This window comes from Halomonas sp. Bachu 37 (assembly GCF_039691755.1).
GTDB classification, from domain to species: Bacteria; Pseudomonadota; Gammaproteobacteria; order Pseudomonadales; family Halomonadaceae; genus Vreelandella; species Vreelandella kashgarensis.
This window is the reverse complement of record NZ_CP137552.1, coordinates 1,145,804-1,376,489: the sequence shown is the minus strand read 5'-3', so window position 1 is coordinate 1,376,489 and position 230,686 is coordinate 1,145,804. Positions and strand designations below refer to the sequence as shown.

Annotated in this window: 199 protein-coding genes, 4 tRNA genes, 3 rRNA genes and 4 pseudogenes (1 of these 210 only partly in view); 131 read left to right on the top strand and 79 right to left on the bottom strand. The window is 57.9% G+C overall.

Translation table 11 applies throughout. The annotated features are described in order from the left end of the window. The 5 genes from mazG to R5M92_RS06310 form a co-directional block, all read left to right on the top strand. Nucleotides 1–431, top strand: partial view of a nucleoside triphosphate pyrophosphohydrolase gene (mazG, locus tag R5M92_RS06330; protein ID WP_346798696.1) — the 3' portion only. 436 nt of this gene lie to the left of the window's left edge; only the last 431 of its 867 coding nucleotides appear in the window; its start codon lies off the left edge, out of view; its stop codon occupies nt 429–431. A gap of 37 nt (nt 432–468) precedes the next feature. Further along, entirely contained in the window at nt 469–3,117 is a 2,649-nt protein-coding gene (gene ppc, locus R5M92_RS06325) for a phosphoenolpyruvate carboxylase (RefSeq protein ID WP_346798694.1), read from the top strand. Nucleotides 3,118–3,161: 44 nt separating this feature from the next. Beyond that, the gene (locus R5M92_RS06320) at nt 3,162–3,707 is read left to right on the top strand and encodes a DUF924 family protein (protein ID WP_346798692.1); all 546 of its coding nucleotides are present in this window, start codon (nt 3,162–3,164) and stop codon (nt 3,705–3,707) included. Between the two features lie 36 nt (nt 3,708–3,743). Beyond that, nucleotides 3,744–4,832: a 23S rRNA pseudouridine(2604) synthase RluF gene (rluF, locus tag R5M92_RS06315; RefSeq protein ID WP_346798690.1), complete on the top strand. Its 1,089-nt coding sequence runs from the start codon at nt 3,744–3,746 to the stop codon at nt 4,830–4,832. Nucleotides 4,833–4,965: 133 nt separating this feature from the next. Beyond that, a complete protein-coding gene (locus tag R5M92_RS06310) occupies nt 4,966–5,277 on the top strand; it encodes a hypothetical protein (RefSeq protein ID WP_346798689.1) in 312 nt (103 codons plus the stop codon). 156 nt (nt 5,278–5,433) lie between these two features. Here the strand turns inward: R5M92_RS06310 and R5M92_RS06305 are convergent, their stop codons facing one another. The 9 genes from R5M92_RS06305 to R5M92_RS06265 form a co-directional block, all read right to left on the bottom strand. Next, on the bottom strand, nt 5,434–5,994 hold the full coding sequence (locus R5M92_RS06305) for an outer membrane beta-barrel protein (RefSeq protein WP_346798688.1): 561 nt from the start codon (nt 5,992–5,994) through the stop codon (nt 5,434–5,436). Between the two features lie 51 nt (nt 5,995–6,045). Continuing rightward, nucleotides 6,046–6,837 (bottom strand): class I SAM-dependent methyltransferase, encoded by a 792-nt coding sequence (locus tag R5M92_RS06300; protein ID WP_346798686.1) that lies wholly within the window; start codon nt 6,835–6,837, stop codon nt 6,046–6,048. A 92-nt stretch (nt 6,838–6,929) separates the two neighbouring features. Continuing rightward, on the bottom strand, nt 6,930–8,627 hold the full coding sequence (locus R5M92_RS06295; protein ID WP_346798684.1) for an AMP-binding protein: 1,698 nt from the start codon (nt 8,625–8,627) through the stop codon (nt 6,930–6,932). A gap of 105 nt (nt 8,628–8,732) precedes the next feature. After that, nucleotides 8,733–9,641: a hydroxymethylglutaryl-CoA lyase gene (locus R5M92_RS06290; protein WP_346798682.1), complete on the bottom strand. Its 909-nt coding sequence runs from the start codon at nt 9,639–9,641 to the stop codon at nt 8,733–8,735. A gap of 10 nt (nt 9,642–9,651) precedes the next feature. Beyond that, nucleotides 9,652–11,703: an acetyl/propionyl/methylcrotonyl-CoA carboxylase subunit alpha gene (locus R5M92_RS06285; protein WP_346796039.1), complete on the bottom strand. Its 2,052-nt coding sequence runs from the start codon at nt 11,701–11,703 to the stop codon at nt 9,652–9,654. Nucleotides 11,704–11,711: 8 nt separating this feature from the next. Further along, complete coding sequence (locus tag R5M92_RS06280) at nt 11,712–12,557, bottom strand: enoyl-CoA hydratase/isomerase family protein (protein WP_346796038.1); 846 nt, start codon at nt 12,555–12,557, stop codon at nt 11,712–11,714. A 7-nt stretch (nt 12,558–12,564) separates the two neighbouring features. Then, a complete protein-coding gene (locus R5M92_RS06275) occupies nt 12,565–14,172 on the bottom strand; it encodes a carboxyl transferase domain-containing protein (RefSeq protein WP_346798681.1) in 1,608 nt (535 codons plus the stop codon). Between the two features lie 10 nt (nt 14,173–14,182). Continuing rightward, on the bottom strand, nt 14,183–15,352 hold the full coding sequence (locus R5M92_RS06270) for an isovaleryl-CoA dehydrogenase (protein ID WP_346798679.1): 1,170 nt from the start codon (nt 15,350–15,352) through the stop codon (nt 14,183–14,185). A 126-nt stretch (nt 15,353–15,478) separates the two neighbouring features. Next, nucleotides 15,479–15,937: a MerR family DNA-binding transcriptional regulator gene (locus R5M92_RS06265; protein WP_346798677.1), complete on the bottom strand. Its 459-nt coding sequence runs from the start codon at nt 15,935–15,937 to the stop codon at nt 15,479–15,481. Between the two features lie 338 nt (nt 15,938–16,275). Here R5M92_RS06265 and R5M92_RS06260 point away from each other — a divergent pair, with 338 nt between their 5' ends. From R5M92_RS06260 to R5M92_RS06220, 9 genes are all read left to right on the top strand, one after another. After that, nucleotides 16,276–17,052: an ABC transporter ATP-binding protein gene (locus tag R5M92_RS06260; protein ID WP_346798675.1), complete on the top strand. Its 777-nt coding sequence runs from the start codon at nt 16,276–16,278 to the stop codon at nt 17,050–17,052. Between the two features lie 65 nt (nt 17,053–17,117). After that, a complete protein-coding gene (locus tag R5M92_RS06255; RefSeq protein WP_346799275.1) occupies nt 17,118–17,810 on the top strand; it encodes an ABC transporter ATP-binding protein in 693 nt (230 codons plus the stop codon). Nucleotides 17,811–17,947: 137 nt separating this feature from the next. Then, entirely contained in the window at nt 17,948–19,168 is a 1,221-nt protein-coding gene (locus tag R5M92_RS06250; RefSeq protein ID WP_346798674.1) for an ABC transporter substrate-binding protein, read from the top strand. A 79-nt stretch (nt 19,169–19,247) separates the two neighbouring features. Beyond that, a complete protein-coding gene (locus R5M92_RS06245) occupies nt 19,248–20,135 on the top strand; it encodes a branched-chain amino acid ABC transporter permease (protein ID WP_346798673.1) in 888 nt (295 codons plus the stop codon). Further along, complete coding sequence (locus R5M92_RS06240; protein ID WP_417339067.1) at nt 20,132–21,130, top strand: branched-chain amino acid ABC transporter permease; 999 nt, start codon at nt 20,132–20,134, stop codon at nt 21,128–21,130. The genes R5M92_RS06245 and R5M92_RS06240 overlap by 4 nt, the downstream gene beginning before the upstream one ends. Nucleotides 21,131–21,431: 301 nt before the next feature. Next, a complete protein-coding gene (locus tag R5M92_RS06235) occupies nt 21,432–22,586 on the top strand; it encodes an acyl-CoA dehydrogenase family protein (protein WP_346798670.1) in 1,155 nt (384 codons plus the stop codon). A gap of 45 nt (nt 22,587–22,631) precedes the next feature. Beyond that, nucleotides 22,632–23,747, top strand: a complete 1,116-nt coding sequence (locus tag R5M92_RS06230; RefSeq protein ID WP_346798669.1) for an enoyl-CoA hydratase/isomerase family protein — start codon at nt 22,632–22,634, stop codon at nt 23,745–23,747. Between the two features lie 85 nt (nt 23,748–23,832). Further along, a complete protein-coding gene (mmsB, locus tag R5M92_RS06225) occupies nt 23,833–24,729 on the top strand; it encodes a 3-hydroxyisobutyrate dehydrogenase (protein ID WP_346798668.1) in 897 nt (298 codons plus the stop codon). A 202-nt stretch (nt 24,730–24,931) separates the two neighbouring features. After that, a complete protein-coding gene (locus R5M92_RS06220) occupies nt 24,932–25,558 on the top strand; it encodes a glutathione S-transferase family protein (protein WP_346798666.1) in 627 nt (208 codons plus the stop codon). 23 nt (nt 25,559–25,581) lie between these two features. Here R5M92_RS06220 and R5M92_RS06215 read toward each other — a convergent pair whose 3' ends face one another. Together R5M92_RS06215 and R5M92_RS06210 are read right to left on the bottom strand one after the other, a co-directional pair. Further along, the gene (locus tag R5M92_RS06215; RefSeq protein ID WP_346798664.1) at nt 25,582–26,508 is read right to left on the bottom strand and encodes a 2-dehydropantoate 2-reductase; all 927 of its coding nucleotides are present in this window, start codon (nt 26,506–26,508) and stop codon (nt 25,582–25,584) included. Nucleotides 26,509–26,612: 104 nt separating this feature from the next. Further along, nucleotides 26,613–28,556 (bottom strand): DNA topoisomerase III, encoded by a 1,944-nt coding sequence (locus R5M92_RS06210; RefSeq protein ID WP_346798662.1) that lies wholly within the window; start codon nt 28,554–28,556, stop codon nt 26,613–26,615. Nucleotides 28,557–28,763: 207 nt separating this feature from the next. On the opposite strand from R5M92_RS06210, the gene R5M92_RS06205 reads away from it, so the two are divergent. The 3 genes from R5M92_RS06205 (at nt 28,764) to R5M92_RS06195 (ending at nt 32,664) form a co-directional block, all read left to right on the top strand. Next, nucleotides 28,764–29,489, top strand: a complete 726-nt coding sequence (locus R5M92_RS06205) for a lipopolysaccharide kinase InaA family protein (protein WP_346798660.1) — start codon at nt 28,764–28,766, stop codon at nt 29,487–29,489. Between the two features lie 26 nt (nt 29,490–29,515). Continuing rightward, nucleotides 29,516–30,772: an AarF/ABC1/UbiB kinase family protein gene (locus R5M92_RS06200; RefSeq protein WP_346798659.1), complete on the top strand. Its 1,257-nt coding sequence runs from the start codon at nt 29,516–29,518 to the stop codon at nt 30,770–30,772. Between the two features lie 62 nt (nt 30,773–30,834). After that, nucleotides 30,835–32,664 carry an SEC-C domain-containing protein gene (locus R5M92_RS06195; RefSeq protein ID WP_346798657.1) on the top strand — a complete coding sequence of 610 codons (1,830 nt, stop codon included), beginning with the start codon at nt 30,835–30,837 and terminating at the stop codon, nt 32,662–32,664. Nucleotides 32,665–32,693: 29 nt separating this feature from the next. On the opposite strand, the gene R5M92_RS06190 is transcribed toward R5M92_RS06195, so the two are convergent. After that, on the bottom strand, nt 32,694–34,052 hold the full coding sequence (locus tag R5M92_RS06190) for an AmpG family muropeptide MFS transporter (protein WP_346798656.1): 1,359 nt from the start codon (nt 34,050–34,052) through the stop codon (nt 32,694–32,696). Between the two features lie 254 nt (nt 34,053–34,306). Between R5M92_RS06190 and R5M92_RS06185 the strand changes: the two genes are divergently transcribed. The 3 genes from R5M92_RS06185 to ltrA all read left to right on the top strand — a co-directional run bounded on the left by R5M92_RS06185 (nt 34,307) and on the right by ltrA (nt 37,093). Next, nucleotides 34,307–34,813, top strand: coding sequence for a peptidylprolyl isomerase (locus tag R5M92_RS06185; protein ID WP_346798654.1), 507 nt, complete (start codon nt 34,307–34,309; stop codon nt 34,811–34,813). A gap of 196 nt (nt 34,814–35,009) precedes the next feature. Beyond that, on the top strand, nt 35,010–35,126 hold the full coding sequence (ccoM, locus tag R5M92_RS06180) for a cytochrome c oxidase subunit CcoM (RefSeq protein ID WP_346798652.1): 117 nt from the start codon (nt 35,010–35,012) through the stop codon (nt 35,124–35,126). A 578-nt stretch (nt 35,127–35,704) separates the two neighbouring features. Beyond that, a complete protein-coding gene (ltrA, locus tag R5M92_RS06175) occupies nt 35,705–37,093 on the top strand; it encodes a group II intron reverse transcriptase/maturase (protein WP_346798649.1) in 1,389 nt (462 codons plus the stop codon). Nucleotides 37,094–37,219: 126 nt separating this feature from the next. On the opposite strand, the gene R5M92_RS06170 is transcribed toward ltrA, so the two are convergent. Continuing rightward, nucleotides 37,220–37,810, bottom strand: a complete 591-nt coding sequence (locus R5M92_RS06170; RefSeq protein ID WP_417339066.1) for a lytic transglycosylase domain-containing protein — start codon at nt 37,808–37,810, stop codon at nt 37,220–37,222. Between the two features lie 10 nt (nt 37,811–37,820). Beyond that, complete coding sequence (locus tag R5M92_RS06165) at nt 37,821–39,542, bottom strand: proline--tRNA ligase (protein WP_346798648.1); 1,722 nt, start codon at nt 39,540–39,542, stop codon at nt 37,821–37,823. A gap of 200 nt (nt 39,543–39,742) precedes the next feature. Between R5M92_RS06165 and R5M92_RS06160 the strand changes: the two genes are divergently transcribed. Further along, nucleotides 39,743–40,177: a hypothetical protein gene (locus R5M92_RS06160; RefSeq protein ID WP_346798646.1), complete on the top strand. Its 435-nt coding sequence runs from the start codon at nt 39,743–39,745 to the stop codon at nt 40,175–40,177. 79 nt (nt 40,178–40,256) lie between these two features. Here the strand turns inward: R5M92_RS06160 and R5M92_RS06155 are convergent, their stop codons facing one another. From R5M92_RS06155 to R5M92_RS06110, 10 genes are all read right to left on the bottom strand, one after another. Next, complete coding sequence (locus R5M92_RS06155) at nt 40,257–41,081, bottom strand: DUF6470 family protein (RefSeq protein WP_346798644.1); 825 nt, start codon at nt 41,079–41,081, stop codon at nt 40,257–40,259. Between the two features lie 93 nt (nt 41,082–41,174). Then, nucleotides 41,175–42,353: a VWA domain-containing protein gene (locus R5M92_RS06150; RefSeq protein WP_346798642.1), complete on the bottom strand. Its 1,179-nt coding sequence runs from the start codon at nt 42,351–42,353 to the stop codon at nt 41,175–41,177. 3 nt (nt 42,354–42,356) lie between these two features. After that, complete coding sequence (locus R5M92_RS06145) at nt 42,357–43,211, bottom strand: MoxR family ATPase (RefSeq protein WP_346798640.1); 855 nt, start codon at nt 43,209–43,211, stop codon at nt 42,357–42,359. A gap of 518 nt (nt 43,212–43,729) precedes the next feature. Continuing rightward, on the bottom strand, nt 43,730–45,028 hold the full coding sequence (gene pepQ, locus R5M92_RS06140) for a Xaa-Pro dipeptidase (RefSeq protein WP_346798639.1): 1,299 nt from the start codon (nt 45,026–45,028) through the stop codon (nt 43,730–43,732). A gap of 37 nt (nt 45,029–45,065) precedes the next feature. Continuing rightward, nucleotides 45,066–45,974, bottom strand: a complete 909-nt coding sequence (locus R5M92_RS06135) for a LysR family transcriptional regulator (RefSeq protein ID WP_346798637.1) — start codon at nt 45,972–45,974, stop codon at nt 45,066–45,068. Nucleotides 45,975–46,015: 41 nt separating this feature from the next. Further along, complete coding sequence (locus R5M92_RS06130; protein WP_346798635.1) at nt 46,016–47,098, bottom strand: oligopeptide/dipeptide ABC transporter ATP-binding protein; 1,083 nt, start codon at nt 47,096–47,098, stop codon at nt 46,016–46,018. Next, nucleotides 47,095–48,111, bottom strand: a complete 1,017-nt coding sequence (locus R5M92_RS06125) for an ABC transporter ATP-binding protein (RefSeq protein WP_346798633.1) — start codon at nt 48,109–48,111, stop codon at nt 47,095–47,097. Before R5M92_RS06125 ends, R5M92_RS06130 begins: the two co-directional genes overlap by 4 nt. Nucleotides 48,112–48,119: 8 nt before the next feature. Continuing rightward, entirely contained in the window at nt 48,120–49,073 is a 954-nt protein-coding gene (locus R5M92_RS06120; protein ID WP_346799272.1) for an ABC transporter permease, read from the bottom strand. Beyond that, a complete protein-coding gene (locus tag R5M92_RS06115) occupies nt 49,073–50,122 on the bottom strand; it encodes an ABC transporter permease (RefSeq protein ID WP_346798631.1) in 1,050 nt (349 codons plus the stop codon). The genes R5M92_RS06120 and R5M92_RS06115 overlap by 1 nt, the downstream gene beginning before the upstream one ends. 119 nt (nt 50,123–50,241) lie before the next feature. Then, nucleotides 50,242–51,813 (bottom strand): ABC transporter substrate-binding protein, encoded by a 1,572-nt coding sequence (locus R5M92_RS06110; protein WP_346798629.1) that lies wholly within the window; start codon nt 51,811–51,813, stop codon nt 50,242–50,244. 312 nt (nt 51,814–52,125) lie between these two features. Here R5M92_RS06110 and R5M92_RS06105 point away from each other — a divergent pair, with 312 nt between their 5' ends. The 6 genes and pseudogenes from R5M92_RS06105 to R5M92_RS06090 all read left to right on the top strand — a co-directional run bounded on the left by R5M92_RS06105 (nt 52,126) and on the right by R5M92_RS06090 (nt 55,349). Further along, nucleotides 52,126–52,437: a hypothetical protein gene (locus tag R5M92_RS06105; RefSeq protein ID WP_346798626.1), complete on the top strand. Its 312-nt coding sequence runs from the start codon at nt 52,126–52,128 to the stop codon at nt 52,435–52,437. Nucleotides 52,438–53,012: 575 nt separating this feature from the next. Further along, nucleotides 53,013–53,075 (top strand): annotated as a pseudogene (locus R5M92_RS16215) (glucose starvation-inducible protein B); the annotation flags it as partial. A gap of 57 nt (nt 53,076–53,132) precedes the next feature. Continuing rightward, nucleotides 53,133–53,297, top strand: a pseudogene (locus R5M92_RS16210) (general stress protein); the annotation flags it as partial. A 33-nt stretch (nt 53,298–53,330) separates the two neighbouring features. Next, a pseudogene (locus tag R5M92_RS16205) lies at nt 53,331–53,501 on the top strand (general stress protein); the annotation flags it as partial. 416 nt (nt 53,502–53,917) lie between these two features. After that, nucleotides 53,918–54,757 carry a manganese catalase family protein gene (locus R5M92_RS06095; protein WP_346798624.1) on the top strand — a complete coding sequence of 280 codons (840 nt, stop codon included), beginning with the start codon at nt 53,918–53,920 and terminating at the stop codon, nt 54,755–54,757. A 73-nt stretch (nt 54,758–54,830) separates the two neighbouring features. Then, on the top strand, nt 54,831–55,349 hold the full coding sequence (locus R5M92_RS06090) for a ferritin-like domain-containing protein (RefSeq protein ID WP_346798622.1): 519 nt from the start codon (nt 54,831–54,833) through the stop codon (nt 55,347–55,349). Nucleotides 55,350–55,480: 131 nt separating this feature from the next. On the opposite strand, the gene R5M92_RS06085 is transcribed toward R5M92_RS06090, so the two are convergent. From R5M92_RS06085 to R5M92_RS06075, 3 genes are all read right to left on the bottom strand, one after another. After that, on the bottom strand, nt 55,481–56,731 hold the full coding sequence (locus R5M92_RS06085; protein ID WP_346798620.1) for a cytochrome P450: 1,251 nt from the start codon (nt 56,729–56,731) through the stop codon (nt 55,481–55,483). Between the two features lie 61 nt (nt 56,732–56,792). Beyond that, the gene (locus tag R5M92_RS06080) at nt 56,793–58,856 is read right to left on the bottom strand and encodes a CocE/NonD family hydrolase (RefSeq protein ID WP_346798618.1); all 2,064 of its coding nucleotides are present in this window, start codon (nt 58,854–58,856) and stop codon (nt 56,793–56,795) included. Between the two features lie 79 nt (nt 58,857–58,935). Further along, nucleotides 58,936–60,222, bottom strand: coding sequence for an ATP-grasp domain-containing protein (locus R5M92_RS06075; RefSeq protein ID WP_346798616.1), 1,287 nt, complete (start codon nt 60,220–60,222; stop codon nt 58,936–58,938). A 389-nt stretch (nt 60,223–60,611) separates the two neighbouring features. Here R5M92_RS06075 and R5M92_RS06070 point away from each other — a divergent pair, with 389 nt between their 5' ends. Beyond that, nucleotides 60,612–61,127: a hypothetical protein gene (locus tag R5M92_RS06070; RefSeq protein WP_346798614.1), complete on the top strand. Its 516-nt coding sequence runs from the start codon at nt 60,612–60,614 to the stop codon at nt 61,125–61,127. An 83-nt stretch (nt 61,128–61,210) separates the two neighbouring features. On the opposite strand, the gene R5M92_RS06065 is transcribed toward R5M92_RS06070, so the two are convergent. Next, nucleotides 61,211–61,600 (bottom strand): glutaredoxin, encoded by a 390-nt coding sequence (locus R5M92_RS06065; RefSeq protein WP_346798612.1) that lies wholly within the window; start codon nt 61,598–61,600, stop codon nt 61,211–61,213. 207 nt (nt 61,601–61,807) lie between these two features. Here R5M92_RS06065 and mpl point away from each other — a divergent pair, with 207 nt between their 5' ends. The 3 genes from mpl to R5M92_RS06050 are packed head-to-tail and all read left to right on the top strand — an operon-like array spanning nt 61,808 to nt 64,459. Next, nucleotides 61,808–63,199 (top strand): UDP-N-acetylmuramate:L-alanyl-gamma-D-glutamyl-meso-diaminopimelate ligase, encoded by a 1,392-nt coding sequence (gene mpl, locus R5M92_RS06060; protein ID WP_346798611.1) that lies wholly within the window; start codon nt 61,808–61,810, stop codon nt 63,197–63,199. Continuing rightward, a complete protein-coding gene (locus tag R5M92_RS06055; RefSeq protein WP_346798609.1) occupies nt 63,189–63,842 on the top strand; it encodes a flavin prenyltransferase UbiX in 654 nt (217 codons plus the stop codon). Before mpl ends, R5M92_RS06055 begins: the two co-directional genes overlap by 11 nt. Beyond that, nucleotides 63,839–64,459, top strand: coding sequence for a LysE family translocator (locus tag R5M92_RS06050; RefSeq protein WP_346798607.1), 621 nt, complete (start codon nt 63,839–63,841; stop codon nt 64,457–64,459). Before R5M92_RS06055 ends, R5M92_RS06050 begins: the two co-directional genes overlap by 4 nt. Before the next feature lie 6 nt (nt 64,460–64,465). Here the strand turns inward: R5M92_RS06050 and R5M92_RS06045 are convergent, their stop codons facing one another. The 3 genes from R5M92_RS06045 to R5M92_RS06035 are packed head-to-tail and all read right to left on the bottom strand — an operon-like array spanning nt 64,466 to nt 67,686. Beyond that, nucleotides 64,466–65,863: a bifunctional DedA family/phosphatase PAP2 family protein gene (locus R5M92_RS06045; RefSeq protein ID WP_346798604.1), complete on the bottom strand. Its 1,398-nt coding sequence runs from the start codon at nt 65,861–65,863 to the stop codon at nt 64,466–64,468. 30 nt (nt 65,864–65,893) lie between these two features. Further along, nucleotides 65,894–66,832 (bottom strand): diguanylate cyclase domain-containing protein, encoded by a 939-nt coding sequence (locus tag R5M92_RS06040; RefSeq protein ID WP_346798602.1) that lies wholly within the window; start codon nt 66,830–66,832, stop codon nt 65,894–65,896. Continuing rightward, nucleotides 66,829–67,686 carry a hypothetical protein gene (locus R5M92_RS06035; protein WP_346798600.1) on the bottom strand — a complete coding sequence of 286 codons (858 nt, stop codon included), beginning with the start codon at nt 67,684–67,686 and terminating at the stop codon, nt 66,829–66,831. The genes R5M92_RS06040 and R5M92_RS06035 overlap by 4 nt, the downstream gene beginning before the upstream one ends. A 227-nt stretch (nt 67,687–67,913) precedes the next feature. Here R5M92_RS06035 and R5M92_RS06030 point away from each other — a divergent pair, with 227 nt between their 5' ends. From R5M92_RS06030 to lipB, 11 genes are all read left to right on the top strand, one after another. Continuing rightward, nucleotides 67,914–69,221, top strand: coding sequence for a glutamate-5-semialdehyde dehydrogenase (locus tag R5M92_RS06030; protein ID WP_346798598.1), 1,308 nt, complete (start codon nt 67,914–67,916; stop codon nt 69,219–69,221). 17 nt (nt 69,222–69,238) lie between these two features. Then, nucleotides 69,239–69,877, top strand: coding sequence for a nicotinate-nucleotide adenylyltransferase (gene nadD / locus R5M92_RS06025; protein WP_346799270.1), 639 nt, complete (start codon nt 69,239–69,241; stop codon nt 69,875–69,877). 175 nt (nt 69,878–70,052) lie between these two features. After that, nucleotides 70,053–70,421, top strand: coding sequence for a ribosome silencing factor (gene rsfS, locus R5M92_RS06020; protein WP_346798596.1), 369 nt, complete (start codon nt 70,053–70,055; stop codon nt 70,419–70,421). Beyond that, nucleotides 70,418–70,885, top strand: coding sequence for a 23S rRNA (pseudouridine(1915)-N(3))-methyltransferase RlmH (rlmH, locus tag R5M92_RS06015; protein ID WP_346799268.1), 468 nt, complete (start codon nt 70,418–70,420; stop codon nt 70,883–70,885). The genes rsfS and rlmH overlap by 4 nt, the downstream gene beginning before the upstream one ends. A 185-nt stretch (nt 70,886–71,070) precedes the next feature. Next, a complete protein-coding gene (mrdA, locus tag R5M92_RS06010; protein WP_346798593.1) occupies nt 71,071–72,957 on the top strand; it encodes a penicillin-binding protein 2 in 1,887 nt (628 codons plus the stop codon). Nucleotides 72,958–72,959: 2 nt separating this feature from the next. After that, a complete protein-coding gene (rodA, locus tag R5M92_RS06005; RefSeq protein WP_346798591.1) occupies nt 72,960–74,120 on the top strand; it encodes a rod shape-determining protein RodA in 1,161 nt (386 codons plus the stop codon). A gap of 66 nt (nt 74,121–74,186) precedes the next feature. Continuing rightward, nucleotides 74,187–75,212, top strand: a complete 1,026-nt coding sequence (gene mltB, locus R5M92_RS06000; protein ID WP_346798589.1) for a lytic murein transglycosylase B — start codon at nt 74,187–74,189, stop codon at nt 75,210–75,212. Then, complete coding sequence (locus R5M92_RS05995; RefSeq protein ID WP_346798587.1) at nt 75,209–76,234, top strand: septal ring lytic transglycosylase RlpA family protein; 1,026 nt, start codon at nt 75,209–75,211, stop codon at nt 76,232–76,234. The genes mltB and R5M92_RS05995 overlap by 4 nt, the downstream gene beginning before the upstream one ends. A gap of 192 nt (nt 76,235–76,426) precedes the next feature. Then, nucleotides 76,427–77,572: a D-alanyl-D-alanine carboxypeptidase family protein gene (locus tag R5M92_RS05990; protein ID WP_346799266.1), complete on the top strand. Its 1,146-nt coding sequence runs from the start codon at nt 76,427–76,429 to the stop codon at nt 77,570–77,572. Between the two features lie 71 nt (nt 77,573–77,643). Further along, nucleotides 77,644–77,958 carry a DUF493 domain-containing protein gene (locus tag R5M92_RS05985; protein WP_346798585.1) on the top strand — a complete coding sequence of 105 codons (315 nt, stop codon included), beginning with the start codon at nt 77,644–77,646 and terminating at the stop codon, nt 77,956–77,958. Then, nucleotides 77,958–78,632 carry a lipoyl(octanoyl) transferase LipB gene (lipB, locus tag R5M92_RS05980; RefSeq protein WP_346798584.1) on the top strand — a complete coding sequence of 225 codons (675 nt, stop codon included), beginning with the start codon at nt 77,958–77,960 and terminating at the stop codon, nt 78,630–78,632. The genes R5M92_RS05985 and lipB overlap by 1 nt, the downstream gene beginning before the upstream one ends. A 55-nt stretch (nt 78,633–78,687) precedes the next feature. On the opposite strand, the gene lipA is transcribed toward lipB, so the two are convergent. Together lipA and R5M92_RS05970 are read right to left on the bottom strand one after the other, a co-directional pair. Then, nucleotides 78,688–79,755: a lipoyl synthase gene (lipA, locus tag R5M92_RS05975; RefSeq protein ID WP_346798582.1), complete on the bottom strand. Its 1,068-nt coding sequence runs from the start codon at nt 79,753–79,755 to the stop codon at nt 78,688–78,690. Nucleotides 79,756–79,930: 175 nt separating this feature from the next. Next, nucleotides 79,931–80,917 (bottom strand): LysR family transcriptional regulator, encoded by a 987-nt coding sequence (locus R5M92_RS05970; RefSeq protein WP_346798580.1) that lies wholly within the window; start codon nt 80,915–80,917, stop codon nt 79,931–79,933. Nucleotides 80,918–81,022: 105 nt separating this feature from the next. On the opposite strand from R5M92_RS05970, the gene R5M92_RS05965 reads away from it, so the two are divergent. From R5M92_RS05965 to R5M92_RS05925, 9 genes are all read left to right on the top strand, one after another. Beyond that, the gene (locus tag R5M92_RS05965) at nt 81,023–81,970 is read left to right on the top strand and encodes a hypothetical protein (protein ID WP_346798579.1); all 948 of its coding nucleotides are present in this window, start codon (nt 81,023–81,025) and stop codon (nt 81,968–81,970) included. Next, complete coding sequence (locus tag R5M92_RS05960) at nt 81,967–82,122, top strand: hypothetical protein (protein WP_346798578.1); 156 nt, start codon at nt 81,967–81,969, stop codon at nt 82,120–82,122. Before R5M92_RS05965 ends, R5M92_RS05960 begins: the two co-directional genes overlap by 4 nt. Nucleotides 82,123–82,139: 17 nt before the next feature. Then, complete coding sequence (locus tag R5M92_RS05955) at nt 82,140–84,656, top strand: DUF3141 domain-containing protein (RefSeq protein WP_417339065.1); 2,517 nt, start codon at nt 82,140–82,142, stop codon at nt 84,654–84,656. Between the two features lie 274 nt (nt 84,657–84,930). Next, on the top strand, nt 84,931–87,558 hold the full coding sequence (gene topA / locus R5M92_RS05950) for a type I DNA topoisomerase (protein ID WP_346798577.1): 2,628 nt from the start codon (nt 84,931–84,933) through the stop codon (nt 87,556–87,558). Further along, on the top strand, nt 87,555–88,016 hold the full coding sequence (locus R5M92_RS05945; protein ID WP_346798575.1) for a DUF6586 family protein: 462 nt from the start codon (nt 87,555–87,557) through the stop codon (nt 88,014–88,016). The genes topA and R5M92_RS05945 overlap by 4 nt, the downstream gene beginning before the upstream one ends. A gap of 243 nt (nt 88,017–88,259) precedes the next feature. Then, nucleotides 88,260–88,742, top strand: a complete 483-nt coding sequence (locus R5M92_RS05940) for a 2-hydroxyacyl-CoA dehydratase (RefSeq protein ID WP_346798574.1) — start codon at nt 88,260–88,262, stop codon at nt 88,740–88,742. A gap of 24 nt (nt 88,743–88,766) precedes the next feature. Continuing rightward, entirely contained in the window at nt 88,767–89,195 is a 429-nt protein-coding gene (locus R5M92_RS05935; protein ID WP_346798573.1) for a hypothetical protein, read from the top strand. Nucleotides 89,196–89,304: 109 nt separating this feature from the next. Then, nucleotides 89,305–89,940: a L,D-transpeptidase gene (locus tag R5M92_RS05930; protein WP_346798571.1), complete on the top strand. Its 636-nt coding sequence runs from the start codon at nt 89,305–89,307 to the stop codon at nt 89,938–89,940. A 223-nt stretch (nt 89,941–90,163) separates the two neighbouring features. Continuing rightward, complete coding sequence (locus R5M92_RS05925) at nt 90,164–90,427, top strand: Lpp/OprI family alanine-zipper lipoprotein (protein ID WP_346798570.1); 264 nt, start codon at nt 90,164–90,166, stop codon at nt 90,425–90,427. Between the two features lie 128 nt (nt 90,428–90,555). On the opposite strand, the gene R5M92_RS05920 is transcribed toward R5M92_RS05925, so the two are convergent. Together R5M92_RS05920 and mfd are read right to left on the bottom strand one after the other, a co-directional pair. Next, nucleotides 90,556–91,728, bottom strand: coding sequence for a L,D-transpeptidase family protein (locus R5M92_RS05920; RefSeq protein ID WP_346798568.1), 1,173 nt, complete (start codon nt 91,726–91,728; stop codon nt 90,556–90,558). Between the two features lie 72 nt (nt 91,729–91,800). Further along, nucleotides 91,801–95,250 carry a transcription-repair coupling factor gene (mfd, locus tag R5M92_RS05915; RefSeq protein WP_346798567.1) on the bottom strand — a complete coding sequence of 1,150 codons (3,450 nt, stop codon included), beginning with the start codon at nt 95,248–95,250 and terminating at the stop codon, nt 91,801–91,803. Nucleotides 95,251–95,464: 214 nt separating this feature from the next. Here mfd and R5M92_RS05910 point away from each other — a divergent pair, with 214 nt between their 5' ends. From R5M92_RS05910 to sthA, 9 genes are all read left to right on the top strand, one after another. Next, nucleotides 95,465–96,928 (top strand): glyceraldehyde-3-phosphate dehydrogenase, encoded by a 1,464-nt coding sequence (locus R5M92_RS05910; protein ID WP_346798565.1) that lies wholly within the window; start codon nt 95,465–95,467, stop codon nt 96,926–96,928. Between the two features lie 329 nt (nt 96,929–97,257). Continuing rightward, nucleotides 97,258–98,610, top strand: coding sequence for a Na(+)-translocating NADH-quinone reductase subunit A (locus tag R5M92_RS05905; RefSeq protein WP_346798563.1), 1,353 nt, complete (start codon nt 97,258–97,260; stop codon nt 98,608–98,610). Then, complete coding sequence (locus tag R5M92_RS05900) at nt 98,610–99,836, top strand: NADH:ubiquinone reductase (Na(+)-transporting) subunit B (protein WP_346798562.1); 1,227 nt, start codon at nt 98,610–98,612, stop codon at nt 99,834–99,836. The genes R5M92_RS05905 and R5M92_RS05900 overlap by 1 nt, the downstream gene beginning before the upstream one ends. Next, the gene (locus tag R5M92_RS05895; protein ID WP_346798560.1) at nt 99,836–100,654 is read left to right on the top strand and encodes a Na(+)-translocating NADH-quinone reductase subunit C; all 819 of its coding nucleotides are present in this window, start codon (nt 99,836–99,838) and stop codon (nt 100,652–100,654) included. The genes R5M92_RS05900 and R5M92_RS05895 overlap by 1 nt, the downstream gene beginning before the upstream one ends. Before the next feature lie 2 nt (nt 100,655–100,656). Then, the gene (locus R5M92_RS05890) at nt 100,657–101,325 is read left to right on the top strand and encodes an NADH:ubiquinone reductase (Na(+)-transporting) subunit D (protein WP_346798558.1); all 669 of its coding nucleotides are present in this window, start codon (nt 100,657–100,659) and stop codon (nt 101,323–101,325) included. Nucleotide 101,326: 1 nt separating this feature from the next. After that, nucleotides 101,327–101,944: an NADH:ubiquinone reductase (Na(+)-transporting) subunit E gene (nqrE, locus tag R5M92_RS05885; RefSeq protein WP_346798556.1), complete on the top strand. Its 618-nt coding sequence runs from the start codon at nt 101,327–101,329 to the stop codon at nt 101,942–101,944. Between the two features lie 75 nt (nt 101,945–102,019). Beyond that, nucleotides 102,020–103,252, top strand: coding sequence for an NADH:ubiquinone reductase (Na(+)-transporting) subunit F (nqrF, locus tag R5M92_RS05880; protein WP_346798555.1), 1,233 nt, complete (start codon nt 102,020–102,022; stop codon nt 103,250–103,252). Nucleotides 103,253–103,391: 139 nt separating this feature from the next. Then, nucleotides 103,392–103,649 carry a (Na+)-NQR maturation NqrM gene (nqrM, locus tag R5M92_RS05875; RefSeq protein WP_346798553.1) on the top strand — a complete coding sequence of 86 codons (258 nt, stop codon included), beginning with the start codon at nt 103,392–103,394 and terminating at the stop codon, nt 103,647–103,649. Between the two features lie 112 nt (nt 103,650–103,761). Further along, nucleotides 103,762–105,153 (top strand): Si-specific NAD(P)(+) transhydrogenase, encoded by a 1,392-nt coding sequence (gene sthA / locus R5M92_RS05870; RefSeq protein ID WP_346798551.1) that lies wholly within the window; start codon nt 103,762–103,764, stop codon nt 105,151–105,153. A 17-nt stretch (nt 105,154–105,170) separates the two neighbouring features. Here the strand turns inward: sthA and R5M92_RS05865 are convergent, their stop codons facing one another. The 7 genes from R5M92_RS05865 to leuS all read right to left on the bottom strand — a co-directional run bounded on the left by R5M92_RS05865 (nt 105,171) and on the right by leuS (nt 112,724). Beyond that, complete coding sequence (locus R5M92_RS05865; protein WP_346798550.1) at nt 105,171–106,388, bottom strand: GGDEF domain-containing protein; 1,218 nt, start codon at nt 106,386–106,388, stop codon at nt 105,171–105,173. Next, nucleotides 106,385–106,918: a hypothetical protein gene (locus tag R5M92_RS05860; RefSeq protein ID WP_346798548.1), complete on the bottom strand. Its 534-nt coding sequence runs from the start codon at nt 106,916–106,918 to the stop codon at nt 106,385–106,387. Before R5M92_RS05860 ends, R5M92_RS05865 begins: the two co-directional genes overlap by 4 nt. 155 nt (nt 106,919–107,073) lie before the next feature. After that, nucleotides 107,074–108,021, bottom strand: coding sequence for a PA2778 family cysteine peptidase (locus tag R5M92_RS05855; protein WP_346798546.1), 948 nt, complete (start codon nt 108,019–108,021; stop codon nt 107,074–107,076). Between the two features lie 9 nt (nt 108,022–108,030). Beyond that, entirely contained in the window at nt 108,031–108,432 is a 402-nt protein-coding gene (locus tag R5M92_RS05850; protein ID WP_346798545.1) for a PA2779 family protein, read from the bottom strand. 157 nt (nt 108,433–108,589) lie between these two features. Next, the gene (holA, locus tag R5M92_RS05845; protein WP_346798543.1) at nt 108,590–109,648 is read right to left on the bottom strand and encodes a DNA polymerase III subunit delta; all 1,059 of its coding nucleotides are present in this window, start codon (nt 109,646–109,648) and stop codon (nt 108,590–108,592) included. Next, nucleotides 109,645–110,142 (bottom strand): hypothetical protein, encoded by a 498-nt coding sequence (locus tag R5M92_RS05840; RefSeq protein WP_346798542.1) that lies wholly within the window; start codon nt 110,140–110,142, stop codon nt 109,645–109,647. The genes holA and R5M92_RS05840 overlap by 4 nt, the downstream gene beginning before the upstream one ends. Further along, nucleotides 110,139–112,724, bottom strand: coding sequence for a leucine--tRNA ligase (leuS, locus tag R5M92_RS05835; RefSeq protein ID WP_346798540.1), 2,586 nt, complete (start codon nt 112,722–112,724; stop codon nt 110,139–110,141). The genes R5M92_RS05840 and leuS overlap by 4 nt, the downstream gene beginning before the upstream one ends. 184 nt (nt 112,725–112,908) lie before the next feature. On the opposite strand from leuS, the gene R5M92_RS05830 reads away from it, so the two are divergent. Continuing rightward, entirely contained in the window at nt 112,909–113,427 is a 519-nt protein-coding gene (locus tag R5M92_RS05830) for a zinc ribbon-containing protein (protein ID WP_346798538.1), read from the top strand. 8 nt (nt 113,428–113,435) lie between these two features. On the opposite strand, the gene R5M92_RS05825 is transcribed toward R5M92_RS05830, so the two are convergent. After that, complete coding sequence (locus tag R5M92_RS05825; RefSeq protein WP_346798536.1) at nt 113,436–114,746, bottom strand: hypothetical protein; 1,311 nt, start codon at nt 114,744–114,746, stop codon at nt 113,436–113,438. A 115-nt stretch (nt 114,747–114,861) separates the two neighbouring features. On the opposite strand from R5M92_RS05825, the pseudogene R5M92_RS05820 reads away from it, so the two are divergent. Next, nucleotides 114,862–115,112, top strand: a pseudogene (locus R5M92_RS05820) (Txe/YoeB family addiction module toxin). On the opposite strand, the gene R5M92_RS05815 reads toward R5M92_RS05820, so the two are convergent. Together R5M92_RS05815 and R5M92_RS05810 are read right to left on the bottom strand one after the other, a co-directional pair. Then, nucleotides 115,083–116,681 carry a mechanosensitive ion channel family protein gene (locus R5M92_RS05815; protein WP_346798534.1) on the bottom strand — a complete coding sequence of 533 codons (1,599 nt, stop codon included), beginning with the start codon at nt 116,679–116,681 and terminating at the stop codon, nt 115,083–115,085. The pseudogene R5M92_RS05820 and the gene R5M92_RS05815 overlap by 30 nt on opposite strands. Nucleotides 116,682–116,813: 132 nt before the next feature. Continuing rightward, nucleotides 116,814–117,689, bottom strand: a complete 876-nt coding sequence (locus tag R5M92_RS05810; RefSeq protein ID WP_346798533.1) for a LysR family transcriptional regulator — start codon at nt 117,687–117,689, stop codon at nt 116,814–116,816. Nucleotides 117,690–117,816: 127 nt separating this feature from the next. Here R5M92_RS05810 and leuC point away from each other — a divergent pair, with 127 nt between their 5' ends. The 18 genes from leuC to R5M92_RS05720 all read left to right on the top strand — a co-directional run bounded on the left by leuC (nt 117,817) and on the right by R5M92_RS05720 (nt 137,785). Further along, complete coding sequence (leuC, locus tag R5M92_RS05805; protein ID WP_346798531.1) at nt 117,817–119,280, top strand: 3-isopropylmalate dehydratase large subunit; 1,464 nt, start codon at nt 117,817–117,819, stop codon at nt 119,278–119,280. Nucleotides 119,281–119,282: 2 nt separating this feature from the next. Beyond that, nucleotides 119,283–119,939, top strand: a complete 657-nt coding sequence (gene leuD, locus R5M92_RS05800; RefSeq protein ID WP_346798529.1) for a 3-isopropylmalate dehydratase small subunit — start codon at nt 119,283–119,285, stop codon at nt 119,937–119,939. A gap of 57 nt (nt 119,940–119,996) precedes the next feature. Further along, nucleotides 119,997–121,076 (top strand): 3-isopropylmalate dehydrogenase, encoded by a 1,080-nt coding sequence (gene leuB / locus R5M92_RS05795; RefSeq protein WP_346798527.1) that lies wholly within the window; start codon nt 119,997–119,999, stop codon nt 121,074–121,076. Nucleotides 121,077–121,171: 95 nt separating this feature from the next. Then, nucleotides 121,172–122,284, top strand: a complete 1,113-nt coding sequence (gene asd / locus R5M92_RS05790) for an aspartate-semialdehyde dehydrogenase (protein WP_346798526.1) — start codon at nt 121,172–121,174, stop codon at nt 122,282–122,284. A gap of 166 nt (nt 122,285–122,450) precedes the next feature. After that, entirely contained in the window at nt 122,451–124,613 is a 2,163-nt protein-coding gene (locus tag R5M92_RS05785; protein WP_346798525.1) for a FimV/HubP family polar landmark protein, read from the top strand. Beyond that, nucleotides 124,613–125,527: a tRNA pseudouridine(38-40) synthase TruA gene (gene truA / locus R5M92_RS05780; RefSeq protein WP_346798523.1), complete on the top strand. Its 915-nt coding sequence runs from the start codon at nt 124,613–124,615 to the stop codon at nt 125,525–125,527. The genes R5M92_RS05785 and truA overlap by 1 nt, the downstream gene beginning before the upstream one ends. Nucleotides 125,528–125,557: 30 nt before the next feature. Then, the gene (locus R5M92_RS05775) at nt 125,558–126,199 is read left to right on the top strand and encodes a phosphoribosylanthranilate isomerase (protein ID WP_346798522.1); all 642 of its coding nucleotides are present in this window, start codon (nt 125,558–125,560) and stop codon (nt 126,197–126,199) included. A gap of 127 nt (nt 126,200–126,326) precedes the next feature. Then, nucleotides 126,327–127,514, top strand: coding sequence for a tryptophan synthase subunit beta (gene trpB, locus R5M92_RS05770; RefSeq protein ID WP_346799263.1), 1,188 nt, complete (start codon nt 126,327–126,329; stop codon nt 127,512–127,514). Nucleotides 127,515–127,523: 9 nt separating this feature from the next. Then, nucleotides 127,524–128,336 (top strand): tryptophan synthase subunit alpha, encoded by an 813-nt coding sequence (gene trpA / locus R5M92_RS05765; protein ID WP_346798521.1) that lies wholly within the window; start codon nt 127,524–127,526, stop codon nt 128,334–128,336. A gap of 108 nt (nt 128,337–128,444) precedes the next feature. Beyond that, the gene (gene accD, locus R5M92_RS05760) at nt 128,445–129,488 is read left to right on the top strand and encodes an acetyl-CoA carboxylase, carboxyltransferase subunit beta (RefSeq protein ID WP_346798518.1); all 1,044 of its coding nucleotides are present in this window, start codon (nt 128,445–128,447) and stop codon (nt 129,486–129,488) included. 10 nt (nt 129,489–129,498) lie between these two features. Then, nucleotides 129,499–130,803, top strand: coding sequence for a bifunctional tetrahydrofolate synthase/dihydrofolate synthase (gene folC / locus R5M92_RS05755; protein WP_346798517.1), 1,305 nt, complete (start codon nt 129,499–129,501; stop codon nt 130,801–130,803). Beyond that, nucleotides 130,796–131,500, top strand: a complete 705-nt coding sequence (locus tag R5M92_RS05750; protein ID WP_346798515.1) for an SPOR domain-containing protein — start codon at nt 130,796–130,798, stop codon at nt 131,498–131,500. Before folC ends, R5M92_RS05750 begins: the two co-directional genes overlap by 8 nt. A gap of 2 nt (nt 131,501–131,502) precedes the next feature. Further along, the gene (locus tag R5M92_RS05745) at nt 131,503–132,048 is read left to right on the top strand and encodes a CvpA family protein (RefSeq protein WP_346798514.1); all 546 of its coding nucleotides are present in this window, start codon (nt 131,503–131,505) and stop codon (nt 132,046–132,048) included. Nucleotides 132,049–132,151: 103 nt separating this feature from the next. After that, a complete protein-coding gene (gene purF / locus R5M92_RS05740) occupies nt 132,152–133,669 on the top strand; it encodes an amidophosphoribosyltransferase (protein ID WP_346798513.1) in 1,518 nt (505 codons plus the stop codon). A gap of 11 nt (nt 133,670–133,680) precedes the next feature. After that, nucleotides 133,681–134,877, top strand: coding sequence for an O-succinylhomoserine sulfhydrylase (locus R5M92_RS05735; RefSeq protein ID WP_346798511.1), 1,197 nt, complete (start codon nt 133,681–133,683; stop codon nt 134,875–134,877). A 241-nt stretch (nt 134,878–135,118) separates the two neighbouring features. Then, nucleotides 135,119–135,667 (top strand): cytochrome b, encoded by a 549-nt coding sequence (locus R5M92_RS05730; protein WP_346798509.1) that lies wholly within the window; start codon nt 135,119–135,121, stop codon nt 135,665–135,667. A 78-nt stretch (nt 135,668–135,745) separates the two neighbouring features. Next, complete coding sequence (locus R5M92_RS05725) at nt 135,746–136,330, top strand: YceI family protein (protein ID WP_346798508.1); 585 nt, start codon at nt 135,746–135,748, stop codon at nt 136,328–136,330. 132 nt (nt 136,331–136,462) lie between these two features. Continuing rightward, a complete protein-coding gene (locus tag R5M92_RS05720) occupies nt 136,463–137,785 on the top strand; it encodes an MATE family efflux transporter (RefSeq protein WP_346799262.1) in 1,323 nt (440 codons plus the stop codon). Nucleotides 137,786–137,793: 8 nt separating this feature from the next. Here R5M92_RS05720 and R5M92_RS05715 read toward each other — a convergent pair whose 3' ends face one another. Further along, nucleotides 137,794–139,287 carry an NCS2 family permease gene (locus tag R5M92_RS05715; RefSeq protein ID WP_346798507.1) on the bottom strand — a complete coding sequence of 498 codons (1,494 nt, stop codon included), beginning with the start codon at nt 139,285–139,287 and terminating at the stop codon, nt 137,794–137,796. Between the two features lie 276 nt (nt 139,288–139,563). Continuing rightward, entirely contained in the window at nt 139,564–140,751 is a 1,188-nt protein-coding gene (locus tag R5M92_RS05710; RefSeq protein WP_346798506.1) for an amino acid aminotransferase, read from the bottom strand. Nucleotides 140,752–141,224: 473 nt separating this feature from the next. On the opposite strand from R5M92_RS05710, the gene cobA reads away from it, so the two are divergent. From cobA to dcd, 4 genes are all read left to right on the top strand, one after another. Continuing rightward, nucleotides 141,225–142,022: a uroporphyrinogen-III C-methyltransferase gene (cobA, locus tag R5M92_RS05705; RefSeq protein ID WP_417339128.1), complete on the top strand. Its 798-nt coding sequence runs from the start codon at nt 141,225–141,227 to the stop codon at nt 142,020–142,022. 356 nt (nt 142,023–142,378) lie between these two features. Then, the gene (locus tag R5M92_RS05700) at nt 142,379–143,548 is read left to right on the top strand and encodes a kinesin (protein WP_346798503.1); all 1,170 of its coding nucleotides are present in this window, start codon (nt 142,379–142,381) and stop codon (nt 143,546–143,548) included. 144 nt (nt 143,549–143,692) lie between these two features. Continuing rightward, nucleotides 143,693–144,493: an iron-sulfur cluster carrier protein ApbC gene (apbC, locus tag R5M92_RS05695; protein ID WP_346799261.1), complete on the top strand. Its 801-nt coding sequence runs from the start codon at nt 143,693–143,695 to the stop codon at nt 144,491–144,493. 11 nt (nt 144,494–144,504) lie between these two features. Next, nucleotides 144,505–145,071, top strand: a complete 567-nt coding sequence (gene dcd / locus R5M92_RS05690) for a dCTP deaminase (RefSeq protein ID WP_346798501.1) — start codon at nt 144,505–144,507, stop codon at nt 145,069–145,071. A 126-nt stretch (nt 145,072–145,197) separates the two neighbouring features. Here the strand turns inward: dcd and purN are convergent, their stop codons facing one another. Together purN and purM are read right to left on the bottom strand one after the other, a co-directional pair. Continuing rightward, nucleotides 145,198–145,935, bottom strand: coding sequence for a phosphoribosylglycinamide formyltransferase (gene purN, locus R5M92_RS05685; RefSeq protein WP_346798499.1), 738 nt, complete (start codon nt 145,933–145,935; stop codon nt 145,198–145,200). Then, nucleotides 145,932–147,008, bottom strand: a complete 1,077-nt coding sequence (purM, locus tag R5M92_RS05680; protein ID WP_346798498.1) for a phosphoribosylformylglycinamidine cyclo-ligase — start codon at nt 147,006–147,008, stop codon at nt 145,932–145,934. Before purM ends, purN begins: the two co-directional genes overlap by 4 nt. Before the next feature lie 140 nt (nt 147,009–147,148). Here purM and R5M92_RS05675 point away from each other — a divergent pair, with 140 nt between their 5' ends. Both R5M92_RS05675 and hda read left to right on the top strand, forming a co-directional pair. Continuing rightward, nucleotides 147,149–148,225 carry an AI-2E family transporter gene (locus R5M92_RS05675; RefSeq protein ID WP_346798496.1) on the top strand — a complete coding sequence of 359 codons (1,077 nt, stop codon included), beginning with the start codon at nt 147,149–147,151 and terminating at the stop codon, nt 148,223–148,225. Next, complete coding sequence (gene hda, locus R5M92_RS05670) at nt 148,222–148,923, top strand: DnaA regulatory inactivator Hda (RefSeq protein WP_346798495.1); 702 nt, start codon at nt 148,222–148,224, stop codon at nt 148,921–148,923. The genes R5M92_RS05675 and hda overlap by 4 nt, the downstream gene beginning before the upstream one ends. A gap of 147 nt (nt 148,924–149,070) precedes the next feature. Here hda and R5M92_RS05665 read toward each other — a convergent pair whose 3' ends face one another. Further along, on the bottom strand, nt 149,071–149,436 hold the full coding sequence (locus tag R5M92_RS05665; RefSeq protein ID WP_346798494.1) for a phasin family protein: 366 nt from the start codon (nt 149,434–149,436) through the stop codon (nt 149,071–149,073). A gap of 238 nt (nt 149,437–149,674) precedes the next feature. Between R5M92_RS05665 and R5M92_RS05660 the strand changes: the two genes are divergently transcribed. Next, nucleotides 149,675–151,051 (top strand): class II fumarate hydratase, encoded by a 1,377-nt coding sequence (locus R5M92_RS05660; protein WP_346798492.1) that lies wholly within the window; start codon nt 149,675–149,677, stop codon nt 151,049–151,051. 9 nt (nt 151,052–151,060) lie between these two features. Here R5M92_RS05660 and R5M92_RS05655 read toward each other — a convergent pair whose 3' ends face one another. Next, complete coding sequence (locus R5M92_RS05655) at nt 151,061–152,134, bottom strand: endonuclease/exonuclease/phosphatase family protein (RefSeq protein WP_346798490.1); 1,074 nt, start codon at nt 152,132–152,134, stop codon at nt 151,061–151,063. A 286-nt stretch (nt 152,135–152,420) separates the two neighbouring features. Here R5M92_RS05655 and R5M92_RS05650 point away from each other — a divergent pair. Beyond that, nucleotides 152,421–152,497: transfer RNA gene (locus R5M92_RS05650), tRNA-Val, on the top strand. Nucleotides 152,498–152,534: 37 nt separating this feature from the next. Further along, nucleotides 152,535–152,611, top strand: a tRNA-Val gene (locus R5M92_RS05645). Nucleotides 152,612–152,672: 61 nt separating this feature from the next. On the opposite strand, the gene R5M92_RS05640 is transcribed toward R5M92_RS05645, so the two are convergent. The 4 genes from R5M92_RS05640 to R5M92_RS05625 all read right to left on the bottom strand — a co-directional run bounded on the left by R5M92_RS05640 (nt 152,673) and on the right by R5M92_RS05625 (nt 155,857). Next, nucleotides 152,673–153,158 carry a GAF domain-containing protein gene (locus tag R5M92_RS05640; protein ID WP_346798488.1) on the bottom strand — a complete coding sequence of 162 codons (486 nt, stop codon included), beginning with the start codon at nt 153,156–153,158 and terminating at the stop codon, nt 152,673–152,675. A gap of 130 nt (nt 153,159–153,288) precedes the next feature. Then, nucleotides 153,289–154,086 (bottom strand): MetQ/NlpA family ABC transporter substrate-binding protein, encoded by a 798-nt coding sequence (locus R5M92_RS05635; RefSeq protein WP_346798487.1) that lies wholly within the window; start codon nt 154,084–154,086, stop codon nt 153,289–153,291. A gap of 93 nt (nt 154,087–154,179) precedes the next feature. Continuing rightward, the gene (locus tag R5M92_RS05630; RefSeq protein ID WP_346798485.1) at nt 154,180–154,833 is read right to left on the bottom strand and encodes a methionine ABC transporter permease; all 654 of its coding nucleotides are present in this window, start codon (nt 154,831–154,833) and stop codon (nt 154,180–154,182) included. Then, a complete protein-coding gene (locus R5M92_RS05625; RefSeq protein WP_346798484.1) occupies nt 154,814–155,857 on the bottom strand; it encodes a methionine ABC transporter ATP-binding protein in 1,044 nt (347 codons plus the stop codon). The genes R5M92_RS05630 and R5M92_RS05625 overlap by 20 nt, the downstream gene beginning before the upstream one ends. 489 nt (nt 155,858–156,346) lie before the next feature. Here R5M92_RS05625 and R5M92_RS05620 point away from each other — a divergent pair, with 489 nt between their 5' ends. The 12 genes from R5M92_RS05620 to R5M92_RS05565 all read left to right on the top strand — a co-directional run bounded on the left by R5M92_RS05620 (nt 156,347) and on the right by R5M92_RS05565 (nt 165,285). Next, nucleotides 156,347–156,976 (top strand): riboflavin synthase subunit alpha, encoded by a 630-nt coding sequence (locus tag R5M92_RS05620; protein WP_346798482.1) that lies wholly within the window; start codon nt 156,347–156,349, stop codon nt 156,974–156,976. A 235-nt stretch (nt 156,977–157,211) separates the two neighbouring features. Further along, the gene (locus R5M92_RS05615) at nt 157,212–158,513 is read left to right on the top strand and encodes an NCS2 family permease (protein WP_346798480.1); all 1,302 of its coding nucleotides are present in this window, start codon (nt 157,212–157,214) and stop codon (nt 158,511–158,513) included. Between the two features lie 35 nt (nt 158,514–158,548). Beyond that, entirely contained in the window at nt 158,549–159,094 is a 546-nt protein-coding gene (locus R5M92_RS05610) for an adenine phosphoribosyltransferase (RefSeq protein WP_346798479.1), read from the top strand. Nucleotides 159,095–159,103: 9 nt separating this feature from the next. Then, complete coding sequence (gene gpt, locus R5M92_RS05605; protein ID WP_346798477.1) at nt 159,104–159,583, top strand: xanthine phosphoribosyltransferase; 480 nt, start codon at nt 159,104–159,106, stop codon at nt 159,581–159,583. Then, the gene (gene ung, locus R5M92_RS05600; protein WP_346798475.1) at nt 159,583–160,269 is read left to right on the top strand and encodes a uracil-DNA glycosylase; all 687 of its coding nucleotides are present in this window, start codon (nt 159,583–159,585) and stop codon (nt 160,267–160,269) included. Before gpt ends, ung begins: the two co-directional genes overlap by 1 nt. A gap of 94 nt (nt 160,270–160,363) precedes the next feature. After that, the gene (gene upp, locus R5M92_RS05595; RefSeq protein WP_346798473.1) at nt 160,364–160,993 is read left to right on the top strand and encodes a uracil phosphoribosyltransferase; all 630 of its coding nucleotides are present in this window, start codon (nt 160,364–160,366) and stop codon (nt 160,991–160,993) included. Between the two features lie 82 nt (nt 160,994–161,075). Continuing rightward, on the top strand, nt 161,076–162,314 hold the full coding sequence (locus tag R5M92_RS05590) for a uracil-xanthine permease family protein (protein ID WP_346798472.1): 1,239 nt from the start codon (nt 161,076–161,078) through the stop codon (nt 162,312–162,314). Beyond that, entirely contained in the window at nt 162,307–162,936 is a 630-nt protein-coding gene (gene mobA, locus R5M92_RS05585) for a molybdenum cofactor guanylyltransferase MobA (protein WP_346798470.1), read from the top strand. Before R5M92_RS05590 ends, mobA begins: the two co-directional genes overlap by 8 nt. A gap of 5 nt (nt 162,937–162,941) precedes the next feature. After that, nucleotides 162,942–163,535, top strand: coding sequence for a molybdopterin-guanine dinucleotide biosynthesis protein B (gene mobB / locus R5M92_RS05580; protein WP_346798468.1), 594 nt, complete (start codon nt 162,942–162,944; stop codon nt 163,533–163,535). 66 nt (nt 163,536–163,601) lie between these two features. Next, on the top strand, nt 163,602–164,408 hold the full coding sequence (gene moaC, locus R5M92_RS05575; RefSeq protein ID WP_346798466.1) for a cyclic pyranopterin monophosphate synthase MoaC: 807 nt from the start codon (nt 163,602–163,604) through the stop codon (nt 164,406–164,408). 7 nt (nt 164,409–164,415) lie between these two features. Further along, on the top strand, nt 164,416–164,886 hold the full coding sequence (gene moaE, locus R5M92_RS05570) for a molybdopterin synthase catalytic subunit MoaE (protein WP_346798464.1): 471 nt from the start codon (nt 164,416–164,418) through the stop codon (nt 164,884–164,886). 123 nt (nt 164,887–165,009) lie between these two features. Continuing rightward, nucleotides 165,010–165,285: a hypothetical protein gene (locus tag R5M92_RS05565; RefSeq protein ID WP_346798462.1), complete on the top strand. Its 276-nt coding sequence runs from the start codon at nt 165,010–165,012 to the stop codon at nt 165,283–165,285. Nucleotides 165,286–165,339: 54 nt separating this feature from the next. Here the strand turns inward: R5M92_RS05565 and R5M92_RS05560 are convergent, their stop codons facing one another. Beyond that, a complete protein-coding gene (locus R5M92_RS05560; RefSeq protein WP_346799260.1) occupies nt 165,340–166,923 on the bottom strand; it encodes a ribonuclease J in 1,584 nt (527 codons plus the stop codon). 273 nt (nt 166,924–167,196) lie between these two features. Here R5M92_RS05560 and purU point away from each other — a divergent pair, with 273 nt between their 5' ends. Beyond that, nucleotides 167,197–168,051, top strand: coding sequence for a formyltetrahydrofolate deformylase (gene purU / locus R5M92_RS05555; protein WP_346798460.1), 855 nt, complete (start codon nt 167,197–167,199; stop codon nt 168,049–168,051). Between the two features lie 25 nt (nt 168,052–168,076). Then, nucleotides 168,077–168,748, top strand: coding sequence for an energy-coupling factor ABC transporter permease (locus tag R5M92_RS05550; RefSeq protein WP_346798458.1), 672 nt, complete (start codon nt 168,077–168,079; stop codon nt 168,746–168,748). A gap of 48 nt (nt 168,749–168,796) precedes the next feature. On the opposite strand, the gene lexA is transcribed toward R5M92_RS05550, so the two are convergent. Further along, nucleotides 168,797–169,474 (bottom strand): transcriptional repressor LexA, encoded by a 678-nt coding sequence (gene lexA / locus R5M92_RS05545; RefSeq protein ID WP_346798456.1) that lies wholly within the window; start codon nt 169,472–169,474, stop codon nt 168,797–168,799. A 288-nt stretch (nt 169,475–169,762) separates the two neighbouring features. Between lexA and R5M92_RS05540 the strand changes: the two genes are divergently transcribed. The 4 genes from R5M92_RS05540 to R5M92_RS05525 all read left to right on the top strand — a co-directional run bounded on the left by R5M92_RS05540 (nt 169,763) and on the right by R5M92_RS05525 (nt 172,823). Continuing rightward, nucleotides 169,763–170,434 (top strand): TetR/AcrR family transcriptional regulator, encoded by a 672-nt coding sequence (locus R5M92_RS05540; protein ID WP_346798454.1) that lies wholly within the window; start codon nt 169,763–169,765, stop codon nt 170,432–170,434. Further along, complete coding sequence (locus tag R5M92_RS05535; protein WP_346798453.1) at nt 170,415–170,933, top strand: L,D-transpeptidase; 519 nt, start codon at nt 170,415–170,417, stop codon at nt 170,931–170,933. Before R5M92_RS05540 ends, R5M92_RS05535 begins: the two co-directional genes overlap by 20 nt. Nucleotides 170,934–171,058: 125 nt before the next feature. Beyond that, entirely contained in the window at nt 171,059–172,081 is a 1,023-nt protein-coding gene (gene nagZ / locus R5M92_RS05530; protein ID WP_346798451.1) for a beta-N-acetylhexosaminidase, read from the top strand. A 163-nt stretch (nt 172,082–172,244) separates the two neighbouring features. After that, nucleotides 172,245–172,823 (top strand): hypoxanthine-guanine phosphoribosyltransferase, encoded by a 579-nt coding sequence (locus R5M92_RS05525; RefSeq protein ID WP_346798449.1) that lies wholly within the window; start codon nt 172,245–172,247, stop codon nt 172,821–172,823. A 41-nt stretch (nt 172,824–172,864) separates the two neighbouring features. Here R5M92_RS05525 and R5M92_RS05520 read toward each other — a convergent pair whose 3' ends face one another. Beyond that, complete coding sequence (locus R5M92_RS05520; protein ID WP_346798447.1) at nt 172,865–173,698, bottom strand: pyruvate, water dikinase regulatory protein; 834 nt, start codon at nt 173,696–173,698, stop codon at nt 172,865–172,867. 292 nt (nt 173,699–173,990) lie between these two features. Here R5M92_RS05520 and ppsA point away from each other — a divergent pair, with 292 nt between their 5' ends. Continuing rightward, entirely contained in the window at nt 173,991–176,363 is a 2,373-nt protein-coding gene (gene ppsA / locus R5M92_RS05515; RefSeq protein WP_346798445.1) for a phosphoenolpyruvate synthase, read from the top strand. A 119-nt stretch (nt 176,364–176,482) separates the two neighbouring features. Then, nucleotides 176,483–178,279, top strand: coding sequence for a gamma-glutamyltransferase (ggt, locus tag R5M92_RS05510; RefSeq protein ID WP_346798444.1), 1,797 nt, complete (start codon nt 176,483–176,485; stop codon nt 178,277–178,279). A gap of 21 nt (nt 178,280–178,300) precedes the next feature. Here ggt and R5M92_RS05505 read toward each other — a convergent pair whose 3' ends face one another. Beyond that, entirely contained in the window at nt 178,301–180,190 is a 1,890-nt protein-coding gene (locus R5M92_RS05505; RefSeq protein ID WP_346798442.1) for a glycerophosphodiester phosphodiesterase family protein, read from the bottom strand. Nucleotides 180,191–180,263: 73 nt separating this feature from the next. Further along, nucleotides 180,264–180,752, bottom strand: a complete 489-nt coding sequence (rraA, locus tag R5M92_RS05500) for a ribonuclease E activity regulator RraA (protein ID WP_346798441.1) — start codon at nt 180,750–180,752, stop codon at nt 180,264–180,266. Between rraA and R5M92_RS05495 the strand changes: the two genes are divergently transcribed. Then, nucleotides 180,751–180,912 carry a hypothetical protein gene (locus tag R5M92_RS05495; protein ID WP_346798440.1) on the top strand — a complete coding sequence of 54 codons (162 nt, stop codon included), beginning with the start codon at nt 180,751–180,753 and terminating at the stop codon, nt 180,910–180,912. The genes rraA and R5M92_RS05495 overlap by 2 nt on opposite strands. Here the strand turns inward: R5M92_RS05495 and acnB are convergent. Then, a complete protein-coding gene (acnB, locus tag R5M92_RS05490; protein ID WP_346798438.1) occupies nt 180,897–183,503 on the bottom strand; it encodes a bifunctional aconitate hydratase 2/2-methylisocitrate dehydratase in 2,607 nt (868 codons plus the stop codon). The two genes, R5M92_RS05495 and acnB, sit on opposite strands and share 16 nt — an antisense overlap. Before the next feature lie 436 nt (nt 183,504–183,939). On the opposite strand from acnB, the gene R5M92_RS05485 reads away from it, so the two are divergent. Beyond that, nucleotides 183,940–184,575, top strand: coding sequence for a tRNA-(ms[2]io[6]A)-hydroxylase (locus R5M92_RS05485; protein WP_346798437.1), 636 nt, complete (start codon nt 183,940–183,942; stop codon nt 184,573–184,575). Between the two features lie 32 nt (nt 184,576–184,607). After that, nucleotides 184,608–188,504 (top strand): AAA family ATPase, encoded by a 3,897-nt coding sequence (locus tag R5M92_RS05480; RefSeq protein ID WP_346798436.1) that lies wholly within the window; start codon nt 184,608–184,610, stop codon nt 188,502–188,504. A 71-nt stretch (nt 188,505–188,575) separates the two neighbouring features. Here R5M92_RS05480 and R5M92_RS05475 read toward each other — a convergent pair whose 3' ends face one another. Both R5M92_RS05475 and queC read right to left on the bottom strand, forming a co-directional pair. Further along, nucleotides 188,576–188,848 carry a YkgJ family cysteine cluster protein gene (locus tag R5M92_RS05475; protein ID WP_346798434.1) on the bottom strand — a complete coding sequence of 91 codons (273 nt, stop codon included), beginning with the start codon at nt 188,846–188,848 and terminating at the stop codon, nt 188,576–188,578. After that, complete coding sequence (queC, locus tag R5M92_RS05470; protein ID WP_417339064.1) at nt 188,845–189,483, bottom strand: 7-cyano-7-deazaguanine synthase QueC; 639 nt, start codon at nt 189,481–189,483, stop codon at nt 188,845–188,847. Before queC ends, R5M92_RS05475 begins: the two co-directional genes overlap by 4 nt. 191 nt (nt 189,484–189,674) lie before the next feature. Between queC and yegQ the strand changes: the two genes are divergently transcribed. From yegQ to R5M92_RS05455, 3 genes are all read left to right on the top strand, one after another. Continuing rightward, nucleotides 189,675–191,108 carry a tRNA 5-hydroxyuridine modification protein YegQ gene (yegQ, locus tag R5M92_RS05465; RefSeq protein ID WP_346798431.1) on the top strand — a complete coding sequence of 478 codons (1,434 nt, stop codon included), beginning with the start codon at nt 189,675–189,677 and terminating at the stop codon, nt 191,106–191,108. A gap of 95 nt (nt 191,109–191,203) precedes the next feature. Next, nucleotides 191,204–191,623, top strand: coding sequence for an SRPBCC family protein (locus R5M92_RS05460; protein WP_346798429.1), 420 nt, complete (start codon nt 191,204–191,206; stop codon nt 191,621–191,623). After that, nucleotides 191,613–192,278, top strand: a complete 666-nt coding sequence (locus tag R5M92_RS05455; protein ID WP_346798427.1) for a VTT domain-containing protein — start codon at nt 191,613–191,615, stop codon at nt 192,276–192,278. Before R5M92_RS05460 ends, R5M92_RS05455 begins: the two co-directional genes overlap by 11 nt. A 77-nt stretch (nt 192,279–192,355) precedes the next feature. Here the strand turns inward: R5M92_RS05455 and R5M92_RS05450 are convergent, their stop codons facing one another. The 10 genes from R5M92_RS05450 to R5M92_RS05405 form a co-directional block, all read right to left on the bottom strand. Beyond that, nucleotides 192,356–193,897 (bottom strand): diguanylate cyclase, encoded by a 1,542-nt coding sequence (locus R5M92_RS05450; RefSeq protein ID WP_346798425.1) that lies wholly within the window; start codon nt 193,895–193,897, stop codon nt 192,356–192,358. 102 nt (nt 193,898–193,999) lie between these two features. Next, nucleotides 194,000–194,239 carry a DUF2789 domain-containing protein gene (locus R5M92_RS05445; protein ID WP_346798423.1) on the bottom strand — a complete coding sequence of 80 codons (240 nt, stop codon included), beginning with the start codon at nt 194,237–194,239 and terminating at the stop codon, nt 194,000–194,002. A gap of 76 nt (nt 194,240–194,315) precedes the next feature. Further along, nucleotides 194,316–195,386 carry an asparaginase gene (locus R5M92_RS05440; RefSeq protein ID WP_346798421.1) on the bottom strand — a complete coding sequence of 357 codons (1,071 nt, stop codon included), beginning with the start codon at nt 195,384–195,386 and terminating at the stop codon, nt 194,316–194,318. Nucleotides 195,387–195,457: 71 nt separating this feature from the next. Then, nucleotides 195,458–196,657, bottom strand: coding sequence for an MFS transporter (locus tag R5M92_RS05435; protein ID WP_346798420.1), 1,200 nt, complete (start codon nt 196,655–196,657; stop codon nt 195,458–195,460). 13 nt (nt 196,658–196,670) lie between these two features. Beyond that, a complete protein-coding gene (locus R5M92_RS05430; RefSeq protein WP_346798418.1) occupies nt 196,671–197,174 on the bottom strand; it encodes a hypothetical protein in 504 nt (167 codons plus the stop codon). A gap of 68 nt (nt 197,175–197,242) precedes the next feature. Further along, nucleotides 197,243–198,502 (bottom strand): DEAD/DEAH box helicase, encoded by a 1,260-nt coding sequence (locus R5M92_RS05425; protein ID WP_346798416.1) that lies wholly within the window; start codon nt 198,500–198,502, stop codon nt 197,243–197,245. Nucleotides 198,503–198,619: 117 nt separating this feature from the next. Beyond that, entirely contained in the window at nt 198,620–199,114 is a 495-nt protein-coding gene (locus R5M92_RS05420; RefSeq protein ID WP_346798415.1) for a helix-hairpin-helix domain-containing protein, read from the bottom strand. 32 nt (nt 199,115–199,146) lie between these two features. Continuing rightward, nucleotides 199,147–199,770: a PqiC family protein gene (locus R5M92_RS05415; protein ID WP_346798413.1), complete on the bottom strand. Its 624-nt coding sequence runs from the start codon at nt 199,768–199,770 to the stop codon at nt 199,147–199,149. A gap of 4 nt (nt 199,771–199,774) precedes the next feature. Continuing rightward, on the bottom strand, nt 199,775–201,454 hold the full coding sequence (gene pqiB / locus R5M92_RS05410; RefSeq protein ID WP_346798412.1) for an intermembrane transport protein PqiB: 1,680 nt from the start codon (nt 201,452–201,454) through the stop codon (nt 199,775–199,777). Next, entirely contained in the window at nt 201,447–202,787 is a 1,341-nt protein-coding gene (locus tag R5M92_RS05405; RefSeq protein WP_417339063.1) for a PqiA/YebS family transporter subunit, read from the bottom strand. Before R5M92_RS05405 ends, pqiB begins: the two co-directional genes overlap by 8 nt. Nucleotides 202,788–202,993: 206 nt before the next feature. Here R5M92_RS05405 and R5M92_RS05400 point away from each other — a divergent pair, with 206 nt between their 5' ends. From R5M92_RS05400 to R5M92_RS05375, 6 genes are all read left to right on the top strand, one after another. Then, nucleotides 202,994–203,974: a calcium/sodium antiporter gene (locus R5M92_RS05400; RefSeq protein WP_346799257.1), complete on the top strand. Its 981-nt coding sequence runs from the start codon at nt 202,994–202,996 to the stop codon at nt 203,972–203,974. Between the two features lie 171 nt (nt 203,975–204,145). Continuing rightward, nucleotides 204,146–205,558, top strand: a complete 1,413-nt coding sequence (locus R5M92_RS05395) for a cytochrome ubiquinol oxidase subunit I (protein WP_346798411.1) — start codon at nt 204,146–204,148, stop codon at nt 205,556–205,558. A 3-nt stretch (nt 205,559–205,561) separates the two neighbouring features. Further along, nucleotides 205,562–206,572, top strand: a complete 1,011-nt coding sequence (gene cydB / locus R5M92_RS05390; RefSeq protein ID WP_346798409.1) for a cytochrome d ubiquinol oxidase subunit II — start codon at nt 205,562–205,564, stop codon at nt 206,570–206,572. A 4-nt stretch (nt 206,573–206,576) separates the two neighbouring features. Next, nucleotides 206,577–208,268 carry a thiol reductant ABC exporter subunit CydD gene (gene cydD / locus R5M92_RS05385; protein ID WP_346798407.1) on the top strand — a complete coding sequence of 564 codons (1,692 nt, stop codon included), beginning with the start codon at nt 206,577–206,579 and terminating at the stop codon, nt 208,266–208,268. Next, nucleotides 208,261–209,976, top strand: a complete 1,716-nt coding sequence (cydC, locus tag R5M92_RS05380; RefSeq protein ID WP_346798406.1) for a thiol reductant ABC exporter subunit CydC — start codon at nt 208,261–208,263, stop codon at nt 209,974–209,976. Before cydD ends, cydC begins: the two co-directional genes overlap by 8 nt. 104 nt (nt 209,977–210,080) lie before the next feature. Continuing rightward, the gene (locus R5M92_RS05375; protein WP_346798404.1) at nt 210,081–211,085 is read left to right on the top strand and encodes an adenosine deaminase; all 1,005 of its coding nucleotides are present in this window, start codon (nt 210,081–210,083) and stop codon (nt 211,083–211,085) included. 55 nt (nt 211,086–211,140) lie between these two features. Here R5M92_RS05375 and R5M92_RS05370 read toward each other — a convergent pair whose 3' ends face one another. Beyond that, the gene (locus R5M92_RS05370; protein WP_346798403.1) at nt 211,141–212,145 is read right to left on the bottom strand and encodes a cytochrome-c peroxidase; all 1,005 of its coding nucleotides are present in this window, start codon (nt 212,143–212,145) and stop codon (nt 211,141–211,143) included. Between the two features lie 261 nt (nt 212,146–212,406). Here R5M92_RS05370 and msrP point away from each other — a divergent pair, with 261 nt between their 5' ends. The 7 genes from msrP to rrf all read left to right on the top strand — a co-directional run bounded on the left by msrP (nt 212,407) and on the right by rrf (nt 219,560). Then, complete coding sequence (gene msrP, locus R5M92_RS05365) at nt 212,407–213,375, top strand: protein-methionine-sulfoxide reductase catalytic subunit MsrP (protein ID WP_346798401.1); 969 nt, start codon at nt 212,407–212,409, stop codon at nt 213,373–213,375. 27 nt (nt 213,376–213,402) lie between these two features. Beyond that, on the top strand, nt 213,403–214,005 hold the full coding sequence (locus R5M92_RS05360; protein WP_346798400.1) for a sulfite oxidase heme-binding subunit YedZ: 603 nt from the start codon (nt 213,403–213,405) through the stop codon (nt 214,003–214,005). Nucleotides 214,006–214,281: 276 nt separating this feature from the next. Beyond that, nucleotides 214,282–215,814, top strand: a 16S ribosomal RNA gene (locus R5M92_RS05355). Between the two features lie 86 nt (nt 215,815–215,900). Beyond that, nucleotides 215,901–215,977: transfer RNA gene (locus R5M92_RS05350), tRNA-Ile, on the top strand. A gap of 111 nt (nt 215,978–216,088) precedes the next feature. Then, a tRNA-Ala gene (locus R5M92_RS05345) sits at nt 216,089–216,164 on the top strand. A gap of 217 nt (nt 216,165–216,381) precedes the next feature. After that, nucleotides 216,382–219,272: ribosomal RNA gene (locus tag R5M92_RS05340) — 23S ribosomal RNA — on the top strand. A gap of 172 nt (nt 219,273–219,444) precedes the next feature. After that, nucleotides 219,445–219,560 (top strand): 5S ribosomal RNA (gene rrf, locus R5M92_RS05335). The 16S, 23S and 5S rRNA genes sit together here with 2 tRNA genes alongside, the layout of an rRNA operon. 176 nt (nt 219,561–219,736) lie before the next feature. Here rrf and ppnN read toward each other — a convergent pair. Continuing rightward, nucleotides 219,737–221,125, bottom strand: a complete 1,389-nt coding sequence (ppnN, locus tag R5M92_RS05330; protein ID WP_346798399.1) for a nucleotide 5'-monophosphate nucleosidase PpnN — start codon at nt 221,123–221,125, stop codon at nt 219,737–219,739. Between the two features lie 219 nt (nt 221,126–221,344). On the opposite strand from ppnN, the gene R5M92_RS05325 reads away from it, so the two are divergent. Continuing rightward, entirely contained in the window at nt 221,345–222,253 is a 909-nt protein-coding gene (locus R5M92_RS05325) for a LysR family transcriptional regulator (protein WP_346798398.1), read from the top strand. 13 nt (nt 222,254–222,266) lie between these two features. Here the strand turns inward: R5M92_RS05325 and gcvP are convergent, their stop codons facing one another. Together gcvP and gcvH are read right to left on the bottom strand one after the other, a co-directional pair. Further along, the gene (gcvP, locus tag R5M92_RS05320) at nt 222,267–225,161 is read right to left on the bottom strand and encodes an aminomethyl-transferring glycine dehydrogenase (protein WP_346798396.1); all 2,895 of its coding nucleotides are present in this window, start codon (nt 225,159–225,161) and stop codon (nt 222,267–222,269) included. Between the two features lie 86 nt (nt 225,162–225,247). Continuing rightward, entirely contained in the window at nt 225,248–225,640 is a 393-nt protein-coding gene (gcvH, locus tag R5M92_RS05315; protein WP_346798394.1) for a glycine cleavage system protein GcvH, read from the bottom strand. Between the two features lie 416 nt (nt 225,641–226,056). On the opposite strand from gcvH, the gene R5M92_RS05310 reads away from it, so the two are divergent. Continuing rightward, nucleotides 226,057–227,457, top strand: a complete 1,401-nt coding sequence (locus R5M92_RS05310; protein WP_346798392.1) for a sodium:alanine symporter family protein — start codon at nt 226,057–226,059, stop codon at nt 227,455–227,457. Nucleotides 227,458–227,549: 92 nt separating this feature from the next. Further along, nucleotides 227,550–228,662: a glycine cleavage system aminomethyltransferase GcvT gene (gene gcvT / locus R5M92_RS05305; RefSeq protein WP_346798391.1), complete on the top strand. Its 1,113-nt coding sequence runs from the start codon at nt 227,550–227,552 to the stop codon at nt 228,660–228,662. 64 nt (nt 228,663–228,726) lie between these two features. Here gcvT and R5M92_RS16200 read toward each other — a convergent pair whose 3' ends face one another. After that, nucleotides 228,727–229,515, bottom strand: a complete 789-nt coding sequence (locus R5M92_RS16200) for a LysM peptidoglycan-binding domain-containing protein (RefSeq protein WP_417339126.1) — start codon at nt 229,513–229,515, stop codon at nt 228,727–228,729. 119 nt (nt 229,516–229,634) lie between these two features. Then, nucleotides 229,635–230,513 (bottom strand): acyltransferase, encoded by an 879-nt coding sequence (locus tag R5M92_RS05290; protein WP_346798389.1) that lies wholly within the window; start codon nt 230,511–230,513, stop codon nt 229,635–229,637. Nucleotides 230,514–230,686 lie beyond the last annotated feature (173 nt).

The window sequence follows — 230,686 nt, the reverse complement described above, 5'->3', positions numbered from 1 at the left end:
GCCTCAAGGCTTCCGAGCGGGCCCAGCGCGAGGCGCACTCCATCCTCGATGATGTGCCGCGCAACCTGCCGTCACTGTCGCGGGCGACCAAGCTCTCCAAGCGCGCCGCCCGCGTGGGGTTCGACTGGCCTGACGTGGAAGGTGTGATCGCCAAGATACGCGAGGAGCTGGCGGAAGTGGAGGAGGCGCTGGCGGAGAACGACCAGGAGCATGCCCGCGAAGAAATCGGTGATCTGCTATTTGCCGTGACCAATCTTGCGCGTACGCTTAAGGCAGATCCGGAACAGTGCCTGCGGGCCACCAACAGCAAGTTCGAACGCCGTTTTCGTTTTGTCGAAGCCCGGGTGCATGAGCAGGGTATGGCCCTGAATGAAATCGACCTCGCCACCCTGGAGCGTCACTGGCAAGCGGCTAAAGCCGAACCTAATTGATCGACCGTATTTGACCCTTGCAAGGAGGCCTACGGCCATGAGTCATGATCTACATGAATCGCTGCGCGATAACGTCCGTATCCTGGGAGACAGCCTGGGGCGCACCATCGCCGATGATCTAGGCCAGGGCTTCGTCGACAAGATCGAGACCATCCGCGCGCATGCCAAGCAGGGGCGCCAGGGCGATGCCTTGGAGCAGCGGGCGTTGATCGAGTATCTGCGCCAGTTACCCGAAGGCGATCTATTGCCCGTCACCCGTGCCTTCAATCAGTTTCTCAACCTGGCTAACATCGCCGAACAGCATTATCGTGCCCGCTTTCGCCGGGTCGAGGACTACAAGCCCGGCTCCCAGCCGGTTCTGGGCGAGTTGCTCGAGCGCGCCCGCCAGGCGGGAAATTCGCCACGGACGTTAGTCGAGACGCTGGCCAACATGCGGGTGGAACTGGTGCTGACCGCGCATCCCACGGAAGTCATCCGGCGTACCCTGATCCAGAAATACGATGCCATCGACGACTGCCTTTCGGCGATCGAGAATTCCGATGACTATCCCGAACGCGGCACTCGTGCCAAGGGTCGCCTGGAAGAGCTGATCAGTCAGGCCTGGCATACCGACGAGATTCGCCACGAGCGGCCGACTCCGGTGGATGAAGCCAAGTGGGGATTCGCCGTGATCGAGAACTCGCTGTGGCAAGCGGTACCCGATTTCCACCGTGACCTGGATAACCTGCTGCTGAAAACCGCCGGGGAGCGCTTGCCGCTGGATGCCGCCCCCATTCGTTATGCCTCCTGGATGGGCGGTGACCGCGACGGCAACCCCAATGTCACCTCGCGGGTCACTCGGGAAGTCCTGCTGCTGGGCCGCTGGATGGCTGCCGACCTGTATCTGCGTGACCTTGAGCAGCTCAAGACCGAGCTTTCCATGTGGAAGGCCAATAGCGCCCTGAAGGCGGAAGTCGGTGAAGTCACCGAGCCCTATCGGGAGCTGCTAAAGCGTTTGTTGACTCGAATCGAGGCAACTCGGGATTGGGCCAAGGCGCGCCTGGATGGGCGTAGTTTCGAAGGCGGGCCGATCATCGAGACTCGCGACCAACTGTACGCGCCACTGCTGACCTGCTATCGCTCGCTGTGCGATGTCGGCTTGGATACCATTGCCAATGGCGCCTTGTTGGATACGTTGCGCCGGGTCGCGGTATTCGGCGTCACCCTGACCAAGCTCGACTTGCGCCAGGAAGCCAGCCGCCATGCGCAAGTGATAGAGGAGCTGACCAGCGCCCTCGAGCTCGGCAACTACCAGCAGTGGGATGAAGCGCAGCGCCAGAAATTCCTGCTTGCCGAGCTTGAATCCCGGCGGCCCTTGATTCCGCGGCGTTGGGAGTGTTCGGCTGAGTCCCGTGAGGTACTGGATACCTTCAAGGTTATCGCTCAGGAGCAGCCCGAGGCGCTGGGTACCTATATTATTTCCATGGCCGCGCAGCCATCCGATGTGCTCACCGTGGCGCTGTTGATGAAGGAAGTCGGCGGGCGGGTTTCGCTGCCCATCGCGCCACTGTTCGAGACCCTGGCCGACCTGAACCATGCCGGTGACGTCGTGGACCAGTTATTGTCGCTGCCCGGCTATCGCGCCGTGGCGGGCACGGGCCAGGAAGTGATGATCGGCTATTCCGACTCGGCCAAGGATGCCGGCCAGTTGGCGGCTGCCTGGGCGCAGTATCGCGCCCAGGAGTCACTGGTGGAGGTATGTCGCAGTCATGGTGTCGATCTGACCCTGTTCCATGGCCGGGGTGGCACGGTCGGCCGCGGCGGTGGCCCGGCGCATGCGGCGATTCTCTCCCAGCCTCCCGGCTCGGTGAATGGCAGCCTGCGGGTCACCGAGCAGGGCGAGATGATTCGTTTCAAGTTCGGCCAGCCGGATATTGCCCTGCGCTCCATGGAAATCTACGCCTGTGCGGTGCTCGAAGCCACGCTGCTGCCACCCCCGGCACCCGAGCCGCAGTGGCGCGATGAGATGGACCGTCTGTCCGAGGTGGCTCATCAGGCTTATACCAGTGTGGTGAGAAAAGATCCGGACTTCGTTCCCTATTTCCGCTCCGTGACCCCCGAAGGCGCGCTGGGTCGCTTGCCGCTCGGGTCGCGTCCCACCAAGCGGCGCCAGGATGGTGGAGTGGAAACCCTGCGAGCGATTCCCTGGATATTCGCCTGGACGCAGATTCGCCTGATGCTGCCGGCCTGGCTGGGCAGTGGCGAGGCCTTTGCCCGGCGCCTGGAAGAGGAAGGCGGCCGTGAAGTGCTTCAGCAGATGCGCAACCAGTGGCCTTTCTTCGGCACTTATCTGGACATGCTGGAAATGCTGCTGGCCAAGGCGGACGTGAGCATTGCCGCCTACTATGAGCATCGCCTGGTGGACGAGCCTTCACTCAAGGCACTGGGGCAGCAGCTTCGCGACCGCTTCACACGTCTCGAACAGGTGCTGCTGGAAGTACTGCAGCAGGACGAGTTGCTGGAAAACACGCCATTGATTCGCCAGGCGATCGAGGTGCGCAACCCCTATATCGACCCGCTCCACGGTCTGCAGGCTGAGCTTTTGCAGCGTAACCGCGATGCCGATGGTGCCATCAGCGCCGATCTTTCCCGCGCATTGATGGTAACGATGGCGGGGATCGCCGCGGGCCTGCGCAATACAGGCTAGGCAGCTGCCGCCAAAGGGAGGAGCTATAAAAGGAGAAGCCATCGATGTCTGCAGATGCTCAAGCGGTGCTTCAGTTCTGGTTTGCCGAGCTGACGCCCGCGCAGTGGTTCAAGAAAGATGCCGAGATGGATCGTGCCATCACTCGGCGGTTCGCTACGGTGCATGTCCAGGCAACACGGTGCGAATGCTATCGATGGCGGCGCAGCGCCCACGGGCGGTTGGCGGAGATCATCGTGCTGGACCAGTTTTCGCGCAACATGTACCGCGAAGACCCCCGCGCCTTCGCCAGCGATGCGCTGGCTCTCACCCTTGCCCAGGAAGCGGTTGCACTGGGTGTCGACGTCGAGCTTGCCGCACAAGAGCGGGTTTTTCTCTACATGCCTTACATGCATAGCGAGTCGCCAGTGATTCATGAGGAGGCGATACAGCTCTTCGATCAGCCGGGGCTGGAGGAAAATCTGGGGTACGAAGTGCGCCACAAGGCAATCATCGACCGCTTCGGCCGTTATCCCCACCGCAATGCGTTAATGGGGCGGTCCTCCTCGGACGAAGAAATCGACTTTCTAAAGCAGCCCGGCTCCTCTTTTTAAGTCACCCCATTCACCATCTTTGACTATTGGCGTCCTATGTCGTTACGAAGCTCTACCCGCATCAACAAGTACATCAGCGAAAGCGGCCTCTGCTCGCGCCGGGAGGCGGATCGTTTTGTGGAGCAGGGCAATGTGTGGATCAATGGCCGCCGAGCCACCACGGGCGATCAGGTAAAGGCGGGGGACAGGGTCAAGGTCAACGGTCAGGAGATCGAGCCGCAGGAAGAAGAGGATCTGATTCTCATCGCCTTGAACAAGCCGGTGGGAATCGTCAGCACCACGGAATCCAGCGAGAAGGACAACATTGTCGAGTTCGTCAAGCATGGGGCGCGCATATTTCCCATCGGCCGCCTGGACAAGGATTCCCAGGGCTTGATCTTTCTGACCAATAACGGCGATCTGGTGAACAAGATCCTGCGGGCCAACAACCGCCACGAAAAAGAGTACCTGGTGACGGTCAACAAACCAATTACCGACGAATTCATCAACGGCATGAGCGGTGGAGTGCCCATCCTCGGTAAGGTCACCAAGAAGTGTCGGGTGACCAAGGAATCGACCTTCGTTTTCACCATTACTCTTGTTCAAGGGTTGAACCGCCAGATTCGGCGCATGTGCGAATACTTCGGCTATGAAGTGACGCAACTGGTGCGTACCCGAATCATGAATGTTTCCTTACAAGGGCTGGCGTTAGGGGATTGGCGCGACCTGACCCCGAAGGAGATCGATACCATCATTGCCTTGACCGAGCAGTCGGATACCCAAGGGGAAGGCGCGGGGAAGAAGACGAAGAATCGCAAGCCGACTCGGCCGGAATTTCCTTCTCGGGAAAAGAATAAATCCGCCACCGGTAACAAGAGTGGGGACAAGGTCAAGGGAACAGCCAAACGCGGGCAAGAGGCGAAACCCAAGGCGGAGGGCAAGCGACCCCCCAAGGGCAAGGCCGGAACGCCAGGCAAGGCAACGAAAAAAGGCGGCGGCGGTGGCTTGAAGAGTAAAGGGGCGCCGAAAGGTAGAGGCACGGCGCCAGGCAAGGGAGCGGCAAAAAAGAGTGCTGCGCCGAGTGGGCGGCCGCGAAAATCCGCGGGTGCAAGCGGCAAGCCTCGCCGGGCATCGGCAAAAAAATAGAACGTCTCGATTTTTTGTCTGTCCCAGCCAATAAGGCTACGGGGCCGGTAGTAAATATTTCCATCAGGCCTTGCTAGTTGGTTGGCTAGCCTTCTACTTTAGAGATACGCATACATCAACGAAGGAGTGTGTCATGGCTCATGAAGAACTTGTTGACGCCACGGTATTTACCAAGGATGGCAGCTCGGTAGGCAAAGTAGTCGATGACAGTGCCGACACCAAGGTGGAAATTAACGCACCGGACGGCAGGCGCTTTTGGGTGGAGCGGTACGACTTGCAGTTTGAAAACGGCAAGTTGACCCTCGCTGACGACTACACGGAATACTCCTCGACGGATGCGGAGGGTTTCCAGGATGAAAGCGATCTGGACAAGGCCAGCGCTGATAGTTTCCCCGCCAGCGATCCGCCCTCGTTCACGATGGGAGATGAAGGCAAGGGGAGATGAAGGTAATGGAGGTTAAGTGGTTAGCCAAGAAAGAAACAGGAGTTAAATCAAAACGCCTTGCGGCTTTCTTCTAGCATTCGGACAAAAGGCGGTGACCGTTTCGGCGGTGTTGTTTTAGAACGTTTTTTTAGAAAGGGCTTGTTTAGAAGCATATTGTTAAAACGGAAGGTGTACCGACGCGCTGAACTGGTTCAGGTGACTCAGGGTAGGCGCGTCGATACGCTCATATTCCAGACGACTGACGAGACGGTGGAAGGTCATGGTGGCGCCGAAACCGGTAACGGAAGCCGTGCCTCCATCGTCTTGATCCTGCATGCCGGTGGTTTCACCCCGCCATTCCGCCAGGCCCGATTTGGCATAGATACTGAAGCCGCCAAGTCTGATTCCTGCCACCAGGGCGCCACCTACACTGAAGGTATCGAGTAGCAGGTGATTGACGCCGCTGCCGATAGGCACCTCCTCGCTCGCCCGATAAGCAAGCTCCGCACCGATATCCAGAAGGGGTAATTGCCAGGGAGTGAACTCGGCCGACAGGCGAAAACCCGAGGTATAGGCATCCCGGTTGCTCAGATCACTTCCTTCCACGACAATACCATTTTCCAACTGCAATAACTCGGTCTCCGGCGCGGTATACGCCAGGATCACTTCGTCGTCATCGGCATGGCTGGTCAGGAAAGGAGCAAAGCTTAAAAGCGCCGCCCAGGCCAAGCGTTTCATTGGCTGCCCTCTAGCGAACCCGGCAGGGTGAAAGCGATCATTTCATTGAGACTAGCAACTCGCCTTGATTTCTACCACCCTGATTGCCTCAGTCTCGAGATTGACCAGCAGGTTTTTGCCCATCTCCATAAAGCGAGACCCGAAGATCAACTGGGGCGAGAGCGCTGGGGCCGGTCTAGATGAATCCTCCGAGGCGTTTGCCGCCGCTTCTTTTACTCGCTGGCGCTGACGCCAGACCAGGGCTTCCTCGCTCCAGTCTCGCCAATGGACGATGTGAAAACCGCTATCTTCCAGCAGCGACGACAGCGCCGCTGCACTCTGCAGGCATGAATGAGCGCCATGGCTTGCCCACGGCACCGGGAAACGCAATTGCTCGTGCTGCGGCCCGCTGACTACCTCATGCATGACGATGACACCGCCTCGATGCAAGACACGGCGGCATTCGCCGAGCACCTTCACGGTATCTGGCATGTTGAGAAAACTATGCTGGAACAGCACCGCATCGAAGGAGTCGTCGGCGAAGGGGAGAGCGCTAGCATCGGCGGTAACCAGCGGCGGTGTTCGCCCTGGCTGCGCCAGGCCCGAGAGACCTCGGTTCAAGCGATTCAGGTCGTGCGTGATATCCACTCCCACCAAGGTAAAACCCGAAAGCGTGGCCTGGCGCATCAAGCCGCCGGCTCCCGAGCCGATATCCAGGACCCGCCGGTGGTGCTCGGGGTCGAGCAGCTTGAGCAGCCGCTCGCTGGCCTTGATGCCACCGATATGCAATTGATCCAGAGGGGCGAGTTGATACAAGGAAGGGGAGGCGAAGTGCCCGGCCACCCGACCGAGCACCTCGTTCACACTGAGATTCCTGCGATAATGTTCGGCCAGGCTCACGTTACTATTTTTTAGTTCCACGTACTTTCCAGTTCCACGTACTTTCCAGTTTCACGTTACTTTTCCAGGCCCAGCTCTTCGATGGAGATTTCTCGCATCTTGAACTTCTGAATCTTGCCCGTGACCGTCATGGGGAATTCATCGACGAACTTGAAGTAGCGGGGGATCTTGAAATGAGTGATCTTGCCCTTGCAGTATTCACGCAGGTCTTCTGCAGTGACATCTTCGGCGCTGCTGTTGAGTTTGACCCAGGCGATCAGCTCCTCGCCGTACTTCTTGTCGGGTACGCCGGTAACCTGAACTTCCGAGATGGCCGGGTGGGCATAGAGGAATTCCTCGATCTCCTTGGGGTAGACGTTTTCGCCCCCACGAATGACCATGTCCTTGATTCGCCCGACGATCTGCACATAGCCTTCGTCGTCCATGGTGGCCAGGTCGCCGGTATGCATCCAGCCGGCTTCATCGATGGCTTCGGCCGTGGCCTTGTCGTTGTTCCAGTACTTGAGCATCACGCTGTAGCCGCGGGTGCAGAGTTCACCAATTTCGCCGCGGGGCAGAATTCCGCCGTTTCCCGGATCGACAATCTTGCTTTCCAGGTGCGGTTGGGTTCGTCCGACCGTCGAAACGCGCTTTTCGATGCTATCGTCGGCACCGGTCTGGGTGGAAACCGGGCTGGTTTCGGTCATGCCGTAGGCGATCTGCACCCCCTTCATGTTCATCCTGTTGATGACCTGCTTCATCACCTCCGAGGGGCAGATGGAGCCGGCCATGATGCCGGTACGCAAGGTGGAAAGATCGAATGTGTCGAATTCGGGATGGTCCAGCTCGGCGATGAACATGGTCGGCACGCCGTACAGCGCGGTAGCTTTCTGCTCGTGGACCGCCTTGAGCACCTTGCCGGGGTCGAAGCCTTCGTCCGGGTAGATCATCGCGGCGCCGTGGGTAACGCAGCCCAGGTTGCCCATGACCATGCCAAAGCAGTGATACAGCGGGACCGGAATCACCAAGCGGTCATCGCTGGTAAAGCCCATGCTTTCGGCAACGAAGAAACCGTTGTTGAGGATATTGTGATGGGAAAGCGTGGCGCCCTTGGGAAAGCCTGTGGTGCCCGAGGTGTACTGGATGTTGATCGCATCGTCGAACTGCAGGGTAGCTTGCAGATCATCGACATCGGTCTGACTGACGTTATCGGCCTGCTGGATGAAGTCGGCCCAGGGCCACATGCCGTCGTGCGCTTCAGCGCTGAGATTGATGACGCACTCGAGCTCGGGCAGCTTCTGTGACTTGAGCTTGCCGACGGCCGAGGCCTTCAATTCCGGGGCCAGCTCGTACAGCATGCCGCGATAGTCGGAGCTCTTGAAACTGTCGGCGGTGATCAGAAAGCGCGCGCCGGACTGGTTCAGGGCGTACTCCAGCTCATGGGTGCGGTAGGCCGGGTTGATGTTGACCAGTATCGCCCCGATCTTGGCCGTGGCGAACTGGCTAAGCGTCCACTCGCTGCAGTTGGGCGCCCAGATGGCGGCGCGATCGCCCCGTTTCACGCCGATGGAAAGCAGGGCGCGGGCGCAACGGTTGACCTCTTCCTGCAGCTGACGATAACTCCAGTGGATACCCTGATGCAGTACGATCAAGGCATCGTTATCGGGGAAACGTGCTACCACCTCATCGAACTTGTCGCCGATGGTCATGCCGATCAATGGCTTGTCGGCCATGCTGCTGGTGTAGCTGGGTAAGGTGAGTGCTGATGAAGCCATGTTGAGTCTCTCCGGTATTTCTTATTATCCGAACGGATAGGCAAAGGATGCTTGTTTGGCTTGTAGTTGACTTGCGCGATCTGTCGTCTGTTGCGTACGGTTTTTTTACGCAATTTTGCAGCCTTTCGCCAGAGCGACTTTAGAACCGGGTTTACGTCCCAGTTCGCCGGTAATCCAGTAGCCGGTATCGATCACCGCCTGAAGATCGATACCGGTGTCGATACCCAGTCCCTGCAACAAGTAGAGCACGTCCTCGGTGGCTACGTTGCCCGAGGCTCCCTTGGCGTAAGGACAACCGCCGAGGCCCGCGGTTGCGGCATCGATCACCGCCACCCCCTCTTCCATCACCGCGTAGAGATTGACCAGGGCCTGGCCGTAGGTGTCATGAAAATGAGCGGCGAGCCGGTTTATCGGCACCTCGCGGCCGACCGCCTCGATCATGCGCTTGGCAGCAAGCGGCGTACCCGTGCCGATGGTGTCGCCGAGCGAAATTTCGTAGCAGCCCATGTCATAGAGCGCCTTGGCCACCTCGGCCACCTTGGCCGGGGCGATCTCGCCTTCGTAAGGGCAGCCGAGCACACAGGAGACATAGCCGCGTACGCGGACATTGGCCTCGCGGGCTCGCTCGAGTACCGGCTCGAAACGCTCGAGCGACTCCGCCACCGAGCAATTGATGTTCTTCTGCGAGAAGGACTCCGACGCCGCGCCGAATACCGCGACCTCTTCCACGCCGGCGGCCAGGGCGCCTTCCAGCCCCTTCAGGTTGGGCGTCAAGGTGGAATAGACCACCCCGGGTTGGCGTGTGATGCCATTCATGACTTCGCTGGCATCGCCCATCTGCGGTACCCATTTCGGCGAGACGAAGCTTGCCGCTTCGATATGGGTCAAGCCCGCCGCGGCCAGGCGATGGATGAATTCGATCTTGGTCGCGGTGGCGATGATCGGCCCGGCCTCATTCTGCAGGCCGTCGCGCGGGCCCATCTCGAACAAGCGCACCTGTTGCGGTAGTGCCATGGCTCTCTCCTTATTCGTTGACGGCGAATTCCAGCAGCACGTCGCCCTGGCCGACGGTATCGCCGGCCTGGAAGTGGAAGCTTTCCACCTGGCCATCGGCGGGAGCGGTCATGGTGTGCTCCATTTTCATGGCTTCCATGACCATCAGCGGCATGCCTTTTTCCACGCTGACGCCGGGCTCTACCAGCAGGGCGACCACGGTGCCGTGCATGGGCGCGGTGAGGGTGGATTCCGCCTCGTGGTGACCGTGGTCGATGGCGTCAATACGCCGCCAATACAGGCGTGTCTCACCGGTGGGATCGACCATGACCACCACATTACGCTGGTTTTCCCCCACCAACCGCGCCTGCAGCCGGCGGCGATGGCCATCGAGGGTGACCGCCACGGCGTCGCCTTCTAGATGCTCAAGGCTCGCGGTGAGCGTTTCGTTGCCGATGGTCAAGTGCCACGGGTCGGCTTCGGTCTCGCGAGTGCCTTCCACGACTACCACGTCCTCGGCATCCGTCGACTGGGCCAACGAAGGGTCGCAAAGGGCGATGCGAATGGTGTGCGGAGCGTTGAGGCGGAAACCGTCGTGGCGATCCCACGGTGAATCGCTTTCGCATTCGCGGGCCAGCTGGTTGAGGCCGATCAGCGCGGCGCCGGCGTACTCCTCGGTGGAGTACTGCCTGGGGGCGAACAGCGTGGCTTCGTTCTTCTCGATGAAGCGGGTATCCAGCTCAGCATTGCGGAAGGCCGGATGCGTCGCTAGGCGCTGCAGGAAGGCGCGGTTGGTCACCACGCCTTGGACATCCAGCGCGGCCAGGGCCCGGTTGAGCGTCGCCAGGGCCTGTTCGCGGTCGTCGCCGTGAACGATCAGCTTGGCGAGCATGGGGTCGTAGTGCATCGAGACCACATCGCCGGTTTCCACGCCGCTGTCCAGGCGTACCTTGGCGCGGTCCTTTTGTGAAGAGCCAAGGCCGGCACCCTCCAGATCCATGGCGAAGCGCTCGAGGCGACCGGTCGCGGGCAGGAAATCCTGCTCCGGGTCCTCGGCGTACAGGCGCGCCTCGAAGCTGTGCCCGGTAATGGTCAGTTCGTCCTGGGTGCAGGGCAGTGCCTCGCCCATGGCCACGCGCAGCTGCCACTCGACCAGATCCTGGCCGGTGATCATCTCCGTGACCGGGTGCTCGACCTGCAGGCGGGTGTTCATCTCCATGAAGTAGAACGAGCCATCGGCGTCGAGCAGGAATTCCACCGTACCGGCGCCGACATAGCCGATCTCCTTGGCCGCGCGAACCGCCGCCGCGCCCATTTCACGGCGCAAGCCCTCGCTCATTCCCGGGGCCGGGGCTTCCTCGAGCACCTTCTGGTGGCGACGCTGGACGGAACAGTCGCGCTCGAACAGGTAGACGCCGTTGCCGTGGCTGTCGCAGAACACCTGGACCTCGACGTGACGTGGCTGGGTCAGGTACTTCTCGATCAACATGCGCTGGTCGCCGAAGGCGGCCTGGGACTCCCGCCGGCAGCCATCGAGGGCGGCCTGGAAATTGTCACTCGACTCGACCACGCGCATGCCCTTGCCACCGCCACCGGCGCTGGCCTTGAGCAGCACCGGATAGCCGATCTTGTCGGCCTCGGCCTTGAGCAACGCGTCGTCCTGGTCGGCGCCGTGGTAGCCCGGCACCAGCGGCACACCGGCATCCGCCATGCGCGCCTTGGCCGCGGATTTGTCGCCCATGGCCGCAATCGCCGAGGCGGGCGGGCCGACGAAGACGATGCCCGCCGTGTCCAGTGCTTCGACGAAAGCACCGTTTTCGGACAAAAAGCCGTAACCGGGATGAATGGCACCGGCGCCGGTGCGCTTGGCGGCGCCGATCACCGCTTCGATGTCGAGATAGCTTTCCCGAGCGGAAGCCGGGCCGATGCGCACGGCTTCGTCGGCTTCCCGCACATGGCGGGCGTTGGCGTCGGCATCGGAGTAGACCGCCACGGTCTTCAAGCCCATGCGCCTTGCCGTGCGCATTACGCGACAGGCGATTTCGCCGCGATTGGCGACCAGTAACGTACTGAATTGCGTCATCTCAGGGCTCATGAGCGTGGCTCCGTAGTGTTCTTGTCGCTATCGCGGTCGGCAGGGTCTTGGGTCCAGGCGGGAGGACGCTTGTCGAGGAAGCTGGCCAGTCCCTCTTGGCCTTCGGCACTGACGCGCAGTTCGCTGATGACCTGGCAGGTGTGTTCGCGAGTAGCCGCAGAATCGAGTTCGCGAGCCACCACGGCAAGCAAAGCCTTGGTGGTGCGGCTGGCTTGTGGTGAGGTGGCCAGCAGGGTCGCCAGCATGCCATCGACCGCTTCATCCAGTGATTCGGGTTCCACCACCTGGTGGGCCAGGCCGAGGTCACAGGCGGTAGCGGCATTCATGACTTCTGCGGTGAGGGCATAGCGGCGTGCCTGACGCTCGCCCAGCGCGCGCAGCACGTAAGGGCTGATGACCGCCGGCGACAGGCCGATCCGGACTTCGGAAAGGCAGAACTTGGCTTTTTGCGAGGCGATGACGATATCGCAGCAGGCGGCTAGGCCCACCGCGCCGCCGAAAGCGGCACCCTGCACGCGACATAGCGTAGGGCAGGGCAGGGTATCCAGACCGTGCATCAGGTCGGAGAGCTTGCGCGAGTCGGCCAGATTGCCGTCGAAATCGTACTCGACCATGCGCTTCATCCAGTTGAGATCCGCGCCGGCGGAGAAGCTCTTACCTTCCGAGCCCAGTACCACCACGCGTACCTCGCCCTGTTCGGCGCGCTGGTGCAATTCAGCAAGGTGCGCATTCAATTCGGCAATCAGGCTGTCGTCGAAGGCGTTGTGCACCTCGGGACGGTTCAGCGTCAGCCACGCCACGCCACGCTCGTCGATGTTCAGATTCGAATATGTCTGTGTCATGACTGCCTCACATCCGGAATACGCCGAACTTGGTGGATTCCACTTCCGCATTCATGGCGGCGGCGAGCGACAGGCCCAGTACATCGCGGGTCTGCAGGGGGTCGATGACGCCGTCGTCCCACAGACGAGCGCTGGCGTAATACGGGTGGCCCTGGTGCTCGTACTGTTCGCGAGTGGGCTGCTTGAACGCTTCCTCGTCTTCCTGGGTCCACTCGCGGCCTTCGCGCTCGTACTGGTCGCGCTTGACCTGGGCGAGTACGCCGGCGGCCTGCTCGCCACCCATGACCGAGATGCGCGCATTGGGCCACATGAACAGCAGGTTGGGATCGTAGGCGCGGCCGCACATGCCATAGTTGCCGGCACCGAAGCTGCCGCCGATCAGAATGGTGTACTTGGGCACCTTGGCGCAGGCCACGGCGGTAACGAGCTTGGCGCCGTGCTTGGCGATACCTTCGTGCTCGTACTTGGAGCCCACCATGAAGCCGGTGATGTTCTGCAGGAAGATCAATGGAATCTGGCGCTGGGCACAAAGCTCGATGAAATGCGCCCCCTTGACGGCGGACTCGGAAAACAGCACGCCATTGTTGGCCACGATACCCACCGGGTAACCGTGGATATGGGCGAAACCGGTGACCAGCGTATCGCCGTAGTAGCGCTTGAACTCGTCGAAGTCGGAGTCGTCGACGATGCGCCCGATGACTTCGCGAACGTCATAGGGCTTCTTGAGGTCGGTACCCACGATGCCGTACAGCTCGCTGGGGTCGAGGCGTGGCGGTTTGGGTTCTTTCATCGCCAGCTTGCCGCGCTTCTGCCAGTTGAGACGCGACACGCAGGCACGGGCCAGTTGCAGCGCGTGGGCATCGTTCTCGGCGTAGTAGTCGGCCACGCCGCTCTTCTTGGCGTGGACATCGGCGCCACCCAAGTCTTCGGCACTGATCGACTCGCCGGTGGCGGCCTTCACCAGCGGCGGGCCACCCAGGAAGATGGTGCCCTGTTCCTTGACGATGATCGTCTCGTCGGCCATCGCCGGCACATAGGCGCCGCCGGCGGTGCAGGAGCCCATCACCACGGCGATCTGAGGAATGCCTTCGGCGGACATCGTCGCCTGGTTATAGAAGATGCGGCCGAAATGGTCGCGGTCGGGGAAGACGTCATCCTGGCGGGGCAGGAAGGCGCCGCCGGAATCGACCAGGTAGATACATGGCAGGCGGTGCTTGCGAGCAATCTCCTGGGCACGAATGTGCTTCTTCACCGTCATCGGGAAGTAGGTGCCGCCCTTGACGGTGGCGTCGTTGGCGACGATCACGCACTCGACGCCCGATACCCGGCCGATGCCGGTGACCACCCCGGCGGAGGGCACCTCTGTCTCGTAGAGCTCGTGCGCCGCCAGGGCGGAGAACTCCAGGAAAGGCGAGCCTTCATCGATCAAATGATCGATGCGGTCACGAACGAACAGCTTGCCCCGGGACTCGTGCCGGGCGCGGGCCTTCTCGCCACCGCCCTGACGGATGGCGGCGGTGAGGTCGCGCAACTTGACGACTTCATGGTGCATGCTGGCCTGGTTGGCCTGAAAGGCGTCGCTGCGCGAATTGATCTGGGATTGCAGAATGCTCATGGTGCCGCCCTTACTTGGATTCGTTGAACAGTTCGCGGCCGATCAACATTCGGCGCACTTCGCTGGTTCCGGCACCGATTTCGTACAGCTTGGCGTCGCGCAGCAAACGTCCGGTGGGGTATTCGTTGATATAACCATTGCCGCCGAGCAGCTGGATAGCGTCGAGAGCTACCTGGGTGGCCTTTTCTGCGCAATAGAGAATGACGCCGGCGGCGTCCTTGCGGCTGGTTTCGCCCCGGTCACAGGCGCGGGCCACCGTGTAGAGATAGGCGCGACAGGCATTCATGGTGGTATACATATCGGCCACCTTGCCCTGCACCAGCTGGAACTCGCCGATGGACTGGTTGAACTGCTTACGCTCATGAACGTAGGGAATCACGATATCCATGGCGGCCTGCATGATGCCGATCGGCCCGGCGGCCAGTACGGTGCGCTCGTAATCCAGGCCGCTCATCAACACGCGCGCTCCCTTGCCCACCTCGCCGAGTACGTTCGCTTCGGGAACTTCGCAATCCTGGAATACCAGCTCGCAGGTGTTGGAGCCGCGCATGCCCAGCTTGTCGAGCTTCTGCGCGGTGGAGAACCCGGCAAAGCCCTTCTCGATGATGAAAGCGGTGATGCCCTTGGAGCCGGCCTCCGGGTCGGTCTTGGCGTAGACCACCAGGACATCGGCATCCGGCCCGTTGGTGATCCACATCTTGTTGCCGTTGAGAACGTACTTGTCACCCCGCTTGTCGGCACGCAGCTTCATCGAGACCACATCGGACCCCGCACCCGGCTCGGACATGGCCAGTGCGCCGACGTGTTCGCCGCTGATCAGCTTGGGCAGGTACTTGGCTTTCTGCTCCGCGTTGCCGTTGAGCTTGAGCTGGTTGACGCAGAGGTTGGAGTGGGCGCCATAGGAGAGGCCGACCGAGGCGCTGGCTCGCGAGATCTCCTCCATGGCGATGCAGTGAGCGAGATAGCCCATGCCGCTGCCGCCGTCTTCGTCGGGAACGGTAATGCCCAGCAAACCCATGTCGCCGAACTTTTGCCACAACTCATTGGGGAATTCGTTCTTGTCATCGATCTCGGCGGCGCGAGGCGCTATTTCGCTGGCAGCAAAGGCATTGACCTGCTCGCGCAGCATCTTGAGCTCATCATCAAGGCCGAAATTGAGTTCTGAATATTGTGCAAACATGGTGATTACCTTTTCGTGTGCGGCATTTTATGCGGCTTTTTAGGGCAGAGGGATTAGATGCAAAGGGCGAATGGCTAATGGGTTATGTGGAACGTAATCAAATTAGTATTGCTGAACGCGTCAGTGCTACTCCACCGATGTGGACGAGGACTTGCTGGCTTCCTGGCTAGAACTAAAGGGTTGGCTATCATCTCCATCCTGGCGCTGGTGAAGCTCTTCCAGAGCCTGGCGGCAACGAATTTCCGCGCTTTCCAGTTCAAGCTGCACCATGGCGATATCCTTGAGCTGCTGATCGAGTGCAGCGCGGCGCTCCGCCACCTTGTTCAGCATCAGGTAGAGCTGCTTTTCGCTGCCGCTACGGGTTTCATCCCAGAGTTCGAACAGTTCGCGTATCTCCGCCAATGAAAACCCCAGTCGCTTGCCGCGCTGGATGAGCTTCAAGCGCACACGGTCCTTGCTGCTGTAGACCCGTGTCTGGCCCCGCCGGGTGGGATGCAACAGTTCCTGGTCTTCGTAAAAACGAATGCTGCGTGTGGTTACATCGAACTCACTGGCCAGCTCACTGATGGAGTAGGTTTTGCTCATGTGCAAGGCGTCTCTGTCGGGGAAATACCCTTAATGGAACATTGTCACTGAGGCTAAAACAAGTTCACGTTAACGTAAAGTGCTGATTGCGGATTGATTGTAAGCGTTGAATAGCGTTAAGTTGTTGAAAAATAGAATTGAGAACTATCATTGACAGCAGCTGAGCGTATTTCGTAGACCAAAGTTGTAATTGTAATCCCCCTGCCGAGGTTGCTAGTTTGCACCTACACCTTACGTTCAGGTAAGCCTGATCCACCGGTTGCCTCTCGTGGCAATTCGAATGGTGAAAGTCGGCACAAGAACGATATACACAAGAACAACTAGAGGCTTGTTACTCCATGAGTGCAGACTACGTTCTCGAGACCCGAGGGCTGACCAAGGAATTCCGGGGCTTCACCGCCGTGGATAGCGTTGACCTTCAAGTCCAGAAGGGCCACATCCATGCGCTGATCGGTCCCAATGGAGCCGGCAAGACGACGGTGTTCAACCTTCTGACCAAATTTCTGCCACCTACCCGTGGCGAGATTCTCTATCAGGGCAAGCCCATTACCGGGATGAAGTCCAACGAGATAGCGCGCTTGGGCCTGGTGCGCTCCTTTCAGATTTCTGCCGTGTTCGCGCATATGACGGCACTCGAGAATGTGCGGGTGGCCTTGCAGCGCAAGCTCGGCACCTCGTTCCATTTCTGGAAGTCCGAAAAGAGCCTTGAGCCCCTCAACGAACGGGCAATGGAGCTGCTCCAGGAGGTCGGCCTGAGCGAGTACGCCGATACCTTGACCGTGGAAATGCCCTACGGGCGCAAGCGTGCCCTTGAAGTGGCCACTACTCTGGCGCTCGAACCCACCGTGATGCTGCTCGATGAACCCACCCAGGGAATGGGGGCGGAAGATGTCGACCGCATTGTCGAGTTGATCAAGCGGGTCTCCCAGGGGCGCACCGTGCTCATGGTGGAGCACAACCTGAGTGTGGTCAGCCGACTGTGCGACCGGATTACCGTGTTGGCACGAGGCTCGGTACTTGCCGAGGGGGACTACCAGAGTGTTTCTCGCAACCCGCAGGTCAGAGAAGCCTACATGGGTAGCGAGGCGACCGAGCATGAGGAGGCACAGGCATGAACCTGGCGGCTGAACAGATCGACGATAGGGCGCAGAGAGAGTATGCCGAACGGGAAGGGGCGGAGATGCTCCGAGTCCATAATCTTCACGCCTACTATGACGAATCGCACATCCTTCATGGAGTCAACTTCGACGTGAAGCGCGGGGAGCTGGTGACGCTGCTCGGCCGTAACGGGGCAGGGCGCAGCACGACGCTGAAATCGATCATGAACATGGTGGGTCGGCGGACGGGCTCCATCGTCATCAACGGCAACGAGACCCTGGGTATGAAGCCGCATCATATCCCTCGCCTGGGCATTGGCTACTGCCCCGAAGAGCGTGGAATATTCGCCAGCCTGGATGTCGAGGAGAACCTGCTGCTGCCGCCCACGGTACGCTCGGACGGCATGAGCCTGGACGAGATCTATGCCATGTTCCCCAACCTTTACGAGCGTCGCAAAAGCCAGGGAACACGGCTATCCGGTGGTGAACAGCAGATGCTGGCGATGGCGCGTATTCTGCGCACCGGCGCCCGGATGTTGCTGCTGGATGAAATCACCGAGGGGCTCGCACCCGTCATCGTCCAGAAACTGGGCGAGGTATTGCTTCAGCTCAAAGAGCGCGGCATGACGATTGTACTGGTGGAACAGAACTTCCGCTTTGCCGCGCCCTTGGCCGACCGTCATTTCGTCATGGACCACGGACAGGTCGTGGAAGAAATCACCGCTGCGCAACTGCCGTCCCGCCGCGAACATCTCAACACCATGCTGGGGGTATAAACGTTCTAAGACGATCCTGTACAGCTACCGTCAATGCAACTTACAACGGCCCGCTGCCGATGGCCTTTCGCTAACCAAAACGCTTTTACCAACGTCGTAACACAACAACAATGCCCTTCAAGGGCACGGAGACGAACATGACCTTTATCAAGAAAACACTCGCTACCGGTATCGCTCTTGCTGCTGCCTCCACCATGGCTGCCACGGCTCAGGCCGAGATCAGTGATGGTGAGGTTCGTATCGGTTATCTGGCCGATATGTCCGGAACCTATCGCGACCTGGCCGGCCCCGGCGGCGAGGAAGCCCTGAACATGGCCATCGAGGACTTCGGTGGCAGCGTCAACGGCAAGCCGATCCAAGTCTTCAGTGCCGACGACCGTAACAGCGCCGACGTCGGTGCCAATACCGTTCGCGAGTGGGTCGATGAGCGCAATGTCGACATGGTCGCGGGCCTGGTGGCGTCCTCCGTCAGTATCGCCGTGACCAAGGTGCTGGAAGAGAACAACGGGCTGGGTATCGTGTCCGGTTCGGCGGCGTCGAGCATCACCAACGAGCACTGCACACCGAACCACATCCACTGGGTCTACGATACCTATCCGCTGGCCAACGGCACCGCCAAGGCGGTCGTGGACCAGGGCGGCGACAGCTGGTTCCTGCTGACGGCCGACTACGCCTTCGGTCATGCCCTGGAAGCCGACGTGACCAAGGTGGTGGAAGAAAATGGTGGCGAGATCGTCGGCGGGGTGCGTCATCCCTTCCCGACCAGTGACTTCTCGTCCTATATCCTCCAGGCGCAAGGCTCCGGTGCCGATATCGTGGGCTTGGCCAATGCCGGTGCCGATACGGTCAATGCCATCAAGACCGCTAGCCAGTTCGGCTTGACTCAAAGCGGCCAGCAGCTGGCCGGCCTGCTGATCTTCCTCAACGATGTTCATGCCATGGGACTGGAAGCGACACAGAACCTGCTGTTGACGACGGGCTGGTACTGGGACATGGACGACGAGGCCCGCGAATGGTCCGAACGCTACTACGAGCGCGTGGGCAAGATGCCGACCATGGTTCAGGCGGGTATCTACTCGAGCACCATGCATTACCTGAACGCTGTGGAAGAAGCGGGTACCGACGATCCAGTCGAGATCCGTCAGAAGATGGCCGAAAAGCCGATCAATGATTTCTTCGCCCGTAACGGTCAGATCCGTGAAGATGGTCGCATGATCCACGACATGTACCTCGCCCAGGTTAAAACGCCCGAAGAGTCCACCGGTGAGTGGGATCTCTACGAAATCCTCAGCACCATTCCCGCCGAAGAGGCTTACCGCCCGCTTTCCGAAAGTCAGTGCAAGCTGGTGCAGAACTGAGCCGTAAAGCACGAATAACCAAGTGGAACCGGGTGGCGACATGTGTCGCCACCCGCTTGACGGCGAGGAGATTCACGTCATGACGATGATATTCGGAGTGCCGTTGGCAGTCTTCATGGGGCAACTCATGCTGGGTCTGATCAATGGTGCCTTCTACGCACTATTGAGCTTGGGACTGGCGGTTATCTTCGGCCTGCTGAAGATCGTCAACTTCGCCCACGGTGCGCAATACATGCTGGGTGCTTTTGCCGCGTTGTTGGGCTTTCGTTACCTGGGCATCAACTACTGGCTGGCATTGATCCTGGTGCCCCTTGTAGTGGGTGGCTTCGGCATGCTGATCGAGCGCTTCATTCTGCGCCGTATTTCTCACCTCGACCATCTCTATGGCCTGCTGCTGACATTCGGTCTGGCCCTGATCTTCGAGGGAACATTGATCAACTTCTTCGGCGTATCGGGGGCAAGTTACCCAACGCCAGAAATACTGCAGGGAGGCTATAACCTTGGCTTCATGTTCCTGCCTACCTACCGTGCCTGGGTTCTGGTCGCCGCCTTGCTGGTGTGTCTGGGTACCTGGTTCATGATAGAGCGTACCCGCCTGGGCGCTTATCTGCGGGCGGGGACGGAAAACTCCGCTCTGATGCAGGCCTTCGGGGTCAACGTGCCGCTACTGATTACCCTGACCTACGGCTTCGGCGTGGCATTGGCCGCCTTTGCCGGTGTTCTGGCCGCGCCGCTTTACCCCGTCTCTCCCACCATGGGCTCGAGCCTGTTGATCGTGGTATTTGCGGTGGTAGTCATCGGTGGCATGGGCTCCATCCTCGGCGCGATTCTTACCGGGCTGGCCATGGGACTGATTGAAGGGCTGACCAAGGTGTATTACCCGGAAGCGGCCAACACGGTGATCTTCCTGGTAATGATTCTGGTATTGATGTTGCGTCCCGCGGGACTATTCGGCAAAGAGGCATGACCATGGCCAACACACAAATCGCACAGGCACCGTCGGTAACGATCGAACGCCAACGTCGAGCGAAAATGCGCCGCAACATGTTTTATGCAGTGCTGGTCATCGTCGGTTTGGTGGCACCTTTCGTCGCCTATCCCGTCTTCCTCATGAAGATTCTCTGTTTCGCTCTGTTCGCCTGCGCCTTCAACTTGCTGCTGGGCTATGCCGGCCTGTTGTCCTTCGGCCATGCGGCGTTTCTGGCGACCGGTGGTTACGTCACTGGTTATCTACTGTCCAGCTACCCTGGCTTGACTCCGGAACTGGGTATCCTCGTCGGCACCTTGGCGGCGCTGGCGCTGGGGGTGGTATTCGGAGCGCTGTCCATTCGTCGCCAGGGGATCTACTTCGCCATGGTGACACTGGCGCTGGCACAGCTGATGTTCTTTTTCTATATCCAGGCGCCGTTCACCGGCGGCGAGGACGGCTTGCACGGCGTGCAGCGGGGCGACCTGTTCGGTGTTATCAGCTTGCGCAGCAACCTTGCCATGTACTACTTCGTCTTCGCCGTCTTCTTGATCGGGTTCATCATTATCCAGCGGACGATTCATTCGCCGTTCGGTCAGGTGCTGAAGGCGATTCGCGAGAATGAACCGCGGGCGGTTTCCCTGGGTTACAACGTCGATGCGTACAAGTTGCTGGCTTTCATCATCTCGGCCGGACTGGCGGGGCTTGCCGGTTCCACCAAGACGCTTGTGTTCCAGCTTGCCTCGCTGACCGATGCCCACTGGCACATGTCGGGCGAGGTCATCCTGATGACTCTGCTGGGCGGCGTGGGTACGCTGTTGGGTCCGCTGATGGGTGCGGGTATCGTGGTTAGCCTGCAGCATATCCTGGCGCAATCGCCGCTGGGTAACTGGGTAAGCGTGATATTGGGGATCATCTTCGTGGTCTGCGTACTCAGCTTCCGCAGCGGCATCGTGGGAGAAATAGCCAAGATGTACCGCAAGAATTTCCGCTAAGCACGAGCTTGATGCTTGATTGGGCGCCCTTGCGGCGCCTTTTTTCTCACGGGAGTCTGAATTCGACCAAAGTCGGTTTCGCTTATGGGTAGCTTGTGAGAAAGTTTTGCCATTAGTTAACGTAAACGTCAACGACACGCTTGAGCTGGATGGTCGAACGATTCTGGATGGGATCGAACATGCTGCATATTGGCACCCATGCCGGCGATAACAAGCGATTGAACAATGATTACGCAGACAGCGACGCCGGAAGCGATGACGACTTCCCTCTATTCCGGCCCGTGTCATCAGGAGACGCGCAATGAATTTTGAGCTCAACGAAGATCAGGTGGCTTTCGCCGACATGGCACGGGCATTCGCCCAGAACGAGCTGGAGCCGCATGCGGCCCAATGGGATCAGGAGTCGTTCTTTCCCGTCGATGTGATTCGTAAAGCGGGCGAACTGGGTTTCTGTTCGTTATACGCCCCTGAGAGCGTTGGCGGCTTGGGCCTTTCACGGTTGGATGCCAGTATCATTTTCGAGCAGCTGTCCATGGGCTGCACCTCGACCACGGCATATCTCACCATCCACAACATGGTGACCTGGATGCTGGCGGATTTCGGCGGCCCCGAGGTGGTCGAGCGCTGGGGTGATAAGCTGGCTTCCGGCGAGCTATTGGGTTCCTACTGTCTTACCGAACCCAACTCGGGGTCCGACGCGGCGTCGTTGAAGACCACCGCCAAGCGTGACGGCGATGATTTCGTGCTCAATGGCAGCAAGATGTTCATTTCCGGCGCCGGCAGTACCGACGTGTTGATCGTGATGGCGCGCACTGGCGGCGAAGGAGCAAGAGGTGTCTCTGCATTTGCCGTGGAGGCCGGAAGCGACGGCATCAGTTACGGTCGCAAGGAAGAGAAGATGGGCTGGAACAGCCAGCCGACACGCATGATTACCTATGAGAACGTGCGGGTTCCCGCGCAGCATATGCTGGGCCAGGAGGGAGAGGGTTTCAAGATCGCCATGAAGGGGCTGGATGGCGGGCGAATCAATATCGCCACCTGCTCGATCGGCACCGCCCAGCAGGCGATCAACCAGGCACGCGACTACATGCTCGAGCGCAAGCAGTTCGGCCAGCGCCTGGCGGATTTCCAGGCGCTGCAGTTCCGGCTGGCGGACATGGTGACCGAACTTGTCGCCGCCCGCCAACTGGTGCGCATGGCCGCCACCAAGCTCGACGCCGGTCACGCCGATGCTACGGCTTACTGTGCCATGGCCAAGCGCTTCGCCACCGATGTCGGTTTCAAGATATGTGACGAGGCACTGCAGCTCTATGGTGGCAATGGCTATATCAAGGAGTATCCGATGGAGCGCTTCGTCCGTGATACTCGCGTTCACCGTATCCTCGAAGGTACCAACGAGATCATGCGCATGATCATCGCCCGACGAGTGCTGGCGGAAAGTGCCGCCGAGCTCTAGTCTCGTATCGGTTTGGCCTTCCTCTTACAGGTATAAGGAATCTTGATGAGTAGCGTGATATTTACCGAGCATCCCACTCATGACGGTCACGTCGTTGCCGAAATCAAGCTCAACGCCGAGCGTTCGCTCAATGCGCTGACGCTGGAAATGATCGAAGAGATCCAGCCGCGCCTCGATGCCTGGCAGGATGACGACCGTATCGTGGCGATCCTGCTGGATAGCGCGGGAGAGAAGGCCTTCTGTGCCGGCGGCGATGTGGTCAACCTGTACAAGGCGATCATCGGCGAGGGCGATCCCGACTTTCCCCAGGCGTTCTTCGATAACGAGTACCGCCTGGACTATCGCCTGCATACCTACCCCAAGCCGGTCATCTGCTGGGGCAACGGGATCGTGATGGGCGGTGGCATGGGGCTGTTGAGCGCCAGCAGCCACCAAGTAGTGACGGAAACCTCGCGCCTGGCGATGCCGGAAGTCACGATCGGACTGTATCCGGATGTGGGTGCAAGCTGGTTCCTCAACCGCCTGCCCGGCGGTACTGGCCGCTTCCTGGCGATTACCGGCGCCCAGGTCAATGCGCTGGATGCGGTTCACCTGGGGCTGGCCGACCGTCTCATCGCCAGCGGCAAGCGGGACGAAATGATCGAGCAGCTGACCCAGGCGCAGTGGGGTGAAGGCGATAGAACCGATGCCCACGGCGTGGTAAATCGGGTTCTGCGCGAGCTGGAGCGGGAATCGAATTCGGTCTTCGCCGAACTGGAAGCTCCGGTACAGCGGTTTTCGCCGGTGATCCGCGAATTGATGGACCACGACACCATCGAGCAGGCCGTGGCCGCTATTCTGGCGGTGCAGAGCGATGACAAGTGGTTTATCAAGGCGCAGAAGACGCTGCAACACGGAAGCCCGGTCTCGGTCAAGCTGATCGACGAACAGCTCAACCGCGCCAGGTACATGTCGTTGAAAGAAGTATTCCAGTCCGAGCTCGAGCTATCCGTTCAGTGTTGCCGACACCGCGAATTTCCCGAAGGGGTGCGAGCGCTGCTGGTCGACAAGGACGGTAAGCCTGCGTGGAGTTTCGCCAGTCTCGATGCGGTAACCGACGAGTTCATCGATTCGCTATTGGCGCCGCCCTGGGCGGAGAATCCTCTGGCGGACCTCGCCTGAGCGCCATCCATGTCGTGCCGGGCAGGCCACAACGTCATTACAACCACTTTTACCACAACGGGCATAACAACAAGGAATTTCTACCATGAGCAAGATCGCCTTTATCGGTCTCGGCAACATGGGCGGGCCGATGGCCGCCAACCTGGCGAAGGCCGGCCATGAGGTCCACGCCTTCGATCTCTCCGAGCAGGCGCTGGAGACAGCCCGGGAACAGGGTTGCAACGTGGCGAGCAGTGCTGCGGACGCCGCCACGGGAGCCGATTTCGTCATCTCCATGCTGCCCGCCGGCAAGCATGTCGAAAGCCTGTACGTCACGGGAGACTCACCGCTGTTCTCGGTCATCGGCAAGGAAACCCTGGTGATCGATTCCTCCACCATCGATGCCGATACCGCGCGCCGCGTGGCCGCCGTCGGTGCCGAGAATGGTATCGGCTTTATCGATGCGCCGGTCTCCGGCGGTGTGGGTGGCGCGCAGGCGGGTACGCTGACTTTTATCGTCGGTGGCTCTGAGGCCCAGTTTGCCCAGGCCCAGCCGATCCTCGACGTGATGGGCAAGAATATCTTCCATGCCGGCGAGAGCGGTGCCGGGCAGATCGCCAAGGTGTGCAACAACATGCTCCTGAGCATTCTCATGGCGGGCACCTGCGAGGCGCTCAATATGGGCGTCAAGAACGGGCTCGATCCGGCGGTGCTCTCGGATATCATGAAACAGAGCTCCGGCGGCAACTGGGCGCTGAACGTCTATAACCCGTATCCCGGCGTCATGGAAAACGCTCCGGCCTCGAAAGGCTATCAGGGCGGTTTTCAGGTGGATCTGATGTACAAGGACCTGGGACTGGCCATGGATGTCAGCCAGCTCAGCGCTTCTCCCGTTCCCATGGGGTCGGCGGCGCGTTCGCTTTTCACCCTGCACAAGGCCAACGGTAACGGTGGTCTGGATTTCTCCAGCTTGATGCAGTTCTACCAGGACAAGGACGCGTGACCGATTTCGTCCTCCTATATTCTTGAACCTACGGAATGCTTGAACCTACGGAATTCTTGAACCTACGGAATTCTTGAACCTATTGTATGCTTGAAAGTGTGTCCCGTGATGCTCGTTATCGTGCAGTACGGGGCGCATTATTCCTGTCTGTTTCGATAAACTCCTGTCGATGCCATTCGCGGCCCAATCAATGAGGAACGTCATGATCACGTTATGGGGCAGGAACAATTCCACCAACGTCAAGAAAGTGCTGTGGGTACTGGAAGAACTCGAGTTGCCTTTCAAGCAGATTCAGGCTGGTCGTGAACACGGGGTCAATGACACTGCGCAATACCGGGCGATGAACCCCAACGGTCTGGTTCCGTTGTTGCACGATGACGCCACCGAAAGTGTGCTGTGGGAATCCAATACCATCATCCGCTACCTGGCGGCACAGTACGGCCAAGGCTCACTGTGGATCGATTCACCCGCCGAGCGGGCCCAGATGGAAAAGTGGATGGACTGGGCGAACAGTGCTCTCTCGCCAGTCCATCGGGTGATATTGATGGGCTATGTCAGAACACCGCCCGAGGAGCGCGATAACGCTACCATCGATGCGGCTGTTCAAGGCTGTGAAAGCTTGTTCGAAACGATGGATAACGTCTTGGCAACGCAGCCATGGTTTTCCGGCAACGCCGTAGGCCTGGGCGATATCGCCATCGCTCCGTTCGTTTACAACCTGCTCAACAGCGGCCTGACCTGGCAACCGCGCGCTCACCTGGAGCGCTGGTATCGCGAGCTCACCGAACTGCCCAACTTCCGCAAGGTCGTGATGATTCCGGTATCGTGAGTATTGTCTGGCAGTTTTTATCTTCATGAGGCCAAGTAATCCGCTTCCAGCGCTGCGATCTCTGCATCGAGTGCTTTCAGCACGTCGCAAGATAACCCGTGGCGCCGGGCACTTTCGATCAGTGGTCCCAGGATCGCCCCGCGTTCGGTGGTGCGCTTGGCTTCCCTATCCTGCAGCATCGAGGCCTTGTTGTTCGCGGTGCTGGTCACTACTTGCCACACCAGTGCCAACCACGCTTGCTCCCCCTGGCCGCTCGGCGGCGGTATGCCTTCGGCACGAAGTATCGCCGCGACTTCTTTCACCACCGCTGCAACCTGGCCTGAATATGCATCGCCACGCAATTCCCCGTTGCGTATTCCATGCAGCGCCACCAAGGGGTTGATTGCCGCGTTCACTGCAAGCTTCTGCCACAGGCGCTTTCGAATATCATTGACCGCCGTGGCGGCCAGTCCCGCTTGGGTAAGCGTGTGAACCAGAGCTTCCACCAGCTCCCCATGACGGTTATCCAGATCGCCGACAAACGTATGCCCGCGACCCGCATGCACTACGTCTTCGTTACCCGATAGATAAGCGCCCTCCGTGGTGGTGGCGCACAACACCGGCCCCGTCCAAGCTCGGGTAATATGCGGCTGGGCTGAAAAACCGTTCTGCCACAGCACCAGCGGGGTAGAGGGATGAATTATTCCTGCAAGACTTTCTAGCGCTGCTTCCGCCGCCATCGCCTTGGTGGTGATATGCAGGTAAGCAGGCGGGACGGGTGCCTCATGACGCAACTGCTCGCTCGTAGTCACATTCAGGCTCTGCACTTGCCGTTCGCCTTCCGGCGTGGTCAGCGCTTGCCGGTCGGGCAGCGTTCGTCGGCCTATCAACGTAACGGCAGCCACGGGCGTAATTGTATATGCCAACAGGCGACCGATGGCGCCAGGGCCGAGTATCCAGTGTTGCGTCATGGTGAATGCCCTGTCGTGGTGATGGTTAAGGCAGACTGGCCAAGCGCTAGCGGATCGTTATTGCGCTAATGCCGCCATCAATCTCATCTCGTCAGAAATATCGATCAGCCGCTGGTCGTCTTGCTCTTTACGGTACTTTTTCCAGTACTTTTTCCGGTACTTTTTCTCCTTGTGTAGCTTTTCTTCGGTTTGCCGGCGCGCTTTACGGGGGCGGCGGCTTCGCCCTGGGCGGTTTGCAGGCTCTGCCTGAGCTTTACCGCGTCGCTGTGGCTGAGCAGACTGCGCAGGTCGTCGAGCAGGGCGTGCTGAAACGCACCGGGGTCGTCCTGCTGTTCAGCAATACCTCGCAGACGCTGCTCCCAAAGCGCGGTACGTTCCGGCGTGCTCACGGCGCTGGGCAGGGCGGCGATCAAGGCGCTGCCGAGCCTGGTGGCGCGCAGGGCTTTTTGCTTTCGGACCAGGTAGCCGCGCTGCACCAAGGTTTCGATTATGCCGGCGCGGGTGGCTTCGGTACCCAGGCCGTCGGTGTCGCGCAGAGTACGACGCACGGCGGGATCGTCCACGTAGCGAGCGATGTTCATCATCGCCTTGATCAGGCTGGCATCGGTGAAGGGTTCCGGCGGGCGCGTTTCGCGCTCCTCGACGCCGGCGGCAAGCACCTGGCAGGCTTCACCCTGGGTCAGCGGTGGTAATGGCGGGGTTTCATCGCGGGTAGTGAACAGTGGCTTCCAGCCGGGGTCGAGAATGCTCTGGCCACGGGCGCGGAAGGCTTCATCCAGCAGGTTGAATTCCGCCTTTACCTCGAAGGTACGAAGCGGCCGGTAGAACTGCGCCATGACGTTGCGCACGATCAGCCGGAAGACCTGGCCTTCGGTCGCGGAAAGCTGGCTGAAATCCGCCGGCTTACCGCTTGGGGCGATGGCGTGGTGGGCGCCGACTTGCTTGTCATTCCACGCCTTGGAGCGCAGCGAGAAATCCGCGCCGTTGAGCCATTGCTTCAGTGAATCATCATTCTGGCAGGCACCGGTCAGATTACGCTGGGCAAGCGAAAAATGTTCTTCCGGCAGGTAGCGGCAGTCCGAGCGAGGATAGGTAATCAGCTTGTGCCGCTCATAAAGTAGCTGACAGATATCCAGCACCATCTGCGCGGAAAGCCCATGGCGCCGCGCGGCGTCCACCTGAAGCGCAGAAAGCGAATAGGGCAGCGGCGGTGCCTGGCGCTTCTCCTGCTGGTCGAGCTTGGCAAGTCGACCCGAGGCGCCTGGCAGCCGGGAAGCCAAGGCATCGGCAGGGGCGCGATCAATCAAGCGGCCCTGGTCATCGAGCGGCTGGTGCTCCTGTGGAATCCACCAGGCGCGCAGTTGGCCCTGGTCTACCTTGAGATCGACCCACAGCGGGTAGAACGGATGAGGGACGAAATCCCGAATGGCGTTGTCTCGACGCACGATCAAGCCCAGCACCGGTGTTTGTACGCGGCCAACAGAAAGCACACCGTCGTGTCCCGCCTGGCGGCCGGTCAGCGTCCAGGCGCGGGTGAGGTTTATACCGTAGAGCCAATCAGCGCGGGAGCGTGCCTGGGCCGCCTGAAAAAGCGGCTGGTATTCGGCGTTGGGACGCAGCTTGGCCAGTGCTCGACTGACCGCGGGCCGGTTGAGGTCGCTGATCAGCAGCCGCTGCACTGGGCCGCGATATTTTAGGTACTCGATGACTTCCTGGACCAGCAACTGGCCTTCGCGATCAGGGTCGCCGGCGTGGACGACTTCGCTGGCCTGCTTGATCAACTTGCGAATCACCGCCAACTGCCCCCGGGCCTTTGAGCGCGGGGCGAGTTTCCATTGTTTCGGCACAATGGGCAGACGGTCGAGTCGCCACTGTTTGTCGGCAGGGTCGTAGGCTTCCGGGGCGGCCTGTTCCAGCAGATGGCCCAGGCACCAGGTGACCGTGGTGTCGCCGCAATTGATCGCGCCTTCCTGGCGTTTGATGCTACCGGGCAGCGCCTCGGCAATCGCCAGGGCAAGGCTGGGTTTCTCGGCGATAATCAGGCGCATGGCGGATCTCAGTCTGGCGCTGCCTCTATGTGTGGGTGAGACCGGTCATCGCGCCTTGGCTTGGATAGTGTGCTGACATGATAAACTTCTTTTTTGTTACTGACATCCTGGCGATTTTCTCGCTCAACGTGAGAATCGAATGCCAATTGACGACACATTAAAATCTGAGCGTCATTGTGGCGCTCCTGGACTTCTGGAGGCCCTTCGGTGAGGCTGACCAAGATCACTATTAACGGCACGTCTCGCCGCTATTTGCTTTTCCAGCAGCGGGGCAGGCCGCATTCTTACCAATTAGACAAGGATGCCCATGCTCGACGCCTCGACGGCGCGGCTAGCAGCGAATTCTATTTTGATAGTCAAAGCGGAGCGCTTGCCAAGTTCAAGGCAGACAAGTATTCGCGGTCGAATAAATTCCTGCGCTGGTTATTGCGCGACTACATCGAAAAGCGGTTGTTCTTTCAGTTCGATGCCCGCAAGGAAGTACGCAGCCTGAGGATAATCAGAGCTGCCGGTCTTTCAACTCCCGAGTGCATGGCTTGGGGAGTCTCTTTCGATAAGCGGAACCGATTGGGCTCGCTGCTGGTGATGGAGCATGTAGCGAACGCGGTAACGGGGGCCGAATATTTCACCCAGCTGCCCGAAGAGCAGCGTCATACCTTCCTGACCCGTCTTTGCGATGAATTGCTGCGCCTGGCAAGTATCGGATACGTCCATCGCGACCTGCATATGGAGAACTTCCTGTGCCGTCCAAACGGCGAAATCGTCTGGATCGATACTCATGTGCGCTCGCTACCGCGGGGCAAGCGAGCACAACGGCAAGTTGTGTATCGCTCGGTCAGCCAGTTGGGGTTGCTGGACGAGCCTTATCGGGACTGGTTGCATACGGAAATGAAGCGGCGTTGGCAGGCGAAGGACATCCGCCGCGCTTGCTGAACTTACATTGTTCAAAGGAATAACCGATGCGCGAACGAGGCAGGACAAGGCGTTTGATGGGGTTGGGGGCTCGTACCGGCGGTGCGCTGCTGAAAACTCGCTTGGGCGGCCAGGCGGATTGGCGGGCGCTGGGCGAGGCGCTGTTCGAGGGGCTTTCAGAGCTGAAAGGTCCGGCTATGAAGCTTGCCCAGATCACGTCCCAGTGGGACGACCTGCTGCCGCCGGATCTGGCCGAGGAGCTGTCTCGCCTGCAGCGCCAGGCCGAGCCGATGCCGTGGCCGCGGATTCACGAGGCCCTGGTGCTGCAGTATGGCGAGCTCGATCGTCACTTCAGTGACATCGAAGAGCGGCCATTCGCCAGCGCATCGATGGGGCAGGTGCATCGGGCGGTGACCCATACAGGCGAAACGGTGGTGCTCAAGGTCCAGTATCCCGGCCTGGCGGAAGTATTGGAAAGCGATTTAAAGCAGGTAAAGCGCATCATGGGGCTGGGGCGCTGGTTCAAAGTGCCTCAGGCGCGACTCGATGCGCTATTCGAAGAGCTGGCGGCAAGCTTGCGCGAGGAGCTGGACTACCAGGCGGAAGCGGCGGCTTTGGCGCGCTATCGCGAGCGCTACGCCCATCGCGACGATATCGTCATACCCGAGCCCTTGGCGGAACTATCCGGTGCGCATGTACTGGCCATGCGATACGTCGCCGGCACACCGCTACGCGAACTTGAAACTGCCGATGACGCTACGCGCCAGAAGGTCGCCGCTACGTTGGCGGATTGGATCACCCTCGAGCTCTTCACTCACCATGAAATTCACGCTGATCCCCATGCGGGAAACTTCGCCGCTGATGACCATGGCCGGCTGGTGATCTACGACCTCGGCGCAGTAATCGCCGTGCCTGAAGAGCGCCTGCACGCGATGATGGCCTTGCTCGAGGCAACGCTCGACCAGGACCCGGTGGCAATGGATACGGCGCTGCTGGCGATGGGCGGCCGCCAGGGCGTGGGGGCACCGCTGGCGCTGTACCGCGAGGCCGCACAAAGTGTGGCGCCGTTGTTCGCCCCGGGCAAGCAGGATTTCGGCGATGTGCGGGTGCATCGGCGCCTGCGGGAGCTCACCCCCAAGGTGTGGGCGGCCATGGATAGGTTGCAGCCTCCGGCGGGTACCCTATTGTTGTCGCGGGCACTCAACGGGCATTACTGGAACCTGGTGCGCTTGCAGGCGCGTTTGGACATGGCGTCACGAACCGCGCCGCTATTGGCCTGGTCACACGGCAAACGCCACGCGTGAAGACTGTCCGGCAGGCACGGGCATGCTAGACTATGGCGCTTTTCAAGTCAGTGGAGATGGCAATGCTAGCGGTATGGGTCGAGCAGCTGCTGGGATTTGCCTCCGAGGCACTCTCGGCAATCAGGCAACAGGAACGTTATCCCGATTTCATGGCCTGGGCGCGTACGGAAGGGGCGGGGTACTTTCAGGAAGATATCGCCATTGCCCAGGCGCTGGCGCCCGTTCTCTGGTCGCAGACCCCGTTGGAGCGTCTGGCATTCGATAGCGAACCTTTGGCGACACCGGGGCGCAACGAGCCCTGCTGGTGTGATTCGGGGCGCAAGTTCAAGCACTGCTGTTACGCGGTGCAGTTTCCTACCGAAATTCCCGACCAGATGATGTGGATGCTCTCCCTGCGCGAGTGGAAGGGACCGACCCTGAAGGCGGCTCTCGCCAGTGGCAAGGCCCCGGCCCAGGCGCTGCTCGAAGCGGGCTTGATTGCGGCGGAAAGCGGCCAGAGCGGTCGCGCCATGCAGATTCTCGAATCGCTCTTCGATGGCAGCGACTGGACTCGCCTGCCGGAACAGGCAGAGCCGGCCTTCGAAATACTCATAGATCTGTATCAGGAACGCGGATTCACCCGCAAACGTGCCGCCCTGCTCGACGACGTGCTCGAGCGTGGGCCGCTATTTCTGCGTGGGGTTGCGCTCGAGCGCTTGTGCCTGATGCATCTGGACAACGACGACCTGGACAGCGCCCGTTCGGCTTTCGTCAAGGCGCAGCAGGCGCTTCCCGACTCTCCGACCCTGGCCTATATCGAGGCAATGCTGCTGCTCCACGAAGGGCACGAAGCCGAGGCCAAGGAGCGTTCGGCCTTCTGGTATCGCCGCCTGGCCCGCCAGGGCGAGCTCGATCCCGACCAGCTCGAGTTTCTCGCAGCGCTTGCGCAAAACCCGGGCGCCACCTTGGCTGATCAACTGCTCAGTGCCGAGGAGGACCTGGCCACGCCGTTGACCGCGATTCAAGCCCTGCTGGAAGCCCTGCCCACCGCGCCGCTGCTGGACCTGCGAAGCGATGCCTCGGCTGCCCGTATTACCTATCACGTGAGTGCACGTGAAGCGACCCTGTTCGCCGCCTGGCACCGGCATTTCCAGGTGATGGTCGATGAAGAGGTGACGCTGGGCTTTCGCGAGGACCCGTGGGTCCAAGCCGCGGAATGGATGCCGGCTTTGTGCGCGCATCCGGAGTGGCTGGATGCACCGCAAGTCGTGCAGGATGTCACCCTCGCCCTGACCAACCGTTTCGGTAGCCTGCCGTGGATGGCACCCAGCTTGCTCGAGCCGCTGGCCAAGCGTCTGTCGCGCTGGCTGGACCAAGCGCGAGCCCAAGGGGAAGGCAGCCTGTGCTGGGATGACGCCGACAACGCCATTCTGCTGCGCACCGGCCTGGCGCTGGTGGTGGGGATGGAGCGCGGTGCGCGTGAACAGTCGCGCCAGCTTGCCGAACAACTTCTTCACATCGATAGCGAAGACAGCCTGGGCCTGCGCGAGCTGGTACTCGATCAGCTGTTGCGCGACGGACGCAACCATGCGGCACTGGAACTTACCGAACATAATGAAGACGACGGTTCCATGCTGCTGGGGTTACTGCTGGGGCGGGCCTTGGCACTGTATCGTCTCGACCGGTTCGACCAGGCGGAAGAAGTCCTGCAGGAAGCGTTGGCGCATAATCGCTACGCATTGGCGATCCTCTGTGCCGAAAATCCGCGCCCGGTGTTGCCGCCAGCGCAAGGGCAAGTGGAGCCGGGGACCCGCGCCGAAGCCTGGCAATACCGGACGCTGATGCGCGATCAGTGGCGCAGTACTCCCGGCGCCCTGGACTGGCTGGAGGCACATCGCAACCAAACCAGGTAAGCGAACGCCAAACATGCCCCGGCGTAACTCTAATGGGTGCCGGGCGCCATCAGTTGCCGGTTGCGGCTGATCCATACCGCCAGGGCGATCGCCGGCAAGCCAAGCAAGGTGGCGATGACGAAAAAGCTCGGGTAACCCTGGTCGGCTACGACCAGCCCACCGAAGCCGCTCAGAAACTTGCCCGGCAGCGTCATCAGTGACGAAAACAGGGCGTATTGGGTGGCGGTGTAGGCGCGGGAGGTAAGACTGGAAAGAAAGGCGATGAACACCGCACTGGCCAACCCGTTGGCGAGGTTGTCACCGATGATCGTCACCACCAGCATGGGCAATTGATTACCCACCAGGGCGAGTACGGCAAACAGCAGATTCGTTGCCATCACCAACCCCGCGCCGAAGATCAGCAGCGGACCGATGCCATAACGTGCCACCAATAGCCCGCCCAGTATCCCCCCGGCAATACTCATCGCAATACCGAATATATTGGTGACGCTGGCGATGGTCGCCAGCGAAAAGCCCAAGTCGATATACAGCGGGTTGGCCATGGATGCCATGGCCAGGTCGCTGATGCGAAATACCGCGATAAATATCAAAATCCATAGCGCCTTGACACCATAGCGGTTGAAGAAATCGGTGAAGGGGCAGACCAGTGCGCCGATGCTCCAGGCGCCCAACCGTCGCAAGAGTTTGGGCTTGCCGCGACTGGCGCGGATGAACGCACGCACTCTGGGCTCGTGAATGAGCTGAATCGATAGTGAAGCTCGCTTGGGTTCAGGGCGCAGCAGTACGGTGAGTACACCGATGCCCATCAGCGCCGCCATGCACAGATAGGCCACATCCCACGAAGCGGATGCGGCTATGTAGAGCGCGCCAGCACCGGCGGCAAGCAATCCGCCGCGATAACCGATGATATAGGTGGAGGCCATGGCGGCTTGCAGGTCGTCGTCTGCGGACTCGATGCGGTAGGCATCGATGGCAATATCCTGGGTGGCCGAGCCAAAGGCCACCAGCAATGCAAACAGGGCCACCCAAGCGAGATTTCCCACCGGGCTTAAACCGGCCAGGCCCACCAGACCGGCGACAATCGTACCCTGTGCCAGCAGCATCCAGCCGCGTCGCTGGCCGAAGGTGCGGGTCAACAGCGGTAGCGCGAGACGGTCCACCACCGGCGCCCAGAAAAACTTGATGGAATAGAGCATGCCGATCCAGGCGAAGAAACCAATTGCCGCGACCTCGACACCGTCGCTACGCAACCAGGCGGAAAGCGTTGAGAACACCAGCAGGAACGGCAGGCCTGCGGAAAACCCCAGAAACAGCATGGTGAGTACGGGAGCACGCAAATAAATAGCCAGGGCGGCGCGCCAGCTTCGCTGGGGCAACGGGGTGGACATGGAAGCACTCCTTGCAGAAATGTTGGCTGAGGATGAAATCGCACAATGATGAATCGAGCTGGAAAGTATTTCTGAGCACTACTTTTGAACAGTATGTTTTTGAACAGTAATTCTGAACAGTATTTCGGGACAGTAGCTCGGGACAGTAATCAGGCGCAGAACGACGCTCGCCGTAGCGGCGAGTCTCCTTGTCAGCTGATAAACTATCGCCCTCACCCCAAAGACTCGGGCAGCTTACCGGACAGGAGTTTTGTATGTCGATCGCCCCGCAGAAGGTCGTCACTCTGCACTATGTTCTCAGTGACGAAAGCGGCACCGTACTGGATGATTCCAGCGCGCGTGAGACCCCTCTGGAATATCTCCATGCGCATAATAACATCGTGCCTGGACTCGAGCGTGCTCTAGAGGGGCAACAAGCTGGGGCGGAGCTCAGCGTTACCTTGATGCCAGCGGATGCCTACGGGCTGCGCAACGAGGACCTGGTGCAGCACGTAGGCCGTGGCGCCTTTGGCAGTACTGAGCTCGAACCCGGCATGTGTTTCCAGACGGAAGGAGAGGCGGGCCCGCAGATCGTCACCGTGCTGGAAGTGGTGAACGATCAGGTGCTGGTCGACACCAACCATCCCTTGGCGGGACGCCGTTTACGTTATCAGATCAAGATCCTCGACGTACGCGATGCCACACGGGCCGAATTGGCCAAAGGCCATCCGCTGCCTCCTGGTACCGATCATGCCAATGTCGAAGATCGCAAGGTGCTTTAAGCGTGACTTCTCCCGGCAAGTTGTTTCCTCACACCGCCATTGACGTAACTCTTTTGCAGGCAAACTAAAAAGTGATGTGTATCAACTTACTCCCCACCGTTCTTTCAGTGACTCGCTAAACTTGATGCAAGTCAGCTTTCTGCTCTCGTGTTGTGACTATCATGGCTTCAACACATCACGGCGGGAGGGCACCACCATGTATTGGGATGACGCAGTAATCTTTGGACTGGTAACCGTCGGTTTGATGATCGCTTTCATGGCAGGCTGGATTGGTTTCGTTGTGCGTGATCATCACCGCAAGAAGAAGCACTGAATCGATTGGAGTCTGTCGCAATTCGTCAGGGGAGGGGGCTTGTTTGGTTGTATTGGATAAGCTCCCAGTAGCCGACCCATCCGGGTCGGTTTTTTTATGGTGCGCCAGGCATGGCGCGCAGCGCCTTGACTGGCGCTATTCCTGAGGGTGGTGCCTCAGGATGACTTGGGGGTGAAAGTCCCCTGCACGCCCGGCAAGGGGAAGTGCTAGCCGACGGCAAGGGTTGTCCCTCGCGAGGGGGAATCTGAAGGAAGCCTAAGGCAAAACGCTGGCTCGACGGGGGCGCCTAGCCGAACAGGAAGCGGATACGAGGCGGCATGGCGGGGTGAGATGGCCATAGTCATCAAAGCCCGGTACTTGCACGGAACGCCATGACGTAGATCCGACAGGCATAAGCGGGAAGGTCGCGCGTCTTACCCTGGGAGGTCTGGTGGTCTGCCACGGTGCTACCGGCGTCGAGAGGCGACGGGATGGATCACCAGACGTCAGCCGAGGCCATAGTAAGTGCCGGTTTACTGCGGCACCAAGGGCCGAACATGAAGAACCGCGAGTAGGCGATAACGTCTCGAGGATCGATCATGAAGACAGACACTGACGCTAATACCGTCACTCACCCAGAGGGGCAGGGGCAGCACCCCGCGTCCCAGCCGGTGAGCGTCGAGACGAGCCCGGCGTCGTTATCGTGGACGAAAGCGAAGCCAGCCTCGCTCATGGAATGGGTCGTTGATCCGGAAAACATGGAGCGAGCTTACCGTAAGGTGGTTAGCAACAAAGGCGCACCGGGTGTCGATGGCATGACGGTGCATCAGCTAGCTGACCACCTAAAGACGCATTGGCCAATGCTGCGCAAGCGGCTGTTGGCCAATGAGTATCATCCCAGCCCGACCCGAACCGCCACGATCCCCAAACCCAAGGGTGGAACGCGGCAACTGGGCATCCCCACGGTTATCGACCGGTTGTTCCAACAAGCGATGTCCCAGGCGCTCATGCCGATCTTCGATCCAGCGTTCTCCGAGTCGAGTTACGGCTACCGCCCCAAGCGGAGTGCCAAGCAGGCCGTCTCGGCCATGAAGGCCCACGTCACCGCCGGCCACCGCTGGGTGGTCGATCTTGACCTGGAAGCCTTCTTCGATCGAGTGAATCACGACCTGCTGATGGCACGGGTCGCGCGGCGCGTTGATGACAAGCGCGTGCTGCGTCTAATCCGCCGCTATCTGGAGGCGGGCATGTTCCAGCAGGGTCTCCCCACGCCGCGACGGCAGGGGACGCCCCAAGGTGGGCCACTCAGCCCGCTACTGGCGAACATCCTGCTGGACGACATGGATAAGGAGCTGGAACGCCGCGGCCATCGCTTCTGCCGCTACGCCGATGACGTCCAGGTGTATGTCAAAAGTCGGCGAGCAGGCGAGCGTGTCATGGACAGCTTGAGTGAGCATATCGAGAACTCACTGCGGCTGACGGTCAACCGCCGTAAAAGTGCGGTGGATCGGCCATGGCGACGCGGCTACCTGGGCTACAGCCTTACTTGGTATAAGCAGTCGAAGCTGACGCTCGCCAAGGCCAGCCTGAAGCGCATGATGCAGCGTGTCCGTGAGATCCTGAAACGTGGCAGAGGGCGTAACATCCAACGGATAATCGAAAAGTTGGGGCCCGTCCTGCGAGGATGGGCCCACTACTTCAACCTGGTCGATGTGAAAAGCCCCTTGGACGCGTTGGACCAATGGATACGCCGCCGCTTACGCGATGTGGTCTGGCGGCAGTGGAAGCGTCCAAAGACCCGGCGTCACAAGCTTATGGCACTGGGCCTGGACGCGCGTCGTGCTTGGAAATCGGTGGGTAATGGTCGAGGTCCCTGGTGGAACGCCGGGGCTTCGCACATGAACCAGGCCCTGCCGAGAAAGTGGTTTTACGATCAGTGCCTGATCTCGATACTCGATACGGTAAGATGGCTCAAACGTTGTTCATGAACCGCCGTGGTACGGAACCGTATGCCCGGTGGTGTGAGAGGACGGGGGAGGCGACTCCCCCTCCTACTCGATTCGTTTTGCAGAGCTGTCGTTTTGCAGAGCTGTCGTTTTGCAGAACTGGCTTCTTCAGCGCCAATGTTGCCGCCAAGCGCCTAATATCCGCTCCGGATACCAGGTTTCACCCAAGCTTCCATTGTAGCGGGCCAGGGCGCGGGTAAAATCCCCCTTCTCCACTGCCAGGTAGTGCGCCAGAATCGTACAGCCGTAACGCAGGTTGCGTACCGGGTCTTTCAAGTCATCGGCAGGCAAACCGAGCTCGCGGACCCAGAACGGCATGATCTGCATGAGACCCACCGCCCCAGCGGATGACACCGCATCCGGCTGGAAGGCACTTTCCACTTCGATCAGTGCCAGTACCAAGGAAGGAGGCAACCCGGCAAGGTGAGCCTCCTGATAGACATGGTGCAATAGCTCGCCACGCTGGGACCGGATAACGGCAAAGCGGCCCAGGCGGGGCTCCATCCGCTCAAGCCACGGCCCTGTACTCTGCTGCAGAAATGGGGAGTGGCGTTCGGTGGCGTCTTCCAGAGTGAAACGCAGCGAACTCGGTAGCGTAGCCCCGAACACAGGCGGACTCGCGGATACCATCCAGCATACCAGCGCAAGCGCCGCTGAAGTGAGGCTTGCGCTACTGCCTTTGGCGCCGGGACAGCTCATGCCCGCCGGATCAGAGGCCGGCTTTTTCGCACAGGAACTCGACGATTTGATCCGCCGGAACCATGGTGGCCTCGCTATCACGACGCCCCTTGTATTCCAGTTCGCCATTGTCCAGCCCCCGGTCACCGATCACCAGGCGGTGGGGGACCCCCATCAGTTCCAGATCGGCAAACTTGACGCCAGGACGCGTATCGCGATCGTCGAGCAGTACATCCAGTCCGGCCTGAGAGAGGGTCCGGTAGAGCCGTTCGCTCTCTTCGCGCACGCGCTGTGACTTGTGGGCATTCATCGGCACCAGCGCCACCTGGAACGGAGCGATGGCATTGGGCCAGATAATGCCGGCGTCATCGTGATTCTGCTCGATGGCCGCTGCCACCACACGGGTCACGCCGATGCCGTAACAACCCATCCAGGGATGACTGGTCTTGCCATTGTCGCCGAGCACCGTCGCCTGCATGGATTCGGAATATTTCTGGCCCAGCTGGAAGACGTGCCCGACTTCGATGCCGCGTTTGATCGCAAGCGTGCCCTGGCCGTCGGGGGAAGGGTCTCCCTCCACCACGTTACGAATATCCGCCACCTGGGGCAGGGCGACATCGCGTTCCCAGTTGATGCCGAAGTAATGCTTATCGTCGACGTTGGCGCCGGCTGCAAAGTCACTCATCAGTGCGACGCTACGATCGATGATGATGGGCAATGCCAGATTGACCGGGCCTAGCGAGCCGGGACCCGCGCCCACCGCTGCGCGGATTTCCTCTTCGCTGGCCATGGTCAGTGGTGCGGCCACTTGGGGCAGGTTTTCTGCCTTCACGTCGTTAAGTGTATGGTCGCCACGCACCAGCAGCGCGACCAAACCGCCATCTGTTGCATGCACCATCAGTGTCTTGACGGTTTTCTCGATGGGCAGGTCGAACTGCTCGACCAGGGCGGCGATGGTCTTGGCTTGCGGAGTATCGACCAGACGCAGCTCTTCAACAGGAGAAGAGCGCTCGGGCGAGGTGCCCGCCGGGGCCGGCAGGGCTTCGGCTTTTTCGATATTGGCGGCGTAATCGGAAGCGGTGGAGAACACGATATCGTCCTCGCCGGAATCCGCCAGGACGTGAAATTCATGCGAGCCAGTTCCGCCAATGGAGCCGTTATCGGCGATGACCGGACGAAAATCGAGGCCTAGTCGAGTGAAAATTCGAGAATAGGCGTCATACATTACCTGGTACGTTTCCTTGAGCGATGATTCGTCAAGGTGGAAAGAGTAGGCGTCCTTCATGATGAACTCACGCGAACGCATCACGCCGAAACGCGGGCGGATTTCATCGCGGAATTTGGTCTGTATTTGATAGAAGCTGGCCGGAAGCTGCTTGTAGCTGGAAATCTCCTTGCGCACCAGGTCGGTGATGACCTCCTCATGAGTGGGGCCGACGCAGTAATCCCTGTCGTGGCGGTCCTTCAAGCGCAACAGTTCAGGGCCGTACTGCTCCCAGCGGCCGGACTCTTGCCATAATTCAGCGGGCTGTACCGCGGGCATCAAGACTTCCTGGGCCCCGGCACGATCCATTTCTTCACGTACGATGCGCTCGACCTTGCGTAGGGTGCGCAGCCCCAGGGGCAACCAAGTGTAAAGGCCGGAGGTCAGACGGCGGATCATGCCTGAGCGCAGCATCAGCTGGTGGCTGATGACTTCGGCATCGGCTGGCGTTTCCTTGAGGGTGGCAATCAGTAATTGGCTGGCGCGCATGGGGGTGATGATTCCTTGGTCTTTTCAAGAACGGCTCGGGAAATATTGAGAAGCATTGTACGGCTAAGCCGCTAGTGCGGCAAAACCCCGCTCTTGTCTTGATTGGGTTATGCTAGACTGCCATGGGTTTACCGATTGTTTATACGAATAAAAATTGAAAACCAGGCCGGATTTCCGGCTGCTTCCAAGGGGCTTTTCTCATGCAAAAGAGCGTTCGTCGTTGGGCAACCGGGTTGGTCATAGGCGTTTCCATCACCGCCTTGTCCGGTTGCGGCACCATGTTCTACCCGGAACGCAAGGGGCAATTGAGCGGGGATATCGATCCGGTGGTCGCCGTCGCCAATGGCGTCGGGTTGCTGTTCTACATTGTTCCGGGCGTCATTGCCTATGTGGTGGACTTTTCCAACGGCACTATTTACCTGCCCAACTCCCACAACGCTTCCGTCGATGCGCACAAACTCGATGCCAGCATGGACATGGCGGCGCTCGAACAATTGCTTTCTGACAGGGCGGGGCAACCGGTCAGCCTCGAAAGCGAACTTGTCATGACAGAGGAAGTGGAAACCCTGGATGAAGGACTGGCTCTGGTTCGTATGTCAGGTATTCATGACGATGAGAGACTTTCTACGCTGTAAAACGACGTTTTGTTGAGCGCAATAAAAAGGCAAGGCCAATGGCCTTGCCTTGTTCATAATTCAGCACTATGAGCTGAGATCAGCTTTGATCCGCTTCGGATAGAGTAGTGTTACCTTCCACTTCACGATAGTTGGCTTCATCGTACTCGTTAGCGGAATCTTCGATTTCGTCTTCGTCACGAGTGGTCTGCATGACGAGGCGATCACCCTGGCGTTCCATCTCGTCCATTGGCAGTGCGATATCGGAGCTGCCGATACCCCAGAAACCGCCGACGGAGACAATGGCATAAAGGCTGTTGTCACGGGTATCCAGCGCGATATGCTGAACTTCACCGATCTCCTGGCCATCCTCGTTGTGGACAGTCGCGCCTTCAAAGTCACTTGCCGTCATGGCCATCAGATCCTGGCCACCCTGAGTGCTCTGGCTCTGCTGCTGCTCGTCTTGCTCACGTTGACGTTCCTGCTCTTGCTCATCGGATTCCATTTCCGTCTGTTCAACGCTTACATCAGGCTCTCCCGAACGCTCGACATTGACTTCCGGCTCACCCTGCTCTTCAACCGACACATTCGGTTCGGCCTGATCGATTACTACATTGGGCTCCGGCTGAGTGATGTTGACCTCAGGCTTGGGTTGCTCAATGGTGACCTCGGGCGGCTCCTGATCCACGTTTACATCAGGGGCACCTTGCTCCACCTCCACATCGGCCGGTTCCTCTTCGACTCTTATCTGTGTCTCTTCCTGCTGAGACTGGGTGCTGCCCTGGGTTTGCTGAGCATCCTGCTGAGTAACTGAATTGGCTTCGCTACGCTGTTCATCGGTGCTCTGCTGTTCTGTGGCCAGCAGGCTTCCAGAAAAGCCCGAAAATACGGCACCGATCGCGATTGCTAATGCTGTCTTTTTCATACCTACCTCTCCTTGTGTTGGTGTGCATCTTCAAACTAGTCAAGATTGACGAGAATGCAAAACGCAGCACAAGCGGCAAGAAGAAGAAAAGGGCTATTTGGCTAATTCTCGCATCGCATCTTCCAATCCTTCCAATGTCATGGGGTACATGCGGTCTTCGATCAGCTCTCGGATCAGCTGGGTCGAATAGGTATATTCCCAGGCGCGAGGAGGCATGGGGTTGAGCCAGGCCAGGCGCGGGAACTTCTCCGTCAGGCGCTTGAGCCATACGCCGCCGGCTTCATCGTTGAAGTGCTCGACGCTGCCGCCCCGGTGAGTGATCTCGTAGGGCGACATGGCGGCATCGCCGACGATTACCACCTGATAATCCGCGCCGTAGGTGTGCAGTACATCTATGGTGGGAATGCGCTCGTTGCCGCGGCGAAGATTATTGCGCCACACGCCCTCGTACAGGCAGTTGTGAAAGTAAAAGTGCTCCAGATGCTTGAACTCTGAACGGGCGGCGGAGAAAAGCTCTTCGCAGACACGAATATGGTCATCCATCGAGCCGCCGACATCCAGAAACAATAGTACCTTTACTGTGTTGTGCCGCTCGGGACGCATCTGCACGTTCAAAAGCCCCGCGTCGCGGGCGGTCTCGCGAATGGTGCTGTCGACGTCAAACTCCTCGGCCGCGCCCTGGCGGGCGAACTTGCGCAGCCGACGCAGCGCCATCTTGATATTACGGGTGCCGAGTTCCAGTGAGTCGTCGTAGTCGCGAAAACGCCGTTCGTCCCATACTTTTGTCGCCCGTCTGTGACGCGAGCCCTCCTGGCCAATTCGGATACCTTCGGGATTGTAGCCGTAGGCGCCGAAGGGGCTGGTACCGCCGGTGCCGATCCACTTGTTGCCGCCGGCGTGGCGCTCCTTTTGCTCTTCCAGGCGCTTCTTGAACGTCTCGATCAACTGTTCCAGGCCGCCCAGGGATTCAATCTTGGCTTTCTCTTCGTGGGTAAGCTGTTTCTCGAACTCGCGGCGTAGCCAGTCATCGGGGATCAGCGCCTCGATGGCGGCGTCCATGTCCTCGAGCCCCTTGAACCAGGCGGCGAAGGCGCGATCGAAGCGGTCGAAATGGCGCTCGTCCTTGACCATGACGGTGCGTGCCACCTGATAGAACGCCTCCATATCGGCGAATACCACGCCGCGCTCTACCACTGAGTGAAGGTCCAGCAGCTCGCGCAGCGACACCGGAACACCGGCGCGCTTCAATGTATCGAACAGTCCGATAAACATGGCTTAACGGCCCGTGCCTTTCTGGCGGCGCAGCATGAAGGCCAGGCGCTCCAGCAATTGGGTATCCTGCTCGTTCTTGACCAAAGCGCCTGCCATGGGGGGAAGCGCTTTTACCGGGTCGCGATTGTAGAGAGCTTCCTGGGCCAGTTCGTCAGCCATCAGCAGCTTCAGCCAGTCGACCAGCTCCGAAGTGGAGGGCTTTTTCTTCAAGCCCGGGGCGGCGCGTAGATCGAAGAAGACTTCAAGCGCTTCGCTGACCAGCCTGGGCGCGATATCGGGGAAGTGAACATCGACGATCGCCTGCATGGTGTCGCGGTCGGGGAATTCGATGTAGTGGAAAAAGCAGCGGCGCAGAAAGGCGTCGGGCAGCTCTTTCTCGTTGTTTGAGGTGATCACGATGATCGGGCGCTGCTCGGCACGGATGGTTTCGCCGGTTTCGTAGACATGAAACTCCATGCGATCCAGTTCCTGGAGCAGGTCGTTGGGGAATTCGATATCGGCCTTGTCGATCTCGTCGATCAGCAGAACCACTCGTTCACCTGCGGTGAAGGCTTCCCACAACTTGCCGGGCTTGATGTAGTTGGCGACGTTCTCGACGCCCTCGACGCCCAGTTGCGAATCGCGCAGGCGGCTTACTGCATCGTACTCGTATAGCCCCTGGGCAGCCTTGGTGCTGGACTTTATATGCCAGGTGATCAATCGGGTGCCCAGAGAGGAGGCCAGTTCTTCAGCGAGCAGGGTCTTGCCGGTGCCCGGTTCGCCTTTGATCAAGAGCGGCCGCTCGAGTACGACGGCAGCGTTAACCGCTTGCTTGAGCGCGCTGGTAGCAATATAGGAAGAGGTGGATTCAAACGCCATTGGGGTGCCTCAGCTTGCTGAAAGATAAAAAAGTTCAAACAAGTGTACGTGAGGGTGCCGCGCCAGGCCAAGGAAGGTGACTTGCCTGGAAACCAGTGAATGCAGCCGGCTGGCGTTGTCTGCTTCGCTGTAAGGCAGCACGTCTAAAAAATGAACTGCTCTGGTGCGCTATTATCTTGTTTGTACAGAGGTGTCCCGAAAGGTTTAGTTGGATATGTGTCTAATCAATTGATAATTAAATAATTTTAATACAGTGGCACGCCAATCGCTTGGTAATAGGCAAATGGCGAAGTGGAGACGATAGGTCCAACAACACAATACCCATCGCCTCTTCAACGCCTACATCGCACCGCCGCCCTGGAGCGGCAAGCGATAAACCGAGTGAGCTGGCGTGCTCCAACCTGGTCCCCTTCGGGGGACCTTTTTTTATACCTGATACTCGGCAACGCGATTCTTCAAAAGTAGAGCCGGCGTGTATTCGCACACTTATCACGACTGCTTACAGCGACTGCCGAGACTCAAGCGGTCAGGTTGTCCCGTCCGTGTGCGGTAACCGCGATATTGTCCTCGATGCGGATACCGCCGCACGGCGCCAAGCGCTGGACTTGTTCCCACTGGATGAGACCGCCTGCTTGTGTATTGCGCAGCGGTTCCAGCAGCATGGGAATGAAATACAGGCCGGGTTCGATCGTCACTACCATTCCCGGTGTCAACTCACGGGTCAGGCGCAGGGCGGGATGTTGCGGCGGGGCGGGGGAAGGCGAGCCGTCGGGATGGCGCAACCCGGCGACATCGTGGACCTGCAAGCCCAGCGAATGCCCCAGGCCATGCGGACAGAATGCCCGGGTGATACCCGTTTCCACAGCACTTTCGGCAGAGCCCGAGATCAGCCCGTGGCGCAAGAGAATATTCCCCAGCTGTTGATGCATGTTGAGGTGCAGGTCGATGAAATCGACCCCAGGCTTGACGGCATTGATCAGATCATCCTTCAAGCCGTGCATGGACTGGATCAACGCACTGAAATCATCGGGCGCATCGTTTCCCGCATGGGTGCGGGTGATATCGGCGCAGTAGCCGCGATAACGGCGGCCAGCGTCGACCAGCAAGCTGCGGCGGGCCGCGGGGGCATCCAGTTCGTAGTGCTGATAGTGCAACACGCCGCCATGCTGGTTGAGCCCGACGATATTCTGGTACGGCACCGCCGACTCCCGCTGGCGGCTGGCGCCTAGGTAGGCCAGTTGGATATCCAGTTCGGCGGTGTCCCGATGAAAGGCTTCGGCCGCTGCAAGGTGCCCTTGCATCGCCAGGCGATTGGCTTCGCGCAGGCAGGCGATTTCGTACTCGTCCTTGACCATGCGCAGCTCGTCCAGTGCCGTTACCAGTGAGACAGGATTGTTGTCGGCACCGAGTTTTGTCGCCCAGGCGTCGGGAATATCGCCGATCGCTGCCAGGCGGCGGGGCAGCCCGGTGGGCAGGCCGGGGCTTGCCTGGTATTCCACCGTGAAGGCCGAGACCCAGGGTTCGTCTGGCAGAACGGTGGCGGAATGCCAGAAATCAGCTGGTGCATGAAGCACCAGTCGCGGCGCCTGGCCCGGCTGGATCACCAGCCAGCTGTGCTGTACCTCTGCCATGGGCAACCAGTGCATGAAATGGCCGAATGTAGCGAAGGAGGGATGTTGGTCATCGGCAAAATTGGCCGTCGAGTGACCGCTGTAGAGAATGACAGCATCGTAGCCGTGGCGGTTCAGCAGCTCGGCGTAAGCGGTTTGCAGGCGGTCCAAGTGTTGCTGATGTAGAGTGTGCAATGTATCTAGCATGTCGGAATCCAGTTGTCCGCCAGGTTTGAGCCTGGTCTCAGGAAGGTGAGGGCACCTTGGCCCAGAATTCGTCGAGACCGGCATGATGCTGGTTTTGATGCCGGTAGAGGCGCAGTTCCATGGGCACATCCCAGCGCGAATCGCCGGCACGTACCAACTTTCCGTCGGCTAGTTCCGCCTGAACGGTGCGCTCGGGTAGCCAGCTCATGCCGTAGCCCAGCGATACCAGCTCCTTGATTCCAGCGGCATAGAGGTTTTCGCTCTGTGCGGTGAGATACGTCGCGTGGGAGAGTCGCGAAAGATGCGTCTTGATGGCGGAGCCGAGCAGTCCGCGCTTGGGGTAGGCAAGCCAAGGCACCGGTTGTGTTCGACTACCCGGCAACGCGGCGGTGGGCTCGCCATCGTCATCGGGCGCGGTGACCGCGATCAGTCGTTCGTGTCCGATGACTCGATAGCTGCATGCGCTGGTGTCGAGATCCAGGTCGCAGCGCTCGGCCGGCCAATAGCACAGCGCCAGATCGCACTCGCCACGCGCCAGAGCCTGGAAGTAATCGCCGGCCACCCAGCCGGTGGCGCGCAGATAAGGTTGAATGCGGGTGTCCCAGCCTGTCGCCTCGAGCCAGCCGGGTAGAAAGTGAGCCAGCAGACTTTGAGGTGCCGCAATCATGATACGCCGTTGTTGGCCGGCATTGATTTCCCGCACCCTGTCCCTTGTCAGGCGCACACGGTCGGTGACCTGTTCGCACATGGTGAGAAATTCCTCACCGGCGGGCGTCAGGGAGAGCGGCAGTGTCTGGCGGTTGATCAAGGTGGCGCCCATCTCCTCCTCCAGCAGCTTGATGCGCCGGGAGAAGGTGGGCTGGGTTACGTGCTGGTCTTCCGCCGCCCGGGAAAAGTGCTGTGTTCTCGCCAAGGCAATGAAATCTTCAAGCCAGCGTATCTCCATTGATTACCTCTCGGTGGGAGCGTCCGTGGCGGTTTCATGGCTCATATTCGATTTTCCTCGACGGCATGGCAGGCAACCCGAGTGCCATCCTGCTGGGTGATCAGTAACGGGACTTCCTGTTTGCAACGCGTATTGGCATAGGGGCAGCGTCCATGGAACACGCAACCGCTAGGCAGATTGACCGGGGTGGGCACTTCGCCTTCCAGGCGGATGTGCTGCGGACGATCATCCTCCAGGCGCGGAATCGCCGAGAGCAACGCTTGAGTATACGGATGACGCGGCTTGGCAAACAGGGTGGCGGTGGTAGCCACCTCGCAAACGGTGCCCAGGTACATCACTGCTACCCGTGTGCCGAAGTGCTCCACGACGGCCAGATCATGGGTAATGAACAGATAGGTAAGATTGCGCTGTTGCTGCGCTTCCATCAACAGGTTGAGGACCTGCGCCTGGATCGACACATCCAACGCTGAGATCGGCTCGTCGGCGACGATGAACTCGGGGTCGACGGCCAATGCCCGGGCAATGGCGATACGCTGGCGCTGGCCGCCGGAAAATTCATGGCCGAAACGCTTGCCCCAGTCCGGGTCGATCCCCACCGAAGCCATCACTTCTCTCACCTTGTCCTGGATCTGCTGGCGATTCCAGTCGGGATGGTGCAAGCGAAGTGGCTCTTCCAGGGTTTGTTGAATCGTCATGCGCGGGTTGAGCGACGCATAAGGATTCTGGAATATCATCTGCATGCGCTTGCGGTAGGGCAAGAGCTGTCGGGAGCTGAGATTGTCGATGCGCTCGCCGGCGTAACGAATCTCACCTTCCGAGGGCGTCAGCAGCCCCATCACGGTGCGCGCCACGGTGGATTTGCCGCAACCGGATTCTCCCACCACGCATAGCGCCTCGCCGCGATGAATGTCGAGGTTCACCCCGTTGATAGCGTGTACGTACTCCTGGTGGCGTACCAGCTTGCCGCCCTTGAAACGCAGCTGTTCGAGGAAATCCCCGGAAAGCGAGAAACGCTTTTTCAAGTTGCGAATCTGCAACAGCGAGTCGGCGCTCTCTTCGTTATCGGTGGGAATATCATGGGCCGGAATACGGGAAGTAGCGGACACCGAGGCAGTAGCGTTCATGTGGTTTCCTCCTTCAGGCGGCGATCTTCAAGCATTTCCGCCACCATGTGGCAAGCGACGCTGCAGTTACCTGTATCGACGAACCCCGGGACTTGTTCAAGGCAGGCCGGGCGCGGCCGGCCATCCGCAGTATTGACGAAATCACAGCGGGGGTGGAAGGCGCAACCGCTGGGCAGGTTGGACAGCGATGGCATGCTGCCACGAATCTGGTTGAGCTTCTCGCCGGGTGTCGCCATCTGCGGCAGAGCGTTGATGAGCCCTTGGGTGTAGGGATGCTGCGGGTCGTTGATGATTTCGCGGGTGGAGCCCTGCTCGATCACCCGGCCCGCGTACATGACCAGCATGCGCTGGGTGACCTGACTTACCACACCCAGATCGTGAGTAATCAGAATCAGGCCCACGTTGTGTTGTTCGCACAACTCCAGCAGTAGCGCCATGATTTCCGCCTGGATAGTGACGTCCAGGGCGGTGGTGGGCTCGTCGGCGATGATGATATCGGGGTCGAGCAGCAAGGCGATGGCGATGATGATGCGCTGGCGCATCCCCCCGGAAAGTTCGTGGGGATACTGATCCAGCCGGGTATCGGGTGACGGAATCTGGACCTGCTGCAGCTTGTCCAGGGCAATCGCTCGGGCCTCTTTCGATGAGATGCGCCGATGCGCCTTGAGGCACTCCACCATCTGCTCGCCGATGGTGAGCACCGGATTGAGCGTCATCATGGGGTCCTGAAAGATCATCGAGATACGGTTGCCGCGAACCTTGCGCAGGCCGCGCTCCGACATCGAGTTCAGTTCCTTGCCGTCGAAACGGATGCTGCCCCCTGCGATGAAGCCGGGCTTGGAGATAAGGTTGAGCAGGGAAAAGGCCGCGACCGACTTGCCCGCCCCGGACTCCCCGACGATTCCTAGGCGCTCGCCGCGCTCCAGAGTGAAATTGACGTTGCGCAGTGCGCGCACTTCGCCCTGGCGCAGGGCGAAGCGCACGTCCAGATCGGTGACTTCTAGCAGTGCCATGGCGGGCCTCAGTTCTTGTACAGACGCGGGTTCATGACATCACGCAGCCAATCGCCCAGCAGGTTGATCGATAACACCAGCACCACCAATACGGCACCGGGAATCAAGGTGATCCACCACGACCCTGACTGGATATAGTCGAAGCCTGCCTTGATCAGCGACCCCAGCGAAGGGTGGGTCTCGGGCATGCCGAGCCCCAGAAACGAGAGCGCCGCTTCCGAAATGATGGCATTGGCGATCTGTACCGTGGATATGACGAAAATGGGAGACAACGTATTGGGCAACACGTGGCGGAACATGATGCGCTTGCTGCGCAGCCCCATGACCCGCGCCGCATCGACATACTCCTTGTTCTTTTCCGCCAGTACCGAGGCTCTCACCGTACGTGCGTACTGGGGCCATTCGGCCAGGCCGATGATCAGGATCAGCATGAGCACGGCATACTGGCTGTAGAACGAACCGCCGAGTGTGGCCTTGACCACGGCACCCACCACGATCGCTACCATCAGGGTCGAGAACGACAGCTGGATATCGGCCAGGCGCATCAGGATGGCGTCCACTCGGCCGCCCAGGTAGCCCGCCATCAGGCCGAACGTCACACCCAGCAACGCTTGCAGGATGACGGCGCCGAAGCCGATCAGCAGCGAGACACGCGTGCCGTAGAGGATGATCGATAGCAGGTCGCGGCCCTGGGCGTCGGTGCCGAGGGTATAGTTTTCGTCGGCTCCGTCGATCCAGAACGGCGGCAGCTCGGACGCGAGAATGTCGATCTGGCGCAAGTCGTAGGGGTCGGTAGGCGCCAGCAGCGGCGCGGCAAATGCCGCTATCACGAGCGCAATGAATACCGCCAGGCAGAGCTGGGCGGTACGGTCGCGCTTGAAGCTGTACCACAGGTAGGAGTCGCGCAGGCGCTCCCACTTTGTGGGCGGAGTGGCGGATTTCTCAGTCTTGGTTGTCGTCATCATGCGGGCTTACCGGTGAGTTTGACGGTGGGATTCACCAGGCCATAGACCAGGTCGACGATGGTATTGGTGACCACGAAGATCACCCCGACGATCATCAGGTAGGTGACGATGAGCGGGATGTCCGCACGGTTGATGGCGTCGAGGAACATCAATCCCATGCCCGGCCACTGGAAGACCGTCTCGGTGAGAATGGTGTAGGCCACCATGGTGCCGATCTGCACGCCGCCGACCGTAATGACCGGGAGCATGGTGTTCTTCAATGCGTGGATGAAATAGACCCGGCGCATGGAAATGCCCTTGGCCCGGGCATAGCGGACATAGTCGGACTGCAGCACCTCCATCATTTCCGCGCGAATCAAGCGGATGAACAGCGGCAGCATGATCGAGGCCAAGGAAATGGCAGGCAGTACCAGGTGCTTGAGGCCGTTCCAGCTGGCCAGGTTGGTGTCCCAGTAGCCGACGACATGCACCAGATCGTAGCCACGGCCGAACGATGGCATGTTGCCTTCGGTCGATAGCAGATCATTCAACCAGCTGCCCCAGCCGGTATCCTGGGGAAAGAAGCTGACGGTCATGCCGATGGAGAATATCTGGATCAACACGATGGCGGTCAAAAAGACCGGTACCGAAATGCCCACGATCGAAATGCCCATGAAAAATCGCGATAACACCGCTTTCGGCTTTATGGCACTGTAGACGCCGATAGGTACGGAAAACAGCACGATGATCAAGGTGGCGGCGAATACCAGCTCCAGGGTTGCCGGCAGGTGACGGGCAATGACTTCCAGAGCGGGTTCACGATAGAAATAGGAGTTACCGAAATCGCCTTGCAGGGCATTGACGGCAAAACGGCTGTACTGCACCAGGAACGGATCATTCAGGCCGAGTCTCTCACGAATCGCCTCACGCTCGCTTTCGGGCACCGACTGCCCGACCATCTGTTGAACGGGATCACCCAGGTTGTCCTGGATGGCGAAGGCCAGCACGCTGATGACGAACATCACCAATATCGCGTGCATCAGCCGCTTGATCAAAAAGGCAATCATGGCTCGCGCCACCTATGTGAAGATTCAATTAGGAAAAGGATCTTTCGTCACGGCATAACGCTTCGCCCTTCGGGGTTGCCGAAGGGCGAAGCATCCATGCGGACTAAAGGAGTATGCAGTTATTCTTTGATGACGAGGTCACCCAGGTAGGGGAAATCGATGGCGTTGACGATCGGTTCGACATTCACGCCCTCGCGAGCGGCGTAGGCCAGATTCTGCCAGTGCAGAGTAATGAAACCGGCGTCTTCATAAAGCATGGCTTCGGCTTCACGCAGCATTTCGTTGCGCTTTTCCAGATCGGTTTCGCTATCGGCCTCGGTGACCAGCGCATCGATCTCTTCGTTGCAGTAACCGCCGTAGTTGTACTGGCCGGCACCGCTTTCCTCGTCGAAGCAGAAACTCAGGTACTGGAAGAAGTTGGCACTGTCTTCGGTATCGGCGTGCCAGCCGATCATCGCGGCATCGGATTCACGTGTATCGTATTCCGGCCAGTACTGGGCCAGCGGCATGGTGCGCAGGTTTACCTTGATATTGATGCGCGCCAGCATGTTGGCTACGGCCTGGGCGATCTGGGCATCGTTCACGTAGCGGTTGTTGGGCGCGATCATGTCGATCTCGAAACCGTCTTCGTAACCGGCTTCCGCCATCAGTTCCTGGGCGCGCTCCAGGTCATAGCGCGGGGTCAGGTCCGGGTTGTGGCCGGAATAGCCTTCCGGCGAGAACTGCCCGGCCGGCGTGGCAAAACCACGCATCAAGCGGTCGGCGATGCCTTCCTGGTTGATGGCAAGGTCCACCGCCTGGCGCACGCGCGGATCCTGGAAGGCTTCGACGCGCTCTTCGTTAAGCTGGAAGCCAATAATACGAGTACCGTTGATTTCGACGAGTTCGACATCGTCGGCTTCACGTACGCGATCGAGATCGTTGGGGGGTACGGCATCGATGAAATCCACACCACCGGACAGCAGGGCAGCCACGCGAGACGCGTTCTCGGCGATAGGTGTCAACACGATGCTGGTAACGTTGCCTTGAGTTTCGGTGTCCCAATAATCATCGAAACGCTCGAAATCGACCTGAACACCCTGGCGCCGCTCGGTCAGCACGAAGGGACCGGTGCCGGAAACGTTGCGTGAGGCGAAGGAGTTGCCTGCCTTGACGATTTCGCTCTTATCGTCGCCGTCTTCGGTTTCGCCGGTATAGAACTTGCGATCCATCGGGAAGATGTAGGTGGCCAGGTTGAGCAGCAGCGGATAGGGCTCGGCCGTGGTAATTTCGACAGTATAGTCATCGATGGCTTCGGCACCTTCCACCGGCTCGAAGATAGCGCGGTAATCAGGGCTCTCCTTCAGACGTTCAATCGTCCAGACCACGTCTTCGGCAGTGAATTCATTGCCGGAGTGGAAGATGACGCCTTCACGCAGGGTCATGCGCATGGTGGTTTCGTCGACTTGTTCCCATTCAGTAGCCAGGCGTGGCTCGAACTTGAAATCCTTGGTCCAGCGTACCAACGGGTCGAATGCCAGGTGTGAGAAACGCAGCATACCGCCCGAGAGCTGTTCGTGGATATCCAGGGTTTCCGGGTCGGCGCTGTAACCGATGCGCAGGGTTTCGGCGCTGGCCGTCATGGGCAGCAAGGCGGTGCCTGCCAGAGTGGCGCCAATAACGGAGGCCAGCAGCGTTTTCTTGAACGTCATAGTGAGTTCCCATAGCTATATGATTATTTTGGAACACTTGCCGCTTTCCACGTGTTTGGTAGCAGCAAGCCATGCGCGGTCGACCCGCAGGCCGTTACGTTACAATAGATAGGCCTTACTGCATCAGACAATCGAAATTATGAGAGACGTCATTCAACCCCTGAATGAAGCGGGCTGCAGCGCAGTGACATTTTCTGTCAATACGACTAAGTAAGGAGCGCTTGGCTTTTACTTGGCATCTGCTATTTTCTAAGTTCTGGCAAGGGACACGGAGTTGTACCCGAATATCCATCGCCATCAGGAGGAGCAATCATGAATTCCACGAATGGAACCGACGATAAAAAGTCGCAAAGAGAGCAGGCGGAGGCAGTCGTCAAGCGTGATACGCCTACGACCAAGCCGTCCTCAGCGGACTCGTCGACCCAAGAGCCGAATGAGCAGCCGCAGGTCTATCGGCCTGACGCCAATGTCGATAACCAGAAAGGAAGCCACCCCAACCCGCATCACGGTTCCGACTATGATGAAAAGGAGTTTTCCGGCTGGCAGGCGGGCGATAAGCAGGACCAGAAAGACAATATTAATGAGAAAGCGCAAAAAGCGAGTAATTCCAGGCGCCAAGGATAAGCTTACTCTAAGATCTAAGTAAGTATTGACGAAATTTGCTTCTACTTACGCCGTATAGCGCTCATCAAGAGCGCTATTTTATTTATATCTCTTCGTCTAATTTTACTTGATGATTTTTTCGACAGGCTCGGGAAGGCTTACCTGCGAGCGCGTTAATTCTTCTTAATTAAAGCATTCCGGCGATCAACTTTTGCATGTCGATCCACACCATTATTTTAGCTTATGAACCTAAGCCGGATGTCTGACAACTCTATATCTTAGTCATGGTAAAAAGTGTAATCCAAGTATGAGTTAAAGTATAAATAACTGGTTTTAATAGATAAATTTAATACATCGCTGATTTTTTAACCTAAGTTAATATTTATTTGATGATTACTATCTGTTACATAAAGAATCTTGCGGGATGCCGCTTACCCTGCCTACCTTTAAATCGCTGATGGGCAATAGGCCTTAGCAGTGCCGGACAGCCGGTATATGGATGTACTAAACCAAACTGAAGCATCGAGAATGACAGGGCTTGGCTCTGAATCTTTATCTCGAATTGAAGTTCAGGTGAAAGTAAAGGAGAAGTGAAAATGGCACAGCAAAACCAAAATCCAGGCAACTTTGCTAACGATAAGCAGAAAGCTTCTGAAGCTGGCCAGAAAGGCGGCCACAACAGCAGTGGCAACTTTGCCAACGACCCGCAGAAGGCAGCCGAGGCTGGCCACAAGGGCGGCCAGAACAGCGGTGGCAACTTTGCCAACGACCCGCAAAAAGCATCTGAAGCTGGTCAGAAAGGTGGCCAGAACAGCGGTGGCAACTTCGCCAACGACCCCGAGAAAGCATCCGAAGCTGGTCAGAAAGGTGGCCAGAACAGCGGTGGCAACTTTGCCAACGACCCGCAAAAAGCATCTGAAGCTGGTCAGAAAGGTGGCCAGAACAGCGGTGGCAACTTCGCCAACGACCCCGAGAAAGCATCCGAAGCTGGTCAGAAAGGTGGCCAGAACAGCGGTGGCAACTTTGCCAACGATAAGCAGAAAGCTTCTGAAGCCGGTCAGAAAGGCGGCAAGAACTCGCACTGACTAAGGGCAACTAGCGACTTGTCTGCCTTGTAAACTGAATCAAGGTGCTCTCGAAACGTCAGGAAGACGTGTTAGGCCAGGGAATACAGGCTACATGCCAGGGAAGGCAGGCTCTTCCTAAGAGTGTCTAGCAGAGAGAAAATACAAGGCAGCTTCTTTTTCGCCAGGGACGGCCATCCGAATGAAACCATGGATGGGGAAAGAAAGGCATCATACCAAAAGTCGCGATGTTTTATGTAACAGCTGTTGGAGATTGGTCCGGCAGCTGTTTTCTGCAAGCGTAAATGTCCTGTTTTGTACAAGCAGAACTTGAGCAGATAGGCAAGCAGAGCCAGACAAGCATGGATGATACGAGCGAAAGGAGACAATTCCCTTTTGCCTGCCGTCTCTCATGAGGCAAACGATAGGAGGTCGAGATGTTTCATCATTCCGGTAAATTACAGTACCCAGTCAAGGTGGATAAACCTGACCCGCAGTTCGCGATGTTGCTGCAACAAGCCATCGGTGGCGTGGAAGGTGAAATTCGTGTGGCCATGCAGTATTTCTTCCAGGCCATGGGGAATCGTGGGGACGATCGGATTCGTGATCTGCTGATGTCCACCGCGACGGAAGAGCTTGGCCACATCGAAATGCTGGCCCACGCGGTAACACTCAATTTGGAAGGCGCGCCCGTCTCCTATCAGGAAGAGTCGGCCAAGGACCCTATCATCAATGCCATTCTTGGCGGGGCCAACCCACGCCATTTGCTGTCCTCAGGCCTCTCCGCCATGCCGGTAAACTCCAATGGGGTACCATTTGATATGAGCCACATCTATGCCTCCGGCAATCTCGGGGCGGATATGATGGCCAACGTCGCAGCAGAGGCCAGCGGGAGAACACTGGTATCGCGCCTGTATAACTGGACCGACGATCATGGCATGAAGGACTTCCTCTCCTTCCTTATCGCTCGTGATACTTACCATCAGCAGCAGTGGCTGGCGGTAATCGAGGAAATGGGCGGTATGGAAGCTCAGCTACCAATTCCTAATGCCACACCTACAGATCACGAAGCCACACAGCATTCGTATTACTATCTCAATACCTTGCTGGATAAAGAGGCTCCCTCCGGCCGCTGGGCGGAAGGCAAGTCTCTGGATGGTCGTAGCGAATACTTCGTCAAGAACCAGCCCGAACCCGAAGGACAAGTTCCTGAGCTTGGGCCAGCCAAACCTCTTTCAGGTGCTCAGGAAGAGCAGATCACGCCAATGAAGAAGTAACGCTTTACGAGCCGGCCGCTCCTATGCGGCTCGGCTCGGATAAGTGATTGGATTTACTGATAAGGAGAGAGAAATGGCTAATCAAACGGAAACGCTCAAACACCTAGAAGATTGGCTACGTGATGCGCATGCTATGGAAAAGCAGGCGGAACAGATGTTGCAATCTCAAGCGAGCCGAATTGACCACTATCCAACGTTACGTGAGCGCATCGAGCAACATATCGTGGAGACTCAGGACCAGGCGAAAAAGCTGGAAGAGTGCATGACACTGCTGGGCGTGAGTACTTCCACCATGAAGGATACCGGTGCCCAGCTGATGGCTTTTGGACAAGCCGTGGGCGGCATGATGGCAGGCGATGAGGTAATGAAGGGCTCCCTGGCAAGCTACTCTTTCGAGCATTTTGAAATAGCCAGCTACAAGGCTCTGATTCAGGCAGCCGAGAGGGCATCCAAGCCAGAAATCGCCGCTATCTGCAAAGGCATTCTTCAAGAGGAAGAGGCCATGGCGAAATGGCTGGCCGAGCATCTGGACGAGACCACACGCAAGTTTCTGGAGCGTGCCGAGAGCGACGATCTCACGGCCAAGAAATAATAGAGAACTGAAGTAAAAAACCGCCCGGTCAAAAAAACCGGGCGGTTTTTCTTTCAATCCCGTTTTATCTTTCAACCTACTGTTTCATTTGATTAGTTCACTATTTTAGCGTTTTAAGAGCTATTCATCGTTTAAGAGCTATCGCCCGAGAATTCGATTACGAAACGACTGTTTGGCAGGGTGGGTACTTTGCCATAATCGATATCCAGATCCTGCCGAGGAACCTCGTAGCGAATATGATTGACCAGCATATCCACGCATAGATGCATCAAGCCTAGAGTGATTCTTTCACCGGGGCAGCGATGATGAAGCGCGTAATCTCCACCCCCCTGCGGGATCAGCGAATAGCTTTCATCACGAGTCTGTTGAAAACGCTGCGGATCGAAGTCGTCGGGCCGCTCCCATAAGCGCTTGTCGTGATTGGTTCCATACAGGTCAAGCACGACCCTGCGACCATGAGTAAACTCGATACCTTGCCAAGTGAAGGGGGACTTCACCACGGCCACGACGCAGGGAAAGAATGGATAATGGCGGCGCACTTCTTCGACAAACCATTCCCGGTAAGTGCCGTCATCTTTTGCCAACGGCTCCCTGTGTTGCGGGTAGGTATGCAGGGCATGGGCAATAAAGGCGAGATAGCGTGCTACCGCTGTGGTGGGCCGCAGTATGTTGAGTAACTCCACTGCCGCGACTTCGGTAGCGAGAAGATCGCCAGCTTGATTGCGGTGCCAGGCGACCCGAGCTAATGCCTTATCGGGGGCTACGTTTAGAGTACCCTCGCGCACCTGTGTAATCAGTTTGGCTGCCCAGTCTTCCAGTTGTTTCCTTGCCATTCGGCCTTTCAAGTGCTTGAACGTGATGGCAGCCGGGCTTTCGATCAACAAGGCGATCTTTCTGGTCTTATCGCTTATTTCTTCTTCGGCGAGAGGAACGCCCGCCCACCGGCAGACACCCTGGAACAAGATCTCCTGAAGTTCGTCAAACAGCACAATGGTAGATCCGATTTTCCAGTGCGCCAAACGCTCTAGCCAGACCAGACGGGTTGTCTCGACCAGATCGGCTACGTTTTCCGCTTCGAGCAGAGGCAGGAAAAGCGTCTTGCGATGAAGATGCTCCTCGTCATCCAATCCCTGTACACCGCCCTCGCCGAAGAGCGTCTTTTCGAGACGCTTGGGGGCCGCATTCTCCCGGGTGAAATGGGTCTTGTTATAAAAGATTTTCGCCGCGTCTTCCCCTTGGATGAAAAGGGTGCGTTCAAGCAGCAGCCGCGCCTCGAAAATATCGCTGTCGTGTTTCCGACATCGGTTAGGAATAAACCGATAGCCCTCACGTAGCAGGGAAAGCGTACTGTCGGGCGCTTTCTCGCGCGCTGGCTTGACCATGGGTCTATCTCTCCCTGCAAAGGGTACCGGTTTAGTGGGGTGGAGCTATCTACTTATCCCGTTAGAGGTTGTCACGAGGAATCACCTTTTCCCAGTTCTTGGAAAAGATTCGGTAGTCATCCTCATAGGCGTCCAACTGTGCATGGATGAAGAAATACTCGCTGGAACAACTGAGCACCGTGCGGGTATAAACCTCGGCATTCCAGTCGTCGCGTTTGAAACAGCGCTCCGTGTACGTCTCGCCGCGCGCCGAGGTGAACTCGTCTTCTACCGTGGTATACCACTCGCGATTGCTGCGATGAATTTCCGTGCCGATCTCATCGATGCGGAAATTACCCTGATCGTTGATCACTTCGAGAACGGACTTCTTGGCAGCGAGATCACGATGCAAGCACCAGTTGTGCTCGCTGGGCGCTAGTGTTGTTGTTTCGATCGGCTCGCCTCCCTCGGGTTCTGCAAAGGGGGCCAAGGCCTCATCTTCCTCGCGGGGTGGGCGTACCGGAAGTGTCAACTGGCTATTTTGCGGGTAAACATCCACCTGCACGCTTTCCGGCGGTAGCCAGGCCAGTGGCCAGTATGAAGTGGAAACCGAAATGCGCAGTTGATGACCGACGGGAAAACGCTGGGCGATACCATTCAGCGCTACCTGGACGCGATAGCGTTGATTGGGAACCATGGGTTCGGGGTTGGCGTCGCTGTCGCGATGGCTCAAGTTGAGCAGACCATAGGTTACCCGGGTGGCCTTGCCGTCCGGCGCTACATCCGATAGACGGACCGCCAACATGCCCTGGGGTTTGTTTGCCGAAATCTCAAGGGAAAGCGACGCCACGCCGAATATTTCCAGCGGTTCTTCCAGGGGAGGAGAGGTGAATACCAGCGATCCACCATCCTCTTCGCGTTGATCGCCGGGCAGGTCGGGAGTGGCGGCGTATGAACACCATTTACCGGCAAATAACCCCACGCTTAATGGGGACTGTACGGAGATAGCCTTTTCGTCAGCTTGCGACCCGGATGTTGTATTGCTGCTGTCTGTTGCATTAGCTTCGCCTGCCATGGGATTCAACGCATAACGGCCGAGTCCATAGTAGGCTTGATGAATATTGTCGCTGGGCCAATGGGGTTCGCTGATCCACCTTCCGGGACGCTCATCATATGAGGCTTCGGGCGGGACACTATCCTGAAGCCAGGCGCGTACCGAAGGCTCATCCATGATGCCGTTCTCAATACCCTTCAGCCAGTAATCCCACCAGCGCACCGCTTCCTGGAGAAAACCGATAGCCGGCCCTGGCATTCCTTGATGGGGATATTTATGTCCCCAAGGTCCAATTAGTCCCTTCCGGGGTACATCGAGATGCTCGAGCAAGCGTAATACGGTATTGGTGAACCCGTCGGCCCAGCCACCGATGGCATATACCGGGCACTTGATGGCATCGTAATACTCGCAAACGGAGCTTGTCGTCCAGTAGGCGTCGCGCCGCTGATGTCCTAGCCAGGACTCGAGCCACAAACCGCTGCAATCCATGCGTTCCAGCCACATGTCCCGCCAGCGGTCCCCGACGATCGCGGGGTCCGGTGGCAGCGAGTTGAAGGCAAACATGACGGTAGCTTCGGACAGGTTGTCGCCCAGCAGGCAGCCACCCATGTAATGCATGTTGTCGGCGTAGAGGTCGTCACTGGAGCAAATGCTGATAATTGCCTTGAGTGCCGGCGGTTGGTGCGCCGCTACCTGCAGGCTATTGAAGCCGCCCCAGGATATCCCCATCATGCCCACGTTACCGTCGCACCAGGATTGCTGGGATAGCCATTCGATGGCGTCAACGCCGTCCTGCTGCTCCTGCTGGGTATATTCGTCGGTAATGACCCCGTCGGAATCGCCGCTACCGCGCATGTCGACTCGCACACATACATAACCATGGCCCGCCATGTAAGCATGATTGGTCGCATCGCGCCCACGGGTCAGATCCCGCTTGCGATAAGGAATGTACTCCATGATCGCCGGCATCGGTGTGCGCTCCGCTTCCTCGGGCAGCCATATACGAGCGGCTAGCTGCGCCCCGTCACGCATGGGAATGAAGATATTTTCTATTTCCCGAACCTTGTACGGGTACGAAGCCATTGTCTTCATGGTGTCTCCTTGAAATTGCTGGCTTGTGTTCCTCGTCTGGCTATCGCGCCTTGCCATGTCACGTCTCGTCGAGATGTGGTTACACAGGATCAATCTCGAAACGTAGCGCTTCCAGGCAGGCGTCATATCGCTCCTGGATCTGTTCGTGCTCCTCGGCGGCGATATATAACGTCCCTAGTTGATAGCTGAATGCATCCTGATTGGGAAGCTCGCTTAAACGGCTACCCTCATGCACGGCGAGTTTCACCTCGGTACCGGGAAAGCGCTCGCGCAGTGCCTGGATTTCTTCTGCACTGGGTACACGAGTGACGATGCCGTCCTTGTGTTCATACGGGATGTAGCACTTGGCTGCCACTGGATAATGACCTTCCCGGTTGGGCAGGGAGGGACGCTCGTTGAGTGCGATATCTATTGCGACTTCATGGTTGGACATGCCGTCGACCATGATGAAGATTTCGCTATGGGATTGTGAAATCCGCGTATTGAATTCAATCAGCCATAACTGGTCCGTTTTCTCGTCCCACATGAATTCGGCGTTGAAACAGCCATTGTCAAAACCGATGTGAGTCAGGAACGTCTTGCAGATACCGATCATGCGACGGTGGATTTTCTCCGGCAGATGGCTGGGATACTCCAGGCGATCGAATAACCCTTCTTCAGCACTTCTGCCCTGGGCGATGATGCCGTGGACATTGAACTCACCTTGGAACATCGTGCCTTCCGGCGCGGCCTGTATGCCCGAGACCAGCTGTTCGGCAATACAAGTGTTACCGTCGCATCCCTCCAGGTCGGCGGGCAGATCGATGTAACTGAGCGCCTCATTGAAGGGGTCGCCGAAGTGGCGAATCTCCTGGCGCATGGTCTCGATCGCTTCCTGAAACTGCGCCTCGTTCTCGACCTTGAAACCCAACTGGGAGGAAAACGCCTTAACCGGCTTCAGCCAGAAGGGGAAATCCAGCGTGACCTGCTCCAGCGGGTTCTCGGCGAAAGGGTCCACGCTACAGAAGGCGGGGACGCACTCGGGGATCACTCTCTGCTGTTCAAGGCGGCTCCAGTACTTGTGCTCGCACGTCAGTACACTTTCTGCCGACGGAGAGGGGATACCGTACTCCTTGCACAACAGCGGGACCATGACACTGGTAGGGAAGTCCCAATGAGCAACGATGGCATCGACCGGCCCGCCGTGGTCTTCAAGCTCCTTTCTCGCCTGTTCCATCAGCCGATGGAAAGAGATCTTCTCGGGAGGTTCGACTGCTGTGCTGACATCCAACAGGCCATGAACACTCAGTTCGCGCGCGCGGCGTAGCGTTTTGAATTCCTGGCGTTGCTGCTCTTCAAGCGCAACGACGAATACATTGCGTTTCATCCATCTATCTCCTTGACGGATTAGCTCCTTGACTTGATAAGGGGCTGTTTATTGAGCATGACCTAATCAAGCAGGTCATTGCGCGAAGCTATTGCATGAAGCTATCGGGAGCACAGTGCTCCATTGTTTCCTTACGCAATTACCCTAGTAAAGGAAGCAGCGCGTTTCCACGGAGTTGAGAAAAAGTTACGCTTTAAAAATCTCAGTTAACATAGTGTCATTCGGACGGCACGACATGATGCCCCTGATAAGCTTTTGTTTTTACTATATGTTTTGTTTTAAAAGAGGTATTGAATTTTCGCATGGCTCATGTCGGGGCGCTTTTACGCTATGCTGAGAAAGCCCTTGGCAAGAGACGAATCGTTGGTGGATGCAACCAGGATGGGACAATGTGGTGGAACAGCAGGTTATACGCAGCGGCCTTGGGAATACTGGCCGCATTGATGCTTCACTCCGGCAGTGCAGGGGCGGATACGCTCGCGGGAATGCTCGACGGGGAAGAACGTGAGTGGCATGTGTTGAGCTATGGCAGCGATTCCAATGCCACTTTCATCGAGTACGGCGACATGGTGAATCTCGACGTGACGGGATTTATCGATCCCGATTCCTGGAGCACTCGGGAAGCCCTCTCCCTGAGCATGACGATCACCGAAGACAAGGTGGTCGACTTCGATGTGATCCATCTTATCGGCGGTTCGGCCATGCCCCCCTTGTTTACCTCGGAAGGAGCAGATGTGACCCTGACGCTGGACTCCCTACATCGCGAAGGCCGCACGATACGAGTAATGGGCAGGGTCGAGGGGTGGTTGGCATTGCAGGAGCGTTTGGGCACCATGCCGAACATGGAAGAAGCTATCGAGATCGATGTGACGTTTGATATTAAAGCCAGCAAGATCGAATTCTGACAATGCGCTCTGGTGACGCTCTAGCTGTCAGGTACTCATGCTGACTGACGTGCTGGTTGGTGCCGAATCGTCAGAGCGAGGCGTCATTGACCGAAACGCTTGTGCAGCCAGGCATTGATCTCGTCGGATTCGTACATCCACGTATCGCCATTCATTTCGTCCGCAATTCTGAGGCAGGGGACTTTCACCTTACCGCCACCTTCCTCCAGCGCTTTCCGGTGATCGGGGTCCAGTTGGGTATCGCGCAATTCAATATTCAGTCCCAGACGCGCCATTTCCTTGCGCACCTTGATGCAAAAGGGGCAAGTGCGAAACTGATAGAGCGCTAGTCTGCGGCACTCTTCATCGATCCGCGCCTGCTCTTCCGGGCTGCGCTCCATCGCCTGGGGCGTGGATACTTTTTCGGCGATCAGCATGACCGGTGCCAATACCAGGCGTAGGCCACGAAAGAAATAACGAACAATGAACCTCATCGGGCCATCCTTTTCGGTGGTGAGCGACAACATCAAGGACGCATCCTGCAATAACTCGCCGCTATTGTCACTGACAGCTGCTACTATCAGCGAGATAGGCGGAACAGCCGGTCAGGCATCGTTCGGCACGCACACGCATGGATGAGCAAAGCGGCACGTCATGCTAGTCTGCATGGCTGTCTTGTGATGCACAGGGATTCGATCTTCATGCACCTTCATATCATCGGCATTTGCGGCACCTTCATGGGCAGCCTGGCACTGCTGGCACGTGAATTGGGTTATACCGTTAGCGGCTCTGATGCCAATGTCTATCCGCCCATGAGTACCCAGCTGGCTGACGCGGGGATCGTGCTTCAGGAGGGCTACCGAGCGGAAAATCTCGATCCTCGGCCCGATCAGGTCATCGTGGGCAACGCGTTGTCCCGGGGCAATCCCGAGGTCGAGGCTGTGCTCGATAGTGCCATGGCGTACGTCTCGGGACCGCAGTGGCTGGCCGAACACGTCCTGCCGGGACGCAAGGTAATTGCGATAGCGGGTACACACGGCAAGACCACCACGGCCAGCCTGCTGGCTTGGCTGCTGGAGTCGGCAGGGCTGGAACCGGGTTTTCTGATCGGTGGTGTGCCGCGTAATTTCGGCGTCTCCGCCCGGTTGGGTGCTGCTGGGAGTCCCTTCGTCGTGGAAGCCGATGAATACGATACGGCCTTTTTCGACAAGCGTTCCAAATTCGTTCATTACCGCCCCGACATTGCGGTTCTCAATAACCTGGAATTCGATCACGCCGATATATTCGATGACCTGGCCGCCATTGAACGTCAGTTCCATCATCTGATACGTACCGTTCCCGGTAAGGGGCAATTGCTCGTTGCCGACGGTCAGCCTGCGCTGGAGCGCGTGCTGGCGCAAGGCGCATGGAGCCCAGTGGTTCGCTTTGGCAATCAGGCGCAAAGCCAGTGGCGGATCGTATTGGAGCGCGATGATGCCAGCCGCTTTCAGGTGATTCATCAAGATGACACTGGCAACGATGATGATGCTGTCGTGGATTGGGCACTGACCGGCGAGTATAACGCTCGCAATGCTTTGGCGGCCCTGGCAGCGGCCAACGCATGCGGCGTGGTATTGGCACGCGGTTGTGCCGCGCTGTCGCGATTCGAGACGCCCCGGCGGCGTCAGGAGGTGCGCGGCGAGGTGAATGGAGTGCAGGTGATCGATGACTTTGCCCACCATCCGACTGCAATCGCGGCGACCCTGAAAGGGCTGCGGGCGGCTACCGGCAAGGGGCGTTTGCTGGCGGTGATCGAACCCCGCTCCAACACCATGCGCCTGGGGGCGCTGCGCCAGCGTCTCGGTGAGAGTACCCGCCATGCGGATCATGTCTTCTGGTACCAGCCGCCGGGACTCGAATGGTCACTCGATGAAGTGGTCCAGCAGCGGGGAGAAGACGCGGCGCTCTACCAGGATCTGGAGACATTGGTCGCCGCCGTGGTGGCCAAGGCGTCTCCCCTGGATCGTATCGTGGTGATGTCCAACGGGAGTTTCGGCGGTGTCCACGAAAAACTGCTCCACGCCCTCGAGGAGCGCCAACCGCATGGAAATTGATCGGGACGTTTTCCGGCCGCCCGTGACCGTGGCCTTGACCGGTGCCTCCGGCGCGCAGTACGGCCTGCGCCTGATCGACGTACTGGCGGCGGCAGGGCACGAGGTGTGGGTGATGGTTTCCAAGGCGGCTCACATGGTGATCGCGACCGAAACCGATGTGTCACTGCCGGCTCAGCCGGAGCGCTTGTGTCGTGCCTTGAGCGAGCGTAGTGGCGCCAGGCCCGGCCAGATACGCTGTTTTGGTCGTGAGGACTGGATGGCTCCCGTGGCTTCCGGCTCGGGGGCTTCCGCAGCAATGGTCGTATGTCCATGCTCCACGGGCACGTTGTCGGCGGTTGCCTGTGGCGCCAGCAACAATTTGATCGAGCGGGCGGCGGATGTCGCCCTGAAGGAGCGGCGCAAGTTGATCATGGTGCCTCGGGAGACACCTTTTTCCGCTATTCATCTCGAGCATATGCTTGCGTTGACGCGGATGGGCGCCGTCATTCTGCCGGCTGCTCCGGGGTTCTATCATCATCCGCAGCGGGTAGAAGACCTTATCGATTTCATCGTGGCGCGCATTCTCAATCAGCTGGGTGTCGAGCACTCCTTGATGCCGCGCTGGGGGGAGCCTGCCACCGCCACAAAAGATGCGCGTCTATGATGCCCTGGGCCACGCTAACGGTATTCGTGCCCACGTTCATGCTGGTGTCGCTGACCCCTGGCATGTGCATGACGCTCGCCATGGTGCTGGGCATGACCCAGGGGGTAAAGCGTACGCTGTGGATGATGATGGGCGAGTTGGCTGGCGTCGGGTTGGTGGCCGCCGCTGCCGGGGCGGGGGTGGCGGCCCTGATGCTGCGTCAACCCGAGTTGTTCGCCTTGTTCAAGTGGGTCGGGGGCGCTTATCTTGGGTATCTGGGGGTAATGATGTGGCGCTCGCGCGGACGCATGGCCATCCCCTCCGATCTGGATATGGCACCTGTAGGGCGTCTTCAACTGGCGCTGCAGGGGTTCGTGACAGCGGTAGCCAATCCCAAGGGATGGGCATTCTTCATGGTGCTGCTGCCGCCCTTTCTGGACGCCTCCCGACCGTTACCCGCCCAGCTGGGTGTTCTTATCGGTCTGATTCTATGCATCGAATTTCTCAGCATGCTGGTTTACGCCACGGGTGGTCAGACACTGCGCAAGCTTCTGGGCGAACGTGACAACGTGCGTTTGCTCAACCGTATCGCCGGCGCCCTGATGGTCGGTGTAGGGGTCTGGCTGGCATTGGGTTGATTCCCGCTAGACCGCGGGGAGCAGAAAGATTCGGCAAGCGGCCAGAACCGCCGATGCGATTGCCAGGATATGCCAAGGGCAGGACCACAGCGGAAGACGTGTGCGGCTTTGCCAGCTCAGGTTGATCAGTGAGCACACGATCAACCCCAGCATGGCACCACCGATCACGTCGCTGAACCAATGATAACCAAGCACGAGGCGCGATAGCGCCATTGGCGTGACGAGAGCCACGGCACCCCAGTAGAGCCAGAAACGCCTGGCATGGGGGATAACGGTGGCGAAAAAGGCGGCGGCCAGGCCGAAGACCACCACGGCGGTGGATGTGTGGGCGCTGGGGTATGCCAGTGAACCCAGCAGGTAGTCCGGCGTTTCGGGGCGTACGCGGCCGAAGACGGCCTTGCCCCAGGTATTGAGCAAGGCTATACCGCCCAGTGCGGCCGCCCAGTGCAGCAGGGCCGCCATGTGCCTTCTCCATAACATCCACATGGCCCACGGCAGAATCAGCGCGATGATGCCGAGGCTATCTCCTAGTCGGGCAAGTGCCTCACTGACATAGTAGGCCATGGGGAATTGTAGAGTGCTGAATAGCTGCTGTATCTGCAGGTCGATGGGTAACGGTCCGTCGAAAGCGAGTACTACCAAGGTCCATCCCGAAAAACTGCCCAGCGACACAATCAACAGCAGACTGGACGCCAGAGGCACTTCTCCCTGGCGACCCATGGCCAACCACGGGCGGCGCAGCAAGGGAAACCGCCGGGCGAGACCGGCAACAAGACCATATACCCGCCCGTTGCGTACCAGCTGAGCCCGGCCCCAGGAAAACATCAACGCCAGAAAGAGCAGGATGATGGCCAGCGTGATCAGCCACGCTTCAAGCTCGGCGGGTAATTCCAGTAACTTTTGCCAGCTTCGGCCCAGTAGATAGCCCGGCAGGACGTAGGCGGGTGCCCACAGCGCGGCGGAAACGATATTGGCCCAGGCAAAGGTGCGTGGGGACATGTGCAACATGCCGGCTACCAGAGGGATGATGGGACGAACAGGACCGACGAAACGGCCGAAAAAGACCGAAAGTGTCCCGTAGCGCTTGAAGAAGCGAGCTCCTCGCGCCAGCCATTCGGGATGTTGCGAAAGAGGCCAGCGCTGCATGACCCGCTCTCGTTGGCTGTAACCCAGGCTGAAGCTGATTCCGTCACCGAGCACGGCACCGACGAAAGCGGCGCTGAGAACAGCAGGAATGGCAACGTCTTGATGGCCGGCAAGTGAACCCGCCGCGGTGATCAATACCACTCCCGGCACCAGCAAACCGACTAACGCAAGTGATTCAACCAGAGAGATCAGCAGGATAAGCAGCAGCAATAGCCAGGGGGAAGGGGTTAGCTGATAAAGCGCATCGACAAGCGACACAGAATGACTCCAATGAGTGGGTAGCGCTCTCTACTGTTCGCTCAATACCTCGCTGCACCGCTTCAGGCGTTGAGCGAAACGTGCGAAGGGCTCCTGTGGAGAGGGAAGGCAAAGGGCGATACGGACTTCGAGTTGGCCGGTTTCCACCAGTACGCGATGAGACAGAGCGCGTTGCAGGCGTTCCCGAACTAGCAATGCACCGCTTTCGCTGGTGTCGGGTAACACGACCCAGAAGGTCGCACTGCTGGCGCGCCCGATAATATCATGATCGCGGCAACTGCTCTGAACTTCACTGCATAGCGCTTCGAGAAGGGCGATGCGTGCCCGATTACCGAACTGTTCGCCCGCCATTTCCCATTGTGGCAGATGCAGCACCAGTACTGCCATACGTTGGCTGAGCATGGCAGCGCGCTGGTATTCACTCTTCAGGCGCTCATTGAGCGTGTCGCTATGGTAGGCGCTGCATTCGTTATCCGTCGGGTCGGTCGCTCTCAATAGCGCCTGACGTAACCCATGTTCCCAGCGCGGCATGGCGAGAAGGGCAATCAGAGTGAGATAGCCTAGCTGCTCGTTTCTTCCCAGGGTGGCGGGTATGGGTAAAGGGAGCCACCACCATAGCGGTATTACAACAAGGGAGCATAGCAGGGCGGCCCACAGAGGGAGCAGCAAGAAGGCAGCAGCCAAGGGCAAGCCGAGCCAGACATCGGGCGTGTCCGGGTGCCGGTACCAGGCGAAGGCTACCAGTAGCGCCGTGCAGATCAGCGTGAGTATGCGCGGCAGGTGAGAGTGAAGCCCCTGGCCGATGTGCAGCAGTATCGTCACGACCATTACGAGAGAGAGAAAGGTCGGCAGCAGAAGTTGTTCATATTCGCCCATGAAGTATAACCACATGGCGTAAGCGACCAGCAATAGGATGCACAAGGTATAAGCCAAGGTCATCAAGCGGCCGGAAAAACGGTGCTGACTCATGCTCGCTCCCTGGGTCGCAATGATGTGGACGGCTGCTTGAACGACGCTATATCCAGATCTTCGGTTTCCAGCTCAAGAAGCGGATAGTGGGTACTGGCCAGGCAGTTGGGTAGTGCCGCCAGAAGCCGCTTGCGTCGCTGCTCCGCCTCCCCCGGCGAGCGTGCCAACAGGACGGTGGCCAGGGTGGTGCCATCCAGGCGGTAACCATTTTCGAAATTGTGCGTCAACTCGCAGAGTTTACGAGTGGTCGACCACAGGTGATGGCGTTTGACATGCAGGACCAGTAATTCGCCGTGAATGGCTTCGCGCTCGCAGCGGGTCTGTTCGCGAGGCAGGTCCTTTAGCAGCTGTTCCCCTGGCCACAAGTTGAGGCCAGGCACCAGGCGCAAGCGTTGGCGTATGGCGCCATTCATGTCGGTAAGCTGTCGGGCCCAGGAAATGGCCAGCACCACCAGAACGCTCGAGACACCGACAAGCAGCCACCATCCCGCATCGCTGACGACGGAGCGCAGCAATACTAGGCTGATGCCAGCCGCCAGCAAATTGACCGCGAGCACCCAAGGGCGCTGGGGGAGCATCAGAAGTGCCGCCCAGGTCCAGAAAAGCAGAGCATGACGTGTGGGGTCGGCGGCGATGAGACCCAACAGTAGCAAGCCGGGAACGAGTTGCCACGGTAAGCCCCGCGAGCGCCGATGACTGAACTCGAGTAGCAGAGCGGTGATTAACAGCCAGCCGATACTGAGCCATAGCAACAGCATGGTCTGAGGAGGTGCAGTTTTCGTCCATAAAGCCAGGGCGACGGCGGCTGCGAGAAGATTACCGCGTAGCAGGCTGATTTTGTACTTGCTCTGCATGGTGCCTTATGATGATTTGACGAATTGAAGGTCAGGTTTCACCTGCGACGAAGTTGATGTTGTCTCTTTTTTAACTATAGCGATTATTGACGTCGGACTAAGTAAATTTTTATTACCACGCTCATTCATTTTTCTCATTATAACGTGCCAGCTGAGCGGCCTTCATACCACACTCAAGCGTAACAAGATGGGTGATACAGAATGGGTAATCTACGCGGGGAGAGAGCATGAGCGTTTCCACATCGACGGAAAATCATGATGTTATGGGCCAGCCGCCAATGGATGTCTCGGTTTACATGCATGCGCTGGGCAAGGCCGCACGCGGGGCCTCCACGGCACTTCGCCGTTGTGACAGCGGGGTAAAGAATGCCGCGCTCGCGGCCATGGCTCGTCATCTGGATGCCTCCCGTGACGCAGTTTTGGCTGCCAATGCACGTGACTTGCAGCGTGGCCGTGACAGTGGGCTGGATGCCGCCCTGCTCGACCGGTTGGCGCTCGACTCCAGCCGTATCGAGACAATGATCGAAGGACTGCGGCAAGTGGCTTCGCTTCCCGATCCGGTGGGTGAAATCGACGCCATGCAGTATCGTCCCAGTGGCATCCAGGTGGGCAAGATGCGTGTGCCGCTTGGCGTGATCGGTATCATCTATGAATCCCGGCCCAACGTTACGCTGGAAGCCGCCAGCCTGTGCTTGAAGTCTGGCAATGCCTGTATCCTGCGCGGTGGCTCTGAAGCACGAGAGTCGAATGCCGCCATCGGCGCCTGTATTCAGTCTGCTCTGGCTGAGACGGGACTGCCCATGGGAAGTGTTCAGGTGGTTGCCACCACCGATCGAGCTGCGGTCGGCGAGCTGATCCGCATGACGGAATTCATCGATGTCATCATTCCCCGTGGCGGGAAGTCTCTGATCGAACGTATCTCGCGTGAGGCACGGGTGCCGGTGATAAAACACCTGGATGGTGTATGCCACGTCTATATCGATGCCACGGCGGACCGGCACAAGGCACTGGACATTGCGGTGAACGCCAAGACACATCGCTACGGCACCTGTAATACCATGGAAACCTTGCTGATCGATGCACCGGTCGCTGCCGAGTTATTGCCCGAGTTGGCCTCTGCCTATGCTTCCCATCAAGTGGAATTGCGCGGCTGTGAGCGCTGCCGGGAGATATTGCCCCAGGCGCTACCCGCCACTGAAGAGGACTGGGCCGCGGAGTATCTGGCACCGGTGCTGGCGATAAAGGTAGTGGATGGCATCGAAGAGGCCATGGACCACATCGACCGTTTCGGTTCTCACCACACGGATGCCATCGTGACCCAGGACTACGGCCTGGCCCGCCGTTTCATGGCGGAAGTGGATTCCAGCTCGGTTATCATCAACGCCTCTACGCGCTTTGCTGACGGGTTCGAGTATGGCCTGGGGGCGGAAATCGGTATTTCCACCGATAAATTGCATGCGCGTGGGCCAGTGGGGCTGGAAGGCCTGACGACACAAAAATATGTCGTATTCGGCGATGGCCAGGTGCGCCAGTGAGGCCACTGCGTATCGGCATGTTCGGCGGGACCTTCGACCCGGTGCACTTGGGGCACTTGCGTAGCGCCGTGGAAGTGCGGGAGGTCTTGGAGCTGGATCGCCTGCACATGATACCGGCTCCCCAGCCTCCGCTACGCGACCGCCCCCAGGTGGCACCGTTGACGCGCCTGGAACTGCTCGAGGCGGGAATCGGCGATACGCCGGGGTTGGTGGCGGATGGTCGCGAGCTTGAGCGGTCAGGGCCGTCCTATACTGTGGATACGCTGAAAGAGCTGCGCCAGGAGTATGGTGACGAAGCGCGGCTGGTCATGGTAGTGGGTCTCGATGCTTTTCTGCGTCTGGGACAATGGCGAGACCCCCAGCGACTATTCGAACTAGCGCATGTCGTGGTGCTGGACCGCCCTGATTCACCCCAGCATTCCCATGCGCCACTTCCTGACGCACCGTGGGAACTGCTCGGTGATCGTGAAGTCGATAGCGTGGCGAAACTGATGCAGCGGCCCGGAGGCGGGCTTTTGCACTTGCGCTTGCCGTCGCGAATGGCTATTTCGGCAACCGAGATTCGCCGTCGCCTGGCGTCGGGTTTGAGTGTGCGCTATTTACTGGCCGAAGCGGTCGAGAGGCGTATACAAGCAAAACACTTGTATCGTGGCTGACAGGCGCCATGTCGCGGTTGGCAGAGGGCACAAAGCGTCATCCGGCCCGCCACGATACGCTGCGAGAGAATAAACAGATAGCACTGGCGGTGGCGGTATAAGCCGTTACAATGGCCGGCTTGTTTTCGGGATATCCGATGGGATCGTCATCCAGTGAGGTTGTAAATCAGGAGTTATGCAAATCGAAACACTCAAGACACTAGCGATTGATGCGCTTGAAGAACTCAAGGCGCGGGACATCACCCAACTTGATGTGGCGCATCTGACCAACGTCACCGATTTGATGGTGATCGCCAGCGGAACTTCTACCCGGCACGTCGCCGCGCTGGCGCAAAACCTCGTCGAAAAGGCCAAGGCGGAGGGAATGCGGCCGCTCGGCGTCGAAGGCGGTCCCAATGCTGACTGGGTATTGGTCGATCTGGGGGACATGGTGGTCCATATCATGCTGCCCGAAGCCCGCGAACTGTACGATCTGGAGCGGCTTTGGGCCGACTTGCCCAGCGATGCGTCGATGATGGCCAGGGAGCCGGCTTCGACGTCATGAAGGTTCGCTTGCTGGCGGTGGGCACCAAGATGCCCGCCTGGGTGGAAGATGGTGTCGATACCTATCGCAAGCGCTTGCCACGCGACTTTTCCCTGGAGGTCGAGGAAATCGCCCTCGGTCAGAGGGGCAAGAACGCCGATGTGGCGAAGGCGAAGCAGCAAGAGGCCGAGCGCATTCGCGACAAGTTGCGTGGCAACGAGCACGTGGTGGCGCTTGAGGTGAAAGGGAAACCTTGGACCACCGAGCAGCTGGCACGTGAAGCGAACGCCTGGCGTATGCAAGGGGGCGATGTCGTATTGCTGGTAGGGGGGCCGGATGGCTTGGCCCCCGAGCTTTCGGCGCAGGCCGACCAGCACTGGTCTCTGTCCCCGCTCACCTTGCCGCACCCCCTGGTGCGGATCATGCTGGCAGAGCAGCTTTACCGCGCCTGGACCTTGATGGTCGGACATCCCTATCATCGCTGAAGTATCGCCGCCCTGATGACTGCCCGTGACGTTGCTGACTACGTGTTCTCGCAGGGCGACTCTCGCAGGGCGACTTTCGCAGGTCGGCATGCTCAGATCGGCCCAGGCCGAATTCCGCCGGCCTGGCGGAGTAAGAATTTTCTCGAACAGGCTGATTCTGAACGTACCGAGGTTTGCCCGCCGTCATGCTCCAACGCCGCGACACCCTGAAGAACTCAGAACAGGAGTTGCGAATATTTCGCATGCGCTCCCTGTTGGCCGTGTTTGTGGTCTTGACGTTGACTGCGATACTGATGGGCCGTCTGGCGTACCTGCAGGTCGTTCAGCACGATCTCTATAGCACGCGTTCTGAGAATAATCGTGTCAGGGTCGAGCCATTACCCCCGACACGCGGTTTGATCTACGACCGTGAAGGACGTTTGCTGGCGGAGAATCGCCCTACCTATAACCTTACCCTTGTGCGGGAGCGGGTCGACGACCTGGACGATACACTCACGCTTTTGGTGGAACTGCTTGAACTGCCCGACGAAGATGTCGAGGCTTTTCAGGTACGTTCACGCCAACGCCAGCGTCCCTATCAGCCGGCGCTGCTGATGAGTGATCTCGATGAGGACCAGATTGCACGCGTGGCGGTCAATCGTCATCGACTTCCCGGCGTGGAGGTCGAAGCCCAGCTGCTGCGCTTTTATCCCCATGCCGAAATCATGGCGCACGCCCTGGGCTATGTGGGGCGTATCAATGTGGATGAACTCAAGACGCTGGATTCAGGGCGCTACGCGGGGACCCATTTTATCGGCAAGACCGGGGTCGAGCGGTTTTATGAAGATGAGTTGCACGGTCAGGCGGGCTTGCGCAAGGTCGAGACCAACGCCCGAGGGCGGGTGCTCAGGGAATTGGGGCGCGTGGACCCAGTACCGGGAGAGAATCTTACTCTGACCCTGGATTTGGAAATGCAGCAGCTGGCCTACGATTTGCTCGATGGTCGCCGCGGCTCCATCGTGGCACTGGAGCCTGGTACTGGCGAGATACTGGCAATGGTTTCGGCGCCCGGTTTTGACAGCAACCAGTTCGTGACCGGAATCGACATCGCATCCTATCGGGGCTTGCAGGAGGATCTCGATTTACCTCTGTTCAACCGAGCGATACGCGGCCATTACCCGCCGGGCTCTACGATTAAACCGTTCCTGGCATTGGCAGGGTTGGTGGAAGGCGTGATCACGCCGGATCGGGCAATCCACGATCCCGGCTACTATCAGCTTCCCAATGACTCGCGACGGTACCGGAACTGGCTGCGTTGGGGCCATGGCCGGGTGGACATGGAACGCTCCATTGCCGTCTCCAACAATACCTACTACTACTCGCTGGCTCATGACCTGGGGATCGATCGCCTGCACAAGAATATGAGCGCCTTCGGTTTCGGCCAGCGTGTCGCCCATGACGTGCAAGGGGAGAGTACGGCGCTGATGCCTTCGCGTGAGTGGAAGCGCGAACGTTTCAACCAGGCCTGGTATCCCGGCGAGACGCTTTCCGTGGGTATCGGACAAGGGTATTGGCAGGTGACACCGTTGCAGCTGGCCAGCGCCACGGCAACCCTGGCCAATCGTGGCCATTGGATCAAGCCGCGTCTGGCTCAGCAGGTGGGTGACGAGCCACTTCCAGTTCAGCTCCCTGACGCTTTGGCCGATATAGAACTGGTTAATGAAGATTGGTGGGAGCGAGTCTACAGCGGCATGGAAAAAGTCGTCAGCGGCAATGAAGGGACCGCGCGGCGCATTGGTACCGGTCTTCAGTATCGCATGGGAGGAAAGTCGGGAACCGCCCAGGTTTTCTCGTTGGGCCAGGACCAGCGCTACAATGCCGACGAGCTGGAAGAGCGCCTGCGCGACCATGCCCTGTTCATGGCATTCGCACCACTGGACGACCCGCAGATAGCAGTCGCCGTTATCGTCGAGAATGCCGGGGGCGGCAGTACACATGCCGCCCACCTGGCCCGAGCGATGACCGATGCCTGGTTGCTGGAACCGGAAGAAAACGACCGGGATGTGGAAGCCATTCTGGAAAGCGAGGAGTGACAGTGAGCTTGAGGAGCTTGACCCTGGGTCGGCGCGCTTATCCGGTACGACCTCCCGAGAGCGGTATCGCACGGCGAAAAAGCCTGTGGGAACGTATCCATCTGGACCCGTGGCTGCTGGGCATGTTGATCGTTCTCATGGTAGCGGGGTTGTTGGTCTTGTACAGCGCCTCGGGCCAGCGTATCGAAACCGTGTTTGCTCAGGGGACGAGATTTTGTGTGGCTCTGATGGGCGCGGTGATATTGGCGCAGTTTTCGCCCTCCACTTTCCAGCGCTGGGCGCCGCTCGCCTATGGCCTGGGGATACTGATGCTGCTGGCGGTGGAAGTGGCAGGTGATATGGGCATGGGGGCCAAGCGGTGGCTAGTGATCCCAGGAGTGATTCGCTTTCAACCTTCTGAATTGATGAAGCTGGCCATGCCCTTAATGGTGGCGGCGTACCTGAGCCGGCGTGAACTGCCGCCACGCATGCGTGACCTGGCGGCTTGCGCTGTGATCATTGGGGTTCCTATCGGGCTGATTGCCAACCAACCCGACCTGGGCACCGCATTGCTGGTAGGCAGCGCGGCGGTCATTGTGGTGCTTCTGGCCGGTCTATCCTGGCGATTGATCGCCTTTTTTGTCGTGCTGGCCGCTTCCGCCTTGCCGCTGTTATGGATGAATCTGCACAACTATCAGCGCCAACGCGTTCTGACCTTTCTCAACCCTGACAGCGATCCATTGGGGGCGGGCTGGAATATCATTCAATCCACCACCGCCATCGGCAGTGGCGGGCTACTGGGCAAGGGCTGGCTGCAAGGGACCCAGTCGCAACTAGAATTCCTGCCGGAACGCCATACGGATTTCATTATCGCCGTACTGGGTGAGGAGTTCGGCCTGGTGGGTATGCTGGTACTGTTGTTGCTCTACTTGATGATCGTGATGCGGGGGCTGTGGTTGGCAGGGTGTGCGCATGACACCTTCGGTCGCTTGTTCGCGGGTAGCATTATCCTCACTTTCTTTATTTACGTGTTCGTCAATGTGGGCATGGTCAGTGGTATTCTGCCGGTGGTGGGCGTGCCGTTACCTCTGGTCAGTTACGGGGGTACCTCCAGCGTGACCTTGATGGCCGGTTTCGGTATCCTCATGTCGATCCACTCCCATCGTCGCTTATTGCCGCGTTAAGCTTCTGGCGCCAAGCGCCATGATACACATGGTGAAGCTCATTAAGGATAATCTCAGGAACCGACAATGAAGATATCCACCTGGAAGGCAAGGATTCGCCTGGTACCGGTAGTTGCTGCGCTGATCTACTGCGCGCCGAATGTCTGGGCGCAACCGTCCGAGTTCGATCCCGCCGAGCACGCAGAAGTCGCACGCCTGGTCGAGAATGTGCAACGCCTTGGGGTTCCGCGAGACTGGCTGGAAGATACCCTGCGCGAAGCCGAGTTCAGCCAGACGGTCCTGGATGCCATGGAAGGCGCGGCCGAGCGGCGGCTGAGCTGGGGCGACTATCGCGATATTTTCATCCAGTCCGAACGTATCGAGGCGGGAGCCGCTTTCATGGCGGAGCATGCCGAGGCGCTGGAACGCGTCGAGGCGCGTTATGGCGTCCCGCCTGAGATCGTGGCCGCGATCATCGGCGTGGAGACCTATTACGGGCGCCATACCGGGCGCCACCGTGTGCTGGACTCTCTGGCCACACTGGCGTTTCACCATCCTTCGCGGGGAGAGTTCTTTCGCGGCGAGTTGGCGGCGTTTCTGGAAATCACCCATGAACAGGGCGTGGCCGCCGATACGTTGAAAGGCTCGTATGCCGGAGCGATGGGCTACCCGCAATTCCTCCCCACCAGCTACCGGGCTTATGCGGTGGATTTCGACGGCGATGGCCAGCGCGACCTCTGGCATAACCCGGTGGATGCCATCGGTAGTGTGGGCAACTATTTTGCCGAACATGGCTGGCGTGCCGGCGACGCCATCTACCATGAAGCAAGCGGCCCTGCCGAATTGCCCGGCTCCATCGAGTTCAACCGGACTGCTCCCCCCTATATCTCTGTCGAAGAGCTTCAGGATCGGGGTGTCGAACCGGCCGAGGCGCTGGAACCTGACCAGAGCGTGATCCCGCTGGCCCTGGATCAGGCGCAGGACGATTACCGCTATCGTCTCGGTCGGCACAATTTTTACGTGATCACACGCTATAACCATAGCCATCTATATGCGATGGCGGTCACCGAACTTGCCGCGGCACTAGCCGAATACCGCGAGGAAGAGTCATGAGCAGCCAACCCAAGCTGATTCGGCGTCTGGCGGCGGGTACCCTGGCGTTAGCCGTGCTTTCGGGATGCGCTAGTCGCGACGTGCCTTCGACGGGAAGTGCTAGCCGTGCGGGAAATGACGCGACTGCGCCTACGAATACAGCGACTTCCTCATCCGGCGGGGGTCGTTATGCCATGAGTGGCGACGCCTACCCTCTGGATCCGCCGAATGTAGCCGAGGTACCCGATGCGATGCCGCGCATTGAATCCCCTTCGCGTGCCGGCAATCGTCCCAGTTATGAGGTATGGGGCAAGACCTACCAGGTACTCCCCGATTCACGGGGTTATGCCAAGCAGGGCAATGCCTCATGGTATGGCGAAAAATTTCACGGTTACGCTACGTCTAATGGTGAAATCTACGACATGTACAAGATGTCGGCAGCGCACCGCTCCCTGCCGCTGCCCACTTATGCCCGGGTGACCAACTTGGATAACGGGCGGTCGGTGATCGTGCGGGTCAACGACCGTGGTCCGTTCCACAGCGACCGGGAAATTGATCTCTCATATGCGGCGGCGGCACGCCTGAATATCCTCGACGACGGTACAGGACCGGTCAGGGTTGAAGCCATCGAACCAAAAGCCTGGCTGGCGGAAAATGCCGGGGCGGCTTCCACCATTGCTTCAGCGGCTGTGGGAAGCAGCTCTGTCGCGTCGGCGGCTCGCTCCGCTTCCGGCAACCGCGGGCAGGGTCCGAGGTCAAGCGAGCCAGCAGTGGCTACGCCAGAAACAGCTGCCACGAACTCGGCAACCGAGCGGAATCTTGAACAGCCAGTCTACCTGCAAATTGCAGCGTTAGGCTCATCGGAAAGTGCCGCCGCGCTCAAGACACGCCTGGAAAGCGAATTGGCGCAATCGGTGAGAGTGCAAAGCGATACTGACGTTCACCGTGTTCAAGTGGGGCCTGTCGAGCGCTCTCGCGAGCTGGACTCATTGAAAGAAGCCTTGCGCCAGGCCGGGTTCGCCCAGGCCTTTGTGGTGGAATGAGTAAGATTTGTGGCAAAGTAATACCAATAAAACGCAGGGATCAACGACGGCGTACGAGCCAACGATATAGCCTGGGCAAGGCCATGCGCCAGGCCTGTATTGAATATCCAGAATGACATTGTTAACGAGAAATCTTCCATGAAAGTGCTGCATCTCTTCACTCGGTTACGTCCGATGCCTTGGTTGCTGGGCATGCTATTGACCTTGTCCACCGCCTGGGCCCAGGTGATTCCCCAGCCGCAGACCATGATTCCCAATCCGCCGCAGTTGGCGGCCAGCGCCTGGATTCTCATGGATGCCGACAGCGGGCGAGTCCTGGTAGAGCACAACGCTGATGAAAGGTTGCCTCCCGCCAGTCTGACCAAGCTCATGACTGCCTATCTTATCGAGCGTGAGCTGGATAGAGGCACCATCAACCTGGACGACATGATAAACATCAGCGAGCATGCCTGGCGTACCGGCGGCTCCAAGATGTTTATCGAAGTCGGTACTCAGGTTCAGCTAGATGATCTGTTGCACGGGATCATCATTGTCTCGGGTAACGATGCCAGTGTCGCCATGGCTGAACACCTGGCGGGAGGCGAGGCGCCTTTCGCCGACCTGATGAATCAGCACGCGACACGCCTGGGCATGCACAACACCAATTTCGTCAATCCCACCGGCTTGCCGGGCGAAAACCACTACTCCTCGGCACGGGACATGGCGCTGCTCTCCCAGCACATTATCAATGATTATCCGGAACACTACGCAATCTACTCCCAGCGCAACTTCACCTTCGGCGAAATCAGCCAGCCCAATCGTAATCGACTTCTCTGGCGCGACCCGACGGTGGATGGGCTGAAAACGGGATGGACCGAGGAAGCGGGCTACGGCCTGGTGGCATCGGCCAAGCGCGATGGCATGCGTCTGATCTCGGTGGTAATGGGCACCAGTTCGGAAGAGGCCCGGGCGCAGGAAACCCAGAAGTTATTGAGCTACGGCTTTCGCTATTATGAAACGCTGAATCTCTATGAGCGGGGTGCGGTGCTGACCACCCCCCGAATCTGGGGCGGCAGCAGCAATGAAGTGCGTGTCGGTGTGGATGAAGCGGTTCACATGACCCTGCCTCGCAACCGCAATGAAGAACTGACGGCGCGTCTGGATATTCGTTCAGATCTCACTGCGCCGATCAGCGTGGGTGAGGAAGTCGGTACTCTCGAGGTTCACATGGGCGAGGAGGTCGTGGGTGAAAGGCCCCTGGTTGCGCTGGAAGATATCGAGGAGGGCGGGTTTTTCAAGCGCATGTTCGATCATGTGCGCCGGTTCTTTAGCGACCTGCTCGGCAATTTTCTTGACTGAGATTGGGAGTTGGGGAAAGACTTACGTATAATAACCCGACTAAAATACTTGGTTATAGGCACAGGTGCTCCATGAAAAACACCGGTATCCGCGATCTACGCCAGCCTTCAGAGACTAGTCGGGCGGATGAAGCCGCGAAAATCACCTTTCCCTGCGATTACCCCATCAAGGTGGTAGGGGACGCCGCGGAGGATTTTGCCGCCACGGTTTGCCAGGTCGTCGTGCAGCATGACCCCGATTTCGATGCGGCCGGCTTGCAGGTCATCGACAGCCGCAATGGACGTTTCCAGTCGGTTCGGATCACCATCACCGCCACGGGCGAGGCGCAGCTACAGCAGTTGTTCGTCGATCTCAAGGCAACCGGTCGCGTCCACATGGTGGTGTGATGAGTCCCTCTACGTCTCCCTTGCCGCCCATCGCCCTACACACTCTGGGGCTGCAGCACTATCGGCCGGTGTGGGAGGCCATGCGGGAGTTGACGGATACGCGCGATGCCGATACCCAGGATCAGTTCTGGCTGGTGGAGCACCATCCCGTTTTCACCCAGGGCCAGGCGGGCAAGCCCGAACATCTGCTGATGCCGGGAGACATTCCGGTGGTGCAGACGGATCGCGGCGGCCAGGTGACCTACCATGGGCCAGGCCAGGTGGTGTTGTACCCATTGCTCGATGTGCGCCGGGCGCGGTTGGGCGTCAGGGACCTGGTCAGTGCTCTGGAAAACGCGGTAATCAAGGTATTGAGCGAATACAGCGTTGACGCCAGGGCGCGCCCCGATGCTCCGGGTGTGTATATTGGCGAGGCCAAGATCGCTTCACTCGGCCTGCGTATCCGCCGCGGAGCCAGTTTCCATGGGGTGGCCTTGAACGTGAACGGCGACCTGTCCCCATTCGACCGTATCAACCCGTGCGGCTATGCAGGGATGGCGATGACGCGCCTGGCCGACCGGGTGGAAGGAACGGTGGATTTTGACCAGGTTGCACTGCGTCTTGCCCATTGTCTGGCAGGCGAGTTGGGGCGTGATCTATCGCCTGAACAAGCAATACGCCCCGCGACGGCTTGAACCGGGCGGGGCGTCAAAGGCATTTTGGGACGCAAGAACAAGGGCGTCTGTTTGTTCAGCCCACGTTCTTGACCGGAATGCGATTGATATCCGGGGCCTGTCCGGGTACGTCCGCCGGTGATGCCAGGCCCAGATTGTTCTTTTCGAATACCCTGTCGGCGCGATAACTGGAGCGCACCAGAGGCCCGGCAGGCACTTCCATGAAGCCTTTTTCCAGGCCCAGCTGACGATAGCGCTCGAACTCCTCGGGAGAGACCCAGCGCTCGACCGCCAGGTGATTCTTGGTTGGCCGCAGGTACTGACCCAGGGTGACTATATCGACGCCGATGTCCCGCAGGTCATCGAAGGTCTGCAAGATTTCCTCGTCTGTCTCGCCCAGGCCCAGCATGATACTGGTCTTGGTGATTACTTCAGGGCGATGCTGCTTGGCATGAGCGAGGACGTCCAGCGTCTTGCGGTAGCCGGCGCGGGGGTCACGGACCTTGCTGGTCAGCCGCTCGACGGTTTCCACATTCTGGGCGAAGACTTCCAGCCCCGAATCGACCACACGCTCAATAGCCGATTTTTCACCATCGAAGTCGGGGGTCAGCGCTTCGACCACCACGTGTGGCGTCAAGGTCTTGATCGAGCGAATACAATCGGCATAGTGCCCGGCACCGCCATCGGGCAGGTCGTCGCGGTCGACCGAGGTCAGCACGATATAGCGCAGCCCCATCAACTCGACGGATTTCGCCGTGTTCTGCGGCTCCTCGTGATCCAGCCATCCCTTGGGGTTGCCGGTATCGACGGCGCAGAAGCGACAGGCACGGGTACATACCGAACCCATCAGCATGATGGTGGCGGTCCCGTTGCTCCAGCACTCTCCCATGTTGGGACAATGAGATTCGGCGCAGACAGTGCTCAAGCGATGCTGGCTGACATTCTTCTTCACCGCCTCGAAGCGTTCACCACCAGGGATCTGGGCGCGTAACCATTTGGGCTTGCGTTCCAGGGTGGGGTTTGCCGGGGCAGGGTCCGTCTCGGCCTGTTTGCGCTGCTTGATGCCATCCTTGATCACCGCCATGCCATGTTCGTTGCGGAATTTTTCTCCGCTGGGCACGCGTGGTGAGGTGTTGTCGCTCATAGCTGTGAGCCTCTCTACTCTGCGGCGAGCAAAGCCATGCTAGGGATGGGAGTCGTTTTCCCCTAGGTTACGCGGAAATAGCCTATCCCTGATGACTTGCCGAATGATACGGATATAGCTGCGACAAATGTATCATATTTGTGACTTGACTGGACAGAAGCCTCAAGCGGAAAGCCTAGTCCGGCAAAGAGGGCAAGCAGGCCACGCCGTGGCCGGGAAGGGGGCTTGGGGCGGCCTGGAAGTGCGCCTGGTGATCGGTGAGATGTTCACGCACGAAACGCAGAAATAGCTCCGCGACGGGCGTAGGAAAGTGTTCCCGTGAATAGACCGTGCACCATGAGCGACGCAATGGAAAATCCGGCAGAGCGAGCTCCTTCAGCAAGCCTTGTTCGAGTTCCAGCTGTACAGCCATGCGCGGCAGGACCGCAACGCCAAGATGCGCCATCACGCCTTGCTTGATGGCCTCGTTGGTACCTAGCTCGATACAGTGAGGGAGCTTGAGCCCCTGCGCGGCGGCGGTCTGTTCGAAGGCGTTACGCACCCCCGACCCTGGCTCGCGAGAGAGCACATAGTGCTGAGCAAAGTCGGACAGGGTGGGAGCTTGCGAATGCAGTAGCGGATGTTCCGGCCAGACTACGGCGATCAGCTCATTATCGAGGATGGGCATGAATACCAGGTTTTCGTCTTCCGGCACCATTGCCATGATGACGAGATCATCCTTGTGCTCGGCCAAGCGTTCCAGGGCCTGGCTGCGATTGCACACCTTCAGGCGGACTTGGACATTGGGATAGCGCGACCTGAAGCGAGCCAGCAGGTAAGGCACCACGTATTGTGCCGAGGATACTGCCGCCAGATTGAGTTCCCCGGATATCGTCCCGGCCATGTCACTCAGGTTCATCTGCAGGCGCGATAACTGGCCGAAGATCTCCTTGGTGGACTTGGCTAGGGTGTCTGCGGCCGGCAGGATGTGCAGCGTCTTGCCCGCATATTTGAACAGAGGCTGGCCCAGGGCCTGTTCGAGTTGGCGGATCTGGGCGCTCACGGCGGGCTGGGTCAGGCCGAGCTGCTCTGCGGCGCGCGAATACGAGTGTTGCCGGTAAACCGTCTGAAATACCTGAAGTTGGCGAAAGGTCAAGCGATTGAGCAACGAGGGGGTCGTCATGGAATTTCTCCGCCGGCACATGCCTTCATGCTATCACTGTTTTCATAAGCGTATTTCAACAACGTTTTGCCCCTCTTATTACATGTCGCTAGGGAGCACCGATCGATGGAGCATCACACTGATCACGAGGATAGCCCGGATGTGCTGATAGCCGCTTGCGGTATTGCGGCAAGGCGTTGGCAGCAGGCCTGCGATGAGCTTGGTTTGATTCATAAAGCGGTCGACCCTGCATCGTCGATAGCGGACGCCTGGCATGCCGAACTGCGCAAGCAAGAGGATAACCCCTCCATCCTGATCTTGCCGGGCGCACGGGATACCGCCTCGCAATTGGCGCTGGTTCGAGAATGCGAGCGCTACGGTCTGAGCGTCGCCGCCCCGCGGGCCGTCTTGCTGGAAGCGATGCTGGATGGTAGCGCGCTTCGTCAGCTGGTAAGAGAAATCGGCGTGCCGCTAGCCGCGCCGGGTTCGGCCAACCTCGCAGTAGCGGTCATCGCTGATGCCCAGGGCCATGCCATGGCGTTGTTCGACTATCAGCCGACACTGCTCGAAAACGATGCCGTACAGAGTTACTGTCTCGGTTCTTGGCTTGCCCCCAGCCCGCTTTTGACTCCCGAGCAGCGGCGTTATCTCTGGCAGTTGGCGGTTACCTGCGTGACCGAACTCGACGTTCGTTCCGCCGTCACGGTTCATTTTTCGGTGAGCGGCAACCGTATGGGCTTCGTGGTGATGACGGGGGGGCTGGGATTGGAAGTGGCCCTGGGCGAGGCGCTCACCGGCCTTGATCTGGTTATCGAGCAGATTCAGGCGGCAAGAGGCCGGCCTCTTGAAATCGCCCCCCGGCATCTCCGATCTTCTCTTGTCGCCCGTACTCACCGTATCTCGCTGCCGTGGGCGCCGGAAGGGCTGGATGGTGGCCCCGGAATACGCTGGGATGCCCCGCCTAACTGTCATGAAGGGCTCTTGACCTTGACGGCGGTCTCGCTCAAGGCACTTGAACGGCGCCAGCGCCGCGCCTTGACGTGCTTGCAACACAAGGCGACACGCAAAGCATGAACGCCTTCACGCCGCTATTGACCGACGGCGGTGTCAGTCTAAAAAAGCGCCAGTTTAAAATTGCTGAAATGCTGCACAGTGCTGGCCAAGAGTGTATCCTGAGCTATATTGCATTGCAGCAAGAGCGATTCGGGTCAGGTCCGTTCGCATGACCCATGGGAGACATTCAATGAATTTCCTTACCCCTAGCTTGTTCAAGCCGGGGCTGACGGGTAAAGCCTCGGCCACGACACTTCCTTCCCAGGCCATGACGCTGATGGACCCTTTCGGCTTTGGCAGGGCGGCCTTTGATTACTGGCGGGACAGCATCGAGCGAAGTGTGCTCTACCTGGATGTGATGCGAGAGCGTGGCAACCAGTATCTCGAACACATGGAGCAGACCAAACCCAGTGTGCTTGGGTTCGAAACCGAGGAACTCCTCGATGGACGAACGCTCCCGCGGCCGGTCAACTACGAATTGCTCCGTGTTCTGCCGCCGGAAGGGGTCGAGATCGACCTGCAAAAGCGACCCTTCGTGGTGGTTGACCCCCGCGCCGGGCATGGTCCAGGAATCGGCGGTTTCAAGCCGGACAGCGAACTGGGCGTCGCGTTGCGCGCGGGGCATCCCTGTTATTTCATTGGATTCCTGCCGTTTCCCGAGCCGGGACAGACGGTCGAGGATGTAGTCGAGGCCGAAATCGCTTTTGTCCGCCATGTGATCGAGCGTCATCCCGAAACCTCGGAAAAACCCATGGTGGTGGGCAATTGTCAGGCGGGCTGGCAGGTGATGATGGCGGCGGCTCTGGAGCCGGATGTATTCGGCCCCATCCTGATTGCCGGCGCACCGCTCTCCTACTGGGCAGGCGAGCGCGGCAAGGCGCCGATGCGCTATACCGGTGGGATTACGGGAGGCAGCTGGATCACCGCATTGACCAGCGACATGGGCAACGGCCTCTTCGATGGGGCCTGGCTGGTGCAGAACTTCGAACGCCTCAACCCGGCCAATACCTACTGGAAAAAACAGTACCACCTGTACGATAACGTCGACACTGAAGCCGGACGCTACCTGGAATTCGAGCGCTGGTGGGGCGGTCATGTGGTGCTGGGTGGCGAGGAAATTCAGTATATCGTCGATAACCTGTTCGTGGGCAACCGGCTTTCCACCGCGCAACTGGTGACGCGGGACGGTCGCCGCATCGACCTGCGCAATGTACGCTCGCCCGTCGTCGTGTTCTGCTCCCGGGGAGACGACATCACACCCCCACCCCAGGCTCTTGGGTGGATTCGTGACCTGTATGAAGGCGAAGAGGATATCATCGCCAACGAACAGACGATCATCTATTGTCTGCACGACACTACCGGGCACCTGGGCATCTTCGTATCCGGCAGTGTCTCGCGCAAGGAGCACACCGAGTTCACGGCGAACATGGACTATATCGATGTCATGCCGCCCGGGCTTTACGAAACTACGATAAGCCGGGCCGAAGACCAGGAAGAGTCGGAACTCGTCGAGCGCGATTACCTGCTGGAATTCTCTCCACGCAACTTCGATGAGCTCGATAACGAAGTGCAACACAAGCCCGAAGACGACCGACGTTTCGCCACGGTCGCTCGCTTGTCCGAAATCAATCTGGGTTTTTATCGCCTTTACCTGCAGCCGTGGATACAGGCAACGATCACTCCGGAGTCGGCTCGCTGGATGCGCCGCATGCATCCGATTCGACTCGGCTACAAACTATTGTCCGATCGTAACCCGCTATCCGTCCCGCTGCCGGTAATGGCAGATGCCATCCGTGAAAACCGCCATCCGGTCGATGACGATAATCTGTTCAAAGCCATGGAGACCATCGCTTCGGACCAGATCGTCAGCAACCTCGATGCGTTCCGCGATTTGCGCGACAGCCTCATTGAGCGGGTATTTCTCGATACCTTCGGCCAGCCGCTGCTGCAAGCCGCCGTCGGCCTGTATGGCGATGCCCACGTTCATCGCCGCCGCCCCGGGGCCGAGCCAGAGCACCGCCGTTTCATCGAGAACCGCCAGGCGGAGCTGCGTGAGAAGATTGCCGAGGGAAGCCACCATGAAGCGGTCATGCGTTCGATGATCTACGTGCTCGGTGGTGCTCCCGCGACTGACGAGCGTAATTTCAAACGCCTGCGGGCGTCCCGTGCCGAGCTTGAACCCAGTACCCGTTTATGCGATTTCAAGCATCTAGTCAGGGAGCAGTTCTTCATCCTCAAGCTGGACCGAGAAAAGGCGTTGAATACCTTGCCGATTCTGCTCAAGGACCGGTCCAATGAGGAGATCGATGAGCATCTGCGCCACCTGGAGCACGTGTTGGCGGCCAGTGGAGAACTTTCTCCCCATGCCGCCGAACGACTCGACCAGATCAAGGCGCTGTTTGACCAGGCCCGCCCAGAGGCGGTGAAAGTAAAGGCAGAGGCGCCGAGCGCCGCTGGCAAGACGGAACAGGGCAAGACGTCAGCTGTGACGTCAGCCAATAGCGCCGAGACGGCCAAGACTGCTGCCAAGCCGGCTGGCGACGATAACAATAGTGCAGCCCCCGTCACCCCCAAGGCAGTGCCTAAGGACGACGGCAAGGCGGTTGGTAACGATGAGGATAACGCAGCGCCAGATACCCCCGTCAAGACGGAGCCAAAGGCAACCACGAAGTCCGCTCAGCGCAAGCGGCCCAATCGTAAGCGCTAGTAAGATCATCCCTGTCAAGACGCCCTTCCTATTGAAGGGCGTTTTTTTCATGAATGGCCGGTGCGTTTTTCAAGAGTTGCTGTAAACGTTGCTGTAAAGAATGGGCCACGCTAGTGTCTAGGCGTAAGGTCGAAGTAAAGCGCAGTGACTGGCGCTTGGCATTGGCCTGGGGTAGGGTAGGCGCATTTTTCAGCCGCAACTCTTGACCCCACGAGAGGCGGAACCATCTCAAGTTGCTGGCCCCGTGACCAGCGCACCAAAAAAGTGGAGCACTATGGGCAAGTCACTGGTCATCGTCGAGTCGCCCGCCAAGGCGAAGACGATCAACAAGTATCTCGGCAACGATTTCATCGTGAAGTCGAGCGTGGGTCATATCCGTGACCTACCGACCAGCGGCTCGGGCAAGGCAGCCTCCGATCCCAAGGAGCGCGCTCGCCAGGCCGCAGCGACACGCAAGATGTCGGCGGAGGAGAAGGCGGAATACAAGAAGCGCAAATCCCAGGATCAGCTGATCCGTCGGATGGGCATCGATCCGAACAATGGCTGGGAAGCCCACTACGAAATACTTCCCGGCAAGGAAAAGGTGGTTGCCGAACTGCAGAAGCTGGCCGCGAAAGCTGACGCCGTCTATCTCGCAACCGATCTGGACCGCGAAGGGGAGGCCATCGCCTGGCACCTTCGCGAGACCATCGGTGGAGACGAGGAACGTTACAAGCGAGTCGTGTTCAACGAGATCACCAAGAATGCTATTCAGGACGCCTTCAAGGCACCCGGAACGCTCAATATCACTCGCGTAGAGGCCCAGCAGGCACGCCGTTTTCTCGATCGTGTGGTCGGTTTCATGCTATCACCACTGCTGTGGGCAAAAATTGCCCGTGGTTTGAGTGCGGGCCGGGTGCAGTCGGTGGCGGTGCGCCTGATCGTCGAGCGCGAGCGCGAGATACGCGCATTTATCCCCGAGGAGTTCTGGGACGTTCATGCCGACTTGGTGACCGAGGCTGGCGAGGCGGTGAGGTTTGCTTTGGTGCGCCAGGATGGCAAGGCGTTCCGGCCTACTTCCGAGGTCGATACCCTGTCGCGCATCGCACCGCTCAAGACGGCTCCGCTGGCAATCACGCGACGTGAAGACAAGCCGACCAAGTCGCGTCCCAATGCGCCATTCATCACCTCGACATTGCAGCAGGCCGCCAGCGGTCGCCTGGGTTTTTCGGTCAAGAAGACCATGACCATGGCTCAGCGCCTTTATGAAGCCGGCTACATTACTTACATGCGTACCGACTCGACCAATCTTTCCAAGGATGCCGTCGAGAGTGCGCGAGACTATATCGCCAGTGAATTCGGCGAGCGTTACCTGCCGGACGCGCCGATTCGCTACTCCTCCAAGGAGGGCGCCCAGGAGGCTCACGAGGCGATACGACCGTCGGAAGTTACCCGCAAGGCGACGGACCTGGCCGGCATGGAGCGTGATGCCGAACGCCTTTACGAATTGATTTGGCGTCAGTTTCTGGCCTGCCAGATGACACCGGCGGAGTATCTCGCTAGTACCCTTACCGTGGAAGTACAGGGTTATGAGCTCAAGGCCAAGGGTCGCGTGCTCAAGTTCGACGGTTATACCCGTGTAATGAAACCGGGCGGCAAGAACGAGGACCAGGCTCTGCCGGATCTGGCCGAAGGTACGCCCATGCTGCTTGAAGCTCTGGACCCCCAGCAGCACTTCACCAAGCCGGCGCCGCGGTATACCGAGGCCAACCTGGTGAAGGAGCTGGAAAAACAGGGGATCGGCCGTCCGTCCACCTATGCCTCGATCATTTCCACTATCCAGGATCGTGGCTACGTGAAGCTAGAGAACCGGCGCTTCTACGCCGAAAAGCTTGGCGATATCGTCACCGAACGGCTGAAGGAGTCGTTCCCCGACCTGATGGATTACTCCTTTACCGCGCGCATGGAGGATAGCCTGGATGAGGTGGCGGAAGGCGAGCGCAACTGGCGCGCGTTGCTGGATGCCTTTTATGGTGAATTCCGCGAGGAATTGGCGGAAGCGGAAAGTGAAGACGGCATGCGTCCCAACCAGCCGGTACCCACCGATATCGACTGTCCGGCCTGCGGGCGCAAGATGCAGATTCGTACCGCATCGACTGGTGTCTTCCTGGGTTGCAGTGGCTATAACCTGCCGCCCAAGGAGCGCTGCAAGACCACGATCGATCTGATCCCTGGGGAAGAAGCGGTGGCCGCCGATGCCGGCGAGGAAGCGGAAACCGATGCCCTGCGCGCCAAGCGCCGCTGCCCCAAGTGTGGCACAGCCATGGACAGCTACCTGATCGACGAGAACCGCAAGTTGCACATCTGCGGCAACAGCCCCGATTGCAGCGGCTACGAAATCGAAAAGGGCAAGTTCAAGATCAAGGGCTACGACGGTCCGGTCATCGAGTGCGATAAATGCGGCAGTGAAATGCAGCTGAAGACCGGCCGCTTCGGCAAGTATTTCGGCTGTACCAATAGTGAGTGCAAGAACACGCGCAAGCTGCTGAGAAGCGGCGAGGTGGCTCCACCGAAGATGGAACCGATTCCGATGCCCGAACTGGCTTGCCAGAAGGTGGAGGACCACTATGTACTGCGTGACGGTGCCAGCGGCTTGTTTCTGGCGGCCAGCAAATTCCCCAAGAACCGCGAGACACGTCCGCCGCTGGTCAAGGAGTTGCAGGCCCATGCCGATGAATTACCGGAAAAATACCATTTCCTGCTGACGGCCCCTAACGAAGATCCCGATGGTCGTCCGGCCCAGATACGCTTCTCCCGCAAGAACAAGGAGCAGTATGTGATGACCGACGAAAACGGGAAGGCGACCGGCTGGAAGGCAACATTCGAAGGCGGCAAATGGCATGTGGAGGACAAGCGCAAGTGACACCACAGGGTCGAACCAATCAGTTGCTCTATCAGGCTCAACTGTTGCTGGAGCAGGAGCCGGGCACGGACGAGCAGGCCATACCGCGCCAGATGGCTCATGAAGAAGGCGCGTTGGCGCTCTGCGAACTGGCTCTCGAATCGCTTCTGCGCGAAGTGACCGAACATGCCCGACTTGCTTCACATGATTGGCGTGAACTGCTCGCTACCGATGGCCATCAAGTAGCGGAGCTGCAGCGCTTGCGTGATATCGCCGCCCAACCCGACAGCTGGCTGGGCTGGTGGATAGCTCGGTTCAATGCTCTGCACACAAACGATGGCGCGGCCCGCCGCCCCAGTGCCAACCCCGGCGTGATCGCGGTGGGGAACTCGGTATCTCTCGGCCAGGCGCTGCTTTCGTCTCTGGCACAGGCAAAGCAGGAGATAGTCACCCTGAGAGAAACTAGCCAGGAGTGGTAACGCTTTTTATTTCAATTTTCCCAAGTTGATTGTTGCGCGATGCCTCAGGCGTCGCCCTGTCCCTCTGTTTCATTTTTTGAAGATCCTGTTTTGCATCCCTGACTATCTATGTCGGGAAATCAGCATTCGGGGTTAGAACCCATGACGAAAAGACGTATGGTAATTATCCAAGGTTTTACTATGTTGTATAAAAACCTGTGTTGTTTCAGTCACCTTTGACGCTTTTGGAATAAGGAGTGAGCAATGCACAAGGAAAAATCAAAGCGCTATAACCAAGTCAAGGACTTGGTGGAATGGGCGATGGACTATCATGCCCGCATGGCCAAGCAATATAGTGATGCGGCCGAGGAGGCTTCCAGCGACAGGGTGAAAATGGCGCTGGAGTATCTTGCCAACCGGGAGCTTCGCATGCAGACGGGGCTGGAAGATATTTTTCATGACGGCTCCGACCACACCCAAGTGCTAGAAACCTGGTTCGACGAAGTAGGGGACTTCCCCCATCCGCCGGAGCTCGAACGCATTGCCGAGACGGCGAATTATGACAACATGGAAGCGATTACCGAGACGGCATTGACGGAACACCGTGCCCTTCGGGATCTTTATCAACACCGTGCCTTGCGGGCCAACGTCAATCCCGAAAAGGAATTCTTCAACTCCTTGGCGGAAGGGCACGAAGCCGAAATGCGGCGTATTGCGGCTAGTCTCGAGGAACTTGAAGACATTTGATTTGCGCTATTTCCAGGAGGGTCTATGTCAGAAATGATGCTTTCTCCAGAGATGTTGGGATATTTCACCGAAGATGATCTGCAGGACATACCTGACGATTCCGGTGTTTATTGCGTTTTCAGCGCTGCTGAGGACACGTCCAGTGGCGAGATGGATGTGAAATCGTTGCTGTTCATCGGGCACCACAGAAATCTTCGCCATGCCATCATGCATCATGAAGACAAGGCGAAATGGCGTGACAGACTCAAGGAAGGAGAGGAGCTGTGGTTCAGCGCAGCCCTTTGCAGTCTGGCCAATTGCGAGAGGCTGGAAGCCGCTCTGGTATACGCTCACAAGCCTCCACTCAATCGACGATACGTGGATACTTTCCCCTTTGATCAGACGGTGGTGCATGTGATGGGAAAGAAACGCCTGTTGATGAACCCATTTACCGTGGAGCGCCACGAGGCCTGATGCAGACGAGAATGTGTCCTGGACACTGACAGAGATGGGCTGGATACGGTATAACAGCGCCTGAAATGAAGATAGTCTCGCCACCTTGCCGACATGCCCGAGAGTTATCATGACACGTTTGAATCGCCGCCGTTTCATTGCCATGGCACTGAGTCTTCCCGTCATGGCGCGAGCCAATACGCAGGAGTTGACTCCCGTTGCTGCGCCTGAACCCGACCTTATCGAAACGCTTCTGACTCGGGCTCCCGTGCCCAAGCATGCCGAGGAGCTCTGGGTGCTGGTGGATGATAGGGAGGCGAGTCTCAGCGTATATCGCGGCAGTAGGCTGCAGGAGCGGTTCTCGCCGATCTCCCTAGGTCGTGGTGGGGCCAAGACTCAGCGTACCAGGGGAGACAATGTGACTCCATTGGGAGAGTTTCGGGTCAATCGCTTCAACCATGAAAGCCAGTGGCGGGTGTTCATCGGTATCGACTATCCTACTCCCGCTCATGCACGGATGGCATTGCGTGACGGGCTCTATTCCGAGCGGGATTACGATGAATATTTCCGTCATTATCGCCTGCACGGCTCGCCGCCTCAGGATACCGTACTAGGCGGGGCGATCGGCATCCATGGGCTCGGCGGGGCTGATCCGGATGTACATGCTCAATATCACTGGACTCAAGGCTGTGTTGCCGTGACCAACGCCCAGATCGACCGTCTGGTGGAGTTGGTCGATGTTGGCACTCGCGTCGTGATCCGCTAAGCTGTGGCCAAGCAAGGATGTTCGAGGTTCGAAACATGGGATTTGGAAGACTTAGCTATGGACAAGCGCTGTTGTCTGTAATAAAACAGCGTTTGATTCTGTGCTTCGCGGCACAAGTCGCTGCAACGAACCTGCACCGCAGGTAGACAATATCGGTTTGAAATTCTAACCTATTTTTGTCGTACCTTTAACGTAGCACCAAGGAAGACTCAAGGAGAACATTATGACTCTGAAGACTACCCTGAAGATCTCTGCCGCTGCCGCTTCACTGGCTATCCTGGCTGGTTGTGCTTCTACCAGCGCGCTGGAAGAAGTTCGCATGACTGCAGAATCCGCTCAGGCTGATGCCGCTGAAGCACGTAGCATGGCTTCTCAGGCTCTGAACACTGCTAACCAGGCTCAGCGTGATGCGCAAGCCGCTCTGCAGGGTTCCGACCAGAACCGTGAAGAAATGAACCGTATGTTCCAGCGCTCCATGCAGAAGTAATTTCTGCATGGCGCCGCTTGCCATACGGTATGCGGTTGCTGAAGCATGAAAAACCCCGCCACGGCGGGGTTTTTCTTTTGGTCGAGAATCACTCGCTACATCTACCGCAGCATAGAATTACTGCGTCATCACTGCTCGATTACGAGAGCGCTGACTTCGAGATCTGAGTACAGTCCTTCTTCGTCCTCGGCTTCTGGGGGGCTCTCCTGATGTGCCTCGCCATGGTTCGCCAAGGCCACGATGCTGCCATCGGGGTGCTCGACCATGCGGCGTACCCGTGCGTAGTCCACGTCCACATTGGCATCTTCTGTAGCCTGGGCAAGAGTATCCAGAGCATTAATGATCGGCTCGAAATTACCCTGGTTCTCTTCCAGCTGAGGGAAGGACTGACCGTATAGCTCGCCATCTTCCGACCAGCCAGCCTTGAAGGGGGCGTCGATCAGGTTTACTTGTGTGCCGCTGGGCAGTCGTTCGTAGAGGGACTCTATGTCTTCCGGGTACATGCGGATGCAGCCACGGCTGACGCGCATTCCCACACCGTCTGGCCGATTGGTGCCATGGATCAGGTAGCCCGAAATATCCAGCAGGATGGCATGCCGGCCGAGAGGGTTTTCGGGGCCTGGCGGTACAATGGCCGGGGGGGGGTCGCCGCGCTCGGCTGCCTCGCGGCGCATGGAGGCTGGCGGTGACCAGGCGGGATCCTTGACCTTGATGGTGGTCTTGGTCTTGCCCCGGGGGGTGGCAAACTCTTCACGACCGACGCTGACCGGGTATGTCTCGACGATGCCGGGCTTGTCAGCGGGATAATAGTACAGGCGTAACTCAGACAGATTGACCACCACCCCTTCGCGCGGGCCAGGCGGAAGCAGATATTGGGCAGGGATCACCACTTCGGTGCCTTTGCCGGGTACCCACAGGCTGACATCCGGATTGGCCATGCGGATCTCTTCGTAGCCGATATTATGCCGCCGGGCGATATCGATCAGTGTCTCCTTCTCACCCTTTACCGTCACAGTATAGTGTTGCCCGATGACGTCGCTATCCTCGGATAGATGGAAGTTGCCGCGAGGCAACCCGTTGGGAGACATCACCTGGGAGGCGCTTTCAACGGCCTCATCGCTGACTTCATCCAGCGTGCCGGTGCTTTCTATGCCTTCGTCGCCAGCGGTCTCGGCGGAGGATGCTTCGCTTGGCCCAGCCATTTCTTCGGCAAGCACGGTAGAGCTGCTACCCACGCCCACGGCTAGCATCACCGCTAGGGTGATGGGGCGCATGGAGCTGATAAAGTCGGATCTATTCATATGTCTTCCCATCGCAGTCGGTCTTGTAGCGGCATGAGCCCACTACAGCTGTCGGTCAGTTTGCCCCAAGGGTCAGGCGACCGCCACTTTTTGATTGAGCTTGTCGAGCAAGGTTTCCACGCTTTCAAAGCGTGCTTCGGATGTTTCCATCGGCATTTCAAAACGTAGCATGTCGGCACCATCCAGGCGGTACTGGTGCGGGGCTTGCTGGATAAGTGTCACCAGGGTAAGCGGGTCCACCTGGGTCTGGGGTTCGAACATGACCCTCCCACGGGTCGCGCCCGCTTCCAGCCTGGCGATCCCCAATTGCTCGGCACGCTGGCGTAGCCTGGTCTGGCGTAGCAGGATCTTGACCGGTTCGGGCAGCAGGCCGAAGCGGTCGATCAGCTCTACTTGCAGCTCCTTGAGCTGGGCCGCGTCTTCCGCTCCGGCAATGCGCTTGTACATTACCAGGCGCTGCTGAACATCATGGATATAGTCGTCGGGAATCAACGCGGGGAGATTGAGGCTGATTTCGACACCATCCGATAGCGGCGTATTGATGTTGGGAGTCTTGCCGGCACGTATCGCCTTGACTGCGCGGTCCAGCATCTGCATGTAGAGGGTGTAGCCAATGGTTTCCATCTGGCCGCTCTGCTCGTCCCCCAGCAGCTCGCCGGCGCCCCGAATCTCCATGTCATGGCTTGCCAGGGTGAAACCCGCGCCCAGATCATCTGACGCGCTGATGGCTTCGAGGCGCTTTACCGCATCGCGGGTCATCGCCTTGGGCGGCGGGGTCAAAAGGTAAGCGTATGCCTGGTGGTGGCTGCGTCCCACCCGGCCGCGTAACTGATGGAGCTGGGCCAGGCCGAACTTGTCCGCGCGTTCGATGAGAATGGTATTGGCGCTGGGAACGTCGATCCCGGTCTCGATGATCGTCGAGCACACCAGCACATTGAAGCGGCGATGGTAGAAATCCGACATGACCCGCTCCAGGGAGCGCTCGGGCAACTGGCCATGGGCCACGGCAACCCGGGCTTCGGGGATCAGGTCGCGAACCTTCTCCGCAGCGGTCTCGATGGTCTTGACTTCATTATGAAGGAAATAGACTTGCCCGCCCCGCAGGATTTCCCTCAGCAATGCTTCCTTGATGACGGCATCGTTGCGCTGCTGGACGAACGTCTTGACCGAAAGCCGCCGTGCCGGAGGGGTGGCGATGATCGATAGATCGCGAATGCCGCTCATGGCCATGTTCAGGGTGCGGGGAATGGGAGTGGCGGTAAGCGTGAGAATATCGATCTCAGCCCTCAGACTTTTCAGTTTCTCTTTCTGATTCACCCCGAAGCGATGTTCCTCGTCGATGATAAGCAGGCCCATCTTGGGCAGCGCCATGCGCTGGGACAGCAGCTTGTGCGTGCCGATGACGATATCCGCCTGGCCCGAACTGATGCGCTCTTGGGCCTTGGTCATATCCTTGCCACCGGTAAAGCGTGAAACGAGCTCCAAATTGACGGCAGTGTCGGCAAAGCGGTCGCGGAAATTCTCGAAATGCTGCCTCGCCAATAGAGTGGTGGGCACCAGAACCACGACCTGGCGGCCCGACTGCACGGCGAGGAACGCGGCCCGCATGGCCACTTCGGTCTTGCCGAAACCGACATCACCGCAAACGACCCGATCCATGGGCTGGGGGGAGGTCATGTCGGCGATGACCGCTTCGATGGCGGCTTGCTGGTCGGGGGTCTCTTCGAAGGGGAAACTGGCGGCGAAACGCGCATATTCGTCGTCGGGCTCGTTGTACACCGTGCCTTGCTGAGCTTCCCGGCGCGCATAGATATCCAGCAACTCGGCAGCGGTGTCGCGTATCTTCTCTGCCGCTTTCTTGCGAGCCTTCTCCCACTGTTCGGTACCGAGCCTGTGCAAGGGCGCGTGCTCGTCATCGGCTCCGGCGTAGCGTGAAATAAGGTGGAGGCTATCCACCGGCACGTATAGTTTGGCTCCGTCGGCGTACTCGAGGGCGAGGAATTCCGCTGCCTGACCACCGGCGGCAAGTGTTTCGAGGCCAAGGTAGCGCCCCACACCGTGAGCCTGATGAACAACCGGCGAGCCGGGGCGCAGTTCCGTGAGATGGCGCACAGCGAATTCGTTATCACCCGTGGCTTTTTCCCGGCGTCGACTTTGGCGAACGACGTCGCCGTACAGCTCGGTTTCGCTGATGACGGCGAGATCGGGCGATTCCAGCCATAGCCCCGTGTCGATGCTGCCCTGGGTGACCGCATGGGGCGAATCGGTTTCGAGAAAATGCTGGAACGAGTCGACATAGGCGAGCTTTAGACGCAAGGGCGCCAGGGTTTCTTCCAGCGCCTCACGACGCCCCCGTGATTCCGCCACAAATAGCACGCGAGTCCGAGGGTGCTCATCAAGAAAAGTGGACAACGCGGCAAGTGGAGCCTTGGCCCGGGCGTTGACAGCTACCTCGGGTGGGGCATGAGCGGTAGGAGTCCACGCATGGCGTTGTTCGCTATCGAGAGTCAGCTCGATGCGAGGAAGCTGCTTGACGGCGGCAAAGACTTCATTGACTGGAATGAAGGCGCGGTGAGGTGGCAGCAGCGGACGAGTCGGGTCGACGCCGAGGTTGATATAACGGCTTTCGATAGCCGCCCAGTGCTGTTCGGCGGCATCGCGCACCCCGGGTAGAAGCGCCACGTGAGTATCGGGGCGCACATGATCGAACAGCGAGGCGGTGTGTTCGAAAAATAGCGGCAGATACTGCTCCAGTCCGGGTGAAGGAATGCCCTTGATGGCATCGTTGTACAACGGGCACTGGCGTGGATCGACGTCGAACAGGGTCTCGAAACCTTCGCGGAAGCAGGCAATGGCGGAACGTGAAAGCGAGTATTCGTGAGCGGGGAGCAGCTCGATAGCCTCGATCTTGCGGTCGGAGCGCTGGGTGTCGGGATCGAAGTAGCGCAGCGTATCGATGTCATCGTCAAACAGGTCGATACGCAGTGGGTTCTCGCTGCCCATGGGAAACAGATCGATCAAGGCGCCGCGCAACGCATACTCGCCCGGCTCGTAGACGGTTTCCACGGCGCGATACCCCGCGCGCGAAAGCGCCTCGCGAAAGGCCTCGCGGTTGAGCTTAGCGCCGACTTTCAGGCTCATGACGCGCCCGGCGATGTACTCCACCGGCGGCAGGCGTTGCAACAGTGTGGTGATCGGGACCAGCACGATGCCTTTAACCCCATCCTGCAACAGGCGCAGCGTGCGCAGGCGTGCCGAGACGATATCCTGGTGAGGCGAGAAGCTATCGTAGGGCAGTGTCTCCCAGTCGGGAAAGGGGAGTACCGTCACCTGGGTATAGAAGGCCAGATCCTGTTCGAGACGTTGGGCAGCAGCGGTATCCGGCGTGACAACCAGCAAGGGGGCGGCTTCGGCGGCCCGGGCCAGACCCAATGCCGTGGCGCTCCCCGGCGGGGCGTGCCAGAACAAGGTGTCACGTGTGCCGTTGGGTTCCGGCGGTGCGAGCAAGGAGAAAGTCGGCATGAGAAATAGTATCGGCTTGCGCGAAAACGGAGTTTTGATGATACACGATCCGGCGTCTTTGATCAGGCGCGTAGCGCCGGGGAGACTCATGTAGTCGAAATGCGATTTCTGTAATACCCCTACACCAGGTGCGACCAACAAGCGATTGCGGCTCGTGTATAGGAGCGGGATAATAGACAGGTTGAAATTTTTTCCCCTACCAATGAGGCCGCACGTGAGTCAGCAAACTCTCGATAACGTTTTTCAGGAATGGCAAAGCAACGAGGCGCTGGCCGAGCAGATGATCCCCCTATTGGGACGTCTCTATCGTCAGAACAATGTCGTCGCCACCATGTTCGGACGTTCGCTGATCAATCGGTCGGTCATCCGTATCCTCAAGGATCACCGTTTCGTGCGCAAGGTCGAGGGAACCGAGCTTTCGGTTCAGGACACCTACCCCATCGTTCAGGCAATGAGCGAGCTAAGCCTGGGGCCGGCCCATGTCGATGTCGGCAAGCTGGCCGTGATGTTCAAGAAGCAGGGCGGAGACGATGTCGTTGCATTCGTCCGTGACCAGCTGAGCTCGATCGTGGATGGCTATCAGGCTGGCGCCAGCACTGGTGAACCGAAGGATGTGGTGCTGTACGGGTTTGGTCGTATCGGTCGCCTGGTGGCTCGCGTTCTGGTTGAGAAGGCGGGCGGTGGCAACTTGCTTCGCTTGCGCGCTATCGTGGTGCGTGGCCGTGGGGATATTGCCAAGGATCTCGAGAAACGGGCGAGTCTGTTGCGTCGCGATTCCGTGCATGGGCCTTTCGACGGCTCCATCACCATTGATGTGGAGGCGCGCACCCTGAACATCAACGGCAACGTGGTTCAGGTCATCTATGCCGATTCCCCCAGCGAAATCGACTACACCTCCTATGGCATCGACAACGCCGTGGTGGTGGACAACACCGGTATCTGGCGTGACGAGGCTGGCCTGGGCCAGCATCTTGAATGTCGTGGCGTTTCCAAGGCGTTGCTGACGGCCCCGGGTAAGGGCGATATCAAGAATATCGTCTTCGGCATCAACCATGGCGATGTCACCGCAGAAGACAAGATTATTTCAGCGGCGTCATGTACTACCAATGCCATCGTGCCGGTACTCAAGGTCCTCAACGACGAGTATGGCGTGGTCACCGGGCATGTCGAGACGGTACACGCGTACACCAACGACCAGAATCTGATCGATAACTACCACAAGGGCGACCGTCGCGGGCGTAGCGCGGCATTGAACATGGTGCTGACCGAGACCGGTGCTGCCAAGGCGGCGGCCAAGGCCCTTCCCGAGCTCGAAGGCAAGTTGACGGGCAATGCCATTCGTGTGCCCATTCCCAATGTCTCCATGGCGATTCTGAACCTGACGCTGGAGAAGGGGACCGATGTCGACGCGTTGAACGACTATCTGCGCCGCATGTCGATCGATTCCGCCTATCAGAAGCAGATCGATTTCGTCGATTCGGGCGAAGTGGTGTCGTCTGATTTCGTCGGCAATCGTCATGCCGGAATCGTCGATGCCAAGGCGACCATCGCCAACGGCAAGAACGCAGTTCTGTATGTGTGGTATGACAACGAATTCGGTTATAGCTGCCAGGTGGTGCGTATTCTGCAGCAGATGTCTAATGTCAATTTTCTCAAGTTTCCCGCTACCGCCGGGTAAGCCGGATGCAATGACGGTCGGGCAGAAAACGCCGTAGCCGGCTGTCGTGTCTGCCATTGACGCATGCCCTCTCCGGGCATGCGTTTTTTATTGGCTGAATAATGGTTTTAAAAAAGGTATTTAAGCGTATATAGCACTTTTGGCGACCCTGGGGGATGTGGTCATCGGTCGCGCTTATCTTTATAATACGGTGGATTTTTCGGGGTGGTTCAAGCGCCGCTTGGGCCTGACTGGTAATAATCTGAACAGCAAACATGAAGTCACTGAACAGAAAATAAGCATTCGAACCCCTTACCTTCGTATATCCGATCCATCAACTGGGCGAGACTATGATCGAAGTCAAAAAAGGCCTGGATCTCCCCATCACGGGAGCGCCCGAGCAGCGTATTGAAGATGCGCGGCCTGTGCGCCACGTGGCAATCCTGGGTACTGACTACGTCGGCATGAAGCCGACCATGGAAGTTCAGGAAGGGGATAAGGTCAAACTAGGCCAGCTACTCTTCACCGACAAGAAAATAGACGGGGTGCGCTTTACCTCTCCTGCCGGTGGTGAAGTTGTCGCTATTAACCGTGGCGAAAAGCGTAAGTTGTTGTCTGTGGTCATCAAGGTCGATGAAAACGAAGAAGAGGCGGTAGCCTTCACTTCTCATGGACGTCAGGCTCTGGAGAGCCTGGAGCGGCAAGTTGTCGTGGACCAGTTGGTGGAGTCCGGACTGTGGACGGCTCTACGTACTCGGCCCTTTTCACGCACCCCGGCCATCGACAGCGAACCGGCGGATATCTTCGTCACCGCTATCGATACTCACCCGCTGAGTGCCGATCCGACGCTGGTCATCAACGAAAGCGCTGAAGCGTTTGAAGACGGGTTGAAAGTACTGGGCCGTCTGACCCAAGGGAAAGTCTACCTGTGTACCGGAGCCGTGGCCGAGCTGCCTGGGACCGATGTGGCGGGTGTGCAGATGGAGCGCTTCTCGGGGCCGCATCCTGCGGGCCTGGCGGGAACGCATATCCATTATCTCTCTCCGGTAGCCCTGCATCGCAAGGTATGGCACATCGGTTATCAGGACGTGATCGCATTCGGTAAGCTGTTTGCCGAAGGCACGCTGGAGACTCGTCGCGTAGTCGCCATCGGTGGGCCTCGGGCGGAAAAACCGCGTCTCGTGCGTACCCGTCTGGGTGCCAGTACCGAGGAACTGCTGTCCGGCGAAGTCATCAAACCAGAAGATACACGGGTTATTTCCGGCTCGGTGTTTTCCGGGTTTGCCGCTGAAGGGGCGCTTACCTATCTGGGACGTTACCATAACCAGTTCAGCTTGCTGGAAGAAGGTAACAAGCGTTCTTTCATGGGATGGCTATCCTTGGGTAGCGACCGTCATTCGGTACTGGGCATCTACATGTCCCGTATCAAGGGGCTGCACAATTACGCGCCGACCACCTCCACCAATGGTTCCGAGCGTGCCATGGTGCCGGTGGGTTCTTATGAAACGGTTATGCCGCTGGATATCCTGCCGACACAGCTGCTTCGCACATTGATCGTGGGAGATATCGAAGTTGCCATGCAACTTGGGTGTCTGGAGCTGGATGAAGAGGATCTTGCCCTGTGTACTTATGTATGCCCTGGCAAGTATGAATACGGTCCCATCCTGCGTGACAATCTCACCATGATCGAGAAAGAGGCCTGATGATGGGTATTAGACAGACACTCGATAGCATCGAGCCGCACTTCCATAAAGGTGGCAAGTACGAAAAGCTCTACCCACTTTATGAAGCGGTGGACACGATTTTCTACTCTCCACCCAGCGTGGCCAAGACAACCGCGCATGTGCGCGACGGGATTGACCTGAAGCGCATCATGATCACCGTCTGGCTATGTACTTTCCCGGCGATGTTCTTCGGTATGTGGGCGGCGGGCTGGCAATCCAACATGGCCATCGATCAGGGTTACGCCTCCATGGAGGGATGGCGCGAAGCCATCATGATGACTCTGGCCGGTAGCCACGATCCCGGTAGCCATTGGTCGAACTTCGTGCTCGGTGCGACCTACTTCCTGCCGATTTATCTGGTCACCTTTGTCGTGGGTGGCTTCTGGGAGGTGCTGTTCGCCATCAAGCGTGGCCATGAAGTCAACGAAGGTTTCTTCGTGACATCAGTGCTCTACGCCTTGATCCTGCCGGCGACGATTCCCCTCTGGCAAGTCGCGCTGGGTATCACCTTCGGGGTGGTGATCGGCAAGGAGATCTTCGGCGGTACCGGCAAGAACTTCCTCAACCCGGCATTGACCGGTCGTGCTTTCCTTTACTTCGCCTACCCGGCACAGATTTCCGGTGATGAGGTATGGGTGGCGGCGGATGGCTATACTGGGGCAACGCCCCTATCGCTGGCATTCCAGGATGGCATGTCCGCGCTGACCTCCCAGTACACCTGGTGGGATGCCTTCATTGGCTTTCTTCCCGGCTCCGTTGGTGAGGTTTCCACCCTGGCGATCCTCATCGGTGCGGCGGTGCTGCTATGGACGCGAATTGCCTCGTGGCGGATCATGCTGGGGGTATTCCTCGGGATGGTGGCGACCAGTGCGCTATTCAACCTGATCGGCTCCGAGACCAACTCCATGTTCGCGATGCCGTGGTATTGGCATCTTGTGGTGGGTGGCTTTGCCTTTGGCACGGTGTTCATGGCGACCGACCCGGTGTCGGCATCCATGACCAATCAGGGACGCTTGATATTTGGCGCCTTGATCGGCGTGATGACCGTATTGATTCGAGTCGTCAACCCGGCCTTCCCGGAAGGCATCATGTTGGCAATTCTGTTTGCTAACCTGTTTGCTCCGCTCATCGATCACATCTTTGTCCAGGCCAATATCAAGCGCCGTGTGAAACGCACTGGTGCTCCGGCCGAGGAGACTGCCTGATGGCACAGAGCAATAACTCCATCAAGAAGATCCTGATAGTGGCGTTCGCACTGTGTATCGTGTGTTCCGTCATTGTCTCGACGGCTGCCGTGGCCCTGCGCCCCTTGCAGCAACTCAACGAAGAGCTGGATCGCAAGACCAATATCCTCAGCGTGGCCGATCTGTATGAGCCGGGCATGGATGTCGAGGCAGCTTTCGCGGAAGTGACTCCGCGCGTGGTGGATATGCGCGACGGCAGCTACACCGACGAATTCGATCCGGAAACCTTCGACCACTTCCAAGCTTCGCGCGATCCCGCCACTGGCCGGACGCTCTCCGGTGACCGTGATATCGCCGGCCTGACTCGGGTGGAAAACTACGCCACGGTTTATCTGGTAGGCAATCCGGACGATCCCGAGCAGATCATCCTGCCTATCCGCGGTCAGGGCCTTTGGGGCTTGATGCGTGGCTTCCTCTCAGTGGAAGGCGACGGCAATACCATCGTCGGCATCACCTACTACGAGCATAGCGAAACGCCGGGGCTGGGTGCGGAAGTCAACAACCCGCGCTGGCAAGCCCAGTGGGAAGGCAAGGAAATCTATGACGAAGAGGGCAGCCTGAACCCAGCGATACACTTGACCAAGGGCGGCGCCAGCAGCGAGCACGAAGTTGATGCGTTATCTGGCGCGACACTGACCAGTAACGGCGTAACCAATATGCTCCAGTTCTGGTTGAGTGAGGAAGGTTTCGGTGAGTATCTGGCCACGTTCCGTAGCGGCGCTGACCAGGAAGATGCTCAGGATACCACTACCGACTTCGACGACGTTGAAGGAGCCTGATCATGGCAGACGCAACCGCAAAAGGCGTTTTGACAACGCCAATCTTCAGGAATAACCCCATCGCCTTGCAGATACTGGGTATCTGCTCGGCCTTGGCGGTAACCACGAGCATGAGTGTATCGCTGGTCATGGCGCTGGCGGTTATTTTCGTCACGGCATTCTCCAGCCTGTTCGTCTCATTGATTCGGAACCACATTCCGTCCGCGATTCGTATCATCGTGCAAATGACGATCATCGCCTCCCTGGTTATCGTGGTTGACCAGGTACTCAAGGCGTTCGCCTACGAAATGTCCAAGCAGTTGTCGGTTTTCGTCGGGTTGATCATTACCAACTGTATCGTCATGGGACGCGCCGAAGGCTTCGCCATGTCCAATACGCCCAGCATGTCGTTTCTCGACGGTGTGGGTAACGGCCTTGGCTATGGTTTTATCCTGCTGGTGGTCGGTTTCTTCCGCGAATTGCTGGGCGCGGGTAGCGTATTTGGCTTCACCTTGCTGCCGACCGTTCAGGACGGTGGCTGGTACTTGCCGAACGGGCTGCTGCTGTTGCCGCCCTCCGCGTTCTTCATCATCGGCCTGTTGATCTGGGTGATGCGCTCGCTGGATACCGAGCAGATTGAAGCCAGCGAGTTCGAGATGAAGGAAAACACCAAGCCGAAGGAGGCTGTGTAACATGGAACACTATATAAGCCTTTTCGTTGCTTCGGTCTTCGTCGAGAACATGGCCTTGGCGTTCTTCCTCGGCATGTGTACCTTTCTGGCGGTTTCCAAGAAGGTCTCGTCGGCTTTCGGCCTGGGCATCGCGGTCATCGTGGTACTCACGGTTACCGTACCGGTCAACAACCTCGTCTTGACCTATCTGCTGGACGAAGGGGCGCTGACCTGGACGGGAATCGAAGGCGCGGAAAACATCGACCTGTCCTTCCTTGGGCTTCTCAGCTATATCGGTGTCATCGCGGCACTGGTGCAGATCATGGAGATGTTCCTCGACAAGTACGTTCCTGCGCTTTACAACGCCCTGGGTGTGTTCTTGCCGTTGATCACGGTGAACTGCGCTATCCTCGGTGGCGTACTGTTCATGGTGGAACGTAGCTACAACTTCGGGGAAGCCGTGGTGTACGGTTTCGGTGCCGGCACGGGCTGGGCTCTGGCGATCACCGCACTGGCGGGTATCCGCGAAAAGCTGAAGTACAGTGATGTGCCCGCCGGTCTCCAGGGGCTGGGCATTACCTTCATCACCGTGGGTCTGATGTCACTGGGCTTCATGTCCTTCTCCGGCATCCAGCTCTAAGACAGGGTTTGGTCTCCCGGCAGCTGCCAATAGCGGCTGTCGGGTCAAGACAACATCCAGCAATAGGAAACCGACATGGTTGATACAACTGTCATCTTGCTTGGTGTGGTCATGTTCACCGTGGTCGTTATCGGCCTGGTAGGGGTGATCCTGGCGGCACGCAGCAAGCTCGTGAGTAGCGGGGATGTGACTATCGAGGTCAACGGTGACCCGGAGCACACCCTGACTACGCAAGCCGGCGGCAAGCTATTGAATACGCTGGCGGCCAACGGCATTTTTCTCTCTTCCGCCTGTGGCGGCGGCGGCTCCTGCGCACAGTGCAAGTGCCGCGTGGAAGAGGGCGGCGGCTCCATCCTGCCGACCGAAGAATCCCACTTCACCATGCGCGAGAAGAAGGAAGGCTGGCGCCTTTCCTGCCAGGTGCCGGTGAAGCAGGACATGAAGGTGGAAGTGCCGGAAGAGGTGTTCGGGGTCAAGAAGTGGGAGTGCGAAGTCATCGCCAACCCCAACGTGGCCACGTTCATCAAGGAATTGAACCTGAAGCTTCCTGAAGGCGAGGAAGTGGCGTTCCGTGCCGGCGGCTACGTGCAGCTGGTAGCGCCGCCCTACGATATCAAGTTCTCCGACTTCGATATCGAAGAGGAGTACCGCGGCGACTGGGAGAAGTTCGATCTATTCAAGACCTCCCACAAGAATAACGAGGAAGTTATTCGCGCCTACTCCATGGCGAACTATCCGGAAGAAAAGGGCATCCTCAAGTTCAATATCCGTATTGCCACGCCTCCTCCCGGTACCAGCCATCCGCCTGGTCTGATGTCGACTTATGTCTTCAGCTTGAAGGCGGGCGATAAAGTGACCGTCATGGGACCCTTCGGTGAATTCTTCGCCAAGGATACCGATGCGGAAATGATCTTCATCGGTGGTGGTGCAGGCATGGCACCGATGCGCAGTCATATCTTCGATCAGCTCAAGCGTCTCAAGAGCGATCGCAAGATTTCGTTCTGGTACGGTGCTCGCTCCTGGAGGGAAACCTTCTATAACGAAGAGTATGATCAGCTGGCCGAGGAGTTCCCCAACTTCGAATGGCACCTGGCGCTTTCCGATCCGCAGCCGGAAGACAATTGGGAAGGACCGACCGGATTCATCCACAACGTGTTGTACGAGAATTACCTCAAGGACCATCCGGCCCCCGAGGATTGCGAGTACTACATGTGTGGTCCGCCGATGATGAACGCCTCGGTGATCAAGTTGCTGCTTGATCTCGGGGTGGAACCGGAAAACATCCTTCTGGATGATTTCGGTGGTTGATACCACTTGCCTACGGGCATATTGCGGGGCTGGCCGGAAGGTCGGCCCCGTTTGGTTTGGAGTGGCGGTATAATATGAAGGGCACTTCACCAAGGTATTGTTGTCTTGAGGGAAGGAAACATGCCCAATAGGAGGATGTATGACGATTTGGTTATTGGTTCTAGGGTTCATGTTGTTGGGCGTCGCGGCCATGGCAGTAGGTGTGCTCATGGGGCGCAAGCCGATCGCTGGTTCCTGCGGTGGGCTGAACCAGCTGGGGCTCAAGCAGGGCTGTGATATCTGTGGTGGCAAGGACGAGGTCTGTGAAGAAGAGAATCGTAAGCGCCGCCTCGAAGAAAGACGCCGCAGTGACGAGAGTCGCGGCGCGGATCTGGGGTACGATGCCACCCGGCGGTAAATATTGCGTTGACTTGAAAGAATAGTATCAGCCTACGGAAGGGGGTGAGGTTGGCTTGTGGCGAAGCCGGCCTCTCCTCGTACACAAGGGATCAAGGGAGTAGCAAAGACTTATGGCAGTCCATCACTATGACGTAGTGGTTATCGGTACGGGACCGGCGGGGGAGAGCGCCGCTATCAACGCTGCCAAGCACGGCAAGCGCGTGGCCGTGATAGAGAAGCAGAGCCAGGTGGGGGGTAACTGTACTCATTGGGGAACGATCCCTTCCAAGGCGCTTCGCCACCAAGTCAAGCAGATCATGCAGTTCAATACCAACCGTATGTTCCGCGATATCGGCGAGCCGCGTTGGTTCTCGTTTCCCAAGATCATGGAACGTTGTCACGACACCATCGACAAGCAAGTGGCGATGCGTACCAACTTCTATGCACGCAATCGCATCGACCTGTTCAATGGGCTGGCACATTTCAAGGACGAGCACACGGTGCTGGTCCGCGATAACCACGAAGGCGTCGAGGAACTCGTTGCGCCCAAGATCGTTATCGCCACAGGCTCGAGGCCTTATCGCCCCGCCGATATCAACTTTCGTCACCCGCGTATCTACTGCTCCGATACCATCCTGAGTCTGTCGCATACACCGCGTACTCTGATCATCTTCGGTGCCGGTGTCATCGGTTGTGAATACGCTTCCATTTTCTCGGGACTGGGCCTCAAGGTCGACTTGATCAATAACCGTGATAGTCTGCTCTCGTTTCTGGATGACGAGATCAGTGATGCGCTTTCCTACCACTTGCGCAAGCATGGTGTGTTGATCCGCCATAACGAAGAGTATGAGCGAGTGGAGGGAGATGAAACCGGAGTCACGGTATATTTGAAATCGGGCAAGAAGCTGCGTGCCGATGCCTTCTTGTGGGCTAACGGTCGTACTGGTAATACCGATAGTCTGGGCCTGGAGAACATCGGCCTGGAGGCCAACGGGCGGGGTCAGCTACATGTGGATGAGCATTATCGCACCACGATTCCACACATCTATGCTGGCGGCGATGTCATTGGCTGGCCGAGTCTTGCCAGTGCTGCCTACGACCAGGGGCTCAACTCGAGCAATGAACTGTTGGAAAAGGACTTTCGGTTCGTGTCGGATGTGCCTACCGGAATCTACACCATACCGGAAATCAGCTCGTTCGGAGCCAACGAGCGTGAGCTGACGGAAGCAAAGGTACCTTACGAAGTTGCCCAGGCCTTTTTCAAGGACACGGCGAGAGCGCAGATTACCGGTGATACCGTGGGTATGCTGAAGATCCTGTTCCATCAGGATACCCTGGAGCTGCTGGGCATCCACTGTTTTGGCGACCAGGCGTCTGAAATCGTTCATATCGGTCAGGCGATCATGCAACAGAAAGGGCAAGCGAATACGCTCAAGTATTTCATCAATACCACCTTCAATTATCCCACCATGGCCGAAGCCTACCGGGTGGCGGCGCAGAATGGGCTCAACCGCGTTTTCTAGCCTTACATCTTCCAGCCCTAAACGTGGCGCTCTTGATGATAGTTATGCAGAGCAGGCGGACGTGTGCTGGGGGAACTACCGACGGGAAAAGGGGGTAGCACGGTTTCCGTGCGATCACGGCCTTTCTCCTTGGCCTGGTAAAGCGCCTGGTCAGCGAAGGAGTAGAGCTGCTCGAATGTATGTTCACCGTTTTCCGTCGTGGTAAGACCGATGCTGATGGTCACCCCGAGTGTCGCTGTGACAGTGTCCAGTGGCAGTGCTGCGATCTCTTCGCGAATACGAGCGGCGACCTGTTCCGCCGCTTCCTTGCTGGTGTTGGGCATGAGAAGACAAAACTCCTCACCACCGATGCGCGCCAGCGTGTCGATTTCACGACTCAGTGCGGCAATACGCCGAGTTACCCGCCGCAAGACTTCATCTCCCACCGGATGACCATAAGTATCATTGATATACTTGAAGTGATCCAGATCCATCAGCATAAAGCTCACGGGCTGATGCTGGCGGCGTGCCTGGGCTAGTTGATTGGAAATCGTGGCGACCAGGTAGCGCCTGTTGAACAAGCCAGTCAGTTCATCGGTCAGCATCAACTGTTGCATGGTATTACGCTGGCGTTGCAGATGAAGCACTGCGGCCAACAGGATGGCGGTAATCAGCAGTACTAGAGCTACCAGGGCGGTAACCGCCTGGGCGAGGCGTTGGCTCATCAAGCGCTGATGTCCCACTGCGGTATGTACCAGGTTGTTGAGCTCACTGTATATCCATGCCAGGTTGACTTCGATATTGCTCCCCAATTGCTGTAACTCGGTCAATGCGGCGCGGTCTCTGGCATGAGGGGCGAGCTCGGCCAGTTCCGTCAGTTGCTGTTCCAGCAGATAGATATCGTCTTGCAGATAAGCGTAATCGCGGGTCAATAACGGGTAGCGTTCCAGTCCCTGTTGCGCACTCTTCAACTGCTGTTCGGCAAGCCATGTCAACTGATTGAGTTGATGCAGGTATTGGGGGGTGGGCTGCTCGACAAGGTTGTCCAATGCCAGCTCCAGTTGTGGGCCGAGCTGTTGGGCGCGAACGATGTCGGCAACCAGCGCAGTGTAGTCGGAGCCGACTTGTTGCCTTACATGATGCACGTAGAGACCGATCAGCAGCGCGGCGACCCCGGCAATCACGGCAAAGCCCGCAGCCAGGCACCAACGAGTGAATCGAGTGCGCCGGGTGGGGAAGGCATTGGACGTGTTCATTGTTGATATATCTCCCCAATCGCCCATATCCACCGGGTCATGGGCAAGATACCTGCATTGACCCGGTCGGCTTCCTCGGGAGCCACAAGCAGTAACGGCCCGAACTGCTCTCGGCTCAAGGGTTCCCCGTCCAATCGCGTGACCAATAGATAACGCGTATTGCGACGTTCTGCTTCATTGAGAAACACGGTGTACTTATCATGGGCTACCAAGCGGATTCTTTCCTGGGGAGAAACACCTTCGCCTTCAAGAAAATCATCCAGCCAAACGCCGGTAAAGCGGCCTTCCAGGCCTGCTGGATGCTCCATGTCGACATCATAGAGGGGGTAACTCTCGATCTGAGCTCGTGACAGCTGGTATTGCTGATTGTCGATCGACATGGAAAGCACCGGCTCGTCATCCTCGAGTGGAGCAAGAGTACTGGGTGTGACCGGGTAGGTATTGCCCCACACGGGAGCCAGGCTCATGATGCAGAAAAAGAACCACGCGCTCAGCACAGACGGAACGGTCGCAGTAAACCAAGCATTCATGAGTCAACTCCTTGTTGATCAAGTAACCTCGCCGTTAGTCCATAACGACCCTCCTATGAATAAAACAAATTGCAGTGAGCTTAGCCATCATCAAACTCCATTATTTTGCGCTGAAGCGTGAGCGGAAAAGGGGATGATCAAAAGCAGGAAAATCATTAAGGCGACTTATTAAAGTCGCCTGAAGCTTCGAGTGTTTGTCTGGCGCGGGATTGCCAAGGGCCGGGAATGGCGGCGGCTTGATGCAAGGATTCAAGCGCTTCGTCATGCTCGCCTTGTTGTGCTTGCAACAGCCCCAGATTCAGCCAGGCGGCACCGAGTGAATCGTCTTCTTGTATAGCACGACGAAACGCTCGCTGCGCTGAAGACACTGAGTTCGTGGCATACAGGGCGTTACCCCGCGCGAAATGGCCCATGGCGAAGTCGGGATAGGCGGTACTGAGCGCTAGCCAGCTGGGTAATGCAGCTCGCGCGCCTTGCACTTCTTCAAATGAGCTGATGGCGTCCATGGCTCGGTATGGTGCGGTATCGCTCGGAAGCTCGCCCGGGGGTAGGACGATGAACCCCCACCGGTCGCTGCGTGCCCAGGTGGCATCGAAACGGCTGAACGCCATGCTGTGTTCGCGGTTCTCCCCGCTGTGCAGGATGATCTCCTGTTTTTGTAGGTCATAGCCGATTGCCACGGCGTAATGCCACATGGGCCAGGCTGGTAGGGCGAGGTTTTGCATCACAACCACCGGATGACCTGCTGCAACTTCCTTCAGCAAGGCATCCATCGAGGCATCAATGGGAAAGGCTACCTTGGCGTGCCGGCGTGTCGTTGCCAGCATCTCGGGTTGCAAGCTACCATCGCGACCCGGCAGGAAGACCTGGGGAATCAGCTCTTCCACCGTGGTGTCGATATCACGGTGATTGAGCACCATGGCCAGTGATGCGGGGCCACACTGATATTCGCTCTGGGCATGAAACGGCACATCCACTAGTAGAACCTGCTGGGGCAGCGAGCGTAACGTGGTGTCCTGCAGATGTACGGCGGTGGCACACCCGGTTAGCAAGGCCAGAATAAGCAAAACGCCCGCAGAACGGGCGTAGTAAAGTCGCGACATGGGAGCGACTCAGCGCGTAAACGGATAGACGTCGGTCAAGCCCAGGATATCGGTAATCAGAAGGATCACGAATACGGCGAAGAGGGCCCCGACGGCTCCCGCACCAGCGGGAAGCTGTTCCAGTTGCTCGGCCATCTGATGGGCTTCGGCGTCGCTCAGGGCGGCGACACGTTCGTGGACTTCTTCCATGCTGACTCCGTGGGCAAGGAGTTGATCCTGAACATCCGCCCTGGCCAGTAGTTCATGAATACGTTCACGCTCGGCACCACTATTATCGGCACTCAAGGCTTCCTGGGTCGAAATCAGCGTATTGTCGTTGCTAATGGTGGCCGGTGCGGCCGAGGCGGAAAAACTGCCGGCCAGCAGGGCGATGATCAGCAGCGGGGTCAGATATACGCGCAGTTTCGTCATGGTCTTTTCTTCCTTGTGGTAAGCAGAAATTAAAGAAGTAAGGTGAGGTTTCCCACGTATTACGAATATCACACTTTTTATTTATATATCACTTGCCGGAATTTCTCATCCAGTTTGTCCTCTTCGTTTTCGAGTCAATACAAAACGATTGATGCGCTTATCGTGCTCGGTAAGTGGCGGGGGAGTCGGCCAGCAGTCCTCGTCCACCGGCAAGCGTGAAGGCCAAATCGTGCAATCCCTGCCAGGTGGGAATGTCCGCCGCTCCCTTGATGGCAAGATCCAAGCGTTGCGCCATCAGCAACAGCTTATGCAGGCGCTTCAGCGGCAGGCGGCTGATAGCCTTCTGGTAGGCCGGGCGCCGCTTGTCGAAGATCATGGGTTTCTGCGCCTTGCAGGCGTGATCGAAGCTCTGGCCCTGGTCGAGATGCTGCTGCAGCGAGAGCAGGGTGCGCAGTTCGCGGCTCAAGGCCCACAGCACAATGGGAGCCTCGACGCCTTCGCTTCGTAACCCATAGACGATGCGTGACACCCGGGCTTTCTCGCCTTTCAGGCAGGCATCGGTCAGGGTGAACACATCATAGCGGGCGCTATCCTCGACACCCTGGGCGATCGTGTCGGCGGTAATACGCGCCCCAGATGGCGAAAGCAGCGCCAGCTTCTGTAACGCCTGGTCGGCCGCCAGCAGATTGCCTTCGGTACGCTCCCCCAGTAGCCGGGCTGCGTCCATGTCCAGCGTCAAGCCATGGCGTGCGCCGCGGTCGCGCAGCCAATACCCGAGCCGACTGGTGTCCACCGGCCATACCGGCACGAACAGGCCGTGTTTATCCAGCGCCTTGAACCAGGCGCTCTTTTGCTGTCTGGCATCGAGCTTGCCCATACTGATCAGCAGGATGTCCTCCCTTTGCGACAAACGCTCGGCGTAGCCTGCCAGTGCCTTCGCACCTTCCTGCCCCAGGGCGTGCTTGCCCATACGCAGTTCCAGCAGCTTGGAGGAGGCGAACAGCGAAAGGTTACCGGCCGCTTCATGCAGCCGTCCCCAGGCGAAATTGGCTTCCACGTCCAGCACTTCACGCTCCTCGATGCCGGCTTCGCGAGCTGCGGAGCGAACCGCATCGCAGGCATCGCGGTGCTGCAGCGGCTCTTCACCGGCGACAATCACCACCTTGGGAAGCTTATTGGCCAGGGCGGCGGGAAGCTGATCGGCAAAGACTTTCACCGCCACGACTCGATATTGGCCAGGCGTTCCAGCGCCCGCCGTGCAAGGCGCTGGGAGAGCTCATCCACGGCATCGCTGATCAGCGTCTCGCGGTTGAGAAGGTCATCATCGCTTAAGCGCAGCCGGGTGGTTTCTCGCAGCAGGGAGGGGTGCAGGTGGTAGGCACCGGTGTCCCGTGCCTGCAGGGCAATCTCCACTTCAAGGCTGAGCTCATGTTCGTTGCTGGCTCGATCATCGGCGCCCAGGCGACGCTCCAGCAGGCGTGGCGTACCCAGGGTGACGACCCAGGGCGCGTCGGCTCGTAGCTCGACGTCGCTAAATTCGACGCTGGCGCGAAATTCCCGGGCGAAGGGAGAGGTGGTGTCACCCGTCAGCGTCAAAGCGGGCAGCCTATGATTTTGCTCGTTTCCACGCAGGTGAAAACCGCATCCCCCCAAGGTCAGCGCCGCGATACCCGCTGCCAGCCCATTACGTAATAGCTCGCGTCGTTTCATCCGCTCACCACGATATTCACCAGTTTGCCGGGGACCACGATCACCTTGCGTACCGTCTTGCCCTCAATATGACGCTTGACGTTCTCATGTTCCAGGGCCAGCGACTCGACAGCCGCCTTTTCGGCATCGGTGGGAATCTCCAGGCGAGCCCGGAGCTTGCCATTGACCTGAACCACCAGCTCGATGGTGTCACGGGCGAGTGCTGCCTCGTCGACTGCCGGCCAGGGCGCATCGATTGCCGGTTGCGTGTTGCCCAGTGCCTGCCACAGCGCATGGCTTGTATGCGGCGTAATGGGAGCCAGCAGCAGCACGCAAGCCTCGAGCGCTTCACGGCTGACCGCCAAACCTTGCGCTGATGTATCGGTGAACTTGGCAACGGCATTGGAGAGCTCCATCACCGCGGCAATTGCCGTATTGAAGGTGGTGCGGCGGCCGATGTCGTCACTGGCTTTCCGGATGGTCTCGTGGGTCTTGCGGCGCAGCGCTTTCTGCTCATTGCCGAGCGAAGCGGCATCCAGCGCGGCGGGCTTAACTGCCTCGAGGTGCTCGGAGACCTGTCGCCACAGCCGCTTCAAGAAGCGGTGGGCGCCCTCGACACCGGAATCCGACCACTCGAGTGATTGCTCCGGTGGGGCGGCGAACATCATGAACAGGCGCACGGTATCGGCACCAAAACGATCGATCATCGATTGTGGATCGACGCCGTTGTTCTTAGACTTGGACATCTTCTCGATGCCGCCCATTTCCACCGGTTGCCCGTCGCTTGCCAGCACGGCGCTCACCGGGCGGCCTTTGTCGTCGCGCTTGACCTCGACATCCGCCGGGTTGAACCACTGCTTGCCGCCGTTGGCGGTGGAGCGGTAGTACGTCTCGGCGATGACCATGCCCTGGGTCAGCAACTGCTGGAACGGCTCGTCGGAGTCGACCAGCCCGAAGTCGCGCATCAGCTTGTGGAAGAAGCGTGCATAGAGCAGGTGCAGAATGGCGTGCTCGATACCGCCGATATAGAGATCCACCGGTAGCCAGTAGTTGGCACGCTCGTCGAGCATGGCGTCAGGATTGTCCGCGCAGGCAAAGCGGGCGTAGTACCAGGAGGACTCCATGAAGGTGTCGAAGGTATCGGTCTCGCGCGTCCAGCCATCGCCCAGGTCGTAGAATTCCGGCATTTTCTTGAGTGGCGAGCCGGAGGCGTCCACGGTGACTTCCATGGGCAGCTTGACCGGAAGTTCATCATCGGTCAGCGGAACCGTCTGGCCTTCGGGGCCGTACTTGACCGGAATCGGCGCACCCCAATAGCGCTGACGGGCGACGCCCCAGTCGCGCAGGCGGAAATTGGTCTTCACCTCGCCGCGACCCAGCGATTCCAGCTTGGCGGCGATGGCGTCGAAGGCGGCCTGGAATTCGAGCCCGTCGAATTCACCGGAATTGATTAGCTTGCCGTATTCGGCGTAGGCACCTTGGGAAAGATCGGGCGCCTGGCCGCTGTCGTCGGCGATCACCGCTTTGATGGGAAGGGCGTACTTGGTGGCGAACTCCCAGTCGCGCTGGTCGTGCCCCGGTACCGCCATGACGGCGCCGGTGCCGTACTCCATCAGCACGAAGTTGGCCACGAAGACGGGCACTTCCTCACCGCTGAGCGGATGAACCGCCTTGTGCCCGGTGGGCATGCCTTTCTTTTCCATGGTGGCAAGCGCGGCTTCGGAAGTGCCGCCCTGGGCGCACTCGTCGCAGAACGCGGCCAGTGCATCGTTGCCTTCGGCAGCGGCCTTGGCCAATGGATGCCCGGCCGCCACGGCCACATAGGTCACGCCCATCAGGGTGTCGGGACGTGTGGTATAGACACTGATTGGCTCGAGCGGCTCGCCCTGGGCCGTTGTGATATCGAAGCTCAACTCGACACCGCGGGACTTGCCGATCCAGTTGCGCTGCATTGTCTTGACCTGCTCGGGCCATTCGACCTTGTCGAGGTCCGCCAGCAGTTCATCGGCATAATCGGTGATCTTCAAGAACCACAGCGGAATTTCCTTACGCTCGACCAAGGCGCCGCTGCGCCACCCCCGGCCTTCGATTACCTGCTCGTTGGCCAGCACCGTCTGGTCCACCGGGTCCCAATTTACCGTGGACATCTTCTTGTAAACCAGGCCCTTTTCCACCAGCTTGGTGAAGAACCACTGCTCCCAGCGGTAGTAGTCGCTGTCGCAGGTGGCGAACTCGCGGCTCCAGTCATAGGCGAAACCCAGGGCTTTCAGCTGGGTGCGCATGTAGTCGATGTTCTGGTAGGTCCATTCGCCCGGTGGAACCTGGTTCTGGATCGCGGCGTTTTCCGCCGGCATGCCGAAGGCGTCCCAGCCCATGGGCTGCATGACGTTCTTGCCCTGCATACGCTGAAAACGCGATACCACATCGCCGATGGTGTAGTTGCGCACGTGCCCCATGTGTAGCTTGCCGCTAGGGTAGGGAAACATCGACAGGCAGTAGAACTTCTCGCGGTTGGCGTCTTCTACCGCCTTGAAGCACTGGTTTTGATCCCAGAACTGCTGGGCGTCGCGTTCGATCTCACGGGGGCTGAAATGTGCGTCCATCGGAAGTTGTCAATGCCTTGGCGTACTGGCCCGCATAGCGAGCGCAAGGTGAATGGTGGATGACGTATGTCAGTTTGCTTCGCTCGATTGTATCCTATGCGGATAAAACCTTGAACGGCTAACGGTTAGTTGCCTCGCCGAGCCGGAGCAAGTCGTGAACAGTGGAAAATAAAGGAGTGCCATCATGAACGAGAAGCATAACGATCACCGTCTGCGCGAGGGCTACGAACGACTCCTGGCGCGGGTGCAGGATGGTGCCAATGAGCTGAGCTGGGAGAATCTCCAGCATGAGCTGGACGAGGCGGTGGCATTCGAGACCGAACTCGAGGAGTACACCAAGGATGAACTGGCACTGCTGCGCGCCTGGGTTGAGCGTGACCTGAAGGACATGCGCCTGTACCTGGCGGATAGCGGAAAGCACCTGGCCCAGTGGCTGGGAATCGACTTGAGCCGGCTCTCGCGGCGTGTGGCGGAATCGCTGCTCTCCATCGCCGATCGCAGCAGCGTCGACCGGGAGCGCCTGGCGGACGACCTGGAAGCCGCACGTGCGGACTACTGCGAGGGCGAAATCGCCGCGCCAGGCCGTATGGCGTGCGTTCATTGCGATGCCGAAGTGACGCTTACCAGCGTAGCGCGTATCGAGCCTTGCCATGCCTGCGGGCACCGCTATTTCGCCCGTGTCCATAACGGCGCGGCCGTCTAGCCGATATCTCATTGCCACCAGGCCACGAGCGCGATGGCAGCCAGTACCAGCGCGCTCATGGCGGCCGCATAGCCCAGGTTGTTCTTCATCATTCGATACCCGCTGACCCCGTAGCGTCCTTGCAGGGAGAGGTTTATTCCCGACAGGGGGCCTACGCTGGTGCCGAACGCCCAGGAACCCAGCGCCACGAAGGCGAACAGCGTCTGTTCGTCTCCCTGCATGTTCAGTATCGATGCCAGCACCGACACACCGATGATCGGATGCAGCCCCGCGAGCGCGCTAAGCGTGATCGCCACGAAGCTTATCATCGCCTGAGGCGCGCCGAATGTCGCAAATAGCGTCCAGTCGCTACCCGCAGCTGCACTCACGAGAGTCGATAGCCCTATCGTCAGCAGACCCGCCGCCAGGAACAGCGAAATTTCCCCACGCATGGCCGGTAGCCGAGTGGTGGTATGTTGGCGAATCCGGCGTAAGGTCCAGCGTGGCCCCTGGGGCAGGTTGCTCAGTAGCGCCACGCCGGGCAGCAGAAAGGTAATGATACTTACAATCGTGAGCGAAGGTGTCAGCCAGAAGTGAAACAGCATCACTAGCAGCGCCATGCCCACTGGCATCAACAGGCTGCGAGGGGAGAGAGAAAATCCTGCCACATCGGCAAGATCGAACCGCCGGCGCAACTCCAGCGTGGTGAGTAAGCCCGAGACCATTGCCAGGGGGAAGCCCACCATTGCAATTCGCGCATACTGCACATCCGGCACCAGCGCGATCACCACCGCCATGGAGGCAAAGAATGGCGACCACAACGCCGCGCTGGAAAGCCCACGATTAAGCGCCAATAGCTGGGGGATGGTGAGCGGCCCCCGCCGCGCCAATTTATCGCCGACCATGAATACGGTCGAAAGGTTTAAAATCGTGCCCAGAAAATGCACCCCCAGCCAAGTGCGCAGCACGCCACCGGCTCCGGTCAGTCGGCTTCCCGATGCGCCTTTATTGCCTTGCTTGCCAATCAGCGAGATAAAGCTGACGCCCACCAGCATGGCCACCACGAACACATTACCCTGCAGCATGGCAGGCCAATCGACCTCAGCGCCGTAAACAAATCGCGCCACCACCAACATTCCCGCACCCAATCCGATCAGCACACCTGCCTGAAAGCGCGAGCGCCTGGGAATATCCCGCCACAGCAGCGCCACTCCCGCCCACAGCAAGTAGCTCACTGCATGAGCGGTCGATAACTCGCCGGTAAAACCCGCAATCTGCACGATAAGCCCAAGTAGTATGAGCACGCCCGCCAAGCGCTGCCGAGGAGTCGTCTCTTGCATCTCGATCCCTTACTGGTTGAGTTAGCAGGCTAATCGGGTTCTTGTAAAAAAACCACCAATAAAGGGGAGGGGAAATTTGGGTATTCATCGCGCGCTAACGAGCCTGTAGGCAGCGATGAGAGGTGCCATCGATGCATCTCCCAGCGGCCTCAAGCCAAAAGCGCAGGAACTGCTTGCAATGATTGCGGAAGACCCCTGCCGCAAGCCGCCTCCGTTTGAGAAGCTCATTGATATTCTTGCGGGCGCTATTCGCGAAGTATCAACATTCAGCATCGCTTGGTATATCAAGTACTCGAAGACGAGCTAGTGGTAAAGCTCTCGGGCTTTGGAACATGGCTACTCTCGCGGAGAGTTTTTATTCAATAAATCGGTTCCATTAGAATTCTCAGCAATTTCCTGTTCTATTTTTTGCATTAGCTTCTCGTCAGGCCGTGCATCCAGCACCTCATCGGCATCTTGCCCACGCAATATCTCCTTTGCCCGCGCTTTGGCCTGTTGTTTGTCTCTATCGTCAATCATTTTAGGCCGTATGGCTGTTTGGGAATCAGACGTGGTCGGGGGTGGCGTCGTATCAGGGTTGAGCGAACCTGCGTTATTGACCTGTGAGTCTTCCAGCACTTGTTCAAGTTTGGGGTTGAAGCGTAAGCGATAGATCGGTTCGGGTAGGCTGAACCCTTGATTTTCCAGGGCATGCTTGGTTTCACGAATGGCAATACTGCGGGCTTTGCCAAAGTCTGTCTTCGACTGATCTACCCACACTAAAAATTCCAATATGATGTTGGAATCTCCTACGTGAGTAATAATGGCAATGGCCTTGGGCTCAGCCAATACAAAGTCTAATTTATGAATGGCATCAAGTCCCACCTTGATAGCCGCTAGGGGGTCGTCATTTGCATCAACCCCTAGTTCAAAAGTAAAGCGGCGCTCCGGATTCTGGGTGTAATTGAGGATAACGCCTTTGAATACGTCAGCGTTGGGAATACGTAGCTGATTGCCCTCTAACGTCATGAGAATCGTGGCGCGGGAGGTGAGGCGAACGACGATCCCTTCTCTGTCATTGATGACCACATGATCTCGCGCCTGAAAGGGTTGGCGAATACTGAGCATCAATGAGGCAATGTAATTTTCAATCGTGTCTTTTACGGCAAAACCAATGGCAATGCCGATCACCCCGGCACCGCCCAGCAGTGTGCCTATAACCGTCTCAGCGCCTATCAGGCTTAATGCCAGTATCAGCCCGAAGATAATAAAAATGACTTTGATGGTTTGTGCCAACAATTCGGCCACGAATGGATTAGGCGTCAGTCGTTGCCACAGTTTTTGCCGTCTAGACAGCCAGGCGCCAAACCAAGCGACCAGTGCAAACAGCAGGAAGCCGACCAATAATAGGGGCAAGGCCTTGACCAGGTTCTGGCCCCTGGTCCTTAGGCCTTGATAGGCGGTCGAGACATTATCCTGTACGTCCAGCGTACGGTTAATGTGGTCATCTACCGTTACCACGTCGGTCAGGCGGTTGGCTAAACTGAGCGCCTGCTGGGCTTTTCGTTCATTGGCCGTTTCACCCGCTAGGGTGACTATGCCTTGGGAAACGTTGACTTCAATTGCCCCCAGTCCATCAATTTCAGAAAAAATTCCGCTGATACGCTGTTGAATCTCATTGTCTTTGAGCGGTGAGGGGGTGGTTTCGATCTGCGCATTGTTTGTGCTCTCACCACTGATAGCAGGTGCAGGCGTCACCGGTGCAGAGGACTCGGCCGTCTCAGTTTTGCCAGTACTGCGCTGTTCTACGCCATTGGCTTCCAGGGGGGCGGGGCTACCTGGCACGTCCTCTACGGCATGAGCCGATCCTCCATAGACCATGCTCAACAGTAGCAATAGCTGACCGCAGGCTCGTAGAGACAGGTGTGCGGCTGAAAGGGTAAGAAAAGCGGCCATAGCCATCCTTGTACATACTTTTAATAGAGTACCGATAGGGCTGGGCTATACCGAGTGCAGACCAGTCGACTTCGGGTAGCGACAATCCTTCAAGGTTAGCGCAATAAGAGACCCCAAAGACAACCGGCATGGCTATTCGCTTCGGCTCTCTTCCAGCTCCTCGATCATCTTGCTTGCGGCATTGGAAAGCGTGCGATTGGTGTGGACCAGATAACCCAGCGGGCGGTAGAGCGGGGCGGTATCTACCGCGAGCTCCACCAGCCCGCTATCGATCATTTTCTCCGGCAGCAGGCTCCAGCCGAGGTCGACGCCACACATCATCTTGAGCGTTTCCAGGTAGTTGGTCGATATACTCACCGGCAGGGCAAGACCCGCTTCGGCAAAGCGCTGCTCGATCAGCGAGCGGGTGAAGGTCTTCGCTCCCGGCATCAGGCAGTTGTACCGGCACAGCGCTTCCAGCGAGAGCCGCCCCCGGCTTGCCAAGGGGTGATCGGCGCCGCACACGAAGCACAAGCGGTCGCGCCACAACTCGACCACGTGAAGCTGCTCGACGGGGTGGGGGGCAAGCGTGACCACCGCCATTTCCAGGGTGCCGTCCAGTACCCCCTGGTAGGCCATTTCGGAATCGATGAAGCGAAGGTCCAGCTCTACCTCGGGATGCCGTTGGGTATACTGCTTGAGCAGCGGCGGCAAGCGGTGCAGCCCGATGTGGTGGCTGGTGGCCAGCGTCAACCGTCCGCCGACATGGCCGGCCAGGTTGGCGATGGCACGCCGGCTATCTTCCACCGTGAAGAGAATTCGCCGGGCCTGGGGCAGCAGCACGTCACCCGCTTCGGTCAGCGAGATGCGTCGCCCGATGCGGTCGAACAAGCGTATACCGACCTGGTCCTCCAGTACGGCGATGCGTTTGCTCACCGCCGGCTGGGTAAGATGAAGCATTTCAGCCGCCCGTGAGAAGCTATGGGTTTGTGCTACGGCGAGAAAGGCCTGAAGGCTTTGCGTATCCATGTTGTATTCCTGTTTGGAATCGTTTCTATGAATAACATGAATTGCATTTATCAGCACGTCGGGTAACACTCGTTCCATCGATACAATCAGGCCGTGAATAGAGGCGGAAAACGCCCAGGAGAACCCTATGTCAGGTCAAACCCTTTACGACAAGCTCTGGAATCAACATTTGGTGAAACAGCGCGACGACGGTACCGCGTTGATCTATATCGACCGTCAATTGTTGCATGAAGTGACTTCCCCGCAGGCCTTCGAGGGGTTGCGCCTGGCGGGCCGCAAGCCATGGCGGCTGGATGCCAACCTGGCGACGCCGGACCATAACGTGCCTACCACCGTGAAAGAGCGTGCCGAAGGCAATACCGGTATCAAGGACCCGACCTCGTTGATCCAGGTGCAGACACTCGACGACAACTGCGTCGAGTACGGTATCGAAGAGTTCAAGATCAACGACCCGCGCCAGGGCATCGTCCATGTAGTGGGGCCGGAGCAGGGCGCTACCTTGCCGGGCATGACCGTGGTGTGTGGCGATTCCCATACCGCGACCCACGGAGCCTTCGGCGCGCTGGCCCATGGCATCGGCACCTCGGAAGTCGAGCATGTCATGGCGACCCAGTGCCTGCTGGCGCAGAAGATGAAGAACATGCAGGTGCGCGTGGAAGGCGAGCTGGGCCTCGGCGTTACCGCCAAGGACGTGGTGCTGGCGATTATCGGCAAGATCGGCACCGCTGGCGGCACCGGCTATGCGATCGAGTTCGCCGGTAGTGCCATTCAGTCTCTCTCCATGGAAGGACGCATGACGGTGTGCAACATGGCGATCGAAGCAGGCGCCCGCGTCGGGCTGATTGCCGTGGACGACACCACCATCGATTACCTTGCCGAGCGCCCCTACGCCCCGACGGTCGAACAGTGGGAAGCGGCCGTGGCCGACTGGCGCAATCTGGTGTCCGATGCCGATGCCGAGTTCGACAAGGTCGTGGGACTGGATGCCGCCGAGATCGAGCCGCAAGTGAGCTGGGGCACCAGTCCTGAAATGGTGACCGGTATCTCGGGACAGGTGCCGGACCCCCTAGCTGCCGCCGATGAAACTGTCCAGCGCAGCCACAGCCGGGCGCTCGAGTACATGGGGCTTAGGGCCAATCAGAAGATCACCGATATCAAGCTGGACAAGATCTTCATCGGTTCCTGCACCAACTCGCGTATTGAGGACCTGCGCGAGGCCGCCAAGGTGGCCCGGGGCAAGAAGGTCGCCGACAGTATCAAACTGGCCATGGTCGTGCCCGGCTCGGGGTTGGTGAAGCGTCAGGCCGAAGCCGAGGGCCTGGACAAGATATTCACCGAGGCGGGTTTTGAATGGCGCGAGCCAGGCTGCTCCATGTGCCTGGCGATGAACGCCGACAAGCTGGGGGCCGGAGAGCACTGCGCATCGACGTCCAATCGCAACTTCGAAGGGCGCCAGGGCTACGGCGGTCGCACCCATCTCGTCAGCCCGGCGATGGCTGCGGCTGCGGCGATTGCAGGGCACTTCGTCGACGTGCGGGGGCTGGATAGCACCAGCGCTGCCAACGATACCATCCACGCTCAGGAGGCATGATTATGCGCAAGTTCGAACGTTTCGAAGGGCTGGTGGCGCCGCTGGATCGTGCCAATGTCGATACCGATCTGATCATTCCCAAGCAGTTTCTGAAGTCGATCAAGCGTACCGGCTTCGGCGTCAACCTGTTCGATGAGCTGCGTTACCTCGACGAGGGCTATCCCGGCCAGGACACCTCCAAGCGTCCACTGAATCCCGATTTCGTGCTCAATCAGGCGCGCTATGCCGGTACCGAAGTGCTGCTGACGCGGCGTAACTTTGGCTGCGGAAGCTCCCGCGAGCACGCTCCCTGGGCACTGGAGGATTTCGGCATCAAGGTAGTGATAGCGCCGAGCTTTGCCGATATCTTCTACAACAATGCGTTCAAGAACGGCATCTTGCTGGTGGTGCTCGACGAAGAGCAGGTGGATCGTCTGTTCAATGAAGTCGAGGCGAACGAAGGCTACTGCCTGGATATCGATCTCGAGAACCAGCGCGTCATTACCCCGGCCGGCGAGATACTCGAGTTCGAGGTTGACGAGTTCCGCAAGCACTGCCTGCTCGAGGGCCTGGATGACATCGGCATCACCCTGCAGGACGAAGATGCCATCCGTGACTTCGAGGCCAGGCACCGCGAGCAGCGTCCGTGGCTGTTCCGCGATACGCTCAAGGTCGGCTAGATCCAGCAGCTTTATCGCTGAACGAGACGAGATATTTTAAGGGAAGGAAAAGAATAGATGACGCGCAAAGTTCTGTTGTTACCCGGTGATGGCATCGGTCCCGAAATCAGCGCCCAGGCGGCGCGTCTGCTGCAGGCCTGCCAGAGCGCCGGCCTGGATATCGAAGTGGAAGAGGCTCTGGTGGGCGGCGCGGCTTACGACACCTTCGGCGACCCGCTGCCCGAGCAGACGCTAGACAAGGCCAAGGCAGCGGATGCCATTCTTCTAGGTGCCGTGGGCGGCCCCAAATGGGACAAGCTGGAAGATCTCGCCAAGCGGCCCGAAAAGGGCTTGCTGGGGTTGCGCAAGCATCTCGGCCTGTTCGGCAACCTGCGTCCGGCGATGCTCTATCCGCAACTGGCCAGTGCCTCCAGCCTGAAACCCGAGCTGGTGGCGGGGCTGGATATCATGATCGTGCGCGAACTCACCGGTGGTATCTATTTCGGCCAGCCCCGCGGCATCGAAGAGCGCAACGGCGAGCGGGTCGGCTTTAATACTTACGTCTATTCCGAATCCGAGATCGAGCGCATCGGCCGGGTCGCCTTCGAGATGGCGCAGAAACGTGGCAAGAAACTGTGTTCGGTGGACAAGGCCAACGTGCTGGAAGTCACCATTCTGTGGCGTGAAGTGATGGAGCGGCTGGCGCCGGAATACCCGGATGTCGAGCTTTCGCACATGTACGTGGATAACGCCGCCATGCAGCTGGTGCGCGCCCCCAAGCAGTTCGACGTCGTCGTCACCGGCAATATGTTCGGCGATATTCTGTCCGATGCCGCCGCCATGCTCACCGGCTCCATCGGCATGCTGCCTTCGGCGTCGCTCAACGAGAGCGGGCAGGGCATGTACGAACCCTGCCACGGCAGCGCCCCGGATATCGCCGGGCGCAACATGGCCAACCCGCTGGCGATGATGCTTTCCGTGGCCATGATGCTGCGCTACTCGCTGGGCGAAACGGCAATGGCGGAGCGCATCGAAGCCGCGGTGGGCAGCGTTCTGGATGATGGCCTGCGTACTGCCGATATCGCCTCCGAAGGCATGCAGACGGTGACTACCACGGCCATGGGCGATGCCGTACTCGAGGCCTTTGCCCGCAGCTGAGCCAGAGGTCGGCGGCGGGACGTAGCCGCCTCCGGCCTGCGTGACCAGCCGGCGTTGTGTATAATACGGCTCTCATTCTTTACAGGAGACTTCACATGTTGAAAGTCGGTTTTGTCGGATGGCGCGGCATGGTGGGTTCGGTGTTGATGCAGCGCATGCTGGAAGATGGTGATTTCAAAGGCATCGAGCCGACGTTTTTCACCACTTCCCAGGTCGGTCAGCCGAGTCCCGATATCGGCGTTGATGTCCCAGCGTTAAAGGATGCCTTCGATATCGATGCGCTCAAGGCGCTCGATGTCGTGATCACCTGCCAAGGAGGTGATTATACCGGCGAGGTTTATCAGAAACTGCGCCAGGCCGGTTGGCAAGGCTACTGGATCGACGCCGCCAGCACCCTGCGCATGGCGGATGAAGCGACCATCGTACTGGACCCGGTCAACCGCAAGGTGATCGATGCGCAACTGGCCAAGGGCGCCAAGACGTTCGTCGGCGGCAACTGCACGGTCAGCCTGATGCTGATGGGTCTGGGCGGCCTGTTCGAAGCCGATATGGTCGAGTGGATGACCTCCATGACCTACCAGGCGGCTTCGGGCTCCGGTGCCAAGCACATGCGAGAGCTGCTCGTCCAGATGGGTGGGCTGCGCGATGCCGTCGCTGGCGAGCTGGACGACCCTGCCAGCGCCATACTCGATATCGACCGCAAGGTGACCCAAGCGATGCGTGGTGGGGAGTTCCCGGTCGACAACTTCGGTGCGCCGTTGGCGGGCAGCCTGTTGCCCTGGATCGATACCAAGATGGATAGCGGGCAGAGCCGTGAAGAGTGGAAGGCGGGCGTCGAGAGCAACAAGATTCTCGGCCTGCAAGCCAACCCGGTTCCTATCGATGGGCTGTGTGTGCGCATTGGCGCGATGCGTTCTCACAGCCAGGCGTTCACCGTCAAGCTCAAGCGTGATGTGCCGCTGGACGAGATCGAAGATCGCCTGGCCAAGCACAACGAATGGGTCAAGGTAATTCCCAACGACAAGGAGGCGACCATCGCCGGACTCACGCCCACCGCCGCCACCGGTACGCTACAAGTACCGGTAGGACGCCTGCGCAAGCTGGCCATGGGCGGCGAGTATCTCTCCGCCTTCACCGTGGGCGATCAGCTGTTGTGGGGGGCGGCGGAGCCGCTCAAGCGGATGCTGCAAATCCTGCGCGAACAGTAATCGGCTGATGGCGAAACATCGCCTTTAAGTGTTATTTGCCGATAAAACGGGGAACTGAGATATCAGTTCCCCGTTTTTTATGCGCATCATCCCTTGGGTATGGTAAAACTAATCAAAACAAGACCCCGACGACGTGAGGAGACATCGGTTCATGAGGTACACATTCATGAGGCATAAACTTACGTTTGCCATGCTCATGTCATTGGCAGGGGTCAGTCCGGCCGCGTTGGCCCTTGGGCTGGGGCAGGCGACGGTTCAGTCTCCACTGCATTCGCCCCTTCAGGCGAGCATTCCGCTGCGGGATGTCGATTCCGAGCAGGCGGAGCGGCTCGAGGTGCGCGTCGCCGATTCGGCGGCTTTCGAAGCTGCCGGTCTGACGCGCACCCCGCTGGTGGCGAGTGTGCAAGCGAGCGTTCGACGCCAGGCGGGCGAGTGGGTGGTCGACTTGAGTTCCCGCCAGGCGGTGAAAACGCCGTGGCTGGATCTGCTGCTTTACCTTGAAGGGGCCGGTGGGAAACAGACGCGGGAAGTCACCCTGCTGTTCGACCCGCCGGATTATGCCGGCATGCCGGCGCTCGTCGCCGGGTCATCAAGCAACGGCCAACAAGCGGCCTCGCCAGCGCCTGCCTCGTCAGCGCCAGAAGAGACGAGCCAGGAGGCGCCCCGCACATCTTCGCGCAACACCTCGCCACGGGTGACTGACGATACAGCCCAAGTGTCGTCGGGAGATACCTTGTGGGGCGTCGCCAACCGGTTGCGTCCGCAGGGAGTCAGCGTGCGGCAAATGATGGTGGCCTTATTCGAAGCCAATCCCGATGCGTTTCCTACGGGCAATATCGATCAACTACGGGCGGGAAGTCGGTTGAATGTCCCCTCGCGGGAACGGGTCATGGCGCGCTCGGATGAGGCTGCAAGCCAGGCGATCGAGGCGATGGCTCAAGCCGACGCAAACCAGCTTGCCGCTGAGCAGTCCCCGGCTGAGCAGTCCACCGATCTTGAATCCTCGGTAGATCAATCCGCTGAGCCTCCATCCTCCAATGCACAACAAGGCTCCGAAGAGCGTAATGATATTTCTGAGCCCTTGCTCTCGGGAAATCTGAGACAGATGGCATTGGCTGCGGTGGCAGACACCGAACAGACTCCTCGGGCCGAGCTCGAAGAGAACGAACTCGATGAAAATGGGCTTGATGAGAGCGAGCGAATACAGGAGCTGGAGCGTCGCTGGCAGGAAAGCCAGGCGATGGTCGAAACCCTGCTTGCCGAGCGCGAGCTGATGCGCGAGGAAATGCAGCAATTACGCGACGAGTTGCGTGGGCTGCGCAGCGATTTCGAGGCACTTTCCGCCACTACCCTGGCGGCTGCCGGCAGTGCTCCGCCCAACGCCACGCCGTTTTCGGATGAGAGGGCGACAGCCGATGTGGCCTCCACGGATTGGTGGCAAGGTGGGGCGACGCTGCTCGATGAGTACCGCTGGCAGACAGCCGCTGCGGCGATAGCGGCATTAATGGCCTTGCTGCTCGTGCTGCGCCGCCGGCGTGCCGTTGAAGAGGAGGAGGCAATGCTGGCGGCTGCTGATGAGCCAGTGATCACCCCGCCGCCTGCGCCGGTATTTGGCGGAGCTCGCTCAGAGGAGTGGGTAGCTGGGCAAGAACAGCCGCATGTAACTTCGGCGGAGGGAAAGCCGAGCCCATTGTTTGCTGAAGACATCGACGAAGCGCAAGTTCGCTCGCACCACGAAGCGCTCCATGGGATGGAAGATGACGAAGCGGCCGTGAAGCCGGGCGCGATGCTGCATGTCGAGCCATTGGATATCGCCGATGAGCCCCAGGCGGCGGGATGGCCGAAGGTCTTACCTGGACAGGACCCCTGGGGCTTGACTCATGCTTCATTCCAGCCGATGAAGGCTATCAAAGCGGCCCCCTTGGTTATGGCAGCTGGAGTGGCCGGAGCATCGATGCCCCAGTCCTCGGGCGCAACTGAGGAGACTGACGACACCCGCGAGGCTGATGCGGTGTCAACGCACTTTATCGATTACGAACCGCCTACCTTGAGCGATACGTCAGTCTCCCGTGAGGAGACGCCGATGCAACCAGCGGTAGAGTTTACCGACACCGACACCGACACCGACACCGACACCGACACCGACACCGACACTGCACGAACTGCAACTTCGGCCGCTATGACTCAAGCCGACGTGCCGGCTGACAAGCAAAACAATCATGGATTCGATTTTCCGCTAAAGGGCGAGTGGGAGATAGAAGAGGTGGCGTTTAATCCGCGTGATCTGGATAATGCACATTCGCGATCCTCTTCCTTTGATAAAGATTGATGACATTGTTTTATCACCTTGACGAAAAGCAGCCTCTGATCGGTCGTCTGGCCATGGGGGTGGAGTACGATGGCAGTGGTTATTGTGGTTTTCAGCGCCTGAAACATGCCGCTTCGGTGCAGGCCACGCTGGAAAAGGCGCTCACGCGAATTGCCGGCGCAGACGTACGTATCCACGCCAGTGGTCGCACGGATTCGGGAGTGCACGCCACCCGCCAGATCATCCACTTCGACCCGCCGGTGGCGCGTTCGGAAAAGGCCTGGGTGTTCGGCGCCAATAGCTACCTGCCCCGCGATGTCGCCGTGCACTGGGTCAAGGCGGTGCCGGATACGTTCGATTCTCGGCGCAAGGCGTTGGGACGGCGTTATCGATATGTGCTGTTGAATCAGATAAGCCGCCCGGTACTGGAACGCCACAATGTCACCTGGTGTCGAGATCCGCTGGACGCCGAGGCGATGCATGAAGCCGCTCAGGCCCTGGTGGGAGAAAACGATTTCTCCAGTTTCCGCGCTGCGGGCTGCCAGTCGAAGACGCCATGGCGACACATGCATTTCGTCGAGGTGAAGCGACACGGTCCTTTGGTCGTCATCGATATCCAAGGCAATGCCTTTCTTCATCACATGATTCGCAACATTGCCGGCGCTTTGGTGTCAGTAGGGCGGGGCGAACAGGACAAGGCCCATTTGGCCAGATTGCTGGCGCTCAAGGATCGCAAGCAGGGCGACGTTACCGCACCGGCCTGCGGGCTGCACTTCGTCGACTCGTTGTATGATCCGCAGTTCGACTTGCCCAAGGAGCCGCTGGGGCCGAACCTGTTGGCCTTTACCGGTGAATGGACAGGAGAGCGTGCCTTGCCCGATTGCCCCATGGTGGCCAACCGGCGCGGAAAGCCCATGGTGGCACAGCTTTCCTGACCGCTCCCAACTCGTGTCAAAGAGGTGATCATGAGCCAGAATCCTCCCTGGGGAAGAACACGGGTCAAGTTCTGCGGGCTGACCCGCGAGCAAGATGTCGATATGGCGGTTGCCTTGGGTGCCGATGCGGTGGGGTTCGTCATGTGGCCGCAAAGCCCGCGTCATCTCGACGTTGAACGTCTGGCGGTCCTGGCGGCTCGGGTGCCCGCGTTTGTCACCCGCGTGGGGTTGTTCGTCGACCAGGCGCCCGAGCTGATCGAGCAGTGCTTGCCGCATCTGGACCTGCTGCAATTTCATGGTGAAGAGACAGCGCAGACTTGCCAGACGTTTTCCATTCCCTGGATCAAGGCGCTGCGCATGCGCGAAGGTCTGGACCTGCATGCGGCGGCGGCGGATTACGTCGGTGCCAGGGCACTGCTACTGGATGCTTATCGGCCGGGGGTGCCAGGGGGAACAGGCGATACGTTCGACTGGTCACGAATACCCGCAAACCTGGCAAAACCTGTTATCCTCGCCGGTGGGCTGACGCCCGATAACGTTGCCAAGGCTGTCGCCAGCGTTGCGCCCCTGGCGGTCGATGTTTCCGGGGGGATCGAGATATCCCGTGGCGTGAAGGACCATGACGAAATGGCTCGTTTCATTCTTCAGGTAGCCGCTGCCGACAGGCACTGAAAATCCTTTACGTAAGCGCTTCGGTGAGCCGTCGGCAAGCCGCTTGTTTATCTGCTTATTCATTTATCTGCCTGTTCTGGCGATCCTGTGAGGTATTCCTGTGACCAAGTTCAGCGACCTGTCCCGAATGCCGGATGCACGTGGCCATTTTGGCCCTTATGGCGGCCGGTTCGTTTCGGAAACCCTGAGCTTTGCCTTGGAAGAGCTGGAGAAGACCTACCAGAGTCTTCGCGACGATCCTGACTTCCAGGCCGAGTTCGACTATGACCTTGCGCATTATGTCGGCCGTCCGTCGCCGCTCTATCATGCCGAGCGGTGGTCCAGGGTGTTGGGTGGCGCGCAGATATGGCTCAAGCGGGAAGACCTGAACCACACCGGCGCGCACAAGGTGAACAACACCATCGGTCAGGCACTGCTGGCCAAGAAGAGCGGCAAGCCCCGGGTCATCGCCGAAACCGGTGCCGGTCAGCACGGAGTGGCGACCGCCACCGTGGCGGCGCGGCTGGGCCTTGAGTGCGATGTCTACATGGGCGCGGCGGATGTCGAGCGTCAGAAACTCAACGTCTATCGCATGCATCTGCTGGGTGCCCGGGTCATCCCGGTGGAGTCAGGTACCCGCACGCTCAAGGACGCCATGAATGAGGCGCTGCGCGACTGGGTCACCAATGTCGACGATACCTTCTACATCATCGGCACCGTGGCAGGTCCTCATCCCTATCCGTTGTTGGTGCGCGACTTCAACGCCGTGGTGGGGCGCGAGGCGCGCAAGCAGTCGCTCGAGCAGATCGGCCGCCTTCCGGATGCCTTGATCGCCTGTGTCGGCGGTGGCTCCAATGCCATGGGATTGTTCTATCCCTTCGTCGAAGATGACGAGGTGGCCATGTACGGTGTCGAGGCAGGGGGCGACGGCGTCGAGACAGGCCGTCACGCCGCGCCGCTTTCCTCCAATGCGCCGCGTGGTGTATTGCACGGCAACCGGACCTACCTGATGTCGGACGAGTCGGGGCAGGTCAGCGATACCCATTCGATATCCGCAGGGCTCGATTATCCCGGGGTCGGCCCCGAGCATGCCTTGTGGAAGGACGTGGGGCGAGTCCACTACGTGTCCGCCAACGACGACAAGGTGCTCGAGGCATTCCGTGAACTGACCCACATGGAAGGCATCATGCCCGCGCTGGAATCGGCCCACGCCCTGGCCCACGCCAAGGTATTGGCTCCCTCCATGCGTCCCGACCAGCATCTGGTGGTCAATCTTTCAGGGCGCGGCGACAAGGACATCATGACCGTGGCGAAGCTGGACGGCGTCGAATTCTAAGGGCTCAACATGAATCGCATCGATCAACGTTTTACTGAACTCAAGAGCCAGGGCCGCAAGGCTCTGATCCCCTACATCACTGCGGGAGACCCGGCGCCTGCGCACACGGTGGGTTTCATGCATGCCCTGGTCGAGGCGGGAGCCGACATCATCGAATTGGGCGTGCCTTTTTCCGACCCCATGGCCGATGGCCCGGTCATTCAGAAGGCCTGCGAGCGAGCCTTGAAAAACGGCACGACATTAGCGCACCTTTTTGATATGGTCCGCGAATTTCGCCAGGCGGATGCCACGACCCCGGTCGTGCTGATGGGTTATCTCAACCCGGTGGAACGGATCGGATACGAGGCATTCGCCGACAAGGCACAGGAAGCGGGCGTGGATGGCGTGTTGACCGTGGATATGCCGCCGGAAGAAGCCGATGAGTTCGGGCCGATACTCAAGGAGCGGGGGCTCGCCTCCATCTTCCTGGTCGCCCCTACCACTTCCAATACCCGGGCCGCTACAATATGCGCCCACGGAGAGGGATATCTCTACTATGTTTCGTTGAAGGGCGTGACAGGTGCCGCCACGCTGAATGCCGCCGATGTCGCAAAACGCCTCGCACCTCTGCGGGATATTACCTCGCTGCCGCTGTGCGTCGGATTCGGTATTCGTGATGGGGCAACGGCGGCTGAAGTGGCGAAGGTAGCTGATGGTGTGATCGTGGGCAGCGCCCTGGTCAACCGGATCGCGGAGAACGCCGACACACCGGAAACCATCCCCGGCCAGCTGACGGCGGTTCTGGCCGAGATGCGCCACGCCATGGATGCGTTGAGCAGCTAATGACTGCATGCCGGTGGGCTTCTTGCCCGCGGCATGGATAACTTAATTTCATGACACCAAGGGGCTGGCGGTGCCGTCCCTGACAGTATAAACGGAAGCCTTTCTGATATGAGCTGGCTAGACAAGATCGTACCCTCCATGGGGCGGATCCAGCGTAAGGATCGTCGCGCAAGTGTGCCGGACGGCCTGTGGCGTAAATGCCCCAAGTGCGAAGCAGTGCTTTACCTGCCCGAGCTAGAGAAGCACCACAGCGTTTGTCCCAAGTGCGAGCATCATCTGCGCTTGACGGCACGCAAGCGACTCGACTGGTTCCTCGACAAGGCCGGGCGCGAGGAGCTTGCCGGCGAAATCGAGCCGAGCGATCGTCTCAAGTTTCGCGACTCGAAAAAGTACAAGGACCGCCTCACGGCTGCCCAGAAAGATACCGGCGAAAAGGATGCGCTGGTGGCCATGCGCGGCCAGCTGGACGGTTTGCCGGTCGTCGTAGTGGCTTTCGAATTCACCTTCATGGGTGGCTCGATGGGTGCCGTCGTCGGCGAGAAGTTCGTGCGCGCCGCCGCCTTGGCCCTGGAAGAACGCATTCCGCTGATCTGTTTTGCGGCTTCCGGGGGGGCGCGTATGCAGGAGGCGTTGTTCTCGTTGATGCAGATGGCGAAGACGTCGGCTGCCCTGGAAAAGCTCAAGCAGCAAGGCGTGCCCTACATTTCCGTACTCACCGACCCCGTTTTCGGTGGCGTCTCGGCATCCCTGGCCATGCTTGGCGATCTGAACGTGGCCGAGCCCAATGCCTTGATCGGCTTCGCCGGGCCGCGAGTGATCGAGCAGACGGTGCGGGAAACGCTTCCCGAAGGTTTCCAGCGCAGCGAATTCCTGCTGGAACATGGCACCGTCGACATGATCGTGCATCGTCACGAGATGCGTTCACGTATCGGTGGTGTCCTGCGCAAGCTGACCCACCAGCCGGCACTTGAATCAGTCGTGGCGGAAGAGGTCGTTGAGGAAACCGGCAGCACCGAGCCCGTGGTGGATGAACCCGCCATTGCCGCCGAGGCGGATGCCGCATCGACAGGTCTTGCCGACGAAGCGCTTGAAGACGAATGGCAGGAAGAGGATCGCGATCACGTTACCGGTGAAACACCGCGTAATGGCTGAAATCAGGAAAATGCCCGAAACTCTGGATGCATGGCTGCATCATCTTGAAACATTGCATCCGGTGGGCATCGATATGGGCCTGGAGCGTGTCGCCGAGGTGGCGGCACGCATGGGGCTGGAACGTAACGCCTTTACCGTGCCTGTCGTGACCGTTGCGGGAACCAACGGCAAGGGCTCCACGGTGGCGATGCTGGCGGCGGTGGCCGAGGTTCATGGTTTGAAGGTCGGCACCTACACGTCCCCGCACCTGCTGCGTTACAACGAGCGTGTCTGCTTCAACCGGGTCCCGGCGTCCGATGCCCAACTGGTGGCGGGTTTTTGTCAGGTCGAGCAGGCGCGTCTGGCGTTTCCCGCCGTCAGCCTGACCTACTTTGAAGCCGGAACGCTTTGCGCCCTCTGGTGTCTGGCCCAGGCGGATCTGGACCTGGTGGTGCTGGAAGTCGGTCTGGGCGGGCGTCTGGATGCGGTTAACCTGATCGATGCCGACGTGGCGATAGTTACCACCATCGCTCACGACCATGCGGCTTTCCTGGGCACCGATATCGAGCAGATAGGTCGCGAGAAGGCCGGCATCTTTCGCGCCGGAAGCCCGGTGGTGCTGGGTAGCCGGTCGTTGCCGGAAAGCGTTCGCCAGTGCGCCGATGCGCTCGGCGCGCCGGTGTATGCGCTGGGTGAGGCATTTCAGCATGATGCTGGCAATAATGATTGCTGGACCTGGGTGGGGCGTGAAGCGGGGCAGTCGCTCGCGGCCCTTCCCGATCCCGGCTTGCCGCGAGATAATGCCGCCACCGCTCTCCAGGCCTTGGCGCTGTGCCGAGTTCCCCTGGAAGCGGCGCTCTGTCGAACCGCGTTCGAGCAGGTTTCGCTGCCCGGGCGGATGCAGTGGATTGGGCAGTGGTGCCTCGATGTCGGCCACAACCCGCATGCCGCCGGTTATGTCGCCGGGCGCCTGGCAAGCCAGGCCTGCCGCGGCAGAACCTGGGGGCTCTTGGGAATGCTGGCGGACAAGGACGCCGATGGCGTTATCGAGGCATTGCTTCCGGTGGTAACCGATTGGGTATGCGTGAGCCTGGCGGGTGAGCGCGGACGCGATGCCGACGATCTGGCGCACCGACTTGGCCGGTTCGGCATAGAGGTAGCAGCTACGGCGGTTTCACCGGCCGCGGGCGCACGATGGATCGGCGACAGGCTTGCCGATACGGATCGGGTGTTGGCAACCGGCTCATTTCTCACTGTGACCGAATTGCTGGCAATGCCGTTGCCCCAGGCGGTAACGCCACGCGAGGGAGAATGTTATGAAATACGGCATGACTGAGCGTGTCAGCGGAATCGTGATCCTTTTGGCAGTACTTGCCATTACCATCCCATGGCTGATGAGCGATCCGGCGCCACGGGAGGATAGGCCGCAACCTAACTTTACCATCCAGCAACCCATCGAAGTGGACCGGCGTGACGTTCCAGAGCCGACCATGCCCGACTCCGTGCGCGACGGCTTGAGCGAGGAAGAGCGCGGTCAATCCTCATTCGACCAGGACGTGGCGGTGAATATTCCGTCGATCGACGCAATGCCTCGAGAGCCGCAAGTCGACGAAACAGCCGAATCGGAAGCACCGTCGGCATCGCCTGAGTCACAGAGGCAAGGTGAGCCCGATGCCGTCGAGCAACCCGCCTCCCCAGCCAGCGATGACCCCATTGCGGACGTCATTGCGGCATCACAGTCAGAATCGCAAGAGACTGCTTCATCAAACACGGCTTCTTCACCAAGCACGGCAGCAGCAGCGGATGGCGAGTGGACAGTGCAGGTGGGTAGCTTCGGCGAAGCCGCCAATGCCCAGCGCTTGAGCGAGCAGCTCGAGGAGCAGGGCTTCAGTGTCTACCAACGTCCCCGCGACAATAACTTGACCACCGTCTATGTCGGACCATTTGCCACCGCCGAGCAAGGCGAGAGCGCCATGCTCGAGGTGAAGCAACGGGTCAACGTGCAAGGGTTATTGGTTCGAGTGAGAGATTGAGCATGGCATTGACCTGGATTGATGCCGTCTTCCTGGCGGTATTGTCGCTCTCCATGCTGGCGGGGTTCGTCCGTGGCCTGGTACGCGAGGCGTTGGGCCTGGCGGCGTGGGTCGTCGCTCTGCTGGCGGCAAGGGTGCTGGCCCAGCCGGTCGCAGATGTGATGAGCGGGTTCATCGACAATAACGATGCCCGCCTGGTGCTGGCCTTCATTCTGGTGATTTTCGCAGTAATCCTGATTTGCGGAATCGTGATTCGTCTGGTGCATGCCGCTGTCGAATGGGTCGGCATGGGGCTGTTGAATCGCATAGCGGGTTCGGCTTTCGGTGCCGCTAGAGGCGCCGCCATTCTGCTGGTCGTGACGGTTCTGATAGGACTGACGCCGTTGGCGCAACTGGAAGCGTGGGAGAACGCCCAGTTGCGTCCCAGTTTCATGCAATTGCGCGATTGGGCCTTGAGCCAGCTGGATGAATGGGAGCGGGAATTGCCCCAGGCTCCCGATTCCTTTCAAGGGGTCAAGCTACCCGAATTTCGCCGACAGTCCGATTGATGTAACCCTTGCAGCGAACGGCAAAGGCGTCTTCGCTTCTTGGCTTCACCTAGTGTTTATTGACTAACGGCCGTGGGTCGTCGTCTCAAGCGAGGTAACTGTAATGTGCGGTATCGTAGGCCTTCTGGCCAAGCAAGCGGTGAATCAGGGGATCTACGATGCCCTGACGGTGCTTCAACATCGCGGCCAGGATGCTGCCGGCATGATGACCTGGAACGAGGGACGTTTTCTGTTGCGCAAGAGCAACGGACTGGTGCGTGATGTATTCCATACTCGTCATATGGCTCGTTTGAAAGGTAATCTCGGTATCGGCCATGTGCGTTATCCCACTGCGGGGTCTTCCAGCGAGGCGGAATCCCAACCGTTTTATGTCAACTCTCCGTACGGCATTGCCCTGGCGCATAACGGCAATTTGACCAACTCCGAACAGCTGAAGCAGGAGTTGTTCACGACCGACCTTCGCCATATCAATACCAGTTCGGATTCCGAGGTGCTGCTCAATGTCTTCGCCCATGAGCTGGGCAAGCAGGGACTGCATCTCGAGGCGGAAGATATATTCGACGCGGTACGCCGGGTCCATCGGCGCTGCAAGGGCGGGTACGCCGCCGTTGCCATCATCAACGGCTTCGGCATGGTCTCGTTCCGCGATCCCCACGGCATTCGTCCGGTGGTGTTCGGCACTCGCGATCAGGGCGCCGGCCAGGAAGTAATGATCGCTTCCGAATCCGTGGCGCTGGATGTCGGCGGTTTCGAGCTGGCGCGCGATATCGCCCCGGGTGAAGCGATTTTCGTCGACATGGAGGGCAACGTACACACTCAGGTTTGTGCCGACCGCCCGGAGCTTGCTTCGTGCATATTCGAGCATGTCTACCTGGCACGACCGGATTCCCTTCTGGATGGCGCCTATGTCTACGGTACGCGGATGGAGATGGGCCGCAAGCTGGGCGATCGCATCATGAACGAGTGGCCGGACCACGATATCGATGTGGTCATTCCCATTCCCGACACCTCACGGACCTCGGCACTGGAAATGGCCCAGCACCTTGGCGTGACGTATCGCGAAGGCTTCATGAAGAATCGCTACATCGGGCGCACCTTCATCATGCCCGGGCAGACCCAGCGCAAGAAATCCGTGCGTCAGAAGCTCAATGCCATCGATGTCGAGTTCAAGGACAAGAACGTGCTGCTGGTGGACGACTCCATCGTCCGCGGCACCACCTGCAAGCAGATCATCCAGATGGCGCGTGAAGCTGGAGCTCGCAAGGTCTATTTCGCCTCCGCGGCGCCTCCGGTTCGCTTTCCCAATGTCTACGGTATCGATATGCCCGCCGCCAGCGAGCTGATCGCACACGGCCGAAGCGAGGCAGAAGTGGGAGACTTGATCGGCGCGGATCGCATCTTTTACCAGGATCTGGAAGACCTGAAGGCGGCTTGTCGCGAAGTGAATCCCGAGTTGACCACATTCGACTGCTCGGTTTTCGATGGCAACTATGTCACCGGCGACATCGACGATGCCTATCTGGCAGCACTGGAAGCCAGCCGCAACGACGCCGCCAAGGAGAACAGCGCCGGCGACCATGCTCTGGTGGACATGCACAACCAGGACGATGACCTCGACTAGGAAGAGTGTATATGCAGGATCAACACAGCCCCGACAATTGGTCGCTTGAGACCCTGGCGATTCGGGCCGGGCACGAGCGAACGTTCGAGCAGGAGCATTCGGAGCCAATCTTCCCCACCTCGAGCTTCGTCTACGGCAGTGCGGCGGAAGCCGCACGGAAGTTCAACGGGGAAGAACCCGGCAATATCTATTCGCGATTCACCAATCCGACGGTACATACCTTCGAGCGTCGCCTGGCGGCTCTGGAGGGCGGCGAACGCTGTATCGCCACGAGTTCGGGCATGGCGGCTATTCTATCTACCGCGCTGGCTCTGCTGAAAAGTGGCGACGAGATACTGGCGTCGCGTTCGTTGTTCGGCTCCACCGTCAGTCTTTTCGACAAGTACCTGGGCAAGTTCGGTATTACCACGCGCTACGTGGAGCTTTCCAGCGTGGAAGCCTGGGAAGCGGCCATCACGCCGCAAACGCGCTTGCTGTTTGCCGAAACGCCCTCCAATCCGCTCTCTGAAGTGGTGGATATCGAGGCGCTGGCCTGCGTCGCCCATCGTCATGATGCGCTGCTGGCCATCGACAACTGTTTTCTGACCCCCTCACTTCAGCGTCCGCTGGCGTTGGGAGCGGATCTGGTCATCCACTCGGCAACCAAGTATCTCGACGGCCAGGGCCGTGCGATAGGAGGCGCCATCGTCGGCAAGCACCAATTGCTGGAAGAGGTTTTCGGTGTGGTGCGTACCTGCGGGCCTTGCCTGAGCCCGTTCAACGCCTGGATTTTCACCAAGGGCTTGGAAACCCTGTCGTTGCGGATGAATGCCCATGGCCAGAACGCTCTGCTTCTTGCCCAGTGGCTGGACTCTCATCCCGCCGTGGAAAAGGTCTATTACAGCGGCCTGCCGTCTCATCCTCAGCATGACCTGGCCAAGCGGCAACAGCGGGGATTCGGAGCCGTGCTGGGGTTCGAGGTCGTGGGAGGCCAAGCCGGCGCCTGGAGTGTCATCGACGCGACACGACTGCTTTCGATAACCGGCAATCTGGGTGATGTGAAGTCCACCATTACCCACCCCGGCACGACCACTCATGGGCGACTCTCTGTCGAGCAGAAGCAGGCGGCGGGAATCAGCGAAGGGTTGATCAGAGTCGCGGTTGGGCTGGAAGATATCGATGATATCCAACGCGACCTGGCCAGAGGACTCGATGCCTTGATGGCTTGACGCACTATCCTTTATAACCTTTCATTTCACCCGGTCGGGGCGAGTTCATTGAAGCCCCGTCCAAGCGGGTTTTTACCCACCTCCTTGCCAGCTCGATTCGAGTAATCGACGTTTTTTACGAATGGAAGATTCTGCTTTTTTCAGCAGTTTTCTCGCTGGCTTTTGGTTATGCTCATTCCACTTCCATATATCCCGAATGATTGATTAAACAGACCCGGTCCGGGCGCTTGAGGTGGTAGCGATGTGGCGGAATACGCACATGAGTTGGGGAATCGTCAGTATCCTGCTGCACTGGCTGAGTGCCATCGTCATTATCGGTCTGTTTATTCTCGGTTGGTGGATGATCGGTCTGGGCTATTATGACGCCTGGTATAACCTGGCACCCTGGTGGCACCGCTCCATCGGCTTGCTGCTTCTCTTCGCTACCTTGTTCAGAATCGGTTGGCGGCTCCTGCAGCCCACCCCTCGGGCGCAAGGTAAGCCTCTGGAGAAGGTTGCGGCCCATATCGGTCATATTGCGCTTTATGTGCTTTTGCTCGTGGTCATGGTGAGCGGTTACTTGATTTCCACAGCCAAAGGCCGTGGGGTCAGCGTTTTCGGCTGGTTCGACGTGCCGGCCCTGGCCAGTGACTTGCCCAACCAGGCGACTATCGCGGGTAACATCCATTGGTATGCCGCGTTGCTGCTCATGCTGCTGGCGGCAGGTCATGCCCTGGCTGCTCTGAAACATCATTATATCGATCATCACGACACATTGACTCGGATGCTCAAGCCAAAGCGCTCCGGTTGATCCCAGTATCGTGAAGTTTTTCAGCGTACGGTTGTAAAAGCCGACGTGATTGTTACCACGCACCAAGGAGAAACGACTATGTTGAAGAAAACCGCCATCGCCGCTGCACTGGCTTCCGCCATGCTGGTTCCGCTGAGCCAGGCCCAGGCAGATGAATATGTCCTGGATACGGAAGGCCAGCATGCCTTCGTTCAATTTAAGATCAGCCACCTGGGTTACTCCTATATCCTGGGCAGCTTTGAAGAGTTCACCGGAAGCTTCCATTACGATCCCGAAGACCTGGAAGCTTCCGAAGTCGAAATGGAAGTTCAGGTCAACAGCCTGAACACCAACCATGCTGAGCGCGATCGTCACCTTTTGAGCGACGATTTCCTCAATGCCGAAGAGTACCCCACGGCAACGTTTACTTCGACGGGCTTCGAGCCGTCGGGTGACAACGAGGGCACCCTGAAAGGCGAACTCACCCTGCACGGCCAGACTCAGGAAATCGAGCTGCCGGTTACGCTGCTGGGCGAAGGCGAAGATCCCTGGGGTAACTACCGCGCCGGTTTTGAAGGTAGCACCATGTTGACACTCAGCGATTACGATATCGACATGAGCGATTTCCCCGAAGCGATGCACGAGCTGGAACTGTACGTGACCTTCGAAGGCATTCGTCAGTAACACCCACTACTGCGTGCTTCCGCCACCACCCCTTACTGGGGTGGTGGTTTTTTTCGGGCCGTTACAATAGTTTTTTTGATTGACCGAGGAAGCAGTGTGGCTTCACCTTCAACACCTTCTGCATCGCAGAGCATGGCGCGTACCTTGTGGCAACAGACCTGGCCGATGGCGATCGGTGTGCTGGCGCTGCTGGGTTTTCAGCTGGTCGATAGCGCCTTTATCGCCCGGCTGGGCACGGCTCCCCTGGCCGCCCAGTCGTTTACCTTCCCATTGTCCTTTCTGATTATCGGTATCCAGGTGGGGATGGGGATTGCCATTGCCGCCTTGATCTCGCGTGCCCTTGGCGCGGGAGAAAATGAACGTGCCAGACGCCTGGGCAGCCTGGTGCTATTGATAGGCAATAGTGTCATCGCGATGCTGGCAGGCCTGCTATGGCTCCTCCAGGCTCCCGTTTTCTCCTTGCTCGGAGCCGATCAATCCACGCTGGGCTTGATACGAAGCTACTGGACTCCACAATTGCTTGCCGCATGGGTAGGGGCGGTTCTCTATTTCGTCTATAGCATTTCCCGTGCCCATGGTGACACCCGGCTACCGGGCAAGTTGATGGTGGCGACCAGCCTGATCAACCTGATTCTGGACCCTATATTGATTTTCGGCATCGGAAGCTGGGAAGGCATGGGTTTGCCGGGAGCTGCCTGGGCTACGGTGGTGGCGTTCACTTCCGGCTTGTGGGTGGCCGGGGCCAAGGTGCAGCGTGCCGGCTGGATCTCGCTGCAAGCGCTGGGAGAGGAAGCGCGTGTCTCGTTGATTCCTTTTGCAGGAATCGCAGGTCCTGCGATGGTCAGCCAGTTGATGCCTCCCCTGGCCGCCATGCTGGCGATTTCCATCGTGGCGAGCCTGGGAGAAACACAGGTGGCGGCATGGGGATTGGCAAGCCGCCTGGAGACCGTCTCCTTGATGGTTATTCTCGCCATGACCATGTCGCTTCCGCCCTGGCTTGGGCGCTGTTATGGCGCGGGGGACTGGACACAGATTCGAAATTTGCTGTCTTTGGCCCTCAAGGTGGCGGTGGGGTGGCAGCTACTCTTGGGCTTGGTGATAGCCTTGCTGTCCCCGTGGGTGGCGCTACTGCTGTCGGGAAACCCGGACGTGCAGAGCGAGCTGGCCTTGCTGATTCGCTTTTTATTGCCAAGCTATGCCGCGTTGGGGGTATGCATGCTGGTAGTGTCGGCGGGCAATGCCCTGGGGTGGCCGCTACGTGCCATGCTGCTGTCCAGCGCTCGCTTGTTCGTCTGTTATCTGCCCTGCTTGTGGTTGGGAAGCCAGTGGGGATGGCAAGGCCTGGCGGTGGGAGCGGCGGCCGGCAATGTTCTGGCCGGGTTGCTTGCCTGGGGAGTGTTGCGCCGAATCCTGTCCAGCCCGAAGAGACGGGCTGGACAGCAAGCGAGCTCCTGACCGACGGGTCAGCGGGAAATGGATGAGCGCCTTGCTTCCTGGAAGGCAAAGTAGACGAACAGCAAGGCCATGACCAGATACCCCAGCACGAAGTCGGGAGCGGCATTGAAGGCGAGTTTCGGCGCGTGCATCAAGCCGACGAACGAGAAGCTCGCGGCAAACAGGGCAAATATCGCCGCGCGCCGGAACTGGTGGTCGATCACGGAAACGGTCATAGCGCCGATAAAGATGGCCATGAACATCGCCCCTTGCCCCATTGCCACGATCGAGCTGGAAATGTCCGCTACCACATCACCCGCGCCGCGATTGAAGCGGGTCATCACATAGTTGGCGAAATAGGGCAGCATCGCCAACGCGACGGCGGGATAGTAACGAGTGTCATTGGACTGGAACGCCGTGGCGATCATCGACATGCCGACGAACACCAGAATAGGCGCTACCACCGATACCGGGATGATGGCGGCCAGGGCGGCAATCAGACCGAACATCGTGGCGATACCGTAAACGGCGCCGTTGAGGATGCTATAGCCGCGTCCGGCACCCATCCATTTCGCCCCTACGGTGGCGATGTAGACCGTGGTGGGGAATACACCGCCAAACAGGGCGCCGATCATTGTCCCCACGCCATCGACGGCCTGGCACTCGCGAACGTCATACTTGTCGCCGGCGGCTTCCATGGCTTCGACGTTGTTCATGGTCTCGATGGCGTTGTAGAGCGTGATGGGCAGAACCACGGTCAAAACCGCCAGCATGCTGGTGAAGAGCAGCCCCAGCCCCTCCAGCCAGGCCGTGCCGGGAAGCAGCGGATAGAAGCCGAGGTGGGTGAAAGCATCGCTGAAATTGTCGCTACCTGCATCGCCGATCAAGTAGGCCATCGCCGTGCCGACAATGATGGCAAACAGGGAGGTGGGCAGGCGAAAGGGCATGGTCACGCGAGCCACCAGACCGACAATGATGATTGCCAAGACCAGCAAGCCAATTATCGGCATCTCGAGCGTCTTGAATAGCATTTCGCCGGCAATGAAGGTAAGCGCCACGCCGGCAACAGCTCCGAGCATGGCGGCACGCGGCAGATGATATTGCACCCAGCGGCCCACCAGGCTGATCGCCGCTTCGATGGCGCCGCTGATGAAGCAGGCCGCCACAGCAACCTTCCAGGCCAGTTCGGCGTCACCGGTAAGCTGTTTGGCGGGGAGCAGCACGCCGAACAGGAAGACGAACATGACCGGCGTGGAGATGCCGTAGGAGAGGGCGGTCACATCGCTGCGATTCTCCTTGCGCGCCAGCCGCGAAGCACTCCAGGCGTAATAGAAATTACCCGCCATGACTGCAACGGCGGCACCGGGAAGTACCTGGCCGAATACGATGGAGGCAGGGAAGTCCATACCCAGCATGGTGATGGCAATAATGACGAAGTTAGCAATATTGTTCTGAAAGAGCGCGAAGAACGCATCGGTATCTTCTTTCTTGTACCAGGGGTAGTGAACGCGGGGAGCCGCCATGTCGAGCCTCTTGTTCGTTGGGGGTTGTATACAAGGCAGCGGTCAGTGTGCCGATGATCTGACTAATCGGTCAAGTGAAGGCTGCCGGGAACGCCACCAGGGCGCCCCAGGCTCCGGCGGCGAGCGAGGAATTGTACACAGACGCATCGTGAAAAACGCCGGGTACGCGCAAAAAAATGCCCGAGGGTAACCCGGGCATCTCGATACTGGCTTTGCCGTGACACTTACTTGCGACTCACGGTTGCGACTAACGGTGCTTGCCGCTATCGGCGCAAATCAGTTGACCGCGGCAATAGCCTTGGCCAGGTAGGGTAGGTTCTCATGGGAGAAACCAGCCACATTGGCACGTCCCGAGCGCACCATGTAGATACCGAACTCATCGCGGAGGCGGTCGACCTGCTGGGGAGTCAAGCCGGTATAGGAGAACATTCCACGCTGCTCGGCCACGCATGCGTACTTCTGGTCCAGTCCGTAGGGCTTCAGGGCTTCGACGAAATCGCGGCGCAGAGTATTGATACGATCGCGCATTTCGGTCAGCTCTTCGCGCCACATGGCAGCAAGTTCTGCGTTGTGTAGGATTTCGCTGACAATCGCACCGCCATGGGCCGGTGGGTTGGAGTAGTTCTCCCGCGCGACGATGGCCACCTGGGAGCGAACGTTCTCCATCTGCTCGGCATTCTTGGCCACCATGATCAGGCAACCCGTACGTTCGCAATAGATGCCGAAATTCTTCGAGCAGGAACTGGTGATGATCACCTCGTCGAGCTGCTCCGCCATCAGGCGAACGCCGAAGGCGTCTTCATCCAGCCCTTCGCCAAAGCCTTGGTAGGCAAAGTCGATCAGCGGCAGCAGGTTGCGTTCGCGTACCACCTCGAGTACCTGTTGCCACTGCTCCTGTGAAAGATCGAATCCGGTCGGGTTGTGGCAGCAGGCATGCAGGACGATGACGTCACCTTCGGGAATCTGCTTTACGGCGGCCAGCATACCGGCGAAATCCAGGCGATTCTCCGCATCCACATACGGATACTTGTGCAGCGTGATACCGGCGGCAGTGAATATGCCATGATGATTGGGCCAGGTCGGATCGCTGACCCAGATTCCCCTGCCCGGCAGCTGGGTGGCGATGAAGTCCGCCGCCAGGCGCAAGGCGCCAGTACCGCCGGGTGATTGGGTGGCGCTGGCACGTCCGGCCTCGAGTACCGGCGAATTTTCCCCCAGTACCATGGGCAATATGACTTCACCATAGGACGGAGCACCATGGGAGCCAATGTAGGTCTTCGTGGTTTCGTTCTTGAGCAGCAGGGCTTCGGCTTCCTTCACGGCTCGCATGACCGGCGTGTTGCCTTGGGCATCGCGATAGACACCGACACCAAGGTCCACTTTCTGGGGGTTCGTGTCTTTCTTGAAAGCTTCGATAAGCCCTAGAATGGCGTCTCCGGGGACCCGCTCAATTTGCTCGAACATTTATTTCGCTACCTCGTCGGTTCTGGCGGCAAGAATGAAGTCATTGTGAGGCAGGCCGGGGCGTGGGTCATCAGGTCTCGGTGACTCGCCTCTACTCGGTAACAAGGACCGGATGGTAACCAGCCTGCTCGGCGAGCTCGCCCACGCTGTGTAAAAGCCAAAGCCTGGGCGAAGTCGTCAAACGCAAAGCTTCGCATCGATTTCATATCGGTTTCATGATGCCATCGTGCTCGACAATGCGCCACTCTGGAACTTGCTCGCACAGGCGCCCGCTCTCATTTCGTCGAGAGGTATCGCCCCCTGTGACATGCTGGCAGGCTTGGCTGGTAAGCCCTTGCTGGAACAAGCCACCAGTGTTGATTACGTTTAGCTATAATTCGTTTTATTTTTATCGAGATATGTCCTTGAGCAACGAGACTTTCTTTTCTCAGAATACCTTTCTGAGTGCGATTTTCCCTCAGCAGGCCGGAAGCGTGAGCCTGGTAGGGGCCGGGCCTGGCGATCCGGAGCTGCTGACCCTGAAAGCCTACAAGCGACTCCAGCAGGCGGACGTGATTCTTTACGATCGTCTGGTCAGCACGGAAATACGCCAGCTAATCGCGCCGCAGGCCGAGCAGTTCTATGTAGGCAAGGCCCGTTCCTTTCATAGCGTGCCTCAGAACGAGATCAACGAAGCCCTGGTGGGATGGGCGCACAAGGGCAAGCGGGTCGTAAGGCTGAAAGGCGGCGATCCCTTTATTTTCGGCCGTGGTGGGGAAGAGCTGGAAACCCTGCTGGACGCGGCGATCAATGTCGAGGTGGTCCCTGGGATCACGGCGGCCTCGGGCTGTTCCGCCTATGCCGGCATTCCCCTGACCCATCGCGACCATGCTCAGTCGGTGCGTTTCGTTACCGGACACTTGAAAAGCGCTGATGCCGAACTTGATTGGGACTCTCTCTCCCGGCCGGGACAGACTCTGGTGTTCTACATGGGGCTTGGCAGCATCGACTTTATTCGGCAATCGTTGATCAACCATGGCATGCCCGAGGAGATGCCACTGGCATTGATCGAACAAGGAACCACCAGGCGCCAGAGAGTCTATATCGGTTCCTTGTCGGCACCTCCCACGGCGCTAACAGACGGAATCGTTCAGCCACCGACTCTGCTCATTGTCGGCAGCGTGGTATCGCTACACGGTCGTCTGGACTGGTTTTCACCGGCAACGGGATTAGCCACGGGTTTCGAACCCGGTGAGGCAAGCTTGCCCCTGCGTAAGCCGCCGGAGAGCTGATGCGCTAATTCGATGCGGGCTACCGTTTAGAATTTATCGCCTATCTTACTGGCCAGTAGCGGTTGGCTGTGTATGCTGTTAAGTAGGTTTCAGACGCCTTCGCTTCACGCAAGCGATATCTCAATCAAGTGGATCAGTGGTATCTATCCAACTCAAGAGAGGGAAATATCATGTCGGAAACACCTAGCTCGGATACACCCAAACCGGAAAACAATGATTCTAAAAACAATGACCTTAAAAACAACGACCCAAAGAACAATGAGCCTAGAGGTAACGGCAGCGGGCCGGGAAGCCGGCACGAGCCAGTCGGTGCGACGTCTCAATCAAGCATGAAAGGATTGTTTCAGGATAATCGCGTGAAGATTATCGCCGCCATTGCAGTGATCGCGGTGATATGGGCGATCATGGCGCAAAGCAGTGCCGGTTCTCGTCAGGACGAAATAGACACCCTTGAAAGCCGCTTGACGACAATGGAGAGTGAAAACAGGAGCCTGAATGCCCGCTTGACCGAGGTGGAAGAGGCAGAAACCAGCATCGAACAATTGCAACAAGAGATCGAGTCTCTGGAGCAGCAACGACTTCAACAGCAACAATCCATGGAGGAGAACCGGGCGAACGCTGAAGAAGTACAAGGCAATCTCGACTCGCTGGTGAGTGAGCAGGAGACCCTGCAGAGCGATATCCAGGCGCTGGAAGAACAGCGATCCTCCATAGAGGATGAAGTCTCGGGACTGCGTGATGAGCTGGAACAGGTGCAAACCGCACGAGACGAAACCGAGCGCGCCCGTCAGGAAGCCGAGCAGGCTCGCCAGGACGCCGAAGATGCCCGCCAGGAAGCAGAGCAGGCCCGTCAGCAAGCCGAAGAAGCCCGTCAGCAGGCGGTGGAAGAGCGCAATGCCGCCGAGTCTTCGCTGGAAGAGTTGAGCAACCAGACTCAACAGGCCGAAGAGCAGCTGAGCGGATTACAGGAGGAAGTCCAGAGCCTGCAGAGCCAGCGTGATGAGCTTGGCCAGGAAATGGAAAATCTGCAGAGTGAACGTGACACCCTGCAGAACGATGTTGAAGGCATACAGGGCCTGCTGGAGGAAGAGCAGCAAAGCCTCGACCAGGTGCGTAGCGAGCGCGACGACTTGATGGTCGCACTCGATATCGGCCGTGAAGAACTGGCCAGAGTTGAAGAGCAGGTCAGCGCGCGTGAGGAACGTCTCGAGCGCCTGGAAACTCAGCTCTCCGACTGGCGTGAAGAACTTGCCAACCTTGAGTCTCGGCTTGCCGAAGATGAGCAGGAAGTCGAGAACCAGCAGAGCCAGACTTCCTCGAGCCAGCAGTCTTCTTCGCAATCGCAGTCTTCCATGGATCAACAGTCGTCCTCGGGACAACAGTCTGTGACAAATTCACCGTCCGCTTCGAGCCAAGAGTCCTCTTCGCAGCAGCAATCCGAGCAGCAGCCCGCCCCGGGTGAAGGGAATGACGCGTCCGAGCAAGAGCAGGAGATCCAGTCCACGACTGAACAGAGCGCTGGCTAACGAGTCTTCGTCAGTCTAGCGTCAGCCAAACGGCAGCTGTTGACCAAGCAGCTGCCGTTTCTGTTGGAAAAGCGTTTTACCCGGACGCCTCCGAAGGTATCATTCCTGCAGTTTTAAACGTTGAGTATCGAGGAGTCGCGCGTGATCGAAGGAGTCAAGCACATAGTAGCCGTCGCGTCCGGCAAGGGCGGTGTGGGAAAATCCACGGTAACCGTGAACCTTGCACTGGCGTTGGCAGCCGAGGGGCATCGCGTGGGAGTACTCGATGCCGACATTCATGGCCCCAGCCAGGCGCAAATGCTGGGTATCGCCGAGGGTTCGCGTCCGCAGCCGGCGGGAGAAAACAGCTTTCACCCCATGCGTGCTCATGGCATCCAGGCGATGTCCATGGCGTTTCTTGTGGATACCCGTCAGCCGATGGTGTGGCGAGGGCCGATGGTGGTCGGTGCCTTTCAGCAGCTATTGACCCAGACGGCATGGGAGGACGTGGATATACTGCTTATCGACATGCCGCCGGGCACCGGCGATATCCAGTTGACGCTTTCGCAGCGCGTACCGGTTTCCGGTGCGGTGATCGTGACGACTCCTCAGGACATCGCCTTGCTGGACGCGCGCAAGGGCATCGAGATGTTCCGCAAGGTCAGCGTGCCGGTATTGGGAGTGGTGGAGAACATGAGCCTTTACCAGTGCGAGGCGTGTGGTCATCAGGCACCGATCTTCGGCACGGGCGGAGGCGATAAGATCGCCGCTGAGTATGATACCCGGGTTCTGGGACGACTCCCCTTGACGTTATCCATTCGTGAGCTGGCAGACTCCGGCAACCCCAGTGTGGCTGCGGAACCCGAGGGAGAGGTCGCCCAAGTATTCCGCGAGATCGCCCGTCAGGTGGCGGAACAGGTTGCGAGCAGTTCCGATGACGGGCCGTCCATTTCCTTTAGCGAGTAATCGAGTACCCCATGAGTATCAAGTCTGACAAGTGGATACGACGCATGGCCGAGCGTGACGCCATGATCGAGCCTTTCGAGGCGGAGCAGGTGCGTTACGTGGATGGAAAGCGCGTCATTTCCTACGGCACCTCCAGCTACGGTTACGATGTGCGCTGTGCCGATGACTTCAAGGTTTTCACCAATATCAATTCCGCCGTGGTGGACCCCAAGGCATTCGATGAAAAAAGCTTTGTCGATGTGAAAGGAGATGTTTGCGTCATTCCGCCCAACTCCTTTGCGCTGGCGCGGACCGTCGAATACTTTCGTATTCCTCGTAGCGTGTTGACCATCTGCCTGGGCAAATCCACCTACGCGCGTTGCGGCATCATCGTCAACGTCACACCTCTGGAGCCGGAGTGGGAAGGGCATGTCACCCTTGAATTCTCCAACACCACCAATTTGCCGGCCAAGATCTATGCCCACGAGGGGGTAGCGCAGATGCTGTTTCTGGAATCAGACGAGGTATGTGCTACCTCGTACAAGGATCGAGGCGGGAAATACATGGGGCAGCGTGGCGTAACACTGCCGCGCACCTGAGCTAGGCGTCCGCTTAAAAGCTGACGAAATGAAAAGAGCCGAGATGTAGTGATACGTCTCGGCTCTTTGTTGTTGCACGCTCAATAGGCGTTAACCGTGAGCGTAACGGCTCTCATGCCTAGCTGTTTACTCTTCGCCTTCGTCCAGTTCCTCGGCGGCATCTTCATGCGAGAGGCGCATGCCGTACGGCGGCAGCGCAACACCATCCATAGTGGCTGAGTCACCGCTGAACTGCAGGCGTCCTTCGAGAAACCAGCGCACAGCAATGGGATAGATCAGATGCTCGCGGGCATGCACCTTCTCTTTCAAGCTGTCGACGGTATCATCCTCGGCTACCTTGACCACGGCTTGCAGCACTACGGGGCCGCTATCCAGTTCTTCGGTCACGAAATGCACGCTGCAGCCATGTTCCGAGACGCCGTCGGCCAGTGCCAGGGCATGCGTGCCGAGTCCTTGATAGGCGGGTAGCAGTGAGGGATGGATATTCAGCATGCGGCCCAGATAGCGTTGCACGAAGCGTTGACTGAGAATGCGCATGAAACCGGCCAGAACGATCAGGTCCGGCTCGTGGCGTTCGATCACCTTGATCAGTGCGCCGTCGTAGGCATCGCGATTATCGTACTCCCCGTGGGGCAGGACGACGGCATCGATGTTTGCGTCGCGGGCGCGCTGCAGCCCGTAGGCATCGGCGACATTCGATACCACCGCGACGATTTCACCGCCCAGGCGGTCGTGTTCCTGGGCATCGATCAGGGCCTGCAGATTACTGCCATTACCTGAAATCAGAACCACGACCCGGGGTGGGCGGGTAGTTTCGGGGGTAAAGCCGCCCAGACCTTCTCCGTTGAAGTCCGAGTCGCTCATGAGGCAAGGTTCTCCAGAACGACCGCTTCTGCCTGAGCTTCGTGCGAGACGATGCTACCGATACGGTAGACACTCTCGCCTTGCGCCTGCAAGTGAGCCCTTGCCTGATCGGCTTTTTCCGCCGGCACCACGATGACCATGCCGATACCGCAGTTGAGTACGCGGTACATTTCGTTCTCTTCGACATTGCCCTCGGCCTGCAGCCAGTCGAAGACCGCAGGACGAGTCCAGGCAGCGGCATCGATGTGCGCTGCCATCGATTCCGGCAACACACGTGGTAGATTTTCCAGCAGACCGCCACCGGTAATATGCGAGAGCGCATGGACCGGAACGCCGCTATCACGCAACAGCGAAAGTAACGGTTTGACGTAGATGCGAGTCGGCGCCAATAACGCCTCCCCCAGGGTCCGACCATCCATTTCCATGGTGAGATCCGCGTCACTGACCTCGAGTATCTTGCGAATCAGTGAGTAGCCGTTGGAGTGCGGACCCGAAGAGGCCAGGCCCAACAGCACATCGCCTTCGCCGACCTTGCTGCCATCGAGGATCTCGGATTTTTCGACGATGCCCACACAAAAACCAGCCAGGTCGTAGTCGCTGCCTTCGTACATGCCCGGCATTTCTGCGGTTTCGCCTCCCACAAGAGCACAACCGGCCTGCTCGCAGCCGTCGCCGATACCGCTGACGACATCGGCGGCGATATCCACATCCAGCTTGCCCGTGGCATAGTAGTCGAGAAACAGTAGGGGTTCGGCACCGGCGACAATCAAGTCGTTGACGCACATGGCGACCAGGTCGATCCCGATCGTATCGTGTCGGCCGAGATCCATGGCCAGGCGCAGCTTGGTGCCGACGCCGTCGGTACCGGTGACCAACACGGGCTCCCGGTAGCCGGACGGAAGCTGGCATAATGCACCGAACCCGCCCAGGCCGCCCATGACTTCAGGACGGGTCGTCCGTCCGGCCACGTGCTTGATGCGATCCACCAGGGCATTACCGGCATCGATATCAACGCCGGCGTCCTTGTAGCTCAAGGAGGGCTTGGCGGGCTGCGAAGAGGAAGTCTCGGTCATGACGGATCCTGTGAAGCAAGAATGACGACGCTTACCGTCGGCCAGGCAGGCCTGCGCCGGTGATAATGTTAAGCGCGGATTGTAGCATCAGCTTGGGCGCCTCGCACCGCCGGCGCTCTGTCCTGGAAGGAGTTTATTGCATGCGAAATACGTGGTGGGCCGCTATCGGCATTGTGATCGTGGGGCTGCTGCTCTATCGCCTGGATGCGGTGCTCATGCCATTCATCGCCGGGATGATCCTCACCTATCTGGCCGACCCGATGGCCGACCGTTTCGAGCGTTGGGGGATGAACCGACCGTTTGCGGTAAGCAGCGTGTTCCTGGTGCTGCTGTTTATCATGGTGGTTGCATTGTTGATCCTCGTTCCGCTTGCCGTACATCAGATTCGGCAATTAGGTGCAATGACTCCGGGAATCTTCGCCTGGGTAGAACAAGTGCTGGCACCTCAGGTATTCGAGTGGACGGGGTACGACCTGACCGGCGAACTGGAAAACGTGCAGCAGATGATCGGGGACAACTGGCGGGATGCCGGCAGCTATCTGGCTCAGCTGCTGGGCCAGGTGGGGCGCTCGGGAATGGCCTTTATTTCATGGGTAACATATGTCGCCCTGATTCCCGTCGTGGCGTTTTATCTTCTACTGGACTGGGATCGGCTGTTGCAGAGCATCCATGATCTGTTGCCACGGCGCTGGGAACCCGATGTGACAAGACTTGCCAAGCGCTGCGATGAAGTGCTTTCTGCCTTCCTGCGGGGGCAGCTTCTGGTGATGCTGTGCCTAGGAGGTATCTACTCCATCGGCCTGACGCTGATGGGGTTGAGTTTCGGTCTGCTGATCGGACTGATGGCGGGTCTTGCCAGTATCGTACCGTTTCTTGGGTTTATCGTCGGTATCGGTGTCGCTCTGGTCGTCGCCTTCTTTCAGTACGGTACCTGGTGGGCGTTGCTGGCAGTGGTGGCGATTTTCTCGTTCGGCCAGTTGATGGAAAGCGTCGTGCTTCAGCCCAAGTTGCTTGGCGACAAGATTGGTCTGCATCCAGTGGCGGTGATTTTCGCGGTACTGGCCGGGGGCAGCCTGTTCGGCCTCACGGGCGTCCTACTGGCGTTGCCGATTGCGGCTGTCATCGTGGTGCTTTTGAAGGAGGTTATGGAACGCTACAAGAACAGCGACCTGTACGATACACCCCGGAAACTTCAGCAGGAGGAAGAGTCGTCATGAGCCGATTGCCGGCGCAATTGCCACTGGGAGTGGGGCTGCGTGACGATGCCACGTTCGCCAATTTTCTGCCCGCCGACAATGCTTCGCTGGTCGCACATCTGAAGCACCAGCTGACCCCGCAGGGAGAAACCTATCTCTATCTCTGGGGGCAGGCAGGAACGGGTCGCAGCCACCTGCTGCAAGCCGCTTGCCATGCCGCTTCGGATAATGACAAGCGAGCCCTTTACCTGCCACTGGCGGACCTGGGGCACTTTCCACCGTTGATGCTCGAGGATATCGAGCGTCTGGATCTAGTGGCTATCGATGACCTGGAATGTGTGGCGGGCCGCAAGCGTTGGGAAGAAGCCTTGTTTCATGCTTTCAACCGCTTGCGCGATGCGGGGAAATGCCTGGTTATCGCGGCCTCCGCCTCTCCCAGACAAGTCGGGGTGCAACTACCCGATCTGGCATCGCGACTGGGCTGGGGGGTGACCTACCATGTGCAGCCGCTGGATGATGGCAAACGTCTCGAAGCTTTGCAGCTTCGCGCCAAGGCCAGGGGAATGCAGCTTCCCGAGGATGTAGCCCGATATATCCTCCATCGCGGCCCGCGTGAATTGGCCGAACTGTGTCGCGCGATGGAGGTGCTGGATCAGGCGTCCCTGTCGGCGCAGCGCAAGCTGACCATTCCGTTCGTGAAACAATCGCTGGGTTGGTAGCGGCTGGTGATACTGTCGTGATTCGATGCTAACCCGTACCAGGCGATCAAACAGAAAGCCGCCGCCGAATCAATTCGGCGGCGGCTTTCGTTTTGCTGCGAGCAGCAGCGGAGCTCAAGCTCGTGCGCTCACATCAGTACGGGACGTTCAAGCGCTCTTGGTGGCGACTTCCTGAGCTTGCTTGACGTTGTCTTCAGTCAGTTTCTGGCTCTTCTGAATGAAATCCTGTTGCAGTGACACTACCTTGTCAGCATCGCCCTTGACGCGTTCGGTCAATGACTTGGCCACTTTCTGCTGGCTTTCCATGTAGCTGCGCAGGCCTTCTGCATCCTTGATACTGAAGAATTCACGCACCTGAGCCAAGCCGGTATCGCTGTATGCCTTGCCGGCATCCAATTGGGCATTGATCATTTTCTCGGTGAAATCGGCACTCAAGGTGGCGTAGGCACGCAGGGGCGCCATGAACAGGTTATCGAATTGCTGAGTCATTTCATTGGTGTTTAATGTACGCATTGCTAGCACCCTCCAGGGTCGTTCAGGCTTTGATCAGAATTGGCCAGGCAAGGCGCTTCTGATCTTCATGCAGCGCAGCATAACAAGTCGTTTTGTGCGGTGCAACATTCTTACGTATGCATTTGAAGTATCTCTACAGGCGTGACGATGAGAGGCACTTGCATGAAGCTAGAAATGCCACCATGGTGATATCAGATAGTGCCTTACGACGGAATGTATACCGAGAGGAGACCAACGAATGGATACACGCATAGAGCGCGATAGCATGGGCGAGCTGGAAGTGCCGGTTGATGCGCTTTACGGCGCACAGACCCAGCGGGCAATCAATAATTTTCCGGTATCGGGGATGCCGCTCCCCAGCCAGTTCATTCATGCCATAGCACGTATCAAGCTGGCGGCGGCGAGCACCAATCTGGAACTGGGGCTGCTCGATGCACCGCGCGCCGAGGCGATCATCAAGGCGGCGAAAGCGGTAATTGAGGGCGACCACGACGACCAGTTTCCCGTGGACGTGTTCCAGACCGGTTCGGGAACGTCAAGCAACATGAACGTCAATGAAGTCCTGGCGACTCTGGCCTCACGTGATGGGGTGGACGTGCATCCCAACGATCATGTCAACATGGGTCAGTCGAGCAACGACGTCATTCCGACGGCTATTCACGTGGCGGCTGCGCTCGGCGTGACGCAGACGTTGCGCCCGGCCTTGATCCATCTGCGCAAACAGATTGCGCAGCGTGCCGATGAGTGCCGGGAAATCGTCAAGACTGGCCGTACGCACTTGATGGATGCCATGCCGTTGCGTATGGATCAGGAGCTGGGCGCCTGGGGTAGCCAGGTGGGGCAGGCTATCGAGCGAGTCGACAGCGCCTTGGTGCGCCTGTGTCGTCTGGCGCAAGGGGGTACGGCAGTGGGTACGGGTATCAATGCGCCGCCCCAGTTTGCCGAAATGATGGCCCGCCGACTCAGCGAGCAAACCGGTTTGTCGTTTGTTCCCAATGACAGCTTCTTCGCCAGCCTCGCCTCACAGGACGCGGCGGTGGAGCTCTCCGGTCAGCTCAAGGGCCTTGCCTGTGTGGTAATGAAGATTGCCAATGACCTGCGCTGGATGAATTCCGGCCCGTTGGCGGGGCTTGGCGAGATCGAGCTGGAGGCGCTACAGCCGGGCAGCTCCATCATGCCGGGCAAGGTCAATCCGGTGATTCCGGAATCCGCCGCCCAGGCCGCGGCTCAAGTGATCGGCTATGACACGGCGATCACCGTGGCCGGGCAGAGCGGTAATTTCCAGTTGAACGTCATGTTGCCTCTGGTTGCATCCAATTTGCTGAGTTCCATCACGCTGATGGGCAATACCGCGCGGCTATTGGCGGATCGAGCCATCGCCACATTCAAGGTTCGCGAAGATAACCTGCAACAACCTTTGGCCCGTAACCCCATTCTGGTGACGGCTCTCAATGGCGTGATTGGTTATAACGCCGCGGCTGCCATTGCCAAACAAGCCTACCAGGCGGGGCGGCCCATTCTCGATGTGGCCCAGGAACAGACCGACCTGAGCCGCGAAGAGCTGGAGCGTCTGCTCGACCCGATGAAGCTGACCCATGGTGGCGTTCCCGAGTAGCGTCGAGAATCACTCCCGGGGCTGGGTCGTTGACTTGGCCTTCTCGATGGTTTGCCTTGCTTCCTGTCGCTCTTCGCTGTCGGCGCTGGGAGTGTCATGTTCGTCGGCCCGAGAAGGCCGATAACGCAGGCTTACCAGGATGGGAAAGTGATCGGAGCCGAAGGCGGATAAACGCTGCATGGATAGCAGGGTGAATTCCTGGGTCACAAAGATGTGATCGAGAGGCCAGCGAAGCGGTGGATAGTGGGCATGGAAGCTGCTGAACATGCCACGCCCTCGACGTGGATCGAGCATGCCGCTGATACGGCAGAACGCCCGAGTGGTGCGTGACCAGGCTACGTCATTGAGGTCGCCGGCAACCAGGGTGGGGTAAGGCTTCTTGTGGATCGTCTTGCCTACCAGTAACAGCTCGCCATCACGCCACAGGGAGCGTTTGCTTTCACTGGGTGCCGGGGGGCGGGGGTGTACGGCGTAAAAGCGTATACGGCTGCCGTCTTCCAGCACCAGGTAGGTAGTGATGGAAGGGATATCGTCCTGTATCAGCCAGTTGACCTTGGTGTCCTCCATCGGTAGTCGGGAGTAGAGATGCATCCCGTACAGGTTATCCAAGGGAATCTTGACGCTATAAGGCCACTCTCGATCGAGGTGAGGGTCCAGCTGGCTTTGCCACCATTCATCCGACTCCAGAGTCAATATTACATCGGGCTGGCGCGCCTTGATCATGTCGATGAGGGTGTCGGCCTGACGATTGGGAGTCAACACGTTGGCAATCATCAGGGTAATGCCTGGCGCCGCTTCCGATTCATCGGCGTCATTCACATCCTTGGCCCATAGGGGCGTCCAGGGAAGAATATGGCGAAGCTGGAGTGCGACCGTCAGTAGCGCGACGCAGATAGTGAATATACGCCATGAGGTGGAGATAGGGAGTACCAAAGCCAGTAACAACGGAAACAGGGCAAGAGTGGCTATCTGCACGCGGGGAAACTCGAAACTGCGAATCCACCACCAGCGCATGGGTACCCGAGCAATCACGGTGGCGAGAAATAACAGGACTGCAATGCTTCCTAGCAATGGGCCGAACATGGCCTGACTCCAGAATGGTACCGCTGGGCAGCGCGGAGACTCGTTGTTGCCCAAGACGATACATGTATTGATCCAGCATCTCCTCGGCTTAATGGCCATGATCCTGGTTGGCTTCGCTGTTTTGACATGTTGTCGAGGCGACGCCTCGTTCGTTCCCATCAAATAATGTATCCCGCTTGTCGTCAAGACGGGCGGACGACTCGAGCAAGCGTCATGCTGCTAGAGAGCTAAAAACGCTTGCATTTCAGCGGCGGGTCCGTAGAATACGCATCCGTTGCACGGCAGCAGGACCATAGCTCAGTTGGTTAGAGCGCCACGTTGACATCGTGGAGGTCGGCGGTTCAAATCCGCCTGGTCCTACCAGATCGTTTTATCAACGACACGCCGCAGCCCGAACAACAGGACCATAGCTCAGTTGGTTAGAGCGCCACGTTGACATCGTGGAGGTCGGCGGTTCAAATCCGCCTGGTCCTACCAATGAAACGCCCTTGCACTAAGTGCAGGGGCGTTTTTGGTTATGATCGTTTCTACTTGTGGGTTAGGCTCGCGCTTGCCAGTCGGGCAGGTCGGTACGCTGGACAAAGACACGCATCAAGTCTGTGATTCCAACAGCGTCATGCTCGCTGAATCGGCCGGGAAGCGGGCTGTCGAGGTCCAGCACGCCCCATACACTGTTGCCGGTCACCAGAGGAATCACCAGCTCTGCACGTGAATCGGCATCGCAGGCGATATGATCGGCGACCGCATGGACGTCCTCGATACGTTGGACCATTCGTGTGCGGGCGGCGGCGCCGCAGACGCCCTTGCTGAAAGGGATCGGGTGGCAGGCCGGCTTGCCTTGGAAAGGCCCTAGATGCAGCATTTCAGGCTGGCGCTGTAGATAGAACCCCACCCAGTTGAGATCGGCGATTGCCTGCATCAGAAAAGCGCAGGTCTGAGCGCTGTTGGTCAGCCAGTCGCGCGTATCCAGCAGGGCATCCAGCTGGCGGCTGAGCAGGGCGTATTCGGGTTTCGTACTGGACATGACGTGCCAGGCTCCATGATCGAATTATGCAAAAGACGTTACTAATGCGTTTTATCAATGCGTTTTATAAATAAATCAGGCCGGCACATGGCCGGCCTGATAGCTGCTTACAACAAAGACGAAGTGGGTATTACTCGGCTTCAGTCCAACCCGGCACCGCACCGCCCTTGAACAGCTCTTCCGCTTTTTCGATGACTTCTTCACGCTGGTAGGCATCCACCAGCTGACGAATATCTTCGCGTGTTTCGTCACCGCCGCGCACCGCGATCAGATTGACGTAGGGAGACTCGGGGCCTTCCTTGATCAAGGCATCATCGAGGTGCAAGCCGGCCGGCTGGGCGAAGGTGTTGTTGATGAAGGCCATGTCGACATCCGGGAGCACACGCGGCAGCTGAGCGGCTTCAATCTCGCGGAAGCGGAAATTGCGCGGGTTTTCGGCAATATCGATCGGCGTGGCTTCAAGGTTTGTCGGATCTTCGAGGGTGATCAGGCCTTCGTTATGCATCAGAATCAGCGCGCGACCTTCGTTGGAAGGGTCGTTGGGCAGCGCGATCTGAGCACCGTCGGGCAGCTCGTCGATGGAAGAGTGCTTTTCGGAATACGCACCGATCGGATAGACGAAGGTGTAGCCGGCAATGGCGAAGTCGTAGCCACGGTCATTGACCATGGATTGCATGTAGGGCTCGTGCTGATAGGCGTTGGCATCCAGGCTGCCATCAGCCAGTGCGGCGTTGGGTGTGACGTAGTCGGTGAACTCGATGATCTCGACGTTCAGGTCGTACTCTTCCTGGGCAATGCGAGCCGCAACCTGCATGACTTCAGTTTCGGGGCCGGCGACGGTGCCCATCTTGATGGTACGCGTTTCGGCAGCGGCAGTATTGACGGCAAGTGCAATGGCGGTAAGGCCGCCCAGTAGTAGCTTATGCATTTCAGCAGTCTCCTCTATGTAGTGAAGCAACCTGAATGATATTGCGGGAATAAGAATCGTCTGTCTAATTCATTTTAGTTATTAAAGGCGACGTTACTTTCGATCGCTCTTGCGCACCAGGTAGTCGCCCAGGCTTTGAAAGCCCTGCACCATCACGACCAGGATGACGACAGTTATTATCATGATGGTCGGGTTGAAGCGATTGTAGCCATAGCGTATCCCCAGGTCCCCGAGGCCACCGCCACCCACGGCACCGGCCATGGCGGAATAACTGACCAGTGTCACCAGGGTGATGGTCAAGCCGGTGATGATGCCGCCTCTGGCTTCGGGCAAAAGTACTTTCCGCACGATTTGCCAGGGAGTGGCGCCCATGGACTGGGCGGCTTCGATCAGTCCAGGCGAGAGCTCGTTGAAAGCTCCCTCCACCAGGCGGGCGACAAACGGAATGGCGGCAATGGTGAGGGGAACCGAAGCGGCGTTGATGCCGATCGACGTTCCTACCAGCATCCGGGTGAAGGGGATAATGGCCACCATCAAGATGATGAACGGCACCGAGCGGCCAATATTGGTGACGACGCCCAATATCTGGTTAAGGATAGGCATGGCGAGTATCTGCCGGGGCCGGGTGACATACAGCAGTATGCCCAGCGGTACGCCAAGCAGAGTGGAGATCACGCCTGAAACCGCCACCATGTAGAGGGTGTCCAGCGTGGCCTGGAAAATCAGATCAATCATCGCGCTGGACATGCCCAAGGACCTCTACGTGTAGTTGATGGGATTCAAGATATTGCATGGCTTGACGTGTCTGTTCGCTGCTGCCGAGCAGCTCGGCGATCATCAATCCCAGGGTGCGATCCTGGATCGATTCTACCTTGGCCTGAAGAATGCTGACATCGACACCACAGTCGCGTGCCAGGCGAGAGATCAAGGGCGTGGAAACCGCATCGCCGGAAAATGTCAGGCGTACCACGGGATGGCTATCCTCCGTGGCGGATGGAAGCAGGCGCTCCATGAGCGCCGCGGGCGGTTCCAGTTGCAAAAAGTCATTGAGAAATTCTCGCCCCAGTTGGGTGCGTGGCGCAGTGAAGAACTCGCCGACTTCGGCTTCCTCGACCAGCTGGCCGTCTGAGATCAAACTGACCCGGTGACAAATCGATTTTACCACTTCCATCTCATGGGTAATGAGTAGAATGGTGAGGTTGAGCTTCTGGTTGATATCCCGCAACAGCTCCAGGATGGAGCCGGTGGTTTGCGGGTCCAAGGCCGAAGTCGCTTCATCGCATAGCAGCACGCGGGGCTCACTCGCCAGCGCCCTGGCAATCGCCACCCGCTGCTTCTGGCCACCGGAAAGCTGGGCGGGGTACTGGCTTGCCTTGTCCTGTAATCCGACCAATTCAAGCAGCGGCAGGACACGCTGTCGAATGGCCTGACGCTTGGTGCCCATCAACTCCAGGGGGAGGGCGACGTTGTCATATACCGTACGGGTGGTGAGTAGATTGAAGTGTTGAAATATCATGCCAATACGATGGCGGGCCTTGTTGAGCTGCGGGGCGCTCAAACGGGTCATCTCCTGACCGTCCACAATGACTCGGCCGGAACTGGGGCGCTCCAGGAGATTGACGCAGCGGATCAAGGTGGACTTGCCTGCCCCCGATAGGCCTATCACGCCATGGACCTGGCCGGCAGGAATATGCAGATCGACGTTTTGCAAGGCCTGGACGGCGGCATCGCCGGTTCCGTAGGTCTTGGTGATGTTTTCCAATTGAATCATGTGGCGTCTGCCTTGTGGTAGGCCGAAGACGGAATGCGAGGGGCAAGCGTAGGGCGGGAAACAAAAAAAGGCCACCCTGGCGGGTGGCCATCAACGCTGGACACACCCTTTTAGCTGCACTTCACTGGAAGCTTCCAGCGGACGCCCGCAATCTGGGTTCAAATCGGCGTCGTAATAATTGCGGCGAAAGTCTAGGTAGTACCTTGAAGATTGTCAATCGTTCGCCAGGTTTTTATGACGGATGGGAGTTGCTTGGTCGTAACGCCTAAAATTCTTCAATCTGAGAGTTTATCTTTCTTTTAGTCGCTCTCTTGGGTCTCGATATGCTCGGGCTCCGGTTACCTTGAGGGCCGGTATCGACGCACATATGACGAAAGGCATAAGTGCGTTTGCTGGCGCCTGCAAGCATGGGGAGGCATCCTAATGCACAATTATCACTTGTCATCAGTTTGGCCGCGAGTTAATGGCGTCGCCTAGTAAGGAGAGTTCATGTTTACCGGTATCGTGCAAGGTGTGGCGGAGGTAGTGGAGATTCGCCAGTTGGAGGCGTTTCGCACCCATGTCGTGAAAATGCCTAACGATCTGTGTACGGGCCTGGCCCTGGGAGCCTCGGTCGCTCATAACGGGGTATGCCTGACGGTGACGCACATCGACGACAATCGTATCAGCTTCGATTTGATGCGCGAGACGCTGCAATTGACCAATCTTGGTGCATTAGACGTTGGTGATTGCGTCAATATAGAGCGAGCTGCGCGTTTCGGCGATGAAATTGGTGGTCACGCCATGTCGGGTCATGTGCTGGGGATGGTGGAGCTGGTGGAGTTGGAAGAAGCCCCCAACAATCGGCGCCTGTGGTTTGGCTTGCCTGCCGAAATGGGGCGTTTCGTCTTCGAGAAAGGCTATATCGGCGTGGATGGTATCAGCCTTACGGTCGGCGCGGTAACGGCCGCGAACGATAGTGAGCATGCCCGGTTCTGTGTCAATCTGATTCCTGAGACCCTGGCGCGCACTACCTTGGGCACAAGGGGCCCTGGCGATTACGTCAATATCGAAGTCGATCCCCAGACCCAGGCAATCGTGGAAACGGTGGAACGGGTACTGGCTGCCCGACACGGGTAAGATGGCCGTGCTCATAACAATACGGTAAGCGATCGCGGCTGACGTATTGGCTGTTATTGACCGATCGGTTAAAAGTGGCCCGGCGTTTGCTTGATAATAATCAGCGGGTCTCGGACCCGTTTACGAATGCCGCCATGTCCCGGTCTCGCATCCAGCGAGGCCTTTCGGTAATATGTGCGGCTTTTCTCGCATCTCCAACGCTTCAAGGCGTTACGCGCGCAGGATAACGACACAAATGAAACGTTTACTGGACAACTATTTCAAGCTCACCGAGCACAAGACGAACGTTAAGACTGAGATTATCGCCGGGATCACCACCTTCCTGACGATGGCCTACATTATTTTCGTCAACCCCAGCATTCTTTCCGAAGCGGGAATGGATTATGGGGCAGTGTTCGTGGCGACTTGTCTGGCGGCTGCCGTGGGCTGTCTGATCATGGGGCTGTGGGCAAATTATCCCATCGCCCAGGCCCCGGGTATGGGCTTGAATGCCTTTTTCACTTACGGCGTCGTGCTTGGCATGGGTTACAGCTGGGAAGCCGCCCTGGGTGCGGTGTTCTTCTCGGGCTTCTGTTTTTTTCTGCTGAGCATCTTCCGCATTCGCGAGTGGATCATCAATTCCATACCACTCTCCCTGCGCTTGGGCATCGCCGCCGGTATCGGTCTGTTCCTGGCCATGATCGCGATGAAAAACGCGGGAATCGTGGTGGCCAATCCGGCGACTTATGTTGCCTTGGGTGACCTCTCCGAGCCGGCTGCCCTGTACGCATTTTTGGGATTCTTCGTGATTACGGCACTTGCCTACCTGAACGTTACCGGCGCGGTCATGATCGGCATCCTCGGCGTTACCGTGCTTTCGATGGTGCTGGGGCACAACGAATACGGCGGCTTCATGTCGATGCCTCCCTCCATCGCGCCCACGTTCATGGCCATGGACCTCATGGGTGCATTGGACGTGGCGATGCTGAGCGTCATCTTCGCGTTTCTGTTCGTGGATCTCTTCGATACTTCGGGTACGCTGATCGGTGTGGCCCAGAGGGGCAAGTTGCTGGACAAGGATGGCAAGCTGCCGCGAATCGGTCGCGCCATGATGGCCGACAGTGGAGCATCCATGGCAGGCGCCGCGCTGGGTACCTCCACCACCACCAGCTATATTGAATCCACGGCCGGTATCGTCTCCGGTGGTCGTACGGGGTTGACCGCGGTAGTGGTGGCGGCACTATTCCTTATCAGCTTGTTCTTCGCGCCCTTGGCCGGTTCCATACCCGCCTATGCCACCGCCGGGGCGCTGCTCTACGTGGCGGTACTGATGGCGGGCAGCCTGGCTCATGCCAATTGGGATGATGCCACTGATGCGGCTCCAGTGTTGATCGCAGCCTTGGCCATGCCGTTGACCTTCTCGATCGCCGAAGGCATCGCGCTTGGCTTTATCAGCTATGCTGGCATCAAGCTGCTGTCGGGTCGTTTCAAGGACCTCAATCCGGCTGTCATCTGTCTGGCGCTGCTGTTCGCGATCAAGTATCTGTTTCTGGATTAATCCGAGCCTTTGTTTTCCCTTCTATGAGAGACGCGATGAGCATCTACGGCGACTACATCAAGTCCGTCATCCGCACGGTTTCCGATTGGCCTGAACCCGGGGTCAATTTCCGCGACATTACACCGCTTCTGCAAAATAGCGCGGCATTTCGCAAGCTGATCGATAGCTTTGTTCATCGCTATCAGGAAATGAACCTGGATGCCATCGCGGCGATCGACGCGCGCGGCTTCATCATCGGGGCGCCGCTGGCCTATGAGCTGGGTTGCAGCTTTGTGCCGGTACGCAAGAAAGGCAAGCTGCCTTTCAAGACCATCAGCGAGACCTACACGCTCGAGTACGGTCATTCCGAAGTGGAGCTGCACGCCGATGCCTTCAAACCGCACGATCGAATTCTGTTGATGGATGATCTGATCGCTACCGGTGGCACAATGCTGGCCGCCGCCAACCTGATTCAGCGTAGTGGGGGACAAGTCGTGGAAACCGCCACCATCATCGACTTGCCCGAGCTGGGTGGTTCCGCCAAGATTCGCGAAGCCGGTTATGGTGTCTTCGCGGTTTGTTCCTTTACCGAAAACGAGTAACACCGACCCATGAGCAGCGAACGCTATCATCAACATTTCACCGTATCCTGGGATCAGCTTCATCGGGATGTACGTCAGCTATGCCATCAGCTGGTCGAACGTGACTTCAAGGGCATCGTGGCGATCACCCGGGGAGGCTTGATCCCGGCGGCATTGATAGCCCGTGAATTGAATGTGCGCCTGATCGATACCATCTGTATCAAGAGCTACGACCATATGGATCAAGGTGGTCTGGATATCATGAAGGGAGTCGACCACGACGGTGAAGGGTGGCTGCTCGTGGATGACCTGGTGGATACCGGCAAGACAGCGCGTGCGGTGCGCGAAATGCTTCCCAAGGCGCATTTCGTCACTATCTATGCAAAACCCGAGGGCCGCCCACTGGTGGACCAGTATCTGACGGAAGTGGGTCAACACTGCTGGATTCAGTTTCCCTGGGACATGGGCGTGGCATATGTCGAGCCCTTGGTGGATCAGGTGAAAAGGTAATGACGGCAAGCCCGCTTCCGGCCGACTGGAATCGTTATCTGGGTGACGAGTTCGATGCTGGCTACATGCGCGAACTGAAGCGTTTCCTGGCGGATGAGAAGGCCGCCAAGAAGGTCATCTATCCGCACTCTTCGAACTGGTTCCGGGCGTTTCAGTTGACCCCGCTGGAAAGCGTCAAGGTTGTCATTCTGGGGCAGGACCCTTATCACGGCCCCGATCAGGCGCATGGGTTGAGTTTCTCCGTGAAGCCGGGGGTTCGGGTACCACCGTCCCTGGTCAATATCTACAAGGAATTGGCCGCAGACGTCGGATTCGTGCCGGTCAAGCATGGCTTTCTCGAACCCTGGGCGCGCCAGGGCGTGCTGTTGCTCAATGCCTCGCTGACGGTCGAACAAGGCAACGCCGGCGCCCACCGCGGAAAGGGATGGGAGGCGTTTACCGACAAGGCAATCCGCACAGTAAGTGAAAATGCCGAGCCTAGCGTATTTCTGCTGTGGGGCGCTCATGCCAGGCAGAAGAAGAGCCTGATCGACCAGCAGCGCCATCTCGTTCTGGAATCGCCACATCCTTCTCCGCTCTCCGCCCATCGTGGCTTTTTCGGTTCGCGTCAGTTTTCTCAAGCCAATGAGTTCCTGGCACTCAATGGCCGTGAGCCGATTGATTGGCAGTTACCTGATTCCCCTTAACCTTGACGCTGGTTGAGAGTAGAATGGCGCGCAATTTTATGTGTGACCTACGACCAAGGTCGTTCCCGCTATCTGCCGCAATGAGGTTTGCCCCATGAGTGTATATGCCATTGATCATCCGCTGGTTCAGCATAAGCTGGGGCTGATGCGCGAAGTCGATCTAAGCACGAAAAGCTTTCGCGAACTAGCGGGAGAAGTGGCCAAGCTTCTCACCTATGAGGCAACCAAGGATCTGGAGCTGGAAACACACGAAATCGAAGGCTGGAACGGCGCGCCGATCGATACCCGACGCCTCAAAGGCAAGAAAGTCACCATCGTCCCCATTCTGCGGGCTGGGCTGGGCATGCTGGAAGGGGTGACGGACCTGATTCCCAGTGCTCGGGTCAGCGTCGTGGGGCTTTACCGCGATGAGGAAACCCTGCAGCCCGTACCTTATTTCGCCAAGTTCGCCAATGATATCGAAGAACGCATGGCGATTGTCATCGATCCCATGCTGGCCACAGGCGGTTCCATGGTCGCGACTCTGGACATGCTGCGTGACCGGGGTTGCAAGCATATGAAGGTGATCGTGCTGGTGGCGGCGCCCGAAGGTATCCGGCGTGTCGAGGAGGCTTACCCCGGCATCGAGATCTATACCGCCTCGGTTGACGAACGCCTGGATGAAAATGGTTACATCGTTCCCGGGCTCGGCGATGCCGGTGACAAGATATTTGGAACCCGATAAGCGTTCCGTTCGATAAAGCCCCTTGCGCAGCCAGCGTCGGGGGTATTTTTTTGTCCTGATGATTCTCATGGAGCCAAAAAAGATGAGTGTCCCTCCCTCTGCCGCCAAGGCGGATTCCACACTTCATACTCTGTTGACCGGGGCGCAAATGCTATTTGTGGCCTTTGGCGCGCTGGTATTGGTGCCGTTGCTCACAGGCCTGGACCCGAGCGTGGCTCTGTTTACCGCAGGAGTGGGGACCCTGGCGTTCCATCTCGTCACGCGGCAGAGCGTGCCAGTTTTTCTTGCCTCGTCGTTTGCCTTCATTGCTCCCATCCAAGGCTCCATCGCCAACTTCGGTATTCCGGCGACGATGGGTGGCTTGATGGCGGCGGGGCTGGTCTACGTGGTGATTGCCCAGGCCGTCAGGCTCAAGGGAACCGCCTGGCTGCACCGGTTGCTACCGGCGGTAGTGGTGGGGCCGGTAATCATGGTGATCGGCCTGGCATTGGCACCGGTGGCAGTGAGCATGGCCACGGGGGAAACCAGCGACAACATCGATTATCCTGCCGCCATCTTTCTTTCCATGGCCAGCTTACTGGTAACCTTGGTGCTGGCGGTGTTCGGACGCGGCCTGCTGCGTCTCATTCCTATCATGGGTGGCATCGTCACGGGATATTGCCTGGCCTTGTTGATGGGAGTCGTGGATTTCACTCCGGTACGCGAGGCAGCGTGGGTATCACTGCCCAACTTTACCGCCCCAGCGTTCCATTGGGCGGCCATTCTGTTCATGATTCCGGTCGCTATCGCCCCGGCCGTCGAACATATCGGCGACATGGTGGCGATCGGCTCGGTAACACGCCGCAATTATCTGGAAAAACCGGGGCTGCACCGTACCTTGTTGGGTGATGGTCTGGCCACCACGATAGCGGCGCTGTTCGGTGGCCCGCCGAACACCACCTATTCCGAAGTGACAGGGGCGGTGACGTTGACCCGTGCCTTCAATCCCAAATACATGCTGGTAGCAGCGGTGATTGCTATTCTGCTGGCATTCGTTTCCAAGCTCGGCGCCTTGTTGCAGACCATTCCCGGCCCGGTCATGGGGGGCATCATGACGCTGTTGTTCGGCTCGATTGCCGTAATCGGCATGAACACGCTGGTACGCGCTGGGGCGTCGCTTACCGCGCCGCGCAATCTGGTGGTGGTCTCCTTGATTCTGGTCTTCGGCATCGGCGGGATGCAGTTCGGTGGCGGACAATTCACGCTACAAGGCGTCAGCCTGGCGGCCCTGGTGGGCATCGTGTTGAACTGGCTGCTGCCCAGGGCGGGAGACGATGAGTAGGATCTCGTGCGCACCCGGACGCCATGAGATCACCGGCGTCATTCTCGCCGGTGGCAGAGGGCGGCGCATGGGCGGCGTGGACAAGGGGCTGGAAAGCCTGGCCGGGGTGGCGTTGGTCGATCATGTCATGGCGCGGCTCCAGGGGCAGGTCAATGACATCATCATCAGCGCCAATCGCCACTGCACTGAATACTCCCGCCGCGGCGTGACTGTGGTATCGGATGAGCAGAAGGGGTATCAAGGTCCGCTGATGGGAATCCAGGCGGGATTGAAAACCAGTCCTACCCGGTGGGTGCTATTGGTGCCTTGCGATACTCCCGTCTTGCCCCTTGACCTGGTCGCGCGTCTGGCGGCAGGCATCGGCAAGGCCGATATCGCCGTGGCGCATGATGGTGAACGCAACCATCCAGTGGTGGCACTTTTGCACCGAGGGCTTGTCGATAGCCTGAAACAGGCCTTGGCTAGAGGGGAGCGCAAGGTGACCACCTGGTTTGCAACTCACAAGGTCATGGAAGTGGATTTCAGCGATTGTCCCGACGCATTCATCAATTTGAATAGCCTCGACCAGTGCCAAGCGCTGGAAGCGCGATTAAACGAGACACACTACCGTGAGAGAGGATAAGAAACATGTCCACACCGGCCACGTTGCGATTCGAACCGGAGTTCCCTCTGTTGGGAATTGCTGCGTGGAGTGGTACCGGCAAGACCACGTTATTGGAAACGCTCTTGCCTTTGCTGCGTTTACGAGGGTTGTGCGTGGCCGTTATCAAGCATGCTCATCATGAATTCGACGTGGACCAGCCGGGCAAGGATAGCCATCGCCTGCGTGTTGCCGGTGCGAGTCCCATGCTGGTAGCGTCGCGCAACCGTTTTGCCTTGATGATGGAAACGCCCGGTCAGCAGGAGCCTGACCTGGCCCACTTGATTCATTCGTTATATAGCCACGAACCCGACTTGATTCTGGTGGAGGGGTTCAAGAACTGGCCGATTCCCAAGTTGGCACTTTATCGCGAGTCGGTCGGTTCCGATCAGCTTGTCAACCAGAATGGCTGGATAAGGGCGGTGGCGTCGAACTGTCTGGATGAACTGGCGCTCGCCGATGACGTGGCGAGATTGGAACTTGACGATATTAGCGCAATCGCCGATTGGGTGGCGGCCTGGCCGGCCAAGTGGAAGCAAGAGATAAGTCGAGGCCTGACCGAAGACAAGCCGACACGATAAGCCGTGGCGTCTGCATCAGGTTTACGAGACGATACACAGCCATACAGCCATGAAGAGGGAGACAAGATGCCACTGACGCACCTTAACGCGCATGGGGAAGCCAACATGGTGGATGTTGGAGACAAGCCAGAAAGCCACCGGGAGGCCGTGGCATCGGGGCGAATCAACATGCAGCCCGCAACATTGGCGCTGCTGGCTGAAGGTGGGCTGCCCAAGGGCGATGTCCTGGCCACCGCGCGTATCGCCGGAATACAGGCGGCCAAGCGAACTCACGAGCTGATTCCGCTTTGCCATTCCCTGGCGCTGTCCAAGGTGTCAGTCGATTTTACGCTGGATTCCTCGCGCTCTTGCGTGGAAGTGAAGGCTACCTGCCGCCTGCATGGACGCACCGGTGTGGAAATGGAAGCATTGACGGCGGTTTCCGTGGCGTGTCTCACCCTGTACGACATGTGCAAGGCCGTCGACAAGGATATGCGGATCGAAGCTATCCAGCTGGATAAGAAGCAGGGCGGCAAGAGCGGTGATTATCAGCGTGAAAATAAAAACGTTGCGCCCGTGCCGATTGTCACCGGAGAAGGCGCGACGGGAGAAGTATCGTTGGGTGAGCGTTGTCCTTCCCCCTGTGTGCGGATCAAGTTCCTCGCCGAACTGCGGGAACGCCTGAATATCAATGACATTGTGCTAAGTCTGGATAGCTTACCCAGGCGTGATGTGGCGGGTTTGAAGTCGGCGCTTGTGCAGCGCGATTCTCGTTTCGCTTTATTGAGTGAGGAGCGGGTACTTTGTGCGGTCAACCAGGTCATGGCAAATGACACTACACGGGTCACCGATGACGATGAAGTGGCCTTCTTCCCGCCTGTGACGGGAGGATGATGTAGCCATGCAGCTATCGGTAAAGGTTCAGGAAGAACACTTTGATATCGGCCACGAGCAGCAGGCATTGCTGGCTGGCAATACGCATATTGGTGCGGTGGTTAGTTTCACTGGTCTGGTGCGGGATTTCAATGAAACCCCCGAGGTGACGGGTTTGACACTCGAGCACTATCCGGGAATGACGGAAGCCAGTCTTGACGCTATCGCCCAGGAGGCAGCGCGGCGATGGACGCTGGACGGTGTGCGAATCATCCATCGGGTGGGCTATCTAAGTCCGGGCGATCCTATCGTGCTGGTAATGGTAACCGGGGCACATCGACGAGAGGCATTCTGCGCTTGTGATTTCATCATGGACTTCCTCAAGACCCGGGCGCCTTTCTGGAAAAAGGAGCACGCCGAAAAGGGCGCTTATTGGGTAAAGGAGCGTGCCTCGGACCAGCGGGACGCTCAGCGTTGGGAGGCATTTGATGAAAAATAGGCGCTGGTCGTACTCCTTGCCAAGTCTCTGTTGATCGTTATACTTTTTTACACAACAAGATGAATCTTGCTGTTTCACCAGAAAGCGATCATGGATTTCAACTAATGTCTCAAGGAGTAAAGTATGGCAGGCGAGACGCTGGAACAATTTGCCCGAAACAAGAATGTCGCCCGTGCCGCTGCGCGACAATTGAGCATGGAACAGTTGAATAAACTGGCCACGGTCATTCAGGAGGTCATCGAACACAAGCAGCAGCTGGAGATCGAGCGTCGTCAACAAGAGGCAAGGAAGGAAAAAAAGCTTGCGGAGATTCGCGAGGCCATGGAAAGCGCAGGATTGTCGATGGATGACCTGATTGCTGAAACACCCAGGCGCGGCCGTCCTCCCAAGAAGAAATAAGCGAAGATGATACCTACATCGCTTGCGGTGTACTGACAACCATCCCGACCTGGCTCAGGAATCGGCGGGCATTTCCGCTGCCATTATCTGCAAATGGACATCGGGCATACGATGCAGGTGTTCGGCAAGCCAACCTATCAAGCGGGGTTGCAACGCTAACCTCAGTTCTGCCAGCGTCTCGGCATGTATCTCCTCCACTTGCTCGTCCAGCCAGTCGGTAAAGCTTTGTTCATCCATCGGGCTCGTTTCACTATTATCCAGAATCAGCCTGCCGATGCGACTCCAGCCGGTTTCAGTAGCGGTAACCGAAAGAGCCAGGTAAAGACTGCCGTGGCGTCTGTTTCTATTGTTCGCTTCAAGCCCTGGGTGGGGAACCACGCTGTTCTGGCTGACGATGCAGGGTGGCTGAGGATGACGGCGCTCGAGGTTAAGCCCATCGTTGTCGAAGCGAATGAGATCGCCATTGACCGGCGCCAAGGGTGCCTCGATGCCCAGCTCGGAGGCAAGTTGCTGATGGGCCTGCTGATGACGCGCTTCCCCATGGACGGGCAGCAAGTGACCCGGCTGAAGCCACTGATAAAGTTTCTTGAGTTCCTCTTGCGCCGGGTGCCCAGTGGCATGCAGTTCGGGATGAGAGAACTCGTCATAAACTGTTACGCCGAGACGGTCGAGGCCTTGCTTCAAACGCTCGATGAGGCGCTCGTTTCCGGGAATCGCCTTTGCCGAAAAAATGACGCTATCGTCAGGCTTCAATTCGAAAAGCGGGTGGTGTCCCTGGACCAGGCGATGCAGTGCCGCTCGCGGTTCGCCCTGGCTACCGGTGGCAATGACCACGATTTCGTCGGGAGGCAAGTAACCCAGATCGTGGAGAGGAACGAGAGAGGGAAAGTCTTCAAGGTAACCCAGACCGCGTGCGACCGACACCATGCGCTCCATGGAGCGTCCCATCAGACTGACTCTACGCCCGCAACGTCTTGCCGCCTGGCCGATTGCGCTGATTCTCGCCAGGTTGCTGGCAAAGCATGACACCACGACTCGGCCGGGACATTGGCGCAAGGTGCGCTCCAGGGCGGCAGCGACCTCGCCTTCGCTCCCTGAATGGCCGGGCATCGGTGCGTTGGTGGAATCGCCGACCACCAGGTCGACGGGAGCCAGGGCGCGAAATTGCGCTGCCGTTACCGGAGTGCCGATTAACGGATCCGAGTCGAGTTTCCAGTCACCAGTATGCAGTAGACGGTATGGACCAACCGATACCATCAAGGCGCAGCTTTCGGGAATGGAGTGGGTGACTGGCAGGTAGCGCAAGGTAAAGGGACCGCTTTCCAGGGCCTCGCCGGGTTCGACGATATGTATTGCGGCGGGACTCAAGTTGCGCTCGGCGAATTTCAAGCGTAGCAGCGCCCCAGCCAGTGGTGTGGCGTAGATGGGGCATCCCCAGTGTGGCCACAACCAGGCTACCGCGCCAATATGATCTTCATGTCCATGGGTGATGAAAAGGGCCTGGGGGATGATGCCCAGGGCCTTGGCCGTATCCAGATTGGGGACCTGAAGAGGAGAATCGGGCAGGTCCTGCCGAATCATCATGCCGCAATCGATACTGATCCAGTGTGAATCGTAAGCGTAAAGGCTCAGATTCATCCCGATTTCACCACAGCCGCCCAGTGGCAAGAAGTGCAGTGGCTGGCGACGGCGGGGGCGAACATGAACACGCGGTGAAAACATTGATAAACGTAAACCTTGAATGTAGATCGTAACTATACGGGATTGAAGCAAGGTCTCACAATCGGAAGGCGAGAGGCGGTGCGTGGCGTCTCGGGTTTCGCTAGACTAGGCCGCATCGTTGTCGGTTCCGCTCAGCGTCAAGCGCCGCGGGACTCGATCTTTTTCGTCTTCCCCTAAGATGGTTGGTTCATGTCTCATTATTATCGCTTGATTGTTTCCTGCCCCGACAAGGTCGGGATTGTCGCTCGAGTATCGGGCTTTATTGCCCAGCAGGGAGGATCGATCACCGAGGCCAGCCAGCATTCCGATCTCGAGACCGGGCGCTTCTTCATGCGTTACGAAATTCTGGCCGATTCGCTGGAGATGTCGTCTGCCTCTCTGCGGCTAGCCTTCGAACCGGTGGCCCGGGAATTCGAGATGCAATGGGCTCTGACCGATACGCGAAAGCGACAGCGGGTGGTGCTGATGGTCTCCCGGGAGTCCCACTGCCTGGTGGACTTGCTGTATCGCTGGCAGGCGGGGGAGTTGGACTGCGATATCGTCGGGGTGATTTCCAACCACGACGATATGCGCTCCTTGGCGGAGTGGTATGGCATCACGTATTACCATGTGCCGGTGGATCCAGCCGACAAGGAGTCCGCTTTTGCCAAGGTTCAGGCCTGTATCGACGCAATGGAAGCCGACTGTATCGTCCTGGCTCGCTACATGCAGATATTGCCCCCGGCGCTATGCCAGCGCTATATCGGCAAGGTGATCAATATCCATCACAGTTTCCTGCCGTCTTTTGCCGGTGCCAAGCCCTACCACCAGGCCTATGAACGGGGCGTTAAGCTTATCGGTGCCACCTGTCACTATGTCACTGAGGAACTGGATGCTGGGCCTATCATCGAGCAGGATATTCATCGAGTCAGCCATTGCCATACGCCAACGGACCTGGTGAGGTTCGGGCGGGATGTGGAGAAGGCAGTGCTGGCGCGAGGCTTGCGCTGGCATCTGGAAGATCGAGTGTTGATTCACGGCAACAAGACCGTGGTATTCAGTTAAGCGGACCCGACGGAGAAAAAGGGGTATGTCGTTTGACGAAGTGGTATTGGCTCCATGGGTGCTATGGCTTGGCGCGCTTCTGGCCGTCGGATTTGTATTGCTGGCGCTGCAGCAGCGCCCTTGGCGGACGCTAATAGAAGACTCTGCACTGCAGCATCGCTGGTTGGGAGCGACGGTCGCCATTGCCTTGATGTGGCAGATGCGTGCCCAGGCGGTCGACTGGTTGACCCTTCATCTGGTTTTTACCGCCCTGATGACGCTGCTGTTCAAGGCGCCCCTGGCCCTGATTACCAACGTGCTGGTGAATGGCGCCATGATCGCGATCGGGCGCAATGACTGGCCGCTGCTGGGCGTCAACATCCTGGTCACCGGTGTGATACCGGCGCTGGTGGTGGTGGTGGTCTGGCGCCTGGTGGATCGCTATCTACCCGACCATCTGATGGTTTATATCTTTGTGTGTGGCTTCTTTGGGTCCGCTCTGGCGACCCTGGCGGGTGGGTTGACTGTCGTATTGGCGGTCTGGGCGGGAACGACGAGTCCCGACGCCTTCTACCTGGCGCAGGAGTATGCGCGGTTCTTGCCGTTACTGATGCCCTCTGAGGCGCTTATCACCGGCATGCTGTTCAGCATCATGGTGGTGTATCGTCCCGAATGGGTGGCCACCTTGAACGGCCACCGCTACATCGATACCAAATGACGAGGAGTAAGTAAGGAGTGATGCATCCTTGCGACAGTCCCTGTCTCGCTAGCCCAAGGCCTGGCCATTGCCGCCACGGATGACGCCGACACCCACACCTTCTATTTCCAGGGGCTGATGGCGTAGATCCACTTCGATAGCAGGGAAATCGGCATTTTCCGCTTCAAGCGTCACTCGGTGACCCTGACGCAAGAAACGTTTCACCGTGACTTCCTCTCCCAGACGGGCTACGACGATCTGGCCGTTACGTACCTTCTCGGTACGATGCACCGCAAGCAAATCGCCCTCCAGAATGCCGGCATCCTTCATCGATAAACCGCGCACGCGCAACAGGTAATCTGCACGGGGAGTGAAGTACTCAGGAGGCAGCGGGCAGTAACGATCGATATGCTCAGCGGCGAGTACCGGACTGCCGGCTGCAACTTCACCGATCACCGGCAAGCCTTGTGGAAAGGTGGCTTCCGCCGGGCTTTCCGTCCCTTCCATAAGCTCCGCCGGTTCCTGTGGCTCCTGCGAGGGGAGGCGGATACCACGGGAAGTATGGCGAATGATGCGTATCGCCCCCTTGCGCTCCAGCGCCCGTAGATGCTCTTCTGCAGCATTGGGTGAGCGAAAGCCAAGCGCTTTGGCGATCTCTGCCCGTGTCGGCGGATATCCCAGCTCGTTCATGGTCTTTACGATGAAGTCGTAGACATGTTGTTGGCGAGCTGTTAAGGGTCGAGACATGGCAAGCTCCATGGAGTCGTCAAGTTGCTGAAAATGGTCGTGTTAACATTACACTAATGGTTAAGTATACAGCATGTTGCTCTGTCCAGTATATGACCCAATCCGACCTATCATGTTCCGTCCTGTTCAAGCTCTAGTTCGTCAGTACTACTCGTCAGCTTCAGTCGTGCGTTTTAAAATAGAATTTACTAATTGAAATTCCACGGCATTTCAATCGTTGAGAGTCGATCTGCAATAACGTAAGCTTTTGTTCTGTTTTAAACATACGTTTATCCGGAGAGCTCCCCTATGGCCCAATCTGATACCGTTACCCGTATTCTCGATACGGCGGAGGTGCTGTTTGCCGAAAGGGGGTTTGCGGAGACATCCTTGCGCAATATCACCAGCAAGGCGAAGGTCAACCTGGCGGCGGTCAATTATCACTTCGGTTCCAAGAAAGCATTGATACAAGCCGTTTTTTCCCGCTATCTCGATCCCTTTACCCAGCGCTTTCATGCGGCTCTGGATGAGTTGGAAAACCGTTACAACGGACAAGTCATCCCGCTGGAAGAACTGCTCGAGACCATGGCCAGGACGGTTCTGGAAGTACCGGCGGAACGCAACAGCCTAAAAGTGTTCATGCGTCTTCTGGGGCTTGCCTATAGCCAGGCCCAAGGACATTTGCGCCGGCATATCCAGTCGGAGTACGGGGAAGCTTTCACACGCTTTACCGAACTGGTCCGCCAGGCAACTCCCGAGCTGCCCGATGCCGAACGTTTCTGGCGCCTTCATTTCATGTTGGGGACGGTGATCTTCACGCTTTCGGGACTGGACGCTTTGCGCGACATTGCCGCCAAGGATTATCAGGAACAGGTAACGGTAAAGGATCTGGTTCGCCGCATGCGCCCGGTGGTGGTCGCGGCGATGAATGCACCGTTGCCGGAACCGGCAGGGGAGCGTCATGTACACGCCGCGACTTGAAACCCTTCCTCCGAAAGCTGCTGCCTGGGTGGAAATCGATATTGCCGACCAGTGCCTGGTGCTATGGCACGGTCAGGAGGTGCAATGGTCATGTCAGGTTTCCACGGCACAAGCGGGAACCGGCCAGGAGGAGGGTAGCGGCAGAACCCCGCTGGGATGGCACTATATTCGTGCCCATATCGGTCGGGAAAAGCCGCCGGGAAGTGTGTTTCGCGGCCGTCGGCCGACCGGTGAGATTTTTAGCGAAGCCTTGGCCGAGCGCTATCCCGAGCGCGACTGGATACTGACGCGGATCCTCTGGCTGTGCGGACTGGAGCCTGGTGTCAATCGGGGCGGGAGCGTGGATTCCCAAAGACGCTATATTTATCTGCATGGTACACCTCTCGACCAGCCGATGGGTGTCGCGCGCTCCCATGGTTGTATACGCATGCGCGACGCAGACCTTATGGCGCTGTTCGACCAGGCCAGGCCAGGCACTGCTGTATGGATTCACGGGTGAAATAACGGCGCTCATTCGTGAGAGGTGTGATGGAATCTCGAGGCTAATGGCTGTGTTTGCGTTGCTGTCGCATCCAGGCACCACTTTGGTCTAGAATTATCGCCCCATTTTCAGGATGTCACTCCATGACCCAGACGATCGGCTCCGTGATGCTCGACCTCGAGGGGACACACCTGACCAAGGATGATGAGCGGTTATTGCAGCATCCCGCCGTCGGTGGTGTGATTCTGTTTGCGCGCAATGTTGTCGATGGCACTCAAGTGCGTGAGCTATGCGCCGATATTCGCCGGATAAGGCCCGAGTTGTTGCTATCGGTGGACCAGGAGGGGGGGCGGGTGCAGCGCATCCAGTCCGGTGTGACGCGATTGCCGTCGATGGCCACTTTAGGCGGGCTTTATCAGGAAGATCCTGAAACCACGCTGCGTATCGCCAAGGACGCCGGATGGTTGCTGGGCATGGAGATGGCTGCTTGCGGACTCGATCTGAGCTTTGCCCCGGTGCTTGATGTTGATACCGGTGTTTCCAGCGTGATCGGCGATCGTAGCTTCGGTGCCGACCCCAAACGGGTGGCTCGCCTGGGGGAGGCCTTTATCCACGGCTTGCACGAAGCCGGCATGGCGGCGGTAGGAAAGCACTTCCCCGGCCATGGCGGAATAGCTGCCGATTCTCATCTGGAGTTGCCGGTGGATGAACGTTCGCTGGACACCCTGAAGGCCACCGATCTTGTACCGTTCACCCACCTTGCCTCCCAGCTGGATGGCATCATGCCGGCACATGTCGTCTACAGCGCCTTCGATTCGCGTCCCGCAGGGTTCTCGCCGAGCTGGCTGGGAATGTTGCGTGAGTCTCTGGGCTTCAAGGGCTGTATATTTTCCGATGACTTGAGCATGGCCGGTGCCCACGAGGCGGGGAGCCCCAGTGAGCGGGCTCGGGCCGCGCTGGATGCCGGCTGCGACATGCTGCTGGTATGCAACGACCGCGAGGCGGCGGTTGAGGTGCTGGAAAGTTGCGAGAGCCTAGATTGCCGTCGAGCTGCAAAATTGCGCTATGGCCGAGCCAGGCCGAATCTGGAAGCCCTGACCGCTCTGGCCCGATGGCGTCGCACCCATGCCCGTCTCGAGGCACTTGCCGCCGAGGGCTCTAGCTGATCCATCGGCGCATTAGGTCTGTGCGAGTTCCATCCTGTTCATGTCGCTAGGGTCCGCAATAGATTTCAAGCGTTTTTACCCATAACCGTTTTACTCATGACGGTTATGTCTATGTTTTTATGTATATGTTTTTCCCATCAGTTACCAATGGAGCAGTGCAGCAATGCCGAAGCTGGATAAGGAGGCGTTAGAGTCTCTTGCCACCATGCGTGAGGTCATGGATAACGCCGATTGCCTGATTTCCCAAGAGGAAGTCGAGCTTGCCCTGGATCGAATGGCCGCAGAAATTACCCGGGACCTGGGCGATAAACTGCCCGTATTCTATTGCGTGATGAATGGCGGCTTGATCACTACCGGCCATCTCTTGACTCGTCTGGGTTTTCCCCTGGAAGTGGATTACCTGCATGCCACCCGGTATCGCAATGAGTTGCGTGGCGGAGAGCTTTTCTGGCGGGTCTCGCCCGAGATTCCCATGGCGGGGCGTCACGTCGTGATCGTCGATGACATTCTGGACGAAGGCGCGACGTTGGCGGCGATCCTGGCCTACTGCCGAGAGGCCAAGGCAGCCAGCATCACCACCGCGGTTCTAGTCGACAAGACTCACGATCGCAAGGCGGTGCCGGGGCTCAAGGCCGATTACTGCAGCCTGGAAGTCGTGGACCGTTATGTGTTCGGTTTCGGCATGGACTACAAGGGCTACTGGCGCAACGCACCCGGCATCTTCGCTCCCAAGGGGCTATGACTCAGCGCCCACAGCCATGGGCCGGGGCGTGATGAGTTCATTCAACGGGGCGAGAAGCGCCGTGCCAAACCGGTTTCGGCAATCATGCGGGTGGATATCTCCTCAACGGAAAAGCGGGTGGTGTCGATAGAGGGGATATTCATCGTACGGTAGAGCGATTCCGCCTGTTCCACTTCCTGCATGCATTGATCCATTGAGCTGTAACGGCTGTTGGGCCGCCGTTCATGGCGAATGGCGGCCAAGCGCCGCGGGTCGATGGTCAAGCCGAACAGCTTGTGGCGATGCGGAGCGAGGGATTTCGGCAGTTTCAGGACGCCATCCTCGTCCTGGTCATCTTCGGTGAGCGGATAGTTGGCCGCACGAATTCCGAATTGAAGTGCCAGGTAAAGTGACGTCGGCGTTTTGCCGCAGCGTGATACGCCGACGAGAATGATATCGGCCTGGTCGTATTGATGGGTTCGAGCGCCGTCATCGTTGTCCAGGGCGAAATGTACCGAATGGATGCGATCCATGTAGACATCCTCGCTGCCGATCGAATGGGTGCGCCCCACGCTGTAGGAGGAGTGGGTATTCAACTCCTGTTCCAGCGGCTCAAGGAAGGTAGAGAAGATATCCGCCTTGAAGCCCGGCGCCTGGCGAATGACATCTCGTATGCCCTGGTCGACGATGGTGTCGATGATCAAGGGGCGATGGCCGTCCCGGGCTGCTGTCGCTTCGATCACCTTGAGCAGCTCCCGCGCCTTGTCCAGTGTGTCCACGTAGGGCTTGGTTATCATGGCGATTTCGACATTGGAAAACTGCGCTAACAGGCTGCGTCCCAGACTCTCCGCCGTTATACCAGTACCATCGGAAATGAAAAAAGCGGTGCGTGTCATCTGCCTGGCCCTTGCACGAATAAGTATAAGAAAACGGTATTGTCGGCCGAGGCTCTGGAGTGTACAACGGTTTTCGCCTCTTCCCCTTGCTCGTGCATCGGGTTTACTCTCGTAGCTGAAATTTCCTGCGGCGCGACTACAGAAATGAGCGAATTCCCCTGTTTGTTGTAAAAAACCTTCACTCCCTTCGATGTTAGACCAATGGCGAATACCCCGGTGCGGTGATAGGGTGACAGCGTCCATTTCTGGCGGCCCTCCTGGGCCAAACGGTAGCGTTATACAAGGGGGTTGCGTGGAAGAGTACATTCTGTGGTTCAATCAGCTAGGTATGGCCGATGTCGAACGCGTGGGGGGAAAAAACGCATCACTCGGCGAGATGATTTCGAACCTGGCGGGCGCCGGCGTCACGGTGCCGGGAGGCTTTGCCACCACCGCTCATGCCTACCGTGAGTTTCTGTCCCATGAAGGACTCAACGAACGCATCAACCAGGCTTTGGCTCGGCTGGATGTGGATGATGTAAAGGAACTGGCTACGGTAGGGTCGCAGATTCGTCAGTGGATTATCGATACGCCCCTGCCCCCGGCGTTCGAAAACGCCCTGCGCGAAGCCTATGACTCACTGCAGTCCAGGCATCAGGATCTCAAGGTCGCCGTGCGCAGTTCCGCCACTGCTGAAGATCTCCCCGATGCATCGTTTGCCGGCCAGCAGGAAACCTTCCTCAATATCGAAGGCTTCGACAATATCAAGCGAGCGGTACATGAGGTCTTCGCCTCGCTGTTCAACGACCGTGCCATTTCGTATCGGGTGCATCGTGGCTACGCTCATGAGAACGTCGCGTTATCGGCGGGCGTGCAGAAAATGGTGCGCTCGGAAACCGGCGCCAGCGGCGTGATGTTCACACTGGATACCGAGTCCGGTTACCGCGATGCCGTTTTCGTCACCGGCTCGTGGGGGCTGGGCGAGACCGTGGTCCAGGGCGCCGTCAACCCCGATGAATTCTACGTGCACAAGCCCACCCTGGCGGCCTCACGGCCTGCGGTATTGCGCCGCAATCTGGGTTCCAAGTTGATCAAGATGGTGTATACCGAGCAGACCAGTGCCGGCAAGTCAGTCGCTACCGTGGATGTTCCCTTGGCCGATCGAAACCGCTTCTGTATCGGCGATGACCAGGTCATGGCATTGGCGCGCCAGGCCGTCACCATCGAGCAGCATTATGGCCGCCCCATGGATATCGAATGGGCGCTGGACGGCGACGATGGCGAGCTGTACATCGTCCAGGCTCGGCCCGAAACGGTGGTGTCCCAGCAGGAAGGCGGCAAGCTGGAACGCTTCCATCTCAAGGAAAAAGGCAGAACCCTGGTTACCGGCCGTGCCATCGGTCAGCGTATCGGCCGCGGGGCGGTAAAGATCGTGCTTTCTCCCGATGAGATGGAGAAGGTCAATCCGGGTGATGTGTTGGTCACCGACATGACCGACCCTGATTGGGAGCCGATCATGAAGCGCGCCTCGGCCATCGTGACCAACCGGGGCGGGCGAACCTGTCATGCCGCCATTATTGCCCGCGAGCTGGGTATCCCTGCAGTGGTGGGATGCGGTGACGCCACACAGCTGCTGGAAGAGGGGCGGGACGTGACCGTCTCCTGTGCCGAAGGCGATACCGGCCATGTCTACGAAGGCTTGCTGGAGTTCGACTGCAAGGTTTCCAGTGTCGAGTCCATGCCCGAGATTCCGTTCAAGATCATGATGAACGTGGGTAACCCCGATCGCGCCTTCGGTTTTGCTGGCTTGCCCCACGCCGGGGTCGGGCTGGCGCGGCTCGAATTCATCATCAATCGCATGATCGGGGTCCACCCCAAGGCGCTGCTGGAGTACGATACGCTACCTTCTGATCTGCAACAGATCATCGATTTGCGTACGGCGGGATATGCCGATCCGGTCAGCTTTTATGTCGACAAGCTGGTGGAGGGTATTTCCACCTTGGCGGCGGCTTTCCATCCCCAGCGGGTAATAGTTCGGCTATCCGACTTCAAGTCCAACGAGTACGAAAACCTGATCGGCGGCAAGCTGTATGAGCCGGGAGAAGAGAATCCCATGCTCGGTTTCCGCGGGGCGTCACGTTACATCTCCGACGCCTTCCGCCCCTGTTTCGAGCTGGAGTGTCGTGCGCTCAAGCGAGTCCGCGAAGAGATGGGCCTGGACAATATCGAGATCATGGTGCCGTTCGTACGTACCACGGATGAAGCGCGCGAGGTGGTGGAGCTCCTGGCAGCCAATGGGCTCAGGCGGGGCGATAACGGTCTCAAAGTCATCATGATGTGCGAGCTGCCGGCCAACGCCCTGCTGGCGGATGAGTTCCTGAAATATTTCGATGGCTTCTCGATCGGCTCCAATGACCTGACTCAGCTTACGCTGGGGTTGGATCGCGACTCGGGTATTGTCGCTCACCTGTTCGACGAGCGTAACCCGGCAGTGAAGAAGTTGTTGGCCATGGCAATCGAGGCGTGCAAGGCTCAGGGGAAATATGTGGGGATTTGTGGTCAAGGGCCCTCGGATCACCCGGACCTGGCCAAATGGCTGATGGAGCAAGGCATCGATTCCGTTTCGTTGAACCCCGATGCGGTACTGGAAACCTGGTTCATGCTGGCGGGAGAACAGATCGCCTGATCGTATCGCTAGCTCCATGTTCCGACAGACGCCCGGCTTATGCCGGGCGTTTGCATTGTGATGCGGAAATATCGACTATGCTCATTTCACCCTCCTGAACTTCATTGAAGGAATCGGTCATGCTTCAACGGCTCAGCTTTGGCACCTTCTCATGCTTGCTGGCGCTGCCGATGTCGGCGCTTGCCTTTACCTACAATTCCCCTTCGATCGAGCCCGAGGTTGCCTCCGGCTATGAAGAGAAACCGGGCTGGTCGGCGGAGCGTTTCGCCGTGGCGGCAGCCAATCCGCTGGCGACCGATGCTGGCTACCAGGTACTCAAGGCGGGTGGTAGCGCCATTGATGCCACCGTAGCGGTACAGATGGTACTTGCCCTGGTGGAACCGCAATCCAGCGGCATCGGCGGTGGGGCATTTCTCATGCATTATGACGGCAACGAGGTACAGGCCTACGATGGCCGCGAAACGGCACCGAGTGGCGTGGACGAAGCGTTGTTTCTGAATGAAGAGGGTGAGCCGCTGGAGTTCATGGAAGCGGTTGCCAGCGGGCTTTCCGTCGGTGTGCCGGGCACGTTGAGAGTGCTGGAGATGGCTCACGCCGAGCATGGAAAGTTACCCTGGAAGGACCTTTTCAGTCCCGCCATCACCTTGGCGGAAGAGGGCTTTGCCGTGAGCCCTCGCCTGCATACCAGCGTGGCGGAAGAGACCTATCTGCAAGATGACGAATTGGCTAGAACGCTCTATTACTCGCAAGACGGACAGCCGGTTGAAGCGGGCGAAACGCTGCGCAACCCTGCTCTTGCCGCAATCTTGCGTACCATAGCCGAGCAGGGTAGCGCGGCGCTCTATCAAGGTGAATTCGCCGAAGACCTGGTGGCGCGTGTGCAATCACACCCGCAGCGCCCAGGCGAGTTGACACTGGAAGATCTGAATACCTATGAAGCCGTGCAGCGGGAACCGCTTTGCACGCCATGGCAACAATGGGAAGTGTGCGGTTTTCCGCCGCCATCTTCAGGCCACCTTACCATCATGCAGATACTCGGCATTCTCGATCATTTGCCGATGGTGGAAGCGCCCCTTGAAGGGGGAGAGCCCGGCGACACTTATCTGCATCAATTCCTCGAGGCCTCGCGGTTGGCCTTCGCCGACCGCGGCCGCTATATCGCGGATCCCGATTTTGTCGAGGCACCGGGCGGGGACTGGAAAACAATGCTGGCGCCGGAGTACCTGCAGACCCGCGCCGAGCTGATCGAAAACGATGTAAGCATGGGCGAGAACGCCGAGCCGGGCCGGCCCGGAGAGCTTGCGACCTCGTGGGCGACGCAACCGCAGCAACCGGAATACGGCACCAGCCATATCAGCATCTTGGATGAAGAGGGCAATGCCGTGGCCATGACCACCACTATCGAGCAGGCGTTCGGGTCACGCATCATGAGCGATGGTGGCACTGGACTAGCGGGAGGCTACCTGCTCAACAATGAGCTCACTGATTTCTCTTTCACTCCTGAAGTCGATGGAGAACCGGTCGCCAACCGGGTCGAACCGGGTAAGCGGCCGCGTTCCAGCATGAGCCCTACCTTGGTCTTCGAGCGGGAAAGTGGTGAGTTGGTGGCCAGCCTGGGTTCACCGGGTGGTGCGGCGATCATCCATTACACGGCACGTACCCTTGCTGCCCTACGCGATTGGGGGTTGGATGCCCAGGAAGCACTGGAATTGCCCCATGCGATCACCTTGGGCGGGCCGGTATATCTCGAGCAGGATCGCTTCCCCGAGGAAACACTGAAAGCCTTGCAAGAACGTGGCCACGAGGTAAGTGAAAGAGAACTGACCAGCGGTCTTCAAGCGCTGGTACGTCAGGAAGATGGCACGTTGCGAGGGGGAGCCGATCCGCGCCGGGAAGGGGTGGTAATGGGTGATTGAGTCCTTCCTGGCGCTATCCTGTCATTGGCGTAGCCAGTTACGCAGCTTGACCAGCATCAGGGCGCCGTCGCTTAGTTCGCGGCGCTCGTCCATCAGCTCTCTCAGGTGCACCGGATAGTCGGTGATGATGGCGTCCACGCCAAGGTCGATAAGTTGCGACATGCGTGCGCGTCCGTTGACCGTCCAGGCATGAATCTCGTAACCGAAACGATGGGCCAGCTCTATCTCCTCCTCGCTGATGCGCGTGTGGCGTAGTCCCAGGGCATCGAAACCACTGCGGTTGAGCGTCCCCGGAAGAACCAGTTGAGCGAGCAGGGTGATGCGCAAGTCGGGTTCACGAGCCTTGAGGTAAGTGGCCATCTCGGGGGACATGGTGGCCAGACGCATCTCCTGCATGACGTCACGATTCCCACATTCGGTCAGCGCTTCCGGGCGGTCGGCATCGAGGCGTTGGTAACACGCGGTACGTTGTTCGGCTTCTTCGCGCAGCGTGGTCAAGACGGCTTCCGCCAAGGCTCGCTCCTCGCCGAGAAGCGGTTTCATGTCGATCATCAATCCCGCCTTGCCGCGTACCGCCGTCAATGCCTGGTCCAGCCCGGGGATGGTTTCGCCGATGAAACGGTCGCCGAACCAGCTACCCACATCGAACTCCTGCAGCTCCTGCCGAGTCAGCTCGCCGAATTCACGTGGATCACCGGTAAGTCGCATCATGTTGGTGTCGTGATAGAGCAGAACTTCGTTGTCGGCACTGAGCCGAACATCGAGCTCGATATAGTGGGCCTGGTCAGCCACGGCTTGCTGAAGAGCGGCAATCGTGTTTTCCGGCGCTGTCATTGAACTACCGCGATGGGCGATGATCGTCACTTCATCGCGAATTTCGAAGCTGTTGACGATCCACCATGCCTGGCTGGCAGCAAAGAGCAGAACACTAAGCTCGACGGCCCACGCCAAACGTCCCGGGTGAGCGTCCGGCTGTGGTGGCAAAGGTCGTGGCGCCTCATGGGCGAGTCGCATGTAGAGACAAGCGGAAAGCAGCGCATTGGCGGCAACACCCAAAAAGGTGACGGTCAGGGTTATCAGTACGTAGCCGGTCAGGTAAGCCAGCATGGCGGGAATCAGTACCGCGTTACGTTCCGGTAGCCACCATAAAAGCGGGGTGACGACTTCATCGAATACCCAGGTGACTAGAAACGGCAAGGCAACGATCAGTACGAGCAAGCTGATGATAGCTATCGCGATGGAGCGTCGCCAGCCCCGGGTCAACGAGACACTGCGCTTGAGGGCTGCACGGGGCCCCTGGCCCTCGAGTATCAGGACCGGCAAGGCCAGAAGCCAGCGTAGGTACAACCAGGCAGCCACAGCCGCCCAGCAAAGCACCAAAGGTAGCGCTGACACCAGGAAATACCAGAATGCTGGGGGGCGTATGCGTTGGACATAATAAGGATCAAGTCCACCGAGCCAGAAGTCATAGAGCCAGGCGCAGGCAAACATGAAAGGCGCGAGGAGCAGCAAGTGTGAACCCACCTGCATTACCACGAGCCCAGACAATGCGGGAAGCCGGCGCAGGCACCGCCATAGTGCCTCGAACGCTAATCGATAGTGATTGTCGCGGGGGCGCACCGCGACCAGCATCATTCCAGCATGTTGCAGATAGAGCAGCAGGAAGCTCAACCCCACTACCACCAGCATGGTGAGCAACCCGACTGGACTGAATATCAGCGCCATGAACTCTTCGATGCCGATCACCGTGCGCTGAAGGCGTGCCAGAAAATGGCGAATGATCCAGGCGACCAAGGGGAGCAGCAGGGCCGAGGCGAGCAGAGTGAAAAAAAGATGATACGCAATCAACGGCCGGAGATGGTCGCGTAGCGTCCTGGCGACATCGGAGCCAAGGCGGGAAAGTGGCAGCATGGACGGGAACATCATCGAAAATGAATCATCAGGATGGCATCGCAGCTTCCATCCTGACAAGTCGGCAGAAGCACTAAACCGGCAATTTCAGTTCGTTAGTGGCGATGAGTACGCCATTGTTATCGGCATACAACCATTGCCCCGGCACCAGGGTGGCTCCGGCGAAAGTAACCTCTCCATCGCGTTGGCCCTCACCGCGTTTCTCGCTCTTGCGCGGGTGATGGCCAATCGCCTGCACGCCGAGTTCCAGCTCGGCCAGAATATCCACGTCGCGAACACAGCCGTACATCAACACACCGGCCCAGCCGTTCTTCACTGCCTGTTCCGCCAGCATGTCGCCGAGCATGGCGCAGCGGTGTGAGCCACCGGCATCGACGACAAGCACGGCACCATCGCCGGGCTCGGCAACGGCTTGCTTGACCAGAGAATTATCCTCGAAGCACTTGATGGTGCGTATTGGGCCGTAAAACGCTTCTATTCCACCATAGTTGGCAAAGATAGGGTTGAGAACGGTCACTTCGGGATAAGTGTCACAGATATCGGGGGTAATGATCGTAGGCATGCTACTTTCCTTTTCCTTCTGCTCCATGGATAAAAACACCCCGCGCTGCGATGCAGGCGGGGTGTCGGTCATCGGCTCAGACTCACGGGTCGAAACCTATTTCGTCTGCGATGTTGCGAGCATCGGCGACGAGTCGGTGCCGTCTCAGGAAGCTTCCTGAGCCACCGGGATCACGTTCGAGGCCATCTTCTGATACTCCTCGATTTCGTGGAAGTTCATGTAACGATAGATTTCACCAGCCATGGCGTCAAATTCGCCCATGTAACGCTGATACTCTTCCACACTGGGCAGGCGTCCTTCAACCGCCGCGACTGCCGCGAGCTCCGCGGAAGCCAGGTAGACATTGGCCCCGTCACCCAGGCGGTTGGGGAAGTTGCGGGTGGAAGTGGATACCACCGTGCTCTTGGCCGCGACCCGCGCCTGGTTGCCCATGCACAGCGAGCAGCCGGGCATCTCCATGCGTGCACCGGCACGACCGTAGATGCCGTAATAACCCTCTTCGGTTAGCTGATGCTGGTCCATCTTGGTCGGCGGAGCCAGCCACAGGCGAGTCTTGAGGCTACCGGCGGGCTGTTTCTCGAGCAACTTGCCAGCGGCGCGGAAGTGGCCGATGTTGGTCATGCACGAACCGATGAAGACTTCATCGATCTTCTCGCCAGCGACATCGGACAGCAGACGGGCATCGTCCGGGTCATTGGGCGCACACAGCACGGGCTCTTTCAGTTCGTCGAGGTCGATCTCGATGACTTCAGCGTATTCGGCATCCTTGTCGGCCCGCATCAGGCTGGGGTTGGCAAGCCATGCTTCCATGCCTTCGATGCGACGGCTGATGGTGCGTTCGTCACCGTAGCCATTGGCCAGCATCCACTTGAGAAGGGTGATATTGGACTGCAGATATTCGCTCACGCTCTCTTCGGACAGCGTGATGGTACAGCCCGCCGCACTGCGCTCGGCGGAGGCGTCGGAAAGCTCGAACGCCTGCTCGACGGTAAGGTCGTCGAGACCTTCGATCTCGAGCACGCGTCCGGAAAAGGCGTTCTTCTTGCCGGACTTGGCTACGGTCAGCAACCCTTGCTTGATACCGTAAAGCGGGATCGCATGAACCAGGTCACGCAGGGTAACGCCCGGCTGGCGCTTGCCCTTGAAACGGACCAGTACCGACTCCGGCATATCCAGAGGCATCACGCCGGTGGCGGCGGCGAAAGCCACCAGCCCCGAGCCCGCGGGGAACGAGATGCCCATCGGGAAGCGGGTGTGAGAGTCGCCGCCGGTACCCACGGTATCGGGCAGCAGCATGCGGTTGAGCCAGCTGTGGATGATACCGTCGCCCGGGCGCAGTGAAACGCCGCCGCGGTTCATGATGAAGTCAGGCAGGGTGTGGTGGGTATCCACGTCGACCGGCTTGGGGTAGGCAGCGGTGTGACAGAATGACTGCATCACCAGGTCGGCCTGGAAGCCGAGACACGCCAGATCCTTCAATTCGTCGCGGGTCATCGGGCCGGTGGTGTCCTGAGAACCCACGGTAGTCATCTTGGGTTCGCAGTACATGCCCGGGCGAACGCCTTCGAGGCCACAAGCCTTGCCGACCATCTTCTGGGCCAGAGTAAAGCCCTTGCCGGTGTCGGCGGGCTGCTCGGGCAGGCGGAATACGTCCGACTGGGGCAGACCCAGCGATTCGCGCGCCTTGCCGGTGAGACCACGGCCGATGATCAGCGGAATGCGGCCGCCGGCACGGACTTCATCGAGGATCAGCTGCGTTTTCAGTTCAAATGTGGTGACAACTTCGTCGGTGCCGTGCTTGCACACCTTGCCTTCGTAGGGGTAGACGTCGATGACATCACCCATCTCGAGGTTGGACACATCCATCTCGACGGGCAGAGCGCCTGAATCTTCCATGGTATTGAAGAAGATGGGAGCAATCTTGCCACCGAAGCAGAAGCCGCCGGCCCGCTTGTTGGGCACGTAAGGAATGTCGTCGCCGAAGAACCACAGCACCGAGTTGGTGGCGGACTTGCGCGAGGAGCCGGTGCCGACCACATCACCCACATAGGCGACGGGGAAGCCCTTGGCCTTAACCTCTTCGATTTGTGCCAGCGGTCCCTTGGTACCGGGCACCTCGGGCTCGATGCCATCGCGCTCGTTCTTGAGCATGGCATTGGCATGCAGTGGAATATCGGGACGTGACCAGGCATCCGGCGCGGGAGAAAGGTCGTCGGTGTTGGTCTCGCCAGGCACCTTGAAGACGGTCAGGGTAATCTTGTCCGCCAGGGAGGGCTTGGACAGGAACCACTCGGCTTCGGCCCAGGATTGAATGACTTCCTTGGCCACTGCATTGCCGTTCTTGGCGCGCTCTTCCACGTCATGGAACGCATCGAACATCAACAGAGTATGCTTGAGCTGTTCGCCGACTTCCTGGGCCAATTCGGCGTTATCCAGAAGCTCTACCAGCGATACAATGTTGTAACCGCCCTGCATGGTGCCCAACAGCTTGACTGCATGGATCTTGTCGATCAGGGGCGAATGTGCCTCGCCCTTGGCGATAGCGGTCAGAAAGCCCGCCTTGACGTAGGCAGCTTCATCGACGCCGGGGGGAACGCGGTTGGTGATCAGATCAAGAATAAACTCTTCTTCGCCTGCGGGCGGAGTCTTGAGCAGTTCAAGCAGTGCAGCGACTTGTTCGGCATTCAATGGCTTGGGTGGGACGCCTTCGGCGGCGCGTTCTTCTGCATGTTGGCGGTAGGCTTCAAGCACGGTGGGGACCTCTCATCTGTTATGATGGCCGAAGCGAAATATCGATAACCAGCATCGATATGAAGCGCTTGGGCAAGTGCAATGCTCTTGACAAACAGCGTGTCGCTAAGTGGCCGCGATTCTACGGTAAACTGTCGACAATGTTAAGCTGGCGAGGCTTTCACGACCTTGTACTTTGGATTGATATCGACCTTTTCATCATGCCTGACCGTAGGTAAACAGGGCGGTAATGAGTGAATAGGATATCGTTTGAACGGGGCGTGATTACTGTGTTGCCACATCGAGTCGCCATCCTTGAAGAACAAACGAGCTGCGAACCAGGTTGGCGATTAAAAAAGTTAATTCTTTCCATTTAATTCTTATATGTTAAATTTTGTACACAGTTTTAATGGCCCGCCTAATGTTGCTGGCGGCAACTCTCCAACCGATCAAGCCCATGAAACCATCCGCCCATGGCATCACTGCCGAAGATCTCTTGCCCGCCACGTTGGTCGACTTCCTGGCGTGCCCGACTCCCATGGCCTGGGTCGAGTGGGCCCTGGCCAATCCCGATCTCTTGTTGATCGACCATGCGCAATGTGAAAAGAAGGCCGCTTCGACGGCGATGAGCTTGTTATACCGTCATGTCGACCAGCCCAACTTGCTGAGCAAGATGGCGCAGCTGGCGCGAGAGGAACTGTTGCATTTCGAACAGGTGGTCAAGCTGATGGAAAATCGGGGCGTAGCCTACCGTCATCTGAGTGCTTCGCGTTATGCAGAAGGGCTGCGGCGTCATGTCAGGACCAACGATCCCGACAAGCTGATCGACATTCTTATCATCGGCGCCTTGATAGAAGCACGTAGCTGCGAACGCTTTGCCCGCCTGCTGCCTTATCTGGATATGGAGCTTGCCAAGTTCTATCGCACTCTGGTTAAGTCGGAAGGGCGTCATTTCGAAGATTATTTGATGCTGGCCAAGGAGCAATCCCGTACTCCCATCGACGATCGCATCGCTTTTTTTGTCAATTGTGAAGCTGAATTGATCAACGCGCCGGACACGGCATTTCGTTTTCATAGCGGCGTACCCGCTTAGGCTAGCCGCTTCCGTCAGGCAGGATATGTATCATGCGCGACGCTTGTGAATCTGACCAACTGATCCTCCTCGGTCATTTTTCCCTGACCCAAGGTGACGATGTCCTGACGCAATTCAGTTATGACAAGGTCAAAGCGCTGCTGGTGTATCTGCTGCTCCATCGCCAGCCTGTCAATCGTGCCGCTCTGGCGGAACTGCTGTGGCCGGATCAAGGCCTCTCTTCGGGGCGCACCAATCTGCGCCACGCGCTGCACTGTCTACGCCAATCGCTGGGCGACAATGCCGAGGAAGTATTGAGCGTTTCCCGCCAGACCATCGCCTTTCAGTTACCGTCCCGTTGGCACGTGGACTTGCACTCTCTCCAGGCCTTGCTGGAAGGAACGCGCGATATCGAGACCTTGACGGCGCTGCTCGAGTGTTACCAGGGCGACCTTATCGAGGAGCTGCAGCTGACCAATTGCGCCGAGTTTCAGCGCTGGCTGGTTCGGGTGCGTAATGAGTGGCGTCAGCGAGTGATTCGGTTTGCCGAACAAGTACTGGAAGCGCATACGGAGGTGCCGGATCATGTTCTGGAGGCGCTGGTCAGCCGTTTTTCCGGTTACGGCCCTTTTCATGAACGCCTGGTGCGCCAGTTGGCCGAAAAGAATCAAATGGCCGCGGCTCACGAGCAGTACAACAGCTACCTGCAGCTGCTGGCGCTATCTGGACAACAGCCTGAGCCGGGGTTTCTCCAGCTCGCCAGCTACTGGTCCGATAACCATCATGATCCCCGTGCGATGTCTCCTCAGGGGGCATTCTCCCGCGCCCTGGCAGCCGATAGCAGACCCCTTCGAGACGATGAAATAGAGCTGCGCCAGCTCTCCGTGATGGCAATCCGCCTGCGCCTGGAAGGGGACTGGCAGGATCGTGCCGAAACTCGCCACTGCCTGGGCTTGCAACTCGAGCTACTGCGCTGGCTGGAGCAGCAATGCCACCATCTGGGCGGCTTCTGGCTGCCCGGAGCCACAGGAGGCCTTGGTCTGGCGTGCTTCGGTACCCACGGACCCGCCCACCAGCTGGCGGAACTGGTGGCCCTGTATGAGCATTGTCGTCAGGCCTTGCCCCAGGAGTGTGCCAAGCACTGGGCCGGTAGCGATGAGCCACCGCATTTTGAACTTTCGGCAGGTCTCAACAGCGGTCGGGTGGTGTATTTGCCGGAACGTCAACTGGCCGATCCCCTGGGGCAGGTCACCCAGGTTTCGATCGAGTTGATGAGCGCAGCGGAAGGCAGCGAACTGGTGATCTCGCAAGAAGCCAGTCAGCACATGCCGCCGGCACTGGACTTGCAGCCCCGCCTGGTTTCACGCCTGATTGCCAGCGATGGCAGGGTACGTCTGCGTGCCTTGGTGCTGGGTCAGAACGAAGGTGGGCGCGAGGCCTTGCCACCTAGCCTGGTGGGCCGGGAAACCTCATTGAGAACACTTCGTGACGCCCTGGCACGAGCGGGCATCGGCCTGCGCCAGAGTGTGCTGGTACGCGGGGCTTCGGGCATGGGGAAATCCGCCTTGATGGTCGGATTTCGCCAGCTCGAACTTAGTCGTGATGCAGCGATCTGTTGGCTACCCACGACCCGGCTTTCGGTACTTGAGCCTTACGGCGTGGCGCGGGCGCTACTTGCCTGGCATCTGGACTGCAAGCCGGATATTGCGAGAGTCGAGGCGCTTCGACAGCATCTGGCGATGCCACCGCTCGATGATGAGCGAGCCCAGTTGCTGGAAGAAGCCATGGGGGTGCGCGACGTTCAGGAGCTCTCCCAGATCACGCAAAACGGCGAAGCCACTGAGCTTGTGGTCAACCTGCTGCAGCGGTTGGTCACCCACCTGGCCGAGAGCCGAACGCTCGTCCTGATGATCGATGACCTGCAATGGCTGGATGAGCCCTCCTTCAAGGTGCTGGCGGGGCTGCAGGCGCGTCTTCCCATCAATACCGCCTTTATGCTGGTGGCGAGCCATCATGGGCGTGAAACGTTGCCGGCCAAGTTGCACTGGGACCAGCAGATCACCCTCGGCAGGCTGGATGCGGTGCAATCTTCCCGTTTCCTTTCGCAACTGGCACGCCGTTATCGTATTCATTTCAGTCCGCGCCTGCGCAATCAGATCATCGAGCGTTGCGATGGGGTGCCGCTTTACCTGCAGGAGATATGTCGCCGCCTGGACATGGATCGGCGCGAAGGGCGCAGCGTGCAATTCGACGAATTGCCCAAGGGCCTGCTGGGTTTGTTGGCCAGCCGAATCGACCAGTTGGATGCCGACCGGGAGGTCGCTCATATAGCGGCAGTGCTGGGGAAACGCTTCCGTCTGGATTTCCTCATGGAATGCAGCGGCTGGGAAATGTCACGCCTGACCCAGGCGCTCGAGCACATGCGAACGCTGGAGATCATCGAGCCCGTGGAGAAGGAGGGCGGCGCTCACGAATACCAGTTCAGTCACCAGCTACTGCAGGAAGCGGCTTACCTTTCCTGTCCGCGTGATGTCAGAGTACACTTGCATCAACAGGTGGTGAACCTGATCGAGGAGCGCTTTCCCGTGTGGATCAGCCGCCACCCTGGTGATTTCGCCACTCATTTGCGACGCAGCGGCCATTACGCCAGAGGAGCGCGTTACTTCGAACTTTCCGCTCGCGAAGCACTGAAGGTCAGCGCCAATCGCACGGCCCTGCGCATGGCCGATGCGGGGTTGGCCAGCTTGCGCCACGTGGAGCATGAGGTCGAGCGTGAAGTCAGCCTGCTCACCGTACGCGGACAAGCCGCCTTCGCTCTTGAAGGACACGGCTCTCCGACCGCCCATGAAAGCTTCGTACGGGCTCGCGAATTATTGATGGTGACGGGAGAAGAGACGGAGGATCCCGAGGATCTGGAACAGATATTTCTGGTGAAGTGGGGGTTGTGGGTCGGCAGGAGCCAGCGCAATGCTCACGCGGATGCGTTCGCGCTGGCCTCCACGCTGGCAGAAATCGCCTCTCGGCTGGATGACCCTCGTTATCGCCGCCTGGCGGACTATGCTCGTGCCCATTGTGAATACTGGGCAGGGCGTATCAGTCAGGCAAATGATCATCTCGATGAGATCGATCCGCTCAACTCGCCCATGATGATCGAATGGTTACCGTTTTCCGATCACCCGCAGGTGACGGCGGCCTGTTTTCAGGGCTGGGCATTGTGTCTGCGGGGCAATTATCAACGGGCGGAGCGGCAAGTCGCGTCGGCAATTCGTCTGGCGGAGAAGATCGGTCATCCAGGCACCTTGGCAATGGCACTACTGTTCGCTGCTGCACTCTATCGCCAGCTGGGGCATGTTCACCTTGCGGCACGCCATGCAGAACAGGCGGCGGCAATGACCGGTACGCCCGATCTGCAGTTGTGGCAGATTTCCGCCCAGGGTGTGCTTGGCTGGCAGCGGGCATTGTCAGGCGACCCCGGCGGGTTGCAGCAGATGGCGGATAGCCTGGATGAAATGGCGGAACTTAACGGACGGGATCGTTTCCAGCGTCCGGTTCTGTGGTATGCCGACGCCTGTATCGCACTGGGTGAGCTGAAGACCGCGGAGGACTATCTCGATCAGTGTCTGGTCATTGCTCGCGAAAGAACTACCTTGTTTCTGCCCGAGTTGGCGACTCAGTTGGCCAAGGTGCGCGATCTTCTGGGGCATCCATCTGATGAAGTGAAAGCGCTGCTGGAAATGGCGCTAAGCCAGGCGAGAGAACATGGTAATCGACACCAGGAACTTGCTGCACTGGAATTGTGGCTGACCCGGATTGCGCCGGAAGATGAGCAAGCCCGCGATACCTTCCGCCATTTGCTGAGTGACGTCAGCCATAGCGATGCGCCTGTGCTGGTGCGTTGGGTCAGCTTGCTGGATCGCCGCCTGCCGCAAAAAGCTAGCCTGGAAAGCTGAGACGATACTGTACGCAACTTGTCCGAGCCGCCGTTATTTCCCTTGCAGCTTTGTCAGTCAACAAGACTCGGTCAGGTGAGGGACTCGAGTTCACTGAGGATACGTATCGCCTGGTAGCGATCGGTCCCGCAGACGTGGGGGTCGAAGCCGAATCGCTCGCACACTGCGGGCCGATCGGCACGGCCGAAAAGCCGGCACAGGTTGTTGGCATCGAGTTGCACACAGCGCACCCCGGCGGGTTTGCCTTCGGGCATGCCGGGGATGGCCGAGCTGATCGACGGGGCAATACAACAAGCGCCGCATCCCGGACGGCAGCCGGCTGGTTGTGGCGCGTGACAACTCATGACGAAGGCACCGTGACGTAAGCCAGCGGGTCTTCCATGCGATTGGCGGCAAAAGCTGCCAGCCGTTCGCGACAGCTCCCGCAACGCCCGCAAGCAAGCGCCTCGCCACGATAGCAGGTCCATGTCTGGGCATAATCGAGATTCATGGATATTCCTGCCGCCACTATCTCGGCCTTGCTGCTGGTGAGGTAGGGCGCATGGACTTCGATGGGAGAAAAATTGGCGATTTTTGCCACGTCATCCATGCGTTGCACGAATTCGGGCCGACAGTCGGGATACAGCGTATGGTCGCCGCCGTGTGCCCCGTAGTCGACGCGCTCGGCACCGATATTGACTGCCTTGGCTATCGCCAATGACAGCAGCACCATGTTGCGATTGGGGACTACCGTATCGGTCAAGTTGTCGGGCTGGTAATCCCCTTCGGGTATGTCTCGTTGATTATCGGTGAGTGCGGAATTATCGATCAAGCCATGGATGGCGCGGATATCAACGACCTGATGGGGTACCTGCAGTCGCTGGCATACGCCTCGTGCGACCTCGAGTTCCTTGGCATGACGCTGGCCGTAATCAAACGAGAGGGCGTGAACATTGGCTCCCTCACGCAAGGCTCGGTGAAGCACCGTGTATGAATCCATTCCTCCAGAATAGATAACCACAGTAGTGACGGGGCGCGCTGAAGCCATTGAACGCTACTCTCAGGAAGGGATGAAGGCGCGTATTCTAGCCAGCCAAGGCGGCAGTTGCTAGAATTCGCTCCCTTAGATTTCCTACCGCGCGACTCGGGTATGGCTTGCCCGACGCGCCGCTGCCAATGTGGTGAACCTTGATGAATGCGCCCGAACTGCTGTCGCCCGCCGGCACCTACAAGAACATGCGCTATGCCTTTGCCTATGGAGCCGATGCCGTATATGCGGGGCAGCCGCGCTATTCGTTGCGGGTACGCAACAATGATTTCAAGATCGAAAACTTGCACAAGGGGATCGCTTACGCACACGAGCGGGGCAAGCAGTTCTACGTGGCGTCCAATATCGCTCCTCATAACAGTAAGTTGAAGACCTACCTGCGCGACATGGAACCGGTGATCGAGGCGGGCCCGGATGCGTTGATCATGTCCGACCCGGGTTTGATCATGATGATCCGTGAACGCTGGCCCGAGCAGGTTATTCATCTTTCAGTCCAGTCCAATGTCGTCAACTACGCTGCCGCGAGATTCTGGCAGAGCCAGGGCATAAGCCGGATCATCCTGTCGCGTGAGCTGTCTCTGGCGGAAATCGGCGAAATCCGTGCGGCCTGTCCCGATCTTGAAATCGAGACTTTCGTCCATGGTGCCTTGTGTATCGCCTATTCGGGACGTTGCCTACTTTCGGGTTACTTCAATCACCGCGATCCCAACCAGGGCACCTGTACCAATGCTTGTCGCTGGAAGTACAACACGGTTGCCGCTGCCACAGACGAAACCGGGGACCTGGTGCCAGCCAATTCCGCGAGGGCGCATGCGGCGAGTGGAATCTGGACGCCGGAACAAGGTGGCTTGATTGCTTCCGGTGGTGGCAGTGCCGAGATGCCCAGCGTACCGGGTGAGAGTACGGCTACGGCGGGCGGCGTCGAAGGTCAGGATGAACTCTCCGCGCTGATAGAAGATCGTACGCGTCCCGGTGAGCTGATGCCGGTGCATGAGGATGAGCATGGCACCTATATCATGAACTCCAAGGACCTGCGCGCCGTGCAGCATGTCCCGCAATTGACGCAGATGGGAGTGACCTCGCTCAAGATCGAAGGACGCACGAAATCTGCCTACTATGTGGCGCGCACTGCTCAGGTCTATCGTCAGGCGATCGACGATGCGGTGGCGGGCAGACCTTTCGATATACGGCTGATGGACGAGCTGGATAACCTGGCCAATCGTGGCTATACCGAGGGCTTCTATCGGCGTCACGTGCACGATGAGTACCAGAATTACGAGCAGGGTAATTCGGTGGGTGTCCACCAGCAGTTTGTGGGAGAAGTCATTGGTTATGATCCGGACCGCGGGATTCTGGAAATAGACGTCAAGAATCGTTTTGAAGTCGGCGATGGCATGGAGCTGATGCTTCCCGGCGGCAATCGGCGTTTCACGCTTGAGCATATCGAGAACAAGCGTGGAGAATCCGTTGCTACCGCGCCTGGATCGGGTCATGTCGTCAAGATTCCCGTACCCGGCGAGCCAATCTCGGGAGAGCGCATCGAATTCGCCTTGTTGATGCGTGACCTCGGACGCTAGCCATAGATAGTGGAAAGGTCCATGTAAGGTGGACAAAAGGACGTGTAGTGGAGATGCTAGGTGATGTCAGGAATGCTTCACTATAGGGAACGGGTATGGCCACGATCGAACATAGCGAAATCGTCAAGGCTTCACCGGAGCGGGTTTTTGCCTTGCTACGCCGTGTCGAGGATTTCGCCGATTATTCGGATCTCATTCAGGCTATCGAGCCTCTGGGAGGCGAACGCTACCGTTGGCACGTGAAAGCGGTTGGCATGAACTGGGCGTTCGATGTCGAAGTGACGGAGGCCAAGGCACCCGAAACGCTGGCTTGGGAGTCGCTTGACGGAGTAAAAAACCATGGGCGTTATCGATTGCGCCCGGTTGCCGAAGGAACGCTGGTATCGTTGAGCCTGACCTACGAAATTCGCAATCGGTTAATGGCCAAGGCCGTCAATAAGGCGGCGACTCCGCTGGTGGGAAAGGTGAGCCGTCAGATACTCGAGCGTGTCGAAGCACGTCTGCATGAAGCGTGAACAGGGTTGTCGTTGGGTTTGGCTGACGCTGGGGGCGCTGCTGGCGATGGCCGTTTATGCTTGGGTGTGGCACACGCCCGAGTTGATAATGTTCAAACAGTGGGCGATGGAAGCCTCTCATCATCCTTTAGTGGTGATGGGGGTCATGCTTATTATCGCTCTGACGTTAGCGATCGGCTTACCTGGTAGCATCGGTTTGTGGCTGATCGCGCCTTTCTATACGCCTTGGCTAGCGACATCGATGTTGACGCTGAGTAGTGTTGCGGGCGCCTGGGGAGCCTACCTGCTGGCGGCGAGATTGGGTAAGAGTCTACGTCCGAGTAAATTTACCCTGAAAATTATGCATATCCTAGAGCAGCGAAGTGATTTGCTGACTCAATGTGCCTTGCGGGTCTTGCCGGGTTTTCCTCATTCGGTCGTCAATTACGCGGCGGGACTATGTCGTCTTCCCCTGGAAAGGTTTCTGCTTGCCGCTGCCGTCGGATTGGCAATCAAGTGGACGGTTTATAGCAATGCCATCTACGGAACATTGCAGTCGTTGGAGGGGGAGGACGCTCTGACCTTCGAAATAGTATTGCCTTTGCTGGCATTAACCCTTTTATTATTATTTGGGGCCTGGATGCGTCGGCGCCTGGTCTCCGACAAGCGCGACTAAACCGGTTCCGCTGTGGTCGGTCTTGCATCGAGTAACCAATCTCAGACTCAAGTCTTGTTATTCTCGTTCTCGATAGCTCAAGCGCTATCCATGAAGCGGGAAATTCGCGCGCGTCCTCTCCGTTTTGCCAGATACATGCCCTGATCGGCGGCTTCTATCAGCTCCAGGGGGGACCGGAAAATAGCATCGCTCATGCTGGCAATGCCAATCGAAGCGGTAACCTTGATCGGCTCTCCCTTCACTAGCGCCAATACACTCTTCGCTAATGAGTGCGACAACGACTGCGCCAGTTCCTCCGCCTTGGCAGCCGTCTTCTGCGGAAGAAGCACGAGAAACTCCTCGCCACCATAGCGACCCACAAGACATTCATGCTCATCACTAAGTGCAGCGAGCAACTGGGCGAAGCTACGCAACACTTGGTCGCCGACCTGGTGGCCGTGACGATCGTTGAGTTGCTTGAAATGATCGAGATCGATGAATATCACACTGAAAGGTGAATCGTTTCGCTCGGCTTCGTAAAAGAACTCGTTGAGATGCTTTTCCAGGTGAGAGCGATTGGAGATGCCGGTCAAGGGATCGGTGCGGCTCTGGTGATCGAGAAGCTCGTTGTGCCTCTCCAGTTCCTTGAATTTCTCTCGTTCAGCGGAGAGCTGCTCATGCAACCGTTGATTCTGGTTAAGCAGTGCCTGCCGGGTTTCCAGCAGCAGATTTTCGGCATCCAGATGAGGCGGCATGATGATGTTGAATAGCCGTGTCATCGGCGGAAGCAGTTCTTGTAGCTGCTGGATGACCTGCGAGAACAGTTCCGGGTTCAACAGGCTGCCGGGTTTACGAGACATGAAGAAGTCGTTGAGACGTTTTTCGGGTTCTTCCGATAACCAGGCCTCCGCTATCTGGCTGGAAAGGTTCAGGCAATAGCCGCCTGGATCCGAATTTGGGTAGATATCATGGCTGTTGGCGATCCCGGTAGCAAGCGAGACAGGGGCTCCCCAACTCAATGACAACCAGGCGCCCGCAAGTGCATGATCGCAGCCATAGTCGAGTTTTTCCTGGGCGACCAGCGCGTCATGATCATGGAGATGCTTTTCCACGATAACCGGATAGTAGCTATCGATTTCATGGAACACCAGCATCCCGATATCCTGCAACAGCGCGAGAGTGAAGAGCTGGGTGGATTCGGCGGGACAGAGGTGCTCACACAGGCACTGTACGCTCAGCGCGGCGATGATGGCTCGCTGCCACAAATGCATGTGGCCCGGGACGTTCTTGGTCGTATCGATAAGCGAGAAACCCAGCACTACCGCCAGAGTAGTGTCTGTACCTAGCCGATTTACCGCCGCTTGGCAAGAGCTGACCGGCGGCTTGTCAGCACCGTGCAGCGCGCTGTTAGCCACTGAAATGAGGCGTAGGGTAAGGGCCGGGTCGCGTTCGATGGCTTTGATATACTCGCTCAACGAGCTATCGGGATTCCGTGAAGCTTGGAGCACTTGAAAAACAACCCCCGGGATCGCCGGGAGAGTACTGCAGTTCTGCAGATGCTCAGCCACCAAGCAGGGGAGCTCGGGAAGGGGAGCTTCATCATTGCCTGATGGTAAGGGGGATGTCGGTGAATGGAGCATAAACGCCTCGTTGACTTCATGAAGTCTAGTCCAAGCTTTTCGTCCTGCTAATCTCTGTAGAGGAGAACGGCTTGAGATTATAAGTTATGGTTTATCAGAACATTATTGTTGCTTGTGCATTGACGCATCAAGATGATCCACTACCTCCGCCCAGTCGGCGTCTTCCTGTACCGCTTCGCGCAGAAGTTCAGCTTGCCCTTCATTCCAGCATGGGGCCTCCGACAAGGACATATTGGGAGGCAGCGGTGAGTTCCGAGAGATGAACCTCTCGATCGAAGCGGCATCCGAAGGCAGCCCGAGTTGTTCAAAAAGCTCACTAAAATGATGGACTGGTTGTTCCATAAGTCGTGTTCTCCTTTATGCGTACGTACTCATTCATTAAACATAGCGGCAATTAATCCTAATGGCACGTGAAACTTCAACGTTCTCCTACCAGAGGGGTGAGAAAACGCCTGCGCCGGTCTGTATCGTCGATAGGCTGGGCCAGCAGGTGGACAAGCTTCGTATAAGCCGCTTCGGGCGTCATGCCATCACCCGAAAGCACGCCGGCCTCTACCAGGTCATGGCCGGCCGCATAGCTGCCGAGATGAACGCTACCCTGCGGGCATTGGCTAATACCGGCGATCAATTTGCCTTCCCCGCTGGCGGTGGCCAGCACTTCGAGCAGTTCGGGGTGTGGCGGGAAATTGCCCGCTCCCCATAACTGCAGCAATCCGCCCTGAACGCGTGAATCTCCCAGCCAGGCTTCAAGCTGCCATGGAGCTATACCCGGCCATAATGAAATACGTACCACCTTGCCTTCTCCCATTCCATGGTAGTCGGCTAGCTCGAAGCGTGGTGCGCCTCGTTGGGAGGCTGCCAGGCCATGGCTTGGGTAGTAAACGAATTCTTCTCCTATGCGCTCGCCGAGCAATGGGTGATTGGGACTGGTAAATGCCATGGGGGACTCTGTGTGCTGCTTTGTGGTGCGCACGCCACGCAGTAGTTGCCCCGCAAAATAAACCGCAACCTCTTGAAGGCCGGAGTTACTGGCAAAATGCAAGGCTCCCTCGATGTTCTCCAAGGCATCGCCATTGGCGACTTCCAGCGGCTGCATGGCGCCGGTCACTACCACGGGGCAAGCGAGGCCCTGCAACTGATAGGCAAGGCTGGAGGCGCTCCAGCTCAGGGTGTCGGTACCATGCAGAATCACGAAACCATCATAGTGCTGATATTGAGTGGCGATATCGCTGGCCAATTGTTGCCATGTGACAGGATTCGCCGCACTCGAATCAATGGGCGTGGAGTAACTGATAATGTCGAAACTGGGGAGACGCTGTCGATTACGCGCTGCCAGGTGTGTCAGGGCCTGCTCCAGGCGCTCGGCAAAATGGCTTCCGGGAGCCAGCCCGTGGGGGGTCATTTCCATGCCTATGGTGCCTCCCGCGTAGATCACGAGTAACCGAGTATCCTGGGGAGCCGTGGCGGTAAGGTTTTGTGGATAAGCCATGATCCTACCTATTGGATAGCCTGCATGAAATGGCGTGAACCGGTCGAGGGGAAGGCTCCCTCGGATGCCCGTTAATCGCGATGTGTCATCAGCTCACCGGTTGCGTCGTCGAGGCGGTGGTTGCGTCCTGCCAGCAGGGCGAAGGCGCTGGAAGCCCCTATCAGTATCATCAACAGCCAGACGATATGAGCCAGACTGGCGCCTTGCTGGAGCATCAACCCTACACCTAGCGGTCCAAGAGATGCCAGGGTATATCCCCCTCCTTGAACCAGGCCGGATAATTGTCCAGCCAGTCGCGAATTGGCGGTACGCAGCACCAATAGGGTGAGGGCCAGGCTGAAGCTTCCTCCTTGGCCAAGGCCCAGCAAGGCCGCACCCGGCCAGCGCCACTCAATCGGCGCCATCAACAAGAGCCAAAGGCCCAGGGCGGTGCAGCCCATCACTACCATCAGCGCCGGTCGCTGGTCGCGTCCCAAGCGGGCAAGCCATGGGGCGCCGAGCGCGGAAGCCAGTTGGCACATGATCGATATGGCCATTGTCCAGCCTGCCTCGGCCTCGCCATAGCCGCGATAGATCAGCAGTGTAGGCAACCAGCCAAACACGATGTACGCCATTGAGGATTGCATCCCCATGAAGAACATGACTTGCCACGTCAGGGGCTTCTTCAATAAAGGTCCCAGCATTTTCTGGTTGATCTGGGCGAGTTGGGTGGTGCTTTGACGTGGCATCAGCCCTTGCCATAGCCCCAAGGCCAGCAAGGCCAGCAAGGCCCAGCTCATCAGACCCGCTCGCCAGCCGCCCAGGGCCTCGGTCAAGGGTATGCTCAAACCAGCGCCCAACGCCCCGCCGAAACACAGGGCCATGGTATAAAGGCCGGTGACAAGGTCGGCTCCCACCGGTAGTTCACGCTTGACCAAGGCCGGTAACAGCGTGCCGCCAATGCCGATGGCGCCTCCCGCCAGAGCCGTGCCCAAGAACAGAAATAAAGGCGAGGGCACCCCGCGTAAGAGCAAGCCGCCGGCAAGCAGGAGCAAGGCAAGACTCAGCGCACGCTCGCTACCCAGGCGGTGGGCCAACCATGGAGCCAGTGGCGCCGCCAGGCCCAGGCATAGCACAGGAAGCGTGGTCAGGGCACCGGCACCAAAGGCGGACAGTCCGGCATTCTCTTGCAGCCTCGAAAGTAATGGGGCCAAGGAGGAGAGAGCGGGTCTCAGGTTGAGACCCACAATCACCATCAAGAAAATGAACACCAGCGAGCGGCGTGGCAACATGACTAGCCCAGGGTTACTTCAAATGGGGGCGAAGGTCGCCTCGTACGGCATCCAGCAAGGTCAGAAAATGCTGGTCACGCGGTGATTCGATACTGTCAACCCTGGCCTGTGTCGCCATGCCCTGGTCTATCAGCAAACGATCGAAGATTTCCAAGGTCACCTTGCGAGCAGGCTGTTTACCCACTTCCACAGGGCCCGTCTCCAGGCTGAAGGTTTCCAGCAAGGTAGCTCTGACCCGCGTGGTATTGCCTTCACTGAGAATGCGCCTGATAAAGAGCCAGCCTTCGCAGGGAAGGGATTCGCCGGTTTCCTGCTCGCGCAGATACAGGGTGCGATAACAAGCGCCTTCGGTCGAGGCTTTTTCCGCCATGCTGCGGTAGGCCTTGACCACTTGATCGGCGGAGACGCGTGCATCCATCAAACGCTGAGAAATGCCCTGATGTTCACGGCTCAACTGCTCCTGACGCTGAAAGGTCAACCAGCGTCGGTACTCGGCCAACAAGTGAGAAGGCTCCATGGCGGCTCCAGATTTATGTTAGGGGCAATGAGGTAGCAACCATCGCATATTTCTAATGAAAATGTTAGCTACGATCTTTGACGTCGCCGTGCGGAACCCTCGCGAGCTCCACGCTCCGCTTTGGCAGGTCCGCTGCGCCGGGAAGGCTTGCGTTGTTGACGACGGCCGTTCTCGATGGGCTCGGGCTTGATGCTGGGATCGGGCTCGAAGCCGGGTTCAACGCGTTTTTCCAGGTTGCGCTTGATCAGACGCTCGATATTCTTGAGTAAACCATCCTCGTCGACACACACCAGCGATACTGCTTCACCTTCGCTTCCCGCCCGTCCGGTACGGCCGATACGATGGACATAATCTTCAGCCACGTTGGGCAGATCGAAATTGACCACATGGGGCAGTTCGTTGATATCCAGACCGCGTGCGGCGATGTCGGTGGCTACCAGCACCTGCAATTCTCCACTCTTGAACGAGCTCAAGGCACGTGTGCGGGCGCTCTGACTTTTATTGCCGTGGATAGCCATAGCGGGGATGGATTGCTTGGAAAGCTGTTCCGCCAAGCGATTGGCGCCATGCTTGGTACGGGTAAAGACCAGTACCTGATACCAGCGATGCTGAGTAATCAAATGGGCCAGCAGGTCGCGCTTCTTTTCACGGTCTACCCGGTAGACAGCCTGGTCGATCTTCTCCGCTGTGGTGTTGCGCGGAGCGACCTCGATAAAAGCTGGGTTATCCAGCAAATTGGTGGCGAGCGTCTGAATTTCGTTGGAAAACGTGGCGGAGAACAACAGGTTCTGGCGCTTGGGTGGAAGTACCTTGAGGATGCGCTTGATGTCGTGAATGAAGCCCATGTCCAGCATGCGGTCGGCTTCATCCAGCACCAGAATTTCCACCGCCGACAGGTCGACATGGCGTTGCTGGTGCAGGTCCAGCAAACGGCCCGGTGTGGCGACGAGAATGTCGAGCCCGGGTTTCAAGGCATCGACCTGGGGCTGTTGACCGACACCACCGAAAATCACGTGTGAGCGCAGGGGAAGATGCACACCATAGGTGGCAACACTTTCCCCTACCTGAGCGGCCAGTTCCCGTGTGGGGGTTAACACTAGTGCCTTGACCTGGCGTTTGCCCGGCCGCTTGCCTTGGCTGAGACGTTGCAGCATGGGCAACGTGAAGCCCGCAGTCTTGCCGGTTCCGGTCTGGGCGCTAGCCAGCAGATCACGCCCCGAGAGCACAGCGGGAATCGCCTGCTGCTGGATCGGGGTAGGGATTGAGTAGCCTTGTGCCTCAACGGCACGTAGCAGATCGGCATGTAAGCCGAGATCAGAAAAGGTCATGCATTCTCCGCAGGCACTTGCTTTTAACCAGGCAAGAGCCGATCAGTTCAAAGGGCGACAAAAGGAGTGACAGTGTCGCGGAAGGGGATAATGCCAGATAACCGTTCAGGCAGCGAGTCAGTTCCCGGCCTGATGGTCTTGGGTGGGCAACGCCTTCAAGCGGCTTCGCGTGGTGCTGTTGGGGGTAATCCGATCGATTTCCTCTGGGCTCAGCGCATAGAGTTGCTCGGCCTCGAAAATACCATGTTGAAAAAGCTGCCGCGCCGTGGCCGGACCGACGCCGTCAAGCGCCAGCAGGCTTTTGCCATGGCGTGAAATGAAACGCTGCAGTTGTGCCTCATCGAGCTGGTCCAGCTGGCCGTCTCGATAGAGACTGCCGGCGCATTGCGTGATGAAGCGGGCAATTCTTGCCAAGGGGGCTTGAAGATCGGGCATCGGTGCAGCTGCTTGCCACTCGTATAGATCAGCCACTATATCATGAGCTGAGTCGAGCGCGTTTATCGCTTGTTTACCTTGGCTCTCGAGAGCCAGGCTCAAGCAGCTTTCGAGCTGCCCCAGGCTCGTCTTCAATGCCAGGGCATCCTGGTGAGTCAGCGGAGCATCAGCTTCCATGGATATCCTCCGTAGCATTCGTGTTCATACCATCACGGTGCGGTTTGTAACCGGCATATGGCAAGGGCGAGTTCCGACGCGACTTGCTCCCAGCTTCGGCCCAGCGCTCTAACCAGCGCGGGGTAGCCATCCTCTTCAAGCACCGTTTCGACATGGAAACTCTCTAGGTTCTGCGTGCGACCCTCGGCATCGAGTAACTGCCACTGCCCGGCAACCACTGCATAACCGTCGTAGCGACCCTGGAAGGTGTCGACTTCCAGTTGCAAGCGTAGACCATCTGAAGATGCAGTATCCCGAAGCACCTGAGTCTCGGGCAAGAGGCGCCCCAGGCTTGTTCGCATGCGCTGCTCCAATTGGCGCCCGAGGCCTTCCGCCCATAGATGCTCGCGTGCTTCGTTCAAGGTTATGTCATCGAGTTGCATGATGATGCCATCTACCTCGAGATAATTCGCCAGTCTCGGCTGGCGTAACAACAAGCGGTGTTGCGCCGTGGTCGTTACCTGGCCGTCCTGGTTGACCGGCAGCAGATAACGATCGGGGGGCGTTACGCTACTGGCGCAACCGGAGAGCAGCAAGACTCCGATGCACAGTGTCAGCCAGGTCGGTACCCGACAGAGTCGGGGCATCTTGAAGACAGCGGAGCAAAACGGCAGCATCGATTTACCTCGGCGCTCGTGGAATGGGATCTTGCGTGTCCAGATTATCGAACAGCAAGGCCCGTGGGTTTTCGTTCAGAGTTCGCGTCAGTGGTTGAAGTTCGCGCAGCAGGCGGTCTAGACGGCCGATGGCGGAAGTCAGTTCACTATAGGCCGGGGATGAGGGCGATAAGCCTTCAAGCGTGGTGCGCAACTCCTTCAGCGTGGCGTTGAGATTGCTACCCAAGGCTTGGGTATCAGGGTCGTTAAGTAGCGTATCCAGCGATTGAGCAATTTCCCGAACCTCTCCGAGCATGGTTTCAGAGGCTTGCAGATTGCGATCCAGTCCCGTCAGCAGGGGCTCGACTTCCAGTGCATTGAGCTTTTCCAGCAAGGCGGTAATTTGCCCTTGTATCTGAGAAAAACCGCCGGCGGTGGTGGGGAACACGGGGCGGTCGGCGAAAACCTCCGCGACATATTCCTCGGTAGAGTCGCGGTGGAAGTTGAGATCGACGAAGAGCGCCCCGGTCAACAGGTTACCGTTTTTCAATGATGCCCGCAGGCCGATGGCAAACAAGCGCTTGAAGCGTGCCTCCCACTCATCGAGATCGATATCGGCGCTCTCGATGCCCAGGCGCTGTGGTTCGATACGAATAAGTACCGGGATGGCAAACTGCCCTCGGGAGTCCGGTTGCGGAGCGTTGAAGTTCCACGGTACGGCAGCCACGGTACCGACACGTACCCCTCTGAATTCAACCGAGGCGCCGCGTGACAGTCCACGAACGGTATCGTCCACCAGCAGCACGTACTCCAGGTAGCGATTGAAGGTACCTTGCCTTGCGCTGTCTTCGTCTGCGTACAAGCTGAAGGTGGCGCCGGCTTCCACCGGTTGCCCCATGGGGAGATCTTCTGGCACGCCGAAGGTAACGCCGCCACCGAGCAACGCCTCGAGGGATTCGACATTCATCCGAAAGCCTTCCGCGTCGAGGCGAAAATCCAGGCCGCTGGCGGACCAGAAGCGGGTACTATCGGTTACCAGATGAGCATAGGGTTCCTCGATGAAGATCTGGTGATACATGCGGCGCGAGTTGGCATCGAAGTTGACCTCTTCGACGCGGCCAACGGTAAAGCCCTGATAGGAAACAGGATCGCCGACACGCAAGGAATTTCCCAACTGACTTACCAGTTCGATACGCAGGCCGGCAACCCCGCCGGGAGTCACCGGCGGAATATCGTTGACGGGGAATTGACGCCGCGGCTGACCGGAGCTTCCGGGTTCGAGTTGTATATACGCACCCGAAAGCACCGTGCCCAAGCCACTGATTCCTTCGCGGCCGATACGGGGCTTGACCACCCAGAAACGGCTGTCTTCGCGTAACATCGCTTCGGCTTCCGGTTGGATACGCGCGTTGATCACGGCATGCGACAGGTCTTCAGATAGCTGGACCGACTGGACGCGTCCGATCTCGACATTGCGGCTGCGAATGAGTGTACTGCCCGCCTCGATACCTTCGGCATTGTCCATGGTCAAGGTGATGAGTACGCCGCGACTGGTGTAGTTGTCGTAGACCAGCCACAGGCCAATCGCCAAGGCTACCAGGGGCACGATCCAGATGGGTGAAAGACGTGTCTGCGACGATAGCTTTGCTCGGTGCTCGTCTTTATTCTCCGCAGGAGGATTCTTCGGGGTGGGGGATTCATCCATCAACTGCATCCTTGGAGAAAAAGAGAGAACGGTGTTTGCGCGGTAGTGGCGTGTCCCAGATCAACCGCGGATCAAACGTCAACGCCGCCAGCATGGTCAATACCACTACGGTACCGAAGGCCAGGGCGGCAGGCCCCGGGTTAACCGACATCAACGAGCCTGCTCGAATCAGTGCTACCAGAATGGCTACCACGAAAACATCCACCATCGACCACCTGCCGATGAATTCGGTGAGTCGATAAAGGCGTGTTCTGCTGGTCACGTTGAGCTTGTTGCCTCGTTTGACCACCAGGCAGAGCCAGGCCAGTGCCGTCAGTTTACCCACGGGGACGATGATGCTGGCAATGAAAATCACGGCGGCAATGGGCCAGGAGCCCATCTGGGTCAGTTCCACCACCCCACCGATGATGGTGGATGGATTTGAATGTCCCAGGCTGGTGGTTGTCATGATGGGGTAAATATTGGCGGGAAAATACATGATCACGGCGGCACCCAGCAAGGCCCAGGTTCTCTGCAGGCTATGGGGCAAGCGGAGATGCAGCTTCTCATGGCAACGACGGCAGTGACTGGCTCCACGATCGCTCAGGCGATTGATCAAGCCGCAGGTCGGGCAACCGCTCAAGCCCTGCGGCGCCGCCGTCCTGCCAGTCAGCGTGCCCTCCGGTGCAAGTGGTTCTCCCGCCAGGGAGAACCACATCCAGTCGGAATCGAGCGATTGGGTAGTCAGCAATAGAAGCATTGAGAAAATACAAAATGCCCAGAATGATACTCCCAGCTCAATATCTGCCAGGCCTGCCACTTTGATCAGGCTGACCAACGCTCCAATGATAAATACATCTGCCATCATCCAAGGGGTCAAGTGGGACAGTGAGCGCGCGATATCGCGGCTTGCGGGTAGAGGATGCTGGCGCAACAAGCCGTATTGCAGCCAGATGACCCCCATAAGATAAAGGGCAGGTAACACGAGTATCGTCAGGATTACCGCAATGGCTACCAAAGGCTGATGAAAGCCGATGAGAGTCGTGGCGGTCTGGGGAAGTTCGATACGATTACCTACGCCGCCAACGCTGAAACTGACAAATGGGAACGAGACCGCTATTACCAGCGCGATCAGGGCAGCCAAGGCAAGCGACATGCTGCGTTGCGCAGGTAAATGATGGCGCCTGACCAAGGTGTGGCTGCAGCGTGGACAATCCGCTTTCTCACCACCGCGCAAGGGCGGGAGGGCGACCACCCAGTCGCACTCATGGCAAGCCCTGAAACGTCGTCTGCTCCCTTGCGATTCAGGCGGTAGGCGGTCGACTTGAGGCGCGCTTTCGGGATGAAGGGGCAAGATTCCCGATAGGTGAGGTTTTTGCAGGGTTGGCAAAGGTTTCTCTCTACGATTATGAAGATGCGGCTGCAGGCGGTTTGCTGCCGTTGGTCCGGCGGCGAGTAGCCCAACTAGCGTACAAGCGCTTGACCTGGTAGTAACAATGCACAAGGATGCAGCGGCTAGAGAACGACACTGATCATGCAAAGCTTGCTCAAGGAATACCTATGCTTTTACCCATACTTGCCGTAGTTGCAGGCCTGATTCTATTGATCTGGAGTGCCGAGCGTTTTATCGATGGCGCGGCATCCACTTCCCGCTGGCTGGGGTTGTCTCCTTTATTGATCGGCATGCTGGTGATCGGTTTCGGAACTTCAGCTCCTGAAATGATGGTATCCGTGTTGGCGGCGAGTCAAGGGAATCCGGGATTGGCGATAGGGAATGCTTATGGTTCCAATGTTGCCAATATTGGCTTGGTCCTTGGTGTTGTAGCTCTGATCGCTCCACTGGCGGTGCACTCCAGTGTGATCCGCAAGGAGATGCCGGTTCTGATAGCGGTCACTCTGCTTTCGGCTGTCTTTCTTTGGAATGGGTTGATCAGCCGGTGGGAAGCCGCTGCCTTGCTGGCGGTGCTCTTGGCTTTCATCGGCTACAGTATCTATCGCGCTCGTGGCCAGGAAGCCGATGTGCTCATCGATGAAGTTTCGGAAAGCCTGAATGATAAGTCCTTGTCGCGCAAGGCAGCACTTGTGTGGACACTGGTGGGGCTAGTTCTGCTGGTGGCAAGCTCACGTTTACTCGTCTGGGGGGCGGTGGAGATTGCATCGGCTTTCGGGGTAAGCGATCTGGTGATAGGTTTGACAGTCGTGGCGGTGGGTACTTCATTACCTGAACTTGCCTCTTCGATTAGTGCCCTGCGACGCAAGGAACATGACCTGGTGCTGGGCAATGTCGTAGGCTCCAACCTTTTCAATACGCTTGGTGTCGTCGGGCTGGCTGGTATCATTACGCCGATTGAGCTTGGCAATGAGGTGCTGACGCGTGACTGGAGCGTAATGGCGGTGATGACGTTGCTGATGGTGCTGTTTGCCTTTGCTTGGCGCGGACGGACTCGGCGCATCAATCGGCTCGAAGGCGGCGTGCTGGCGATGTTATATGTAGCTTATACTGCGTATCTGGTCAGTGTGGTGCTCACTTCCTGGAGTTAAGGCTTCGCCTTCTGCGGCAATGCGCCACGTGATAAGGTAAAGAAAGTATTAGGAAAAAGGAATTCTTGCCTATAGCTAATCGGCTACTGACATGAGCTTATAATTGCCACCCGTACAGGCTCATCTAAGCTGTGTGTTGTCGTAGCCTCCTTACAGGCCTAGGAGAGTATCATGGAGTTAGATCCCCTTCTGCTGTCGCGAATACAGTTCGCTTTCGTGGTGTCGTTTCATGCCATTTTTCCTGTTTTCACGATCGGTTTGGCTTCCTATCTTGCGCTGCTTCATGGCCTTTTCTATACGACACGTAACCCTGCCTGGGACCGGCTCGCGGCTTTATGGACCAAGGTTTTTGCCGTGGTTTTCGGTATGGGCGTGGTATCGGGAATCGTCATGTCATTTCAGTTCGGGACCAACTGGAGCAATTACTCACAGGCGACTGCGAACTTCATTGGGCCTCTGCTTAGCTACGAAGTGATCACCGCATTTTTCCTGGAAGCGGCGTTTCTCGGGGTGTTGTTGTTTGGCCGTGGCAAGGTGCCACAAGGCGTCCATCTCTTTGCTGCCATCATGGTGGCACTCGGGACCTTTATTTCGACTTTCTGGATTCTGGCGGCCAACAGTTGGATGCATACCCCGGCTGGGTTCGAGGTGGTGGATGGCGTCTTCCATATCACGTCGTGGGCTCAAGCGATTTTCAATCCATCCTTTCCCTATCGACTGACTCATATGGCGGTCGCTTCGTTCATCACGGGGGGCTTTGTGGTGGCTGGCGTCAGCGCCTGGTATCTGCTCATCAATCGCGATTTGCAAGCCAATCGCAAGGCGTTGTCGATGTGCCTGTGGCTATTGCTGGTGCTGACACCGACCCAGGCGCTGGTGGGGGATTTTCATGGTCTTAATACACTCGAGCACCAACCCACGAAATTGGCAGCCATGGAGGGTAACTGGGAGACGATGGAAGGTGCGCCACTGCTGTTGTTTGCCTTGCCGGATCGTGAGCGCCAGGAGAACCGTTTCGAACTCGGCATTCCCTATGCGGCAAGCTTGATTCTGACGCATGAGCTGGAAGGGGAGGTGCCGGGTATTGCTGAGGCCCCTCGGGAAGAGCAACCACCAGTATGGATCGTGTTCTGGGCGTTTCGGGTCATGGTCGGGCTCGGCTTTCTTATGATCGGTGTAGCGTTGACAGGGCTATTTCTGCGCCGAGGCGGGAAGGTCTATCAGTCGCGGAAATTCCTGCAGACGCTGCGCTTGATGTCGATTACGCCGTTTATTGCTGTACTGTCGGGTTGGGTGGTTACCGAGTCGGGCCGAGCGCCCTGGTTGGTATATGGCATCATGTCGCACGCTGAAGGGGTGACACCCTCACTGACCGGGGGCATGGCGCTGTTTACGCTGCTCGGTTATATCGCCGTCTATGGTGTGGTCTTTTATGCAGGCACCTACTACCTGACTCGCGTGATTCGTTACGGGATGCAAGAGCAGGAAGAGGAGAAGCTTGTCGATGATTTCGAAACGCCGAAACGGCCGTGGTCGGCAAGCCACACCCCGCTGGACGACAACCTCACCCCAGAGGAGGGCTGAACCATGGAAATGTTTGACCTGTCGGTTGTCTGGGCACTTATCATCGGTTTCGGCATCATGATGTATGTGCTCATGGATGGCTTTGATCTGGGGCTCGGTATTCTCTTCCCCTTCGCTCCCGATGAGGATGCCCGGGATGTGATGATGAATTCCGTCGCTCCGATCTGGGACGGTAACGAAACCTGGTTGGTATTGGGTGGGGCGGGGCTATTGGGTGCATTCCCGCTGGTCTATTCAGTCTTTCTGCCCGCGCTGTATATCGGCGTGTTCCTGATGCTGGCGGGCCTGGTATTCCGTGGAGTGGCCTTCGAGTTGCGTTTCAAGTCCCGACGTAACCGCCGTAATCGCCGCTTGTGGAATAGAGCGTTCAGTTGGGGGTCGGCAATCGCGGCCTTTGCTCAAGGGGCTGTAGTGGGCACCTATATTCAGGGTTTCGAGACCCAGAACGGTGTCTACACGGGTGGTGCCTTCGACTGGCTGACACCTTTCACGGTGCTGACCGGCATCGGGATCATGATCGGTTATGCCTTGTTGGGCACCACCTGGTTGATTCTCAAATCGGAAGGATATATTCAGGCCTGGGCCTACAAACTGACCATGCCGCTGATGGTGGCGGTGCTGGTGATCTTTGCCATCATCAGTATCTGGACACCCATGGTGAACCCGGAGATCTGGCAGCGCTGGTTCGGCAATATTCGCCTGATATGGATATTGCCAGCTCTGACACTGTTGTGCATGTTTGTACTCTTTTGGTCGGTGCGCAAGCGTCGCGAGATGTTGCCGTTCCTTGCCACGTTGGGGATTTTCCTATTCACCTATCTAGGGTTGGTGGTGAGTCGCTGGCCGATAATCGTGCCACCCGACTATACGATATGGGATGCCGCTTCGGCACCTGGCTCACAGCTGTTCTTGCTGGTAGGCGTTCTGTTCGTGTTGCCATTCGTGCTTGGCTATACCTTCTGGTCTTATTGGGTATTCCGCGGCAAGGTTAGAGTGGGTGAAGGTTACCATTAGCCTTATGGCGAGCTCGGAAAATCAGTCTTCTTCTGAACCGCCTCTGGACGCGCGCCGCTGGCTTAGGATGCTGGCGGCCTGCGAGCAGAGGCGGCTTCTGCTTTCAACCCTGGCTGGCCTTCTGGTAGGTCTGTTCATGATTATCCAGTTGGGATTGCTGGCCTGGCTGGTGAGTGCGCTACTGATACATGAAAGTACTGTCGAGGCGCTAGGCTGGGCGTTCGCTGCATTGGTGCTAGTGCTGGGGTTACGCAGTCTTGCCCAGTGGTACCAGGAAGCCCAGGCCGTGACTGCCAGCCTCGGTGTGCGTCGTGTGGCCCGTGCGCAATTGCTCGATCACCTTTCTCGGCAGGGGCCGGTGGGAAGTGGACGCCACAGTGCAGCTATCGCTCATCAGTTGAGCGAGCAGGTCGAGGCTTTGGATGGATATTACCAGCGGTTTCTGCCTCAGTTGCGGTTAGCGGTGTTGGTTCCGGCCTTGGTTCTGGCTATAGCGGCATGGCTGGACTGGCTGGCGGCCTTGTTTCTGCTGCTTTCAGCCCCTCTGATTCCCGTTTTCATGGCGCTCGTCGGGATGGGCGCCGAGAAACTCAATCGTGATCAATTCGAAGCGGTATCGCGACTCTCCGGTCATTTTCTCGACCGCCTGCGGGGCATGAGTACGCTGCAACTCTTCGACAAGACAACCGCTGCCACCCATGATGTGGAACGTGCCGTGGATCGATATCGCCGCTTGAGCATGCGGACACTACGCGTGGCTTTTCTTTCTTCCGCCGTTCTCGAGTTCTTCGCTTCTGTCGCCATCGCGGTGGTGGCCATCTATATCGGTTTTGGCTTACTCGGTTATATCGATTTTGGTCCCTCTGCTCAGCTGACCTTGTTCAGTGGGTTATACATACTCCTGCTTGCCCCCGAATTCTTTCAGCCTCTTCGCTCGCTGGCCCAGCACTATCACGATCGTGCGGCCGCTCTCGGTGCCGCCGAAGGGCTGGTAGCGCTATTAAACGAGCCCATCTCTCGGCCGGTCGAACAAGACGTCGCAGCGCCTGAGTGCGCGAGTTACTTGGTCCAGCTGTGCTCTGTTGAAGTGAGCTATCCAAGGCGTGGACGTGTTCTGTCGTCAATAAATCTAGCGATGGGCAAGGGAGAAACGCTGCTGATAACCGGCAAAAGCGGGGGCGGAAAGACCACACTGCTGCGGTTGCTGGCAGGGTTCGTTCCTGTAGCAGCGGGGCGGCGCTTGATAGCGGAAAATGTCAGTTTTGCATGGCTGGGGCAGCAGCCGCTACAGCTGTTCGGAAGTGTGGCGGATAATCTGCGGATTGCCGATATCGATGCGACTGAAGCCGCTATGTGGGAAGCCTTGGCACATGTTTCACTTGCTGAACTGTTCAAAAACCAGTCCGACGGACTGAACACACATGTAGGCGAGCAAGGCGCTGGACTGTCGGGAGGTCAGGCGCAACGGCTGGCTCTAGCTCGTGTTTTCCTATCTTCGGCACCTGTCGTATTGCTGGATGAGCCTACCGCGAGCCTGGATGAAGCTACCGAGAAAATTGTAATCCAGGCCTTGGCTGCCCTGGTCCAGTCAGGTCGAACGCTGATCATCGCCTCGCACGCGGCATCGATGAAAGCCTTTGCTGATCGTCTTTTTATTATGCATCAAGGTGAATTACGGGAGGTGAGCGTTGGCTAAGGGTGAGTCGTGTCCGGCTTTCTGGCATACCTTGCAACCGTGGTGGACGCTGATTGCGCGTCGACGTAAGCGGTTATGGCTTGGCAGTCTATTGATAGGCGTAACCTTGGTATCCGCTATCGGCTTGCTAGCCCTCTCGGGTTGGTTCATTACCTCGGCGGCCTTGACGGGGCTGGTAATAGCGGGTGGTGGAGTCGCTTTTCTCGATGTTTATGTCCCGGGTGGCGGAATTCGCTTTTTTGCCCTTAGCCGCACCGTCGCCCGGTATATCGAGCGTCTCTACAATCACGATACCGTGTTGCGGTTATTGTCCGATCTGCGTGGCCATGTCTTTTCGCTTCTGGCACGCCAAGATAGGTTGATAATGGCGCAGCGCCGATCGAGTGATTGGTTGAGCCGATTGACCGCGGATATCGACGCCTTGGACAGTTTGTACCTGCGGTTGGTGGCCCCGCCTGTCGTGGCATTGGCGGGTATTATCGGCTTGGCCTTATTCGTCGGTTTCTGGGTGCCGCGGGCTGGGTTGTTGTTGGGTGTTATCCTAACGGGCGCTTGGTTATGGCTGGTTATCGGACAGGCACGGTGGGGTATGCGGGCAAGCCGTGCTCAGGGTGTGCGACTGGAGTCGTTGCGCGGCCGACTGCTTGAGCAGCTCCAAGGGATGGCGGAGTTGGAAGTATACGGCAGTCTCGCTCGTCACCGAAGCCAAGTGGATTTAATTGAGCATGAGATGCAGTACGAACAGCGCCGTTTGGGAACAATTGCAGCCACTGGAAATGCCCTGGTTGCCTGGGCTTCTGGACTGGCGCTTATCGCGGTGCTATGGCTTGCGGCGTTGGCTTGGCAGGCAGATGCAATTTCTGGCCCGGTCATGGTCATGCTGGTCCTGGCAGTGCTGGCGCTCAATGAGGCCTTGAGCGCTATTCCTGCCGCCTTTACTCGCTTTGGCAACACTTTGGCGGCAGCAGAACGTTTGAATGCATTGGCGCGGGGGCAGGACAATAGGCGTTCAAGTCGTAGCACCTTCTTGCCAGAGTCCTTCGATGTACAGCTTGAGGATGTCTCGCTGAGTTATCCCGATGCCTTGACTCCTGCGATCTCGAAATTTTCGCTTGAGCTGAAACTCGGGGAACGGGTAGCACTGTGTGGTGCTTCCGGTACCGGAAAATCGTCGGTCGCGGCACTGTTAAGTCGTCAGCTCTTGCCTGACGAAGGGCGAATTTTGTTTGCGGGAATCGATATCAACGAAGTGGATGAAAGCGACTTTCGTCAGAAGGTCGGCTATCTCACTCAGTACACTGAGTTGTTCGATGCTACATTAGCGGAAAATCTGCGTATCGGTTGCTCTAATGCTAGTGATATGCGGTTGTGGCAAGTACTCGAGTCGGTTGAATTGAGAGATTGGGCAAGTGCGCTTCCCCAAGGCCTTGCCACTCCATTGCGAGAGGCTGGACAAGATATTTCGGGGGGGCAGGGAAGGCGGATAGCCTTGGCGAGATTATTATTACGTGATCCTAGTTTGGTGATACTCGATGAACCTTTTGCCGGCCTGGATAACGAGACCGCAACGACAGTTGCCCGTTATCTGGACAAGTGGCTGGTTGGACGCTCGGTGCTTTATCTCGTGCATGAGATAAGTGGTAATGTACGCTTGTCTCAAGTATCGCGTTGTGTGTGGATGGAAACGCATGAGGCGAGCAATCGATGAAGCGCGTATAGATAGAAATGGGCTTCGTTGGCAAACGGGGATAAACGACTCTGGCGCCAGGGATTTTCTCTCGATAGGATACAATTTTACCCGAGGGGAAAGAGATGCAAGAATTTCTCAAACGCTTGCCCAAGGCCGAGTTGCATTTGCATATCGAAGGCTCCCTGGAGCCGGAGCTCATGTTTGTCTTGGCAGAACGCAACCAGATAAGTCTTCCCTATGCTTCTGTAGCTGAGGCTAGAGCGGCCTACGATTTTTCCGATTTGCAGTCCTTTCTCGACTTGTATTATCAGGGAATGAGCGTATTACGCAAGGAACAGGACTTTTTTGACCTGGCGATGGATTATTTCCGTCGAGCCCACGCGGAAGGCGTGGTCCATATCGAGTTGCACTTCGATCCTCAAGCACACTTGTCGCGTGGCGTATCACTACAACAGGTATTCGACGGCTTGAACCGGGCGCGCCAAGAAGCCAAGGAGGAGCTGGGCATCTCAACCGCCATGATTATGGCGTTTCTGCGGGATCGGCCAGCAGAAGAAGCGCTGGAGGTGTTCGAAAGTGCTTCCCCTTATTGGCATCACCTTGATGCGATAGGCCTAGACAGCGCGGAAGCCGGTAATCCACCAAGTAAATTTGGCCATGTATTCAAGCGTGCAAAGGAATTGGGAATACCTCGTGTCGCCCACGCCGGTGAAGAAGGCCCCTCCGATTATATCGTTGAAGCACTGGATGCTCTCGAAGTTTGCCGTATTGATCACGGGGTTCGCTGTCTGGAAGATGACGGTTTAGTTCAGCGTCTTCGGAGAGAGAAAGTGGTGTTGACTGTCTGTCCACTCTCCAACGTGCGTCTCAAGGTAGTTGGTAACCTTCAGCAGCATCCATTGCCGAAGTTGCTGCAAGCAGGCTTGGTAGTAACACTCAATTCTGACGATCCGGCGTATTTCGGAGGTGGGATGTTGACCAACTTTATTGCTTGTCAGGAAGCATTTGGTTGGTCGGAGGAAACCTTCGCTGAGTTGGCCAAAAACGCCCTTGTTCATGCTTTCATGAATGAGGAGCGTCGTGCCACTCTGCTAAGTAGGCTTGAACAGGTACTACATGCGCCTTGAATGGAATCCTCCGGCAGCGCCGGAGGATTGAATTGAGCCCGTATAGCTTTGTTGCTTACGGAAGTGCGGGTACTTCGAAGTTCGGCATTTCCCCAGTCAGCGTATGTAGGAAGGCGGTGATATCGGCAATAGTCTGTTCCTCAAGTTCACGGCCTAACATTTCCTCGCCCATGATGGCGACGGCCTCTTCCAGTGTTTCGGTCGCGCCGTTATTCATGTAGGGGTAAGTTACTGCCACGTTACGCAGGGTCGGTGTGCGGAAGCGATACTTGTCACTCTCTTCTTCAGTAACGACGTAACGTCCAAGATCGGTAGAGCCTGGTACCTGGATGGCATGGAACTGGCTATCAGTCAGTGCCGGGCCACGGTGGCAGGCGATACAGCCGTTATCCACGAACGCTTGCATGCCTTCTTTTTCCTGTTCGTTCAGCGCGTCAAGATCACCGCGCAGGTAACGATCGAACGGAGAATTGGGAGTGGTTAGCGTACGCTGGAACGAAGCCAGGGACTTTGCGAGATTGTCACGATTGATGGGCGACTCTTCGTCCGGGAATGCCTCCTTGAAGTGACGTTGATACAGATCGAACTCTTGCAAGCGCTCCAAGGCCATATCGAGATCCATGGCCATTTCCACGCTAGCTTCGATTGGGCCCAGCGCCTGTCCTTCCAGATCTGGTTCGCGTCCATCCCAGAATTGAGCTTCAAGGAAACCTGAGTTGAGAACGGTAGGCGTGTTGCGCTCACCGACCTGGCCGTCGTGTCCAACTGCGCGCGGGATGCGATCGGACCAACCTAACGCGGGGTTGTGGCATGTTGCACAGCTGATGACACCGCTGGCCGAGATGCGGGGTTCGAAAAACAACATGTTCCCCAGCTCGATCTTTTCTTCTGTCAGACTGTTGTCTGCCGGCAAAGGGGGGAGGTGAGGTAGAGCCTCAAAGCGATCACGGTAGTCCCCTAGGCCGTCGTCGGCGATGGCGGCAGCAGATACCGCCATGGTAGCTCCCGCTACCAGCGCGGGTAACAGCCGTAATGCTGCAGGACGAGAATGATGTTTCATTATGGTTCTCCCTTGATGGATGCATCCTAATAATCGAGCGCTAGCGGTATAAAGTTAGTCTTTGGCTGTAGGTAGATTCAACCCAGCGAATTAGTCGGATAAGCATTGCTCTTGCTCTAGGTCAACCTTTCCACGTGTTTCGCCCTTTTAATAAGCCATGGAGTGAAAATTCAGCCGTCATCCTTTACAAAGATGCAAAAATACGAGCTTAGCGCTATTTTTCTGTTTGTTGCTTCATTGCTGGTTTAAAGGGAGGCCGTTATGCCGCGTTATCGCTACCCCACAATTCCCGAGAGCGAAGTCACGCCGAAGGCTCTTTTTGAAAGCCGGCGCAAATTTTTGCGTGGAAGTCTCTCGCTTGGAGCGGCAGCCACACTAGCCCCTGGCCTGTTGCTGCCTTCTAAAGGTTTTGCTTGGCAAGAGGTGCTGGAGAATAGACTCGACGGAAAGCTTCCTAGCCATGACTGGGCGGGGGATGAGGAGTTGACTTCTGTCTCTGATATTACCTCTTATAATAATTTTTATGAGTTCGGTACCGGTAAGCGTGATCCTGAATTATACGCTCACCGGCTGGAGACGGATCCTTGGTCGCTTAGTTTGGAAGGTGAGCTAGAAAAAACCGGAATATATAAGCTCGAAGATATTCTTAAAAAACAGAAGTTTGAAGAAAGAATTTATCGATTGCGCTGTGTCGAGGCATGGTCGATGGTGATTCCATGGGTGGGATTTCCACTGGTGGATTTGCTCAAGCAACATGGACTTACATCTCGTTCTAAGTATGTTGTATTCGAAGCTGTTTACGACCCCGAACGGCTTCGAGGTCAGCGTCGCTCCATAATCGAATGGCCCTATCGAGAAGCGCTACGCATCGATGAAGCTATGCATCCACTGGCTTTTTTGGCGGTGGGTCTATATGGGGAGCCAATGCCTAACCAGAATGGTGCGCCGATTCGACTGGTGGTTCCGTGGAAATATGGCTTTAAAAGCATTAAATCCGTGGTGTCTATCAAAGTGGTGGAAGACAAACCGGTCACTTCATGGGAGGAGCGTAACCCCGAGGAGTATGGTTTCTATGCCAATGTGAACCCGAATGTGGAACATCCCCGTTGGTCCCAGGCTAGAGAGCGGCGGATAGGCGAGCGTGGACGTCGTGAAACGCTGATGTTCAATGGTTATGCCGATGAAGTAGCATCTCTCTATTCTGATATGGATTTACGTCGTTTTTATTAATCGAGTTTTCACTGTTTGGGAGATTGGATGGCCTCGGGCAAGAATCAAAATGTTCTTCTTTTTCGTTTAGTAGTACTGGGGTGCGGATTAGGACCTGCTATTATCCTGCTTGTGAAGTGGCTCTTCGGTGACATGGGGGCCAATCCACCAGAATATGTGGTGCACTTCACTGGCCTGACAGGCCTGACGCTATTGTTAGCTACCATTGCCTTCAGTCCCGCTTTTCGTTTGTCCCGATGGGTCGGCTTCATGATCGCTCGCCGCCAGATGGGCTTATGGGCATTTTTCTGGTTAGTGATGCATATGCTGTCTTGGATGGGGCTCGACCAATACTGGGACTGGCCTTGGATCTACCAGGAAATGCTCGAGCTTGAATATGTACGCTATGGAGCGGGTGCTCTATTGCTTCTGATTCCCTTGGCATTGACGTCATTTAGCAGAGCGCCTGCTGTCTTGGGCTGGAGTGCCTGGCATTGGCTGCATCGCCTTGTCTATGTGTCGGCCGCGCTAGGCGTTACGCACTTCTGGATACTGACCCGGGCCGATTATCTACTTCCCGGAACGTTTGCTCTGGTATTCGCAGGGTTGGCCTCGTTTCGAATCCTGGATGGCATGATCCACCGCCAATAAGCGATATCGCAACTAAATGCAGCATTAGGGTTGACGAAAAAATGGAAGCTTGTATTATATGCCCACCTCGACGGGCACAGTAATAAAGCGGTCTGAGGCGCTCTTTAATAATTTGATCAGGTAATTCATGTGGGCGCTTGTCGATGAGGGTGACAAATCACCTATTATCAAGGCAAGCGACTCGTCAAAGGCTTCGGCCTAAGAATGAATTCGTTTGACCCTTGAGCCAAGATTGGTTCGCTTTTGCCTTCGGGCAAGCAAGAACCGCAATGATTGAAACTGAAGAGTTTGATCATGGCTCAGATTGAACGCTGGCGGCAGGCCTAACACATGCAAGTCGAGCGGTAACAGGGGAAGCTTGCTTCCCGCTGACGAGCGGCGGACGGGTGAGTAACGCATAGGAATCTGCCCGGTAGTGGGGGATAACCTGGGGAAACCCAGGCTAATACCGCATACGTCCTACGGGAGAAAGGGGGCTTCGGCTCCCGCTATCGGATGAGCCTATGCCGGATTAGCTGGTTGGTGAGGTAAAGGCTCACCAAGGCGACGATCCGTAGCTGGTCTGAGAGGATGATCAGCCACATCGGGACTGAGACACGGCCCGAACTCCTACGGGAGGCAGCAGTGGGGAATATTGGACAATGGGGGCAACCCTGATCCAGCCATGCCGCGTGTGTGAAGAAGGCCCTCGGGTTGTAAAGCACTTTCAGCGAGGAAGAACGCCTTCGGGTTAATACCCCGGAGGAAAGACATCACTCGCAGAAGAAGCACCGGCTAACTCCGTGCCAGCAGCCGCGGTAATACGGAGGGTGCAAGCGTTAATCGGAATTACTGGGCGTAAAGCGCGCGTAGGCGGCGTGATAAGCCGGTTGTGAAAGCCCCGGGCTCAACCTGGGAACGGCATCCGGAACTGTCACGCTAGAGTGCAGGAGAGGAAGGTAGAATTCCCGGTGTAGCGGTGAAATGCGTAGAGATCGGGAGGAATACCAGTGGCGAAGGCGGCCTTCTGGACTGACACTGACGCTGAGGTGCGAAAGCGTGGGTAGCAAACAGGATTAGATACCCTGGTAGTCCACGCCGTAAACGATGTCGACCAGCCGTTGGGTGCCTTGAGCACTTTGTGGCGAAGTTAACGCGATAAGTCGACCGCCTGGGGAGTACGGCCGCAAGGTTAAAACTCAAATGAATTGACGGGGGCCCGCACAAGCGGTGGAGCATGTGGTTTAATTCGATGCAACGCGAAGAACCTTACCTACCCTTGACATCCTGCGAACCCGGAAGAGATTCCGGGGTGCCTTCGGGAACGCAGAGACAGGTGCTGCATGGCTGTCGTCAGCTCGTGTTGTGAAATGTTGGGTTAAGTCCCGTAACGAGCGCAACCCTTGTCCTTATTTGCCAGCGCGTAATGGCGGGAACTCTAAGGAGACTGCCGGTGACAAACCGGAGGAAGGTGGGGACGACGTCAAGTCATCATGGCCCTTACGGGTAGGGCTACACACGTGCTACAATGGCCGGTACAAAGGGTTGCGAGCTCGCGAGAGTCAGCCAATCCCGAAAAGCCGGTCTCAGTCCGGATCGGAGTCTGCAACTCGACTCCGTGAAGTCGGAATCGCTAGTAATCGTGAATCAGAATGTCACGGTGAATACGTTCCCGGGCCTTGTACACACCGCCCGTCACACCATGGGAGTGGACTGCACCAGAAGTGGTTAGCCTAACGCAAGAGGGCGATCACCACGGTGTGGTTCATGACTGGGGTGAAGTCGTAACAAGGTAGCCGTAGGGGAACCTGCGGCTGGATCACCTCCTTAAACGATGCGTCATCCTCGCGGTAAGCGCTCACAATGAATTACCTGATCAAGTGATAGAGCAAACGATAGAAGCACGATCCCCTCTTGGGTCTGTAGCTCAGTTGGTTAGAGCGCACCCCTGATAAGGGTGAGGTCGGCAGTTCAAGTCTGCCCAGACCCACCAAATTCCTGTGATACTGCGTTAAAATGTTCCTCGTGTAGCAGGCTATACGTCGTTGCATTTTGCCATATCTCACAGCAATTGATGACAAGAGGTCGGTGTTGCTAAAACAATGGGGCCATAGCTCAGCTGGGAGAGCGCCTGCCTTGCACGCAGGAGGTCAGCGGTTCGATCCCGCTTGGCTCCACCATTAATCGTTTGCTTATGTTTTGTGATCATTGATAAGACGTCATGCGGAGCCATGCGTCGCCTTATCACTGTTCATCGAACAGTCGCTCTTTAACAATGTATATCATGCTGACATAAACGTCTTTTTAAGACGTTTATACGTAAATTGTTTTGTGATACGTCTCAAGCGTATCCGGCAATCGTTATCATTGCGAGATTCAGACTCCTTCGGGTTATAGGGTCAAGCAATGAAGCGCACACGGTGGATGCCTAGGCAGCCAGAGGCGATGAAAGACGTGGAAGCCTGCGATAAGGTTCGGCGAGGTGGCAAACAACCTGCGACCCGGACATCTCTGAATGGGGAAACCCACTCACCATCAGGTGAGTATCGTATCCTGAATCCATAGGGGTACGAGGCGAACCCGGGGAACTGAAACATCTAAGTACCCGGAGGAAAAGAAATCAACCGAGATTCCCCCAGTAGCGGCGAGCGACCGGGGAGTAGCCCTTAAGCATGAGACTGATTAGACGAACGTGCTGGGAAGCACGGCCGTAGCGGGTGATAGCCCCGTAGTCGAAAATCTGATCATGTGAAATCGAGTAGGTCGGGGCACGAGAAACCTTGACTGAAGACGGGGGGACCATCCTCCAAGGCTAAATACTCCTGGCTGACCGATAGTGAACCAGTACCGTGAGGGAAAGGCGAAAAGAACCCCGGAGAGGGGAGTGAAATAGATCCTGAAACCGTGTGCGTACAAGCAGTAGGAGCCCACTTGTTGGGTGACTGCGTACCTTTTGTATAATGGGTCAGCGACTTATTTTCAGTGGCGAGGTTAACCGTATAGGGGAGCCGTAGGGAAACCGAGTCTTAACTGGGCGCACCAGTCGCTGGAAATAGACCCGAAACCGGGCGATCTATCCATGAGCAGGGTGAAGATTGAGTAACATCAATTGGAGGCCCGAACCAGGATCTGTTGAAAAAGATTTGGATGACTTGTGGATCGGAGTGAAAGGCTAATCAAGCCCGGAGATAGCTGGTTCTCCTCGAAAGCTATTTAGGTAGCGCCTCACGTATCACCACCGGGGGTAGAGCACTGTTTCGGCTAGGGGGTCATCCCGACTTACCAACCCGAGGCAAACTCCGAATACCGGTGAGTGCCAGCGTGGGAGACACACAGCGGGTGCTAACGTCCGTTGTGAAAAGGGAAACAACCCAGACCGTCAGCTAAGGTCCCCAAATCCTGGTTAAGTGGGAAACGAGGTGGGAAGGCTCAGACAGCTAGGAGGTTGGCTTAGAAGCAGCCATCCTTTAAAGAAAGCGTAATAGCTCACTAGTCGAGTCGGCCTGCGCGGAAGATGTAACGGGGCTAAACCAGGTACCGAAGCTACGGGTTCATCCTCAGGATGAGCGGTAGAGGAGCGTCGTGTAAGCCGATGAAGGTGGATTGAGAAGTCTGCTGGAGGTATCACGAGTGCGAATGCTGACATGAGTAACGATAAAGGGAGTGAAAAACTCCCTCGCCGGAAGACCAAGGGTTTCTGTTCGATGCTAATCAGAGCAGAGTGAGTCGGCCCCTAAGGCGAGGCCGAAAGGCGTAGTCGATGGGAAACGGGTCAATATTCCCGTACCGGACATGATTGCGATGGGGGGACGGAGAAGGCTAGGTGAGCCAGGCGTTGGTAGTCCTGGTGAAAGTGAGTAGGCTGAGGAATCAGGCAAATCCGGTTCCTCAAGGCCGAGACACGAGACGAACAGCCCACGGGCTGGAAGTCACTGATGCCACGCTTCCAGGAAAAGCCTCTAAGCACCAGATCATGTGCGACCGTACCCCAAACCGACACAGGTGGTCAGGGTGAGAATCCCCAGGCGCTTGAGAGAACTCGGGTGAAGGAACTAGGCAAAATGGTGCCGTAACTTCGGGAGAAGGCACGCCGGCGTATCGTGAGAGCCCCCGCGGCTTCAGCGAGAACCGGTCGAAGATACCAGGTGGCTGCAACTGTTTAGTAAAAACACAGCACTCTGCTAACGCGCAAGCGGACGTATAGGGTGTGACGCCTGCCCGGTGCCGGAAGGTTAAGTGATGGTGTTAGGCCTCGGCCGAAGCTCTTGATCGAAGCCCCGGTAAACGGCGGCCGTAACTATAACGGTCCTAAGGTAGCGAAATTCCTTGTCGGGTAAGTTCCGACCTGCACGAATGGCGTAATGATGGCCACGCTGTCTCCACCCGAGACTCAGTGAAATTGAAATCGCCGTGAAGATGCGGTGTACCCGCGGCTAGACGGAAAGACCCCGTGAACCTTTACTATAGCTTCACACTGGACGCTGTTGTTGCCTGTGTAGGATAGCTGGGAGGCTTGGAACTGCGGACGCCAGTTCGCAGGGAGCCGACCTTGAAATACCAGCCTGGCATCATTGGCGTTCTCACTCAGGTCCGTGATCCGGATCGAGGACAGTGTGTGGTGGGTAGTTTGACTGGGGCGGTCTCCTCCCAAAGCGTAACGGAGGAGCACGAAGGTACCCTCAGCACGGTCGGACATCGTGCAATGAGTGCAAGAGCATAAGGGTGCTTGACTGCGAGACAGACACGTCGAGCAGGTGCGAAAGCAGGTTCTAGTGATCCGGTGGTTCTGTATGGAAGGGCCATCGCTCAACGGATAAAAGGTACTCCGGGGATAACAGGCTGATACCGCCCAAGAGTTCACATCGACGGCGGTGTTTGGCACCTCGATGTCGGCTCATCACATCCTGGGGCTGAAGTCGGTCCCAAGGGTATGGCTGTTCGCCATTTAAAGTGGTACGCGAGCTGGGTTTAGAACGTCGTGAGACAGTTCGGTCCCTATCTGCCGTGGGCGTTGGATGTTTGAGAAGCGCTGCTCCTAGTACGAGAGGACCGGAGTGGACGACCCTCTGGTGTTCCGGTTGTCACGCCAGTGGCATTGCCGGGTAGCTATGGTCGGACGGGATAACCGCTGAAAGCATCTAAGCGGGAAGCCCCCTTCAAGATGAGACATCCCCGAGGCCTCGAGCCTCCTGAAGGGCCCAGCGAGACCAGCTGGTCGATAGGCACGGTGTGGACGCGCTGCAAGGCGTTGAGCTAACGTGTACTAATGGCCCGTGAGGCTTGACCCTATAACACCCAAGGGGTCTGCTCAAAATGATAACGATCGCGTGTGAACACACGCAGAGAACCGGATACGCAACGAGTAAGCGACACGCTTGCTTGAAGTGACAGAGACGCTCACAAAACACGTCAATGGCAACACACCAGGACGACACAGCATGATATGCATTACCCGTTACGCCTGACGACCATAGCGAGTGGGAACCACCTGATCCCTTGCCGAACTCAGCAGTGAAACCGCTTAGCGCCGATGGTAGTGTGGGGCTTCCCCATGCGAGAGTAGGTCATCGTCAGGCACCTATCCAGAAAACCCCCAGCTTCGAAAGAGGCTGGGGGTTTGTTGTGGCTACCTTATTGTCAAATAGCTCCCGACCCCGATTTCCCAGAAAGTCGGGGTTTGGGAATCGCCGCAGGTAAGCCGAACGGGATTTGACAGAATCAAATAACCGGTTGAATTTTTATTGATGCAGTTTTATTGCAACACATAGCAAGGAATATACTCTTGATCATTTAGCTTCATTCGCCCTTGTTGAACGAAAGAACTTAATAAAGTATCCAATTGTTGCATTAACTCTGACTCTGCTGTTAAACGAAAGGGACCATATGTTTCAATTGCTCGAATCCCTTTTTCCTTGACATTACCCGCTACGATACCCGAAAAAGCTCTACGTAAGTTAGCGGCAAGCTCGTGTATCGGTTGATTGCGGTGCAGAGCCAAGGCTTCCATGGACTGATGCGTAGGCTCAAAAGGAGCCTGGAAGTCTCGCGCTATGGTTAACCGCCAATTGAAATAAAAGGCATCTTGATGATGCCGTCGATATTCCATAACACTATCGACTTCTTCTCTTAATGATCTTGCTACTCGAGCCGGATCGCCAATAATTATCTTATAATAATTTCTAACTTTTTCCCCCAAAGCATAAACTAAAAATTCATCGATTCTGTTGAAATAATCCGCACTGCTCGATGGTCCAGTAAAAATGACGGGAAGTTTCATTTCCGTATTGTCAGGGTGAAGTAAAATACCTAACAGGTAGAGAATCTCTTCGGCCGTGCCCACCCCTCCGGGAAACACAATGATGCCATGACCTACTCGTATAAAAGCTTCAAGGCGTTTTTCAATATCAGGCATTACTACCAGTTCATTTACGATAGGATTTGGAGCTTCAGCAGCAATAATGCCTGGTTCTGAAATACCCAAATATCGGCCGTCACTTCGGCGTTGTTTCGCATGTGCAACATTTGCACCTTTCATTGGGCCTTTCATTGCTCCTGGGCCGCAACCAGTGCAGATATCCAAATCTCTAAGTCCCAGATGATAACCGACGTCCTTGGTATATTCATACTCTTCGCGTGAAATCGAGTGCCCGCCCCAGCACACAATCAGGTTGGGATCGCGGCCCGGCTTCAAGGCACCTGCTTTGCGCAAGATATGAAATACAGCGTTGGTCGTGCCTTCTCCTGTCTCCAAGTCAAAGCGTTTATGAGTTTGTATCTCGTTATATACGTAGACAATGTCGCGAATGACGGCCGAAAGGTGTTCCCGGATGCCTCGGATCATTCGGCCATCGACAAAAGCCTCTGCCGGTGCGTTAGTTAGTTTTAGCCGTATTCCTCTGTCCTGTTGCAGAACTTCTATATCAAAATCTTTGTAAGCCTCCAAGAGCGCAACACTGTCATCAGTGGGATTTCCACAATTCAATACTGCCAGGGCGCAGCGCCGCAATAGGTCATGTAGCCCGCTTTGGGAAGTGCGATGCAATCGATTGACTTCATGCTGGGAAAGGACTTCCAGGCTACCTTCTGGTGATATTGTGCTAGAGATAGTGGGAGACCGTGACAAGATATGTGATTTTTTCATGAGGACCCAAGTAAAGGATAGAGATGATGGACTCAAGTAACAGAAGCGACAGGCCGAGGGCGGGTGCTTCCGTAGTTATGGCTAATTATGATTAGCTAAGTGACAGGTTGATGATTTTTCCAATGTTACCATGCCCAAACAGGAAGGTGCAGCGCTGTGTTGCGAAAGGCGAGCTGCTAGACTAGTGAGAGTTTTTTGGTCTCGGGTCGGTCATAGTCTATGTTTAATGCTCAGTATTTTCGCACGTATATTACCCTGGTAGAGACAGGGAGTTTTACCCGCACCGCTCGACGGCTGGACATGACACAGCCGGGGGTCAGCCAGCATATACGTAAGCTAGAGGTTTATCTTGGGAAATCGCTATTACAACGACAAGGACGAAGCTTTACCCTGACTGATGCGGGGCGTCGAGCCTATGATTATGCCTTGAAACTATTTGCCGAACATGAGCAGTTTCGCCATGGTCTCGATGATGATTCTCTTGATAGTGGTGAGTGCAGGATTGCCTCGCCGGGTAGTGTAGGGATAATGTTCTATCCCTACATACTAGGGCAACAGCAGATGCAGCCTAATCTAACGGTAAATTATAGCTTTGCATTTAATCATGAAATAGCCAATGATTTGCTGAATGGCCGTTATGATGTGGGCATCGTGACAGAGGCGATCAAACATCCTGAATTAAAATGCAGTGTTTGGCATCATGAGCCACTTTGTCTAGTAGTGCCTGCAGATTTCACAGGAAGCACATTAAGTGAATTGATGGGATTGGGGTTTATCAATTACTATGATGGAATCAATCACGCAACGACTCTTTTAAAGATAAATTACCCAGAAGAATTTCGTTCGATGAGTTATTTCCGCCATCAAGGGTTCACTAATCAAGTGAGCATGGTGTTAGACGCCGTGGCTCGAGGATTAGGTTTTACCGTGGTATCACGTCTAGTGTTGGAAACATCCCCATGGCAAAGACAAGTCAAGGAGCTAAAACTGACATCGTCTGTTGATGAAGTGCTTTATTTGTTGCAAAGAGATGGAGCCACCTTGCCTAAACGCTACGAAAAGCTGTTGTCAGGTTTTCGCAACCAGCGAACCCAGGAAAGACCCCCGTCCATACCTGTAACAGTATGAACGGGAGCAGGGCTTAGTTGCGATATTCTTCAATACCGGGGCAAGAGCAAATTAGTTGCCGGTCGCCCAAGACATTATCAACGCGGTTTACAGCGGGCCAATACTTTCCCTCTTTTGTAGCTTCAGAAGGGAAAGCAGCAACTTCTCGCGTATAAGGATGGCACCACTCAACATCGGTAAGGTCGGCTTGCGTATGGGGAGCGTTGACTAATGGATTATCATCAAGACTCCACTGGCCATTTTCCACGGCGCTGATTTCTTCCCGAATACTGATCATGGCATCGCAGAAACGATCGATTTCGTAGAGTGATTCGGATTCAGTCGGCTCGATCATCAAGGTGCCGGGAACCGGAAAGGACATGGTAGGCGCATGGAAACCATAGTCCATCAATCGTTTTGCAATATCTTCTTCACTAATGCCCGAGCGGGATTTTAGCGGTCTGATATCGATAATGCATTCATGCGCTACTGTACCGTTGTTGCCTTTATATAATACGGGGTAGTGTGGCTCCAGCCGCTTGGCTATGTAGTTGGCATTAAGAATGGCTAACTGTGTTGCTTCGCGGAGCCCCCTTGCCCCCATCATCTTGATATAGGCCCAGGATATGGGAAGAATCGAGGCGCTGCCGAAGGCAGCGGCAGAAACGGCGCCGCTGTCTTCGCTGACTCCTTCGATAGGGGTCACTACATGGTTGGAGACGAAAGGAAGCAGATGTTTCTTGACCCCGATCGGTCCCATGCCAGGTCCGCCACCACCATGAGGGATACAGAAAGTTTTGTGCAAGTTCAGGTGGGATACATCGCCACCAAAGTCGCCGGGGCGGGTTAAACCAACCTGAGCATTCATGTTTGCCCCATCGATATAGACCTGACCACCATTGGCGTGGACGATATCACAGGCCTCGCGCACATGAGCTTCAAAGACTCCATGCGTTGAAGGATAGGTCAGCATGATGGCCGATAGATTCTGACTATGCTGCTCGGCCTTGTTACGTAGATCCTGCAGATCGATGTTGCCATTATGATCGCACTCGACTACGACGACTGTCATTTGCACCATGGCGGCAGATGCCGGATTGGTGCCATGGGCGGAGCTGGGTATCAAGCATACATTTCGATGACTCTCGCCTTGTGCAGCCTGGTAACGACGTATTGCCACCAAACCTGCATATTCCCCCTGGGCACCTGAATTGGGCTGCATGGAGATATGGTCGTAGCCGGTGATTTCCACAAGAAAAGCGGCCAATTCCTCAATCATTTGATGGTATCCCGCCACCTGGTCACGCGGAGCGAAGGGGTGGATACGTGAAAAGGCCGGCCACGAGACTGGGATCATTTCGCTGGTGGCGTTCAGCTTCATAGTGCATGAGCCCAGCGGGATCATCGCATGAGTCAGCGACAAGTCCTTGTTCTCCAGGCGTTTCAGGTAACGCAGCATCTCGGTTTCACTGCGGTAGCGCTGGAAAGTGGGGTGTTGCAGAAAAAGGCTTTCCCGCTGGCAGTTCGTGGGAATTCCACTCTCACCCTTATGGGCGATGGCTTCGTCCAGGACCGCTACGGACAGTGCATGCTCTTCGCCAACGAGAACATCGAACAGGGTGGCGAGATCGTGTGAGGTCGTGGTCTCGTCCAGGCTCAGCCCCACATCGCCGTTATCGAAATAGCGCAGATTCAAATCATGGGTCATGGCTCGGCCATGAATCTGGCGAGCATCCACCTGTGTAAGTCGTAGGGTATCGAACCAGGTATCATGCACGAGTTGAATGCCGCTTTGCTTCAATCCTTCCGCCAGAACTGTGGTGAGGCGGTGGGTGCGTTCGGCTATTTTCTTCAGCCCTGCCGCGCCATGATAGGTCGCGTAGAAGCCCGCCATATTGGCAAGTAGCGCCTGAGCGGTACAGATATTGGAGGTGGCCTTTTCACGACGGATATGTTGCTCACGGGTCTGCATGGCCATACGCAGGGCAACCTTGCCTCGACTATCTTTCGAGACACCAATGATTCGTCCTGGAATCGAGCGTTTCAGCTTGTCGGACGTGGCGAAGAAAGCGGCGTGAGGGCCGCCGAAACCCATGGGGACGCCGAAGCGTTGGGAACTGCCTATCGCGATATCCGCTCCCAAGGCACCGGGCTCTTTAAGCATTACCAGGGCGAGCAGATCGGTTGCCACACAGGTCATGATGCCACTGTCACGGGCGCTTTTCAGAACCGGGCCGAGGTCCAGAATTTCCCCGCTGTTACCGGGGTACTGTAACAAGGCGCCAAATACATCGTGTTCGGCAACAGTATCGGCGGGTTTGACAATCAATGTGAAGCCGAAATTCTCCGCGCGTGTGCGCACTACATCAAGTGTCTGTGGAAACACGTCGTCCGCGACAAAAAAGGCATTGGAGCGGGATTTCTTGTTGGCTCGCTTGCAAAGCGCCATTGCTTCGGCAGCAGCGGTCGCTTCGTCCAGCAGAGAGGCGTTGGCAAGCTCCATGCCGGTTAGATCCATCACGACCTGCTGGAAGTTGAGTAACCCCTCCAGGCGACCCTGAGAGATTTCTGGCTGGTAAGGAGTATAGGCGGTGTACCAACCGGGGTTTTCCAGAACATTACGCTGGATTACGGCTGGCACATGGGTGTCGTAATATCCTTGACCGATATAATTTTTCACCACGCGGTTCTGGGCTGCCAGACGCGCCAGGTAATCGAGGGTTTCCGCTTCACCCCGTGGCTCTGCCAGGGCGAGTTCCCGGTTGAGGCGGATATCTTGCGGAATGGTACGCTCGATAAGATGCGTCAGGCTTTCCATCCCAAGGCTATCGAGCATGACGGCGACATCGTTGCTGCTCGGGCCGTTATGGCGATTGATAAAAGCGTCATGGTCGGCCAACTCGGCCAAGCGGCGTTGATCAGAAGGCATGCAGGGAATCCAAGCGGGTAGGTGAATCGGAGCAGTAAAGGAGCCAGGGATCGTAAGCCTGCAACCAAGGCAGGCTTATCGTGGGTTTATTCGGCGTTATCGATCAAGGACTGGTAACCGTCAGCATCGAGTAACCCGTCGAGCTTATTATCGGAGCCAAGGCGTACCTTCATGATCCAGCCATCAGCGTAGGGGGACTCGTTGACCGTCTCGGGTGCGTCTTCCAGCGTTTCATTGACTTCGATGACTTGACCGCTCACAGGAGAGTAGAGGTCGGAAGCGGCCTTGACGGATTCGATCACGCCGAATTCGTCGCCTTTGTTCAGTTCGCGTTCGGGCTCAGGCAGTTCGACAAACACCACATCACCCAAGGCTTGCTGGGCATGATCGGTAATACCGATGGTGACGGTGCCGTCACCATGATCCAGAACCCATTCATGGCTTTCGGCGTAACGCAAATTGGTGGGGATATTGCTCATCTTCATTTCCTATATGAAACAGTTGCTGAACGAACAGGCTGAGCGGCAAATAGTAACGCCAACAGTATTGCTTGGCGACTCTTGCCACGATACGCGCATGAACTGCGTTAGCGATTGCGATCGGACTGGCCTTTCATTTTGTCCGGATATGGTAGCGTGTTTCTTATCGGAAACAAGTTTCCTTGTTGCCTTCAGGCGTTGGTATCCCCACAGCGGGTTTGCCGTTGCCAGTATCGGTTATTGTCACTAGACAGCTTATTTTACCCTGATCGAACACCAAACCATGGAAGAACTCTGGGTAGATGGTGTAAAACATGCTGATCTGTCTGCCTGCGCTGGCATGACAGGCAGTACAGGCCAGAGCCTCGTGGCAAGTGGTCAGGCATAAAAGCTAACCAAGGGAAAAGGAGAATAAAGTGGATACGTTAACGAGTGTCTTCGGCGCTATCAATGGGGTGGTATGGGGGCCATTGATGCTTGTGCTGTTACTTGGCGTGGGCCTCTACTTGCAGATTGGCTTGAAGTTGATGCCGATTAGAAAGCTGGGCATGGGGTTCAAGCTGATGTGGCAAGGCCGTACGCCGGTCCAGAAAGCCACGGAAAAGCCTGATGACGAAGGTGAGATATCACCTTTCAATGCCTTGATGACGGCGCTTTCAGCGACTATCGGAACGGGTAATATTGCCGGGGTGGCGACGGCTATCGCCTTGGGTGGCCCCGGGGCGGTGTTCTGGATGTGGATTACCGCTCTGGTCGGCATGGCGACCAAGTTCGCCGAAGCGGTCCTGGCAGTTCGCTATCGTGAAACGGATAATACTGGCTACCATGTTGGCGGACCGATGTTCTATATCAAGAATGGTCTGGGAAAAAAATGGTTATGGCTAGGCGGCGCCTTTGCTTTCTTCGGGGCGGTAGCTGCCTTTGGAATCGGTAACACCGTGCAGTCCAACTCCGTGGCGGATGCGCTGGATTCCACCTTTGCCATTCCTCACTGGTTGACGGGTATTGTCATCATGGTGCTCGCGGGGGCAGTGATACTGGGGGGGATCAAGCGGATCGCCAAGGTTGCCGGTAAGCTGGTGCCGATCATGGGGATCGCCTATGTGCTGGCCGGGTTAGCCGTGTTGATCGTCAATGCCGGACAGCTCGGTGAGGCGTTCAGCTTGATCTTCTATTATGCCTTCAATCCTATAGCAGCCGCTGGTGGTTTTGCCGGAGCAGCGGTCATGGCAGCGATTCGTTTCGGGGTGGCTCGCGGTATCTTTTCCAACGAGGCGGGGTTGGGGAGTGCACCCATTGCCCACGCTGCTGCGCAGACCAAGAACCCGGTACGTCAGGGGTTGATCGCGATGCTGGGTACCTTTATCGATACCATCATCGTTTGTACCATCACGGCGCTAGTCATCCTGACCTCTACCGTATGGATGGAGGGCGAAGCCGGCGCCTCACTGACCGCGTTGTCGTTTGATGCCGCCTTGCCTGGAGTGGGCAATCAGATTGTCTCGCTGGCCCTGGCGGTCTTTGCCTTCACCACTATTCTGGGCTGGTCATTCTACGGCGAGAAATGCTTCCAGTTCCTGTTCGGTACTCGTTCCATTATGCTTTATCGTGTCCTTTTCGTCTTGGCGATCCCCTTGGGAGCCATGGCGCAGTTAGGCTTTATCTGGCTGATGGCGGACACCTTCAACGCCATGATGGCGATTCCCAACTTGATCGCCCTGGCCCTGCTTTCTCCTGTGGTCTTCAAGCTGACGCGGGATTATTTCAATGGGAAAGATGTATTGCCGGGAGAAGAACTCGGCAACGACAAGCCGTAAGGCTTGAAATAAACTGCCAAGAAGATCGGGAAGGTGTTTAAGCACCTTCCCGTTCTTTTTTCGTTTTACCCGTTTTGATAGAGGAGTCGTTTATGGCCCATCTCAAGCAGACCCCCTTGCATGCGCTGCATGTATCCCTAGGCGCCAGAATGGTGCCATTCGCGGGCTACGAAATGCCCGTGCAGTATCCCTTGGGTGTGAAGAAAGAGCACGAGCATACGCGAGCCGCCTGTGGGCTATTCGATGTGTCCCATATGGGGCAGATTCTGGTTTCAGGAGAAAAAGTGGCCCAGGCGCTGGAGACTCTCGTTCCCTCCGACCTGGAAGGGTTGGGTACCGGCATGCAGCGGTACGGATTATTTACCAGCCTTGAAGGTGGCATTCTCGATGACCTGATGCTGGTGAATGCGGGCGACCATTTTTATCTGGTGGTCAACGCGGCTTGCAAGGACCAGGATATCGCTCACTTGCGAGCCAGCCTGGGCAACACTCATGACATTGAGGTACTGGACCGAGGATTACTGGCACTGCAAGGCCCCCAAGCCGTGAACGTAATGCAGCGGCTGTGTCCCGCAGCGTGTGAGTTGGTTTTCATGCAGCACGGCCGCTTCCAATTGGATGATCATGAAGTCTGGATCAGCCGTAGCGGCTACACCGGTGAAGATGGATTCGAAATTTCCGTTGCGGCCGAGAATGCTGAAGCGCTGGCCAAGCGCCTGCTGGCAGAACCGGAGGTCGAAGCAATAGGACTGGGGGCTCGTGACTCGCTACGACTGGAAGCGGGTCTCTGTCTCTATGGGCATGATATGGATGCCGAAACCACGCCGGTGGAAGCCGGTTTGATTTGGGCCATCGGCAAACCGCGGCGCCATGGCGGAGAGAGACCAGGGGGCTTCCCCGGCGCTGACATGATTCTTCATCAGATCGATGCCAAGGATCATACTCGCAAGCGCGTGGGTTTGGTGGCCGAAGGGAAGGCACCAGTTCGAGAGGGGGCGAAGTTATACGACACCCAAGGTGAGCCTATCGGTTGCGTGACTTCAGGGGGCTTTGGTCCGAGTATAGGTAAGCCGATAGCGATGGGGTATGTGGATATCGAATTGGCCGAGCCGGGTACCCAGGTATTGGCAGAAGTGCGGGGCAAGCAACTGCCGATGACAGTGACGCCGACCCCTTTCGTGAAACCTGGCTATTATCGCGGTTGAACAAACTTTCCTGATTGGCCCTAGCCTAGATGAGCCTAGGGCATCGATATATCAAGAAGATAGTTCATTTCAATACTTGACGCGGGTCGATGGGCTTGCCCTGTTGGCGAAGATCGAACAGCAGATCATGGCGCTGGGTAGAGTTGCTTTGTCCCACGGTACACAGTGGAGTGCCTCTATCGACTCGCGTTCCTACCGCAACCAGCAGGGAATCGCATAGTGCGTAGACAGTCTGCAGGTTGTCCGCATGATGGACGATTACTACCTGACCGAGCTGACGCATATTATCGGCGAAACGAACTTCTCCTGGAGCCACGGCTTTAGCCTTGGCGCCAGCCTGCGTAGCCAGCAACATGGGCTGCAGTGTTCCTCGGCTATCTGGGCCGAATCGGCGCACCACTCGGTAGTCGTCAAGCGGCCACGGCCACCGCTGGGCGGAAACGGGCAGGCTGGCGGAAGCCGAAGGTGAAGCTGTAGACGCCGGCGGTGTGGGCGAAGCTTGTGGCACCTTGCGGGCCGGAGCACTGCGACTTGAACTTCCTCCCGTCAATGGGACGGTAATAAGCTGGCCTATGCGCAATTGGGTGGGCGAGGTGCCAGGGTTGGCACTTTGAATTCGGCTTGCAGTGGTGCCGAAATGGCGTGCGATTTTCGAATAAGTATCACCTGCTCGAACCTGGTATCGGTAAGGCCCACCGGACGGGGCTCGCTCCTGTTGAGTCGGTAACATTAGCCGTTGGCCGACAGTCAACCGCCGGGAATCAGTGCCGGGATTGAATCGCTGTAAGCGCTCGATGGGAATCCTGGCTTGAGCGGCCAGGGAACTCAAGGTGTCGCCGCGAGATACGCGGATCCAGTGACTTGGTGCGTGGCCACTCGGCGCGGTATCTATGCGCTGCTGTGTACGCTCGGTAGGAGCAGCGCATCCCTGAAGAAAACTCAACGATAAAAATAAACAGAACGCGAAGCGTCTCAAAGATGATCGAGACGCTTGTCGAGTGCGGCATCTTTTTCTTGCCACAGTGCATTGAGCCATGAATGAAAGCGTTCCTTGTGCTGAGATTCCTGATAATCGATATCTTGCATCCAGGCAGGAACATCGAGCCGTCGGACGTGGAGCATGACAGGCTGCTCCTTGCCACAAAGAAAGTCCCAGAAGCTTGGAGAAGGATTGCGGTAACTGATGGTGATATCCAGGATACCGTCCAGCTTGTCCCCAAGCAGACTGAGAACCTGGGCAACTCCCCCTGCCTTGGGAGTTAGCAAATGCCTGAAAGGGCTGTTGCGAGCATCGCGTTTCGCGGGCGTGAAACGAGTCCCTTCAACGAAATTAAAAATGGCAATCGGCATGTCACGTGCCCTTTCGCACATGCGCTGAGTCATTTCTCGATCAATTCTAGCCAGCTTGGGGTTCTTCTGCACCTGGTCGCGAGTGAAGCGACGCATGAACGGGAACTCCAGCGCCCAGAATGCCAAGCCTACAATGGGTATCCAGATCAATTCCCGTTTCAGGAAAAAGCGCGGCATGGGGATGCGACGATGCAGCACCATCAATAACATGAAGATGTCGGTCCAGCTGCGGTGATTCGAAATGACCAGCCACCACTGGCGAGGGCTAAGATTATCGGGGAAGGTAGCCGTGAGCGCTGGTTTCAACCAGTGCCGCATCCACCACAAATTGAACCCGATCCAGTTGAGTGCAACTCGATTGAGCCCTTCGAGGAGCAGCCGTTTTAGTTTAAAGCCCGGTGCAATCACTTTAAGCAGGGTCAATGCCACTAATGGCACTCCCCAGAATAGGGTATTTAGCGTCAGCAGCATGACGCTCACGAATCCTTTCAGGATGGCCATCGACTAAATCCTCAAAACACTTGTATCCAATGCTAAATGATCTTGGCAAAGCTTCCCAGCCTGCCTTGTTTGCTGGATCAAGTAACAGGTGCCATGTTTTTATGTAGCGAAGGTTTGGGTGGATCAGTCTTTTTCCATGGATTGGTAGGAGAATGCCGGTGTCAGCTCGGAAG

Bases quoted from the DNA above. Each gene is read 5' to 3' on its own strand.
- R5M92_RS05655 (WP_346798490.1), bottom strand. From the start codon at position 152,134: ATGTTCGGCCCATTGCTAGGAAGCATTGCAGTCCTGTTATTTCTCGCC.
- R5M92_RS05995 (WP_346798587.1), top strand. From the start codon at position 75,209: ATGAGCAGCCAACCCAAGCTGATTCGGCGTCTGGCGGCGGGTACCCTG.
- R5M92_RS05485 (WP_346798437.1), top strand. From the start codon at position 183,940: ATGAAACCATCCGCCCATGGCATCACTGCCGAAGATCTCTTGCCCGCC.
- R5M92_RS05920 (WP_346798568.1), bottom strand. From the start codon at position 91,728: ATGAATAGATCCGACTTTATCAGCTCCATGCGCCCCATCACCCTAGCG.
- mobB (WP_346798468.1), top strand. From the start codon at position 162,942: ATGTCCACACCGGCCACGTTGCGATTCGAACCGGAGTTCCCTCTGTTG.
- R5M92_RS05730 (WP_346798509.1), top strand. From the start codon at position 135,119: ATGTGGCGGAATACGCACATGAGTTGGGGAATCGTCAGTATCCTGCTG.
- R5M92_RS06080 (WP_346798618.1), bottom strand. From the start codon at position 58,856: ATGAAGACAATGGCTTCGTACCCGTACAAGGTTCGGGAAATAGAAAAT.
- R5M92_RS05720 (WP_346799262.1), top strand. From the start codon at position 136,463: ATGGCGCGTACCTTGTGGCAACAGACCTGGCCGATGGCGATCGGTGTG.
- R5M92_RS06095 (WP_346798624.1), top strand. From the start codon at position 53,918: ATGTTTCATCATTCCGGTAAATTACAGTACCCAGTCAAGGTGGATAAA.
- R5M92_RS06195 (WP_346798657.1), top strand. From the start codon at position 30,835: ATGCTAGCGGTATGGGTCGAGCAGCTGCTGGGATTTGCCTCCGAGGCA.
- R5M92_RS06085 (WP_346798620.1), bottom strand. From the start codon at position 56,731: ATGGTCAAGCCAGCGCGCGAGAAAGCGCCCGACAGTACGCTTTCCCTG.
- asd (WP_346798526.1), top strand. From the start codon at position 121,172: ATGTTGAAAGTCGGTTTTGTCGGATGGCGCGGCATGGTGGGTTCGGTG.
- leuS (WP_346798540.1), bottom strand. From the start codon at position 112,724: ATGGACGCACATTTCAGCCCCCGTGAGATCGAACGCGACGCCCAGCAG.
- R5M92_RS06245 (WP_346798673.1), top strand. From the start codon at position 19,248: ATGACGATGATATTCGGAGTGCCGTTGGCAGTCTTCATGGGGCAACTC.
- R5M92_RS05850 (WP_346798545.1), bottom strand. From the start codon at position 108,432: ATGACGAAACTGCGCGTATATCTGACCCCGCTGCTGATCATCGCCCTG.
- R5M92_RS05785 (WP_346798525.1), top strand. From the start codon at position 122,451: ATGAGGCATAAACTTACGTTTGCCATGCTCATGTCATTGGCAGGGGTC.
- R5M92_RS05775 (WP_346798522.1), top strand. From the start codon at position 125,558: ATGAGCCAGAATCCTCCCTGGGGAAGAACACGGGTCAAGTTCTGCGGG.
- nadD (WP_346799270.1), top strand. From the start codon at position 69,239: ATGTTCGGCGGGACCTTCGACCCGGTGCACTTGGGGCACTTGCGTAGC.
- R5M92_RS06075 (WP_346798616.1), bottom strand. From the start codon at position 60,222: ATGAAACGCAATGTATTCGTCGTTGCGCTTGAAGAGCAGCAACGCCAG.
- R5M92_RS05540 (WP_346798454.1), top strand. From the start codon at position 169,763: ATGGCCCAATCTGATACCGTTACCCGTATTCTCGATACGGCGGAGGTG.
- R5M92_RS06030 (WP_346798598.1), top strand. From the start codon at position 67,914: ATGAGCGTTTCCACATCGACGGAAAATCATGATGTTATGGGCCAGCCG.
- R5M92_RS05855 (WP_346798546.1), bottom strand. From the start codon at position 108,021: ATGTCGCGACTTTACTACGCCCGTTCTGCGGGCGTTTTGCTTATTCTG.
- R5M92_RS05900 (WP_346798562.1), top strand. From the start codon at position 98,610: ATGATGGGTATTAGACAGACACTCGATAGCATCGAGCCGCACTTCCAT.
- R5M92_RS05430 (WP_346798418.1), bottom strand. From the start codon at position 197,174: ATGGAGCCTTCTCACTTGTTGGCCGAGTACCGACGCTGGTTGACCTTT.
- ung (WP_346798475.1), top strand. From the start codon at position 159,583: ATGACGGCAAGCCCGCTTCCGGCCGACTGGAATCGTTATCTGGGTGAC.
- nqrF (WP_346798555.1), top strand. From the start codon at position 102,020: ATGGTTGATACAACTGTCATCTTGCTTGGTGTGGTCATGTTCACCGTG.
- R5M92_RS06220 (WP_346798666.1), top strand. From the start codon at position 24,932: ATGATCACGTTATGGGGCAGGAACAATTCCACCAACGTCAAGAAAGTG.
- lexA (WP_346798456.1), bottom strand. From the start codon at position 169,474: ATGTCTCGACCCTTAACAGCTCGCCAACAACATGTCTACGACTTCATC.
- R5M92_RS06210 (WP_346798662.1), bottom strand. From the start codon at position 28,556: ATGCGCCTGATTATCGCCGAGAAACCCAGCCTTGCCCTGGCGATTGCC.
- R5M92_RS05895 (WP_346798560.1), top strand. From the start codon at position 99,836: ATGGCACAGAGCAATAACTCCATCAAGAAGATCCTGATAGTGGCGTTC.
- dcd (WP_346798501.1), top strand. From the start codon at position 144,505: ATGAGTATCAAGTCTGACAAGTGGATACGACGCATGGCCGAGCGTGAC.
- ccoM (WP_346798652.1), top strand. From the start codon at position 35,010: ATGTATTGGGATGACGCAGTAATCTTTGGACTGGTAACCGTCGGTTTG.
- R5M92_RS05435 (WP_346798420.1), bottom strand. From the start codon at position 196,657: ATGTTGCCACGCCGCTCGCTGGTGTTCATTTTCTTGATGGTGATTGTG.
- lipA (WP_346798582.1), bottom strand. From the start codon at position 79,755: ATGAGCGACAACACCTCACCACGCGTGCCCAGCGGAGAAAAATTCCGC.
- R5M92_RS05420 (WP_346798415.1), bottom strand. From the start codon at position 199,114: ATGGAAGCTGATGCTCCGCTGACTCACCAGGATGCCCTGGCATTGAAG.
- moaC (WP_346798466.1), top strand. From the start codon at position 163,602: ATGCCACTGACGCACCTTAACGCGCATGGGGAAGCCAACATGGTGGAT.
- R5M92_RS05925 (WP_346798570.1), top strand. From the start codon at position 90,164: ATGACTCTGAAGACTACCCTGAAGATCTCTGCCGCTGCCGCTTCACTG.
- R5M92_RS05930 (WP_346798571.1), top strand. From the start codon at position 89,305: ATGACACGTTTGAATCGCCGCCGTTTCATTGCCATGGCACTGAGTCTT.
- R5M92_RS06305 (WP_346798688.1), bottom strand. From the start codon at position 5,994: ATGAAACGCTTGGCCTGGGCGGCGCTTTTAAGCTTTGCTCCTTTCCTG.
- R5M92_RS06145 (WP_346798640.1), bottom strand. From the start codon at position 43,211: ATGGCGTTTGAATCCACCTCTTCCTATATTGCTACCAGCGCGCTCAAG.
- R5M92_RS05710 (WP_346798506.1), bottom strand. From the start codon at position 140,751: ATGTTCGAGCAAATTGAGCGGGTCCCCGGAGACGCCATTCTAGGGCTT.
- rraA (WP_346798441.1), bottom strand. From the start codon at position 180,752: ATGCCTACGATCATTACCCCCGATATCTGTGACACTTATCCCGAAGTG.
- sthA (WP_346798551.1), top strand. From the start codon at position 103,762: ATGGCAGTCCATCACTATGACGTAGTGGTTATCGGTACGGGACCGGCG.
- R5M92_RS05745 (WP_346798514.1), top strand. From the start codon at position 131,503: ATGGCATTGACCTGGATTGATGCCGTCTTCCTGGCGGTATTGTCGCTC.
- msrP (WP_346798401.1), top strand. From the start codon at position 212,407: ATGCCGCGTTATCGCTACCCCACAATTCCCGAGAGCGAAGTCACGCCG.
- R5M92_RS06275 (WP_346798681.1), bottom strand. From the start codon at position 14,172: ATGAGCATTCTGCAATCCCAGATCAATTCGCGCAGCGACGCCTTTCAG.
- R5M92_RS05860 (WP_346798548.1), bottom strand. From the start codon at position 106,918: ATGAATGCTTGGTTTACTGCGACCGTTCCGTCTGTGCTGAGCGCGTGG.
- R5M92_RS05965 (WP_346798579.1), top strand. From the start codon at position 81,023: ATGGAGCATCACACTGATCACGAGGATAGCCCGGATGTGCTGATAGCC.
- R5M92_RS05905 (WP_346798563.1), top strand. From the start codon at position 97,258: ATGATCGAAGTCAAAAAAGGCCTGGATCTCCCCATCACGGGAGCGCCC.
- nqrM (WP_346798553.1), top strand. From the start codon at position 103,392: ATGACGATTTGGTTATTGGTTCTAGGGTTCATGTTGTTGGGCGTCGCG.
- yegQ (WP_346798431.1), top strand. From the start codon at position 189,675: ATGAATGCGCCCGAACTGCTGTCGCCCGCCGGCACCTACAAGAACATG.
- gcvH (WP_346798394.1), bottom strand. From the start codon at position 225,640: ATGAGCAATATCCCCACCAATTTGCGTTACGCCGAAAGCCATGAATGG.
- R5M92_RS06170 (WP_417339066.1), bottom strand. From the start codon at position 37,810: ATGAGCTGTCCCGGCGCCAAAGGCAGTAGCGCAAGCCTCACTTCAGCG.
- R5M92_RS05415 (WP_346798413.1), bottom strand. From the start codon at position 199,770: ATGCTGCCGTTTTGCTCCGCTGTCTTCAAGATGCCCCGACTCTGTCGG.
- R5M92_RS06255 (WP_346799275.1), top strand. From the start codon at position 17,118: ATGCTCCGAGTCCATAATCTTCACGCCTACTATGACGAATCGCACATC.
- R5M92_RS06055 (WP_346798609.1), top strand. From the start codon at position 63,189: ATGGAAATTGATCGGGACGTTTTCCGGCCGCCCGTGACCGTGGCCTTG.
- R5M92_RS06290 (WP_346798682.1), bottom strand. From the start codon at position 9,641: ATGGCACTACCGCAACAGGTGCGCTTGTTCGAGATGGGCCCGCGCGAC.
- R5M92_RS06150 (WP_346798642.1), bottom strand. From the start codon at position 42,353: ATGTTTATCGGACTGTTCGATACATTGAAGCGCGCCGGTGTTCCGGTG.
- pqiB (WP_346798412.1), bottom strand. From the start codon at position 201,454: ATGGATGAATCCCCCACCCCGAAGAATCCTCCTGCGGAGAATAAAGAC.
- R5M92_RS05825 (WP_346798536.1), bottom strand. From the start codon at position 114,746: ATGCAAGAGACGACTCCTCGGCAGCGCTTGGCGGGCGTGCTCATACTA.
- R5M92_RS05425 (WP_346798416.1), bottom strand. From the start codon at position 198,502: ATGACCTTTTCTGATCTCGGCTTACATGCCGATCTGCTACGTGCCGTT.
- rluF (WP_346798690.1), top strand. From the start codon at position 3,744: ATGTCGTTACGAAGCTCTACCCGCATCAACAAGTACATCAGCGAAAGC.
- R5M92_RS05830 (WP_346798538.1), top strand. From the start codon at position 112,909: ATGAACGAGAAGCATAACGATCACCGTCTGCGCGAGGGCTACGAACGA.
- R5M92_RS05715 (WP_346798507.1), bottom strand. From the start codon at position 139,287: ATGGCGGCTCCCCGCGTTCACTACCCCTGGTACAAGAAAGAAGATACC.
- R5M92_RS05475 (WP_346798434.1), bottom strand. From the start codon at position 188,848: ATGAGTTGTCACGCGCCACAACCAGCCGGCTGCCGTCCGGGATGCGGC.
- R5M92_RS05985 (WP_346798585.1), top strand. From the start codon at position 77,644: ATGAAAAACACCGGTATCCGCGATCTACGCCAGCCTTCAGAGACTAGT.
- R5M92_RS06270 (WP_346798679.1), bottom strand. From the start codon at position 15,352: ATGTTTGCACAATATTCAGAACTCAATTTCGGCCTTGATGATGAGCTC.
- R5M92_RS06250 (WP_346798674.1), top strand. From the start codon at position 17,948: ATGACCTTTATCAAGAAAACACTCGCTACCGGTATCGCTCTTGCTGCT.
- gpt (WP_346798477.1), top strand. From the start codon at position 159,104: ATGAGCAGCGAACGCTATCATCAACATTTCACCGTATCCTGGGATCAG.
- R5M92_RS05960 (WP_346798578.1), top strand. From the start codon at position 81,967: ATGAACGCCTTCACGCCGCTATTGACCGACGGCGGTGTCAGTCTAAAA.
- R5M92_RS05620 (WP_346798482.1), top strand. From the start codon at position 156,347: ATGTTTACCGGTATCGTGCAAGGTGTGGCGGAGGTAGTGGAGATTCGC.
- R5M92_RS05290 (WP_346798389.1), bottom strand. From the start codon at position 230,513: ATGGCCATCCTGAAAGGATTCGTGAGCGTCATGCTGCTGACGCTAAAT.
- R5M92_RS05865 (WP_346798550.1), bottom strand. From the start codon at position 106,388: ATGAACACGTCCAATGCCTTCCCCACCCGGCGCACTCGATTCACTCGT.
- R5M92_RS06285 (WP_346796039.1), bottom strand. From the start codon at position 11,703: ATGACGCAATTCAGTACGTTACTGGTCGCCAATCGCGGCGAAATCGCC.
- purN (WP_346798499.1), bottom strand. From the start codon at position 145,935: ATGAGCGACTCGGACTTCAACGGAGAAGGTCTGGGCGGCTTTACCCCC.
- gcvP (WP_346798396.1), bottom strand. From the start codon at position 225,161: ATGCCTTCTGATCAACGCCGCTTGGCCGAGTTGGCCGACCATGACGCT.
- R5M92_RS05990 (WP_346799266.1), top strand. From the start codon at position 76,427: ATGCTATTGACCTTGTCCACCGCCTGGGCCCAGGTGATTCCCCAGCCG.
- R5M92_RS05505 (WP_346798442.1), bottom strand. From the start codon at position 180,190: ATGCTGCCACTTTCCCGCCTTGGCTCCGATGTCGCCAGGACGCTACGC.
- R5M92_RS05450 (WP_346798425.1), bottom strand. From the start codon at position 193,897: ATGCTCCATTCACCGACATCCCCCTTACCATCAGGCAATGATGAAGCT.
- R5M92_RS05840 (WP_346798542.1), bottom strand. From the start codon at position 110,142: ATGAAACGACGCGAGCTATTACGTAATGGGCTGGCAGCGGGTATCGCG.
- mrdA (WP_346798593.1), top strand. From the start codon at position 71,071: ATGCTCCAACGCCGCGACACCCTGAAGAACTCAGAACAGGAGTTGCGA.
- R5M92_RS05360 (WP_346798400.1), top strand. From the start codon at position 213,403: ATGGCCTCGGGCAAGAATCAAAATGTTCTTCTTTTTCGTTTAGTAGTA.
- R5M92_RS06125 (WP_346798633.1), bottom strand. From the start codon at position 48,111: ATGGCACTGCTAGAAGTCACCGATCTGGACGTGCGCTTCGCCCTGCGC.
- R5M92_RS05495 (WP_346798440.1), top strand. From the start codon at position 180,751: ATGCTACTTTCCTTTTCCTTCTGCTCCATGGATAAAAACACCCCGCGC.
- R5M92_RS06235 (WP_346798670.1), top strand. From the start codon at position 21,432: ATGAATTTTGAGCTCAACGAAGATCAGGTGGCTTTCGCCGACATGGCA.
- R5M92_RS06120 (WP_346799272.1), bottom strand. From the start codon at position 49,073: ATGACGACAACCAAGACTGAGAAATCCGCCACTCCGCCCACAAAGTGG.
- R5M92_RS06105 (WP_346798626.1), top strand. From the start codon at position 52,126: ATGAATTCCACGAATGGAACCGACGATAAAAAGTCGCAAAGAGAGCAG.
- purU (WP_346798460.1), top strand. From the start codon at position 167,197: ATGTCTCATTATTATCGCTTGATTGTTTCCTGCCCCGACAAGGTCGGG.
- ggt (WP_346798444.1), top strand. From the start codon at position 176,483: ATGCTTCAACGGCTCAGCTTTGGCACCTTCTCATGCTTGCTGGCGCTG.
- R5M92_RS05810 (WP_346798533.1), bottom strand. From the start codon at position 117,689: ATGGATACGCAAAGCCTTCAGGCCTTTCTCGCCGTAGCACAAACCCAT.
- R5M92_RS05615 (WP_346798480.1), top strand. From the start codon at position 157,212: ATGAAACGTTTACTGGACAACTATTTCAAGCTCACCGAGCACAAGACG.
- ltrA (WP_346798649.1), top strand. From the start codon at position 35,705: ATGAAGACAGACACTGACGCTAATACCGTCACTCACCCAGAGGGGCAG.
- R5M92_RS05630 (WP_346798485.1), bottom strand. From the start codon at position 154,833: ATGTCCAGCGCGATGATTGATCTGATTTTCCAGGCCACGCTGGACACC.
- R5M92_RS06320 (WP_346798692.1), top strand. From the start codon at position 3,162: ATGTCTGCAGATGCTCAAGCGGTGCTTCAGTTCTGGTTTGCCGAGCTG.
- R5M92_RS05935 (WP_346798573.1), top strand. From the start codon at position 88,767: ATGTCAGAAATGATGCTTTCTCCAGAGATGTTGGGATATTTCACCGAA.
- cydB (WP_346798409.1), top strand. From the start codon at position 205,562: ATGGAAATGTTTGACCTGTCGGTTGTCTGGGCACTTATCATCGGTTTC.
- R5M92_RS06110 (WP_346798629.1), bottom strand. From the start codon at position 51,813: ATGACGTTCAAGAAAACGCTGCTGGCCTCCGTTATTGGCGCCACTCTG.
- truA (WP_346798523.1), top strand. From the start codon at position 124,613: ATGACATTGTTTTATCACCTTGACGAAAAGCAGCCTCTGATCGGTCGT.
- R5M92_RS06215 (WP_346798664.1), bottom strand. From the start codon at position 26,508: ATGACGCAACACTGGATACTCGGCCCTGGCGCCATCGGTCGCCTGTTG.
- queC (WP_417339064.1), bottom strand. From the start codon at position 189,483: ATGGATTCATACACGGTGCTTCACCGAGCCTTGCGTGAGGGAGCCAAT.
- moaE (WP_346798464.1), top strand. From the start codon at position 164,416: ATGCAGCTATCGGTAAAGGTTCAGGAAGAACACTTTGATATCGGCCAC.
- rsfS (WP_346798596.1), top strand. From the start codon at position 70,053: ATGCAAATCGAAACACTCAAGACACTAGCGATTGATGCGCTTGAAGAA.
- ppnN (WP_346798399.1), bottom strand. From the start codon at position 221,125: ATGAAAAAATCACATATCTTGTCACGGTCTCCCACTATCTCTAGCACA.
- R5M92_RS06130 (WP_346798635.1), bottom strand. From the start codon at position 47,098: ATGAACGCTACTGCCTCGGTGTCCGCTACTTCCCGTATTCCGGCCCAT.
- R5M92_RS05675 (WP_346798496.1), top strand. From the start codon at position 147,149: ATGCGAAATACGTGGTGGGCCGCTATCGGCATTGTGATCGTGGGGCTG.
- R5M92_RS05610 (WP_346798479.1), top strand. From the start codon at position 158,549: ATGAGCATCTACGGCGACTACATCAAGTCCGTCATCCGCACGGTTTCC.
- R5M92_RS05520 (WP_346798447.1), bottom strand. From the start codon at position 173,698: ATGACACGCACCGCTTTTTTCATTTCCGATGGTACTGGTATAACGGCG.
- folC (WP_346798517.1), top strand. From the start codon at position 129,499: ATGCCCGAAACTCTGGATGCATGGCTGCATCATCTTGAAACATTGCAT.
- R5M92_RS05565 (WP_346798462.1), top strand. From the start codon at position 165,010: ATGGCAGGCGAGACGCTGGAACAATTTGCCCGAAACAAGAATGTCGCC.
- topA (WP_346798577.1), top strand. From the start codon at position 84,931: ATGGGCAAGTCACTGGTCATCGTCGAGTCGCCCGCCAAGGCGAAGACG.
- R5M92_RS06230 (WP_346798669.1), top strand. From the start codon at position 22,632: ATGAGTAGCGTGATATTTACCGAGCATCCCACTCATGACGGTCACGTC.
- leuB (WP_346798527.1), top strand. From the start codon at position 119,997: ATGACGCGCAAAGTTCTGTTGTTACCCGGTGATGGCATCGGTCCCGAA.
- purM (WP_346798498.1), bottom strand. From the start codon at position 147,008: ATGACCGAGACTTCCTCTTCGCAGCCCGCCAAGCCCTCCTTGAGCTAC.
- mltB (WP_346798589.1), top strand. From the start codon at position 74,187: ATGAAGATATCCACCTGGAAGGCAAGGATTCGCCTGGTACCGGTAGTT.
- R5M92_RS06185 (WP_346798654.1), top strand. From the start codon at position 34,307: ATGTCGATCGCCCCGCAGAAGGTCGTCACTCTGCACTATGTTCTCAGT.
- R5M92_RS05440 (WP_346798421.1), bottom strand. From the start codon at position 195,386: ATGGCTTATCCACAAAACCTTACCGCCACGGCTCCCCAGGATACTCGG.
- hda (WP_346798495.1), top strand. From the start codon at position 148,222: ATGAGCCGATTGCCGGCGCAATTGCCACTGGGAGTGGGGCTGCGTGAC.
- mpl (WP_346798611.1), top strand. From the start codon at position 61,808: ATGCACCTTCATATCATCGGCATTTGCGGCACCTTCATGGGCAGCCTG.
- R5M92_RS05375 (WP_346798404.1), top strand. From the start codon at position 210,081: ATGCAAGAATTTCTCAAACGCTTGCCCAAGGCCGAGTTGCATTTGCAT.
- lipB (WP_346798584.1), top strand. From the start codon at position 77,958: ATGAGTCCCTCTACGTCTCCCTTGCCGCCCATCGCCCTACACACTCTG.
- mfd (WP_346798567.1), bottom strand. From the start codon at position 95,250: ATGCCGACTTTCTCCTTGCTCGCACCGCCGGAACCCAACGGCACACGT.
- R5M92_RS06070 (WP_346798614.1), top strand. From the start codon at position 60,612: ATGTGGTGGAACAGCAGGTTATACGCAGCGGCCTTGGGAATACTGGCC.
- R5M92_RS06260 (WP_346798675.1), top strand. From the start codon at position 16,276: ATGAGTGCAGACTACGTTCTCGAGACCCGAGGGCTGACCAAGGAATTC.
- R5M92_RS05970 (WP_346798580.1), bottom strand. From the start codon at position 80,917: ATGACGACCCCCTCGTTGCTCAATCGCTTGACCTTTCGCCAACTTCAG.
- R5M92_RS06135 (WP_346798637.1), bottom strand. From the start codon at position 45,974: ATGGAGATACGCTGGCTTGAAGATTTCATTGCCTTGGCGAGAACACAG.
- R5M92_RS05460 (WP_346798429.1), top strand. From the start codon at position 191,204: ATGGCCACGATCGAACATAGCGAAATCGTCAAGGCTTCACCGGAGCGG.
- R5M92_RS06295 (WP_346798684.1), bottom strand. From the start codon at position 8,627: ATGGCTTCATCAGCACTCACCTTACCCAGCTACACCAGCAGCATGGCC.
- R5M92_RS06200 (WP_346798659.1), top strand. From the start codon at position 29,516: ATGCGCGAACGAGGCAGGACAAGGCGTTTGATGGGGTTGGGGGCTCGT.
- R5M92_RS05525 (WP_346798449.1), top strand. From the start codon at position 172,245: ATGCCGAAGCTGGATAAGGAGGCGTTAGAGTCTCTTGCCACCATGCGT.
- R5M92_RS05635 (WP_346798487.1), bottom strand. From the start codon at position 154,086: ATGCATAAGCTACTACTGGGCGGCCTTACCGCCATTGCACTTGCCGTC.
- R5M92_RS06310 (WP_346798689.1), top strand. From the start codon at position 4,966: ATGGCTCATGAAGAACTTGTTGACGCCACGGTATTTACCAAGGATGGC.
- R5M92_RS05735 (WP_346798511.1), top strand. From the start codon at position 133,681: ATGCAGGATCAACACAGCCCCGACAATTGGTCGCTTGAGACCCTGGCG.
- purF (WP_346798513.1), top strand. From the start codon at position 132,152: ATGTGCGGTATCGTAGGCCTTCTGGCCAAGCAAGCGGTGAATCAGGGG.
- R5M92_RS06160 (WP_346798646.1), top strand. From the start codon at position 39,743: ATGCAAAAGAGCGTTCGTCGTTGGGCAACCGGGTTGGTCATAGGCGTT.
- leuD (WP_346798529.1), top strand. From the start codon at position 119,283: ATGCGCAAGTTCGAACGTTTCGAAGGGCTGGTGGCGCCGCTGGATCGT.
- R5M92_RS05325 (WP_346798398.1), top strand. From the start codon at position 221,345: ATGTTTAATGCTCAGTATTTTCGCACGTATATTACCCTGGTAGAGACA.
- R5M92_RS05890 (WP_346798558.1), top strand. From the start codon at position 100,657: ATGGCAGACGCAACCGCAAAAGGCGTTTTGACAACGCCAATCTTCAGG.
- upp (WP_346798473.1), top strand. From the start codon at position 160,364: ATGAGTGTATATGCCATTGATCATCCGCTGGTTCAGCATAAGCTGGGG.
- nqrE (WP_346798556.1), top strand. From the start codon at position 101,327: ATGGAACACTATATAAGCCTTTTCGTTGCTTCGGTCTTCGTCGAGAAC.
- R5M92_RS05590 (WP_346798472.1), top strand. From the start codon at position 161,076: ATGAGTGTCCCTCCCTCTGCCGCCAAGGCGGATTCCACACTTCATACT.
- R5M92_RS05560 (WP_346799260.1), bottom strand. From the start codon at position 166,923: ATGAATCTGAGCCTTTACGCTTACGATTCACACTGGATCAGTATCGAT.
- R5M92_RS05550 (WP_346798458.1), top strand. From the start codon at position 168,077: ATGTCGTTTGACGAAGTGGTATTGGCTCCATGGGTGCTATGGCTTGGC.
- trpB (WP_346799263.1), top strand. From the start codon at position 126,327: ATGCCGGATGCACGTGGCCATTTTGGCCCTTATGGCGGCCGGTTCGTT.
- R5M92_RS06040 (WP_346798602.1), bottom strand. From the start codon at position 66,832: ATGAGTCAGCACCGTTTTTCCGGCCGCTTGATGACCTTGGCTTATACC.
- R5M92_RS06280 (WP_346796038.1), bottom strand. From the start codon at position 12,557: ATGACACAGACATATTCGAATCTGAACATCGACGAGCGTGGCGTGGCG.
- nagZ (WP_346798451.1), top strand. From the start codon at position 171,059: ATGACCCAGACGATCGGCTCCGTGATGCTCGACCTCGAGGGGACACAC.
- R5M92_RS05445 (WP_346798423.1), bottom strand. From the start codon at position 194,239: ATGGAACAACCAGTCCATCATTTTAGTGAGCTTTTTGAACAACTCGGG.
- R5M92_RS05750 (WP_346798515.1), top strand. From the start codon at position 130,796: ATGACTGAGCGTGTCAGCGGAATCGTGATCCTTTTGGCAGTACTTGCC.
- trpA (WP_346798521.1), top strand. From the start codon at position 127,524: ATGAATCGCATCGATCAACGTTTTACTGAACTCAAGAGCCAGGGCCGC.
- R5M92_RS05480 (WP_346798436.1), top strand. From the start codon at position 184,608: ATGCGCGACGCTTGTGAATCTGACCAACTGATCCTCCTCGGTCATTTT.
- R5M92_RS06065 (WP_346798612.1), bottom strand. From the start codon at position 61,600: ATGAGGTTCATTGTTCGTTATTTCTTTCGTGGCCTACGCCTGGTATTG.
- R5M92_RS05400 (WP_346799257.1), top strand. From the start codon at position 202,994: ATGCTTTTACCCATACTTGCCGTAGTTGCAGGCCTGATTCTATTGATC.
- R5M92_RS06050 (WP_346798607.1), top strand. From the start codon at position 63,839: ATGATGCCCTGGGCCACGCTAACGGTATTCGTGCCCACGTTCATGCTG.
- ppc (WP_346798694.1), top strand. From the start codon at position 469: ATGAGTCATGATCTACATGAATCGCTGCGCGATAACGTCCGTATCCTG.
- R5M92_RS06035 (WP_346798600.1), bottom strand. From the start codon at position 67,686: ATGCAGAGCAAGTACAAAATCAGCCTGCTACGCGGTAATCTTCTCGCA.
- mobA (WP_346798470.1), top strand. From the start codon at position 162,307: ATGAGTAGGATCTCGTGCGCACCCGGACGCCATGAGATCACCGGCGTC.
- R5M92_RS05940 (WP_346798574.1), top strand. From the start codon at position 88,260: ATGCACAAGGAAAAATCAAAGCGCTATAACCAAGTCAAGGACTTGGTG.
- R5M92_RS05725 (WP_346798508.1), top strand. From the start codon at position 135,746: ATGTTGAAGAAAACCGCCATCGCCGCTGCACTGGCTTCCGCCATGCTG.
- R5M92_RS06265 (WP_346798677.1), bottom strand. From the start codon at position 15,937: ATGAGCAAAACCTACTCCATCAGTGAGCTGGCCAGTGAGTTCGATGTA.
- R5M92_RS06115 (WP_346798631.1), bottom strand. From the start codon at position 50,122: ATGATTGCCTTTTTGATCAAGCGGCTGATGCACGCGATATTGGTGATG.
- R5M92_RS05665 (WP_346798494.1), bottom strand. From the start codon at position 149,436: ATGCGTACATTAAACACCAATGAAATGACTCAGCAATTCGATAACCTG.
- R5M92_RS05455 (WP_346798427.1), top strand. From the start codon at position 191,613: ATGAAGCGTGAACAGGGTTGTCGTTGGGTTTGGCTGACGCTGGGGGCG.
- leuC (WP_346798531.1), top strand. From the start codon at position 117,817: ATGTCAGGTCAAACCCTTTACGACAAGCTCTGGAATCAACATTTGGTG.
- R5M92_RS05815 (WP_346798534.1), bottom strand. From the start codon at position 116,681: ATGGCCGCTTTTCTTACCCTTTCAGCCGCACACCTGTCTCTACGAGCC.
- R5M92_RS06240 (WP_417339067.1), top strand. From the start codon at position 20,132: ATGACCATGGCCAACACACAAATCGCACAGGCACCGTCGGTAACGATC.
- R5M92_RS05395 (WP_346798411.1), top strand. From the start codon at position 204,146: ATGGAGTTAGATCCCCTTCTGCTGTCGCGAATACAGTTCGCTTTCGTG.
- R5M92_RS05625 (WP_346798484.1), bottom strand. From the start codon at position 155,857: ATGATTCAATTGGAAAACATCACCAAGACCTACGGAACCGGCGATGCC.
- R5M92_RS05535 (WP_346798453.1), top strand. From the start codon at position 170,415: ATGTACACGCCGCGACTTGAAACCCTTCCTCCGAAAGCTGCTGCCTGG.
- accD (WP_346798518.1), top strand. From the start codon at position 128,445: ATGAGCTGGCTAGACAAGATCGTACCCTCCATGGGGCGGATCCAGCGT.
- cydD (WP_346798407.1), top strand. From the start codon at position 206,577: ATGGCGAGCTCGGAAAATCAGTCTTCTTCTGAACCGCCTCTGGACGCG.
- rlmH (WP_346799268.1), top strand. From the start codon at position 70,418: ATGAAGGTTCGCTTGCTGGCGGTGGGCACCAAGATGCCCGCCTGGGTG.
- R5M92_RS05370 (WP_346798403.1), bottom strand. From the start codon at position 212,145: ATGAAACATCATTCTCGTCCTGCAGCATTACGGCTGTTACCCGCGCTG.
- mmsB (WP_346798668.1), top strand. From the start codon at position 23,833: ATGAGCAAGATCGCCTTTATCGGTCTCGGCAACATGGGCGGGCCGATG.
- R5M92_RS05660 (WP_346798492.1), top strand. From the start codon at position 149,675: ATGGATACACGCATAGAGCGCGATAGCATGGGCGAGCTGGAAGTGCCG.
- R5M92_RS06165 (WP_346798648.1), bottom strand. From the start codon at position 39,542: ATGCGCGCCAGCCAATTACTGATTGCCACCCTCAAGGAAACGCCAGCC.
- R5M92_RS05640 (WP_346798488.1), bottom strand. From the start codon at position 153,158: ATGTCCAGTACGAAACCCGAATACGCCCTGCTCAGCCGCCAGCTGGAT.
- R5M92_RS06155 (WP_346798644.1), bottom strand. From the start codon at position 41,081: ATGAAAAAGACAGCATTAGCAATCGCGATCGGTGCCGTATTTTCGGGC.
- R5M92_RS06090 (WP_346798622.1), top strand. From the start codon at position 54,831: ATGGCTAATCAAACGGAAACGCTCAAACACCTAGAAGATTGGCTACGT.
- gcvT (WP_346798391.1), top strand. From the start codon at position 227,550: ATGGCCCATCTCAAGCAGACCCCCTTGCATGCGCTGCATGTATCCCTA.
- R5M92_RS05955 (WP_417339065.1), top strand. From the start codon at position 82,140: ATGAATTTCCTTACCCCTAGCTTGTTCAAGCCGGGGCTGACGGGTAAA.
- pepQ (WP_346798639.1), bottom strand. From the start codon at position 45,028: ATGCTAGATACATTGCACACTCTACATCAGCAACACTTGGACCGCCTG.
- R5M92_RS06190 (WP_346798656.1), bottom strand. From the start codon at position 34,052: ATGTCCACCCCGTTGCCCCAGCGAAGCTGGCGCGCCGCCCTGGCTATT.